The organism is Paenibacillus sp. JT31N17 (genome assembly GCF_056269255.1).
The window spans coordinates 173015-403700 of sequence record NZ_JBWDNP010000005.1 but is presented as its reverse complement, the minus strand read 5'-3'; the positions used below and the strand labels follow the sequence as shown (position 1 = coordinate 403700).

The following is a 230686-nucleotide window of genomic DNA, read 5'->3' as shown; positions in this document are numbered from 1 at the left end:
GATAAGGGCAGCTGATTGACCTCTTGCTGCAGCTGGTGAAGAGGCAGAATTCCTGAGCAAAGATTCTTCTCAAATGAAAGAGGATTTCCCGTCCAGGCGCCCGCACCGCGCGCAGCTCCCGGCGCGCGGTGCGGCGCTGCATGACGGTTGTCCGACCACATACAGACGGACATCTAGATGTAATCCCCATTGCTGCAGGCCAGGTGATCTTTGGGAGCGCTATGCTATACTTCTCATATAAAAGGGGGAGATCCTTTATGGCGAGAAGACGAATTTATCCTCAGAATTTAGCCTCCGGCTCAGAGGGGCAGGAGATAACCCATATCCCGCTGGACCAGGCCCGGATTACGCAGACGGCTCTGCTTTTATTGAATGAGATCGGCCTGAAGGAATTAAGCATGCGCAAAATAGCGGATAAATTGCAGGTCAAAACCGCCTCCCTGTATTACCATGTCAAAGATAAAGACCAGCTGCTTCAGCTGCTGGCTGACAAAATAAGCGAACAAATGGCATGGCCGGATGCCTCCCTGCCCTGGACCGACCAGCTTCTGCAGTGGGGGGAGCAGTTCAGGCGGGCGCTCCATGCCTACCGGGACGCGGTCGATATTTTCAATACCACGATTGCTATGGGGTATCACCGTTTGCTGCAAATCGAGAAGCTGTATAAGCTCCTTGCCACGGCGGGGTTCCCAGATCATCAAATTCCCTGGGCGGCTTCCATGCTGAAAAACCATGTACTTGGGTTTGTCGCGGAAGAGGCCCGCTTGAGGGGATTTGCCGGAGAAGAGGGGGATACGCAGGAGAAGATGAGCGGGAAGTACAATCAATTTTATTCGCAATTACCGGAGGATCAGTTCCCCTATATGATCCGTCTGGCCTCCTATACGACAAATTCCAACTGGGACGAGGAGTTTCAATTCGGTTTGGGTGTTTTCATCGCCGGATTTTCCCTGAAGCTTCCCTCTGCTGAGTCGTAAACCGCTTCCCCCCGGAAACGAAGCCGATGGGCGCTGCCGAAGTACGGCAATGGTTGGCTGGGAGCGGGCGGGATCGGCAGCGGTCCAGGCATTTTCATTGGACAAGCTGCAGCGAATTTTGCCCAAGCCTTCTTGGATGCGATAGCGGCTCGCCGCCACTGGGACAGGCAGCCCGTATAAGGGATAGATCCGGATCAAGGAAACGAAGCCGGGACCGGGCTAGCAAAGAGCCGTGCATCATGTACGGCTCTTTGCTCTCCTACTGCCGAAGCGCCGCTGGCAGCACAAATAGCAATTGTGATTCTTTCGCATGAGGGAAAAAGAGGGCATCCTTTATAACCATCGCTATATTCCTGCATATCGGTTAGAATTAAGCAGAGTATAACAAATAGAGCTTTTAATCGATTGGGAGCTGTGGGAATGTCGAAGGAAGAAGAAATTATATTAACCAAAGAAGGTCTGGCCAAGCTGGAGTTCGAGCTGGATGATCTCAAGACGGTCAAACGCAAGGAGCTTGCCAGCCGTATTAAACTCGCGATCAGCTACGGCGATTTGAAGGAGAACAGTGAGTATCATTCCGCCAAAAACGACCAATCCTTCATGGAAACGAGAATCATGATTCTGGAAAAAATGCTGAATAAAGCCCGTGTCGCGGATGACAGCATGGATATCTCCACTGTTCAGATCGGCCTTATTGCGGTCCTAAATGATGTTGAATTTTCCGAAAAATTAGAATACATGCTTGTCGGCTCCAGCGAGGCCGATGCTTCCGATAATAAAATCTCCTACGAGAGCCCGCTCGGCAAAGCGCTGATGGGAAAATCCGTGGGCAGCATTATCAGCGTGAATGCCCCGATGGGCGTTATCCAATACGAACTGCTTGAAATCAAAGCCATGTAAGAAGAGATACCCGGCGTCAACATTCTTATATTCAATCTGTGCGGCGTTGTGGACTTCTCTCTAATATTCGAACCTGGCGCCGCTTCTTTCATGACGAGAGAGGCGGCGCCGTTTTATATGAACGACCGGCAGTGAAACTATAACGGAAGAGGCAGGCCTATGAGTAAGCAGTCATTCAAAGACTATGCGATAAGTGAAGAGATCATCAGAGCATTGGACAGCCTCGGGTACGAAACGCCGACCAGCGTGCAGCAGGAAGTCCTGCCCGCGGCGCTTGCAAGGCAGGATCTGGTGGTGAAATCGCAAACCGGAAGCGGAAAAACCGCGGCGTTCGGGATTCCGGTCTGTGAGCTGGCGGACTGGAATGAGAACAAGCCGCAGGCGCTGGTTCTGACTCCCACACGGGAGCTTGCGGTCCAGGTGAAAGAGGATTTGACCCATATCGGGCGGTTCAAACGAATTAAGGTCGCGGCTCTTTACGGCAAGCAGCCCTTTGCCATTCAAACCGCTGAATTAAAGCAGAAAACCCATGTGATCGTCGGGACTCCCGGGCGTGTACTGGACCATATTCAGCGAGGCACGCTTGTGCTGGACCGTCTGGCCTGCCTGGTGATTGATGAAGCCGACGAGATGCTGAATATGGGCTTTATCGAGCAGGTCGAGGCGATCATTCAGGAGCTGCCGGGAAGCAGGTTGACGATGCTGTTCTCGGCGACCCTGCCGCAGGATGTGGAGAGCCTGTGCTTGAAATATATGAACAATCCCGTTCATATCGAGATTCAGGCAGCCGGGATCACGACGGACCAGATTCAGCATTCTCTGATCGAGGTGAAGGATGCCGACAAATGGCCCTTGCTTCGGGCGGTCACCATCGTCGAGAATCCGGACAGCTGCATGATTTTCTGCCGGACGAAGGAACAGGTGGACCAGCTGTTCATACGAATGGCCGCGCTGGATTATTCATGCGACAAGATCCATGGAGGTCTGGAGCAGGAGGTCCGGTTCGAGGTCATGAATGCGTTCAGGCGCGGACAGTTCCGCTATCTGATCGCCACCGATGTCGCCGCCAGAGGCATTGATATCGATAATATTTCGCTGGTCATTAATTACGATCTCCCCATGGAGAAGGAAAGCTATGTCCATCGTACGGGAAGAACCGGCCGCGCGGGCAAGCAGGGGAAGGCCATAACGTTCGCAACCCCTCACGAGGGCAAGTTTCTGGCGGACATCGAACGGTATATCGGGTTTGCCCTTCCGGTTATGAAGGCTCCTTCAAGAGAGCAGGTTGCCTTGAGAGAACCCGCCTTCGAAGCGAAGTCGCATGCCCGGACCACGCTCAAGAAAGACAAGAATGAGCAGATTAATGCGGGAATTATGAAGCTGAATTTCAACGGCGGCAAGAAAAAGAAGCTCAGAGCCGTTGATTTTGTCGGCACGATTGCCAGAATTGAAGGGGTAACCGCAGAGGATATCGGTATTATTACGATCCAGGATAATGTGTCCTATGTGGATATTTTGAATGGCAAAGGGCCGCTGGTGCTTGAAGTCATGCAGACGACGAACATCAAGGGCAAGCTGCTGAAGGTCCGCAAGGCTTTGAAATAAAACGGGTCCATGGCGGGGATTCGTCTTATCTTTCATGGATCTCCCCTTGTGTTAGCAAAAAAAATTTGGGACAATAATAAATAGATGGGCGAACTTGTCGCTTCTCTGTCCTAAGAAAAGGCCTACATTTCGAAGTTTTTGAAAAGAGGATATCCAATGAATAAAGCATCTATATATGGAATGACCCTGGATCAGCTGACGGCCTGGCTGTCCGAGCGTGGACATCGGAAGTTCCGCGCCGCGCAGGTATGGGATTGGCTGTACAGGAAGCGGGTAACGGCTTTCACGGACATGACCGACGTCCATCCGGAATGCATCGCCGTACTGGAGGAGCATTTTGTCATCCAGACTCTGACCGAGCATGTGAAGCAGGAATCCGCTGACGGCACGATCAAGTTTCTGTTCAAGCTGGTGGACGGCAATCTGATCGAAACGGTGCTCATGAAGCATAAATTCGGATTGTCGGTGTGCGTGACTACCCAGGTGGGCTGCAACATCGGCTGCAGCTTCTGCGCAAGCGGACTGCTGCCCAAGAGCCGGGATCTGACAAGCGGCGAAATCGTGGAACAGATCATGAACGTTCAGCTTCATCTTGATCATGCCGGCCATGAGGGCAAAGTCAGCCATGTAGTCGTGATGGGTATCGGCGAGCCATTCGATAATTTTGCGAATCTGTCCGATTTCCTGCGGGTGATCAAGGATCACAAGGGGCTTGCTATCGGAGCAAGGCATATTACGGTTTCGACCAGCGGCCTCGCGGAAAAAATCATCGAATTCACCGATTCCGATATGCAGGTGAATCTGGCGGTGTCCCTGCATGCGCCCAATAATGAGCTTCGCACGCGGATTATGAAAATCAACCGTGCGATTCCCATCGAGAAGCTGATGGAGGCGATCCAATATTACTGGGAGAAAACCAACCGCCGGATCACGCTGGAATACATTTTACTGAAGGATGTCAATGATCACAGGGAGCAGGCTCTTGAGCTGGCTGAGCTGATCGGGGACAACAAGCATCTGGCCAATGTGAATCTCATTCCCTATAATCCCGTGGATGAGCACAGTCAATATCAGAGAAGCGAGCAGGAGTCGATACGGGCTTTCTATGATACGCTCAAGAAGCAGGGCGTCAGCTGCAGCGTCCGCCTGGAGCACGGCACCGATATCGATGCCGCGTGCGGACAGCTTAGAAGCAAGCAAATCAAGGAATCCAAACCAGCCGGCCCGGGCAGGATTGCTGCGGGATAAAGGAAGAAAGGCAAGAGTGGAGCGGCTCCCTGTTCTTGCTCATGATTCACATCAAAAACTTCGTCATGAACCTGTTCCAGCGCTTTTTTGGGGCAGGTTTTTTAAGTATGGTTTCAGCTTATTATGTTATATATGTCTGAAGCAGCGCCCAACAGGGGAGGCGAGAGGAAGATGATGAGGGAAAAAGCCATCAATTGGCTGATTGGCATTTCGGCATTATCCTGTCTGATATGGGCGGGGGGCCTAGCCTGGACACTGCAGGATACCTTCAGCGGAGCGCCGGCAGCGGCTCCGCCTATAGAAGGGACCGCTCCCGGCACAGAGGAAGAAGCGCCTGAGCCTGTTGCGGACGACGGTTCGTTCCGGCTGCTGGCGCTTGGGGATTCGTTAACGAAGGGAACCGGCGATACCGAGGGCAAGGGGTATGTCGGTTATTTGCTGGAGGATCTGAAGGAGAAGTCCGGCCAGGATATCGTGCTGGGCAATTATGGCGTAAACGGACAAGTATCCAGCCAGCTGGCCGAGCAGCTTGGGCAGAGCAGGATTAAGGACGAAGTGGTGGCCGCTGATGTCATTGTGGTCAGTACAGGCGGGAACGATTTGTTCCAGGGGGGACAGACTCTGGGCAATCTGGAGCCTGCCCACATACAGAAGATTGAGGATGCTTATCTGCTTCAATTGAAATCCATTCTGAAGCAGCTTCGGGAGAATAACGCCGATGCCCGTATTTTTCTCATTGGCCTCTACAATCCGTTTGGCGCCCTGGAGAATGCGGAAGCGACGACAAAGATTGTCCGGGACTGGAACTACAAAGCTGCCGAGGTTGCGGCAGACTATCCGCAGACTGTGCTTGTTCCAACCTTTGATCTGTTTCAATTGAAGGTTCAGGATTATTTGGCCCGTGACTTATTCCATCCCAACGCAGCCGGATACCGTCTGATCGGGGACCGGGTAGCGTCGCTGATTACATGGCAGGGGGTGAAGGGTTGAGCGAGATCACATTGGCTGTCCAGGGTCTCAGGAAGATTATCGGGAAGCGGGAAATTATCCATAATCTCGATTTTGAGCTGCGGCGAGGAGAGGTATTCGGTTTCCTTGGACCCAACGGAGCGGGAAAAACGACAACGATCCGCATGCTGGTCGGACTGATCAAGCCGACATCAGGCTCTATTCACATCTGCGGCTACGATCTTCATAAGCAGTATTCCGAAGCGATGAGCAATATGGGCTGCATTGTCGAGAATCCGGAGCTGTATACGTATTTGAGCGGCTGGCGGAACCTGGAGTATTTTGCCCGGATGATGGACGGGATCGATGAGGCGAGGATGAATGAAGTCATCCGGCTGGTCGGGCTGGACGCGAGAATTCACGACAAGGTGAAAACCTATTCGCTGGGCATGCGCCAGCGGCTGGGCATCGCCCAGGCGCTGCTGGGAAGGCCGAAGGTGCTCATTCTGGATGAGCCGACCAATGGCCTCGATCCCTCCGGCATTCGGGAGATGCGGGAATTCATCCGCTATCTGGCGGAGGAGGAAGGTCTGAGCGTGCTGGTCTCCAGCCACCTGCTGAGCGAAATTCAGCTGATGTGTGACCGGGTTGCCATTATATCCAAGGGCCGGGTCGTCCGCGTGGATACCGTCCATAACCTGCTGGCCCATCAGGAGCGGGTGCATTGGAAGCTTTCCCCCATGCCGCAGGGCATTCAGGTGCTGCAGCGTCTCACGGATCCGGTGGAGACGGAAGGGGATACCGTGAAGACATCCTATCCGGGGCTGGAGATCGGGCGATGGAATCAGGCACTGGTGGAGGCGGGCGTAACGGTAACGGAGATGAGCCGCAGGCTTCCCTCGCTGGAGGATTTGTTCCTCGAATTGACGGGCGGTGAAGGCATTGAATAATCTGGTCTACAATGAGATGGTGAAGCTGACGGGAAAAAGGAGATTGCTGGTTGTCGCCTTCATTATCGCCATCCTGATTTCCCTGTTCACCTACGCTCAGCTTCGCCAGGCCGAGGAGAACCGCAAGCGGTTCGGAGATGTGGATTGGCGCCTCGCCCTGGAGCAGCAGCTTGCAGGCTGGGAGAACCGGCTGTCCAGCGGGCGGGCGTCCGAGGATGACGGAGAGAATCTGAAGGTACGGATTGAGCAGCAGCGGTACTACCTCGACCATAATATTAACCCCTCGGAGCCGGGCGCGCCGACCTTTGTGCGGGGCTTCGTGGAGAACGGGATCAATTTGCTGCTGCCGCTCATGATGATGATCGTTGCTGCTGATATTGTGTCCTCGGAGTACAGTGCCGGAACGATCAAGGTTCTGCTGACGCGCAAAGTGAAGCGATGGCGGATTTTGCTGAGCAAATATTTGGCGCTTACCCTCTCGGTGTCGCTGATTATCACCCTGTTCGGTTTGCTGTCCACGCTTATATCCGGGGTGGTGTTCGGCTTTCAGGGCTGGACGGCGCCGGTTCTGACCGGCTTCTCCGTGAGCAATGGGCTGCTTGACGCCTCGGGTGTCCATACACTGCCGCAGTGGCAGTTTATTATTATGGAGCTGGGACTGGCCTGGTTCGTATCCCTCATCGTGGCAACCATTACGTTCATGCTCTCGGTTCTGTTCCGCAGCACAGCGGCGGTTATGGGAGTTATGCTCGCCTGCCTCATAGCCGGGACGATCCTGAGCGCGATGGTGGAATCATGGGAATCGGCCAAATATCTGTTCATGGTCAATCTTCAGCTCATTGGATATCTGGAGGAGGCGGCCCCGCCGGTCGAAGGCATGTCCCTGGGCTTCTCGCTGCTCGTGCTGCTCGTCTGGGGCGCTTCGGCGCTGGCGGTAGCTTTTATTACATTTACAAAACGGGATGTTTATTAAAATCGCGATAGAAACAAGCAGCCGCAGGCTTTACCTGCGGCTGTTTGTTTCGTTCCAATATAGTATAAAAATTTCATGATAAGAGTCCGGCAATTAACTAAAGTAAATTATATCGGGCGCAAGTCCCGTGCTATTCTTCCTCTGAGACAGCTACTTCAGGGAAAAGGATGATGGATGTGAGGAAGAAGAATAGAGGCTGGAGAGCGGCTGCAGCCGCGCTGATCTTCTCATTGTTATGGTCGGGGGCCGCTTGGACTGCTGCAGCCGAATCTGGCGATATTCAGAGTCATTGGGCTGCACAAACGCTGCAGAGGTGGGCTGGGAACGGGCTGCTGTCCGGTTATGCCGACGGGTCGTATCATCCTGATCAGCCTGTTACGAGGGCGGAGTTTCTTACGCTTGCGAATCGTGCCTACAAGCTGACCGGAACGTCGGGGAATGCCTATTCCGATGTCGAGGCTGGCAAATGGTATGCTCCGGAAATCGGCAAAGCCGTGGCAGCGGCATATATTTCCGGTTATGAGGACGGGACGATGCGGCCGATGAAGAACGTCACCCGCCAGGAAGCGGCGCTTATGCTCTCCAGGCTGGCGAAGCTGGACGATGCTCAGGCAGACACCGCGGCACTCAGCTTCACGGATGTCTCCCGGATCGGGAGCTGGAGCCGGAATGCGGTGGCTGCGGTGTCAGAGAGGAACTGGCTGTCCGGTTATCCGGACGGCAGCTTCCGGCCTGAACGGGATCTGACCCGTGCAGAAGCCGTTGTTGCGCTGGACCGGTCCAGCGAAGCGCCGGCTCCCGCAGAGCCTGTGGCGGATACGGTGTACAAGGAAGCCGGAACTTATGGCCCTTCCAGCGGAACAGAGGAAGTGACGGGCGATGTCGTCATCGCGGCAGCGGGCGTCACGCTGCAGAATGCGGTAATCCATGGTGATCTGACGCTGGAAAAAGGAATTGGAGAAGGCGATGTGCATCTTAATAAGGTTACCGTGCTGGGAACGACAACCGTACACGGCGGCGGCGCCAACAGCGTTCATCTCGTCGATTCGGTGTTCCATCTGATAATTGTGGACAAGCCGGAGGGTAAGGTGCGCCTGGTTCTGGAGGGAGCAACCACCGTGGAGGCCATGCAGGCTCTGACTCAAATGATCCTTTTTATTGCCGAAACGGGCTCAATTGAGAAGCTGGAGGCGCATGCTTTCCTTACGATGACCGGCCAAGGCGCTATAGTTGAGGCTGTGCTGTTTGTAACAGGTTCCACCTTTGAGCGCGCTCCGCAAAAGGTTGATGGCCGGTACAAGCCAGAGCCCAATCCTGGCTCGGGTTCAAACATTCCCTTCCCGGGAGGAGGAGCCGGCGATCCGGCTCCGGTCATTACCGGGGTGCAGGACGGGCAGACGTATCTTGCCTACGTGACTCCGGCAAGTACCAGTTCCATATCCTCTGCCGTTTTGGAGAAGAATGGCGCAGCAGATGCCTCTTATAAACTTGGAGACATGATCAGGGAAAGCGGCGATTATGTCCTGACTCTAACCGGTGCAGGCGGCAAGAGCGCGGTGAGCTTCAGTCTCCGGGCCGATGCCAGTCTGACAGCGCGGGAGGAGGGAGTCAGCTATAAGGATCACCTGCTGACCATCCCGCTGCAGCTTCGCAACTCGGGAGCGGACCTTGCCAATGTTGTAAACACCCTGAAGCTGAGCGTGAGTGGACTGGCAGATGATGTGCAGTCGCTGCCTGCGTCGGCCAGCTCCCCGGATCATGAAATGGACTTTGAATTGAAGCGCGATGGGGACAGCGATGATTTCATTGCCATGCTTCCACCCTCCCCATATACGCTGACGCAAGGCTGGGATCAGGCTGTAACATACACGGTGGATCTGGGGCTTTCGCTGCACGACCGGCCATTAAGCATCGATGCCTGGGTTGGTAGGGCGGCAGAATCCTCACAGCAGGCTGTTGCCCGGCTGCAGACGATCAACATCACGGCCGAAGCCGATCCTGCCGCTCCTATTGCCGATTTGGCGGTCACTGCCAAGGCGGAGACAACCGTGGATGTAAGCTTTACGCAGCCGTTATGGGCTGAGAATGTATCCCTCGAGCAATCCGGGGATGATGGAGAAAGCTGGACAACCGCTGCGACGAGCGAGGGCTTGGGCGCTCAATCGGCTGCGGCTCAGGTCATTGATCTGAGTCCGGGCACCGATTATCTCCTGCGCCTGATCGTTACGGGCGGACTGCATGCTGGCGAATCGAATACAGTCGCCGTCACGACGAATTCGGCGGAGCAGCCGGGCGGAGGCGGGGATGAGCCGGACCCGGACCCTGTGATCGTCGGTGTTCTCGATGGGCAGACCTATGCCTCCTATGTGACGCCTGAACGTGCGGAAGGCAGGACGATCGTCTCCGCGGCTCTGGTGAAGGATGGCGAAGAGGATGGGTTTTACGAGCTGGGTGATGAAATCCGGGAGAGCGGTTCCTACGAGCTGACCATAACAGACGACAGCCAGAGCCGTACAACGATCCAGTTTACGCTTGTGCCGGATGCGCAGTTGACCGTGATCAACGATGAACAGTATCAGGTTGCTTATAATACCAGGGATCATATGCTGTCCATTCCCGTACATGTTGTCAATGCTGGAGCTGACTATGCAGGCGCGGTGAACGGCGTGAAGCTGAACGCCCCGGGCTTGGCCGGGGATGTGGATATGCTGACGGTAGAATACGGGAATTCAGGCTCTGAGCCTTATGCCTATTTCTATCTTTACCGGGAGCCGGGCACCGATCATTTCTCAGGCACGTTCCCTCCTTATCCCTACACGCTGACAGGCGGCTGGGACGAGAACGTGACGTATTCGGTGCAGCTGCTGCCTTCACTGACGGACCGGACGATTCGTGTCGACGCATGGGTGGCTTCCGAGCAGGATTCATCGCAGGAGCATGCCATTGCGAGCATCCAGACCGTTAACCTCATAGCGGAAGCGGATCCGCTGGCGCCGATTAGTGATCTGGAAGTGCTGTATACAACCGATACGACAACCTACGCCAGTTACACGATGCCATTGCTGGCAACCGAAGTGAACCTGGAGATATCGGAGAACGACGGGGAAACCTGGCAGAACGCCCAGACGGATTCGCCTGTAACGCCTGATGCAAGTTTTGTGCAGGTGCTCGGATTGAATCCCGGCACTGCGTACCGCTTGCGGCTGTCTGTAGCGGACGGGGTGAATGCCGGACAATCCAATGAGGTGATTTTTACAACAGAGCCGGAAGATCACACCTAATGAATATCAAAGTTAAACAAGGATATATCCGCCAGCCAATGCCTTTTTAACGGCTGCAGATCCACAGGATCCGGATAATCCACATTCCGTTGAGCTGGAGACGCTCTGTGCAATTCGGCTGCCAGCCTTGCTGTAGGCATGCGCGAGTGCAATCACGAAGATGGAAGCAAGAAGAGCCCCCATGGGAAAAGAACTTTTCCCCGGGGGCTCTTCTTGGTTGGATAAAGGCAGTCTGCTGGCTAGGCGTCTCTCGCACAGCGGAACCCCATATTGCCGGCGGAGCTATCCGGCGTGTTGGAGCTTCGGGCGGCGACCCTGTATCGGTTGCAGTATGAGCGGTGGCACAGATAGGAGCCGCCTCTCATTACTTTGCTTTGGCCTTTGGACGGACCCTTGGGGTTCACACGGCCGGCCTTCAGATGATGATCGGGGCTGAACCAGTCCGAGCAGAATTCCCAGACGTTCCCCGACACATTGTAGAGGCCGTACGCATTGGGCTGATAGGCATTCACGGGAGCCGTCCCGACATATCCGTCGCTTGCATGGTTGACCAGCGGGAATTTGCCCTGCCATATATTGCAGCGGTGCTCCCCGCCGGGCTTCAGCTCGTCCCCCCAGGGATAGCGCTTCTGCTTGAGCCCGCCGCGGGCGGCGTACTCCCATTCCGCTTCCGTAGGAAGCCGCTTGCCTGCCCATTTGCTGTACGCCAGGGCATCATTGTAGGTGACTTGGACGACAGGATGATCCATCCGGTCCACCACGCTTGAATCCGGCCCTTCCGGATGGGCCCAATCCGCGCCGCCCACCACCCACCACCAGGGCGAGCGTTCGACCGAGCGGGTCACGGTGCGGGCGGTGGCTTCGGACACGAGCAGATGGAACACATAGGACCAGCCGAATTTCTCGGATTCGGTGATGTAGCCGGTGGCTTCCACGAATCGGGCGAACTCGGCATTGCTGACGGTGCAGGGATCGATATAGAAGGGGGCAAGCGTAATTTCGCGAACCGGTCCCTCCCCGTCGGCGGGAAATCCTTCATTATCGTTGGTGCCCATCAGGAATGAACCGCCGGGCAAATGAATCATCTCCTGCTCCTTCCAGGAGGTTGGGGCTTTGGGCTTCTGGCTGTCCTTGCCGGAGATATCCGGCTTCAATGATGCAGGCCCTTCACTTCTCCCTGCGGCACAGCAGGAGCTGGCTGGTTGATTTTCCGTAAGATCACTCATTCATATCACGCTTACCCTTCCGTTCCATTTAGTTATGCTGAGGTGAAATATCCGGTTTGTCTGGAGCTGCTTCCCTTCTGTCTGCGGCGGTATTCCATCGGCGACATGCCTTCAATCTGATGAAATGCCCGGGAAAAATGATGCTGGTTCTCAAAACCGACCATCCCGGCGATCTCTTTCATCGGATAGTTGGACAGCAGCAGCAAATCCCGGGCCCGCTGCAGGCGGATTTGCCGGACATATTTCATAGGCGATATCCCCAGTGTCGATTGAAACAATGTGCGGAGCTGCTCCTTGCTGAGGGAGACATACTGCGCCAGTTCATCCAGAGTCGGCGGCTCCTTCAGATGCTTCTCGACATAAGTGCAAACCTCGAATACGCGGTTATCATAAGCGATGGGCCGATCAGGCAGATGCTCCTGCAGAGCCTCGAACAGCTTGAGCGTCCATAGCGTACCGCCGGCCCGAATCCTCAGATGCTGGATGGTCTGGCTGGTATCCAGCATGAAGACGGGATAATCCCCGTCGCCGCCTCTTCCATCCTCATACCTGCGTTCCGTAGCTTTCAAGTCCTTTTTGTCGAATGGTTTCAAAAATTCTGCGTAATCCGCGGCGAGCTCCCGCCAAAGAGTGACCAAGCGGTCAAAATCCTCCTGGCGGATATCCGAGACCACACGGGGAAAGCGGTACAGCCTGATAAAATCAAAATAACCCACTTTGCCCTCGCAGGCAAGCGATAGATAATGGAACGGCTCCTCACCCTCAAGAGATATCCACGATTGATAGGTCTGTGGCGGAATGCTGACGATATCCCCTTGCCTGAGCGTATAACGGACCTGATCCAGCTCGATGACCGCAGCTCCGGAGAGGACGATCCATATCGCGGTATAAGGGAAAATAAACAAGTAAGTATGAGGCGTGGTTACGGTCCATTCCTTCATCCACCTCACATTGATGTTCAACTGATCCAATGAGCTCTGATTGCTGAATTCCATCAAATTGGTCATGTATACCACCCTTGTCTATACAGAAATCTGCATTTTTGAAACATTATTGACCATTTAGGATAAATACGGCGGAGAGGCTCCGTGCTATAATCTTAAACATTGGCAGGCGCAAATACAAGTAATTTAATAGGAATAGTAGACCTGTATTTCAGACCGGATAACCGAATGATGTGCTGCATAACATGAGACCAATAGAATCAGGGGGAAACCGAAGATGAAAAAAGCTTCACTGTTATCGCTCGCTCTACTGCTTATGCTCACCATGCTCGCGACGGCGTGCTCGAGCGGCTCCTCTAATGAACCCAATAATCAGGCAGACGCCGGTTCGGCCAATGAGCCACAAGAGGAGAAGGTTACGCTGAAATTCTGGTATCCGGGGACAGAGGATATCCTTACGACAGCTGTTAAGGACATTATTCAGAAGTTTGAAGACCAGAATCCCAATATTACGGTCGAGCTTACGTCCATTCCATGGGCCGATTATTTCCAGAAGCTGACCGTCTCCTATGCAGGCGGCCTGCAGCCGGATGTGCAGGGACTGGGCTTCGGTCAATTGATCTCTACCGTGAATCAAGGCAAATATCTGGATTTGAGCCCCTATATAGAAGCGGATAACTGGGAGGGAAAGGCGGACTTCTTCCCGGATATTCTGAAGGCGGGCCAATATGAGAACGGACAATACGGGCTGCTGATGCCGGAGATCCGTCCGCTGGCATACCGCAAGGACTTCTTCACCGAGGCGGGGCTTGATCCGAACAATCCGCCCAAGACCTTGGATGAAATCTTCGGGTATGCCGAAAAGCTGAAAAAGGTGGAGAACGGCAAAACGGTGCGCGGCGGAATTGATATCCAGACCAGCAACGGGGAGCAATCGTATCTCTCGCTGCTGCTGCTGCTGGGCGAGGACTTCTATGACGAGAAGGGCAATCCGACCTTCGACTCGCAGACTTCCATCGATCTGGTGCAGAGAATGGTCGATCTGTATAAGTCGGGCGCCATTATCCAGGCAAATCAGCAGCAGGTAACCGGAACGCCCTTCCAGAACAGCCAGGCAGCGCTTGCATTCATCTCCACTTCCGGTGCGGCAGCGCTCAAGCAATCGGTCGGCGCTGACAAAATCGGTTGGGTGCTCCCTCCGGCAGGCAAAGACGGCAAACAGACCGCTCTGATGCTGGGGACCTTTCTGACCGCTTCCCAGAAGTCCAAGCATCCCGAAGAAGCCTGGAAATTCATTAAATTCTGGTTCGACAAGTCGAATATCCTTGATTTCACCACCAAGACAGGTTATATTCCTCCGCTGCAGTCGGTTAAGGAGGATTTTGTGAAGCTGGCTCCAGAGAATGAAATCTCCTTCGAAGCGCTTAATGATGCGCGTGGTTACGGAGCATCCGGCAGCTGGGCCATCAATGTGAAATATTTGCGGCTTGCGCTTGAGGAGTCCTACGCAGGAGTCAGACCGGTGGCGGAAGCATTGAAGGACAATGCGGCCAAGGCCAGAGAAGAGCTTGCAAGCGCCCAGTAGAGTGCAGCTCAAGCAAAATGGGGCTTCTCCCGCGGATCGCTCTTGCGGGAGAAGCCTTGATGTTCAAGGAGGAACCAAGGATGCAAAAGGGCTGGAACCGGATCGTTCCTTATTTTCTGATTTTGCCGAATGTGCTCATCTTTACTGTTTTCATCCTGGTGCCGGTCATCTGGGTATTGTACTTGAGCCTGACCGACTATACGATGCTGCAGGCTCCTGATTGGGTCGGGCTGAAGAATTACAGCCGTCTTCTGCATGACTCGATTTTTCACCGTGCGCTGATCAATACGGCCTGGTACTGGGTGGGCACAGTCGTTCCGGGTATGGCGATCGGTATGGTGCTGGCCAGTCTCCTGACGATGAAGCTCCGGGGACTTGCCGTGTTCCGGGCGCTTATTTATCTGCCTGGCGTCATATCTTCCGTCGCTGTCGCCATGACCTGGCTGTGGCTGCTGGATCCCCTTCAGGGACCGGTGAACCGGCTGCTGGATGTTGTCGGTATCGGCGGCCAGAATTGGCTGCAGGACCCGCATACATCACTCGGGTCTGTTATCGTGATCGGCATATGGACAGGGATGGGTTATGCGATGATCGTTTTTCTGGCCGGCATTCAAGGCATTCCCGAGACGCTGTATGAGGCGGCGGGTCTGGACGGCGCTTCCGGAATCAAGAAATTCTGGTTCATCACGCTGCCCTTATTGAAGCCGATGACGCTGTTTCTGTTCATTACGGCTACGATTCGTTCCTTCCAGGTGTTCGATCTCGTTTACATTTTGACCGGCGGGGGTCCGGCCAATTCGAGCACTACCATCGTGACCCAAATCGTCGGAGCCAGCTTCCAGGAATACCGTATGGGATACGCATCGGCCATGGCCGTTTTCCTGCTGGCGGCGACGCTTGCGATCACATTGATTCAATATGGGATCGGCAGCCGGAATCAGGCGGCGGAATAGGAGCGGATCATGAAACATACACGAATCGAACAAAGTCTGGCCTATCTGGTGCTTGTGATCTTCTGCGCCATGACCGTACTGCCGCTGCTGATTACATTCTTCACCTCCATGAAGGGAGATGAGGAGTTCTCGCTTGGGGCCATGAAGCTGCTGCCTGCGGCCTGGCATCCGGGCAACTATATCCGCGCCATGCATATGGGAGACTGGATGACCTATTTCAAGAATACGGCGATTGTGACGGCCGTCACCGTAATCGGCAGTCTGATCTTCAATCTGCTGGCGGGCTTCACTTTTGCGCGGATAACATTCAAAGGAAACCAGCCGATCTTCCTGACGCTGCTGGTCGGAATGATGGTGCCAGCACAGGTGACGGTCATCCCCCAGTTCCTGATTATGAAATCGATCCCGTTCTTCGGCGGGAACGATTGGCTCGGCAGCGGCGGCAACGGCTGGCTGGACAGCTACTATGCGCTGATAGTGCCCGAGCTTGCCGGTGCCTTCGGTATTTTCATGGCCCGTCAATATTATCTGCAATTCCCAAGAGCGCTGGACGACGCGGCTTATATGGACGGATCCGGTTATCTGCGGCTGTTCCTCTCCATCTATCTGCCGCAGAGCGGGCCGCTGCTGGCATCGCTGGGGATTTTCAAGTTTGTGGCGGTGTGGAATGATTTCTTCCATCCGCTTATCTATACCAACAGCGAGTCCATGCGGACGATTCAGCTGGGATTGCAGGTGTTCCGCGGTGAGCATCAGGTGCATTATAATTTGCTGATGGCCGCATCACTGCTCGTTTCGCTGCCGATTATCGTCATGTTTTTCATCTTTCAGAAGCAATTTATCCGCAGTATGGTGGCATCAAGCGTGAAAGGATGATAATGAAATGAAAGCCATTATGGTCATGTTCGATACATTGAACCGGCATATGCTCTCTCCATACGGGGGCCCGGAATGGATTCAAACGCCGAATTTCAAGCGGCTGGCCGGGCGCACGGCCGTGTTCGACAACAGCTACGTCGGGAGCATGCCCTGCATGCCTGCGAGAAGGGAGCTGCACACCGGGCGGTATAATTTCCTGCACCGCAGCTGGGGGCCGCTGGAGCCATTCGACGACTCTGCTATTGAGAGGCTTGGGGAGGCGGGCGTGTATACGCATTTGGTTACCGACCACCAGCATTATTGGGAGGACGGAGGCGGAACGTACCATACAAGGTATGAATCCTTCGAGCTGATCCGCGGGCAGGAGGGCGACCCCTGGAAAGGCGAAGTGAAAGCTCCGGAAGGGCTGAACCTGGACAAGCTCCCTCCGCATGCCCGCAAAATGGTCCGGCATGACCGGATCAACCGCACATATATCCAGGAGCCGGAGGAGTTTCCACAAGCCCGGACGTTCGAGAAGGGACTTGCATTCATCCAGCGGAACCATCAGGAAGACCAGTGGTTCCTGCAGCTGGAGACCTTCGACCCGCATGAACCCTTTTACAGCCCGGAAGCGTTCAAAAAGCTCTATCCGCACGAGTATGCGGGCCGTCCCTTCGATTGGCCGCCGTACGGTCCTGTAACCGAATCGCCGGAGGAGGTCCGGCATATGCGTTATGAATACGCCTCGCTGCTGAGCATGTGCGATCATTATTTGGGCAAGGTGCTGGACTTGATGGATCAGCTGGACTTGTGGAAGGATACGCTGCTGATTGTCAATACCGACCATGGCTTCCTGCTCGGGGAGCATGATCAGTGGGCGAAGTGCGTGCAGCCCTTCTACAATGAGGTGGCCCACACTCCGCTGTTCATCTGGGACCCGCACAGCGGGGTGCAGGGCGAGCGGAGGCAGAGTCTGGTACAGACGATTGATCTGCCCGCAACGCTGCTGGATTTCTTCGGCGCAGGGCTTCCTCCCGACATGCAGGGCAAGCCCCTGCGGCAGGCCATTGCTTCGGACGAGCCGGTCCGCGAAGCGGCATTGTTCGGGATTCACGGGGGGCATGTCAATGTGACAGATGGCCGTTATGTCTATATGCGTGCCGCGGATTCCGTGGAGAACGGGCTGCTCTACGACTATACGCTGATGCCGACCCATATGCGCAGCCGCTTCCATCCGGCAGAGCTGCAGAATCTGGAGCTCGCCGAGCCGTTCTCCTTCACCAAGGGCGTGAAGACCTTGCGCATTCCTGCACGGACCTATGGCAATCTCCATGCCTACGGGACGCTGCTTTATGATGTGCAGGCGGACCCGCAGCAGCGGGAACCGCTGGCGGATGCCGCCGTTGAGGCCAGAATGGTCGGCCTCCTGACGGAGTTGATGCGGGAGAATGAAGCACCTGCAGAGCAGTATGCGCGCCTGGGACTCCTGCCCGAGGGTAGAGAATAGAGCTGGGATATTCGCATCGTCAACCTATGATTTGGAATAAATGTAGAGGAAGCCATTTTGAGAAGGCCGTCTATTCAGGCCAGTTTCAAAATGGCTTTTTCTGAATAATGGAACGACGAAGCCTGATAATTCTGTTCTGCTAATTCCGTTTGGCAGAAAGCCTGCCTCGTTATGTATAAAGGTCCAGCCGGTCCTTTCTTTTTGGAACAGGGAAGAATATAGAAGGGAACTCTCCAACAGGTTGACAAAAGGGGCAGGGAGAGGTATATTATACGCAATTAAATTGTGAACAATTTAAAATAAGCTTTGTGGAGGGAACCATCATGTCCGTTTATGACTATACCGTTAAAACCGCAGCATCAGGAGAGAAAGCGCTATCGGATTATAAGGGAAAGGTTCTGCTCATTGTGAATACGGCAAGCGCTTGCGGACTTACACCGCAGTATAAAGGCCTTCAGCATATTTATGATACCTTCAAGGATGACGGCGTCGTCGTATTGGGCTTCCCGAGCAACCAGTTCAATGGCCAGGAGCCGGGCACGGACGAGGAAATTCAAAGCTTCTGCGAATTGAATTATCAAGTAACATTCCCTGTTTTCTCCAAGGTTGACGTGAAGGGCGAGAATGCGATTCCGCTGTACAAATATTTGGTGGATAACGCTCCGGCTCCTTATCACACAGGGGATATCGAATGGAACTTTGTGAAGTTTCTGGTGGACGCCGAGGGCAATGTGATCCGGCAGTACTCAGCGCGTACGGAGCCTGAAGCAATTGAAGGCGACATTAAAGAGCTGCTGGAAGCAAAATAATGCGATGAATGCCCAATAACCGTCCCGGCTTGGACAAGCCTGGATTCAGGAAGAACCCTTATATGAAAAGGGTTCTTTTTTGCCTTATAGAATGTATAAGTTTCACGCCCTATTTTTGTCAGACCTAGGGGAAGAAACGGGCTGCGCCGCTAAAGGACGGCGCAGCCGGTTTTTCTTGGTGCCCGTTTTCTGCGAATAGCAGCGGCACTTAATACAGGTCATCGCTCGACCATTCCCCCGGCAGCGGAGAGTCCGGAAGAATGGGCAGCTTCAATGCCTGCACAGCCTCCTGCAAATACTGCTTGGGGAACTCGAAAATGCCGGCATTACTGGCAGGAAGAGACAACGAATCGGGCTGCCCTTCGTCCAGACGCCCCAGTGTCTGCAGATCCCGGCTGTAGAAGGAAGCATCCCAGCGGATTTGCGACAGTACGCCAGCGACGACGGCCAGCGGAAAGCCGCTCGCTTCATGGACGAGCTGAGCGGCGCGCACCGGTTCGCGCCGGATGAACGTATGCGCTCTTAGATGAGCCTTGAGATAAGCGATCACGATATCCTCATTGCCGGCGACCCAGCCCCCATCCGCCATGAGCCCGGTCAAATAATCGCCGCCTATGCCCTCGGAGACGAGGGGAGTACCTGCTCCGATCGACTTGACCCAGCTCAGATAAGGCTCCCACAGCACGCTGGCTCCCACTTTGCCCCCAAGAAAGCCGCTTACGCATTCCTCCATCCCGCGGTGAATCACAGGCTCAGCCTGCAGTCCGAACGTATTCATCCACTCCTTCAGCCGATAGGAGGCGCTGGAGCTGCCAACCGTAGCGATGGGCAGTGATGACAGGTCATCCGGATGATGGATATTGCTTCCTGTCGGAACGACCAGGGAAATTCCGCCTCCGCTTCTGGTTTTGCCGTCAAAGGCCAGCACCTGGGGCTTGAAGCGGGGCAGGATTTGGCTGAGTGTACGGCTGGCAATAATCGGATAGTCGCCTACCGAAGCTATATTGACCCGGCCTGCGATGAGCTCTTCCACAAGCTCCATCCCGTTTGGTGCGTTGATCCAGCTAACCTGGTACGCCATCGACGGGCGGATCCGGCGGAGCTCCTCTTCGAAGAGGCCCAGCTGCTTCATAACCAAAGGGCTCCACAGCAGCGCCGCGCCGCTTTGGTAACCGATTGTAATGACTTGAGGCGAAGATACGCTCTCTGGAACATGCTGCTTCCCGGCAATGGCATGAAGCTTGACCCAGGCTTGCAATTTATCGGGATCGATCCATATTTCTTTGCCGATCTTAATATGAGGCAGCTGTTTGTCTTTACGCCAGCGGTCGATTGTCGCGCGGCTGACGCCCAGGATATCCATGGCTTCCCGGAGGCTCAACAGATTAAAGCGTTCACTTTGCATGCCGGACCGCCCTTTCCCATTCGCAACCCGATAAAACCGACTTTATTTATAGGAATTATAAGTTATATATAATAATAATCGATAAGAGCTTAAACTTCAATTGATAAATGGCTCCCGAGGGGGTCATTTTCCTCATTGCTCCTCATTGTTCATCATGTATCCTCAAGCTATTGACAGTCCGGCGCACAAGGTGATAACTTCGATGTTAATAAAGCTCAGTAATTAACTAGGAATTATGAGTTTTAAATTATCCGGAATCATAAAGGGGCATGAGACAAATGAACAAGAAGAACAGCCGTACAAGGCAAGGTGTGAAATGGATAGGCGCACTCGTCTTATCTTTATTCCTGTTGGCCCTGACCGCTTGCGGCTCCAACAATAACGCAGGCAGCAGCGAAGCCTCCGAGGGCGGGAAGGCGGGGGCCGACAAGGTCGTCCGCATCGGCTATCAGAAATATGCATCGGTCAATATCATGAAGGAGCGGGGCACTCTGGATGAGAAGCTGGGAGCGGTCGGCTACAAAGTCGAATGGACGGAATTCCCCGGCGGACCCCAGCTGCTGGAAGCGATTAATACCGGCAATATCGATGTGGGCCATACCGGGGAAGCGCCTCCTGTGTTTGCCCAGGCTGCGGGCACGCCTCTCGTCTATCTGGCTCATTCGCCGGCAAGTCCGAAAGCGGAGAGCATACTGGTGCCGGAGAATTCCCCCATCAAGACGGGCGCTGATCTGAAAGGCAAGAAAATAGCGCTCAACAAAGGCTCGAATGTGCATTACCTGCTCGTCAAATATCTGGAGAAGGAAGGCCTCTCCTACGATGATGTTGAAGTGGTATTCCTGCCTCCCGCCGATGCGAGGGCGGCATTCGAAAGCGGCAATGTAGACGCCTGGGTGATCTGGGAGCCTTTCTACTCAGCGGCGCAGCTTGCGACCAAAGCGCGTGTGCTCGCAGATGGCGAAGGCCTGGTCAAAAATTACGAGTTCTATCTGGCATCCCGCACCTTCGCGGAATCCAATAAAGAAGCCATCGATACGATACTTGATCAAATAACGGAGACGGACAAATGGGCTGTCGACAATCTCCCTGAGGTTGCGAAGCTGTTATCCCCGGCGCTGGGCGTGGATGTGCCTTCCCTGGAGCAGGCCTTATCGCACCGTACCTTCGGGGTGGAGCTGATGACGGATGAGAACATTGCGGAACAGCAGGCTATCGCGGATGCTTTCCTCAAGCTGGAATTGATCCCGAGCGCCATTGATGTAAGTGAAGCGGTAATCAAGTAAGACGCTACTTCACATACCCTGCAAAGCGGATAGAGGAGAAAGATATGGAAGTATTCTGGTTTATCCCCCTTCACGGGGACGGCCGTTACCTGGGAACCTCGGAGGGTGCGCGTTCGGTTGATTACGATTATATCCGGCAAATCGCGCAGGCTGTGGACCGCCTTGGCTACCATGGCGTTCTGCTGCCTACCGGCAAAGCCTGCGAGGATTCCTGGATCGCCGCATCGTCGCTGTTCCCGGTGACCCGCAGATTGAAATTTCTGGTCGCGATCCGTCCGGGCCTGATGCAGCCGTCGGCCGCGGCAAGAATGGCCTCAACCTTTGACCGGCTGTCGGGCGGCCGGCTGCTGGTCAACGTGGTCACCGGAGGCGATCCCGTTGAATTGGCCGGGGACGGCATTTTCCTTTCCCATGATGAACGTTACGGTCTAACGGATGAATTTATGACAATCTGGCGGGGTTTGATGCAGGGGGATAAGGTAACCTATCAAGGCAAACATTTGCGCGCGGAGACGGGGGAAGTGTTATTCCCGGCGCTTCAGAAGCCGTATCCTCCCGTATATTTCGGGGGCTCCTCGCCTGCCGCGCAGCAAATCGCCACCGATCATGTCGATTGCTATTTGACCTGGGGCGAGCCGCCTTCCGAAGTAGCCGACAAGATTGCTCAGGTCCGCAAGCTTGCGGAAGCCAAGGGCAGAAAGATCAAATTCGGCATCAGGCTTCACGTCATTGTGCGGGAGACCGAGGAGGAAGCATGGGCTGCGGCCGATCAGCTGATTCGCCATGTGGATGATGCAACCATAGCCGAGGCGCAGAAGGTGCTGGCGCGTTATGATTCGGTCGGGCAGCAAAGAATGGCCCAGCTGCATAAGGGAGACCGATCTTCCCTGGTGATTTCGCCGAATCTATGGGCAGGCATCGGACTCGTACGGGGAGGAGCGGGGACCGCGCTGGTCGGCGATCCGGCCACTGTTGCCGAGCGGATGAAGGAATACGCAGAGCTCGGCATTGAAACCTTCATTATGTCCGGTTATCCGCATCTGGAGGAGGCTTACCGGACGGCAGAGCTGCTGTTTCCGCTGCTGCCGCTCAGCGGGCACGCCGAAGACAACCAGACAGCGATTCCGGCCCAGGGCGAGCTTGTGGCGTATAACGTTCGCCCTGCCAAATCCGGCAACGGGTCGTAACCTGGAGGGAGGAGCATCAGGATCATGTTGAATAAATTACTCCGCAGCCGCGTTACACCTGCTATTGTTCCTGTATTGATTGTTATCGTTTGGCAGCTTCTTGGCGAATTCGGGCTGATCTCCGTCCGGACGCTGCCGACTCCGCTGAAGGTGGCGGAGGCAGGCTGGACGCTCGCGAAGTCCGGCGATCTGCTGCAGTATATCGGCAGCAGCACCCGGCGGGCTTTTATCGGATTTATTATCGGGGGCGGAATCGGTTTCGTGCTGGGCATGCTCAACGGGCTGTCCTGGGTTGCGAACCGGCTGCTGGACAGCAGTATGCAGATGATCCGCAACGTGCCTCATCTGGCGCTCATTCCCCTTGTTATCCTGTGGTTCGGCATTGGCGAGACGGCCAAGATCTTCCTGGTCGTGCTGGGCGTATTCTTCCCGATCTATATGAATACCCTGCATGGCATCCGCTCGGTGGACCCCGGGCTGATTGAGATGGCCAAGGTCTACGGGCTGCGGGGCTTCGCGCTGTACCGGCATGTGATTCTGCCCGGCGCCATTTCCTCCATTCTGGTGGGAGTCCGTTATGCGCTGGGCTTCATGTGGCTTACGCTCATTGTTGCGGAGACGATTTCCGCCAACTCCGGGATCGGTTATATGGCGATGAACGCAAGAGAATTCATGCGGCTTGATATTGTCGTATTGGCGATTATTATCTATGCCCTGCTGGGGAAATTATCCGACACGGCGGCAAGGCTGCTGGAGCAGCAATTATTGAAGTGGCATCCGAACTATGCCAAGCGCTGAGGAAAGGAGTGGAGCTTGTGACGAACGGTAAAGAAACAGAATCCCGGATCCTCGTGGTCGGCGCCTCCAAGACATTCGGCGAGAAGGAAGTGCTGCGGGGAGTCGATCTGGACATCCCGGCCGGGCAGTTCATCGCGATAGTCGGACGCAGCGGCTGCGGGAAGAGCACGCTGCTGCGGCTGATCGCGGGTCTGGAGCAGGCGACGCAAGGCGAGCTTTCCTTCGACGGAACGGAGATCGCGGGAATCCGCGAAGATACAAGGATGCTTTTCCAGGATGCCCGCCTGCTGCCGTGGAAGCGTGCCGTTGACAACGTCCGGGTTGGCGTCAAGTCGGGCGACAAGGAGAAGGCGCTGGAAGCGCTGGAGCAGGTGGGGCTGAAGGACCGCGCCAATGAGTGGCCCGGCGTGCTGTCGGGCGGCCAGCGCCAGCGTGTGGCGTTAGCCAGAGCCCTGGTGGGGTCGCCCCGGCTGCTGCTTCTGGATGAGCCATTGGGAGCGCTTGATGCTCTTACGCGGATTGATATGCAGCAATTAATCGAGGAGCTGTGGGTGGTTCAGCGGTTTACAGCCGTTCTCGTCACCCATGATGTCAGCGAAGCCGTTGCGATGGCGGACCGCGTCATTCTGATTGAGAATGGACGCATTGCGCTGGATGTTCTTATCACGCTTGACCGGCCGAGGGAGCGGGACAGCGGCTTCGCCCATTTTGAGAAGCTGATCCTGGACCGGATCCTGGAGCGCAGCGAGCTGGAGCTCAGGAAGAAGGAATCCTACTCCATCTGACCCTATATAAAACTCCTGCCGAAGGCGCACATCGGCAGGAGTCCGGTTACCCGATCCATTAGCGAAAACAGGGGATGGCATCGAAAGAGACGGATTGTTTGTTCGTCCTCGGAAAGATTGGTCCTCTAAAACCGGCTGCAGCCTCACAAAAAACCTGCTTACAGCATCCAATCCGGGATTGGATGCTGCAGGCAGGTTTTTTTGTGGAGACATCCGACTGGATGCCCGAACGCACAGGCAGCAGCGCCGCGCTGTTATTTGAGATTAACGGCTCCGGCCAGCAGCTGATAGGATTTCAACCTTGCTTCATGATCATAAATTTGGGAGGCTACGATGCACTCATCAGCGCCGGTTTCCTCCAGATAGGCGGGAAGCCGTTTCCGTATCGTGTCCTGGTCCCCGACAATGGCGTAGCTCAGCTGCTTCTGCACGAGTGCCCGCTCATGCTCATGCCAGAGATCCTCCATGCTGTCCACAGGGGGGCTTAAACGGGCCGTGCGCCCGCGGATGAGGTTAAGAAACTGCTGCTGCTGCGAGGTCGCAAGCCTGTCGGCTTCCTTGACCGTATCCGCGGCAACGACATTCAGGCCGATCATGACGTATGGCTTGTCCAGCGCTTCCGATGGCTGGAAGTTGCTGCGGTACAGCTCAATGGCCGGAAGCAGATATTCCGGCGCAAAATGGCTGGCAAACGCAAATGGCAGACCAAGCTGGCCGGCCAGCTGCGCGCTGAAGCCGCTGGAGCCCAGAAGCCAGATCGGAATATCCAAACCTTCACCGGGAACGGCCCGTACAGACATATTGGCCCCGGCTGGGGGCTTCAGATAAGCCTGCAGCTCACTTAACAGCTCAGGGAAATCCTGTCCGCCGCTGCCCAGACCACGCCGCAGAGCGCGGGCTGCCGCCTGGTCGGAACCCGGCGCTCTGCCAAGACCCAGATCAATACGGCCCGGATACAGGGATTCCAGCGTCCCGAACTGCTCGGCAATGACCAGAGGGGCATGGTTGGGCAGCATGATGCCGCCGGAGCCCACGCGGATGGTCCTTGTTCCGCCGGCAACATGACCAATAATGACAGAGGTAGCGGAGCTTGCAATGCCCGGCATGTTGTGATGCTCGGCAAGCCAGTAGCGGTGGTATCCCCATTCCTCGGCATGGCGGGCCAGATCAAGGGTATTGCGGAAGGAATCTGCCGGTGTGTTGCCTGCGATGACCGGGGCCAGATCCAGTACGGATAGCCGGATATTTATCTTTTGTTCACTCATTTGTTCATATCCTCCTCTAACGGTTTACTTTGGATTCGTCGAGACGTTTCTTCCTGGACATAAGGACATATGGATCAGCTTGCCCATTGAAACAGTCAGTATGTGCATTTCATGGAAAAAGCCGTATCTATAATTATGAAACAATGCTTCCCTATTAACAAGTAGATCCCTTTTTGTGTTCTACTAACCTTTTGTATACTTATGAATGCCCAGCAAATCCCTGTATATTTTCGGGCAATCTACAAATCAACTTCAGATTGGAGGCGTATAATGGAGGCGGGGTGATCATTGGTGAGTGAACGCATATTGGTAATGGAAGACGACGAGGCGATCCGGCAGCTGCTTGAGCAGTTTCTGTCCTCGCAAGGATATAGCGTGACGTCAGCAGCCGATGGAATCGAAGGGCTGCAGCTGTGGAACAAAGACTCTTATGATCTGATTATAACGGATGTCATGATGCCAAGCCTCTCCGGTTATGATGTTGTCCGGATCCTTCGCCAGCAGTCCAACGTGCCGGTTATTTTGCTGACGGCGCTGAGCGAGGAGGAGCAGCAAATCGAAGGCTTCGACAGCGGAACCGACGATTATATGACGAAGCCGTTCTCCTATAAGCTGTTGATCAAAAGAGTCCAAGCCGTCCTGCGGCGGTCGAAGCCCGCCCAAACGGGCAGCTGGCTGGAATTTGAAGAGCTTAGGCTTGATACCGACTCGTACAACGCTTATGTCGACGGCGTCTCCGTGGGACTGACGACGAAGGAGTTTGAGATTTTACAAGCGCTTGTCGAGCAGGCCGGCAAGATCGTAACCCGCGAGCAGCTTTTGGACAAGCTATGGGGCTATGACTATTACGGGGATACCCGGATTATCGATACCCATTTGAAAAATATACGCAAAAAAACGAATATGCCCTATATCAAAACGGTGAAGGGAGTGGGATATAAAATTGAGCGCTAAATGGCTGAAGCATCGTTTATGGAATACGATCATGTTCAAAGTATTCGGCTTGACCGTGGCCGTTCTCCTCCTTTTCTCCGTCTGCACCTACCTGGTTATTTACACCCTGCTGCCCCATACGTACACCACTTACAAGCAGAATCAAATCGACAACGGCATCGACAGCTTCATCGACAAGAGCGCCACGCTCTCGAACGATGAGGCTGTTAAAGCGCTGACGAAACTGCAGGAGCAGACAAACGCCTTTATCATGATTAAGGGCGAATCCCAGCAGATGCTCTACCCCTACATCCAGACTGCTGTAGCCCAAATAACCAAACCGTCAACCTTAACGCCTGTCACATCCCAGTTTCTGAATTCGCAGACGCTTTCGAATGGAGCGATCCCGATCAAGACGCTTTCGGCCAAGGCGCCTCAAACGGCCAGGACCTTGACGTATAATGGTGAAAAAGCGTATTTGACTGCCTATTTCACGCCGCAGCCGATCGATGAGGCATCCAAAGTGCTGGTGCTGCTGTCCCCTTACGTTGCGCTGTTCATCCTCATCGCCGCTGTCGGGGCCTCCTATTTTTATTCGGTTATCATCACAAGGCCCATCCGCAAAATTACGGTTTCCGCCAGCCGGATGGCCCAATTGCAGCTGGATACGCGGATTCCCGTTAATTCTTCCGATGAAATCGGGGGGCTTGCCGCCAGCCTGAACTCCATGGCCGCCAATTTGCAGGAATCGATCAGCGAGCTGAAGACGAGCAACGAACAGCTTCAACAGGACATGATACGCGAGCGGGAGGTGGAGGCGCGCAGAAGGGAATTGTTCTCCGCCGTTTCCCATGAATTGAAATCGCCGCTTACGATCATGAAGGGACAGCTGGAGGGCATGCTTTACAAAATCGGCATATATGCGGATCGGGATGCCTATCTCGATAAAACGCTGCAGGTGGCGGAGGAAATGGAGACGCTGATCGCCGATATTTTGCGCGTTGCGAGATCGGATGACTGGGCGCTTTCAAAAAGCGACGAGAATGTATCCCTGCGCGGGATGGTTGACGGCCTGATGGCCAAATATAAGGAGCTGGGGCTGCAGCGCGGCGTTGCACTGCATTCGTCGGTACATGAAGACAGCCGGATACGTACCGACGGGGGAATGCTGGAAAAAGCAATGAGCAATATTGTGCATAACGCCATCATCTATACGAATCCCGGAAACAAGGTCGTAGTAAGCGAGGCGGATAAAACCGGCTGCCGCATGATCGAGATTGTCAATACGGGAGCGCATATCGATGAAATGCAGATTGGCCGCATATTCGAGCCCTTCTACAGGCTTGAGCAGTCCCGGAGCCGGAATACGGGCGGCAGCGGATTGGGCCTCTATATTACCAAACGGATCTTACAGCAGTTAGCGATCGATATTCAGGTCAGAAACACGGAAGAAGGCGTCGTTTTCTCCCTTATTTTCCTGCAAAACGCATCCAAAGCACATCCGGACTCCATCCAGACTCCAGATAAGCGGGCTAAACTGATAGATGTAAGACACATTCTATCTTAAAGGAGTTTGGTTCAAATGAAAAAGAAACTTGCTGTACTGGGAGTCGGATTGGCTCTCTCCGTCGTCACGGCTCAGGCCGCATTCGCATCTCCGTCCACCGGGAAGGAAATCCCTGCAAGCACAAGTACGGTCACAGCGGCAGCAACCCGTTTCGATCCGGAGGCTTTCAAGGAACTGCTGAAATCGGCAGAGAAGGGAACGTTCACCGTCGTTGACGGAAAAACGATCATCCCCGCAAGCTCCGGCGAAGCGACCTTAACAGCGGTTCCGCTCGACCCCGAAGCCGTTCAGAAATTGCTGGCATCGGCCAAGAAGGGTAAATTGACAGTCGTTAAAGGCGTTGACGTCAAGAATCTTGTAGCTGCAAAAGGGACAACCAATGGGACGCTGTCCTTCCCCGAGGGAGCAGTCAAGATGACGGGCACCCCTATCGATCCGGCGACTGTCAAGAAGCTGCTGCAAGCGAATGGAAAAGCGGTGGGAACGTTGACTGCAGGAGCAGCTCAAGGAACGCTGACGATCTCTTCAAAACAACTATCGCCGGAATTGATCGCGCAGTTGAAAGCACTGCAGCTCAAAACCTCGAAGGCTGAGAGTACACAATCAACTCCTGCTGAAACCGAATAACGAAAGAACAGTTCCAAGTAAAGCAACCGGGCAGTTACCGCCGGTTGCTTTTTTTTGCATAATAAGAACGTCTGTCTTTCCCCATATTTTTCATACATTTCCGGGGGGAGAAACAGAAACTAACTGCGCCGCCGAAGGACGGCGAAAGCCATTCTTCTTGTATAGGGACGGATGGCCATAGACAGGCTGCATGCCAGAAACGGCCTTCATTATCCAGCATTTGCGCTGTTCATACAAGATTCGACCCCATCGTGAGAGAATTTTAACTTGGCGATTAGGACCATAGCGGGTTGTGCGAACATCACCTTGTATGGCAAAGTAATACTATCAGTATTTTTTACCATTGTTCTATAAATAGGAGGTAGTTTCTTATGAAATTCCATTTCTTTGTGGGTAACGATAACGGGAACAGCGAGCATGATCTGATCATTGACGGTAAACTGATTCAGCAGCCGAATGTGAATTGTACGGTGGACGAGCTTCCATGGAGCGAGGAGCAAGCGCCGGAGAGTTTCATCAAGAATCTGCAGGAGCAGCTGGTTGTCACCATTGATTCCCCGGCTGCGCGCCCCGGCATGTACTATGTCGGCAAATTCGCACTGGAGAGCGGGGAGATTCTGGATAATCTGCAGATCGGGATCGACCTCAAAAGCGACATGGATCTGCCGATCATTAACACGCTCGCGCAAATTGCGGCTCTGGCGGTGCAGAAGGCGTATGAGGACGAGAAGAAGATACCTGCGAATATTGAGGTAGAGGCGGATATGGCTACCGCGCTTCCGGTCACGCAGCATACGGACGAGACTTCGTTGAAATTCGAGAAGCGCTTCACGACCGGCTCCCACAATGTCACGGTGCATCTGGGGATGCAGCGGATCGGCGTGAAAATCGTATTCCCTTTCACCAAGGTCGTTCCGGAGGCGACGCCTGTCATCTTCGCCCTGCAGAAGGATGCCGAGGGCAACTGGCGGGAAGGCGAAATCTTCCAATCGTTCATCGAAACCTACGATATCGAGAAGAAGTTTAACGGCAGTTATTTCAAAGACAAGCGGATCCTCCATGTCGATATCGGCGACGGCTCGACGGAATATCCCATCACCGAAGGCAATAAATTTCTCCGCCAATTTGTTTACGGCAGCCATCACGGAGCGGGTTATGCGATTGAAGAGGCGCTTGACGAGTTCAACCGGCTGATCCATCTGACCGACAGCCCCCGGCAGTTTTTCAGCGACGTGCTGAAGAATCCGAAGCATAAATTCCATGCGCGCGCCATCAAGACGCTCAAGAGGCCGCTGGAGAGCCAGGTCAAGCAGATTGTTCAGAATGTCAAACGGCAGCTGACCAAGACGCGGAATGAGATCGATCTGATCTGCGTGTATGGAGGCGGCAGTATTCTGATGCGCTCGATGCTCCACCCTCTGCTTGAGGAGCTGTGCATGGAGCGGGAAATGAAGCTGCTGTATATTCCTGCCGACTATGCGGTCCAGATGAACGCGCTGGGACTGGACGCATTTGTACGCGGGAAAATTTACGAAGCGCTCAAGAACAAAGCGGTGCAGCCGGTTTAAGAGGGGCACCCCGCTTAAAGAATAATCCAAGGACACGAAGAAGGTGGATCATCCCGTGAAAAAAACGAAACTGCCCGGCGACAATATCAGCTTAAAAACAAAAAAATCGGAGGATCCTGCGGTCATGCAGTGGATTAACGCACAGACCAATTTGATGGACTCTCTCCGTTATTTAATCGAGAACGAGATAAACCAGAGCGGTGTCCGTAATCTTCAAGCCTATATTCCAACCGAACGCAGCACCTTGAATTCCTCCGGATCAGCGCAGCTGCAGAATCTGAACAGTGGCGCATTGAGTGCCAACCGCGAATTGGCGGCAGGCTCTGTGAGTCCGGATGACAGTGCAGCGGCCGCAGCGTCGGAGGAGCCGGATTCCTCGAATACTGTCGAAGATGAATTCGACGATGAGGATATAGAGGCGTGGACGTAGGAGAGCAATTGTTGCGGAAAAGAATTTCTTGGAAACATTAAGCAGTATAAAGTATTATTAAGAAATACCTGGTAATACCTAAAAATGCCTGTCTGTCAATGCGAAATCCCATAATTCGGCAGATACAAGCAGGAAATTTCAAATTTCCATAGGGCAGTTTACTGAGCATTCTTTAAATGGTCATAGATTTTATGCCACTTTATAATATTTAGTATTACCAAGTGATGCTGAGTGATTCTAAGAATCACCTGACACCACTTTTCGTTGCTTGAATTTCATCATTCAGGCTGATCATTTAAAAGCATAATTTGACGCAGGGTCCGGACGGTTGTCCGGACTTTTTTTGACATGATTTTATAATTTTTCATGGCATCAGAAGACGTCGGAAATTAAGATTTCCCCTGCCTGTGGATAAGATGTGCATAAGATTGGGGGTAAGTGTTTTGTGAATATTTGCGTCGGATTGCATAGGTTTGCGTAGGTTGGGGTTCAAAATGAACTATACGTCATATTCCCTCACACATAACTAACGGTTTAGGGATAGGGAAAAGGTTTGGCCGCTCTTCAGGCAAGCATCCAGGTTGGAAAGGAGAGGGTCCGGTGATTTCATTTCGCGAGGTTGAAAAGTACTACGGCGATTTCCATGTGCTGAATGACATTAATCTTCAGATTGAACAAGGTGAGGTAGTGGTCGTGGTTGGACCGTCCGGTTCAGGCAAAAGCACGCTGCTTCGATGCATCAATCGTCTGGAAACGCTTAAAAGCGGGGAGTTGACCGTGAATGATTTCCCCGTACATGACAAGAAAACGGACATCAACAAGCTGCGGCGCAATATCGGCATGGTTTTTCAGCATTTCAATTTATATCCCCATAAGAAAGTGATCGACAATATTACATTGGCTCCGATGAAGGTGCTGGGACTCTCCAGACAGGAGGCCGAGAAAACCGCCATGTATTACCTGGAGAAAGTAGGCATCCAGGAAAAGGCGCAGCAGTATCCCTCCCAGCTGTCGGGCGGACAGCAGCAGCGCGTGGCGATTGCCCGGGGGCTTGCGATGAAGCCCGGCATAATGCTGTTCGATGAGCCGACATCGGCGCTCGATCCCGAGATGGTCGGCGAGGTGCTGGATGTCATGAAGGCATTGGCGGACGAGGGGATGACCATGGTGATCGTCACCCATGAGATGGGCTTTGCCCGGGAGGTGGCGGACCGGATCGTATTTATGGATAAGGGTCAGATCATTGAAGTGGCGGAGCCCGAGGAATTCTTCACCCAGCCTCGCGAGGAGAGAGCTCGCTTGTTTCTCAACAGGGTGCTGCGCCACTAGAACAACAACAAGTAAAGGAGAGGGTATAAATGAAAGCAAAACAATGGATGATGGCTGGCCTGATGCTGATGCTGGTTTCCGTATTGGTTCTGTCGGGCTGCGGCAATGACAAAGGAAGCAATAATGGCGGCAATGCGGCGAGTGGCGAAAATGCGGCCGCCGGCGGTGATAATGCGAATACGAGCGGTGCCGGCAGCGAGGCTCCGGCAGCAGGCTCCGCCATGCTGGATGAAATCAAGAGCAGGGGCAAGCTGGTGGTGGGCGTTAAATTTGATACGAAGCTGTTCGGCCTGAAGAATCCGATGAACGACGAGGTGGAAGGCTTTGACGTGGATATCGCCAAAGCGCTGGCCAAAATCATTCTCGGGGACGAAACCAAGATTGAGCTCAAGGAAGTAACCTCCAAAACCCGCATGCCGATGCTCAACAACGGCGAAATCGATATGATCATCGCGACGATGACCATTACGGAGGAACGGAAGAAGGAAGTCGACTTTTCGGACATCTATTTTAAAGCGGGACAGTCGCTTCTGGTGAAGAAGGGAAGTCCGATCAAGAGCCTGGATGATGTGACCAAGGATACGAAGGTGCTGGCGGTGAAGGGTTCGACTTCCGTCGATAACATTAAGGAAAAGGCGCCTGACGCTACCGTGCTGGAGTTTGAAAACTATCAGGATGCCTTCAGCGCGCTCAAGGCGGGACAAGGCGATACGCTGACGACCGATAACGCGATCCTGTACGGCATGGTTGCCCAGGACGGCAATTATGAGGTGGTAGGGGAGCCCTTTACGGATGAGCCCTATGGCATCGCGATCAAGAAGGGTGAAACGGCCCTTGTGGATGCGGTCAACGAAGGGCTGAAAACCTTGAAGTCAAATGGCGAATATGACAAAATCTACGAACAATGGATCGGGGAAGCACCCGCGGCGGAATAAAGCAAACGAAACGATTGGGAAAGGGTGGCTTTAATGCCGCCCTTCTTCTCATTCAGATCATCATGGCAAGGAGGATGCATATGCCGGACTTCTCAATCCTTACCGATAATTTCGATATCTATCTGGAAGGCTTCCTCAATACGATCTATTCCAGCGTTATTGCCCTGATCGGAAGCTTTGTACTGGGAACGGTGATCGCGATCTTCCGGATTTCCTCTGTTAAGCCGCTGCGATGGCTGGGATCGATTTATGTGGAATTTATCCGCAACATACCGCTGCTGCTGGTTGTTTTTGTTTTTTTCTATGGACTGCCATCACTCGGCGTTACGCTGAACGGGTTTGTCTGCGGAACGGTCGGACTCACCGTGTACACGGCTTCCTTCATCGCCGAGGTAATCCGGGCAGGCATCCGCTCTGTCCCCAGAGGCCAGACGGAAGCGGCGCAGGCTACTGGGCTTACCTATGTGCAGGCGATGAGGTATATCGTGCTGCCGCAGGCCGTGAAGATCGTTATTCCCCCGCTGAGCAACCAGTTCATCAATCTGGTGAAAAATTCATCGGTGCTTAGTGTTTTTGCGGGACTTGATCTGATGTATTTTGCAGATTCGGTGGCGAGCAGCACGCTGGCTACCTTCGATACCTATATATTTGTCGCGCTCTTCTACCTGGCGCTGACGCTTCCTCTGAGCTATATGGCACTTCATTTCGAACGCAAATGGGCCCGCAGCGGCTAGAAGGAGGGGGAACAGATGGATTTTGCCAATGCTTTCTCCACAGAGAACCTTATGTTCATCCTGGAAGGCTTCTATGTGACGCTGAAGGTCGCTTTTATCTCTATTGTATTAAGCTTTGTGCTGGGTTGTATTGTCGGCACGATTCGCTATACCAAAATGCCGGTTGTTTCGCCCATTCTCGGCATCATCGTCGAAATTCTCCGCAATCTGCCGCTCCTGCTCATTATTTTCTTCACACGCTTTGCCCTGCCGGATGTCGGCATCAAGCTGGGGGTTGTGAATGCGGCCATCGTGGCGCTGACCTTGTTCGAAGGGGCGATGATTTCGGAGATTGTCCGAAGCGGCCTCAGTTCCATCGATAAAGGACAGATCGAAGCGGCCCGTTCTTCGGGGCTCAGCTATGTTCGCACCCTGTGGCATATTATTCTGCCGCAAGGTCTGCGGCGCATGGTCCCGCCGCTTGTCAGCCAGTTTATTTCCCTGCTGAAGGATACGTCCCTGGCCGTCATTATTTCACTGCCGGAGCTGATGAACCATTCCAAGATCGTCATCGGCCAAAGCTATGATTATGTCTTTCCGGTGCTGCTGGTTGCCGCAATCCTGTATTTTACGGTAAACTATGCCCTATCACTGCTATCGAGAAGATTCGAGTCCAGATTGTTATAGCCTTGTGATAGGGGGAAACGGTTTGCCGGAACGAAAACGCCACTACGCCGAATGGGCGCAGATGCTTCTGGTTGCCATTGTGACCGCGGTTGCCGGAGAGTTCAAAATAACGCCTTTCAGCGGAGAGGTATTCCGGATTGGCCTTGGAAGCAGCGCCTTTCTGCTGTGCCTGCTGTTGATGAGGCAGCTGCCTTATGTGTACACAGGGATTGCAACCGGTATTATGGTGCTTCTCTTCCGTACTCTGAAGGACGCGGTGAACCTCTTAGATTTGTTTTCATTTGAAGCAAGCCTGCATACCCACTTCTCCGCGGCGATCTATTATATGATATTTGCAGTGGGGATGAGCCGGATCAAGCCCAAATTATCCGAGTTTCATCCGCTGCTGCTCGGCGGCTTTATTACCTTGATTGAATTTACGTCGAATGAGCTGGAGCTTCTAATCCGGAGCATCATGTTCGGTTATCGGTACCTGTATTCCTCGCAGTGGCTGCTGCTTGGAGCCACCGCCGTGCTGCGCAGCTACTTTATCGTAGGGCTGTACAGCAGCATTACGATCAGCCAGATGAGAGTGGTCCATAACGAGCAGCAAAAAAGAATGGAGCAGATGCTTAATATCGGCTCCGGCCTGTACGGCGAAGTCTTTTATTTGCGGAAATCAATGGACACGCTTGAGCAGATTACGGCCAAAAGCCACAATTTATACGGCAAGCTGAGCGAATCCGGAGAAAAAGCGAACAGCCGCTCGATGCTGGAAATTACGCAGCAGATCCATGAGGTGAAGAAGGATTCCCAGCGCATACTGGCCGGTCTGCTGAAGCTGTTTGACCGGAAGACGACGACAGAGATGTCCCTCTCGGAAATCGTTGATTTTGTGTTCCGCTCGAATCACGGCTACGGCCAGATGCTCCGGAAGGAAATCCGGATGGAGCGTGAGATCAGAGCCGACTACGTCACCGATCATTATATTCTGCTGCTGACGGTGCTGAATAATCTCGTATCCAATTCGGTAGAGGCGATTGATAAGGACGGCCGGATTCGCATACGAATAGATGAGCGGGGAGCGGAGACGGTGATTGCGGTCTCGGATACGGGGACGGGCATTGCCGAGCAGAACAGGGAAATTATTTTCGAACCGGGTTTCACGACAAAATTCAATCAGGCGGGTTATGCGGCGACAGGCATCGGCCTGTCCCATGTCCGGGATATCGTGCATGCATTTGGCGGGAAGCTGCATCTGCAGCCATCGGAGCAGGCAGATGACACCACTTTTGTTTTGGTCTTTTCGACTGATTCATTGAAAAAAGGAGTGTGAGGAACCAGGATGCTCTCATTTGGCATTGTCGATGATGATTCCGCGAGCCGGTTAATGCTGCAGTTCATTATTGAAAAAAGCGGACTGGGTGAGGTGGTGATATCGGCCGGGAATGGGACCACTGGCGAGAAAGGCATCCTGATCGCAAAGCCGGATGTTGTGCTGATCGATCTATTGATGCCGGATCAGGACGGTATTGAAACCATTTACCACTTGAAGCAGCATGGCTTCGGAGGCAAATACGTGATGATTTCGCAGATCGAAAATAAAGAAATGATCGGCAAGGCCTATCAGGCGGGCATTGAATTTTACATTCAGAAGCCCATTAACCGGGTGGAAGTGGAGGCCGTGCTGTCCCGGGTCCATGAGCAGTGGAAGATCGGCTGTTATCTGGGCGAAATCAAGGCGTCCCTGTCGAAATTGAACAGCCTGAGCCCAGAGCTGGGCAGCAGCCCGAAGAAACGGACGGCCCGTGAAATTATCCAATCGATCCTGATGGACCTGGGTATTATCGGCGAGGGCGGCAGCCGGGATATCGTTGAAATTATGGAGCATCTGGTCCATCGCCAGCACCCGGAGACGCTCCCCCCTTTGAAGGAGCTGTACGAGGTCGCAGCCCAGGCGAATAAAGGCTTTGACAGCGATACGGAGAAAGAAGGCAAAGCCGTGGAGCAGCGGATCCGGCGTACGGTCATGGGGGCTTTGACCAATCTTGCCAGCATCGGACTGACCGACTACAGCAATCCCAAATTCGAGCATTACGCGCCGCTGTATTTTGACTTTCAGGACGTGCGCCTGAAGATGAAGGAAATGGATGAGAATCTAAAAACCGATAAAGGAAAGGTGAACATCAAAAAGTTTATGCAAGTCCTGTATATGGAGGTGCTGGATCGTGTAAGGGATGAGCAGCAGCAAATGTAATAATACGATGAAAAATTTGGCTGAGCCTGCTTCGTCTGCGTCTTAAAGCAAAACCAGGCTGCAACATCCGGTTGGTTGTGTACGTTATAAGGATAACAAATACAACAAGCTGCCGGATGAGGAGAATGAATATGAAGAAGATAGTATTAACTTCAGCGCTCTCAGTCGCCCTGATTATGCCTGTGGCTGGTCAGGCCTTTGCTGCAAGCACTTTCACGGATATCGACAACAGCACGGCCAAGACTCAAATTGAAGCCCTGCAGGATAAAGGGATGGTCAATGGTATAACGGCGACCGAATTCCGCCCAGCCGCCGAGCTGACTGCGGCACAAGGAATCGCCATGGTTGTCAAAGGCATGCAGCTGAGCCTGGCGGCAATCGACTTCAATAAGGCGCCTACAGCAGAAGGCTACTACACTACGGTAACCAGCGACGCCTGGTATGCGGACAACTTCGTAGTCGCACGGGCCAACCAGCTCGATATTCCCGGGGATATCGATCCCAGGGCCCCGATGACCAAGGAAGCCTTCGTTCATTATCTCGTGCAGGGTCTGGAGAAAACCGGGCAGTATCCAACGGTCAAAATGTTTATCCCGATCGAAGATGAGAAGGATATTACGGTTGACTTCCAGGGCACAATTCAGCGCGCATTGCTCTACAAGCTGACAGCGCTGGATGATAAAGGCGAGTTTCATCCGCAGGCATTAATCACACGCGAGGAAGCGGCGGTTATGCTGTTCAATGCCGCTGAATTTGTGGAGAGCCACAAGGACATGGATAACGGAGCAGGCGCCGGCAGTGTTGAAGGCACGGATGACGTTGACGGAGCCGGCCTGACAGACGGTTCCCGACCAGCGGACGGCTCCGATGCGGCGGGTGGAACGGACGGAGCCGCCGGGACGGATGCGGCGAACGGCACCGATGCGGGCGTAGGCGGAACGGAGGGTTAAGCCAAACAGCTGCAAATAGCTGGCGGAGTTAGAAGCAGCTGCTTCCATATGCGCGATCATTATTTACCGGCTTTCTTACAAAAAAGGATAGAGCGATCAGATTAACATCTGATTCTCTATCCTTTTTGTTTTAGTCGCCCATTTGGAATCTTCCCGCAAGCTCCCTCTTATCTGAAGCGGCGGAAGAAGGCCTGAATGTCGGGAGCCAGAAGATCCGGCGCATCCATGGCGGCAAAGTGGGTGCCGCGGTCGAATTCCGACCAGTGCGCAATGTTGGTATTGTCGCGCTCCGCGAAGCGCCGGATGGATTTGAAGTCATGGCCGCAGACAGCCAAGCCGGTCACAGCCGTATTCGGCCCTTCCCCGCCCTGCTGATTATGCGCATTCTCGTAATACAGGCGGGCGGAGGATTCGGCTGTATTGGTCAGCCAATAGATCATAACATTCGTCAACAAAGCGTCGCGGTCAATGAAATCGATGTGGTCGCCGAAGCCATTGAACAGCTCGGCAATCCAGGCGAGCTGACCGGCTGGTGAATCCGCTTGCCCATAGGCAAGCGTCTGCGGGCGGGTCGACTGAATGGCGTTGAAGCCTGCCCGCTCATGGAAATTGGCCAGAAATTGCAGGCGCTTCTGATCGTCTTCGGTCAGTCCGGCCATCTCTGCCGGATCGCCGGAAGGGAAGGAGAACAGCTGCAGCACATGAATGCCGAGAAGACCATCCGGCTTCCGGATACCCAGCTCGCGGGATACAAGCGAGCCCAGGTCGCTGCCATGAGAACCGTATCGCTCATAGCCCAGACGGTTCATGAGTTCTGCCCAGGCTCTGGCGATGCGGGAGATGTCCCAGCCCGGTTCAAGGTCAGACCCGGAGAAGCCGAAGCCCGGCACGGAGGGAATCACGAGATGGAAGGCATCCGCCGGATTGCCGCCGTGGGCCCGGGGATTGGCAAGCGGTCCGATCAGGTCGAGGAACTCGGCAATAGAGCTCGGCCAGCCATGCGTGAGCAAGAGCGGAATCGCGTCAGGCTCAGGCGAACGGACATGCATGAAATGGATACGGGCACCGTCGATTGTCGTCGTGAATTGGGGGAATTCATTCAGTCGCGCTTCGTGCTTGCGCCAGTCGTATTTATTCTGCCAGTACTCTGCCAATTCTTTCACATACGCCAGCGACACGCCGTATTTCCAGCCTGCTCCGGGCAGCGCATCAGGCCAGCGGGTATGGGACAAGCGGTACTGCAGGTCATCAAGGTCAGCCTGCGGAATATCGATCTGGAAAGGACGGATTTCAGTGTCTGCGGCTTGTGGTGTTGGTTGAATCATTGTCATTGGTGGTGCCTCCTCGGGTTTGGTTTAACTTGTTCTTCGCTATATTTCTATCTTAAGCCATGCACCCTGACAGCTGTATGTCAGGGTGCAGAGGGGCTGAAAAACAGCCCGACGCCTTTATTAGTTGAACATTTGATGAACATTCCCAAAATAGCGGGCTTGTCAGAGGGAAGAAGGCTTGCGCCCGGACTTGGCAGCCCTATATAATTATCATAAATTCAAAAGTAAACGGGTGTTTATTTATGCAGGTCCTCAAGGATGAAATGAAAAAGAATATTCTGCGCTCTGCCCTGCTGGAATTCAAGCAGCATGGCTACAGGGACGCTTCCATGCGTCAAATCGCGCATACAGCAGGCATCACGCCAGGGAATATTTATCGGTATTTTGCCAGCAAGGAAACGATTCTCCATGAGCTCATCCAGCCCACCTACGAGAGATTCGTCGGATATGTGCTGGAGATCAGGCAGGATATGGACAATACCCACACCAAGGAAGCGGACAGCTCGCTGATTTATCTCCACAAGATACAGGGCACAATCGTGAAGCTGTTCAACCAGTCGAGTCCCGAGCTGTCCATTCTGCTGAACAGGAGCGAAGGCTCCAAGTATGAGAATGTGAAGCAGGAGCTGACGACGGTCATTTTCTCGATTCTGGAAAAGGCCTTTCACACGTTCCAGAACAGCGGAATCGCACGGCGCCAGGAGGAAGAGAATCAGGCAGCGCGGATGATAGCGGCGACCATTGTGGAGGGCATGTGCATTATTTTGCGGGATTATGAGGATGGGGATACGATTGAACGGCTGGTGGATGAGCTGATCCGCATCTACTTCGCGGGTATCGGCGACAAAATAAACAGAAGCTAGGATCTAATTTTTTTTGCTTCAATAATGAACGGCTGTTTACTATGGGTATTCGGGAGGAATTGCTGCTTATGCAAAAAATCATCAAATGGCGCTGGATTCTATTAATAGTCTGGCTCGCGGCCACTGTGCTGCTGACGGTATTTCAACCGGATGTAAATGCGATTTTGCAGGAAAGAGGGCAGGATCCGCTTGCCGACAACAGTCCCTCCAAGATGGCGGCTTCGATTCTGAAGGATATGACGGGTGCGACGGGCACGAGCAATATTGTCGTTTTTCATAACGAGAATAAACTTTCCGACGAGGATATGAAGGGCATTGAAGCGGGCATTGCCAACCTGAAGGCCCACCAGAAGGAGCTTGGATTCGATGAGCTGGTGGACCCCTTTTCGCTCCCTGAGGCGAAGTCATCGCTGATCTCCGGGGACGGGACGACGCTGATGGCCAGCTTCAGCCTGAACAAGGATGGCCGCGGGGTGGATTTGATCCAGGAGCAGTTCGATGCGGTGCTGAAGGACGTGAAGGTCCCGTATTATTTGAGCGGGGAGGACTTTATCCAGAACGATTATATTAAAGCCTCAACATCCGGAGTGGAGAAAAGCGCCATTCTGACGGTTATTTTCATTCTGGCCGTTCTCATTATTATGTTTCGCTCCATTATTATTCCGTTTGTATCGCTGGCGGCGGTCGGCTTCTCCTATTTGTGCTCCATGGGGATCGCCGCACAGGTCATTGATAAGCTGAATTTCCCCGTGACGAGCGTCACGCAGATGCTGCTTGTGCTCATTCTGTTCGGTATCGGAACGGATTACAATATTCTGCTGTTCAACCGGTTCAAGGAAGAGTTATCGCATGGCCGGACCATTGACGATGCCATTATCCACACGTACCGGACAGCAGGCAAAACGATTTTGTACAGCATTCTGACGGTGTTCATCGCTTTCGCGGCGCTGAGCTTCTCGAATTTTGGCATATACAAGTCTGCGAATGTGGTCGCCATCGGCACGGTCATCCTGCTGCTGGAAATTGTCACGCTGACTCCATTCCTGATGAAGACGCTGGGCACCAAATTGTTCTGGCCGTCGAAGAACGTGGCCGCAGGCCACAAGGAAAGCAAGTTCTGGGCGGGCCTTACGGCTATCTCCGTCAAGCATCCCATTGTCGTCACGGCTGTTATTCTCATCGCGATGATCCCGGCGGTGATGTTCAGCTCGCAGAAGCTGTCCTTTGACCAGCTGGGGGAGCTTGGAGACGGTTATCCGTCGACCAAGGGCTTCAGCATTGTAGCCGAGCATTTCAGCAGGGGGCAGGCGCTGCCGACAACGGTCGTGATCAAGGACGACAATGTGCTGAATACGAATGAATCGCTTGGCGTCATTGACAAGCTGACCGACAGGCTCAAGGGCATCGAGGGGATCAAGCAGGTGTCCAGCATCACGCAGCCGCAGGGCGAGGCGGTCGATGACTTCTATATCAGCACCCAGACGGAAAGCGTCACAGAGGGTATTGCGGCGTCCAGGGATGGTGTCGATCAGATCCAGGGCGGCCTGCAGCAAATGAACGACAGGCTGCAGAGTCCCGATTTTGCCAACGTCCAGCAGCTGGTATCGGGTACGGGGGAAGTGCAGCAGGGTTACACACAAATTACCGATGCGCTGAGCCAGGTATCCTCCGGCATCAGCCAGGGCGCGGATGGGGCAGTGGATCTCAAGGACGGGATTACCTCTTTGAAGGCCGGGCTGAAGACCGTCGCAGCGAACACCTCCAAGCTGTCCGGTGGGATGTCCGCGCTGCAAACCGGTTATACTTCTCTGGCAGACGGATACAAGAAGCTGGAAGGCCAGCTTCCCGGCATCCAGCAGGGGCTTGGCGGAATGAACGGGCTGATCGGCAGCCTTGGAACCAAATACAGCGAGCTGAGCGGAGATCAGGAATATATTACGCTGAAGAAGACGGGAACCGATCTGGAGACAGGCATCGCCCAGCTTAGCGGCGGTCTTCAGGAGCTGAACAGGAATGTTGTGAAATTGAACACCTCATTTGCCCAATCGGCGGGCGGGCTGAAGCAGATTGCTTCTGCGCAGTCGCAGATGGTGACGGGGCTGTCGGCTCTGGAGAGCGGCGCGGGCAAGCTGGCAACGGGTCTACAGGCAGGCAGCTCGGGAAGCAAGGAAATCGCCGTTAATATGAAGAAGCTGAACGCGGCTCTCGCAAGCATCAAGGACGGTCAGCAGCAGCTCAATACGGGACTGTCCCAGCTCTCGGGCGGCATGGCGCAGCTGAAGGACGGTCTCGGCCAAAGCGGCAGCGGCCTTGGTGATATCTCGGACGGCCTCGGCAAGACGGGCGAATTCCTGACGCAGCTGAAGTCGTCCAGGACATTCTTCATTCCGCGCGAGGCGCTGGAGAGCGCGGATTTCAATAAAGCGGTGGACAGCTTTATGTCCAAGGACCGTAAAACAACCAAGCTCATTGTCGTGCTGGACAATGATCCTTATTCTCCGGCAGCCATGGACACCATCGAGAAGATCAACAAGGAGTTGGTCGGGAGCCTGAGCGGAACGGCGCTTGCCGATGCCGAGTACGGGGCTGCCGGACCGAGCTCGACCACTTATGATACGAATAAGGTGCAGATCGAGAGCTTTAACGGCACAGCCATCATCGTCATTATCGGGGTGTTCCTCGTGCTGCTGCTGGTCATTCGCGCGATTCTGCCAACCATTTATATCATTTTGTCTCTGGTCGCTTCCTATTATGTTGCGATGACGGCCACCAATATTGTGACGCATTATATCATCGGCGCCGATGGCGTATCGTCCTTTGTTCCTTTCTTCTCCTTCATCATCATTATTGCGGTAGGTGTGGATTATAGTATCTTCCTGATGATGCGCTACAAGGAGGAGGGCGTGATGGAGCCAAGAGCGGCTATCGTGCAGGCAGCCAAGCATATTGGCGGAGTTATCATCTCGGCTATGATAATTCTTGGCGGAACCTTCGCGACGCTCATTCCATCGGGTCTTGTCCTGCTGGTGGAGCTGGCCAGTGCCGTCATTGTCGGTCTGATCGTGCTCTGTTATGTTTTTCTCCCTATGCTTCTGCCCGCGCTGCTTGTCCTTCCGGATGCCAAAAGCAGGAAAAAGGCCGCAAGCGAAGCCAGTCCACTTCATGCTGTAAGAGCGAAAACTGGAAATGGGTAGTATTGTCCCCTGCCCCCTGTTAGTGCTACAATAAGCAGCAACAGCATAAAAATCCACAGCATGCGTCGAGGCAGCTGTGGGAGAGGTTCTAGCAACACCCTCTATAAAAAACTAAGGGAACGGTACCTCCTTAGGTGCCGTTTTTTTATGCCGAAAATATTGATTCCCATTATATGCGATTCGAAGGAAGAAGCTGTATCGATGGAAAAGACCGGCCGGGAAAGGAGTAGATGCGGTACATGCGTCTCTATAAGCTTTTGCCCGGTAATGGCAGAATAGGAGAGGAAGATGATAATGAATGAGCAGAAAGCAGTTGTTGTTTTCAGCGGCGGGCAGGACAGCACGACCTGTCTGTATGATGCCATGAGGCGTTTCCGCGAGGTGGAGGTCGTGACCTTCAACTATGGGCAGCGCCATAAGCTTGAACTGGAAAGCGCAGCGCGTATTGCGTCTGATCTGGGCATCCGCCAGCATGTGCTGGACATGTCCTTGATCAATCAGCTGGCGCCGAATGCGCTGACAAGAGATGATATTGCCATTGACCAGAAGGAAGGAGAGCTTCCTTCGACCTTTGTGGACGGGCGGAATTTGCTGTTCCTGTCCTTCGCCGCAGTACTGGCCAAGCAGCAGGGTGCGCGCCATATTATAACCGGCGTCAGCCAGTCCGATTTCAGCGGTTATCCGGATTGCAGGGATGTGTTCATCAAATCGCTGAATGTGACCTTGAATCTCTCCATGAATTACGAATTCGTCATTGAAACGCCGCTCATGTGGCTGACAAAAGCGCAGACATGGCAGCTCGCGGATGACCTGGGCGTATTCGAGCAGGTGCGGAATAATACGTTAACCTGCTATAACGGCATTATCGCGGATGGCTGCGGAGAATGTCCGGCGTGCCTGCTGCGCGCCAATGGACTGCGGGAATATGAAGCGGCCAAAAGCGGGGGACGGCGCTTATGATTCAACAAATCTACCCGTCCACCCAGCATCCCTATCAGTACGAGCTTAACAAGGATATGCAGTTCGCCGCCGCCCATTATGTTCCGGGTCCGGGCGCGGGGCACTGCGGCAATATGCATGGCCATACGTATTTCGCCAATGTAACGATTGCCGGGAACGAGCTGGACGAGAACGGGTTTCTCGTCAACTTCTCGGATATCAAGAAGCTGATCCATGACCGTTTCGATCATTCTCTGCTCAATGAGCACACTGCATTATTCAGCGATCAGGACCCAGACCGGTATCCGACTACGGAAATCGTCGCCCGTACGATGTTTGAGCTTATTCAGGAATTTCTGGACCGTATGCCGTCGAAGCCGCGCTGCGTGCAGATTTTTTTGCGGGAGACGCCGACCAGCTACGTGGTGTTCCGTCCTGCAGCGGGAGGTTCCTATGGCTCCTAGCAAATTTCCCGTCATTGAAATATTCGGTCCGACCGTACAGGGAGAGGGAATGGTCATCGGCCAGAAAACGATGTTCGTGCGCATGGCCGGCTGCGACTACCGGTGCTCGTGGTGCGATTCCGCCTTTACCTGGGATGGCTCGGGCAAGGCGGAGATCCGCATGCTGAGCGCAGCGGAAATCGCCGCCGAGCTCGACAGCATTGCGGGCGACACCTACTCGCATGTAACGGTATCCGGAGGCAATCCGGCGCTGCTGCCTCATCTGAATGAGCTGATCGAGCTTCTGCACGGCAGCGGAATCGGAGTGGCGCTGGAGACTCAGGGAAGCATCTGGCAGGACTGGTTTCTGGACATTGACGAGCTGACGCTGTCGCCCAAACCGCCAAGCTCCGGCATGAAGACGGACTGGGATGTGCTGGATACGACTGTCGGCAAGCTCAGTGCTCAAGAGCGGAATTTCAGCTTGAAGGTCGTGGTGTTTGATGAAACGGATCTGCAGTATGCGATTTCCGCCCATCAGCGTTACAACGGGGTGCCTTTCTATGTGCAGGCGGGCAACGAGGATTTGAAGGAGCAGGATACATCACTCCTGCTGCAGGCGCTCCTGTCCAAGTATATGTGGCTGGTGGAGCAGGTTATGGCATCGGCGGAATTGACCAGGATTCGGGTGCTGCCGCAGCTGCATGCCTGGCTTTGGGGCAACAAGCGGGGATTTTAACCAAGAGGGGGAGAAATGAACGGATGACAAGAAGCAGCGAGGAATTGAAACGTGAGGGGATCAGCCTTCTTGGCAACCAGGGGACGCAGTATCCGTCCACCTATACGCCATCGATATTGGAGACCTTCGAGAACAAGCATCCCTACCGGGATTACAGGGTGAAATTCAACTGTCCGGAGTTCACGAGCCTGTGCCCGATAACGGGACAGCCTGACTTTGCAACCATCTATATCGCCTACATCCCCGATTTGAAAATGGTAGAGAGCAAGTCGCTCAAGCTGTACCTGTTCAGCTTCCGCAACCATGGCGATTTCCATGAAGACTGCATCAATATTATTATGAATGATCTTATCGAGCTGATGCAGCCGCGCTATATCGAGGTGTGGGGCAAATTCACGCCGCGGGGCGGAATTTCAATCGACCCTTACTGCAACTATGGCCGCCCGGGTACAAAATATGAAGGGATGGCGGAGCACCGCCTGCTCCAGCATGATCTGTATCCCGAGAAGGTGGACAACCGCTAGAAGCGGCATTCCGGCAGTCTGGGTATGCTCTGACTTCTGATGCAGCAGCGCTTCGGCAGCAGGTGCGCGTGCTGTGAATCTTTCTTGTCCGCAAACGTCAAACAGCCCGCATCCTTGCTATCAGGATGCGGGCTGTTTGTGATGCGCTTGTTCAGCTGACAAATGATCTATGAAGCGAAATATAGCCGGTCAGCCAACCTGTACGGGGAGCGATGAACCGGCATGATTCATGAATGACCCCCGCAAGATGCGGTTGCCAGCCGCATGGATGCCCGTGCAGACCAAAACCCCCGAAAGCAGCCGCTTAGGGAGTTTTGGTCTGCAACATTCAGCAGCGGGAAGGTTACATATACTCCGTCATGCCTTTTTCCCTCAGCATATCGACAATCTCTTTGACGGACTGGGCTCTATCCTTGGGGCAGATCAGCAGGGCGTCGCCCGTGTCGGCTATGATCAGTCCGTCGATCCCGATCGTTGTTATCAGCCGGCCATTGCCGTAAATAATGGAGTTGCGGGTATCGATGCCCAGGTAATTTGCCTTGACAATATTGCCATCGTCATCGGGAGGGAAGATGGCGCCCAGCGTATCCCAGCTGCCGATGTCATTCCAGCCGAAATTGCCTGATATCACAACCACGTCAGCGCTGCGCTCGAGGATGCCGTAATCGATTGAAATATTTTGCAGCGTCGGATAAATTTCATTGAGCAATGCCGTCAACTCTTCGCCGCCCGGATGATTGCGGAGCGGGAGCATGGAATTGAACAGACGGGGCAGAAACCGCTGAAAATGATCGATGATAACCGATGTTTTCCAGATGAACATGCCGCTGTTCCACAAATAATTGCCGGAAGAGAGATACGTCTGCGCTTTTTTGAAATTGGGCTTCTCCACAAATTCGCTGACCTCATGCACGGCGGCGGGAACGGTCATAAAAGGCTTGCTCTCGTAGCAGATATATCCGTATCCGGTGGAGGGAAAGGAAGGCTTGATGCCGATCGTAACAATCTTGTCTGTCTCCATGGCGACCGTGCAGGCTTCGTCCAGCGTCTGTCTGAACTGTGGATCATTGGTGATGTGATGGTCGGACGGCAGGACAACCATTAAGGAATCGCCATGCTGCTTCTCCAGGAAAAGAGCGGCATAGAGTATGCTCGCGGAGGTATTTCGGGCAACGGGCTCAATGAGAATATTGCTCTTCAGCACGCTGCTGTGCATAATGCTCTCCAATAATACCGACTGGGAGCGGTTCGTGACGATGACCGTATTTTCCTGAGGAATAATGCCCTTGAAGCGTTCAATTGTCTCATTGAGCATAATATCGTTGCCACTGATGTTCAGAAATTGCTTCGGTGTCTCCTGTCTGGACAGCGGCCAGAATCTCGTGCCGCCTCCGCCTGCCAGTATCGTGACGAACTTATCCATAATGAGTCACCAGATGGGCGATCGAGTAGGAGATAATACTTTCTGAGCCCTGGTTAAGATTCAGGCCGCTCTCGTGAATGCCGTCATAGCAGCCTCCTGTTTGCGGGTCGATCAGGGAGACATTGAGAGAATTGTGACCGAGATACCATTCATAGCACAAGGCCGCTTTTTTCGAATAGGAGGAATCCTCCAGGACGCCAGCCGCCTCCTTGCAGGCGAGCAGCATCTCGCAGGCTTCAATGGGCTGTTCGTCATAGGGAGCGGCTACTCCCTCGCGGAGCTGCCAGCCGTGACTGCCGATTGGTTTAAAATAGCCTTCCGGCGAGAAGGTGCGGGAGGACAGGAAGTCCAGGCTCTCCTTGGCCGTCTGCTTGAAATCGGCTCTGCCGCTGATACGGGCGGCTTTGAGCAGAGCCCAGGGCAGCATGGCATTGCCATAAGTCAGGCTGTCCTCGAACCAGTTCCAGCCGCCGCCTTTATTTTGCCGGAATTGGTCCTGCAGCCGCTCCGCCATTTCCTCAATAAGCTGGGCGATATCCGAGCTTGGCAGGAACGCCTTGGCTTCGCTGCTGTTCTCCGCATAAGGATATGGAAAGGAATAGGCACAGGCGCGCGGGGTCTCCAGCAGGAAGCTGAGTCCCACCATGGCATAGGCGCCGGCGCGGGGCGATCCGAGGGTGTGCACATGCGGCAGCGCCTGGTTGATCATGTAGCGGCAGGTGTTCTGCAGATTATCCGGTACGCAGGAATGCGATAGCGTGAAGCCAAGCGCCCACAAGGTTCTTCCCTGACAGTCCTCCGATCCCCTGTCCTCCGTGAAGGAGCGGTTATAATCCATGAAGTTGCGGAAGTTGCCGTCGGGGTTCTGGGCGTGGTGGATGAAGGAAATGTAGGTCTGGATCAAAGCCAGAGTCTGCGGATCCTTGTGTATGCTGTACATGAGAACAGCAGCAATCAGAGCTCTGGCATTGTCGTCCGTGGTGTAGCCTTTGGAACGGTCAGGGACGCCGAATTTGGTATGCTGGAAGATGCCCGTATCGTCGGTCAATCTGTTCATATACTGGGATTGCACTTGCGGTACGGTCTGTATATTCATCAAATCACACTCCTGTTGGATAGGGTTGCGGCGCTGGAAATGCTTTCCTCGAACAGCGCGGCATAACGTTTGGCGATTTCGCTCCACATCATCGTTGTCCCCAATTCAAGGGTGCGGGCTTCCATTTCGGTAATCAGGTCGGGATTTCCCAACAGCTGAAGGATGCAATCCTCCAGGGAGGCGGAGTCGTGGAAGCCGGCCAGGAGCCCTCTTCCGCCTGCAAGCATCTCCATGGCGTAGCGGTAAGGCGTGGAGACAATAACTCGTCCGTAACCGACTCCGTATGCCAATGTGCCGCTGACAGCCTGATCCTTCCCCAAATACGGCGTCATATAGATATCCGACATGACCAGGGACTGAATCACTTCCTCCTGTGTCAGCAATCTGTCGACGAACAGCACATTATTATTCAGCCCCAGCAATTCAACCAGTGCTGTCAGCTTCTGCCGGTATACTTCCCCGACTTCACGTTTCACCACGGGATGCGTCTTGCCCCAGATGATGTACAGGGATTCGGGATGCTTGGCGATTACACCCTGCATCGCTTCAATTCCATATTCAATCCCTTTCCCCGGACTGAGGAACCCGAAGGTAGAGAGAATTTTCCGGTCTGTGAATCCATACTGCGCTTTAAGCTCCAGTCTGGATTTTGTCTCGACATAAGGGACGCCATGATGAACAAATGCGATCTTATCCTTATCGATGCCATAAATCGTATGCAAATCATGTACGGTGGATTGGGCCATCGTGACGACCTTTACACTGGTTTCCGCAAGCTTTCTCATGATGAGGCGCTGTTTGCGGCTGGGCTCGGTGAGCACGGTATGAAAAACAACCAAATAGGGAATATTTAATCTCTCAACGAATGGGAGGAGGTATTCGCCGCTTTCCCCTCCGTATATGCCGAATTCATGCTGGATGACAAGCAGATTGGTATCGGAAAGGTTGAGGAGGTCGGCAGCCTCCAGATAATCCGGCAGGCAGTGCTGATCGATTTGATGAATGACTTGTTCGCCGTATAAATAAGACTCATTGTCGTTGACCGCAATGATGCGCGGACGGTTAAAGCCCTGGATTGCTGCGAATTGGTCCAGTAAGTCCTGTGTAAATGTGGCGATGCCGCATTCTCGCGGCAGGCTTGTGCCCAGAAATACCACATTTTTACTGTTGTTTTTGTTCATACAAGAGCCTCCCCTATTTTGTGATGCATTGAAATTGGAATAAAAAAAGAAAATAAAAAGGTTCTTTATTTTCTGAAAATGGCAGAGGTTATTTTGTTTAAATATTCGGAAAATTAAAGTGCCCATAGCTTTGGCCTATATTCAGAAGGGAAGAAAATCTTTTGCACCGAACCCGGTGATAGCCGTTTCTTCTTGAATAATTCTGAATATAAGGAAGTATAGGTTCCTTCATTATTTGCGCGAATATTTATTTAGCAAAGGGAGCAGGTGCTTTAATCGCTTCAACAAGCTGTAAAGCCGTCAAAGCAAGCCGCTTATTGCAAAATGAGCGCCGTAGAGTCAGTTTCCCTTCCTATAGCCTAACATGACCATTTTTTCTTGTCAAATTATTGACGGGCCTGTGCATTCCATATATATTGTTGTAGGAGGTGCTGGAATGCCAGCCATACGCAGCAATTTGAAGAGCGTCATGGAGAAACATGACCCTGATTTATCGATTCGCAAGCTTGCCAAGGATGTTAATTATCACTTTGATTCCATTCGCCGGATGTACAAGGATGAAATGGTTCAGTATCCCCGTGATCTGCTGCTGAGGCTATGTACGTACTTCAATGTCCCGCCAGGGCAGCTTATCGTCATCGAGGATTATGATCAAGGTAATGATCTTAGATATGACGGCGCTTCACATCAGGAGAAATTGAATGATCATTAACAAGATATGAATGATCACCGGGAGAATATGAATGATTATTAAAAAAACCAAGCCGGAAACCGCCAATCAGCTGTTAAAACAATTCTATGCCGCCCCGCGCGCCACAAAGGTCGAGAAGCTTATATTCTCGGGAGTCGGCGGGCGCGACGTGTATAATATTACAGCCCCGTTCCATTATGACGGGGAAGAAGTCATCATGGGCCGGGTCGAGGAGCGGGACAGCGAGTTCTCACAGGTTTTTTTCTTCACGCAGAGCGCGGATCATGTATGGAGTCCGAGGGCTCATACCCACACGTACAATTTGCAGGACCCCTGTGTGGCTCTCATCAAGGGTGAGCTGGTTTTCGGCGGCGTTGAATTGGTGACCGCCGCAGACAATCCGCGCCGGATTATCTCCTGGTGCACGCAATTTTACCGGGGCACCCATATCGATTCCCTCTGCCACTTCTCGTCCGGTCCAGCCAATATGAAGGATATCCGGCTGATTGAGCTGCTCGATGGACGTGTCGGCGTATTCACCAGACCTCAGGGAGCCAGAGGCGGAAGAGGGCAGATCGGCTTTACCATTATCAATTCTCTGGATGAGCTCAATGAGCAAACCTTCCACAATGCGGAGATTCTCCAGGATCAATTTGTCCCTGAGGAATGGGGAGGGGCGAATGAGGCTCATTTGCTCAAGAATGGGCTGGTAGGGGTGCTGGGGCATATTGCCTGTTTCGACGAGCAAAGCCATAAGCATTATTATTCCTGTGTGTTTGCCATGAATCCCCTCACCCTGGAGAAAACGCCTTTGAAAATTATTGCTGTAAGAGGCGATTTCCCCACCGGTCCTGGAAAACGTCCGGACCTGGAGGATGTAATCTTCAGCGGAGGGCTTGTAAGGCTGGGCAATGGCCGTGCCATGCTGTCCGTAGGCGTCAGCGATGCCGAAGCCTACCGGATCGAGATACCGGATCCCTTTGCCGAATACGAATAAGAGACCGGATGTCGACCGGTCTTGGATACATAAACCAGCAAAGAAGCGAGCCGCAAACCGGGAGCCCTGGGCGGCTCTTTTTGTGCGGGGTGACATAATTTGGACAAGTAAACGCATATTTTTCTCCATAAGCAGGACGTTTGCCGAGGACCAGGTGGTATGATGTAGATAAAGGCAATTTGTTAGTGGAATCATACATACTTTGAGGAGGATGTTTATTATGAGCGAACAGAACAAAGGGAAGTCGCTGCGCTTTGACTGGGCTTATCATTATGTCACGGTACCGCTCGCCTTGATTGTATTCGTCTGGTCCATCGTTTATCTGGTGCAGGCTTTTGTTCAGGAGGATGGGCAAATCCCGCTCGCTCTATTGCTGTTCCTGTTCGCTCTCTGTCTGCTGTTTGTGGTCTCGCGGATCCGACCGTATGCGACCAGGACGCAGGACCGGATCGTGCGCATGGAGGAGCAGTTCCGTCATTACCGTCTGACCGGACGGACGCTGGATGCCAGAATTAAGCTCGCCCAGATTATCGCGCTGCGCAATGCGGGCGATGATGAATTTCCAGCGCTGTGCGAACGGGCGGCAGCCGAGGGTCTGAAGCCGGCCGATATACACGCGGCGATCAAGAATTGGCGCGCGGATACGATGAGAATATAAAACAGGCAAAGCCATAACAATGTCCGCATCGCTTATAAATGGCGTATTTCAGGCCTCCCTTTTCAGGAAGGCCTTTTTAGATTATTTTCTGAAAATCTGTTAACAGAGTCCTCTTGCTTTTTTATCAATTGAGTAGTAAAGTGATGATAACATTACGGATGGGGGGAATGCGAAATACGTAATCATACTTTAGGGTCTTTAATCTGGGGACGTCTAACGCGTTTTACGAACCAAAGCAATCAGATGTCGAATGAATTTTTGAAACGTTTTGATTTAACGACCGCCCAGTTTGATGTGCTTATGCAAATTCGCATTTTTCAGCCGCTTAGTCAGATGGAATTAGCAGAGAAAGTGACGGTTACGCAGGGCGGCATTTCGCGTATGCTTGTACGTCTTGAGAAAGAAGGCTACATTGTACGCAAGCATGACTGGAAAACGAAGACAATCAGCCTTACTATGAAAGCCGAGTCTATCCTTGAACAAGCTTTTCCCGAGCAATCTGCCTTCCAGTCGTCTTTTTTTGACGATGTGCTGACCGAAGAAGAACAACAAACCCTGTATTCATTGATGACACGCGTCCATAAGCACAGCCAAAAGAAAGAAATACCGCCAGAGTAATTTTTTTTACCTTATCAGTTGACTAGTCAAGTTATAATTATTACCTTAAATGGAGAGGGAGAGAGCAGCATGGAAAAATTTCGTATTAATCCGGATAAAGGAATTGAATTCGGCTTATATTCGATTGGGGATCACCTGCCGAACCCGCATGCAGGCTTTATGATCAGCGCAGAACAGCGCATTCAGGAATTTATCGAGGCCAGCAAGCTGGCTGATGAGGCCGGGCTTGATGTATTTTCTGTCGGCGAAAGTCACCAGACGCATTTTACGACACAGGCGCACACGGTGCTTCTGGCAGCTATTGCCCAAGCAACAAAAAGAATCAAAATTGCCAGCTCGGCAACGGTCTTGAGTACGTCCGATCCCGTCCGTGTTTATGAAGATTTCGCTACGCTTGATCTAATTTCAAAGGGCCGTGCTGAAATTGTTGCCGGACGGGGTTCAAGGGTAGGGGTATACAGCCTGCTTGGTTACGATGTGAAGGATTACGAAGAATTATTTGAAGAAAAAATGGAGCTTCTGTTGAAGTTGAATAACGAAGAAACCATAACATGGGAAGGCCAATTCCGTGCTCCTCTAGCAAATGCGCCTATTTTTCCGCAGCCTCAAAATGGCCATATTCCCATTTGGCGTGCGGTAGGCGGTACGACAGCCAGTGCGATCAAAGCGGGATACACAGGAGTGCCCATTATGCTGGCGCAGCTTGGCGGTCCTGCATCCCATTCGAAAACCATTATTGATGCTTATCGTGAGACAGCTGCGAAGAGCGGCTTTGATCCGGCAGCCTTGCCTGTCGCAACCACGACTTTATTCTATACTGCGGAAAATTCACAGGATGCGGTTCGTGAGTACTATCCGCATTTGAATTCCGGTATGGAAGCCCTGCGCGGGGTCGGCTATCCCAAACAGCAATTCGCGCGGTCTACGGATTACCGCGATGTATTACTGCTTGGCAGCCCGCAGCAAATTATCGAGAAGCTGCTCTTTCAATATGAATTATTTGGCCACCAGCGTATTATGGCGCAAATCGATTTTGGCGGCGTGCCTTTCAATAAAATCGCTAAAAATATTGAGCTTATCGCTGCAGAAATCATGCCTGCCATCAAGAAGCATACAGCCAAAAAATAAGGGGTGTCCGAGATGAAGATAGTGGGAATTTCAGGCTCTATCGTAGGCTCTAAAACAAGAACGGCCATGGATTATGCGCTCCGTACAGCACGGGAAAAGCATGAGGATGCGGATATTACGCTGCTTGACCTTGCAGAGTACGATATCGTGTTCAGCGACGGACGCGATTACCGGGAATATGAAGGCGACACGAAGCTTGTAACGGAAACCATCATGGCTGCGGATGCCATTATTATTGGGACACCCACGTTCCAAGCATCCATTCCGGCAACGCTAAAAAATATTTTTGATCTATTGCCGGTCAGCGCTTTTCGGGATAAAGTGGTAAGCATGCTTGTTACAGCCGGAACGGCGAAGCATTATTTGATGGCTGAACAACAGTTAAAGCCCATCCTGGCGTATATGAAGGCGCATATTGTGCCCGCTTATGTTTTTATCGAGGAGAAGGATTTCAACCGGAAGGAAATTGTAAATGATGATGTTCTCTTTCGATTGGAGCGTTTAGCGGAAGATACCGTATTGTATACCGATGCATTTGCAAAGGTCCGGGAAGCGAAAGATGCGGAATATGATTTTTAAGCACCTGAATATTAAACACGCTTAATATTAAACACACAAAAACGCCAGAGGCAGCGGTTATGCACCGTCTGCTCCGGCGTTTTGTTTGCGTGCATTTCAAGCCCCGGGAATCAGCCCTTGACGGCTCCGGCTACGACGCCTTTGACAATATATTTCTGCAGGAAAATAAAGACGATGATGGACGGCAGCACGGCCATTACCATGGCGGTCATGGCATACTGCCAGTCGGACGTATACTGGCCGACGAAGGTATAGGCGGCAAGTGTCAGCGTCTTGGTGGACGGCGAGCCGTTAACCATGAGCAGCGGCAGCAGGAAATCGTTCCAGATCCACATTACGTCAATAATGATGATCGTCGTCGTCACCGATTTCAGCAGCGGGAAGATCACAAGAAAGAATAATCGCAAGCCCGATGCTCCGTCAATCGTGGCGCTCTCGTCGATTTCCTTGGGAATTCCTTTGACGAAGCCATGATAGATGAACAGCGCAAGCGGAGCTCCGAAGCCCCAGTACAGGATGCCGAGTCCCCATGTGCTGTCGGAAAGCTGAATCTTCCGGGCAAGCTGCAGGACGGTCAGCATAATGGACTGAAACGGAATGAGCATCGGCATAATACAGAGAAAATACACAATGCCGCTTAATCTTGATTTTGTCCGGGCCAGCTTGTAGGAGGCGACGGAAGCAAACAGAATAATTCCGGCCAGTCCAATCACGGTAATGACCAAATTGTTAAGAAATAACCGCGGGTAATTGATGAACTGCCACACGTAAGAGTAATTGTCGAACGCCAGATGCTTCGGCAGGGCAATGACATCGGTCATGACCTCGGAGAAGCTCTTCAGGGAGTTATTGATGGCCAGGAACAAGGGATAAAGGAACAAGAGGGACAGGATGATCATTCCGATCTCCAGCGTCCAGCGGCCGGCTTTGTTGGTTTTCATTTATGCCTCAACCTCCCTGCGTTTGAAAATAGCCAATTGGATAATCGTTACAATCAGGACCGCTACGAACAGGATCAGCGCTTTGGCCGTTCCATAGCCGTACAGATTGTTCTGGAAGGTATCCCGGTAAATATCGTATGCGATACTGTAGGTCGTGCCGCCCGGTCCTCCTCCGGTCAAGGAGAGAATGACGTCGAATACCTTGATGGAGTTGGTCAACGCCATGAACACGGAAATGGTAATGGATGGCGCGAGCAGGGGCAGCGTAATGCTGAAGAACCTTCGTACGGGACCCGCACCGTCGACGGTCGCGGCCTCCTTGAGATCGTCCGGTACGGACTGCAGCCCGGCAATATAGATAACCAGGTAGAAGCCGATGGACTGCCAGATGGACACGAACAGGACGGAGATGAAGGCAAGCCCGGGCTCCCCGAGCCAGCTGAGATTGAAGATGCCCCAGCCTGTGCTTGCGCCCAGCGATTCAAAGCCCTGCATGAAAATAAATTTCCATATGAAGCCGACAATAACCAGACTCAGGATATAGGGTACGAAGAAAGCGGCTCTGAGCCAGGATGTGCTTCTCAGCTTCATGTCCAGCAGAACGGCGAGCAGTATCGCCAGCACATTCACCAGAATAATGTACAGGACCGCATATTTTACTGTGAACCAGGCGGCGCTGGTAAAATTGGAATCCCCCATGAAGATTTGTTTGAAGTTGTCCAAGCCGATAAACGTCGGATGCTTGGAAATTCCGTTCCATTTGGTCAGGGAATAACGGATCGTCATGGCAAACGGAATATAGAATGCAACTGCGATGCATATAAGCACCGGAACTGTGAATATCCCGAATTCCAGCCTCTGGGACCACTTTTTCCCTAATCTCATTTTTTCTGATTTCATCCTTGTGCACCTCTTTTTTATGCTGCTGTCCTATTTGGAAGGGGCGCTTGCCCTTGGCCTACCCGGGAACTGCGAATGAGCTATAATAATTATAAACAGCTGGTCTTGGGCAAAAGAATGGATTTAAGAAAACAGTTAGGGGTAAAAAGGTGAACTGTACTCCGCCAAAGGGGATTGCTATATGGGTAGTATTGCAAGAAAAATGGCTTATTCCATAAGCATGCTGTTCGACAAGATTTCGCGAAGGCTGGTGAATAAGCTGATCCTGCTGTTTACCTCCATCATTATCCTTGTCGTGGCGTCGCTTACGGTCATTTCGTATCAGATGCTCCAGCGGGAATCCATTAAGAGCAGCATCGAGAGCACCTCCAACAACCTGATGCTCGTCAATCAGAATCTGGAGGATTACCTGGCCGGGATCGAGCAGCTGTCCCTGCCCCAAATCCGCTATGATGAAATAAACGGAGCGATTGTAAACGAAGCCCATGACTATGCCTCCAAGATGTATTTGGAGGATTATTTGAGAAGCTTGTATTATTCCCGCAATGACCTGGAAGCGATCTACCTGTATTTGATCGACCAGCATAAGTATTATTCCATCTCGCGGGAAAACTATAACATTATGGTCCGTGTGGGCGAGGATGCCGCGATTCCCGAACAGTCATGGTACAAGCAGGCTGTGGCAAGCCCGAAGAATGAGGCTTTTCAATCGCTTGCCCTGCCTGAAACCCAAACAGGCTATGCCGTAAATCGGGAAACCAGCTTCATGGCGTATCACCGGGTGCTGCGGTCGATTGCCACGCGGCAGCCCCAGGCGGTGCTTTCCTTTTATTTTAAATCCACCGGGATGGATGAGATTATGAAGGATATTCCGTTTAATGAGGGCGAGCATCTGATGTTTCTGGACCCGGATAACCATGCCTTCCATGTGGATAATCCCGCCTTTTATCAAGAGGTTCAGCGCTCCAGCTGGCTTGGCCGGGTCGGGGAGAGCAGGGCGGGCCAGCTGACATGGTCGGACGGAGACAGACGTTATCTGGTTGTTTATAATGTGGGCGAGCAGCAAAATTGGAAGCTTATAAAACCGATACCCTATGAGGAGATCTATGCCGCTGCGACAACCACGCGTAATCTGGGTTACGGGATCGGTCTGCTATTTCTGCTGGTATCGATCATTCTGGTCACGTTTCTCTCCAATGCCATCACCAAGCCGCTCAAGAAGCTGTCCCGCCAGATGAGCCTGTTCAGCAGCGGCAGCTTCGATGTGGAGGCCCAGGTGAAGGGGAGGGACGAAATTGCTTTCCTCACCCGGCATTTCAACGAAATGGTGAAGAATACCAACGATCTGATCAATGAACGGTACAAAATGAAGCTGGTGGAGAAGAACGCCATACTCAAGGCGCTGGAAGCGGAGATCAACCCGCATTTTCTCTATAATGCGCTGCAGGCGATCTCAACCAGAGCGCTGAAAAGCAGCGAATTCGAGATTGCCGATATGGTGGATGCGCTCGCTTTGACCCTGCGGTACTGCATCAGCGGCAAGGATATCGTCTATGCGAGGGAAGAGCTGAAGCATATCGAACGTTATCTGGTTCTGCAGAAAGCGAGATTCGGCAGCAGACTTCATGTCGAGATCCGGTGGGATCAATCCCTGATGGAGCTGCAAATTCCGAAGCTCTCCATCCAGACGCTGGTGGAGAACTCGATCAAGCATGCGGTTGAGCGGGTTTCGGGGACCGTGACCATCATCATCCAGGCGGAGGTGACACCGACCCATACCATTATTTCCGTGACGGATAATGGTCCGGGTATTCCGCCCGGGCGGCTGAAGCAGGTGCTGGGGTCATTCCAGAGCAGCTGGGAGGAGAGGGAGAACGACAATATCGGCCTTACGAATTTGAATACCCGCCTGAAGCTGCTTTATGGGGAAACGGCAGGTCTGGAGATCAGGACGAATAAAACCGGAACGGAAATGAGAATGGTAATAGAGGGAGGTGGCGGCAGCCGTGTACAGGGTGTTGATTATTGACGATGAGGAGCCGCTGCGCGAGGCTATCCGCATTTTGGGGGACTGGAAGAATCTTGGGGTCGAAGAAATACTGGAGGCCACGAATGGGAAGGACGGGCTTGCTCTCCTGGAGCAGCACCGGATTGACCTGGTTATGGTGGATATGAAAATGCCGGAAATGGACGGAGTCCGCTTTCTGCAAATTATTGAACGGGATTACCCGGATTTATTCGCCATTGTCATCAGCGGCTATAATGATTTTGAATATACGAGGCAGGCGATCCACGCCAAGGTCGTCGATTATTTGCTGAAGCCGGTTAACCGGGCGGATTTGAATGAGGCGCTTGGCAAGGCGATCGGCGTGCTTGCGGCCAAGCGGAAAACGCAGAGCGAATTTATTACGAAGAACATTACACTCAACATGTCGCTGCCCAAGCTGAAGGAGAAGATCTATCTCTCGATCATTGAGCGCAGCTTCAAGAAGCATACGAACGAAGCCTTCCTGCCTCTGATCGGAGCGGATGATGCCGGCGGCCGGTTCGGAGCGGTTGTGCTGCGGATTCTGAATCTGGAGCAAATTCTGGCAGGCAGGTTCAACGGCGATATCGGGCTGCTTCATTTTGCCGTGGCCAATGTCGTCGGCGATGTGGCGGGCGATTCCTTGCAGTGCTTCAGCTTCGCGAGCCCCAAGCAGGAGCGGGAAATGATCGCCGTCTATACGATGAAGGGCGGGTATCCGGAGGATGCCAGCTTCCGCAGCGCCCATCTGGCGAAGAAAACGGCAGCGGCGCTGCAGCAGCTGTTCGGCATGAGCGTGGCTGCAGCCATCGGCCCGGATGGCAGCGATGTGATGCATATCGCAGATTCATACGAATCCGCCAAGGCATCCATCAACGGAATTGATCTTCTAAAGCTGAATGGGACCGTTGTAGCGGGGGCGGCAGGCAAAATGGGGGGCGGCGAGAGCCATTCCATCATGAGCCGCATGCCTCTTATCCGGGGTGCGCTGGATGCGGGGAATTTCAATCATGCCCGCAATATGCTGAGCGACTTTACGAAGCAGATGCAGGCTTCCGGCGGGTTCACCTTAGGCGAGGCGGATCGCATCCTGCATGAATTCGTGCTGCTGCTGAGCGATCTGGCGCTGGAACGGGGAGCTGCTGCCAAACGCCGTCAGCCCGAAGGAGAGAATCCGCTCAGAAGCGCCGGAATCGGGACGGATTTCGTTAACTTCAGCGAATATGAAGCGGTGCTGAACCGGATTTTGTCCTATTACAGCGACGACATCCGCCATTCCATGGCCGCCGACCGGCCATTCGATATTGCCGAGATCAAGGCGTACATCGACCGTTTTTATTTTGAGGATATCAAGATCTCGATGTTTACGGAGAAATATTTCTTAAGCCGGGAGTATCTGATGAAGCTGTTCAAGCAGCAGTTCGGATTCGGCATTCATGAATATGTGCAGAAGATCAGAATGGATAAAGCCAAGGAGCTGCTGAGTGATCCTGGCCTGAAAATCCAGGAGATTTCCGAGATGCTGGGCTATAAGGACAAAAATTATTTCAGCAAGGCCTTCCGGAATTATTATCAATTTTCCCCGTCGGAATATCGTTCGAACGAAGAAGCGGATAAAAAGTAAACAGCGGCAGGACTCCACTTTTTTACCCTCAATTCATCACTTATCTGCATTCTTATCTCATTTTGATTTCTTTAGAATAAGCGGTGAAAGACGATAACACATCGAAAACGGGGGCTAAACCATGTCTAAGAAATTACTAGCGCTGTCCATCAGTATGGTGCTGCTGATCAGCGTGCTGGCGGCTTGCGGCAGCAATAATACGGCCAACAATGGCGGAGCGGCCAATAACGGCACGGAAGCCGGAGGCGGCAACGCTGCAGACGATTCCAAGCCGGTGACGATCAATATGTTCACGGCATCGCCGGAATATACCGATGCTTTTAACGCCTATATTGCGGAGTACAAGAAGGTCAAACCGAACGTCAAAATCAATCTGGAAATTATGCAGGCGGATTACAACACGGTTCTGAAATCCAAAATCGCCTCAGGCAGCACGCCGGATGTATTCCAGACGACGGCTGGCGGCGATATCGATACCTATGCGGAATACAGCGCCGATCTGACCAATGAGCCATTGGCTGCTGCGATGACCGATGCGGTGCGTGCAAACATGTCATCCACGGACGGCAAAGTGCTGGGGCTGCCGGTGAAGGGCAATTTGTTCACCTTGGTTTACAACAAGAAGCTTCTGGCTGATGCCGGTATTACAGAAGTGCCAAAAACAACTGCCGAAATGCAGGATGCGATCACCAAGCTGGAAGCAAAAGGCATTACGCCATTCGCTAACGCTTATAAAGAGTGGTGGGTCTGGAAGCATATTTTCCAGCACTATGTGGATGCTGCGGCAATGGATGCAGGCATGGATGCCAAGCAGCTTGTAGCTGATTTTATCGCGGGCAAAACAACGTTCAAAGACCATCCGGTGCTATACAGCAACTTCTTCGATTTCATCGATCTGACGGTCAAGCATGGCACCAACAAGCCGCTTGAGCGCGACAGCAATGCCGAAGTCAGCGACTTCGCTGCAGGCAAAGCCGCATTCATGACCGGCAAAGGCGCATGGGATGAGGAAGCGATCAAGAAAATCACCCCGGATATTCAAATCGGGATCATGGGTTACCCGGTCAGCGACAAGCCCGAACAATCGTTCATCATTACCGGTGCCGACCAGGCTCTGCGGATCAATAAAGATTCGCCTGTCGCAAAAGAAACAGTGGAATTCTTCAACTGGCTTTACACATCGGATTACGGGAAAAAATGGTTCTCCGACGTAGCGAAGGTGATACCTCCGATCAAGGATGCTCCAATACCGGATCTGGATATGCCGAAGCAAATGAATGAAATCTTGAAAACCGAAAAATCCGGCGATCTGTCGATCAACTACTCCCTGGATACCTTCCATCAGAAATTCGGGGAAATCATGCAAGCCTACATCGGCGGCAGCAAAACCAAGGATCAAGCCGTTGATGAGATCCAAAAAGCATGGATTCAATTGGGCTCAGCCCAGTAAACGTCTTCCTGGCCGGGCACGAATGCCGGCCGGGTAAGCGTATAACGATTCTACACTTCGTAGCTCAGCGCCTTTTATCAGGTGCTGGGCTACGTTTGATAAACGGCAGATTTACATGGGGAGGCCATGCTTGATGAATACCAATATTGAAGTGACGGAAAATGGACTATACCTGGTGCTTGAGGTGACGGAGCAGCTGGACGTGCGTCTGCTGCATTTTGGCAGCAGCCCTTATGATGCGTCCTCCATTGATGAATCGCAAAAGCCGGGTTTCCGGCTGATGGAGCTGCAGCTGACCGGCGAGGACCGGGCTGAATATCACGGCCGGACCCATCGTGCCTCTTATCCCGGGCTTCGCATGCAGTATGAGACACACCGCGATTACATCGGCGGACCGGGGCGGAAGCTGGAGATTGTGCTGAGAGACCCTGTAACTGCGTTGAAGGCTGAAGCGCATTTCCAGTTCTATAACGGCGTCTCCACTGTCCGGACATGGACGGTCCTGGTCAACGAGGGCGGCGGGCCTGCTGCTGTGGAGTATGTTTCATCCTTTGCACTGACTGGTCTTGATAAGGAGGGCACTCAGGACCGGGATGAGAAAATGCGGCTTACTGTGGCCCACAACGGCTGGCAGAGCGAGCTGCAGTGGCGCACTTACACGCTTCCGGAGCTTGGGATGTCGCATCTGATCGACCGCGGCACGAAGCGGCTGGCTTACAGCAATACCGGTTCATGGTCGGCGGCTGAGCATATCCCGATGGCTGTGCTGGAGAACAGGGAAGCGGGGAGGAGCCTGTTCTGGCAGATTGAGCACAACGGCTCCTGGCACTGGGAAATCGTGGACCAGTTCGACAGACTGACGGTTCTGGTCAGCGGTCCGACGGAGCATGACAACCATTGGTGGATCAAGCTTCAGCCAGGGCAGGAGTTTGTCTCGGTTCCGGTTGCGGTCGGCTCCGTACAGGGCGGATTTGAACAGGCGATCGGACAGCTGACTGCCTACAGGCGGAGAATACGCCGTCCCAATGACGATAACCGGCAGCTGCAGGTGATTTTCAATGACTATATGAACTGCTTATGGGGAGATCCGACGACTGCGAAGCTGCTTCCGCTCATTGACTCTGCCGCCGAAGTCGGCTGCGAATATTTCTGTATCGACGCGGGCTGGTATGCGGCGGGCGAGTGGTGGGACGGCGTCGGGGAATGGATGCCCTCGCCGGAACGGTTCCCCGAAGGCATCAAATATGTGCTTGATTATATCCGCGGCAAGGGCATGATTCCCGGCTTGTGGCTGGAGCTGGAGGTTATGGGCATCAACAGTCCGAAGCTGGCCGACGCCAATGACGGCTGGTTCTTCATGCGTCATGGTAAGCGGGTCAAGGACCGCAGCAGGTATCAGCTGGATTACCGGAATCCGGAGGTGATCGCGCATGCCAATGAAGTGGTCCGGCGGCTTGTCGAGGATTACGGGGTCGGCTACATCAAGATGGACTACAATATCAATGCCGGAATCGGAACGGAGACCGGAGCGGACAGCTTCGGCGATGGTCTGCTGCAGCATAACCGGGCTTATCTTGCCTGGCTGGACAGCATATTCGCCCGTTATCCCGAGCTCGTGATCGAGAACTGCTCCAGCGGCGGCATGCGGATGGATTATGCGATGCTCAGCCGGTACAGCATTCAATCCACCAGCGATCAGGAGGACTTCAGGAAATATGCGGCCATCGCAGCAGGGTCGCCGGCGGCGCTGACGCCCGAGCAATCCGCCATCTGGTCCTATCCGCTGCGGGAAGGCGATGATGAAGAGGTTATTTTCAACATGGTCAATGCGCTGCTGCTCCGCATCCATCAAAGCGGTCATCTGGCCGAATTAAGCCCAAGGCGGAGGGAACTGGTCAAGGAGGCGCTTGATTACTACAAGACGATCCGTCAGGATATTCCGGAAGCCTTGCCATTCTGGCCTCTGGGACTACCCGGGCACAAGGACGATTGGGTCAGCCTCGGACTCAAGGCGGATAGCCGGATTTATCTGGCAGTCTGGCGTCTTGGCGGCGATTCGACGCAGGTGCTGCTCCCCCTTCCCGGACTTCAGGGCCAAGAGCTTGAGGTGCGCTGCGCGTACCCGGCTGAGCATGATTGCAGCTGGAAATGGAGCGCCCGTGAAGCCCTGCTTAATATCCGGATGCCGGGTGCGGATACGGCGAGGCTGTTTGAAATTCATATCAAGACCCCGTAATGGGCGGCAAGGGAATTGCTGACTTACGTGGTGGCTGAGAGCCGAAATTTTTAATTGCATGCCGAAGGGCGTCTCCAGTAAGGAAATTCCTTCCTCCAGTTATTCCAACCGTAGGAGTTGACTCTGCAAGCAGGAAAAACCTTGCTGCATTACTGATTTGACTCCTGCCAGGCCCAAGCAGAGCCTCTAATAAGGAAATTCCTTTTTACAGCCATTCCGGCATGGCGAGCAGGTCTGCAGGCAGGAAAAACCTTGCTGGAGAGTTGGGCTTGATCGTCAGGTTCAAACAGAACCTCCAGCCTTGAACGCAAGGGCAGCTTAACGGCTGTCCTTTTTGCTGTTTAAAAAAAGATTTGTAATGGGAACATGTGTTTGCTATTATGGTATAGGGTGCTTGAGGGGAAAGTCTGTATCGGAGCTGCGCTATGGCTTTCTTTTTCCAATACATAGACTTGTATGAAACTAACCTGTAAACTTACTGTGTATGTCTATTGTTATTTCCGAAAAGGGGTGAACGCCTTGTCTTTTGTGACACGGCTGCAGTGGTTTTTTAAAACAAGATGGACCAGCTATGCGATTGCCATCGGCCTGATGACAGCTGTCAGCCTGCTGACAACCATACCGCCCAAGATGATTGGGAATACCATCGATCATATCCGTCAGGAGAATCTGACCTCGGCAGGCCTTAACCAGACGGTTTTGCTGCTTGTCGGACTCGCCTTGCTCTTATACGGCATGGTATACATATGGATTACTACCTTGTTCGGCAATTCGGCGCTCATCGAGAAGCTGCTGCGCGGGCGGCTTCTGGCCCATTTGACGAAAATGACGCCGGCCTTCTTCCAGCGCAACAGCACCGGACAGCTGATGGCGCTTGCGACCAACGACATTCTCGCGATCGGCCAAACATCGGGTTACGGTGTCATGACGCTTGTGAACACCTTGGTAGGCGCTTCTGTCGTTATCGTGACCATGATCTCCTTTATCAGCTTCAAATTAATGCTTGCGGCGCTCATTCCGCTGCCTTTTCTTGTGGTCGTGATCAGCTCGCTCGGGAAGAAGGTAAGAACCCGGTTTCTTGAGGCGCAGGCCTCCTTCGGCAAAATGAACGAGCATGCGCTGGAGTCCATCTCCGGCATTCGCGTCATCCGCTCCTATGTGCAGGAAGACCACGATCTGAATGCCTTCGATACGATGACCTCCGAGGTCAGGGACAAGAACAAGCGGGTATCCATCCTTAATGCGCTCTTTCAGCCGCTGATTTCGCTGATTGTCGGCGTCAGCTATTCCATTGGCATCGGTTACGGCTCCTATCTTGTTTTTGAAGGCGAAATTTCATTGGGCCAATTGATTTCATTCAATATTTATCTGGGCATGCTCATCTGGCCGATGATCTCATTCGGAGAATTTATTAACGTCCTGCAGCGCGGCAGCGCTTCGGCGGACCGCGTGGAAACCGCGCTGGCGCAGAAAGCGGATTTGCAGGATCCGGAAGCTCCGGTGGCTCTGGCTATCCCGTCCCGGATCGAAATGAGAGGTCTCAGCTTCACCTATCCAACAGCCAACCATGCAAGTCTCAGCAATATTTCCTTCCGGCTGGAACGGGGGGAGACGCTGGGGATTGTAGGGAAGACCGGCAGCGGGAAAAGTACGCTGCTCAAGCAGCTGCTCCGTCAATATCCCGTGGATGACGCCCGGCTGTTCATCTCGGATATTCCCGTCGAACAGATCGCCCTGGAACAAATGAAGTCCTGGGTTGCCTACGTACCGCAGGAGCATCTGCTGCTGTCCAAGTCCATCCAGGAGAACATCGCCCTGGGCAAACCGGATGCGGCGCTTGCAGAAGTGGAGAGAGCGGTTGAAATGGCCTCCTTCACTTCCGATATCGCCCAGATGCCGGAGGGTCTCGGCACCATAGTTGGGGAGAATGGCGTGATGCTTTCCGGCGGCCAGAAGCAGCGGCTTGCAATTGCCCGGGCGCTGCTCGTCGATTCGGAGATTCTGCTGCTTGATGATTCATTATCGGCGGTGGATGCCCGGACGGAGAACCGCATTCTTCATCATATCCGCAAGGCGCGCGCAGGCCGGACCACGATCATTACGACTCACCGGCTGTCTGCCGTCAGTCATGCCAACTGGATTCTGGTACTGGAGGACGGAAGGATACTGGAGGAAGGCACGCATCAGGAATTGATGCTGCTTGGCGGCTGGTACAAAGAGCAGTGGGAGCGTCAGCAGATGGAAGCCAGCCTGGAAGAGTAAGATAAACGATAAGCAGCGTATCAGGCTGAGATTGGAGATATGCTTCACGGCTGGACGGTTTATAACCTTGCGGTCAGGCGTCCAGGGAAGCTTGCACAAAAAAGCTCAGGAGGGCTATTTGAATGTCCAAACCATCTACAACGAGACGACTATTCGCGTATGCGCTCGTTTATAAATTCAGAATTATCGGCGCTTTGCTCATTTTATGCTGTTCCGTAGGCGCTGAGCTCGGCGGACCTTTCATTACGAAGACTATTATTGATAAATATCTCACCCCCGGCACAGAAGATCTGAGATCCGTACTTCTGCTCCTTGGGGGTTATATGGGACTGCTGCTCATCGCCAGCGTCGGCAATTTCTCGCAGGCTTATATCCTGCAGGCGACGGCGCTGCAAATTATCAAAAATATGCGCATGGATCTGATGCGGCATATCCAGCGGATTCCCTTGCGCTTTTACGATAATACGCCAATCGGGCAGGTTGTATCGAGAATAGCCAATGACACGGAGGCTATCCGCGATTTGTTCATGAGCTTCATGGCCACCTTTGTCGTAAGCATGGTGCAGCTGACAGGGATTTTCGTAGCCTTGTTCATATTGGATGCGCGCCTGGCGCTGTACTGCCTGCTCCTGCCGCCGATCTTTGTGGTCATCATGATTGTTCATTTGAAATATTCCAAAATTTTTATCACGATTATGCGGGCCCGTCTCAGCGATATGAATGCCATGATTAACGAATCCATCGTCGTTATGCCGATTATCCAGGCTTTTCGCCGCGAGAAAGTGACCCTTGAGGAATTCGAGGAGCTTAATGAAGACCGCTATGTGAACCAGATCAAGCAGTTCCGGATTTTTTCCCTGTCTTCACGGAATATCGTGGGTACGATCGGCAGTCTGGTAACCGCGCTGGTGATTTATTACTTTGGCCGCGATGCCCTGCAGGCTACAATTGCCTTTGGTGTGTTCTATGCATTTATCGATTATTTGGGACGGATTTTTCAGCCGATCATCGGGATTTTCGATCAGTTGACGAATGCGCAGCGGGCCTTTGTTTCCGCCGATAAAGTATTTGCGATTATGGATCTGGAGGGCATGGAGGTAGAGAAGACCGCTGACGTAAGCCGTCCGGAGGGCGTGGTGAAGTTCGATAACGTGACCTTTGCCTACAAAGAAGGGGAAGATGTGCTGAAGCAAATTTCCTTCGAGGCCCGAAAAGGAGAGACGGTGGCGCTTGTCGGCCATACCGGCTCAGGCAAGAGCTCCATTATCAACCTGCTTCTGGGCTTCTATGAACCCGGACATGGTCTTATTACCGTCGATGGACGCGATATCACGACGTTCTCCAAGCAGGCGCTGCGCAAGCATATGGGGATTGTTCTGCAGGATCCGTACTTGTTCGCAGGGGATATCAAATTCAATGTCAGTCTCTATAATGAGGAAATTTCACTTGACCAGGTGAAGAGCGCGCTGCGAGATGTGGGGGCGGCGCCTTTTATCGAGCAGCTGCCTCACGGTTATGACGAGCAGGTGGTAGAGCGGGGAAGCACGCTGTCCTCCGGACAGCGTCAGCTGATCTCTTTTGCCAGGGCGCTCGCATTCGATCCTGCCATTCTGATTCTGGATGAAGCGACAGCCAGTATCGACAGCGAGACCGAGGGTCTTATCCAGCGGGCGTTGAAGGTGGTCAGTGAAGGGCGGACAACCTTGATCATTGCCCACAGGCTGTCAACGATTCGCGAGGCCGATCAAATTCTGGTGCTGCACCGCGGCGAAATTGTCGAGAGGGGCAACCACGATGAGCTGATGGCGCTCGGAGGCCGCTATTTCAAAATGTATCAGCTGCAAAAAGGGGAGAAGGCCTCTTAGCCCGGTCAGGATGGCAGAGTCTTACGGCGGGTATCCGCTTGTCCCCTTTAGCTATTTGACTTGATCGGAGTAAGAATGTATAAGGTCTCCGGGCTATTATCAGGCTGAATGATTATAGGGTTCCACCTCCCGGAGAACTTTACCATTACCTGGCGGCTGCCCATCGACCGCAGGATATCCATCATATACTTGCCATTAAAAAATATGGTGATCTCGTCGCCATTCAGCGCATTCACAATAAGCTCTTCACTGACATCGCCGATTTCCGTCGTTTTGGAGAAGAGCAGTATTGTGTTTTGTCTTATAGTGGACAATCTGACGACATGGCTCTTATCTGCGAGCAGACAAACACGCTCCAGGGCCTGCAGAAACAAGGCGGAATTCACCATCATAACCGTGGTGACTACCTTGCTGACCAGATTAGCCGGTATGGGATATTTCCCGTCTAGGAGAGAAGACTTCATTTGCAGGTTATGGGTTCTGAAGAGAATGCTTCGATCTCCAACGCTGATATCTGTCCTTGACTGCTCATCCTGCAGCAATTTCGAATAATCCAGCAAATGTTTCCCGGGGATTACGATGGATACAGAATCCTTGATCAGGGATGCTGAAGCCGCATTCGTCACCTGCGAAGCAAGCCGTACGCCATCAGTAGCCAACAGCCGCAGCTGCTCCCCTTCGACTGTAAAAGACACGCCTGTCAGGATAGGCCTGAATTCCGAAGCGGAGACAGCGAAGGCAACCTGCTTAATAAGCCTCGTCAGAACAGAACTTTGCAAACTGATATTATTGGACCGGCTGTCACCTGCCATACGCGGATATTCCTCGGCGTTCATGCCGGACAAATGATAGACCGAAGTATCCGAGCGGATACTGACGATCAGGCTGTCATCGCACTCCATTGTGACCATGGAAGATGGGCAATGCCGGATAATATCTATAAAATAAAGTGCGGGGATGACGACGCTTCCGCCCAACTCAACGATAATCCGATTGTCATCCGCTGGCAGCTCATACTGCAGCATCATACTGGTATTGCTGGCACTGAGCCGTAATCTCTGTGAATCGGCTTGCAGCAGTATTCCGGACAGCAAGGGGATTATGCTCCTGGACGATACTGCAGGAGCAACATGATGTAATGCATGAAGTAATAACTTCTGACTCACCTTAACCAGCAAGCGGAATCACTCCTCCCTCACTTCTTTCTCATGAAAATGAGCTTCCAGAATTTCACGAAGCAGTTCGGATCTCGACTTATCCAGCTCGCTGCATTGGTTTTCAATCTCCTGCCATGCTTCTTTAGACAGGGTTAGGGAGATTTTTTTGGTTTCGCCGATTGCCTTTCTTCCGGCACCTTCCCGGGGACCTCCTCTGGGAAACATCATGGATAACTGGCCTTCTTGACGGGGAACGCCCAGCTTCACTTTCTTTGTTGTCATCAGCAATACATCCTCTTATTGAAATAGGTAACCTTAATCAATGTTAGTATAAATTAACCTTACCATATATTCTCTTCCATTGACAATAGGGCAGCCTCCTTCTGTAATATAAGGACAGATATCCTTTCTAGGGAGGTACAGACTTGGAGCTATTCACGCAGCGCGTCATTGAGATAATTAAAAGCATCCCGGCAGGATACGTCATGAGCTATGGGCAAATCGCGGAAGCAGCCGGAAGCCCGAGAGGAGCGAGGCAGGTCGTGCGAATTCTGCATTCTATGAGCAAAGCACATGAGCTGCCATGGCACAGAGTTGTCAACAGACTGGGGGAAATTGCTGTACAGCAGGATGAATCCCGTTTTCTGCAAAAGCTGTATTTGCAGGAAGAAGGCGTTCCCTTCGATGGCGAGGGACGGGTTCGACTGGAGATCTGCCGGCATTACCCCGTTGAGGGTCACGAAGAACCGGAGTTGCCACCAGATTAACAATCGAAGAATCAGCGTCTGTTCAGCATTTGAGAAATTCATGGTACACTAATCATACCAAGTATGGAAATCAGTAGTACTATATAAAATAGGCTCATTTTGATAACATGGCTGATAGTGGTGGAACAAGCGGTTCGATTGAAGGGAGTGGACAAGATGCGCATGAAGGAAGACAGTAGGGGGGCGACGGATGGAATTGCGGCAACCCTGCATGCGATCGGCGGCAAGTGGAAGCCGCTGATTTTATTTATTTTGCTGAATCAGGGGACCAAGCGGTTTGGAGAGCTGAGACGCCTGCTTCCTAAGGTTACACAGGGGATGCTGACCAGCCAGCTGCGGGAATTGGAGGCGGATGGGCTTGTCGAACGGCAGATTTATCCGGAAATTCCGCCAAAGGTCGAATACTCCCTCTCTGCGCATGGACGAACCCTTGGCTCAGTTCTGACGGATATGTGCGGTTGGGGTTATGATCATCTGGATTTCATACAATCCAATCCGGTAGCGAAAGACAATAAATCGTAATTATTTAATAAGCACCTTTCGTCTGTTTTGCTTTAATCGGGAACGAATCCCAATAAGAACCTTTTGTCCCCTCATCTGGAGAGCGGAACAAGAGGTTATTTGTTTTTTCATCCGTATCAGCGGGAAGTACGGCGCACGAAAGGACAATCTTGAACGCTGGCAGGGCTTGCGAAAGGAATTCGTTCAGCATGCCTAATGACTTAAGTATTCCTGGCATATAATAACGGTAGAACCATTCGCGATGATTACAAATCCCTGAAAAAGTTTACAAAGCAATGATAGTGCATTAATACGGCTATGAATATGGCGGTGTATCATTAATGATTAATGACTTGGATGAGGGGTTTATATATGACAGGTGACCAAATTTCACAATTCGAGAAGAAAATTATTATTCGGACGATTGAGCGCGAGGATTTTGGAAAAATCATTGAGCTGCAAAATATTTGTTTTCCAGGTATGTCTCCATGGAAGCTTGACCAGTTGGAAAGCCACAAGAAGATATTCCCTGAGGGGCAGCTGTGCGTGGAACTGGATGGCGAAATTATCGGATCCTGCTCGAGCCTGATCGTCAATTTCGATGACTATCTGGAACAGCACACCTACTCGGAAATTACCGATAACGGCTATATTCGCAACCATAATCCGCGCGGCGAAAGCTTGTACGGGATGGAGGTTATGGTCCATCCGAGCTTCCGCCGCATGAAGATTGGCCGCCGTCTCTACGAAGCCCGAAAGCAGCTTGCTGAGCAGCTGAATCTGAAAAGTATTATTGTCGGCGGACGCATTCCCGGTTATCATAAATATAGTGATCAAATGTCGCCAAGAGCCTATGCGGAAGAGGTGCTGCAGCAAAATATTTATGATCCGGTGCTGACCTTCCAAATGATGAACGGCTTTACGCTGAAGCGGATTATTACGAATTATCTATCGGATGATGAGGATTCGATGAATTACGCCGCTTTGCTGGAATGGAACAATATTGATTACAAACCGAGCGCCAACAAAATCCACTACAAGCTGTCGTTTCCCGTCCGTATCTGCGTCGTTCAATATATGATGAAGAAGATCGACTCTTTCGACGAGTTCGCTACACAGTGTGAGCATTATGTGGATGTCGCTTCCGACTATAAGTCGGATTTTGCCGTATTTCCGGAAAATTTCACCATGCAGCTGCTATCCTTTCTTGAAGAGCGGTCCCCGAGCCTTGCCATCCGCAAGCTCAGCACCTACACGGAGCAGTATGTGGAGCTGTTCTCGGAGCTTGCCGTGAAATATAATGTGAATATTATTGGCGGCTCGCACTTCATCGAACAGAATAACCGGATTTATACGGTTGCCCATTTGTTCCGCCGGGATGGAACGATCGCCCAGCAGTATAAGCTTCATATATCGCCCAATGAGCGCAGATGGTGGGGCATCAACGGCGGTTCCGTTCTGGAAGTGTTCGATACGGACTGCGGGAAAATATCGATCCAGCTGAGCAGCGATATTGAGTACCCGGAAATATCGCGCATCGTCGCTGAAGAAGGGGCGCAGATTATTTTTGTTCCCTTCTGCGCGGAAGACCGGCAAACCTTTCTGCGGGTCAAATACTGCGCCCAGGCGCGCGCGATTGAGAATCAGGTCTTCACCGTCACCTCAGGCACGGTGGGCAACCTGACCCATGTCGATAATGTCGATATTCAGTATGCACAGTCCGGTGTATATACGCCGGCAGACTTCTCGTTCCCGCCGGATGGCATTGCGGGTGAATGCAGCGAAAACACGGAAACGGTCATTATGGCCGAGGTAGATATGGAAACTTTGCAGCGTTTTCGCAAATCCAAGGATGTACTGACGTTCAGGGACCGCCGTACAGATATTTATTCCTTGCAGATTCGTTCCTGAAGCTACGGAGGTGGACATGGAGAACCTGACAATCGCAGCCGTTCAGTATGATCTGACAGATATCCAATCTGAGGAACAATTCTGGACGGGACTGCAGGCAAAAATTACACATGCCGCCCTGCAAGGCGCCGACATGATAATTTTTCCCGAGTATGTAACCGCCCATCTGCTGGGCATTGTACCGGAACTTACGCATCTGGAAGCATGCGAATATCTGGACTCCTTCACCGAGAAATATGTGGAGTTTTTTCAAGGTTTAAGCCGGGAGCAGCAAATCGTCATTCTCGGAGGCACGCATATATGCCGGGAGGAGGAAGGGTTCGTCAATAAGGCGTTCATCTTCTTCCCGGACGGACGGATTGAAATGCAGGATAAGCTGCATCTGACCCCGGAGGAGCAGAACCGCTGGCCGCTGCTCAAAGGCGAGGACCTGGTAGTGTTCGAGACCGATTGGGGCAAGGCGGCTATTCTGATTTGCTACGATATTGAATTTCCCGAGCTGTCCCGGATTGCAGCCGAAAGAGGCGCGGATTTGATCCTTTGCCCATCCTACACGGACAATGCCTTCGGCTACTACCGCGTCCGTCACTGCTGCCAGGCACGGGCCGTTGAGAATCAGCTCTTCGTTGTGTTAAGCGGCATCGTGGGTGTGCTCACGGAGGGACGCCCCCAGATTGATACGGGATTTTCCCAGGCGGGTTTGTTCACGCCCTGTGATTTTCCCTTCACGGAAGAAGGCGTTGCTGCGGTCGGGGAAATGAATCAGGATTCCGTCGTGCTGGCCAATGCCGATTTTGCCAAGCTGCGCGATAATCGGATTCGCGGTGCGGTCGCTCCTTATCAGGACCGCAGGCCGGAGCTTTATGCGGAGCTCAGAAAGGGACATTCGGTAAGCACGATACCTTTGACCTCAGGCTGAAAATAGAACCTCTATATCAAAAAGAAACGGCCTCCCGACCGTTTCTTTTTGTTTCCTTACAGGGCAACCGGGATGTGCAAATCGCCAAGTGTGAGAAATATCGATCGTTTTGTTGAAGCCAAATCGGATATACAGGTTTATAATAGGAATAGATAGGCGATTGATCCAAAGTACGATTCTAATTCTGGGAGGCGTTCACGCATGTTGAAGCGAAGGATAGGCCGTTTGGGTTATGAAGGATCTGTGGTCATGTTTGGTGCCGCGAGCTTGGGGAATGTCACACAGGAAGAGGCGGATGAGTCGATTTCGTTTGCACGGGCGCATGGCGTCAATCATTTTGACACGGCGGCAAGCTATGGCGATGCGGAGCTAAGAATGGGACCGATCATCAGCGGCATCCGCAGCGATATTTTCCTTGCCACGAAAACCGGCGAGCGCACGAAGGCCAAAGCGAAGGAAGAGATCTACCGTTCCCTGGAGCGTATGAAGGTGGATTCCGTCGATCTGCTTCAGCTGCATGCTGTAGGCACGATTGAGGAGCTGGACCGCTGCACGGAAAAGGGAGGCGCGCTTGAAGCCGCTCTGGAAGCCAAGGATGAAGGCATTGTAAAAAATATCGGAATTACAGGTCACGGACATCAGGCGCCTGCTACTCATTTGGAAGCGCTTAGAAGGTTCCCGTTCGCAACGGTTCTGCTTCCGCTTAATTATTATATGTATTCTTTGCCGGAGTACCGCGCAGATTTTGACGCTCTGATGGAAGAGGCGGGCAAACAGGATGCAGCCGTCCGTGTGATCAAAGCTGTTGCGAAGGCTCCTTGGGGCGAAAATCAGAAGCGCAATTATGCGACCTGGTATGAGCCTTTCGACCAGCAGGAGGTTATCGATGCCTGCGTGCACTTTGTGCTCTCTTTTCCCGGTATCGCGGGATTTGCCAGTGCAGGTGACATTCACCTGTTCCCCAAAATCGTTGATGCCGTAGAGCGCTTCGGCTCCATGAACGATGAAGAGGCAGCGCGGATTCTTAGTGCCATCAGCGGTTATACCTCTGTGTTCGAGTCGCCGACATCAATTGCTTAAAGCGTAGAACATGGGGATGACAATGGAAGACGAGAGGAGAAAGAGCATGCCGCAGCAGAAATTGGAGGCCTTGCAGGCCAAGCTTCGCGAGATGGAGAGTGTCGTGGTCGCTTTCTCCGGCGGAGTGGACAGTACGTTCCTGCTCAAGGTAGCACTGGATGAGCTGGGTGCGGACAACGTTCTGGCGGTTACGGCCGATTCGGAGACATACCCTTCATCGGAGCTGCTTGAAGCGAAGAAGCTCGCCGAGCAGATGGGCGCTCCGCATCAGGTGATCGAGACCTCGGAGCTTGAAATACCCGGCTACAGCGAGAATACGGCGAACCGCTGTTATTTTTGCAAGAAGAGTTTATTTGAGCACTTAATGCCGATTCTGGCTGAGAAGGGTTACAAAAATATGGTGTTCGGCCTGATTGCGGATGATATGAGCGAACACCGGCCCGGCGTCAAAGCAGCACAAGAGCATGGGGTCAGAGGACCGCTTGCCGAAGTGAACCTGTATAAAGAAGAGATCAGAGCCCTGTCCAAGGATCTTGGCCTGGATACCTGGGATAAGCCTTCCTTTGCCTGCCTGTCCTCCCGGATTGCTTACGGGGAAATGATTACGCAGGCGAAGCTGACGAAGATCGACAAAGCGGAGGCTTTTATCAAATCGCTGGGCATTCGTCAGGTCCGGGTGCGGACGCATGGGGAAATCGCCAGAATTGAAGTGGAGACGGCGCAAATGCCGATTGTGGTCAGCCACTTCGAGCAGATCGCAACAACGCTGAAATCGTATGGTTACGGCTATGTCACGCTGGATCTGGTCGGCTACCGCAGCGGAAGTATGAATCAGGCGCTGAAGGTAGGAGCGGGAGCAGAGTAACTGCACGGGTAACTGGTATTGGATCAAATTGGGGCCGGGATCATCCTGGCAGGAGGATAAAATGGACAGCAAGAATCAATTCGAAGACCTTGGTTTCAGCAAGGTGGATTACGCCAGAGAAGAAAGAACGGGCTTTCCGGAGGTGATATTCGGCAAAGGCAAAACCGTTGACCAGGTACGCCAAATCGTGGAGCGTTTGATGAATGCCCACGGCAAGGCGCTGGTAACGCTGGCTACGGAAGAAATGGCGCTTGCCGTGCAGGAGGATTTTCCGGAGGCCGTATATAATCCGACATCCCGCCTGATTACATTGGGGGAGCCTTCTGTGCGTTTTGCAGGGAAGGTTCTTGTTCTCTGTGCAGGCACGTCCGATCTGCCTGTGGCCGAGGAGGCGGCAGGCACAGCCCGGTGGATGGGCTGCGAGGTGGAGAAAATTTATGACGTCGGCGTTGCCGGCATTGACCGTCTGCTTGCCTATCGCGACAAGCTTCAGGAAGCCAATGTGCTGATTGTGGTGGCAGGCATGGAGGGCGCCCTTGCAAGTGTCGTTGGCGGTATGGTCCGTCGACCGGTCGTTGCCGTTCCAACCTCCGTGGGGTACGGGGCTCATTTTCAGGGGCTAACCCCGCTGTTGTCGATGCTGACCTCCTGCGCGGCGGGAGTCACCGTGGTCAATATTGATAACGGCTTCGGAGCAGGCTATCAGGCTGCTATTATTCAGCAATTGGTGACGGAGGCGGGAGCACGGTGAAGGTACTTTACTTGGATTGCATCTCCGGTATTGCCGGAGATATGGCGTTGGCGGCATTAATTGACCTTGGTGCGGATCTTTCCTATATTGAAAGCCATCTAAAAGCGCTTCCGATTGATCCGTTCAGCATTGCCGTCGATCCCGTTATCAAAAAGGGGATTTCGGCGAAAAAGCTGCGTCTGCATATTGGCGGCGGGCACAGCCATGACGAGGGCCACAGTCACATACATACGCACGATGGCGGGCACAGCCATGATGATGGCCACACTCATAGTCACGCGCTTACTCATGATGACGGCCATAGCCATAGTCACGCGCATACTCATGATGACGGCCATAGCCATAGTCACGCGCATACTCATGATGACGGCCATAGCCATAGTCACGCGCATACGCACGATGACGGCCACAGCCATAGTCACGCGCATACCCACGATGACGGCCACAGCCATAGTCACGCGCATACACATGATGACGGCCACAGCCATAGTCACGCGCATACACATGATGACGGCCATAACCATAGTCACGCGCATACACATGATGACGGCCATAGCCATAGTCACGCGCACACACATGATGATGGCCACAGTCATACACATAGCCATGACCATGACCATGAGCATACTCATGGCGGGGACCATGAACACCATCACCGCAAAGCCTCCGATATTCTGCGGATGATCGCGGAGAGCGGACTGCCCGGTCGGGTGAAGCAGCGCAGTACGGCCATTTTTCAAACCATAGCAAAAGCAGAAGGAAAGATCCATGGGATGAGCCCGGAAGAGGTGCATTTTCATGAGGTGGGGGCCATGGACTCCATTATTGATACGATCGGCGTATGTCTGGCGATGGAGAATCTGGGAATCGAGGAAATCTATGCTTCCCCTGTTCCAACAGGTCATGGAAAACTAAAAATGGCGCATGGGTTGTATCCGATTCCAGCCCCGGCCACAGCAGAAATCCTGATCGGGATTCCGATTGCCAAGCTGGATGCTGCCGGCGAACTGACAACGCCAACCGGCGCAGGAATTCTGAAGGCGCTTGCCAAGGGCTTTGGCGATATCCCCGCCTTGACCATCGAGAGGATCGGCTACGGCGCGGGCACCAAAGAATTTGCCCATCCCAATGTGATCCGGGCGCTGCTGATGGAGCAGGCAGGCATAGATGAAGAAGATTCGGTCATCGTGATGGAAGCCCAATTGGATGATATGACCGGCGAAGCGCTTGGTTACACGATGGAGAGGCTGTTCGAGGCCGGGGCGGTTGACGTATTTTTTACCCCGGTATATATGAAGAAGAACCGTCCGGCAACTTTGGTCACTGTACTGGCACCGGATGCCGCTGTGCCGCGCTGTGAGGATGTGCTGCTGCTCGAGACCACTACGCTTGGCGTACGGAGAACGAAGTGGACGAGACGGATTCTGAAGCGGGAGATGGCTCTGGTCGCCACCGCCTATGGTCCTGTAAGGATCAAGTTGGCTATCCGGGAGGGCCGCGTGTTCCGCTTTTCTCCCGAGTATGAGGATGTTGCAAAAGCGGCACGCGAGCATGGGCTGCCTTTTCAGGACATGTATAAGCTGGCCGTATCGGCAGGAGAGGAATATGTCTCCAACCATTCGGCCTGACAGATAGAAAAACATCGCAGCCGTCCGGAAACGGCTGCGATGTTTTTTGAATGTATAGCTTTATTATAAACCCGCGGCTGTCATTTTCCAGAGGCACTCAGAGTGGAACCGGCTTGCTGCCAGAGGATGAAAAAGAGGAGTTGAAGCAGTGAAGGAACAGATTCAGGAATATCCCGGGCGCGTCTCGTTTGGAACCCGCATCATTGCATTTTTATGGGATTATGTCCTCATTCTGGGATATATCGTCCTGCTTGTCGGGTTATCTTTTCCTGCAAAACCGCTGCTGGTTCCGCTTTTTCAGACCAGCGCTGCGACGGCGGAGCTCACCGGATTTCTTTTGATTACACTGCCTGTCTATCTGTATTTTGCCCTATGCGAAGGCTCCAAATCGCATGCGACATGGGGAAAACGCAAAATGGGGATCGTGGTGGCAGGCATGCGCGGTCAACCCGTCGGCTACGGGCACTCGTTCCGCCGTTCCGCCATTAAATTCATCCCGTGGGAGCTGGCCCACTTTACGATTTGGCATATGATTATACCTTCGGGGTATCCCGATATCTTAATTTATTGCTTATTGGCAGTGGTCTACGGATTGGTGTTCCTTTACCTGCTAAGCCCCTTATGGAGCAAACAAAATCAAACGCTGTATGACGCCATCTCCGGAACCGTAATCAGGTACAAGGGATAGGATTTCATCGGATTTGCCCCAGCCGGCCTTCTTGGAATGTCAAAGACTGCTTACTCGCAAACAAGCAGATGCCTGGAAAATAAACCCTTTTTCGCGATACAGCGGTCTGTAATGGTAAAGCCGGCGTTCCCGATCATCTCGTCGATGGCCTCGATGGAGACGACGACGACTCTTTTTGCAATGCGCCTGGCTTGCAGGAGAAGCGAGAACTGCTCCTCCGGCGTTATTTTCGAGTAAAGATTATAGGGCATATCCACAATGGCGGCATCGTAGGTTTCGGCAATATCGGCAATATCCCCTCGTGTAACCACGCCCTCCAGTCCAAAAAAAGCGAGATTCTCCCGTGCTCCGCGGGCGATAAAATGATTGATATCCCTGCCAACCATGTCGATTCCCATGGACAGAGCCTCGACAAGAACCGTTCCGATCCCGCAGCAGGGGTCGATGGCCCTGATTCCTTCAGGGCGGGGAACGGCAATATTAACAGCCGCCCGCGCCACCCGGGTGCTCAGTGCAATGGAATAGCTGCGCGGCTTCTTCATATGATGCAGCCAGAGAGCCGTATTCTTGTGATAGCTGCCAAAATACCACCGCCCGCCGAAGGCAACAATGCCGTATAGAAGATCTGGCCTGTTTATATCCGCTTCCCCTTCGATATGCATGCCGATCTCCCGCTCAATGATGCGCCGCTCGGCATACTCCACCTTATCCCCGGGAGCCAGATCATTGGTTTTGACGAATATCGCCTTGAAGGTTGCGCTCCCCAGATCGAGTTGCTCGACCTGCTCATAAATATCGGCAAGCTTGTCCCCTTCATACATGACATCGATGCGTTCTTTAATAAAAGGGCTGCGGCTGACGTCGACAAGAATATCTGTTTTGAAAAGATTCGCCTGCGTCCCCTTACCAAACAAGGAGCGCAGTTCCAATTGACATAAAGAAATTTCATCCTCGCGGCAGGCATACGTATAGATATACGCAGGCATCCGGTTCGTGTTATCCAATCTGTTCCCATCCTCTGTCGCATGAATATCCGGTTGTACGGTTCATCGATTATTGTTTTTCGGCCCTCTCGCGATAGCGCGTATAAATCTCTTTAATATTTTTGCCGGTAATTTCGATATTGTGCTCATAGGCATATTTCATGGCATAACCAAGCGCGAGCGTCATCGCTCCCGCAACACTTGCACCAGCGATGGAGCCGGCGCCGGGAAACAGCTTTAGCACCTGACGGAAAATACTTTTGCCGATATTGCCGACAATGGTCGTCAGCACGATTTCCTTGGCGGTTTCCTTGGATAGAGGTTTGTTATAAAGGGCGGCAAGCTTGGTCAACAGGCCAATCTGGATAGCGGTAATCGGGATGATATCCGAGCCGGGAACCGGCAGCGCGCCTGCGGCGCCGGCTGATGTAGCCGCACCGATAATCCAGGTATGGGCGGTTGCAGCCTTTTCTTTAATGCTTTTGGCGAACAGAATATCCTTGCTCTTTTTTTTTAGAATCTCCAGAATCTTGTTCCGCAGGAGATCGATATTTTCACCCGTACGGGATGAGATCGGCACGACCTCGTATTTCTCGCCGGTTTCCTTGCGCACCCGCTTGACAAGCCGGTCGATTTCGTCGGCGGCATCAATTTTATTGAGGACCACCAGTATATTTTTGTTGATTTTCTCTATCTGGAGGAAGGACTCCTTCTCCGACTCGGAGAAGACGGTGCCGGCGGCATTCAGGAAGAATAACACGACATCGGCGTTTTTGAAATATTTCAGCGTTTCCTCGGAATTTTTGTGATTGATATCGTTCAAGCCGGGCGTGTCGACAAAATAAATCTTGTCCGTGTATGCGTGAGGCTTGATTTCCGTGGTTTCGCCAGGCTCTGCGCCGACTCCCGCCACTTCCTCGCCGATCAGCTTGTTGATCGTGGAAGACTTGCCCGCATTGACATCGCCAATCAAGGCAAAAAGAATCTCCTGCTCCAGCTGCTTGTTAATCGCTGCGATTTCCTTATCGTAGGCCTCTGCTGCCGCCTTTTTGATTTCATCTTCCCACTGTTTGCTGGTGATATCCATTAGGGGCTGCCCCTTTCGTCTAATCGTATGTAGTAAGTATAACCTATTTACACGTCGAGCGGGCTATGCCAAACAGGGCGATAAGTCGCTGCTCCCACGGATTATCCGCATCTCATGGAACTTCATTCCTCCATGCGCTCTGTCGTCAGCTCTGTCAGGTCCGGCTTTCTCTGCCGCTGCAGCTTGTATATAATGGAAGTATATCTTTCAAACGGCTGGTAAAGGAGAATGAGCATGCAAAGAGCAGTTATTATTCTCAACCCCGCTGCAGGTAAATCCACGATGGTGAATCAAATCGGCATTATTTCAGATAAGCTTAAGCAGCGCTATGAAGAAGTTGTCGTTTATACAACGGAGGCTGCGGGTGACGGCGCTGCATATATCGGGAAGCATGCCAGCGAATTTGATCTGATAATTGGCGCGGGGGGAGACGGGACGGTCCATGAGCTCATCAATGCGCTGTGTATCCTGGAGCGGCGGCCATTGTTTGCTATTTTGCCCGGGGGCACATGCAATGATTTCTCAAGGGCGATTGGAATGAATCAGGACCCTCTGCTCGCGGTGGAGCAGATTCTGGCCAATCAGGTGAAGCAGGTGGATGTGGGCAAATCCGGCAGCCGCTATTTCCTTAACTTTTGGGGGATCGGACTGATTACGCTGGTATCGAACAATGTGGACTCGGACAAGAAGGAACGGTTCGGCAAGCTTTCCTATTATATTTCCGCCGCGCAGTCGATCACGGGATTCGAGCCCTTCTCCCTGAAAATCAAAAGTGCGGATTTCGATTATGACGATACGGCCTGCTTGCTCGTCATCGGCAACGGCGCTTTCACCGGAGGAATGCGGACCTTCTTTCCGGAAACTGATCTGGAGGATGGAAAGTTCGATGTTCTGATCATCAAGGAAACCTCTATGGAGCTGGCCTGGAAGGCCATTGCGCTGAAGCTGACCAATGAAATGCCCGATGGCGGCGCCATCCGTTATTTCAAGACCGGCAAGCTTTCCATTGCGGCTTCCCCCGGACAGGAAATCGATTGCGACGGCGAGATTGGCGATCGGACGCCGGACGAGCTGGAGAATTTGAAGCAGTATTTGTCCGTGCTGGTGGGGGACTTCCCGGGGCTTAGAAATTAAGCCTGCACTGTGTTACAATGACAGCATTCCAAGACAACCAGGGAGATGACAATGCCATGAGCGAAGAAGTCAATGAGCAGGAGCTTGTACAGTACATAGCCGATCAGGTTAAAGTCAATGCAGCCAGCATTAAGCTGGTATTGAAGCATGAACAGACCTTCATCAACAGCGCCAAGGAAAATGCCAAAGGCGAAGTCGAGGTCGACAGCGACGAGCTTGTGGATTATGTGCTCAGCCGTCCTGATATCAAGCTGGACGAGCCGACCGTGGAATCCATTCTGGAGGCCGAAATGGATTTTCTCATGGAGAAGGGGATCGCGGGCTACGAGGACTAGAGGAGAATGATGATCATCCTGACTGTACTTATTATCATTATCGGACTGATTCTGCTGGGTTATCTGTTCCTGAAGCTTAATCCGGCCTTTGGCGGACGGGCGTCGGGTGAAACCCTGGAGATGTACAAGCAATCGGGCAATTACGCCAAAGGCAGGTTCATGAATGCCACGCCGACCTCAATGGCGATGGATCCCAAGACTTTAACCAGTATATTGAGAGATTATATGCGGACCAATACGAACCGGAAGCCCGCCAGACCGATTGGGACCGTGACGTCGGCTGTGCCGTACGCCGCGCTCCCTGATCAGACCGTTGTCAGATGGTTCGGCCATTCCGCGCTCATGCTGGAGCTGGAAGGGAAGACGCTGCTGATCGACCCCATGTTCGGCAAAGCACCTATGCCAGTGCAGATATTCGGAAACAGACGCTTCAGCAGGAGTGTTCCGCTTGAGCTTGCGCAGCTGCCCCTCATCGACGCGGTGCTGATTTCCCACGATCATTACGATCACCTGGATTACGGCTCGATCAAGAGAATCAAGGACCGCGTGAAGCAGTTCATTGTTCCCTTGGGCGTGGGCCTGCATCTGGAGAGGTGGGGCGTGGACAAAGCGAAGATCCAGGAGCATGACTGGTGGAGCGAATTTCAATATGAAGGGCTTCAGCTGGCATGCACGCCGGCCAGGCATTTCTCCGGCAGGGGGCTTGGCGACCGTGAGGCCACATTATGGTGCTCCTGGGTCATTAAAGGCCGGAATGTCAGCGTCTTTTTTAGCGGAGACAGCGGGTATGGGGATCATTTTCAAGCGATTGGACAGAAATACGGCCCCTTCGACTTAACCTTCATGGAGTGCGGACAATACGATCGGCGATGGGCAGGCATCCATATGCTGCCTGAGGAGTCCGTGCAAGCCCATCTGGATGTAAGGGGCAAGCTGATGATCCCGATCCATTGGGGGGCATTCACCTTGGCCATGCATGAATGGACCGATCCCATCGAGAGGGTGTCCAAAGCCGCTTTAGAAAACAAAGTAGCGCTGGCTGCCCCTCAGATCGGAGAGACGCTGGTTCTCGGAGCACCCGACTATCCGACTTCTCCCTGGTGGAGGTCGGTATAAAGCATGCACTGGTGAAAGCTTGCTGCATCCGTCCGAGCGTATCAAGGAAGGGCCGTACGGAGACATCAAAATCCCTATCCGGCGATATAAGCCGGATAGGGGTTTTTGTATTACATTACCTAAACTGCTTAAGAAAATGAACCGCCTTCGCGATATCCGCTTCGGGATTATTCCCGACTTCGCGCTCTATAGTGAGATAGCCCGTGTAGCCGATATCCTGGAGGGCTTGAATATAGGCCGGCCAGTCGATCTGGCCTTCCCCAAGCGGCACTTCACGGAAGAATCTGCCCCCCTCTGCCAATTGGGCCAGCTTCTCATGGCTGAGCGGTTCGAACCCCAACGAGCCATAGATGATGCGCGGGTCGACCTGATGCAGACGAATGCCGTCCTTCGCATGTGTATGAACGATATACTCCTTCAAATTATGAACGCCCTGTACGGGGTCGTCTCCGGTCACCATGACCATATTGGCCGGATCGAAATTGACTGACAAGCCGTTCGTGCCAAGCGTATCCAGGAAGCTTTTCAGATGAAGAGATGTTTCCGGTCCGCTTTCGATGGCAAAATAGGCATTCACGCCCGTCGCGTAGCTGCTGAGTTCATCACAGGCTTGCTGCATCGAATCATAAACTTCGCTGTTCGGATCATCCGGCACGATTCCGATATGGGTAGTGACGATGTTCGTGCCCAGCTCTACGGCCAGATCGAGAATCCGTTTGGACTTCTCAATTTTCCAGGCGTTCTCGTTCCTGTCCTGGAAGCCGTGTCCGGCAAGATCGCCCACCAGTGCCGAAATTTCCAATCCAAGCGAGTCGATATAATCCTTTAATTCTTTCCGCTGCGCGGCGGAAAGGTTGTCCGGGTCCATCTCTCCGCTAACGGCATAGATCTGGACGCCGTCCGCACCAACCTTTTTTGCTTTGACCAAGCCTTCGAGCAATCCTGTCTGGAAGCCGTCGACGATAACGCCAATTTTATTCGGAATTCCCAAATTCGTCACCCTTTTCTATTGAGGCTGGAAATGAACTTCTTCTCCTTTGGCTGCAGACTCGTAGATGCCGCACAATATTTTCATGATCTCTACGCCGTCCTCCACCGGACTGATAGGCTTGCGGCCCGTTTTGACATTCTCGATGAAATGATCAACCTCCGCCTGAAAGGCGCGGGTGAAATTGAGTCCCAATGAATCGACCTGCGGCGTAATGTTGACAATCGTATCGTATTTCTCCGTCACAATGCTGATTTCCGGATCGATCTCAAGCCCGCCCTTCGTTCCGTACAGCTTGACTGAGCTTTCGTCCTGCTTGGCGTGCAGAGTGAAGCTGACGTCGACAAGAAGCGACGCGCCGTTCTCGAAACGGATGAGGGCGTTCGTCATATCTTCGACTGTATTAAGATCCGCATTGTAGTCCGCAGCTTTATAGAACGACAGGTTCCGGATGTTGGAACGGTTGCCCAGCTTGCGGTAGGAATTGCCGCTGACCGATTTTACTTTCGGCCGGCCCATCATATACCAGCACAGATCGATGATATGGACACCGATGTCGATCAGTGGGCCGCCGCCGGAACGCTCAATGTCGGAGAACCAGCCGCCAGGATTGCCAAAACGGCGGATAATGGACGCTTTGGCGTAATAGATTTCGCCGACATCGCCGTTAATGACAAACTCGCGCAGCATCTGCGCATTGGGGTCATAGCGGCGGACGAAGCCGACCTGAAGGACTTTGCCGGAGGCGAATACGGCCTCCTGGAGGTCCAAAGCTTCTTCAACCGTGCGGCACAAGGGCTTCTCAACCAGTACATGCTTGCCCGCGTGAACAGCCGCCTTGCTGATTGGCGCATGTGTGTTGTTCCAGGTGCAGACGCTTACCGCATCGATATCGGGATTGGCCAGCAGCTCGTTGTAATCTGTATAGACATGGGTAGCGCCGTATTTCTTCGCCGCTTTCGCCGCTCTTTCCTCATTCAAATCACAAATGGCAAATATTTCGACCTCCGGATTGGCTTTGTAGCCGTTAAGATGAGCTTCGGATATGGATCCCGCGCCGATAACGCCGATTTTTATCATAGTCATTTCTGTTTCAATCTCCTTCCAAATCCCGGATCGTCTCTATTATTATTTCCCGACATTATAGGCTTTCTGATAAATTTCCAAATAACGATCTACCTGCAGAGAGTTGAAACCATCCAGATAGCTGTCCCATTCCTTGTTGATATCCTTTGAGCCTGTAGCGAACTGTACCATATTTTCTTCAATATATTTATTTATATTGATTTTCAGCAGGGACACTTCTTCGGCCTCCGCAGGATCGACCCAGGCTGCTTCCGAAATAAATTGCTCTTTCGGTTCGAAGCCATCGTATTTCTTGGTCGCATTGTACAATCTGCGTTCATAGCCTTCAGGCGTATTCTCATCAATAGCTGTTCCGAAGGAATCTCTGAACGTTCTTGTCATTAGCAGCGGCCCTCTCTCACCCCAGCCGTAATGGATCTTGTCTTCCGGTTTAACATCAGGGTCGTCGGGAATCATCGCATATTTTGCCGGTTGGCCGTTCAAATCGATATCCTCCGGTCCGCCTTTTTTCCATTGGACGCCTTCCTTTCCTTTGGAAGAGAACAAGGTTCCTTCCTCCGAATAGAGATAATCGGCCAGTTTGATCAAGGCTGCGGCTTTCTCCCCTTTTGCTTTGTCCGTGATCGCAAAAGCGAAATTATTGGCATTGCCGTAGTCGGTCGAGGTAAATTGTGCACCCTGTGGTCCTTTGAGTGGCGGAACCACGCTGTAATCTTTGGATTTGTCCGAAGCCAAATCAACGAAGATGGCGGAGTGGCTTGCTGCGGCTCCTCCAAGAACGGCTTCGCCTTCCGGCGTGCCCAGCTGCTTCAAAGCATCGGCATTCTGAGTAAAGGTTCCCGGATCGATTAATCCTTCTTTATAGAGGGAAGCCACATAGGCAAGGCCCGCTTTCCATTCCGGCTGCATCGGGCCAAGCGAAAGCTTGCCATCGTTGACGTTGATATAATCTTTGCCGTTATCAGGGAGGAAGGAGCTCATCAAAAACTGAATCGGGTTGTCTCCCGCCTGTTTGCTTTCCCCGCTTAATGGAATTTCATCCTGCTTGCCGTTTCCATTAGGATCGTTATTTTTGAACGCTTCCAATACCTTCTTGTATTCGTCTGTCGTGGTTGGCATGTCCAGGTTCAGTTTCTTCAACCACTGCGTGTTGATCCACATTTTCCCGTAAACCGAGCAATGGTAGCATTCGCTTACCAGTGGAAGGCCGTAAATGTCCCCATTTGGCGCGGTAACATTATTTTTCAGATAAGGAATTTCATCAATGGCTTTTTGAATATGGGGCGCATTTTCTTTGATCAGATCGTTGAGGGGGAGGAACACGCCTTCCTTGCCGTATCGCTGTGCCTCAACCTTGGAGATATTGTCCAGCCATGTAACCAGAAAATATGCATCCGGATAATCGCCGCTCGCCAGTGAAAGCTGGCGTTTTTCTTTTGCGGCATCCTGGTTGGCAAATTCCCAGTTGATTATAATATTGAATTTCTGTTCAACAAGTTTCGTAAATTCATTCTCGCTGAAATCCCCGTCACCAGGGAACTTGGGGGTGAAAATCGTTACCTGAACGGGACCCTCCGAGCCGGCGTTATTACTTGCTGCAGGGTCTGGCTTGTCCTTGGTTGGAACACATCCGGCTACGAGCAGGAGTACAGCCAGTAGAACCGGCAAGCTAATGAATGAGACCTTTTTCATGCCAACAACTCCTTTTTTTTAGAGATCTATATAAATCACAACGTTACACAGTGTAAACCATCCAAGTGGTCCTTATCCTTTTATGGAGCCAATCAGCATCCCTTTGACGAAATGCTTTTGCACAAAAGGGTATAAGATCAGGACCGGCAGGCTCGAAACGACAATCAGCGAATATTTCATTAACTCTTTGAGACCCTGCAGCCGTAATACCTCTTGAATATTGGTTGAGATATCGGTGTTTAATATCAGGATGCTTCTTAAAATGATTTGCAGCGGAAACAGCTCTTCCGATTTCAAATAAATCAAGGCATCAAAATACATATTCCATTTCATGACCGCGTACATCAGTACAAGCACGGCAATAATCGGCCTGGCCAAGGGCAAAACGACTTTATAAATAAATGTAATGTCGCTGCAGCCATCCATCTCGCTTGCTTCCACTAATTCATCAGGAATAGAGGATTGGAAGAACGTCCGGGTGATAATGACCTGGAAAACCGTCAATGCCTGAGGCAGCAGGAGCGCCCAGATGGTGTCGATAATATTCAAGCTTTTGACGACGAGATACAGCGGAATTAATCCGCCGTCGAAGATCATCGTAAAAACAAGCAGTATCATAATAAAACGACGTCCATAGAAGGTTTTTCTCGAAAGCGGATAAGCCAGCATGATGGTGATGCTGACACTGATGAGAGTACCGACGGCTGTATAGAACAACGAATTCGTGAACCCTCGCAGGATCTGGGGATTCTGAAGCACCGTCGAGTACCCAAGCAGGGTCGGATCTACCGGAAACAGCCATACGCGTCCTGATGTGACGGCTGCCGGACTGCTGAATGAAGCGCTAACAATATAGATAAGCGGATACAGCACGACTAACAGAACGAGAATCAGGAAGACGTAAATAGCTCCGATAAAAATCCGGTCAGTTATGGATTCCTTTATTCTTCCGGCTGTCTTTGACTTCATAGCTGTTCACCTACCATAAGCTTGATGACGAGAATCTTCTTGAAATGGCGTTAGCCGAAATAATGATGACGAAGTTGACAATGGAGTTGAATAATCCGACAGCTGCCGCAAAACTGAAGTTCGCCCCAAGCAGGCCGACCTTATAGACATAAGTCGCTATAATTTCGGATGAATTAATGTTCAACTGGTTCTGCAAAAGATAAACCTTCTCAAATCCAATTGACATAATATTACCAATATTCAAAATTAACAAGACAATAATGACGGGTAAAATACCGGGAATATCGACATTCATGATTTTCTGAAAACGATTGGCTCCGTCTACTTTAGCGGCTTCATACAGCTGGGGATCTACACCGGCGAGAGCAGCCAAATAAATAATCGTCGAATATCCCGTATTCTGCCACACATCAGACCAGACATATAAGGATTTGAAATAAGCGGGTTCCCCAAGGAAGTTAACCCGGTCAACACCAAACAAACCGAGAATATTATTGACAAGCCCTGCGGAAGGCGATAAAAACAGGATAATGATGGAGACCATTATGACAGTGGAAATGAAGTAAGGCGCATACGTAACGGTTTGAACCCATTTCTTGAAACGGGCATGTTGAATTTCATTCAGGGCCAATGCGAGAATAATGGGGCAAATAAAACCGGTAATCAAGCCGTAAATACTAAGACCTAATGTGTTCTTCAATAACAAAATAAAGTTGGGGCCATCGAAGAAGTAATTGAAATACTTCATGCCTGCCCAATCGCTGCCGGCGATGCCCTTCACTACGCTATAATCCTTGAACGCAATGATAATCCCGGCCATGGGAATATACTTGAATGTGATCAGGAAGGCTAGCGGAATCAGAGCGATGAGATACAGCTGCCAGTGCTTCTTTACTTTCTTCCATACAATCGGATGATGTTGTGCTTTTGCTTCCATATTACCCCCCATTTGTTATGCGTTTTCATATTGCTTGCTTCAGCAGCGAACACTCTGCCCCCTGTGATAACGCTATCGTAATGGATGGCGGAAATCTTGAAAAGATACGCTTTTTTACAGACGTACACGCAAAAAAGCCCTTGATACCAAGGGCTTGAGGGTAGGAAGCCGGGTTTACCGTACACTAAATATGCAGGGTACAATTTATTGAAAGCGATGAATCCGCTACAAATTTTTCATCATTTTCTGGAATTCCGACGGTGAAGCGCCTGTATTTCGTTTGAAGGCCCGCCGGAAGGAGTGAGCGCTGTTGTACCCGGATTGCAGCGCGATCTCCTCGATGGAATCTCCGGTTTGAGTCAATTTGGCTTTGGCAAAGTTGATTCTCATATCCTCAATATAATCGGAAATATTGACTCCCACATGCTCTTTGAAAATCAGGGGCACCATCTTTTCAGGAAAGCCAATCGCTTCGGCTATTTGATGCAGGGTCAGATCCGGGACATGGAAATTTTGTTTAATCCATTCCTTCATTTCCTGAATCACTTGTTTGCCGGCTACGAACTTTCGTTCATGGATATGCAGCGTAATTTTTGTGAAGCTTTCTCTAATTTGTCCCAGTCCATTTATAAAATCATTTTTCCTGGACATCATTTCTTCAATGCCGGCTGAGATATCATCAATGACCACCTGATTAAGCTGTGTTGTTTTCGCAAGGATTCGCAAAAGCGTGCCGTTCAGGGACGCCAGCAGCTGATTGCCGATTTGAGGAGTCAATACCCGATACTCGACATTCTCGATGTATACTTTATCAAGCATCTCATGAACGTCACGGGCATCTCCATTAGCTGCGGCGTTAATGAGACGAAGCTCCAGCTCGATGGGGTAGTAATAATCAATATTTCTCTCCTTGAAATGATCCACATATTTATACAAGGAAGGCTGCTGATTCATCGATTGAATAAAAGGCAGGCTCATAGTGGCCTGGTCATAGGATTTGTGAATATCGGTAATCTGCCTGAACCCTTGTCCCAGCCCGATATTCACTTTTAAGCTATAGTTCTCCTCCATCCGTTTGACTAATAAGGCCAGTGTCTCACGGAGGGCTTCCTCCTCTTGAAGCGAAGGCTGTTTAGGATAAGAGAGCAGGAAGACAACCTGATCGACATCCACATTGGAATAGAGAACCTCTCCATGGAAAGCATCCGTCAATTCATTATGAATAAACAGCTGCGCCACATTCATCTCATCCATCATTTCCTTATCCATGGCATTCAGCAGATGAATGATCTGGACAATTCCCACATAACCGAAAGCACCTCTTATCGGTATATTGGCTTGTTCGATTAATTTTAGCGCCTCTTTGGAAGAGGTTAGTTCTTCAAAAACCAGTTTGCGTATGACGGTATCCTGAAGAATGGGCAGCTGGCTCTGAATTTGGTTCTTGAGACTGTCATTATTGGCGATGATGTCTTCCACATTGCTATTCAGGAATTCATAGGGATCGATTGACCTTGTCTCGGAGAATCTCATGATGCCCAGCAGCCGGTTCAGAGGAATGCTGTGTCTGTAAGAAAAGAGCAAGGCGATTGCAAGTCCCACTATAATCGTGACGATTGAAGCAAGGATGTTGAAAGTCTGAATATAACTGACATCCTCCGATAAATTCTGTTTGGATAAGGCGGCCACGTAGGTCCATTGGTTTCGGCTTGACTTGGCATCTATATAAATAAATTTTTTGTCATTGTTATTGATCGAGAATGTATTGGAGCTCCCATCATAGCTCAACATATTCTCGTCCACGTTATTGGTAAGAATGATGTTTTTCTGATCATCGTATACAAACACGGAGCCGCCGTATTGGGAAGAAATCCGGTCCAACAAGGAAGTGATTTCTTTCTCGTCAATCATAACGACAACATTTGCTTTTGGATTCGCGGTGCTGTTGAATGGAATGGATTGTACATAGGTGATGACCGACTCTGTGTTTTTCCCTGTATTCGCTATCGCGGAGGAAAAATAATGATGGGAGAGATAGGCTTGATTGATTTTGTTATTCCATTCATCATAACCCATTCCTTCGTAGGAATGGCCCAGATAATAATCCTTTGGCCGAACATAGGAGGATTCAGGAGTTACGATCGTATCGATTTGATTAAAGTACAGATAGAAATTTCGAAAAAAGGTGTTTGTCGACCAGTAGGGATAAATGCTGTTTCGAACTTTATAAATATTGTAAGCATAATTCTTGTCGGTCGTGGACTCCTGGTACATCAGCTGATTCACTTCAGGGTTTAAAGACATCTGATAGACAAAGTTCTCGGTGTCATCGATTTTCTTGTCAATGATGCTGATGGTCTGGTTCAGCAGGTCTTTGCTGTTCTCGGCCGCATTGTCTTTTATCCGGTTGATGCTGACCTGATACACGATAAAGCTGGCAGCCAGCGGCATAATCAGAATCAATATATAGGATAATAAAAACTTCCTGAAAATTTGTATATTTGTAAAGTAGCCAAACACGCACATACCTCCTTTCAGCCAGTCTTACACAGCCTTAATCATATATGATATAGTAGAAGGCATCGTTTGATCAACTCTCAAAAATGACAAACCATATACCACAGATGGAAGAAAAAGTAGGGGATTTATTATGTACAGCAGATGGCTGAAATGGGGTATATGCGCGCTCGTGATCGCGCTGCTTGCGGGATGTGCGAATGGTTCGGCCCATGTCTCGCTCCACAAGGACGGCAGTGCGGATCTGGACATGAAGGTCACCTTGAAGGAGAGCACGCAGAAGCTCGTAGGCGGCAAGCTGGGGGAGATGCTGCAGGCCAAGGCTGAGGAGCTGGGCATTGACTATGAGACCCGGGAACAGGGCACCGGGACTGATTATTTGCTCCACAAAAGCTTCGGTTCCCTGCAGGAGGGCATCAAGCAGTGGAACTTCGCGGATCAACAAAATATCGTCAAAACGACGAAGCACTTCTTTTACACCCGGGTTGAAATCCGCCTGACGGTCGATATCGGAAAATATCTTGATCCGCTGATCCGGAATCAGGACTGGCTGAAGGTGCCGGATACCCTTATCAAGCTTGCACTTTCGCAGCTCAATCTTGATTTTCTGCTCACGCTGCCGATCTCCACCTTCGGAAATAATAACGCTGATCATGTTGATGGCCATACAATGAAATGGGACCTATCGATGACAAAGCCGACAGAGATCCAGTTCGCGTTCCTGATCCCCAATATCAAGCATATCCTGATTGGTGCAGGGATTCTGCTGGTGGTGGCCGTGCTGCTGGTTATTCTGCTCATAAGAAGAGTCACAAGCAGAAACCGCCGGAAAAAAGAGATGATTGCTCCTGCTCCCGAAGAGAAGCGCGACGGGGATGAAGAATGATCAGAATTTCAACCTCAACGGAAGAGAGAACCGCACGATCACTCCATGTGATTGATGCGGTTTTTTTCTTGAAAAGAGAAAATATAAATAATCACCATATTATCCTTATATTATATTGTGAACAAGCATAGCTTAGCCCGTCAGTGGACGAAAGACCGCCGTTTCTTCCCGTTTTTCGGGTATGACGGGTCGCTTGGATGGATTCATACCTTGTCGTCGTTCCCGCGCATCTTTACAAACTGTTATTGTCCAGAAGACATTGCTCTAATAAATGAGGGTTAAATTATAGCCATGGGACCGTTCCCACAATAATGACATCAGGGGGGATACTCTCATGCTGATTGATATACAAACGACTGTTAAACCGGGAGACTCCCGGACGCATATCCGATACCCGTTTACACTGGACGAGCCTGCTCATGCTCTGCGGATCCGTTTTGAATATTCGCCCAAGCTGCTGGAGGACGATAGCAAGGCGCGCAGATTACTGGAACAAAGCATGGAGCTGTATGTCCTGCCGGAGCAAAGAGAACTGGCTATAGCCGGGATCGACCGCTACTTGCCGCTGAGCAATCTCATCACCTTATCGGTGGACGATCCGGACGGCTATCGTGGAGCTTGCCACCGGCACGATCCGAAGCAGCAATTCCTGCTTTCGCATAGCGAGGCTTCCCCGGGACTTGCGAAGGGAAGAATTGGAGCGGGGGAATGGACAATAACGCTTAGCTTCCATTCCATCGTTACGGAGGAATGTACCTATCATTTGGAAGCATGGATTCCGGAGGAGGAAGAGAAGCCATGAAATGGTTAGCCTGCGAGCTTCATACCCACACGCTTCACAGCGACGGAAAGCAGACGCTGCATGAACTGGCGGCCGGAGCGGCCAAGCTCGGCTTCGACGCCCTTGCGCTCACCGATCATAACACGATGTCCGGTCTGGCGGACAAGGAAGCGGTGGAGCAGGCCACGGGACTGGTCATTCTTCCGGGCATGGAATGGACAACGTTCTATGGCCATATGGTCACCGTCGGGCTGTCGGCATTCGCGGACTGGCGCGAGGCGAACCGGGGCAATATCCACAGCGGCGTATCCTCCGTTCAGCACCACGGGGGAGCTGCGGGGCTTGCCCATCCGTTCCGGATAGGAAGTCCGGCTTGTACAGGCTGCTACTGGGAATACGAGGTGGATGACTGGAATAGCTTCGATTATATCGAGGTGTGGTCGGGAACCTTCGCTCCGATCAAGACGGATAATTCACGCGCATTCTCGCTGTGGACGGATAAGCTGAACGAGGGCTATCGTCTGGCGGCAACCTCGGGACGTGATTGGCACGAACAATCAGAGACGGATGAGCCGGTCTCTGTCACGTATTTGGGACTGGAAGACGAAGCGGGTCAGGTAAGCGAAGAAGCGGTGAAGGCGCTTCGTCAGGGGCGGGTATCGGTCACGATCGGCCCTCTCGTTACATTGGAGCTGGAGGCGACCGAGGGCGGACCGGCTTACGGGCTTGGGAGCATCGTACCGGCCGGTGAGGCCAGTACTTCCGCCCGCATCACGATAGATTTCGCTGTCCGCAGCGGATTGTGGGACCTGCCAAATCCGGATTACCGCATCCTCCTGACGAGCAATAACGGAGTCTTGGAGGAGCGTCCGCTTGAAGCATCCGGTGGAATGCAGGATCTGCATTTCTCCGTGCACCGGGAAGGGCTGCTGTGGATCCGGGCCGAATTGCGGGGAATCGTCCGGGGCGTCAGGACGATGGTCGCTTTTACGAACGCTATTTACTTTGAACAGGAGCTGGTGACATGATCGAATTTCCGCTTGTGACGGCCCATACCGGATGTATGGGCATGCCGGACAACTCTGCTGCTTCCGCCCGTGAAGGGCTTTCGCTGGGGGCCGATGTTATCGAGGATGACATCCGGGTCACCCGCGACGGAATTCCCGTACTGAGCCACGATGACCGGGTAGGGTTGGCCGATGGGCGGGAGGGAAGCCTGTCGGGTCTGACGCTTCAGGAACTGAACGAAGGATTGGCGGCGCCGATTGTCCTTCTGGAGACGGTGCTCAAGCTGCTGGATAGCTATCCGGGCGCGCGAATGAATCTCGACCTCAAGACGGATGACAGCATCGGGCCGGCTGCCGCTCTGGTCCGGAAGCTCGGTATCGTCGACCGGGTGTTTCTGACCGGCTGCGAATATGACAGAGCCCTGCAGGCGAACAGCCATGATCATGGAATCGCGAAGCTGTTGAACGCAGATATCAACAGCTTCAGGAACAACGAATATATGGACGCGGTCAGTCAGGCTTGCCGGGAAGCGGCAGACTCCGGCTGCTTCGGCCTCAATGTACCCTATCAGATAGTTCGGCCCGAACTCATGGACTTTGCTGCCGATAAAGGGCTGTCCGTCTTTATCTGGACGGTCAACGAGGCGCAGGAAATGAAAAAGTACGCCGCGATGGGCGTAGATTCCATAACAACCAGAGACGTTGCGGCATTGCTGCTTGTCAAACAACAATGGCGAAAAGAGAGTGCGGCGGATGAGCTATAACATCAAAGAAATCGCTTCGATGGCCGGGGTGTCCAAATCGACCGCATCAAGAGTCATCTCAGGCAAAGGCTATGCCAGTCAGGAAGTGCGGGACCGCGTCCTCGGAGTTGTGGAGCAGCTGCAATACAAGCCGAACGCGGTGGCAAGAGCGATGGTCGCCAAACGGACGAACAACATCGGAGTGATCGTCTTCCGCGAGAAACAGCCGATCGTCTCCCATCCGCTGTATGGCAAGCTGATCGATTCCATCCTGATGGCTGCCGAACGGCGGGGCTACTCGGTATTTCTCAAGACCGATCAGGAGATGTCGGTGCGTTCAACCGATTACATGCTGGAGCAGCGCGTCGACGGTCTCATTCTGATCAGCAGGCTGCAGAAGAACGTCATCGACCACGTCAAAAAATTCAATGTGCCCTATCTGATGGTGAACGGCTCGACCGACGATCCGGACGTAATTCATCTCGTCAGCAATGACGAGGTGGGCGGAGGACGGGCGGCAGCCTACCTGCATGGGCTCGGACACCGGAAGTTTTTCGTCATCGCCGGTCCGCAGGAGCATCGAAGCCATAATTTGCGGCTGAAGGGCTTTCGGCTGGGTCTGCAGCAGCTGGGCGTCGACGAATCGGATGTGTCCGTCATTCCTTCTATGGAATCGGACTTTGCGCATGGCTGCCGTCTCATGGACGAGCATTGGGAGACATTCAATTGCGGCGGATATACCGTCCTCTTCACCACGAACGATATGCTGGCGCTTGGCGCCATGAAGGTTCTGCTGGAAAAATCCGTCCAGATCCCCGGGCAGGTGGCGGTTATGGGCTTTGACGATATTGATTTTGCAGCCGCATATACGCCATCGCTCACAACGGTAAAGGTGGATACGGACCGGATGGGTCATGACGCCGTCGATCTGCTTGATCGTCTGATTCACCAGGATCAGGACCTGTCCAAGCTGTACGAATACGCAAGCGAAATCATGCTTCGCCAATCGACTTAGGAAGGAGGGAATTTCTTGGGATGGTATTTTAAAGCCGTCGGCAAACGAAGGATCATTGAATTTCTTCTCCTGACGGTGTTCGCCGTGTTTTTCGCCGGTCCGCTGCTGAATCTGGTCGTACTGGCTTTCAGCGATCAGTGGAACTACCCCAATATGCTGCCGCAGCAGTGGTCTTTCCGATGGTGGGACTTCGTACTGAAGCAGGATGATATTGCCCAATCGATCGGGCTGTCTTTTATGATCGCGGCAATAGTGACGGCGCTGTCCATCGTTCTGTGCGTTCCCGCAGCTTATGCGTTCGCCCGCATCCGCTTTCCGTTTAAAAGAGTGTTTCTATTCTCGTTCCTGCTGACGCACGCGTTTCCGAAGATGGGACTTTATGTGTCGATAGCAGTGCTCTTCTATAAGGTGGGGCTGATGAACACGCTGCTGGGAGTCGTACTCATTCATATGATCAATGTGCTGATGTTCATGACCTGGATCCCGACGGCCGCCTTCCGCAATGTGCAGGCTCCGCAGGAGGAATCCGCCCGGGATGTCGGAGCAAATCCCTTCCGGGTATTCCGGAGTATTACGCTGCCGATGGCCATGCCCGGCATTATCGTGGCGTCGGTGTTTACCTTCTTGAATTCGCTTGATGAAGCACAGGGCACGTTCCTCGTCGGGATTCCCGATTACAAGACGATGCCGGTTATCATGTATTCGATTATTTCGGACTTTCCGAGCAGCGCCGGCGCAGTATTCTCGATAATTTTGACGGCGCCGACCATCATTCTGCTGCTGGCTGCACAGCGTCTTGTGAGCGCGGACGTGCTCGCCAGCGGATTTCAAGTGAAGTAACGGTTTTGGGCACATCGTGTTTCGTTAGGAGGAGGATTGGAATAGATGAGCATTCAATTAGCCGTCCGCGGCATGACCAAACGGTACAAAACGGGCGAGGGCGTCTCCGGCATCAACCTTGAGGTGAATAAAGGCGAGCTGGTGACGCTGCTCGGACCATCCGGCTGCGGAAAAACAACCGTGCTTCGCAGTATCGGAGGCTTTCTCGAGCCCGATTCGGGAGATATCCTGATCGAAGGCCAAAGCGTGATCAAGCTGCCGCCAGAGAAACGCCCGACTTCGATGGTGTTCCAAAGCTACAATCTATGGCCGCATATGTCCGTATTCGACAATCTGGCCTTCGGCCTGAAGATTCGCCGTATGCCAAAAGCGGATATCAAGAGCGCGGTCGCGGATGCGCTTCGGCTTGTGCGTCTGCCCGGGGCGGAGAAGAAGTTTCCGGGTCAGCTGTCGGGAGGCCAGCAGCAGCGGGTAGCTTTGGCTCGGTCGCTGCTGCTCAAGCCGGCTGTGCTGCTGCTGGACGAGCCCTTCTCCGCACTCGATGCGAAGCTGAGGCATGAGATGCGGGAAGAGCTGAGGGAGATTCAGACGCAGACCGGCCTTACGATGGTGTTCGTCACCCATGATCAGGAAGAGGCGCTGTCCTTGTCGGACCGGATCGTTGTCATGAATCATGGCCATATTGAACAAATTGCGCAGCCGCAGCACATTTACAACGAGCCGGAGACGCTATACGTCGCCGAGTTTATTGGCAAAATGAATTTCCTGGAGGGGGTGGTGGACGAAGAACGGATTCGGGTAGGGCCGCTTGCATGGCCGAACACGAAACGTCTTTCGGGACAAGTCAAGGTGGCCGTGAGGCCGGAGGACGTCAGTCTGGGCAAGGAACCTTTTCAAGGGCAGGGTCTGACCGGGACAATAAAGCAAATTATGATTCTCGGGCATTATGCCGAAGTATCGGTCGAATTGGACAAGCACGGAGTAATTCGGAGTTTTCAATCCAAGGAAGCTGTCCAGCTGCTTAAGGCGGGACAGAAGGTTCATGTTGGCTTTGCTGCTATGATCGCTTATCCAAATAAACGATGAGTAAACTTTAGGAGGATGATTGGGATGATACGCTTGAAAAAGACATTGACGACGTTGTGCGCACTGACGTTGACCGTAATGGTCATGGCCGGCTGCGGCAGCAAGGATAACTCAAATACAGAGGGGACTCCGGCTGCGGCCAACAACACAACTTCCAACGCCGCTTCGCCTGCTGGGAACGCAGAACCGGTAGAATTCCAGTTTTATTTTACGGGCTCCCAGAACGTGAAGGATCTGTGGGATACGCTGATCCCGATGTTCGAGAAGCAGAACGATAAAGTCAAAGTAAAAGAGGTCTATATTCCTTCCGGAACGGGCTCCGAATCGACCTATGACCGGATTTTGGCTGCCAAGCAGGCAGGCAAGGGCTCCGGCGATATCGATCTCTACGAGGACGGCATCAACGTAGTTACCCAGGGCGGCAAAGACGATGTCTGGTCCGCGCTTGACACTGCCGGCATTCCTAACCTCGCCAATATCGATGAAGAGACGATGAGCGATGTTTCCAATCTGGCTGTTCCGTACCGTTCTTCCGCTGTCCTGCTTGCCTATGACAGCTCGAAGGTAACCAACCCCCCAACCACCCTGGATGAATTGCTGGAGTGGATCAAACAAAATCCGGAGAAATTCGCCTATAACGATCCGTCCACCGGCGGTGCCGGAAGCTCTTTTGTCACCACTGTGCTTTACAAGGATTTGCCAGAGGAAGATATTCATAACAGCGATCCTGCCATTATGGCAAAGTGGGACAGCGGCTTCAATACGTTGAAGGAGCTTGGCAAATATGTGTACGGCAAAGGGATTTATCCGAAGAAGAATCAGGGTACGCTTGATCTGCTGACCAGCGGAGAAGTGGAAATGATTCCGGCCTGGTCGGATATGGTGCTCCAGCAGCTGAATGAGAAGCTGCTTCCGGACACGGTGAAAATGCAGCAAATTACGCCGGGCTTCAACGGCGGACCGACTTATCTGATGGTGAACAAGCTTTCCGAGAAGAAAGACGCCGTCAACCAGTTTCTGAATTTCGTTCTGTCTCCGGAAGCGCAAGCGGTTATCGTGGACAAAATGAACGGTTTCCCGGGCATTCAGCTCACGCAAATGTCGCAGGAGATGCAGGATAAATTCAAAGGCGTTTCCGAAGGATTCCGCACATTCAATATCGGGGATCTCGGCACCGAAATCAACAAACGCTGGCAGAGCGACGTAGCTGCGCAATGAGGAAGGAAGTCAAGCAAGCGATAGCGGGGCTGATTATGGTCAGCCCTTCTTTTCTTCTTCTGCTGATCATTGTCGTCATTCCGATCGTACAGTCTCTCATCTCCAGTCTCGGCAACGACTCGGGCGGTTACGATCTGAGCCGCTACCAGTTCCTGTTCACGGATAAAGGGATGCGCTCGAACATCATTTTCACGATTAAGGTTACTCTCCTGTCCTGTGCATTGGTGCTGCTGGTCAGCTACTCGATGGCGCTTTATATGCGGTTCAGCTCGGGAAAGCTGGTCGATTGGATCCGCAAAACGTATATGATACCCTTGTTCATTCCGGGTGTAATCGCCACATACGGGCTGATGAATCTTCTGGGCAATCACGGCTGGCTGGCCCGGCTGCTGATGCCGCTCGGGATCGTCCTGCCGCGAATTATTTTCGATGAGAAGGGCATCATTATAGCGAACTTATGGTTTAATATTCCGTTCGCAACGATGCTGCTGAGCTCTGCGTTGGCAGGTATTCCGGCTTCGATCATCGAGAGCGCGCGCGACATGGGCGCAGGCAAGCTGCGGATTTTTCTGCGCTTCATCTTTCCCTTGTCCTACAAGACCTTTCTTGTTGCGATGACTTTTGTGTTCATGGGCGTTATCGGTTCCTTTACCGCGCCGTTTCTATTGGGCGCCAACTCGCCTCAAATGCTCGGCGTGTCCATGCAGCAGGTATTCGGCGTGTTCCAGGAACGCGAGCAGGCCGCTGCGATGGCATTCTTCACCTTCCTGCTGTGCTCGGTGCTGGGATTCTTCTACATTCGTTCGATGGCAAAAGAAGAGGCAGCCAATGGTTGACGGCTGACAAACAAGAAGAAACGGCTGCCGCCGTCCTGTTGCGGCGCCGTTAGATTCTTCCCTTCGACCTTATAGAAAGGTGCAGGCGTAAAACTTATACATTTTATAAGGTCGATAAAGGACGGTCTCCAGGCTCGATTTGATCCTGAAGACCGTCCTTTTGCTGCTCGGGTATGGCGCTGAACAGGCTAAGCCCCTCCAAGCGTGTAGGTATACTCCGGCTTGGAAGGGTCATCGGCATTATTCACGAAATATAGCGTGCTGCCTTCGCGCTACATGTACTTCAACTGATCGCCGGAATAAGAAATATCTTTTTTCTCCGCAAAATCCTGCTCCTCAGCCGTCAGCAGCTTCTTGTAGAGGAGAGTGCCGGTTCCTGTCGCACGGTCAATGAGCGTGAGCAGCCCTTTCCGGTTGGGCATGAGCAGCCGCAGGTAAAAGCAGCACGGACGATAAGGCAAGCGCAAGCCATCTCTTTTTTTTCATGAGGCTCTCCCTCCTGGAATGAGTTTGTCAGTATTACCCACTCCTAAGACGGGAAGGCCGGATCAAATGTTGACAATGCCTATATGATCCATCCGGTCACTGAATCAGGGCGATTCCCTGTAATTCTCCATCAAGAGCTCCAGCGCGCCTGTCTCGGGATGGATCAGAAGACCATGAACAAGTACGGACTGGGGCACCAGCGGATGATTGCGGATGAGCGAAACACTGTGCTTCACACCCTCCTCAGGGCTTGAGAAGCCCTTCAGGGACCGGTCCATCCTGATCCCTGCGTTCTCCAGGGTCGAGATAGCCAGGTCAGGAATCCCATGCTGCCGGAATTTCTCGACCATTGCAGCGGAATCCAGATTGGTCATCCCGCAGCCATGATGGCCGATGACGAGCACCTCGCGCGCATCCATCTCATAGATCGCGACCAGAATACTGCGCATGGCGCTGCCGAAAGGCTGCGTGAGGATAGCGCCGGCATTTTTAATGATTTTGGCGTCGCCGTTCCGCAGGTTGAGCGCCCTTGGCAGCAGCTCGCTCAAGCGGGTATCCATGCAGGAGAGGATAGCTATTTTTTTCTCGGGGAACCTGTCGGTCAAATAGGCTTCATACTGCTTCTGTTCCACGAATTGTTTGTTGAATTCCATAAGTGTGGGTAACAATGACATCGAGATTCCTCCCCCTTCCTTTTATTAATTATTCTCCCAAAAAGCAGCCGAGTCAAACATGAAGAATTCGTTAATAATGGAGAAATGCGAGCATCAATCTCCACAAAAAAAGGCGGCAGGGCTCAAACTTATCAAAATGGCGCAGGGCAGCACAAGAAGAACCGGCTGTCGCCGTCCGCGGGCTGCTTAGCCCAGTTTCTTCCCTCAGAAATAGAAGCAGCATATAGCCATTTTTTAATCCTGCTTATCGTGTAAATAAAAAAGCAAACTCACCGCTTACATAAGTTTGCTTAGCCTGGCATATATCCGATTGTGGTAACCGGCACACTGTAAGCCACCCGCTTGAATTCCGCTTAATGAGTACGCTCCTGAAACGTGTGGCAGCAGGTATCGGTTACGCCACCAGCAGAATCCTGATGCTTTGTGTCGTATTTCCCGCTTCCTGAGCCTTGCGGAAGCGGGCTGTTTGCATGCGTATTGATCTCGATCATAATCGTCTCCGCCACGCAGTTGTTGCCGGATTCCCAATGCTGACAATTTGCAACACTGCATTTCACCATAGGATGTTCCATTGCAGGTTCACCTCTCCTTAAGTGTCGTGTATGTGTACATACCACGGATATGGACAGATTAAACACGGAGCGTATATGATTCATTATATTAGCACTCGCAGAAATACAAATAAACGAAGGGAGCAAACATCATGTCCGATTCGTATAAACCGCGTAATTACAGCACCGTAACGTCTTATTTCATTGCAAAGGATGCCGCAGGCCTGATGGACTTTCTTAAGCAGGTTTTTTATGCGGAGGAGCTCAGCCGCAATTCGGATATCGAAGGTAGAATTACACATGCCGAGGTTCGCATTGGCGATTCAATTATTGAGCTGTCGGAGGCCAATGATCAATTTCCGGCAAGAACCAATACGCTTCATCTTTTTGTCGCTGATACAGATGAATGCTACACACGCGCTCTGGCAGCGGGTGCAGCCTCACTCTATGCGCCGGCAAACATGCCGTACGGAGAACGAAGCGGAGGAATCGAGGACCCCTTCGGCAACCACTGGTACCTCGCTACGTTCACGGGCGGAGAAGGAAATGGTTACGATTGATCGTTTAAACATAGAGTTGTTCTTCACCATGATTGAACCAGATCTGCAGAATTAGCAAGAAAAGTGGCTGTCCATCAGTGCAGCCTCTTTTCTTGCTTCTTTTTTGTGTATAGATTTCAATGTGCGGACGCATGCCCTTCAACAGCTTATTTGGCTTTTTCGCAGCTCTTTCCTCTTTTTTTTCACAGATCTACTCGCTTCATCAGCTGCATTCATAGTCGGCAATAACGGTCCTGTCAAGCATAATTGTAACTCTTACATTCAGTATTTCATCAATAATTCTTCTCTTCCTCATTTACTGGATGGATGGATTGCATAAGTTGTAAGTCTTACATATAAAGTGTTATAATGAAAGAAAAATGATCAGGGAGAATGAAATGAACATCTACGATATCGCCAAACAAGCAGGGGTTTCCATTGCAACCGTCTCCAGAGTCATGAATAATCCGGCAGCGGTGAGCGTCAAAACGCGCGAGAAGGTGCTGGAGATCATACACAGCGCGAATTTCATGCCCAAACTGGGCGCGAATTTGAATAAATCCAAAGATCTGGCCTTCTTCACGACGGCGCAATCCCTGCAGCTGGAGAACAGCATTTTGGCCGGGATCAGCGAGGCGGCTTTTGCCGAGAAGCTGAGCATCAAGCTGTGCCCGTTGGACGAGCTGCCCAAGAAGCGCAATGAATTGGCCGGCTACTTTGCCGAGAAAGGAATTGGCGGGGCAATCTTTACGTCGATTCCGTATAACGAGGAACATTACAACGATATTGCCAGAGCGATCCCGAGTGTTCTGCTGTTCAACCAGCTCAAGGATTACAAGGTCCACTATATCCGTGCCGACCATCGAAAAGGCGGATTTATTGCGGTGCAGCATCTCGCCCATATGAATCATAAGCATATTGCCGTTGTGGACGAAATCCATTCGGCGGATCATCACGAGAGGCTGGCCGGAGTCAGAGAAGCCATGGAGACTTTTGGTCTTCAGGACTTTACGGAAAACCATTTGATCAATGTGTCCAACCTCGACGAGATAGACATATGCGCCCAAATCGACCATTATCTGCTGCGGTATCCCCAAACGACGGCTCTTTATGTGGCCAACGATCAGTTCATTCCGGCTTTATACCGCCATTTCCGTTCGAAGGGCATCCGTATTCCGGAGGATATTTCCGTCGTAGGGGCGAATGACGTCCCGGGAAGTTCTGATCTGTATCCGCCACTGACGACTGTGAGGCAGCCGGTCAAGCAGATGGGCATGAAGGCTGCCCAGACGCTGATAGATATCATCCACGGCCTTAATGCCCCGGAGGAAGCGCTGCAGGAGGTTTTTGATGTCCAATTGGTAGTCAGAGCTTCCACGAGCAGAGTTTCAGAATAATAATGCAGCATTAGAGTCAGTGACGCACTGAGCCGGCCCTGGAATCAAGAATCTTATTTTAAGTGCCTGAAAACACTTACCGTAAGGTTTTTTTCATTTTCTGTTTTTGTTACAATATAAGAGCATTTTCGTCATGAAATGCGCTTATTCGTGAAAGAAATTATTGATTCATTCTTTTTCGCAATGTAAGCCATATTATGTATGGCATTTCATGTCGGGACTTTTTGTGCAACGGAAGGACAATAGGCATGTTTCATACTTTAAGCTTATAGAATAGGGGAAGGCTCGGTTGAACAGCATGGTTGATCCATTGTCTTACAGGGTATTAACCTTATACTCAGTTGTGAATACTGACAATTGATGAACAAAAAGGGGGATATGCACATGCATTTGTTATGGACATTGATTATTGGCGGCATTATCGGTTGGCTAGGGGGATTGATTGCAGGCAGGGACGTACCGGGCGGCATTATCGGGAATATAGTAGCCGGCTTCGTCGGCGCTTGGCTGGGTACGCTTATATTGGGTGACTGGGGTCCGAATATAGCGGATTTCGCTCTTATTCCTGCCATTATCGGCGCCATCATCGTCGTTCTGATTCTGAGCGCCATCATGCGCGGCGGCAGCAGAAGAACATAGTACGGGAAGCGCGGAATACAACAGTTTTCTTGGAATCGTGAACAGTAATAAAGCCGCCGGCAGGGCCGTTGGAATTTCCAACTCCCGCTGACGGCTTTTATTGAGTTAAGAAGGGAAAGGAGCTTCTGGAGGAGACGGAGAAGTGGTTGTATTAAATTGGGCAAATATCTATACTTTAGTAAGATTCTATTAAAAATTATAGATAGGAGGAGACCGATATGATCCAGGTGTTTCCCGCAGACGAAAGATACTCGGTCGATAATGGATGGCTGCGCGGACGTCCCAGCTTTTCCTTCGGTGAATATGCTGATCCGGCCAATACGGGCTTTGGTGTGATGCGCGTATGCAATGACGATTTTCTCGATCCGGGGAAGGGCTTTGGCGCTCATCCGCACAGCGATATGGAAATTGTCAGTATTGTGCTGAAGGGCCAAATACGTCATGAAGACAGCTTGGGCAACGTGGAGACGGCATCGGCCGGCGAGCTCCAGCGCATGTCCGCTGGCACCGGGATTGTGCATGCCGAATATAATCCCTCGGAGACGGAAGAGCTGAACCTGCTGCAGCTGTGGTTCATGCCCAGAGAGCGGGGGCTCACTCCCTCATACGAAACAGGCCAATACGATGCGGAGCAGCTGATCAATACGCTGGTTCCGGTCGTGACGCCGGATGGGGCAGGACAGACTGCGAGCATTCAGCAGGATATGACGATTTATCTGGGCAGGCCGGAGGCCGGCAGGGAGCTGATCTTCAAGCAGGAAGAGGGCAGGCGGATTTTCCTTTTTAACATCGAAGGCTCTTTGTCTGTGAATGGAACGCCAATGGCTGCAAGAGATACAGCGCGGATTGAATCCGTATCCCGGTTGACATTATCGGCTGATGAGGCTTCATTCGTCATGCTGATCGATCTGCCATAAGGAGGGCATTAGTCCATGAAGGAAACCTTTATCGTCAAGCATGCTGTCGGAGGACCGATCTTTATTGACACGAAGAAAGAAGCTGTTCCTTATACGGTGGAGCCCTTTGGCGAGGGATGGAAATTCACGGTATCGGTGCCTTTGAACGAGAAAATCCGTGAGCTGCTGCAGTTCAGCCATGAGCTTAACATGTTTCTCTTTCATGAATTCGAGGATGCGCCAACAGTCAAGACCTGGTACTACATCAAGGAGGGCCCGGTCGAATACGACGCGGCTGCGGAGCAGCTGACTATCGTGGCGGATTCGCGAATCGAATATGTGCCGGATACCTTCATGAAGCAATAGAGTCGTTGCGGAAGTTTAATGACAAAGCAGACCCTATCTCCGAACCGGAAAGACAGATTGTTATCCTGATGTGTCAAATTAATCCCAAGGCGCATGATGTGGTGAGCTTCATACATACGCAGCGGCTCACGCCATTAACAGCACTGCAAAACAACCCCCCAATACCACTGCTTGCAGCGGAACCGGAGGGTTGTTCTTAGTTACGGAAGAAAGCAGTCGCCGATTTCGGTTAGAACGGAAATATAGTCCGGGCAGTTACGAGATTATTCGCCCGCATAGGTCAGGTTCCACTGGGCTCTGACAGCATCCATTGTTTCCATCAGCTGAACCGTCTCGGACACCGGCATGATGGAGCTTTCCGTGCGTCCTTCACGCACGCATTCCATGGCTTCCAGCGCCTGGAACATATGCCCGGTAATTGTGCGGTCGTCGGTTACGGTTTCTTCTTCTTGGCCATTTACATATAATGCAGCCTTTCGGGCAGACAGAAACTCGGGAATATGGATTTTTCCTTTCGTCCCGTAGATCCATGCATCGTTATTCATCCATAAGCGGATCGCTCCATGCAGTGAAGCCGTAGCGGCGCCATTGTAATCGAAAATCAATGAATACTGCTCGTCCACGCCGGTTTCTCCGATGAAGGCGGAGCTCAGAATTTTCGAAGGCTGCGAGCCGAACACCATCGAAGCAAAGGAAATCGGATAAATACCGGCATCCAGCAGGGTGCCGCCGCCTTTATTCTTATCCAGCAGCCGGCCTTCGGGATTCCAGCCGGCGTCAAAGCCGAATTCAGCCTTGAGCAGCTTGACCTCGCCGATTGCGCCGCTCGCCAGCCATTCTCTGACTTTCTTGATGACTGGAAGATAACGTGTCCACATTGCCTCCATGACGAATACGCCCTGTTCCTTGGCATAGTCGGCGATTTCCCTGGCCTCGGCTGCGTTCATCGTGAAAGGCTTCTCACAGAGAACAGGTTTGCCCGCCCTCAGGCAGGTCATCACATTCTCCTTATGAACCGTATGGAGCGTACCGACGTAGATGATATCCACTGCGGGATCGTTTGCCAGCTCCTCAAAGCTTGAATAAACCTGCGGGATGCCGAATTTAGCTGCAAAAGCTTCCGTTTTCTCGAGGCTGCGGCCGGCTACGGCTGCGATCTTGGCATCCGGGGCATGGGCAACCTCGGAAGCGAAAGTGCCTGAGATACCGCCCGGGCCCATAATGCCCCATTGAATGACTCGTTTGTCAGTCATATACAGTCTCCTTTAGTTGGTTGATTGAATAAACAAACTTATAACCCTTATGTTATCACTTCAGCGGACACGATTAAACTTTTTTTGAAATATAGGAAAAGCATGAAATTCCATTATACTTTGCTTAAATTTCTGAGGGAAAAACGTGGCTTATCCGCAGAGGACGGCGTTAGCCTTTTTCTCCTAGAACAAACCCTTCCAAAGTCTGAGCAGCGGCCCCGACTCGCCGAATACAGGATCGCAATCCGGCAGGGGAACCCGCTCAATTTCCTGCAGAACCTGCGGCCGTTCCCCTTCTTTTCCTGTACGAAGATTATAGTCCATCCCGTCCGGGTAAGCGCCTACGACCTGAAAGTCAGCGGATGCCGACAGCCGCTTATGCCCGGTTCCCGCCGGCAGCACGACAACATCGCCGGCGCTCAGCTCCACATGTTCCCCCTGCTCGCCGCCAAGCTGCAGCGCTATCGATCCGCGAATGACGCCAAGCACTTCATGGGCGTTGCTGTGGTAATGGTGGTAAGGAAAAACGCCATTGGTCCAGCTGTTCAGCCAATGATGGCGGTTGAACAGGTTCTCCGTTTGCGCCGCTTGATCCTTCAGAGCGCCAGGATAGAGAACAACAGGCAGAACCCGGTTGTTCGGTATCGTCCCGTCGTCTTGAAACAGATAAGTCCTGATCTCAGGCAGTTTCATCTTCCAACCTTCTTTCCTCTTTGATCCGGCAGCTATCGTCCTGCTGCTTAAGCCGGTATTATTCCCAAGGAAATCTCATTTGCAGGAAGTCGGCGAATTTCCTGCTCTCTTCTCTGCGGTAACGCCGCATTTCGGCGCGCTGCGTGGCCGTTTCGTGCAGCCGCTTCTCCTCCGCCGTCTCCGGTACGATATCCGGAACCATCACCGGTTTGCGGTTCTCGTCCAGGGCCACGAAGGTAAGGAACGCAGTTGCCGCAATCGCCCGGATCCCCGTCCGCAAATCCTCCGTGATCACCTTGACGAACACTTCCATCGAGCTTCTGCCCGTCCATGTCACGATCGACTCCAGGCAGACGGAATCCGTCGGACGGATGGGCAGCAGGAAATCCACGGAATCCGTGGAGGCCGTGACGACGGATTTGCGGCAGTGCTTCGATGCCGTGATGGAAGCAATATCATCGATATAGGCCATCAGCTTGCCCCCGAACAGCGTATTGTGGTTGTTCACATCGGTCGGGAAAATTCTGGCGGTTTTGTAGCAGCGGGATTCCTTGACGAAGCGTTGTTCCATAAGCTTGGATGCCCTCCATCGTTTTTCTTCCAAGTTTACCTTATTTGCCGCAGGCTGCAAACTTGGAATTGCCCGTACACCCGAATGGTACAGATTGCGCAATCAACTGGGATCAGTAAACGCAGAGCGCAGCAGAACCGGGTCATATGGCTCGTACTCGTACTGCATGCTGTCGAATGCCTATTCCGACGGTCAACCGTCTTTTCATCCTGCAGCATGCGCGGGAGCAGGAGGACAGCCTCAGCCGCCCAGTAATCCCTGGAACCCGCTGGCAGACTATCCCGAGTTCTCTTCCTGCCGGTGTGGTGAAATGAGAGGCAATATGGTATACTTTTACACAGATTGCTAGTGATCACGCTTACAATAATAAGGCCATTTTTATTCGAATGAACCTGTTAATTCAAACCTATCATCACAAAGGGAGTGACGTGAATGGCTGGAAATCGTGCGGTGGCTTATGTGAAACCTATGGAAGTTGAGGTGCAGGACATTTCCTTTCCGGATTTGATTCTTCGCGACGGACCGGGAGTGAACCCGCTTAATGTGGGACGCAAATGTGAGCATGGCGTTATTTTGAAGGTCGTGACCACCAACATTTGCGGCAGCGACCAGCATATGGTCAGAGGACGCACAACGGCTCCCAGCGGTTTGGTGCTGGGCCATGAAATAACGGGAGAGGTCATCGAAGTCGGCCGGGATGTGGAATTTATCCGGAAAGGGGACCTGGTCTCCGTTCCATTTAATATCGCTTGCGGAAGATGCCGCAGCTGCAAGGAGCGCAACACGCATGTATGTCTCAACGTGAATCCGGATCGTCCCGGCTCAGCCTATGGTTATGTCGATATGGGCGGCTGGGTAGGCGGACAATCGGAATACGTCATGGTCCCTTACGCCGATTTTCAGCTTCTGAAATTCCCGGACAAGGACCAGGCCATGGAGAAAATTATGGATCTGACGATGCTCTCGGATATTTTTCCGACGGGTTACCATGGGGCGGTCAGCGCAGGCGTCAAGCCTGGCTCGACGGTTTATGTGGCCGGAGCGGGTCCGGTTGGTCTGGCAGCGGCGCATTCGGCCCAGCTGCTGGGAGCGGCGGTTGTTATCGTGGGCGACCTGAACAGCGAGCGGCTGGCGCAGGCCAGAAGCTTCGGCTGCGAGACCGTCAATCTGCGGGAGCATGCGAATTTGTCCGAGCAAATCGAGCAGATTCTGGGCGTGCCCGAAGTGGACTGCGCGGTTGACTGCGTAGGCTTCGAAGCGCACGGTCATGGCCATTCCCACGGCGAAGCGCCGGCGACGGTGCTCAACTCTATTATGGAAGTAACGAGAGCCGGCGGACGCCTCGGTATTCCAGGCTTGTATGTAACGGGTGATCCGGGCGCGATTGATGCGGATGCCAAGCATGGCACGCTCAAAATCCGCTTCGGCCTGGGCTGGGCGAAATCCCATACCTTCGTAACCGGGCAAACTCCGGTTATGCAGTACCATCGGGATCTGATGATGTCTATCCTAAGCGGCAGAGCCCAAATCGCCAAAGCGGTCAACGCAACGAAAATTTCGCTGGATCAGGCTCCTGCGGCTTACGCCGAGTTTGACAAAGGCGCTTCCAAAAAATTTGTTATCGATCCGCATGGACTGGTTAAAGCCTGAACGTTTGGGCAGGAGCTTGCAGCACGGCTGTAAATTCTTATAGCCGGATATGGGTTGCGGCTTTGTCATAAATGCGATAAGTTGGTCATATAATGAGAAATTAAGGCCGTTCGATAAGGAGCAGCGAACCTGCCGCCTGTCCACCGGCATGCGAGGATCAACCATGAATCGTTATGAAGCGGAGTTCAGCAATTTGGTCAAGGCTTACCGGAAACGGCATATGGGCAAAGGGCCAAGCCGGATCACAACGACCTTCTGCAAGCAGTGGGCGATTTGCGAGATGGAAGGCAATCTTTCGCCGGTGGAGAAGTTTATGGCCGCAGCAGAGGAAGGAAAGCATATTCTGCGCGAAGCCCGCACGCAGTGGGTTAAGGATATGTACCGCAAGGAGCCTCCCGTCGAGATGGAAGAGCTGCTCGGGGCGAAGCTGATGGATTTATTCGTTGATATTGATATTGATAAGGATTTCGGGATGTCCATCTTCGTATTCGATCAGGACATTCAGCAGAAGTTCGGTTCCCTATAGTGGAGAGGATTGGCGCTTGGCAGCGTTCCTGCCCAAGACCAGCCGCATGATGATGATTTCGTGATGAAATCATTTTCCTGCGGCTTTTTATTTTTAAACGATAGAAAGTTGCATGTTTCTTCGAGGTATGACTCGTGTTCAGAAGGAAGAAAATCTCGGCCGGCTTTGACGGTGTTTCGGGCTTCGCGAGGAGCTGCGGCGCAGCTGCAGTGAGGTTTCCCGTGCTGGAACGTCCAAACAGAGGTGGGGGCATGCTCTACGCGGGATAAACCTGCTTAGAAGGTGTTTCTGGCATTCGCGAGGAATCGCGGCGCAGCTGCAGTAAGGTTTTCCCGTGCTGGAACGTCCGAACAGAGGTGGGGGCATGCTCTATGCGGGATAATCCTGCTTAGAGGGTGTTTCTGGCAGCCGGGTTTCGTGGATCCAATTATCTGAGGGGGGCCAACTTCGCCACCGAGGATGGCGGATGCTGTTTTTATATTATTTCATGAAGCAAGAGGAGATGAATCATATGGGAAAGACGCTGCATTCGGGCCGCATCAAGCTGCCAAGCAAGCCGGACCCGAAGCTGTGGGTGGGCAAGGCGCCGTTTGGCCTGGGCAAATTGAAGCCGCATCACATTCGGGATACGGTGAAGGTGGTATGGGACAATCGGGATAATCTTCCGTATGCCTACCGCATCTTGACGCAGGGTGTGTGCGACGGCTGCGCGCTTGGTGTATCCGGTCTTTACGACCAGACGCTGACCGGCCCGCATCTGTGTACGACGCGGCTGAATGTGCTGCGCCTGAACACAATGCCGGCGATCAGGCCGGAGCTGCTTCATGCGGACATCGATGAGCTGCGGAAGCTGGACAGCACCGCGCTGCGCAAGCTGGGAAGGCTGCCGTATCCGCTTCTAAGGCGCAAAGGGGAGCGCTCGTTCCGCCGCATCTCCTGGGATGAAGCGCTGGAGCGGATCGCCGCCAAAATCCGCAGCATAGATCCCAAGCAGCTCGCTTTCTATCTGACTGCGCGTGGCATTACGAATGAAGTGTATTATGCCGCTGCCAAGGCGGCGCGTTTCATCGGCACGAATAATATCGACAACGCTTCGCGCATCTGCCATTCGCCATCCAAGACGGCACTGAAACGCTCCGTGGGCATCGGAGCATCCAGCTGCAATTACAAGGATTGGATCGGGACGGATGTGCTGGTCTTCTGGGGCAGCGTGGCGGCGAATAACCAGCCGGTCTCGACCAAATATATGTATGCGGCCAAACGGCGCGGGACCAAAATCATCGTGATCAACCCTTACCGGGAGCCAGCGATGGAGGGCTATTGGATTCCCTCAATTGCCGAATCGGCGCTGTTTGGAACGAAGCTCGCGGATGATTTTTATCAGGTCAATATCGGCGGAGACATTGCGTTCATGCACGGCGTGATGAAGCATTGGTTTGAAATGGAGGAAGAGCAGCCGGGCTCGGCAATCGACCATGATTTTGTGCGTGAGCATGCGAACGGATTTCAGGAGCTGCGGACCCATGTGATGGGCCAGCAATGGGGGCTGCTGGAGAAATCGTCGGGACTGACCAAGGAACGGATGCGCGAATTTGCGCAGCTGCTGGCAGGGGCGAAGTCCGGGGTATTCGTATGGAGCATGGGGCTGACCCAGCACCGTTTTGGCACGGACAACATCTCGCAGGTAGCCAATCTGGCTCTTCTGCGCGGTTTTCTTGGGCGTGAGCATTGCGGTCTGATGCCCATCCGCGGACACAGCGGCGTGCAGGGCTCCGGCGAGATGGGAGCCGATCCCTTCAGTCTGCCGGGCGGTGAATTCAAGGGGGACGATATCGGGCGGATCGAGCAGGTGTGGGGCTTCGAGCTCCCCCGCTGGCAGGGGGATATCGTGGGGGTATCGCTGGAGAATACGCAGCTTCCTGACGATCATGAACGCAGGCTGAAGGTATTCTATACGTCCGGCGGCAATTTTCTCGAGACCATGCCCGACCCGGAGTTTGTGCGGGAATGTCTGGAGGCTGTGGACCTTCGCGTCCATCAGGACATCGTCCTGAACACATCGACGCTTGCGGACGCGCAGGAGGAAGTGATTGTGCTGCCGGCGATGACCCGGTACGAGCAGCCGGGGGGAGGGACCTCCACATCGACGGAGCGGATGGTTTATTTCTCGCCGGAAATTGCCGGCCCAAGGGTGGAGGAGGCGCGCGCGGAGTGGCAGATCTATGCGGAGCTTGCGGCCAAAGTGAAGCCCGGACAGCATAATCGGGCGGCATTTGCGAGCGCGGCTGCCATTCGCGAGGAGATTGCCAAGGCGGCTCCCGCGTATAACGGTATCCAGAAGCTGCAGGAGAAGGGCGATGTTTTTCAATACGGGGGAGCATGGCTGTGTGAGGATGGCCTCTGTCCAACGCCAGACGGCAAGGGCAATCTCATTGCGATCGAGCTGCCGGAGCTGCGTAAGCCCGAGGGGAATTTCTATGCGACCACACGCCGCGGCAAGCAGTTCAATTCCATGGTGTACAGCGATACCGATGCCTTCAACGGGGCGGACCGGTATGATGTCCTGATGAATGCCGGCGACTTTGCGGCGCTTGGGATCGTCGAAGGCAGCGCAGTCGTGATCTATAACCGCAGCGGATTGATGCATGCCCGGGCGAAGAAAGCAGACATCGCCCCGGGCAATATTGAACTGTTCTGGCCGGAGGGAAATGTGCTGTTCCACAAGGGCGTCTATGAGCCGAAAGCGGGTATTCCCGAATATAATACCTCGGTTGTCATCGAGAAGGCCGAGACCTTCCATGCGCTGAAGGATACCAAATATGTCGAGAAGCGGATTGATGAGCTGGAGATGGATATACCGTCTTGATCGTACAGCTGGCATTTTGCCAGGAAACCGGCAGGTACACAAGGCTTCATATGAGCTGTTCCCAAACGTCGGGCCGGCCCAATAGACTGGCTGTGCATGTGAATACATCCTCCACTTGTTCCGGAAGTGAATCATCGGCCTTATAAGGGCGTTGGCAGAAAGGAGGTGCAGCGCGTGGATAACAAGGTAACTACCGGATGGCGCGTCATCCGGTTCAACGGCAATCAGCATGAGGAGCAGGATGACGAAATCGCGACGGAGATGCCGCTGACTGTCCGTCTGGACGGCGAGGAATTTGCCACAATCGTGTGTACGCCAAGCGATTTGCAGGATATGATTGTCGGGTTTCTCGCCTCCGAAGGCGTAATCCGGACATTCGATGAATTGAAATGCTTAACGCTGGATGAGGATCGGGGTTATGCTTATGCCGAGCTTCATATCAAGCAATCGACGGGCAAGGAATTCCATTCCAAACGGTTTATCGGGTCCTGCTGCGGCAAGAGCAGGCAGTTTTATTTTCACAATGACGCAAGGACGGCGAAAACGATTATGAGCCGTCATCCAATTGCGGCGGAGCAGTGTCTGGAGCTGATGCGGCTGCTGCAGGAGAGCTCGACGGATTTTCATCAGACCGGGGGCGTCCATAATGCGGCGCTCTGCACGCCGGATGGGATTATCGCGGTACGAACCGATATCGGACGTCATAATGCACTGGACAAAATATATGGCCACTGCCTGCAGAACCGTATCCCGGCAGGGGATAAAATCATTGCTTTCAGCGGGCGCCTCTCCTCCGAGGTCGTGCTGAAGGTGGCGAAAATCGGCTGCGGCATTCTTTTGTCCAAGTCTGCTCCCACCGATCTGGCCCTGAAGCTTGCCGAGGATCTCGGCATCACCTGTGCGGGGTTCATACGCCGCGGCAGCATGAATGTGTATACGCATCCTGAGCGGATACGCACTTAACGGACCCGGCGGTCGGGTTGTTTAAAGCAACCCCTGCCCTCGAATATTCAGCGCTGCTGAAGCGTGGCTTCATGCTCCCCGTTATCCCGGATTAAGGATTGGCAAATTCAAATTTGGCCGTCCGCGTGGTAGACTAAGAAAATAGAGTTTAACCATGAGAAACGAAAGGTGTCATGACATGGAAGCAGAACCCAAACTGCCTGAGGGTGTGATGCTGCCGGACGGAACGCTGAACAGCGAGCTGATCAGCAGGCGGGAAATCATATACCGGGGAATGAACGGGCAGGCGGTTGAACGGATCTACATCTTGCCCGGGCAGAGCTATATCTATAAGCCGTTAACGAATGATGACCAGTGGGGAAAAGAAAAGTGGGTCTACGATCACATCCTGCCGTCGCTTCCTCCCATTTACCCCAGAATGCTGCTCAGCTCCTTCAACCTTCAAACCGGAAGGCACACCATCATTTTCGAAGACCTCGGCCATCTGGAGCACGGATTTCGGGAGCCGGTGGCCGTGGAATTGGCCCGCCAGGTTGCAGGCTTGCATTCGCTTAGTACGGACCATCTGTTCCATGCGCCGCTTAGAGGGCCCAAGCCCCCCATTGAAGCCATCGTCAGCGAGCTTCTTCGTGACAAAGCCGAGACGATTGAAGCCTTGTCGGATATAACCATTCCGCGATTGCGGCTGGAGAGCCTGTACGAGGCTATGGCGCAGACGGTGTTCCCGGATCTTCGGGTTGTTTCCCATGGCGATTTGCATTCAGGCAACTATGCCCTTGCAGCGGGCCGGCTGGTCGTGCTGGACTGGGAGCACACCCACCTCAACTCCCCGTTATGGGATCTGTATCATATGATCGATATGTCTCATCCCTTGTTTCCAAAGAGAATGACAGCGGACAGCCGCAATGCAATTCTGCAAGCGTATCTGGAGGTGGCTGAAAGCAGGGGTTATTTATCCGGAATAAATGCGGCTGCTTTTATTAGGGAGTACAAGCTGTTTGCCTCCATCTTCTCCATCTGGATGCTCCGCCTAATCCAGGGCGACCTTGCACGGAATGACGACAGATGGCCGCGCGCTCAGCTTGAGCAGCAGCTGGAGGAGACTACCGCAAGTCTGGAGCAATGCGCGGACTGGTTATAGCCAGTCCAAACCATACAAAGAAGCTGTAATGGATTGGACGCCATTACAGCTTCTTTGTGCTGTTCCGAAGGATAATGAACATGAGCAGGAATAATTTGTATGGATCCAGCAGCGTTGGCAGCTGCCGCAATGAACGGTCTGCGGGCGGAACGCTAGGTCTGCAGCGCCGGCAGCGGGAATGGAATGACGGCAAATCCGCTGACGGCGCCTTCGCCCACCTGCTGGACGCCAATTGTGATGAGACGGTCCATATGCTGCGGAATAGGCAGGGCCAGCGTTTCGTACAGATGAAGGCCGTTCTGCGCTTCCTGCGCCTGATGGGTGCCTGGCGAGCCGCGGCGCACCAGCTCTTCGGGTGACGCAGCGCCGTCGCACCACCAAACGGTATAGCGGCCGGAAGCAGCCGGCGTGGTGAAGTGGATTTTCAGCAGCGTTCGGTGAAAGAAATCGATGCCAAGCAGCTCTGCTGTGAATGGCGGCGGAACGTCGGGAATTGCCGGCAGCCTCACCGCTCTGACGACTCCGCCTGGCGGCCCGGTGCGGCCATAGTAGGCCAGCCTGGCCATATAGGTAACGACAGCAGTTGCTGCTGGCGGAGGAAGCGGGTCGCTGAAGACCAGCTCCTTCGGCAGATTGTCGGCCGGGAAATCTGCCGCCTGCACCCATAGGGAAGGATGCTTGAGGTCCTGCACCAATCTGCCGGACCCGGAGCCGAAGGCCATGCTGCCCGAGCCGGCATTCCCGGAAACACGGAAGACAATGTCGGTTCCGTTAACGGCAATAATGTTCTCGGTCACACCGCCGGTAGAGAATATGCCTCCGATAAAATCATTGAGCGCATTCACGCCCGTTACGGCTGCGCGGTATAGGCCGTCGCCGGCTGGAACAGCGCTGCCAAACCCGGCGTCCGCCGTCCGCGGAGCGGCGGTCTGCCTGTAAATAACCAGCCTTCCTCCCGTGCGCCGGACGAGTGAATCCGGCTTCCAGTCCGCTTCGCCGGGGATGTCGGTCCGCCGGATAATGCGGGCTATCCCCGATTCATAAGCGGCCGATTCCAGAGGCGGCGGAGGCGGATCATGACGCAGCGTCAGCGGGGTTGGCGGCGTCCAGGCGGAATACCCACTGACGCGGTCCCAGCCGTCAATGGCCCGTGCTCTGGATTGCAGCAGCACGTCGGGGAAGCTGACGTCGAAGGAGCGGGCGGATGAGTAGACAAGCGGCGGGTCCTCCGGCAGCCGGGAGCGGTTGAAGAAGGTCCGGTTAAGCTCATGCTCCCCTGTCACGGGGCTGGCAGTGACGATCTCCTCCAGCTCCACGCCATGAGCCCTAATGTCGGACTGCCTGGTCAGATGGGTCAACCGCACTTCGAAGCGGTCCGCCAGAAAAGGCAGAGGCTTGAAGGCTGCCAGAGTCCGGCTGATCGAAACAGGGTCGGCCGGCTGCGAAGATACGGCTTCCGGAAGATGCACTTCCGCAGAGATATACTGGGGCGTATCCGGAATTCCCAGTTCTGCGGCTATTGTCGGCATCACAACCGTCACATTGCTGGTTTCCCCGCTGTCCGCATCGCGAATCCGGTAGGCAAACCCAAAGTGATCCGGAGATTCCAGTGGCGCTGCGGGCTGATTGTCCAGATCGCTGCCGGCTGTGTCCGGTCCATCATGGTAAGCAAAGCCGCAGAGCAGCGCAATCTCCCAGCGCAGTCCGAGCAGCAGCTCGAACAATTCCCAATCCGTGGGCTCCCCGGCGATGGCATCCGCGGGAACGGAGGCGCGCGCCTTTTGCCCGGTGCGGACGATATCGGCCCATTGCTCCTCCGTCAGCGTGACGGGCTGGCCATAACGTTTGCCTACTGTGTTCAAGTCGGCATCAAGACTTTTCTCCACGGCAATTTCAGCGATGCGTTCCCAGTTCAGCCGGCGGTCGCGGAATAAATCAAGCATGCGCAAATCCTCAAGCGTCCCTCCCGTGCCGAGCATCGCAACCGTATCCATGGCTTGTCCTTCGACGTAGACAATTGTGCCGTCCGACACCGAACGCACAGCCTCGAGCTCACCGGTCTGCGAATTTTTAAACTCGATCCGGGCAGGCGCCCCTCTCCAAACGAAGGTGACTGCCTGCGCCGGCCCGGGGAGCTTAAACTCATCTGCCAGCAGCAGTCCGCCCACCGACTGGCTTCCCAGCAAGTCCCACCAGCCCGGCGGATAAATCGACAGGGATACCCGTGACGGCACCATCCTCAGGTTCAGGGGGGCCCTTTCAATAATGACCGACTGCGGCAAACCGCGGTATCCGCCCCCGTCCGTAAGCTCCCGAAGCGGAAAATGCCAGCGCAGCCGGTTGCCTGCCGGTGTTTCGCTCAACCAGCCTGTCGATGACAAATAAATCGTCATGGCTTATCGCCTCCTGATTCGATTACGGATGTCAGATCAACCCTTGGAAACTCCCCGGGCAGCGGGAAATGAATAAAAGCTTTCCTGTCGGCATCAACCGGCGGAGGTGCTCCATCAGAACCGGAATCCTCCGTATCCCCTGTATTTCCTCCGCTGCTCCCCGCTTCGATATTCCCGATTGCATGTACTGTCAGGTTCTGCAGGGTATGAACATTGTGCACCAGGTCATCTGCCTGCCGGAGGCTGGCATCGTTTAACGGTTCGGCCATCCGGCCCGGATTGACCACTGGAAACGGAACAGGTCCAGGTATCGGAAATGGACCGGGTTCCGGAAAAGGAATCGGGCCGGGGATTGGACCAGGGACCGGTATCGGGATATCCGGCAGATCCCATGGGAAAGGGGGCCGGCCGGAAGGCAGCGGCCAGGTGAGACCAAGCGGCTGCACGAACCGTGAAACAGCCGTTTCCGGCAGCGGTCCGGCGGGCTCCCCGGGGTAAAGCCGGGGCAGTCCGGCTTTGAAAGGATCAAAGGACAGCCTAAGCGTATAATCGCCACGCGGCAGCCGTGTTGGAATGCCGCCTAATGAGCCGGTAAGCAAAGCGGAGCTTCCGTCGAATCCGGGCAGAACGGCAACCTCCAGCTCCAAAGCGCGCCGGTGCGTATAGCCGGTCGGGCAGCCGGCAGCTGGCTCGACATGCCGGATAGCGAGGGTGACCGTCACCCGCCGCCAATCGACAGGTTCAGGCGTGCGCAGCCATATGGCGTACGGTCTCCCCTGGGCATCGCAGACCGCTTCGACCGTGGTCGCCGGGACCGTATCGTTAATATCGGCCAGCGCGGCGCCGCCGAGGCCGAACAGTGCTCCGCTCTCTGCTGCGAACCTCGTGAAGCGCAGGGCGGAGGTTTCGTTCAGCGGACCGATCTGGGAAGCAAGCGGGGCTGGCAGTCTCCACTGGCTTGGCGGCGCCTCCAGTTCATCGGGGAAGGGAGTGAGCGGAGTGGTGACGATTGGAAAGTCCGCAATCGGCGTGAGCTCATTGACAGAAAGCAGCGGGTTCGCGGGCAGGTGCTTGTTCAGCACAATATTGCCGATGCCGCTGGCTCCGCGGTAATGACGGACAGGGTCGATTTTACCGTATTTGATAGGCCTGCCTGATTGGGGCAGAGGACACTCGGCCACGCTGTGCCTGCCGGAGCTGTCATAATAGGTGGACAAGCCCGTATGCGGCCAGGCCAGATGGGCCTTGAAGCTTGTGAAGGCAGACATGCAGCCGGACCATTCATCGATGCGGACCTCTCCGTTTTGAGGATGCTCGAACAGAATGGTCAGCTTGGCCGGTCCGGATTCTCCAGGCAGTGAATTCATCACGATTTCCTGATCGGGGGCAGCGGTTCCTCCGTGAGCGGCAAGCCAGCTGCGGCTCTCCGGCGGAAGCGAGCTGGCGCCGTCGGAGGCGGGCAGGGGCGTGAGGGTTTCTGTTATCTCGCCTCCGCCCTCATAGGTGATGCGAAGTTTAAGCGGCGTCTCCGCAAAGATGCCGCTGACATACGGCACTATGAAACGGACGGCAGTCTTATAGCCTCTGTACAGCGGAAATCCGAAGCCGAATTGGGTCGGATCCCACGTATTCAGCGTCCATTGCGTCCAGGGATGCTGAGCCTTGGCGAAGATTTTCATATCGCCGAAGGTGGAATAATAAATATAAGGACGCAGTGTTTCCGGATACGCAACCTCGAACTCTTTGTCATAGAACCATTCCACGGGGCTCGAAGGCGGGAATGGCGAGGAAGCGCCGCCGCCGGACGGATGGACCGCATTTGACGCGCCCTTGATATGAAGGCGGTACCGGCCGGGCATGAGCAGCTTCTTGCTTAAGATGCCTGTCGAGGATTTGGCGGCCTCCTGATAACGGATCGCATAAATGTAAAGGGGCTGACGCCCGGATTCCGCCCGCAGGCGGAATTGATCGACAGGAGCCGGAAAATCGAACCGGGCTGAGACAAGCCGCAGGTTTTGGAAGACAGCGCCGTGGTCCTGGAAGACCGCCGCTGCCCCGTCTTCAGACACAAGCTGAGGATAAGTCACGAAGCGTGTGGACCGGGCGAGAATAAGGAACAGCACGACCTTCGAGGCCTGAAGGGATCCGCCGCCATTTGCCGCAAATTGGAGGGTAAAGCCGCCTGTTTGCAGTATCCGCGTCGGAATGTCCGGTTTGAACGCCGTCAGCAGACGGTCCCCCTCGGCCGCAGGCGTCAGCTCAAGCGACGCGAAGCGCCGCGGCTGCGCAGGCAGGAGCTGGGGCGGCCCGTATCCGAAGAAGGTATCGACAGTCCTTGCGGGAGAATCAAGCGGGAAGGTTGAGCTGTCAAGCTTCGAGGTCATCCACGCATAGGGGTCGCAGCCAAGCACATGAAGCTGCGCCATGCCTCCGCCCGGCCCATCCGCCCATACCGCCCGCACATCGGGTACCGGAATGGCGTGGACCAGGTCGATCAGCTCGAGCTCCAGCAGCTCGTCCGTCACCGTATAGCCGCCTTGAACAGACGGGCTGACCGCCTGGCTGGCTTCCACTTTGCCCGTCCGGTCGGTTACCCGCCTGCTGAAGGGCACGACCAGTTCCAAATCCGGCCAAGGCTTGTCCGTGTCCAGATTCCACTGCAGGTCGCTGATGACGTGAATGGCATCAACCGGCTGCTTCTGAACCGTCGGAGTTCCGCCAATGATATAGGTTCCGGCGGCAAGCGGCGAGGATATGGAGGGGGGGTTCACGATATCGTCCCCGAAGGACTTGCTGAAGGGAACATCGGGAATCGGCCATGGGAGGTTCAGCTTGCCTGCGATCTCAAACCGGAACAGGGTCGGACTTGGAAAATATACCTCCGCTTCCGCATCTCCGCTAAGAATAAATTCGAACTTCCACACTTTTATGCCGATTTCGCCATGTACCTTGATGCGGGCGTTCACCAGCAGCGGGTCCCAGCCCATATAGGCATGCAGCGAGACGGCAAGCTTGGAGATGAGCTTCAGAATATCCCCGATTTCAAACGTTCCGCCGATAGCAAGCGTCGCGCCGAAGGCAATGCGATGATGATTGATGCGAAGATACGCTTCCGCCTTCTGCGAGAAAAGCAGGCTGATCACAGGAATCTTCTGCAGCACCTCCAGCTTGGCCGGCTTGCTCTCCGTACCCAGATCCAGATACCAGGCAGTGGGGTCGGAGAACGAGAAGAAGATATCCAGCTGGCCGCTGCCTTTCAGCAGCTCCAGATCGATATTGACGCCTACTCCAAGGGCGAGCGAGGCGCTCTCTGCGTCAAACACAAAGTATCCCTCGGCGCCAAAACCCTTCTGCTTCAGCAGGACGCCCTTACCTCCGAAAATAAACGTGCCGCCGGGGAGCAGGAAGGCGAAGCCGACAGGATTCAGCTCAATGGCGTAGCCTTCGTCGGCCTTGGTGCATATCACCGTTCGGATTCCCACACCTACCGAGGTTTGATCAATCGGGCCGGCCATCCAGCGGTCGATGCTGCTGGTTTCCCGCGCCCATTTGACATAATCGGCCGCTGTCGGCTCTGCGATCGGCAGTCCTTCCTTCTCCAGGCGGGCCACAAAATTGTATGCAAAATCGCCGCCGATTCCCCGCAGCCCAAGCCCGGTCGGCCCAAGCGGAATCGAAGCGCCCTTGGGCAGCTCCCCGTCCAGTCCCAGCACCAGCCCGCGATCACTGAATCCGCCATAGATGGCCGCGCCAATGCTGAGCGGAATCAGCTTTAGCGAGCCTTGGCCCAGCCAACTGTTTTGCTGTGCGTCAAAGCCGAAGCCGAGGCTTCCCTTGTATTTGTCTTTCGATCCGATGGTCAGATCCCCAAGTGCCGTCTGCCAATGCGTGATCCGGATTGGCGGATCCTCGCCTGTTATGCGGATGTCCTCGCGTGCCCGCGAGACAATCACTTCCACCCGCATGAACGCCGTTAAGCCGGAGAACGTGAAAGGCCCCCGCAGAAGCAGGGTGATCGTCTCTTCCACATCGTTGACGGCAATGATTTTGATCAGCGGCGAAGGAGAGATGATTTCCCCTGCCTTAAGACCTCTCAGAAACTCATACAGCTTGTCCTCCGCCATTCCTGGAAGAGCTTCCACAAAATCGGCGATCGCTTTCCAGATCATATCCCGGATCAGCTTCTCGAACCATTCGAACATAATAGGTCTCCTCTCGCGCTTGCGCCTTATATTGGACGAAGGGGGGTCATCGGGCAGCTGCATGATGAGCGAAGCCGTCGGGTATGAACAAGGGAGGGGGAGACAGAAGGGAAGCGGGAGATAGAAATCAAGGGAATTTAACATTTTCCAGTTCAATATAACATATTGCCCGGAAGGAGAAATATAGTCGCCCGGACTCGTAGTGAGTCCAACTTTCAGCCTATTTCTTAGGTGCATTCCGCCCCCTTTTTCGCCTGCTTGTCGAATGAAGCTGGATTATACAACCGGCAGCCTCGGGGGATTCGCCCTGTCCCTGCAGGTGATGACCGGATCAGATATCCGCGCCGGATCTGTACGATTGCACAATTGCCCCTGATATGAGCGGCATATAGTATCAGGAGGTGAGACCATTGAAGCGAAAGAATTATAAAAGCAATACGATCTGGGGGAAGCTGCGCGTTTGCAAATACCTGTCGGCAAGCGGGTCGCTCAGGGAAAATGTTCCGGACACTGTCCGCCTGACCTTGCCCCGATTAATAACCATGTCCTCCCGTTATTCATCACTGTATATCAAGCCGGATATCGGTTCGCTTGGCATTGGCGTCTATAAATTGAATCGGATGTCCAAAGGCTATGAGCTGCTATCCTCCCACAATAAAAGGCAGACCAGAAAAATTTTCCGGAATCTCTCTTCTGTCTTCCGTCATATTCAAGTCGGGCAGAGAGGCCAGAAAATGATCATTCAACAGGCTGTAAAACTGGGCCAGCTTGCCGCACGGCCGTATGATATCCGCAGCATGGTCCAGCGCAAGCCGGGAGGCACCTGGGTATGCACGGGAATAGTGGCCAGGGTCGGAGCGCCCAAGCGGATTGTTACCAATCTCTATCAAGGCGCCAGCATGCAGTCCCTCCATTCACTGCTGCGGAAAAAGGGTATGTCATCCATGGAGCGGAGCGCTTGCCTGAAGCGGATAACGGCCAAATCCCTGAATATCGCAAAGGTATTGAACACCAGACGCTCAGGCATGCATGAGCTGGGTATTGATTTGGCCCTCGACTCCAGTCGCCGGCTGCGGATTCTTGAGGTCAATTCCCATCGTCCGCAGTTCCATGCGCTGAAGGCTGTCTACCCGTCCGCTTATCGTCGCATGATGTCGTTTGCCAGAAGCTATGGCAGGCGCAGCGCACATTGAAACAGCATCATGCAAAGAGTGGTCGTTCGGAACGCCAGCAGCAGCTGCAGTACGCGGCGGGATATCCGGATTAAGCAGAATGGCTCTGTCATGGGCAAGCAGGCATGAGCCATTTTTGTTGTTCGGGTAATTCAACAGGAAACGGAAAGCTCCTCAGGCAAAGCTGTCGGTTGGCTCCTGCAGCTCTGTCTTGAGAAAATGGAAGACTCTCGCCCCAGCCTGCTTCAGCGGGTAATCCGGGGCTCTGCAGACGATGCCGCAGGTCATGTCTGTAATAGGGCCGTCCAGCGAACGTATAGTGGTTCCGGCCGGGGCGGGATTCAAGGCAATCCGGGGGACAAGGGCGATTCCGAGCCCCTGTTCGACATAATATTTCAGAGCGGCCATGCTCCCGATCTCCATCGTGTCGATAGCGGTCGTGCCTGATTCCTGGAGCGCGATCTCGAGTTTCCGGCGGTAAGGGCAGCCTGTGGAAGTAATGAGCAGGCGATGCCCGCGGATATCCTCCGGTCTGATGACGGCTTGCCTGGCAAGCGGGTGTCCCCCGGGCATCAATACGACGAACGACTCCGTATATAAAGGTTCGAAATACAGCCCGGAAGCAAGCTCGGGAGCCGAGCAGAGCGCAAGGTCGAGAGTACCGTGGAGAAGCTGCTCGCATAAAGCCGGTGTGCTGGCGATATCAACGGAGATACGGATATTGGGAAACCGGTTCATGAATTTCCCGAGCAGGACGGGCAGCCGGTAGCTGGCACCAGGCTCAGTTGCTCCAAGGCGGATCATTCCGGCATCCCCAAGCCGCAAATCGGCCAGACGATTCTGCAGCTGCTGCAGATCCTTGACGATGGGCAGGCTTTGTTCGTACAGCAGTCTTCCTGCCTCCGTCAGCCGGATTTTTTTCCCTCGTTCAATTAATTGTACGGCCAGATCGGCTTCCAGCTTCTGAATTTGCATCGTTACGGTGGATTGGGCATAATTCATTTCTTCGGCGGCGCTCTGGAAGCTTCCGCAGGCCACGATCCTGTGAAAGGTATTTAAAGCTTTCATATCCATCCCTGTAACCTCCGTTAAGAGTTCAAGTATTTTGAACAAAGTCTTCAATTTATTCAATTATACAAAATCGGGATAACCCTTTAAAATAAAGCCAAGATTTGATAGTGACCAAGCCTACACACAGACAAGGAGTGAATGCAGTGGATTTGAACAGCAAAGTGGCTCTCGTTACAGGCGGAGGCACCGGAATCGGCCGGGCGGTAAGCCTGCTGCTGGCTGCGAAGGGAGCGGCAGTAGCCGTCAACTATTCCCGCTCGAAGGCCGAGGCGGATGAGACGGTACAGCTGATTGCCGAAGGCGGCGGGCGCGCAATTGCGATTCAGGCGGATGTTTCCAGGGACGGAGAAGTGCGGGAGATGGTGGACGTCATTATCCGGCATTTTGGTTCTGTCGATCTGCTCGTCAACAATGCAAGCATTACCCGGCATATTCCTCTTGATGACCTGGAGGCGGCAGGGGATGATGTTTGGGATGAGCTGTATGATGTCAATGTCAAAGGCATGTTCTACTGTGCCCGCGCCGTCGCCCCCTGGATGAAGAAAAATAAGCAGGGTGCTATTGTGAATCTGGGCAGTATAGCGGGACTAACCGGCTCAGGCTCGTCCCTGCCCTATGCGGTATCCAAAGCGGCGGTGCACGGCCTTACGAAATCATTGGCACGCGCGTTGGCGCCGGAGATCCGGGTCAGCAGCGTAGCTCCGGGAGCCGTCGCGACAAGATGGTGGACAGGCCGGGAGGAACAAATGCATAAACTGGGCGGAAAGCTGCTTCTGCAGCGCATTACGACGCCCGAGGATATCGCCGCCATCATCTGCGCCGCTCTGGAGCAGGAATCGATGACCGGACAAATCATTACGGTGGACGGCGGGCAGACGCTGTAACGGATATTTGAGACAAGCAGGCCATTTACGGCGGAACTCAGCCGTGTGATGGCTTGCTTTTTTTTCTGTGCCCACAGCAGATTAACCGGAAATACCGGATTTCTTAGTGGATTACCCGGACCATATATAACATAACATGATAGGTTTGTAAAAATAATCAAACAAAAAGGTTTTCAAATCCTTGTTTATTATGTTATATTATCTTACATAAAATATGAATGTATGGCGATGCTCCTCCAACTCAGACAAGAATGTATGTTAATCTGCCATCGAATATGAATAATTCACAAGTTTTCTAGGGTTCCGCGGTTGGCATGCCACCGGTCCGGTCCAAGAGAAGACGCACAGCAGGGCCTTTGCTGTGTACACGGAGGGACAAAAGCCCGGGAGGATATCAGATGATGATATCACCCGGGCATTTTTATTTTCGGTGCCTGAAGGGCCTGTCAGTCCTTGACGAAGGGTGAGAGAGATCATGAAAGAAGAAGTAAAGCTTCGCCAGACCTTAACCTTGTTTCAGGTTGTTTTCCTGGGGCTTGCCTGGATGACGCCAATGATTTATTTTACCGTCTACGGCATTGCCTATGATACCTCGCGGGGGATGCTGACGGTGGCGTACCTGATCGCGGTTATCGCCATCTTCTTCACCGCCCGCAGCTACGGCGTTATGGCCAGGACTTATCCTGCATCAGGCTCGGCTTACACCTACGCCGGAAAGTCGCTCCATCCTTATGTCGGCTTCCTCGTCGGCTGGGCGCTCCTGCTGGATTATCTATTCTCGCCCATTATCGCTTGTCTGACCTTCGGCATCTATCTGCACGCGCAATTCCCGTCCATCCCGACCTTTGTCTGGATCGTTCTGCTCAACGCGGCACTTGCTGCCGTCAATATCATCGGCATTAACTTCTCTGCGATTATCAGCAAGCTGTTCGTCCTGCTTCAGCTTACATTCATCGCCGTGTTCTGCTTCTTCCTGATCAAAGGGCTGACCGGGGCGGAAGCCGTTCATCCGCTGCAGCCGTTTGTCCATGCGGGGATCCCGTTCTCCACTATACTGGCTGGCGCTTCTATTATCTGTTTCTCGTTTCTGGGCTTCGACACCATCACCACGATGGCGGAAGAAACCGTCGATGCCAGGAAGACGATTCCAAGGGCCATCCTCATTATCATTATTGCCGCAGGCATCATGTACCTGATTCCTTCTTATTTGACGCAGCTGGCGTATCCGCAGCTTTCCTTTGTCAATTTGGATTCGGCCGGCTTCGAACTGGTGAGAATGGTCGGCGGGGCCGGGCTGAGCGCGTTGTTCATCACGATTCTGATCCTGGCGATCTTCACCCAGGGACTGACGTCGATTACAAGTGTTTCGAGACTGCTTTATGTGATGGGCCGGGATTCGATCCTGCCCAAGCGGATATTCGGATATCTGCACCCGCGCTTCAAAACACCGACACGCAATATTATCATTACAAGCGTCATATCGCTGCTGGCTCTGACGATCAGCCTGGACGCCGCGGTTAAATTCGTCAGCTTCGGCGCGCTGACCGCCTTCGTTTTCGTCAACCTGTCCGTTATCGCAAAACGTTATCTGAAAGACAACCAGCGCTCGTTGAAACAAACGCTGCTTTATCTGGTGTCACCGCTCCTTGGGGCCGGCTTTATCATTTACCTGCTGTTCCAGCTGGACCGGAATGCGCTTCTTGCAGGCTCCTTATGGATGCTGCTTGGCATTGTCTATCATCTATACCGGACAAAAACTTCCCAGGCAGCCGGGGAAAGACTCAAGCCAAGACCCGTGGAGCCTCAAATCTAGATCAACAAACAGCTGTATCAAAGGGTCGGGCAGGCTTCATCTGTTCGACCCTTTCTTCCTCCAGCCGGGCGTTCTCGACAAATTCGTTGAGAAGCAGGTCATTTCATCGGCTTTGTAGAAGAAAATAATTATGATCAGAAAGATAAAATCATAGATAAAGATCCGGTGATTAATTGGCGGAGCAGGCGGAAATAGTCTGGAGAAGCGTAAGCGTTCGCCTTTGTACCCCGAATTTAACAAATGAAGGTGACAAAGCTGTCCACAATCCATACCGTGGATAGCTTTGCACTAAGCCATCCAAAATCAAAAAATTCAGGGGTCCAGCAGCGATCGGAAGACGCTTTCCGCCTGCGGAGCCAGATTTTTTCACCGGACTTTAAAGGTGAGGGAGGTGCTTTGCTTGAAGCTGGATCGACTGCTCGCCATCACCATGACGTTGCTGAATCAGACCCGGGTCAGCGCAACGGAGCTGGCTGCACGGTTCGAGGTCTCTCTGCGGACGATTTACCGGGATATGGATTCGATTAATCTGGCTGGCATTCCGATCGTTTCTTTTCCCGGCTCGGATGGGGGCTATGAGATATTGCCCGGCTACCGCCTGGACAAGCAGATTCTGTCGCTTGAAGACTTTTCATCGATCTGCAGCGCACTGCGCGGAGCCCGCTCCGCAACGGACAACCCGGATATCGACGGACTGCTCACGAGAATAGGTGCCCTGATGCCAGGCAAGGCCAAGTCTGCCGATACCTATAAAGTCGATCTTGATTTTACCCCGACCCCCAACGATAAGGACAAGCTTGCCCCTATCCATCAGGCGATTAAACTGCAGCAGCTGGTCAGGTTCGACTATCTGGATAACCAAGGGACAGAAACGCAGCGAACGATTGAGCCCATGGGCATCTTTCTGAAGGGCTACGTCTGGTATATGTACGGCTATTGCCTCACCCGATCGGACTATCGCGTTTTCCGAATCAGCCGGGTCAACAAGCTTGCCGATTTGCCGGATACGTTCATCCGCCGCAATTACACCCTGCAGGATGTCGAGCGGCGGTTTATGAGTCAGGCCAATTTCGCAAAGGTGAGCGCTGCTTTGCGTTTTGATCCCGCTGTCAAGACCAGGGTGAGAGATGAATTCGGCTTTGATGTCGTTACCGAGAATCCGGATGGCACGCTGTCGGTTAACGCCCATTATTCATCAATGGAACGGGCCATTCAGAATATTCTCAGCTACAGCTCATATGTGACGGTAGCCGATCCGCCCGAATTAATTGCCGAGCTGCGGAAGCAGGTGGAGAATATGATGCTGCATTATCAATCATGATTCCAGACTCTTACAGGAGCTTGACCATATGATCGTAGTCAGCGCCCGCAATATCGATTTGTCCATCCGAAACATAGCCCTGGCTCATATACAGTTTCCTGGCCCGGGGATTGTCTGAGCTGACAATAAGGGCAACCCGGTCATACTGCTGCCGGACGGCCTCGGCTTCGAACGCCTGCATCAGCCGGCTGCCAATTCCTTGTCCCCGGCAAGCGGGATTCACTGCGAGCGAGTCCAGATAAAATTCGTTCTCCCGCGACTCCGCCGGGAAGCTGGCAAGTACAATGCCTTTCCTGGCAGCCAGCCGCTCCAGCAGCGGCTGGTCCAGTTCCGCGATCCGGCTGCCATGATAGAACAAGGCTGCTCCGACCGCTTGACCGTCCTTCTCGGCAACCAACACATTTTCATAGCTCAGCCGATTGTTGCGCTGTTTGTACCATTCGCTCATAGCGTGGATAGCAGATGCAGGATTATCGGTTCCGGTCAGTACATAAGCAATACTGCCGATCGCATCATAAAGCAGCGGAATGACCTGCCCGGCATCTCCCGGTGCAGCTGGACGAATAATCATACGGTAACCTCCCGTTGGTATGCGGCGCCTGCGCTCTGGAAGAGTGCAAGGCAGTGGAATGATTTTATAATATAATAGTTGAAGCTGCGAGATTAGGAACGGGTCATCTGCGGTTATTGTTTATGAATCTGTACTATGAAATGGAGTGAAAGGGATGGCAGATCAGGATAAAACAGCAAACGAAGTCTATTTTTCCCGTTTATCAGAAGAAGGTTACCGATGGCTGAGAGAGGACAAGGCAGGATGGCGGTCAGAGGGAGAAGCGCTGCATATTGCCGCTCTTCCGGGAAGTCTCTGGGAAGACAGCAATAACGCGCGCAACATTCTCATACGCAGCGAGGGCCTTACGGGGGCCGTCCGACTGGAAGTTGAAGTAACGCTGGCGCCGGAGCGGAACTCGGAGCAGGCCGGACTGCTGCTGTATGCGGATGATGATAATTATATCAAGCTGGTCAAGGAGCTTGTAAACGATGAGCATGTGGTTGTGCTTGCCGTTGAGGTTCAAGGGGCAACCCGGGTTCTCAGCCTCGTCAAGATGGCAACGGATGCCGGAACAATCCGGCTCCAGCTGGACTGGAGTGGGAATGAGGCGGCGTCGCGTTTTCTGGAGAGCGAAGACGGCATCTGGACGGAGATGGGGCGGTATGCCGGGCTTGAAGCGGGACCGTTCAAGCCCGGCCTGTGTTCGCATGGCGGCGGGGAGACTCCGGCGCGCTGGGCGGTGTTTACGGGCTTACAGCTAACGGATTTGTAACCAACGCGGCAAGAAAATCCTTGACAGGCGTTCCGGATCCGGACAATCGGGGTAATATATACCCGATAGCCTATAAATCATCAAGGAGGCCGCCCGAATGGATAAGAAACTCAGCGAAGATAAAGATTTGGTCACACAGCGTGATATTGATAAGCATGCCGGCTTGTTTGCCGATGAAATTCCGGAGGATGAGGTTCAGGGCGATGTGGACGAGCTGCTGGAGGTTTATCCCTACGATGCGGTCCTGAAGGCGGATGAAGATAGAGTTGCCGAGGCGGAAGCCGATGTCGACAGCACTCCTGTTGACCCGGCTGCGCCGCAGGAGGAATTCCACGGCACAGACCTGCTCAATGGGGTCGGCAATGAACCGGAGGAAGAAGAGCTGGACGAGCATTAGAACATCTTGTGCATCTTTGTCTTTCTAATATGGAAGAAGCGGTCCTGGCAGGCACAGGACGCTTCTTTTTTTTTGGATAACAAGTCCGTCAGCATATCCCGCCTTGCGTGAACCGCGAGAGCGGGATTTTGGCTGATCCGGAATATTTGCACGGGATGTGGCAAAGATAACCTTATTCCAATACAACCAACAGGAGTCCACCGATCATGCCCTCCAAAAACAATGGCGTCAAGTCGTCCCAACGGTACGTTTCCGCCTATATCAGTTCCTATAATATTAACCTTATGCATGTCCGGAATCCCTGGGTCGTCGCCTGGTGGTCTGCTGCTTATCCCGGACTGGGCCATATGATGCTGAGCAAGAATATCACTGCATTTATTTTGATTCTCTGGGAATCCGTCGTGAATTATGCGTCAGGAATTAATATGGCTATTTTCTACTCCATGACCGGTCAATTTGAGCTGGCTGTCCAGGCATTGGATACGGAGTGGTTTTTGTTTTACATAACGGCGTATCTCTTCTCTATATGGGACGTCTACAAGAAAACGGTCCAGTACAACCATGATTATGTGCTGAGCAGCGCGGAAGGCTTCAACGTCTTATCAGAAAACATATCCTTTCTGGAGAGGAACAATCTGGCAAAGAGAAAGCCATTGATGTCGCTCCTGTGGTCCATCCTGGCTCCCGGTCTCGGGCATATCTATCTCAACTGCCTTCCATCAGCCTGCATCTTCATCGGCTGGTTCATGGGCGTAGTTTATCTCTCCGGCATTCTTCCCGCCATCCATGACAGCATGGAATTTCACTTTGCTGCTGCCAAAGCGGATTTGAACATTCAATGGTTTCTTAATCTTCCTTCCCTTTATACCTTTGTGGCTTACGATGCCTACGTGATTACCGTGGAGTATAACCGGCTGTTCAAGAAAGAGCAGGCCGCCTATTTCAAGCAGGACTATCAGGACCAGCTGTATGACATGCCAATTTGAAGAATGGAGTGAGAGTTCAATCATGTATGTCGTCGCCTCGTTTGAACATTCCGGAAGGCTCGAGCTTGCGATTGCGGAAATCCAGAAAATCGGCGTTTCGAAACAGTCCATCCTGGTTCTGCCTCTTGATAAAAGGACGGAACCCAATCACACCATGGATACCATTCATTATACAGACGGGAAGAGCTTTGTAGACTTATCGGCCATTATCGGAGCGGTCCTGATGCTGCTGGGGGGCATATACGGTTTTTTACTGAAATGGGGACCTGTACTGTGGGCATTAATCGGACTTGTAGCCGGAATTCTCATCGGATTCGTCGTGGATTACTGGCATACCAATAAAGGCAAGAAGAAGACCTTCAAGAGCGATAACCGGATTGATGTTTTCGTCATGGTCAAATGCAAGGAGTATCAGACAGAGAAGGTAAAGGATCTGCTCTGGAACCAATTGGCTCTTGGCATCACTGTCTTCAACAAGGAGGAGCCGACTGCGTGAGGCGGGAAACGGCAGCAAAAGGCACTGAAAGGAATTGGACGCAGTCAGGCATCGTAAAAAGGGTGATTGAAGATGGCGGTTAAGGAAAGTCCTGCCTTTGAGGAAATAAAGCAGAAAAGCGAGGAATGGAAGGAACTCAGGAACGGGTACTGGCTGCATCACGACTTATTTACGCCGCAGTGGTGGTTTTTGCTGGCTGCGCTGATCATACCATGGGTGATCTGGTGGAAGCTGGTCGACCGTTCACGGTTAAAGCAAATTGTTATTCTGGGCTTGATTACGATTATTGTGGTCGATTGTCTGGATGATATCGGCTCGATGAATATGTACTGGTCATACCCCTATCAGCTGCTTCGTATATCTCCACGGCTGATTTCCGTCGATTATAGCATGCTGCCTGTCATTCACATGCTCACCTATCAATATTTCAGAAGCTGGAAGCCGTTCATGATCGTCCACCTGATTCTGTCTGCGGTGTTTGCTTTTGTATTTGAACCGATTATGGAATGGATGGGCATCTATGAACCGCATCATTGGAAGCATATCTATTCGTTTCCTATTTATTTTGCTCTGGCAATAGCGGTCCGCTGGGTGACGGAAAGAGTTATGCACAGTTCCGCCGCCCGACGGCGCCAGCTGCCCTAAGAATGAGGGCGGAGATAAATCCGATTATCATGGTTTTCCACGGCAACGCGATTCTCGAAGAAGGCGCTGAGAATATCAGCATTCATGACCGATTCCCTCTCGCCGGCTTGAACGACCTGCCCGCGCCGCAGCAGCAGTATATGGCTGAAGAGAGGCAGAATTTCCTCGGTATGGTGAGTGACATAGATCAAGGTCGGCGTGTCCGTACGGGACGCCAGGGCTGTAATCGCCGATAGCAGGTTTTCGCGGGAAAATAAGTCCAGACCGTTGCAGGGCTCATCAAGGATAAGCAGCTGCGGATTCGCCATCAAGGCGCGGGCGATAAGCAGCTTCTGCTTCTCTCCCTGCGAGCAGGTGCGGTATTCACGGCTCCACAGCTTCGTGCACTGCAAGGCCTCCATGCAGGCATAGGCGTGGCCTATATCTTCCTCAGAGGGACGGTCATACAGCCCGATCGTGGCGTACTTGCCGCTTAGCACAATACGCTCCCCGGAATCGGTGCCGTACAGCTTATCCTGAAGGGAAGAGCTGACCCAGCCGATCGACTGGCGCAATTGGCGGACATCCGTTTCGCCGAGGGTGCGGTCCAGCACCTTGATGCTGCCTTTTGTCGGCCAGAGATAGCCGTTAATCATGTTCAGCAGCGTCGTCTTGCCTGATCCGTTGAGGCCAAGCAGCGCCCAGTGCTGCCGGGGCAAGACTCTCCAGCTGACCTCATTCAGCAAAAGCCGGTCCTCTCTCTGCCAGCTTACTTCCTGCATATCAATAATCGTTTCCATATGATGAAGGTCCTCATTTCCATTGCAAAGTTTTTAAATCCGCCGGTCCCTGGGCAGAAGGAATGCACATACACCGAGCAGAGGCAGATAAGCGATAGGACAGGCATAGGCTTCTTATCTGTATAATAACCGATCAGAGGCTGCAAAATCGATGCCGTGATGCTTAAGCAGAACGCTAACCCAGCAGATCTGGGCGAAGCTTAGCTGTATGGATTTCTGAAACAGGGGAAATACGGCCGAGACGACAGATTGCATGGCGTCGTTAAGCAGATGGGCAAGGCTGACGCCGAGCAGGATGTAGAAGGCTGTGCGAGTGGGCTTGTTCAGGGAAACGGCTTGCGATACTGTTTGTCCTTTCAATTGCGGCATTGGTTATCATCCCCCTTTTTAATTCCCTTATTTTACAGGAGGGAAGCGGCGGAAGTCGCCGTGAAAAGTGCTATCTGCGGGAGCAATAATTGCTATAATAAGCACAGGTGAAGACAGATGAAAATCATAATTGAAACGCCGCAGCTTGCGCTGTGGCGGATAGAAGAGGCTTTTTCCAATCTGCCGCATGTCCATGAGGACAGGCTCCAGCTGACGATTCCGACCAAGGGCATCTGCTACCTCACACAGGATAACAAGGATTATGGTCTGAGGGACGGCCATGGCCTGCTCCAGTACTCCGCGCAGGAACACAGCTTCCGCATCGGGGAGGATTCCAGCGTGATCGTCATTCAAATACGCAACAACCGGCCAGGTGATTTCTTCCGCGGGCCGGAATTTGATTTTGCCATGCAGCAGACATTCGATCCTTCTCTTATTATGAAGCAGTTCCAGAGCTGGTCATCGGAGCTGTTCAGGGGCGATCCGGCCGATCCGCTCGCTGTGGACGAGACGGAATCGCGGGTGCTCTCCTTCCTGTATTACAGCTTGAAGGGCAGCCATGCCATTAACGGAGGGGACCCGGTACCCTTCAGCGCGCCGGGGGATGGGCAGGCCTCTTCAGACAGGCATATGACAAGAGTGCTGGATTATATACACGCGAGCTATACGGATCGGATCAATATCGGCACATTGGCGGCCATCGCGCTCCAGAGCCGGTTTCATTTTATAAGGACATTCAAGGCCTATACCCATAAAACTCCATACCAGTATGTGCTGGGGCTGAGAATGGAGGAGGCCAAGAAGCAGCTTCGCCAAGGGGGCTGCACCATAACCCAGATGAGCGTAAAACTTGGCTTCTCCAGCACCAGCCAGTTTTACCGGGCTTTCCTGAAGGCGGTTGGCGTTACACCGGAGGAATTCCGGACAAGCAGCAGCCGCTGACAGCGGCCGGACAGCAGTTCAGGATGGGTGCATGCTGCGAAGTTGACATCCCGCTCCGGATTGAGCTATGATTAGTCTATCAAATTTAATTGTGCACAAATGAATTTGACAACAAGAGAGGGCAAAGTAAAATGATGAGCCAAAATGAACATGAATATTTGAAGCTGGATAATCAACTATGCTTCTCCCTATACGCTGCCTCCAGAGCGATTTCCCGGATGTACCGCCCGCTGCTTGACGAGCTTGGACTGACCTATCCGCAGTATCTGGTCCTGCTTGTACTGTGGGAACGCAGCCAAAGCACCGTGAAGGAGCTCAGCGAGACGCTTGATCTTGATTCGGGAACGCTGACGCCGATGCTCAAGCGCATGGAAGCTGCGAATCTGGTGGAGCGAAAACGTTCGACGGAAGATGAACGGATCGTTATTGTGCGGATTACCGGGAGCGGGCTTGCCCTGAAGGAGCGGGCGGTGTGTATACCGCAATCGCTGTTTGCTTCCAGCAACCTGCCCCTGGAGGAATTGACGGCGCTGAATGGCCAGATCAAGAAATTGATGGCGCAGATTAATGCAGCGATACCGCAGTCCGGCACAAGCTGATTGACGGATAGGCGGGAAACATCAAGCCAGGCGGACAAAGGCTATACAATAGGGGGGAATTCACAATGCTGCAAGTTGGAGATCAGGCGCCTGTATTCGAAGCGGAAAGCACGAAAGGAAAGGTAGCTTTGCAAAACCATTTGGGCAAACAGCCGATCGTACTGATTTTTTACCCGCAGGATGAAACCCCGTTATGCACCAAGCAGCTGTGCGCTGTCCGCGATTCCGGCAAACAGTACGAAGCAGCCAATGCGCTCGTTCTGGGGGTTAATCCTGGATCGCTGGAGCATCACAAGCGTTTTGCGATGAAGAACAATTATGATTTTCCGCTGGTTACGGACACGGACAGCCGCATCAAGGACAGCTTCGACGTCAAGAAAGGGATTCTCGGGATTATCGGACAGCCGCAGCAGCGCGTTGTGTATGTGATCGGGAAGTCCGGCAGGATCATTTATGCCAGGAAAGGCAACCGCCCGAAGGAAGAAATTCTGGCAGCCATCGGCTCAGCTGAATGATACGTAATGGAACGGGAGATTGTCATGATGCGCAGCAGGTGACCGTTTCTCCGCCGTGGGGAAGCGGTTTTTTATTTCCGGTCAGGGAGAGAAAATGGCGGCTTTTCCTTGATTCAACATGATTGGAAAAATAAATTGGGCAATAATGTGTCTAAACATTTGCTTTATAGAAATGGCTGTGCTATTATAAGGTTACTCGTAAACAAAGAACCTGCATTCACTCATTGAAAAGGGTTGGCATTTGTGAGAATGATTCCTTTTTCAATGTGTGAATTTTTTATTTGCTTCTCTGAATAAAAAGGTACATGTTAATTTATTTTTGGAGGTTTTACCTATGCAAACAGGAACAGTTAAATGGTTTAACGCAGAAAAAGGCTTTGGTTTCATCGAGGTTGAAGGCGGCAACGACGTATTCGTACACTTTAGTGCAATCGTTGGCGACGGTTTCAAATCCCTTGACGAAGGCCAACGCGTTGAGTTCAACGTTGTTCAAGGCAACCGTGGACCACAAGCCGAAAACGTTGTAAAACTGTAGTCTTAACAAGCTGCAAGGTAAAGACTGCCCTTAACATGAGTTGAGGGCGGTTTTTTTCTATCAAAGGAGGGAATCATCTTGTACAACAGGAAAAAACCGTTAGAGGATATCCCTGAAGAAAATACAGTCATCTGGTCCTGCCCGAAAGACGATTGCAAAAGCTGGATGCGTGATAATTTCGCTTTCGAGTATGTACCGACTTGTCATGTCTGTCATACCCCTATGGTAAAAAGCATGAGAATGCTGCCGGCGCTGAACAATTCGAATGGCGATCTCAAAGCCTTGAAAAAGGGTGTACAAATATAAGAACCGCCCCTAAGCACTGCGGGGCGGTTTTTTTATTGTGCATGTGAAGTATATCGAAGCACCGCAAGTAGCGCGATATCCGTCGTTCATGTTAAGATGAAGGAACAAATGTTCCTATGACGGACAATGAGGAGTCGCTATGACGGACATCGTCCAACTATCGGTCAGATCACTCGTAGAGTATGTATTTCGCAGCGGAAGTATTGAGTCCGGTTTTCGTTCGGTCAGCTCGCTTACGGATGGGACGAAAGCCCATCAGAAAATCCAGAAGCAGTATGGGGAGCTTGACCGGAAGGAAGTCTATCTATCAACGGAGATTGCCTATAGGGATCTCCTGTTTGTCATTGACGGAAGATGCGACGGGCTGCTTGCCGGAACTGCGGATACGGTTGCTGGCAGCCATGGACTTACAATCGACGAGATCAAGTCGACTGCGGGGGAACTGGCCTCTATTGATGAGCAGTCCTATCCCGTCCACTGGGCACAGGCGAAATGCTACGCCTATATGGTTGCCAAGGAGCAGGAGCTGGGCAGCATCGCGGTCCAGCTTACCTATGTACAGATAGCTTCGGAAGAGCAGAAGCGTTTTGCGGCGGAGCTGTCTTTTCAGGAGCTTGAGATGTTCATGCTTGAGCTGGTGCAGGGCTATTATCCCTTTGCGGAGCAGAAGCGGAGGCATAGCGGGCTGCGGGATGCCAGCATTAAAGCGCTGCAATTTCCGTTTCCGGTGTACCGGGCGGGGCAGCGAAAGCTTGCAGGTTCTGTCTATCAGAGCATTGCGGATGGACGGAAGCTGTTTGCCAAAGCGCCAACGGGGATCGGGAAGACAATCTCCACGATATTTCCTGCTGTGAAAGCGGTCGGGGAAGGGCTGCTGCAGCGGATGATGTATCTGACTGCCAAGACGATTACCCGTACCGCGGCGGAAGAGGCTTATGCCATGCTGGAAGCCAGAGGGCTTCATATGCATGTTGTGACGCTTACCGCCAAGGATAAGGTCTGCTTCCAGGAGGAAATGAACTGCACCAGGGAGCATTGTCCGTATGCGGACGGATATTACGACCGGGTGAATGAGGCGATGATCGATATGCTCTCCCATGAGACGCTGCTGACGCGCAGTACGATTGAACAGTACGCCCGCAAGCATACGGTGTGTCCGTTCGAGTTCTCGCTGGATGCGGCTTACGCGGCAGATGCCGTCATCTGCGATTATAATTATGTATTCGATCCGCGCGTTCAGCTGAAGCGTCTGATGGAAGAGCATAAACGTTCGACCGTCCTGCTCATCGACGAAGCGCATAATCTGGTGGATCGGGCCCGCGAGATGTACTCCAGCGAGTTGAGGAAGTCGGACTTTCTGGCGATTCAGCGGGAATATAAAGGCAGTAATGCCGAGCTTCAGCGTGCCGCCAAAGCGGTCAATGATTTTTTTATCGCGCTTCGTAAAGAGGTCGGCGACAGCGGGGTAGAAGTGAATCCGGAGCTGCCGGGACAGCTGCTGGAGCTGCTGGAGATTTTTGTGGAGCATGCGCAGAGGGAGCTGCTTGCAGCCGGCGGCCGCGAAGCGGGGCAGCTGCTGGATCTTTATTATGCGGCACAAGGCTTTATCCGCATTGGCAAGCTGTATGATGAACGATATGTGACTTATGTGGAAAGCGTGCGCAATGATGTGCAAATCAAGCTGTTTTGCCTGGACCCGTCCTATCTGTTGAAACAGAATGGGAAGGGCTTCCGCTCCCATATTCTCTTCTCCGCCACGCTGTCGCCGCTCAGTTATTATATCGACATGCTCGGCGGCGATGCGGAAACGGATTATTCCGTCGTTGTGCCCTCTCCCTTCTCCAGCGAGCAGCTTGAGGTGTATATGGAGCCGCTGTCGACCCGTTACCGGGACCGCGGGCATACGAGGGAATCCATTGCGGTGCTGATTGGTACGCTTACGGCCAAACGGACAGGCAATTATCTCGTTTTCTTCCCGTCTTACGCATACATGAATGATATTTATGAGCTGTTCACGACGCAGTTTACAACGACAACGATGATACAGGGAGCCGGCATGACGGAGAATGAACGGGAAGCCTTTCTTGCGGCCTTCGATGCGGATAACCCGGAATCCCTTATTGCTTTTGCGGTCATGGGCGGTATGTTCTCTGAGGGCATCGATCTGGTAGGCGACCGGCTGACTGGGGTTGTGGTGGTGGGGGTCGGGCTTCCGCAGGTGGGCCTGGAGCGCAATATTATCAAGGATTATTTTGATGGGCAGGGCAAGGACGGCTTCGAGTATGCCTATGTCTTTCCGGGTATGAACAAGGTTCTGCAGGCCGGCGGACGCTTGATCCGGTCGGAGCAGGACAGAGGCACGCTGTTGTTGATTGATGACCGTTATTTTCAACCCCGATACCGGCGTCTGCTGCCCCAGGAATGGAAGACCGCGGATGGCGGCGCTCCAATGATTTCCGAACAATACGGCAATAGAGATGACAGCGGCAGGGAGAGCTTCACGAGGCAAGAATAGAATCAGCCAAGGAGGTTATCCCTTAACCGGATGCCTCCTTGGCTGATTAGAATGGCTGGCGATGAAATTATGCCGAACCGAATATTTTGACGCCGCGCGGCTCGTCGCCGCGGTCATCGGGCTCCAGCGTAATGCCAATCGTATCGAATGCGAGGGTATTGGATGCAATGGGCATGGAGAGTACGCCCATTCCCTGGTCGGCGACCCTGAAAGTTCCTGCGCTGCGGCGCTGCCCGTCCTTAACCAGCCATACCTGGTACGCTTCCTTGCTGTCCGTTTGCGGCGCGCCGAATACATAGACAACAAACTGCCTGGTCTTTCCGTTATCCACGATGCAAGCAACCCCGAACGAATCGGCTGCTTCTGCGGTTGGCTGCAGCGGTATGATCTGCTTGATTTGAGCGGCAGAAACCGACAAGGCTTGTTCGATAGAGGGAATTGCCTCCGCTTTGTCACGATACAGCTGCACATTCCAGATCGTGCCGGTAATGACAAGGGCAGCCAGCGCAGAAGCGGCGATCGCATAGAAAGGCCGTCTGCTTCTTGCCCGTCTTCCGGGAGCGGAACGCTGCGCTTGCATTTCCACCGCCCTTGCGGCATCCATGACCTGCTGCTTTAAATCTTCGGGTGGTTCCATATGCTCCATATCGGCAGGAAGCGCCTCCCATACGAATCGTAGTTCTTCAAGCTCGATCTGACAGGCTTCGCAGTCGGGAAGATGACGCTCGAAGGCTGATTTCTCTTCGCCGGACAGCAGGCCGGAGATATAGTCCAGACATAAATCGCAATGCTGCGGCGGCCGCTCATCCCGCATCATATTCCCTCCCTTCCCGCAAGCAGATGTCTGCGTAATATTTTTAACGTCTGATGAAGCCTGTTTTTGACCGTGCCAAGCGGCTGATTGTAGAGAAGAGCCAGCTCGTTCAGGCTGTAGCCCTGCCAGTAGAAATGCTCCAGCAGCATAATTTGCTGCTTGGACAAGTGGCAGTAGGCATCGCGTATTTCCTCTTTCAACGATTCCCGCTCCACGCGGTCCTCAGGCGAAGCTGTATAGGTATCGGGAATTTGCTCCAGCTCCTCCGGCAGAAAAGAGGCAAGCCCCGCATCCTCCCGGCGCTTCCGGCGCAGCCAATCTGTCGTAATGTTGCGCGTTATGGTGAGCAGCCAGCTGGTAAAGCGGCCTTTGTCCGGATCATATTCCGATTCGGTGGTCCACAGCCGCATAAAGACGGATTGGACAATATCCCTGGCTGCCGGCTCGTCCCGCAGGGCTTTCCAGGCAAAGGAGTAGATCAATGCCGAATAGCGGTCATACAGGACAGAAAGCGCCGAATGCCGTTTGTGCTTGATCAGCAGCATCAGTTCGTAATCGGAAAGATTCTGCATTACGGAAGTCCTCCGGGGCAAGGAATGATGTTGAAGCCGACAAATGTAAGAAGAAACGGCTGCGCCCTTAAGAGCGGCGAGCGCGTTTCTTCTCTTTGGACCTTATCGCTATCAATGCGTTACAGGTTAAAAGCAAGCTGCTACTCCGTTACAACGATTGTACCCTTCATGGCCGGATGTGGCGAGCAGTAATAAGAAAATTCACCTTTCTCGTCGAAAGTAACCTCTTTGCCTTCATCCTGACCCAGCAGATCGGTATCGAAGGAATCGTCATCGGCTACTGCGCTATGCCGGATTTCATCCCTGTTTACGAATTTGACGATGTCTCCGGCTTTGATCTCCAGCTTGCTTGGAGTGAAAGCGAAGTTTACGATTTCCACCACATGAACAGTGCCGGCCTTGTCATCCGCGCTTGCAGGACTGCCGGCGCTTTCCGTATCGGTTTTGGTTGGTGCAGCCGGTTTGTTCTCTTCCGGCTTGGCGGCTTTGTCCCCGGCCGACGCGTCCTCCTGTTTCGGTGACTCCGCTTTGGGCGTCTCCGGTTTGGGGGAATCGGCTTTCGGTGTCTCCGGCTTTACGGTCTCCTGTTTCGGAGATTCCGTTTTGGCCGGATCCGGCTTCGTTGTCTCAGGGCTGCCGGCATCGCTGCCTTTAACCGCCTGCTGCGATTCGGCGTTCCCGCTTGCGGAATCACCCTGAGCCGTATTCTTCGGGCTGTTATCGCCTTCCGCCGGAGCATTGTCGTCGCCTTCAGCAGGCTGACCTTGGACAGCGGAGCCGCTGCTGCCCGGGCTGCCTGCCCCCGCGCCTGCGTCCGCTTGTCCGCCGGAAGCATCGGCAGGCTGCGCATCGTTCTGGTTTTCATCGGCTGGCGGCGCAGATTCGTTCTGATTCGTTGACACTGCCGAATTCCCTGAAGCATTCCCCGTGTCTCCTGCCGTCTCGCCGTTCATTCCGCCTGCCATCTCGTCAGCTGTCATATTGGAATGGTTCTCTGCAGGTTCACCATTTCCGTTTCCGCTGCTGCATGCCGCCAGCAGCAGTATGCACAGCAGCGCGCAGAGGGACAAGGCCGTTCGATAATGAAGAATTCTCATTGGCTGTCCACTCATTTCACGATGATCTGGCCGGTCATGAATGCTTTGTGCGGCTCACAGAAGTAATCATAGGTTCCCGGCTTATCCAGCTTAATCGTGTAGGTATCTCCTTTGGCAAGCAAAGGCGAGGCAAAGCTTCCGTCAACGGCAACCGCGTTATGCTTCATGTCGTCGAAGTTGGTGAAGATGATGGAGGAGCCGGCTTCCACAGTAAGCGGTCCGGTGCCGAATGAATACTCCTTGATATCGACATGATAGGTTTTGGCCTGAGAAGCCGGAGTCGTATCAGGCGTCGTTGTTCCCGCGAATTTGGCCGGGTCAATCACGAACCATACATTGCTGACATTCTGCCCCTTGGTATCGCCATGAGCCTTATCCTGAATGAAATAATAGAGCGGGTAGCCCTTGTAAGTGGACTGCTTGCTGCCGTCCGTACGGGTTATTGTGCCAAGATCGGCACTTGAGACGCCGGTAGGAGCGCTTTTTCCGGAAGCGTTGTAAGCCGGCCAATTGGCCAGGCAGGTTCCTTCGCAGGCGCTTTTTCCCTTCGTATCCTTGTCAAAATAATACAGGGTGCGGCCTTGATCGTCCGTCAGGTAATTACCGAGCGCGGAGGAGGTGCCGAGCATAACCGAATAGTCCGCTTTGGCAGTGAACCATACGCCGCCGACGCCTTCGCCAAGCACATCGCCCGGGGCTGCATCTTTGGCAAAATAATAGAGCGGCCAGCCTTTGTAAGCGGTTTGTTTGGTGCCGTCCTCACGTGTGAGCGTAGTGAAATCAGCTGCCTTCAGCGAAGCGGGAACCTGCAGCTGGTCCGCATAGTAAACGGGCCATGACTTCAGGCAATCGCCCTGGCAGGAGTTGACGTTCTCGGCATCCTTGGTGAAGAAATACAGCGTCATGCCTGCTTTGTCGGTGAGATACGCACCCAGTTTATCATTCTGCCCAAGACCGATTTGCGTGCCCTGCGGAAGCGTCGCGGATGCCGGGAGAACGCCAGCCTCTTTCAGCATATCGAATAAGGAGTGGCCATGTGCGGTAGGCGCACCCAAAACTTCAACGAGCGCTGTTGCGATATGTGCGTTCGTGAGCGAAGCCATGCCGGCAATTTGCTGAAGTCCCTTGGACTTGGCAAATGTTTCGGTTTCGGCATAAGTATAGTCAGTTCCGGATGGATAACCCATCACTTCAAGCAGTACCTTGTACAGCTGCTGGGAGCTGATGATGGCTGAAGGATCAAACAAGCCTCCTCCTGTACCGGACCAGCCCAGCTCGGGATGATTTTTCAGATACGCCAGTACGGGCTTATTGGCTTTGCCCACCAGATTCGCATCGGTAAAGCTGCTCGTGCCGGTGTAGGAAAGGGCTTCTTCCAGCTTTCCTTGCAGACGGAGCGAAATAATTGCGGCTTGCAGGCGTGTCGATGTTTTGCCCAAATAAGCTGCGCTCACGCCATCTCCATCGCCAAGCAGCAGACCCAGCTGTGCGGCTGTGTCCGCATCAGAGGCTGCGCCTCCGGCCGCTTCGGCGGCTGAAGCGCCGAGTGCAGGCAGCAGCAGTGCTGCAAATAATGATAATACAATAAATAACGACCCAAACCTGGCTTTCCCCATTAGAATGCCTCCTCTTATTATCACTTTCATAAGAAGCTAACGAACGGCAGGGACAAACGGTTTGAGTCTTTTTGCGATTCTTGCGAAAAAATATTTCGGGCAATAGCAGAAACGGCGCTGCCGGTCATCGGCAGCGCAGCAAGTTTCTACATATTAGAAATATCGGGGAAGGGTCAGGGCAAATTTTATATTTCTTGAGCGGCGGGAAGGCTGTTGATGAAAGCCTGCAGTGCGCTGCTGATAAAGGAGTCCCTGCGTGTGATGAAGGTTGTTTCGGATTGGCGCAGGGAGGCCGGAAATTCATGTATGCGGACGGTGCCCTCCGCCTCATGCTTCTGAACGACGCTCCGCGGCATCAGGGATATGCCGAGTCCGGCGGAGACGCCGCCAATAATCGCCTCAAGCGTGCCGAACTCCATAATTACGGACCGATGAAGACCGCTTGTCCGCATCCACTGCTCCAACACATCCCTGTAGGAGCAGCCCGTGCTGAATACAAGTATGGGCTTCTTCGCCGCCTCTGACAGGTCGGGTACCGCAGCAGCGGATACGATAACAAGCTCCTCGGTGAAGGCGGGAGCGCCCTGGAGCTCGGGATGATCGCACGGGCAGCCGATGAAGGCTCCGTCCAGCTCGTAATGGAGTACTTTGTCCATCAGAAACTGCGAATTTCCGGTTGTGAGCGACAAGAGGACTTTGGGGTAATGGCTGTAATAAGAAGCAAGCAGCGCGGGCATCCGGACTGCCGCTGCTGTCTGGGTTGATCCGATCATGAGCGGACCGTTCGGCTCATCGGAAGAGGAGAAGACCATGGCGGCCTCGTCCAGGAGGCCGACGACCTTGTCTGCATAGCCAAGCAGCGTTCTGCCGCCGGATGTAAGGCTCATCCCCCGGTTGTGACGGAAGAACAGCACGGTGCCAAGCTCGGATTCCAACTGCTGGACGCGTGCGGTGACATTCGATTGAACATAGCCAAGCCGGGCGGCCGCTTTCGTAATCGACCCTTCCCGGGCAACCATTTGAAATACGCGCAAATCGGAACTCTCCATGAAACCACGCTCCATCTATTTGAAGTATTCCCGCAGGTACATTTCTGGTATCTCTAATAATGATAATTAATATCTTATATAATCATTTTACATGAAACCACGCCTCCCCTACAATATAAACATTCTCATCAAAAGAGCAAAGGGAGAGCTGTCCTGTGAATAAATATCTCTATATTAGCCTGGTGCTGCTGACAACAATATTAATGGGGCTGGCATTTCCAATCAGCAAAATCGGACTTGCTTATGCGCCCCCGTTCTTACTCATGGGGGCCCGCTTCATTATTGCCGGGAGCCTGCTGGCGGTTATCGTTGCCCGAAGGCCCCGCCCCCGGGGCAGTCAATGGTGGAAAGCCGCAGTACTCGGACTTTTTCAATCTACGGGAGTTATGGGCTGCGCATCCTACAGCATGCACTGGATCACATCCGGTGAATCCTCCATCATAACCTGTACCAATCCGCTGCTTGTTATCGTACTCGGCACCCTGTTCACCGGGGCCGTCTACCGCGGCCGCCAATGGCTGGGAGTGGCAGTTGGCTTCGTCGGCGTTGCCTTTACTTTTGGCTTTCACATCGGCTTTGAGCCCGGCACTCTGATCAGCTTTGCAGGAGCGGTCTTTTTTGCCGTATCGACCCTGCTCATCAAACGGTGGGGCCCGGCGTTCGATATGACAGTGCTGGCCGCCTATCAAATGCTTGCCGGCGGAGTCATTCTTCTCCTGCTCAGCGTCGTTACGGGTCATCTTTATTTCATCATTAACAGCACCTCTGTCACCGTACTAATGATGCTTGCGGTCCTGTGCTCGATTATTCAGTTCTCGGTATGGTTCTATCTGCTGCGCAGCGGCGATCCTGCCAAGACGAGCGCCTTTCTTTTTCTTGTGCCGCTCTTCGGTGTAATCTTCAGCTGGCTGATGCTGGACGAAAGGGTGCAGTGGTATGTCGGAGTGGGGGGAGCGTTCATATGCTTAGGAATTTTTCTGGTGAATTGGGACAGCAGGAAACGCACTGAAATCGTTATTCCGAAGGAGATGCCGCAGCAAGGCTGAGGCGCAGAATCCACTGATGTTTTGCCTGGAGAAAGCCTGCTTCAGCCGCCGGAAAGCGGAGCTGCCGGCACTGCTTGCCCGCTGCGCCGCTTCTCGCTTCTTCTTTGCAACTTGCGCTATAATAGGAGCAGCAGTTATAAGGGGATGAGCGAGAAGAATGGGGCACCAGCAGCAAGCCATGCGGAATGTTGGCATATTCGCCCATGTTGATGCGGGGAAAACAACAACAACGGAACAAATGCTGTTTCTGAGCGGACATATACGCTCGCTGGGCAGCGTCGATTCGGGAACCTCCCAGACGGATTGGCTCGACGTTGAGCGGGAGCGGGGCATATCGGTAAGAGCGGCGGTAACCCGCATGATGTGGAATGAGACGCCGGTCAATCTGGTGGATACGCCGGGGCATGTCGATTTTCTCTCCGAGGTGGAGCGCTCCCTGCGCGTCATGGATGGAGCCGTGCTCATTATTTCGGCGGTTGAGGGCGTTCAGGCCCAGACCGAGGTGATCTGGCAGGCACTCCGCGAGCTGTCGATTCCAACTTTGATCTATATAAACAAAATGGACCGTGTCGGGGCTGATGCTCTGGCTGTATTGAAGCAGATCGGCAGATTGCTCTCACATGGCGTTGTTCCCGTTCAGGCGCCGGAGGGTGCGGAAGGGGATTTTGCAGGTTCCCTGGATTTGCTGGCAGAGGACGGAACTGTTCAGGCCGATTGGATATCGCCCTATCGGGATATGATGGTGGAGGCAATTGTGGAACGGAATGAGGCGCTGACCATCTGCTATCTGGAGGACGGCGATCTGCCTGCTGCCAGGCTGCTGCCTGTCCTGGAGGAAGGGATTCGCCGTTCGGAGCTGTTTCCTGTCTTGTTCGGGGCGTCGAACAGGGGAATCGGCGTGAAGGAGCTGATGGATGCGGTGGTTCGTTTTCTGCCGCCCCCGGAAGGTTCCGAGGATGCGCCTGTGTCCGGTGTTGTGTTCAAAATGGAGAAGGACCCGGCGATGGGCAAGATTGCGTATGTAAGGCTGTATGACGGTACCATCCGAAATCGCGACACGCTGTCCAACTTTACCCGCGATGTCCAGGATAAAGTGACACAAATCCGCCGGGTGCATGGACAGAAAACAGAGGATATCGGCCTGTTGAAGGCCGGCGACATTGCGGCGGTGTATGGCCTAAACCGGGCCCGGATCGGAGATATTCTGGGATCGCCGGACCGCGTGCCGGGAGAGAAGCGGCTTGCCGTCCCGCTGCTCACTGTACAGGTGCAGTGGCGCAACGAGGCGGAATATCCCGCTATCGTGGCCGCATTCGGTGAGCTGGCGGATGAGGACCCGCTGCTGGATCTCCAGTGGCTTCAGGATGAGCGGGAGCTGCACCTGAAGGTCATGGGGCCTATTCAGATGGAGGTGCTGTCGCATCTGATGCAAAGCCGCTTCGGGCTCGATGTGACCTTCGGAGCTCCCTCCGTTATCTATAAGGAAACTCCCGCAGCTTCAGGGGAAGGATTCATCGCCTATTTGTCGCCAAAGCCCTGCTGGGCGATTCTGCGGTTTCTTATTGAGCCAGCGGAGCGGGGCAGCGGTCTTGCGTATTCCTCCCTGGTAAGGGGGGAGCAGCTGCTGGACAGCTACCAGAATGAAGTGGCGCGGCGCGTGCCGGAGGCGCTCTCCCAAGGCATGCTCGGCTGGGAAGTAACGGATCTTCGCGTGACTCTGCTGGAAGGGGAGCATCATGTCTGGCATACGCATCCGCTTGATTTTGTCATTGCCACGCCTATGGGAATTATGAATGGATTGGCGAATGTAGGCACGAAGCTGCTGGAGCCGATGCTGAAGTTCCGCTTGTCCATACCGGAGGAATACGGCGGCAAGCTGCTCAGCGAGCTGGTTGTCATGCGGGGCGAATTCGACGCGCCAGTGGTCCGTCAGGAGCGCATGGAGATTGAAGGCCTGCTGCCGGTGGCGACCACGCTGGATTTCCCTGCGAGGCTCGGTTCGCTCACAAGAGGCAGAGGAACGCTGTCAACCTTCTTCCACGGCTATCGGGACTGTCCGCCGGACGTTCATGTGGAGCGGGTGCGCAGAGGAGTCAATCCGCTGGATCAGCCCAAATATATATTGGCGGTACGCAATGCTTTAACGCAAAATTAATTAAAATGATCTCACACAGACGGGCAGGACTCAATATGCAAGAATTAAGCATCATCGACAATAAACAGCGCATGGAAGAGGCTGCTTCCTTTATTCGCACCTGCTACAGCGAGCTTGGCAAATCCGGGCAGCAAGCGGAGGACCGGCTCGCAGAGATCGAGCAATCAATCAAGGACAGCGGAAGCTACGAGCATACGGAGGAAGAACTTTGCCACGGGGCTAAAATGGCCTGGCGCAACAGCAACCGCTGCATCGGCCGGTTCTTCTGGGATTCGCTGGCCATTCAGGACGCCCGCAAAGCGCAGACGGAAGAGGATGCCGCAGCGGCCTTGCTGGATCATATCGAGCATGCCACCAATGGAGGCAAAATACGTCCGGTTATTACAGTATTCGGACCCGAGCCGGCCGAGAACGGCTCGGGAATCCGGATTCACAACCACCAGCTGATCCGCTACGCGGGATATGAAACGAGCACCGGCATTGTTGGCGATCCGGCATCTGTACCCTTCACGTCCATGTGTATGGAGCTGGGCTGGCGGGGGGCGGGCACGCCATTTGACGTGCTGCCGCTTGTCATTCAAATCGGCGGACAGGCTCCCCGATGGTTCGTCATTCCGGAACATCTGGTCATGCAGGTGCCAATCGTGCATCCGGATCTGGAGGCTGTGGCGGAGCTTGGGCTGCAGTGGTATGCGGTGCCGATCGTTTCGGACATGGTGCTGGAAATCGGCGGGATCAGATATATGGCGGCTCCCTTCAATGGCTGGTATATGGGAACGGAGATTGGCGCGCGCAATCTGGCTGATGATTTCCGCTATAACATGCTGCCGAAGGTTGCAGCCAAGATAGGGCTGGACACAAGCAGGGATTCTACGCTGTGGAAGGACCGGGCGCTTGTGGAGCTCAATGTGGCCGTCCTGCATTCGTTCAAGCTCAAAGGGGTAACCATTGTGGACCATCATACAGCGAGCAAGCAGTTCGGGCTCTTCGTCGAGAAGGAGACGCGCAGCGGGCGGGCGGTTACCGGCAGATGGTCCTGGCTCATTCCGCCGCTTTCCCCGGCCACGACTGCCATCTTCCACAACCGTTATGACGATGCGGTAGTAAAGCCGAATTTCTTCTATCGGGAAGACAGGGCAACGTAAGCGGAGCTGTTTGCCAATCTGGACAAATCCTATGAAAAATGCGCCGAAAGGCGCATTTTTTTGCCAATTAAAGCTAATATTCTATATCAATTGTTAAGATATTAAGTATTTTGTCCCATTTTTTATGTTATAATTACTGACATAAAAAATAGATATGCAAAGGGTTGGGGATGCCTATGTTCGACTGGCTTGGATGGCGCAAGGGACTTCCTTTATGGTGGTCTTATCGGTTGAATGCCGATCTGAAAGAGGATGTGGAGGACAGCTTTGAGGGCATTGCGGACACCAGGATGAACCTGCTGCAGGCATGGACGGCAGAGTATTGGGATCATCTGGACCGCTTGTCCGGCCAGCTGTCCGCATTAAGACAGGGAGCTTCCATTCTCAGCGCAGACAATCAGACAATATGGGAGCGTTTATTCACAGGCACTCATACCCGGGCATCGGATTTCTCGGAAATTTATCTATTAAATGCGGCAGGCAAAGTGGTGTTCTCAACCTGCGAGAGTCACATTGGCCAGCAATACGGCAAAGAAGATCCCATCGCGGGCGGAATCAGCTATTCACGGGAAACGAAGGAAGGCCGCAAATGCCTGTTCGGACCTTATGCAGATCCGTGGACGTTGAAAATCGGCCCCAGTTCCTCATCCTTTCACGACAAAATGACGCTGCTCTTCATTACGCCCATTATAGAAGAGGGAGTCTGGTGCGGCGCCGTATGCGGACGTGTCCCCAACGATGTCATCGGCGATCTTATTCAACGGGAATCCGGCCACGTGTATCCGGATTCCGGCGATAATTATATCTTTATGGCGAAGCCCGGGTTAAGCAGCCATATCGCCCCCGGAACGGCGCTCTCCCGCAGCCGGTTCGAAGACCGGACCTTCACGCACGGGGAGAATCTGAAGGACGGGGTGACTACAGACTGGGGAGTCGTATCGGTCAAGGAGCATACGGAGCTGGAGATCATGTTTACCGACCCGGCCACCGGCCAGCTTCATCCGGGTGTAGCGAATACGATCCGCAACGGCAGCAATCTATTCGTTGAGTTTCCCGGATATTCCGATTACCGCCACATTTCCGTTATTGGAAAAGGGGTTACCTTCCAGCTGCCGCATTGTCCCGATCTGTGGGGCATGATGTGCGAGGGCGACCTGGAGGAGGTATACCGCATCCGCAGTATCAAATGGACGCAGTTCAAGCATCTGCTGGGCTGGATGACGCTGATGGGCGTGTTTGGCGCGGTGCTGGCCTATCTGCTGGCCGGTCACGTCGGAAGATTGGCTGAGGCGCTGCTGATCGGGGTCTTCAACCTGCTGCTGGGACTTGTGATGATGGTTTCGCTGAACCGCAAGGTCAGCAACCGGGTTGTCCGCCAGATGCGTAGATTGAACCGCTTTATCCGGGTTAATGCGGAGGGCAAGGGAGATCTTACCCAGAGGCTGGACACCGGCTCATTCGATAATAATGAAATGCGCGAGCTGTCCAAGTGGGTTAATAATATGATCGATTCCCTGGAGGGCATTATGCTGCAGGTGAAGCTGGCTTCAACCGATGTGCTGACAAGCCAGCGGCTGCTGAGTGATTCTACAGTTGTGACGGCGGGAACAACAGAGCGGGTAAGCGGCAAAGTCAGCGACATGATCAAGAGCATCCGCAGCCAGTTGAAGGATATCGATATTGCCAAGAGCGTGGCTGACGAGATGCGTGTAACCTTGCGGATGCTGGAGGACAAAGCCTCCGAGCAGATTGGCGTCGCCCAGGGAGAGCTGGTGCGGATCGGAGACAAGATGGTGCAAATCTCCGATAAGGTAGCGCACACCAATCTTACGATCGAAGCGTTCATGCAGACGACGGATGAAATCCGCAACGTGCTGAATGTCATCGAGGAAATCTCGGCGCAGACGCATCTGCTCGCACTTAACGCCTCGATCGAGGCGGCGCGCGTTGGCGAGCAGGGCCGCGGATTTGCAGTTGTAGCCGCGGAAATCAAGAAGCTGGCCGATCTGACCCGGAAATCCACCGAGGAAGTCCATGAAATCGTGCATAACATCTACCGCAACGCGCAGGAAGCAACGGCAACCATGGCGGAAGGAACGCGGGTGGTCAGTGAAGGCAACGAGCTTGTAGCGGCTGCTTCGGAAATCCTGAGAAACGCGGGCGCGGATGAGTCGTTGAAGACGCAAATTATTGATGAGGTCGTAGTCCTGATGGAGAAAATTGCCACGGTCAGCAAAGATAACCGCCTCATCTCCAAGGAAGTGGAGAGCAATGTCCAGGAGCTTCAAACGGATTTCATGAATGTCCGCCATACTTCCAGTCACGTGGAGGCAATAACCGCCCTTCTGCAGCAGCTGGTCGGGCAGTTCCAGCTAACCGAGAAGCGCAGAAGATAGAGATCTCCCGTCGGGTTGACGGCACTCGCAACACCCTTCAAGAATCGCAAGCGGCATAACCTGTGCAGCCAGTGATCCGGGAGGGTGTTTTTTGCATTCCGGTGAATTTCACCATTAAGGCCGCTTTGCCTCCTGCTTCCAGTATCTGATTATTCGGTCCTGATTATGGCAACTATAAAGGCAGGACAACATGACGACGGATCTGAGGACGGAAGATATGAACAAGGCCTGGAACGAATCCAATGACATATTCTCAGCGAGTCTCGAAGAGAACCGGACCCGACTGGTTCACATGTATCAGGATTGCTGCGATATTATATTTCTGGAGTGTCCGTTTACCCCGGAATACAGGGGATTTTTTATTTATTTTGACGGTCTTGCCAATGAGGAGCGGCTGAATGAAATCCGGGGTACGCTAACCGCATCGAGAATCGGGGAAGCCGGTGCCGCTGAGGTGGAGCTTATGGTCCGGGAAAAGCTGGATTACCTGCCCTGCCACAAGATTCATACGTTCAAACAGCTCGCCGACGAGATCACGATCGGGAATGCCATACTGCTTGTGGATGGATTGGCGCAAGGCCATACATTCATGCTGGGCGATTGGAGAAAAAGAGCGATTGACGAGCCAATTGCCGAATCCGTTGTCAGAGGACCACGGGAAGGCTTTACGGAGACCATTAATGATAATATGGCCATGCTCCGGCGTAAAGTCAGGTCGCCCGAGTTGAAAATGAAGCTTCGTGAGCTCGGGCTTTATACCAAAACGAGGGTGGCCCTGGCCTATGTGGATGGCCTGGTCGAACCCGGATTAATTGAGGAAGTGGAGAAACGCCTTAATCGAATTGAAGTGGACGGCATATTCGAAAGCGGCAATATTGAAGAATATATTGAAGATCAGCCATACTCGCCCTTTCCGCAAATTATCTCGACCGAACGGCCGGACACGGCTGCCGCCGGTTTATTGGAGGGCCGTTTTGTCATTCTGACCGATGGCACACCCTTCGCGCTCATGGCGCCGATTGGCTTAATCTCCATGCTGCAGTCGCCGGAGGACTATTATCAGCGGTATATGATTTCCACGGCGATCCGCTGGCTGCGATATATATTTATGTTCGTGGCGATGCTGGCTCCATCGGTTTATGTGGCTATTCTCACCTATCATCAGGAGATGATTCCAACCTCACTGATGCTGAACGTGGCAGAATCCAGAGAGGAGATTCCTTTTCCGGCGCTTGTTGAAGCCTTTATTATGGAAATTATGTTTGAGGCGCTTCGCGAGGCCGGCGTCCGGCTGCCGAAACAGGTAGGTGCGGCTGTCAGTATCGTCGGCGCGCTCGTCATCGGACAGGCGGCAACCTCAGCGGGACTTGTCTCTTCACCCATGGTCATGGTCGTTGCCATAACCGGCATTGCCTCTTTTATGCTGCCCCAGTACACCTTGGGTATCACCGTACGCATGCTGCGGTTTCCGATTATGCTGTTGGCGGGATTCCTGGGGCTGCTTGGCGTCTTGCTGGGCTTGATCGCAATCGCCATACATTTGTGCTCACTGCGTTCCTTCGGCGTTCCGTATCTCTCTCCGATTGCCCCCCTAATGGAAGGGGAATTGAAAGATATTCTGGCAAGAGCCCCGGCCTGGAGCCCTTCCCGAAGGCCGCGGTTGACCGGATTTGGCGGCGGCATCCGCCGGCCAAGCGGTCTTCGTCCCACTGCTCCCAGGAAAGAGGGGGAGTGAGAGGCTGATGAAGAGAAGAACGATCCGGCAGATTGCACGAATCCTCGTTCTGTCCTGCTTCGTTCCTCTGCTGTCCGGCTGCTGGGACCGAAGGGAAATCAATGATTTGGCAATCGTGCTGGCCGCAGGTGTTGATGAAGGGGAGGAGGGGGAGGTTGAACTTACGGTGCAGATTTATGTTCCTTCAGGCAAGGAAGGCACCAGCTCCTCAGATGGTACAGTAGATGTGAACAGGACGAAGGGGCAAACAACGGTCAGTACGGCCAAAGGCAGTTCGCTTGCCGATGCAATGTCCCATACTCAGGAGCGGCTCTCCCGTAAGCTGTTCTGGGGGCATAGCGATGTGTTTGTTTTCGGGAGAAAACGGGCGCAGACCGGCATTAAGGATGATCTGGATTTCATTCTCCGGTTTGGCCAAATGCGCGAGAGGGCCGACGTTTATGTAACAGGGGGAAAAGCGATCGACATTATGAAGATACTTCCACGGCTTGAGCGAAGCTCCATGGAGGCGCTTCGCGAGCTGTCTAAATTGGAGGTAAGCACGGAGATTGATCTCAAAACCATCGTCCAGAACATGATAGAAAACCCGGAACAAACGTTTTTTCTTCCCTACGTGCAGGCTGGAAGTGAAATATCGGATGAGCATCGTCTGCATAAGACAGACATGTCCTATTTTAATGGCGTTGGTATTTTCAAGCAGGGGGTGATGGTAGGACATGTGGATGATGACCTTACCCGTGGGGTATTCTGGCTGACCGACCGCATTAAATCTTCAGTCCTCACTCTGACTCCGGAGGACTCGGAAGGCACAGTATCAATTAATTTGATAAGCACCTCAACGACCTTCCATCCCCATATTGACCGCAACGGCAAATGGCAGATGGTCGTGTCCATCGTCGGGATGGCGGATGTTATAGAAAATACGACAAAGCTTGATCTGATGAAGCCTGACAACATCAAGCTGATCAATCAGGGCGCCAATGACCTCATCCGCGACAGAATCGAGCGGGCGCTCAAACAGATTCAAATGAACATGAAGGCCGACATATTCGGCATCGGAGAATCCTTCAGGAGGCATTATCCCAAGCAGTGGAAGCAGGCCAAGATGAGGTGGGATGAGCTTTTTCCACAGGTGGATATTGATGCGAATGTAAAGATCCGTATTATTCACATGGGAATTGTGAGTCCGAATATCAGCACGCTTAATCCCGGGAAGGAGAAATGATATGTTTGCCGTCATGGTCTTGATTTATTGGATTATCTGCGGATTCATCTATGGCCTGGACCGAAAATCGCTGCTGGCGGGAAAACGCGAGACCATCGTCTATTGTGTGATTGGCGCACTGGGGGTGCTGCTGTCGATCGGCCTTCTGATTAACAGCCGGCTGCCCGGGCCTACCCAGTGGATTACGGCCATTTACAAGCCGGTCTCCAGGCTGCTGGAGCCCTGATAAATGGAGGCGACATATGGACCGAGGTAAAATATCTGCCCTGCAGGCAGCCATTCTGATGTATCAGGCGGTGGCAGCATCAAGTGTATTGCTGATGCCGGCCATTACAACGAGGCTAACCGGCCGGGATATGTGGATCACTCCGATCATAAGCTCGCTGGTAGGCTATTTAATGATCTGGATCGCGGTTCGCCTTTACCGCCTATCGCCTGACGGCTCCTTCGCCGGCTTGATGGAGTGGGTGCTGGGCAAGACGCTGGGCAAAGTCTGCGGCATTCTGTTTGTTTGTTTTCAGATGCATATCTTGTCCATCGTTATCCGCGATTACGGGGACTTTATTGTCAGTAATTTTTTTGTGAAAACACCGCTGATTGTGGTTAGTGGAAGCATGATCGTCCTTTGCATATGGGTGCTCAAAGCGGGAGTTGAAGTGTTGGCCAGATGCACACAGCTGTTTGCTCCGTTCATCTTATTCTTCCTGCTGCTGGCGCTTCTTCTCTCCATCCCGGGCTTCGAGGCCTACAATATCCTTCCTGTATTTGAGAATGGCCTGACGCCGATTTTGAAAAGTTCTCTTGTGGTGGATGGCTGGTATTGCCAGTTCCTGTTGATTTTATATTTCCTGCCTCAGGTCAAGGATGACAAGAAAATCATGAAATGGGGATTTCTGTCCGTAACGGCAATGGGGTTGACCATGTGCGTCACGAATCTCGCGGTCCTGATGCTCCAGGGAGACTCTACCGCCATCTACAACTATTCTGTTTTTGTAGCGGCTCGTTACATCAGCTTGTCGGATTTTCTGGAGCATGTGGAAGTCATGGTGCTGCTGGTCTGGGTATTCGGAGCCTTTATTAAAATCAGCGTCTTTTTTTATGCCGCCACCCTGAGTACGGCAAAGACGCTTGGGTTGAAAAACCACGGGGTTATTGCGGCTCCTATGGGCCTGCTCGCGCTGATCATGTCTTTCTGGTCCTTGCCGGATTTTCAGACGCTGGCGCGATTCGTTTCTACGGCGGGCACTTTTTATATTTTAACAGGTTTTCTTGTTTTCCCTGTCCTGATCTATTTGGCGGCGCTGATACGGAAACGGATCAATTGAAGAGAGCGGCGGTGCCCGGAGCATCGGGCAAGGAACGGCAAGTTTCGGTACATGCGGGCAGTGGTAATGTGGTACGATAGGGGAAGCCGGTTTCCGAAAGAATCGTAACGGAAGGTTTAATGATAAAATGAGGTGGATGTATTGGCAGGTTTTGAGGAGTTAGGTATTGCGAAGGAGCGGGCTGCCGCTCTGCACATGGGTGGCATTCAGGAAGCAACCCCGATTCAGGAAGGGGCGATTCCCGTTATTTTGAGCGGGAGCGATGTCATTTGCCAGGCGCAGACGGGAACAGGCAAGACGCTTGCTTTTTTGCTGCCTATGCTGGAGAAGATCAAACCGGATAAGGACGAGCTGCAGGGGCTGATTTTGACCCCGACCCGCGAGCTTGCGCTGCAAATTACGAACGAGCTCAAGCGCTGGCTCTCTTCCAAGACGGAGTTCAGCGTACTGGCCGTTTACGGCGGGCAGGATGTGGAAGCGCAGATGCGGAAGCTCAAGCGTGCCGTCCACATGATCGTGGCGACACCGGGCAGACTGCTTGATCATATACGCCGCGGGACGATTTCGCTGTCTTCGGTCAAAATGTTCGTGCTCGATGAAGCGGATCAAATGCTGCATTTGGGTTTTCTGAACGAGGTTGAGGAAATTATGACCAAGCTGCCTTACCGCAAGCAGACGATGCTGTTCTCGGCTACGATGCCGGGCAGTGTGCGGACCTTGGCTGCCCGGATTATGCTGGACCCTAAGGATATTACCGTCAAGGCCCCGAAGGTGACGGTCAAAGGGATTCGCCAGCTGGTGGTTGAGACCTCCGACCGCGGCAAACAGGCGGCGCTGGTCCGTCTGATCGAAGAGCAGCGCCCGTATCTGGGCGTGATTTTCTGCCGGACGAAGCGCCGGGCCAAAGCGCTCAACGAAGCGCTGCAGGAGCTTGGCTATGTCAGCGACGAGCTGCATGGCGACTTGTCGCAGGCCAAGCGCGAGCAGGTCATGAAGCGTTTCCGCGATGCGAAGCTCCAGCTTCTGGTGGCGACGGATGTGGCTGCCCGCGGGCTTGATGTGGAAGGGGTAACGCATGTATTCAATTATGATGTTCCCCAGGATGTAGACAGCTACATTCACCGGATCGGCAGAACGGCGAGGGCGGGCGGCGAAGGTCTGGCCATTACGCTTGTGGTGCCGAGCGAAAGGCCGGAGATGGCTGCGATCGAGCAGGGCATTAATCAAAAGCTGGAACGCGAGCGGGGAAGCGCAAGCGGCGTATCGCTGCATGGGGACTCCGCCGAAGTGCGTCCTGACCGCCAAGGCGGGGGCAGATCCGGCGGGCGCCGCAATGACCGGGATAGCAGAGAGCGCAAGCCGGTCTCAAGAGGCCGTTCCGGCGGCAGGCAGACCGCACCGGTCCGTGCGGATTCACGCGGACGCGGGCGCTCGGGCGGACGCGGCGCGGACTCTGCTGGCGAGACATTCGAGTGGGGCGCAGGACGCGCCGCTGGAGCAGGGCGCAGTGCCGGGAGACCGGCTGCAGCGGGACGCAGCGCAGGCGGCAGCCGGGCGGGCGTGGTACGCGGCGGCGAAGGCCGCGAAGCGTACGGGTCTGGAGCGGCGCGCGGGAGTGAAGCGCGGGCGGCTGGCGGCCGGCGCAGCGGCGAAGGCCGCGAAGCGTACGGGTCTGGCGCAGCGCGCGGGAGCGAAGCGCGGGCGGCTGGCGGGCGGCGCAGCGGCGAAGGCCGCGAAGCGTACGGGTCTGGCGCAGCGCGCGGGAGCGAAGCGCGGGTGGCTGGCGGGCGGCGCAGCGGCGAAGGCCGCGAAGCGGGCGGTGCTGGCGCAGCGCGCGGGAGCGAAGCGCGGGTGGCTGGCGGGCGGCGCAGCGGCGAAGGCCGCGAAGCGGGCGGTGCTGAAGCCGCACGCAGCAGCGGGTTTGCTCCGCGCGCGGGGGCTCCCCAGTTTCCGCGGCTGCGGCAGCAGCCGGAGGCTGCGCAGCGAAGCGATTCAAGGGGCCGCTCCAAAACGGGCGGGCCTTCCGGCCGCGGAGGAAAATCCTCGCCGCCCGGAGGAAATCGCCGAAGCGGCAATGCCAATGCACCTGGCTCAGGAAAGCCGAACCGCAACAAGTCACGATAACGATAAAGGGAAACAAGGCAGCGGATCTTCCGCTGCCTTGTTTCCAATGTAAGCTCTGTATGGAAATTAAACCCTTGACAATAAATGGAATGTAATATATATAGATAAAAGTTGAATATTATATGCAATGAACGCCTGCATCCATTTATTTGAAGCTTATTTTTCGTCCGGGGGTTAAAATCAGCATGCTTTTTAATACCTATTTTTTTATTTATCTGTTTTTGCCGCTAACCCTCCTCGTTTATTTTACGCTGAACCGCTTCCGGATGATTACTTCCGCCAAGCTCTGGCTAACCGCTTCCTCCCTGTTTTTCTATGGCTGGTGGAACATCAAATACATTCCCCTTATTCTCGCTTCGATTGGATTCAACTATGCGATAGGCAGGCTGCTTTCTGAAACCTCCCCCGCCAGACACAAATTACGGCTGTCCCGCCGGAAGGTCCTTATCGGGGGAATAGCCGCTGATTTGCTGCTGCTCGGCTATTACAAATATGCGGATTTCTTCCTTGCCAACTTGAATGCCCTTACAGGACAGGGGATTGCGCCGCTTGCGATTATTTTGCCGTTGGGCATCAGCTTTTTTACCTTTACGCAGATCGCGTATCTTGCCGATGCCTACCGGGGCAAAGCAAAAGAATACAATATCCTCAGCTATATGCTGTTCGTCACCTTTTATCCCCATCTGATTGCCGGTCCCATTCTGCATCACAGCGAGATGATGCCTCAATTTGACCGTCTCCGCAGCAAGCTGTGGAGCTGGCCCAATGCCTCAAGGGGCGTGTACATTTTCTGCATCGGTCTATTCAAGAAAGTGGTCATTGCCGATACGTTTGCCATTTATGCCAACAACGGCTTCGAGCACGCCGATCGTTTTCTCCAATCCTGGGTCGCCGCGCTTTCTTATACGCTCCAGCTGTATTTCGATTTCAGCGGATATACGGATATGGCGATCGGAGCTGCTCTATTATTCAATATCAAGCTTCCGCAAAACTTCAACTCTCCCTACAAGGCGCTCAGCATTCAGGATTTCTGGCGAAGATGGCATATGACGCTGAGCCGTTTCCTGCGTGATTATATCTATATTCCGCTGGGGGGCAGCCGCAGTGGAGAGTACATGACCATCCGCAATGTGATGATCACCTTCCTGCTCGGCGGCTTATGGCATGGTGCGGGATGGACCTTCATCGCCTGGGGGTTTCTCCATGGTGCGGGACAAGCCGTGCATCGCCTCTGGTCGAAATCCGGACGTTCCCTGCCCAAGTGGCTGGCATGGATAGTGACATTTGTCTTTATCACGATAACCTGGGTGTTCTTCCGGGCGGAGAACTGGCAGCAGGCCGTGCGTATTTTGAAAGGCATGACCGGCCTCTACGGGACCGGCATCACCATATGGCATAGCTCGTTTATACCCATTGTGCTCATCCTCATTGCCATGCCGATTGTGCTGTTTGCTCCCAATTCGTCCGAGCGGATGCAGTCTTTTCGCCCCAATTGGAAAACCGCGTTATGGCTGGCAATCGGTTTCATTATTTCTATGGTGTATATGAACCATGTCAGCGAATTCTTATACTTTAACTTTTAAGGACTACCGCGGACATGGGTGTTTGTATTTCTAACGAAAGAAGGATGGCAATGTGGCGGTGAAAACAACGGCAGGCCATGCTCCGGGGCGGTCAGGCGGATATTCAGCCCGTATGAAATCTAAACGGATGCTTGCGGCGTTTGCCGTCTTCGCGGTGCTGGGAGCGGCTTTATTGTCCGCGCTGACTGTCTTGATCGATCCCCTGCAGTTTTATCATCAGGCGATTGGGTACACGCCGGTGCTGTACCATGAGGAGCGTTACCAGAATCCGGGGTTGGCTAAAAATTACACCTACGATACGATTATCATCGGAACCTCGATGACGGAGAACTTCCTGCCCTCCGAAGTGGGCCGGGAGCTCGAGGGCAAGGCGCTCAAGCTCTCGCTTGAAGGCTCAACGGCAGATGAGCATCATAAGATGGCGAGCCTGGCCTTGCAGACCGGCCAGGTCAAAAAAGTGCTCTGGGGACTCGATTATTTCTCGCTCAAGCAGAATACGGAAGAGTCGGCAAGCCTGTTCCCCGGCTATATGTACGATAATCATCTGTGGAATGATTACCCGTACTGGTTCAGCTATTCCGCATACCAGCAGTTTATCACCAGCATGAAGGCGAACTTGAAGGGAACAGCCTCCGATGATTTGGAATATCAGAACAATTGGGGACGTCGGGCGGAGTTCGGCCGGCAGCTGGTTGTCCAGGCCTATAAGGATGCGCAGTCGGAAGAGGTTTATTTTGGTTTGGGCGAGGACAGCGTAGAGGAGATCAAACACAGCTTTAATACTCATGTGCTGTCTCTGGTTGCAGACAATCCGGACGTGGATTTTTATTTCTTCTATCCCCCGTACAGCGTGCTGCGTCAGGTTGCCTGGCTGAACCTGAATCCGGGGCGGTTCCAGAATCAGCTGCTGATGAGAAAATGGATTTTCGAGCAGTTCAGCAAGCTCCCGAACGTGAAGCTGTATGATTTTCAATCAGAAAGGCAGTGGACCTACGATCTGGATCAGTACAAGGATCTCTCGCATCACAGCCCGCAGATTAATTCTCTGATCGCTCAATCGATAGGAAGCAATGACGACCGCTATCTGGTTACAGCGGACAATGTGGAGGAGCTGAACCGTCAGCTTGAAGCGGATAGCAGTGAGGCCATACTGCTAGGCAATGGTCTTGTCCGCAACATCGAGGTGAAGATTGAAGGCAAGCAGGCGGCATTCGGCCAACGGAGCTGGTCCGGTGGTGAAACGGGGGATATGCTCATACCGGCCAAGGAAGCCGCGGCTGCTCTAGGCGCTGCGATAGCCTGGGATCAGACAACGAAGTCGATGGTGCTATCCAGTCAGAAGCACAGGCTGGAGGCAGCGGTCGGATCCGTAAAAGCGACTGCCGATGGAGCGGATGCAACCTTGACAGCCGCGCCGCAAATCATCAACGGCACAGCGATGGTGCCCATCCGCTCCATAGCCCGTCATCTTGGCTGGACGGATCAGACTAATCAGCCGAACAGCTGGACCATCGCCATAGAGCTTGATGAGAAAAAGTGACTCGAATACGCCTGATTGGATAGAGGAGTCTAGCCATCAAGGATGGTTAACCGCTCCCAGTGCTGCTTCCAGTTCTTCTTTATGAGACGGTTTCTGTATATGCGCAGTCTATTCGGATCCTCCCGGAAAAAAGGGGTCGGCCGGATCACACCGTTCACGGCATCTTCAACTCCCCAAGGGGCATAAAGCACAAGCCCGTTCTCATCTGACAGGGTGAGGCCCAGGGCGGTGGCGGTCTCCGGGAATTTGGACATGGCATCCCGAGCCGAAGCATAAGGGGGATTATGGTTGATATGATGCATCCGGACCTGGTTTTTGACGGACCAGGGGACTCCGGAATGGAGTCCTGTTAATAGGTCCTCCAGTTCTTTTTCCCTCCCCTCGCTGTCATCGCCGGGATCAAAATAAATCACATCGATATCCGGCAAAGCCGTTCTCTCCCCGTAGCCATGCCGGGTGTCCCAGATCTTGGCCCGGACAAACCCGGCACATACCCACCAGTCCGGCAGGTTCAGCGTCTGAACCGTTCGCAGAATGCCCGTCATCCAATCATCCTCCCGAACCAGACGAAGGATATCTTCTTCTTTTAAGGTAGAAATAGACGTTCACTCCTTGTTCCAGATCATCCGGACATGGTCAGCTTCTGTCAGGATAGCTGGGATTGATAATAATGGGCGAGCTCGGCAGCGCGGGCGGCAAGCTTCTCCTTCAATGCGGGCGGCTCCAATACTTTGATGGATGTTCCATAGGAGAACAGAATGCCGGGCAAATAAATCAAAGCCGCCTCCAGATCCATTTTAAACATAGCCTGGTCTGGCGTTTGCTCCGCGAGGAAGACCTGCATATTCCCGTTGCCGCATAATTGTCTGATGGCATCGGGCGTTCCTTCCACCCGAACCGGCGTCAGATTGTCCACGGGGACACGGGGCATCAGCTGCCTGGCAAAATAATCGCCCGCCGAGAACGGATGGGGGCGCTTGAAAATCTCCTCCGTGACCTTCATATCGAGAATGCGGTCAACGCGGAAGCTGCGGATATCGCCGCGGAGCCGGCAGTGGGCGACGATATACCATTTGCCGGTCCAGTGGACAAGGCCATAAGGGTCAATCGGGCGACCCGGGGTCGAGCTTCCGTTCTCCTTCCGGTAATCAATCAGGACGGTCGTGCTCTGCGCGACGGCGAGCTCCAGCTCGCGAAGAAGCGGCTCATCTGCGGCGGGTGGGCCGCCAAACGCAGGAAGCACATCAAAGCCCCTTGTATGGCGCTCAAGCGCCTCCAGCTGATCTTTATTGGTGTACAATTTAATCTTCGAAAGCGCGCGCTCAAGCGCCTCCTTATGGGGATACCCCGCGTGCTCGGCGAACAGGGCGGCATGAACCATGGATTTGCGCTCATCCTCATCGAAGAACAGAGGAGCATCCATGAAGGGTTTGAGCAGGCTGTAGCCGCCTTCATGCCCGGGCTCGGCTACAACGGGCACGCCAGTTGCGCATAGGGCGTCTATGTAGCGGTAGACGGTGCGGACGCTGCATTCAAGCTCCTCCGCCAGCTGGGCGGCGGTCATTCTTTTGCGCGAGGTTAATAGCCATAGGACGGCCAGCACATTATCGGATTTGGACATGCGTGTTTGTACTCCTTTATTCATTCTTCCCTGCAATTGTAGCACATGCGGCTTTGCCCGATTAAGGAACAGATTGCAGCCCCCTCTGGAAAATTACAGTGAAACAGGTTAAAATAAACCCGAACGAGCGTTCCTCTCTATCTATATACTACCGCTTTTTTTGTGAGGAGGGTAGGATTGAATTCTTTTAACTTTCAGGCGCATGATTACCCGGAGCGTCCAGGCTGCTATCTGATGAAGGACAGTGATGGGAATATTCTCTATGTCGGCAAATCCAAAAGCCTGCGGAGCCGGCTGCGGTCGTATTTTCAGGGAAAGCCTTCCCATAAACGGCTGGTTCAGCTTGTCGGAAGCATCGCTGCAATCGAGGTCATTCTGGTCAATAATGAATCCGAAAGCCTCATACTCGAGAATAATCTGATCAAAATTCATAAGCCGCCCTATAACCGCGCTTTAAAGAAGGACAACAGCGGATATGCCTATCTGCAGCTGACGGAGGAAAGACTGCCACGGCTGGATGTCTACTACCGCGACAGGCGTCCGAAATCGGTCCGTGCGGCCGCCAATCCGCTGTCTGTACCTGATAAGGAAGCCGGCAGCCGACGGTTCGGCCCTTATTACAGCAGCCGTTTTCGCAATGCGGTGCTTGAATTCGTGACGGATCACTTCAAGCTGCGAACCTGTGATCCAATGCCCAGGCGTGCCTGCCTGCTGTTTCATATTCACAGGTGCAGCGGCGTCTGCGAGGGATTTATCCCGGAAGAGGATTACCGGCAAAGCGCAGATCAGGCGGCAGAGCTGCTGGTAAGCGGAGGCGAGAAGCTGATTGCGGCAATGTACGGGAGAATGGAGCAGTATGCCGAAGCGCTTGCGTTCGAGAAGGCGGATAATATGCTCCGTCATATCCGCATTCTGGAGAAGCTGCCCGAGAAGCAGATTGTCGACAGGGAAGGAGCGGCCGATCAGGATGTCATCTACTTCGGGAGGAGTCGCGTACTGATCGCCAAGGTGCAGGAGGGGATGCTGCGGGATTTCCGCATGCTGGATCTCAAGCAGGGCTTCGGGGATCAGGCTTGCGATTTGTTTCTGCTGCGGCATTACCGGGAGGAGCGCCCGCATGAGCTGATTGTGAACCGGATCAGCGATCTGAAGACGGTTCAGGCCCAGCTGCGGTCAGGGGGAAACAGCCCACTTCGCATTACGCTCCCCAAGCGGGGACTGAAGTACGATTTGCTGAAGCTTTGCGAGCAGAACTATGAATACCGGATAGGGATGGAAGAGGCGGCTGCCGGCAGCGGTCCGATGCAGGAGTGACGGCGCGCAAAGAAGCCGGTCCCTTCAAGGGGCCGACTGTTTGGTTTGCGTGTCAAATCCGTATCTCTTGAGAATTTCCCGGACAGCGCCGGCTTGAATAGGCTTGGTCAGAAAATCAGCCATTCCCGCATTCAGACAGCGTTCCCGGTCGCTGCTTTGGCCATTGGCTGTCATGGCGATGACCACCGGAGAATGATCCCCTCCGGAGTCAGCCAGCAGCAGCTCCGTTGCCTCCAGACCGTCCATGACGGGCATGCGCAGATCCATCAGGATCAGATCGTACCGCTTCTGCGCTGCCCGGCTAACCGCCTCCCGGCCATTGCTGACCACGTCGGCGTCAATTCCCATTTTATCCAGCAGCCTCAACGTCAGCTTCTGATTGATCTCGTTATCATCCGCGACCAATACGCTGGCAGGCTCCGGACTTTCCCGGGCTGCCGCGGTCTCGTTCCCGGAGGAGAAAGGATGCGCAAGCTCCGAGTGCCGGTCGGCCTCGAGCCTCAACGTAACCGTGAAGCGGAAGACAGAACCGACATCCACGACAGACTCCACACGGATCGAGCCGCCCATGAGCTCCACCAGGTTCTTGCATATGGCAAGTCCCAATCCCGTCCCGCTGTACTGCCTGGTCAGCGAGGTATCCACCTGAGAGAAGGGCTGGAACAGCAAGGGCTGTTTATTCTCGGGGATGCCCACGCCGGTGTCTTGAACGGAAAATTCGATATCGATCGAGCGTTCCCGTTCGCGAAGCAGCTTGACCGTGATTTGAATGGAGCCTTTGGGCGTGAACTTGACGGCGTTTCCCACCAGATTAATCAGGATCTGACGCAGTTTGGAGCCGTCGCCGACCACCTGTGAAGGCAGATTGGGATCGATGCTCGCAGTCAGCTCCAGATTGAACTGCTTGGACTTGGCCGTAAACAGCTCGAAGGTTTCGGCAATGATCAGGTCCAGGCGGAAAGGGGCTTCCTCCAGCTCCAGTTTGCCGGATTCAATCTTGGCATAGTCCAGAATATCATTGATAATCAGCAGCAGCGCGTCGCCGCTGCGGTGAATAATTTCGGCGTATTCCCGCTGCTCGGCATCCAGCTCCGTGTCCAGCAGCAGCCCGGTCATGCCAAGCACGCCGTTCATGGGCGTGCGGATCTCATGGCTGACCATGGCCAGAAAATTCGTCTTGGCCTTGGCGGCGATTTCCGCCGTCTCCTTGGCCTCGATGAGCTCCCGGTTCATTTGCTCCAGCTGCCGGGTCTTCTCATGCAAGAGCTCGCTCTGCAGCTGCAGGGTCTTATGATTGAGATACATGCGGACAAAGCCCTCGATCTTCGTCCGCAAAATTTGCGGCACGAACGGCTTCAGCATATAATCGATCGCGCCGGCCTCGTAGCCGCTGAAGAAATGCTCGCTCTCCTTGCTGGTGGCGGAGATGAAGATGATGGGCACCTCTTGCGTTTTTTTACGCGATTTGATCAGCTTGGCGGTTTCAAAGCCGTCCATCTCCGGCATCTGCACATCCAGCAGAATAACGGCAAACTCATCCTTGAGCAGGCAGCGCAGCGCTTCCTCGCCCGACAAGCATTTGACAAGATTATAGCGGTCATTCCCGAGAACGGCCTCAAGCGCCAGCAGATTGTCGGGATGGTCATCCACAAGCAAAATATTAATCGGTCCTTCATAAGCAATCATGCGATAGAGTTCACCTGCCCATACTTTATTTCAAGATCAACATCGGTAGCCGAAGGAGATAGGCGGACGCTTCTTATTTTGTTTTGCGGTACAAACGGGTCTGGGGATCCATCTCCTCATAGGCGTCGGCATGGAGCGTGAAATTAATCGATTCCTTGGTGCCGAGCGCCAATATGCCAAATGTGCTCAAGCTGTCGTACAGCAGGCCGTGCACATGATTTTGCAGCTCTTTGTTAAAATAAATCATCACATTGCGGCAGAATATGACATTGAACTCATTGAAGGACCGATCCGTAACCAGATTATGCTGCGCGAACACAATATTGGACTTCAGCTCGGAATGAAACAGCACGGAATCATATTTGGCCGTGTAATATTTGCTGAAGGCTTCCTTGCCGCCGGCATCCATATAATTGCGGGTAAAGCTCTGCATGCGGTCAATGGAGAAGACGCCCTGTTTGGCCGAGTCGAGCACACGCTCGCTCATATCCGTGGCATAGATTCGCGACTTCTCATACAGCCCTTCCTCTTTCAACAAGATGGCCATGGAATAGACCTCCTCGCCCGTCGAGCAGCCCGCATGCCAGATCCGGATGAACGGATAGGTGCGCAGCATCGGTACGACATACTCGCGGAATGAGCGGAATACGGCAGGGTCGCGGAACATCTCCGTCACATGGATCGTCAGATCGGATAAGAGACGGGTCATGACTTCCCTGTCATGCAGCATCTTGTTCGTGAGCGCGGTTATGGTGGAAAGCCGTTCCGAATTCACCCGATGCCAGATTCTCCGGCGGACGGAGGAGAAGGAATAATTGCGAAAATCATAGCCGTATAATTGATACAGTCCTTCAAGCAGGAGCTCGATTTCGATCCGCTCCCGCTCAGACGCTTCGTTGACAATCTTCTCGTTATTTATACAACCACACCCTCATTAATGACAGCAGCTGATCAATATTTACCGGTTTGGCGATGTAGTCGGAAGCGCCCGCCTCGATGCATTTATCGCGGTCCTCCTTCATCGCTTTGGCCGTAATGGCGATAATGGGCAGCTGCTCGTATTCCGGCATAAGCCGGATATGCCGCATTGTTTCGTAGCCGTCCATCTCCGGCATCATCATATCCATGAGGATCAGCTTGATATCCGGATGCTTATCCAGCATCTCCAGTGCTTCACGGCCATTCTCGGCGAAATGGATATTCATATTATAGCTCTCCAGCGCGCTGGATAAGGCAAACACATTGCGAATATCATCGTCCACAATCAGAATCGGCTTGCCCTCGAAAATTGTCTCCACACTGTGCAGCCTGTGCAGAACGCTGCGCTTCTCCTCCGGCAAATCAGCCACGACCCGATGCAGGAACAACGTCGTTTCGTCAAGCAGCCTCTCTGGCGACTTGACATCCTTGATAATGATGGTCTCCGCATATTTCTTGAGCTGCATTTCTTCCTTCTTGTCCAGCTCGCGGCCCGTGTAAATAATGATCGGCATTTCTCTAAGAATATCATCCTTGCGGATATTATCCAACAAATCGAACCCGTTAATATCAGGCAATCCCAGGTCCAGCACCATGCAGTCGTAATGCTGCGCGGCTAATTCCGCTATCGCTTCCCTGCCTGTGGATACCGCTTTGATAACAACATCATCATGTCCGATCAGCTCCACAATGCTGATGCGCTGCGCTGCATCATCCTCGACAACGAGCAGATGCTTCAGATCCCGCTCGAGGAAGGATTCGATCTGCAGGAACAGAGTCTCCAGCCGCTCCTTGTTCGCCGGCTTGGTCAGATAGGCGATGGCTCCCATCGACAATCCCTGCTGGATATCATCCATAACGGAGATGACGTGAACCGGAATGTGGCGGGTATCGGCGTCATGCTTGAGATGATGCAGCACTGACCAGCCATCCATGACCGGCAGCATGATGTCCAGCAGAATGGCATCCGGGCTATAATTTTTGGCGCATGCGAGGCCGATATCTCCCTGCAGCGCTACGATGCCTTTAAATCCGCGCGACCTTGCGATATCGAGCAGAACCCGGGCAAAGTGAATATCGTCCTCAATGATAAGGACAACCCGGTCTTGGGGCGCGATATCGTCACGGTCGTCCTCCACCGTCAGATTGGCCGGCATAACCTGGGCTGTGGAGGCGGCAAGCGCCGCTTCGCCCGAGGCGAAAGCGAAGGCTGTCTGATCAGCCGACGGAAAAGCCATGCTTTCCTGGTCCAGGCTGTGCTCCGGGTGACCTGCAAGCCAGGAATCCTCTTCCGCTCCGGCCGGACTCTCCACGCTTGCCGCCACATGGAATTCCGGCAGGTATAAGGTGAAGGTGCTGCCTTGGCCTTCTTCGCTGTGCAGCGTGATTTCTCCGCCGAGCAGCTTGGCCAGATCCCGGCTGATGGCAAGGCCGAGGCCGGTCCCGCCATAGGTGCGGCTTGTCGTGCCGTCCGCCTGCTGGAAAGCCTCGAATATCATCTGCTGCTTCTCAAGAGGAATGCCGATACCGGTATCGCGCACCTCGAAGGCCAGGACCGATCCCTTCCCCTCGGCCAAATCAAGATCATCCGGCTGGGAGGAACGGATGCTTAAGCTGACCGAACCCTCCTGCGTAAATTTGAAAGCGTTGGACAAGAGGTTCTTGAGTATTTGCTTGATCCGCTGGCTGTCTGTATACAAGCTGGCGGGGGTTCCGGGCTCGATGTGGATCTGGAGATTAATGTTCTTCTGCTGGCTGACGGGCTTGAAGCTGCTCCGCACCATTTCGGTCAAATCCCGGATCGGCACCTCCTCGGTGACAATATTCATTTTGCCTGCCCCGATTTTGGACAAGTCCAGGATTTCATCAATCAATTTAAGCAAATCTCCGCCTGAGGAATGAATGGTCGTGGCAAAATCAACCTGTTTGGCGGTTAAATTGCCTTCTTTATTATCCTTGAGCATCTGGGACAGGATGAGCAGGCTGTTAAGCGGCGTGCGCAGCTCATGCGACATATTGGCCAAGAATTCGGATTTATATTTGGAAGAAAGCGCAAGCTGCACGGTTTGCTTCTCCAGAGCCGTCTTCGTTTTCTCGATTTGCTCGTTCTTCTGCTCAGTCTGGCGCATCTGCTGCTCCAGCTCATGGGTTTTCTTCACCAGTGCATCATTATTGTGCTCGAGCTGTTCCTGCTGACTCTGCAGCTGTTCCTCCGACCTCTTGAGCGCCTCGGTTTGTTCCTCCAGGTTCTCATTGGACCTGCGGAGCTCTTCCTGCTGCGACATCAGCTCCTCGGATTGGACCTGCAGCTCTTCGGCCATGGTCTGCGACTCATGAAGCAGCTCCTGTACGCGGATGCGTCCGAACAGATTGTTCAGGGCAATGCCGCAGTTCTCTGCCAATTCATGAACCAGCTTGCGCTGCCTTTCATCGAAGGCCTGCAGGCTGGCAAGCTCAATAACGGCAAGCAGCTGCTTCTGATAGGTAACCGGGACAAGCAGCAGCGTACGGGGGACGGTCTCGCCGATCCCGGATTTGAGCTTGATATAGGATTCGGGCAGCTCGCTCAGCTCGAGCTCCTCTTGACTGCGCGCACATTGACCCACAAGCCCCTCGCCGAAGGCAAAGGATTGGCCGAACAGCGCTTCTTCGTGAAGGGCATAGGAGCCTTCAAGCTTCAGCCGGTTCGCAGAGCCCAATTCTTCCCTTACATACATTCCGCCATAAGAAGCCCCGACAAGCGGCACAAGCTGCTCGATGAAGAGCTGGCCGACCATGGCAATTTCCTGCTCGCTTTGCAGCACAACGGCGACGGAGGCCAGATTCGTTTTTACCCAAGTCTCGTCTTCCATCTGCTTGTTGTAGGCCTGCTCTATTGTAGTTTTCCGTTCCAGATCATCCGCCAGGGAGTAGAATGCCTTGGCCACTTCGCCAAACTCATCCTGGGTTTCCGTATATTTTCGGGAGCGGGGATCGAGCATGCCCCGGGCATAAGCGCCGATTAAGGAAGAAAGACTATTCAGACCGCGGTTCATGCTGGTCAGATTCCACAGCATAATGCCAAGACCGAGCAATAAGCCGAGTATGGTAGTCGAGATCATGATGATCTGCGTGGTCTGATTCATGCTCTTGGCTTCGGCTACCGCCTGATCCATAGCCTGGCGGTGAAAGCTGCTTAAATCGTCAATCAGATTAACGGCCGCTTCCTGGTACCCCAGCCCTTCCTTCTGACGAAGCGCAATCGCCTCCGTGCCCTTGCCCTGCTGCACCAGCTGAATAACCTGATTGGTATAGACATTATACTGATCCAGGTTTCGTTCAAGCTCGCGCAGGATGCTGTGCTCCGTGTCCGAGGATGCGATTTTCTTCAGGTTTTCGAGGGCCTGCTCAGCCTGCACCGGCGACTCCTTGAGCAGAGCTTCGTTCTTCTGCAGGGTTTCTTCCGACGGCACCGTCAGGACGTTGACGAGTCCCTTGGCCGTATTATTGACATAGCCGCGCAGATCGTAAGCCACCATGAGCTTCTGATACCGGTTGGAATAAACCTCATCCAGTTTGCCGTTCATCTTGGTGAAATTATTCAGCCCCGCCAGGGATATGATAAGCAATAAACCAATCATGACGAAAAAACTGATCATTAGTTTAGCCTTGATTTTCATGTAAGCTGACTCCCATTTTTGTTTTTTTTCTCTTTCTTCTTGCCAGGCATTCGTATCGTATATTCGTAAATATACGAACGATTAGGCCGCAAGCCTAAACGGCTGCGACCTAATTTATCCAGTAGCTTATGCGATTGTTCAAGCCCTTTAGTGAATGTTGGTGATAACAAGTACACGACCACGGTCGAGCTCCTCTTCATAACGCTCGGATTCACTGTCGGTAAAGCCGATAGACTGCAGCTTCGCACGTATTTCATCACCCCGTGAGCGGAATACATTGGCCATCGTCGTAAAGACGCCTTCTTCTGCCATCCCGATGGAATTCGTGTCCGTAGCGTCAGCCAGCGATTTAGTCTGATCGCTGTCATGGGCAAGTACGAAAATATTGTCCTGTTTATAACCCTGTCGGTTCAGCTCCCGCACGGTGTGCAGAGCATCCATGGCTGTCGTCACAATTTGAACGGTCGGTTTAGTTTCATACATAGAAATCCCTCCATAATTCAATTTGGTCTTGGCCAGGTTAGCCTAAGTCAGACTTACCCCGGTGTATATCCAGTTGAAACAAAACTCCGGATAGGATATGACGGTTCACAACGGAAATTCACCGTTTAAACAAGTAGTAAATACCGCCTGGCAAGCGTGTGACATAAGGGGGAGGGATCAGGATGTTCAGAGAATGCTTTTATCACAAACCTAGAAGCAACTGGGCTTATGCCTATGACAAAGAGACGATTCATCTGCTCGTCCAGACGAAGAAGGACGATGTGGACGAGGTCGCCGCCATGACCGGCGACAAATACGATTGGGAACATTTGCAGGAGGATATCCCGATGGAGAAGGTGGCAGCCGACCGCTTCTTCGATTATTGGATGGCGGCGGTCAAGCCGGCATTCAAACGTTTCTCCTATGGATTTCGCATGCGAAGCGGCGATGAGCTTGCTTATCTGACAGAAGCGGGTGTTTCTTCCGAGATGCCGGCGCCAACACGAGGTTATTACGAATATCCGTACATTCATGAGGTGGATTTATTCTCCGCCCCGCAGTGGGCCAAGGATGCGGTGTTTTATCAAATCATGCCGGACCGGTTTGAGAAAGGCAAAAGCGGAAGCAAGCGGGAGGGACTTGCGGATTGGGGTTCTGAGCCGACCAAAGAAAATTTTTTCGGCGGGGATTTGCAGGGCATTCTCGGCCGTCTTGACCATTTGAGCGAGCTTGGGATTACCGCTGTTTATTTGACGCCGATCTTCGAGTCGCCCTCCAATCATAAGTACGACATCATCGATTATCGCAGGATCGATCCTTATTTTGGAGATATTCGGGATCTGAAGCAGCTGGTGGAGGCTTGTCATGAACGGGGAATCCGTGTTGTGCTGGATGCGGTGTTCAACCATGCGAGCGAGCATTTTCCTCCATTCCGCGACGTGGTGGAGAAGGGGGAACAATCCCGCTACAAGGATTGGTTCCATATCCGGTCTTTTCCGCTGCAGGTGAAGGATGGCAGGGCCGCCTATGAGACATTCGGTTTTTTTGAACATATGCCCAAGCTCAATACCGCGAATAAAGATGTGAAGCGTTATTTGCTGGACGTGGCGGAATATTGGATCAGGGAGGCGGATATTGACGGCTGGCGCCTTGATGTCGCCAATGAGGTGGATCATCATTTTTGGCGCGAATTCAGGCAGCGGGTCAAAGCGGTCAAGCCGGATGCATACCTGATTGGCGAGGTTTGGAGCGATTCCATGATGTGGCTGCTCGGGGATCAATTTGATTCGGTGATGAACTATCCCTTCGCGGATACCGTTATGGACTTCGTTGCGGAGGAAAATGTGGACGGGCTTACGTTCGCGGAGCGTATAAATGCGCTCTTGATCCGCTATCCCCAGCAGACCAGCGAGGTGATTTTCAATCTGCTATCCAGCCATGATACCGCTCGCGTATTGACCCGGGTCGGGGAGAACAAGGAGCGCTTGAAGCTTGCGGTCGTGTTCCTGATGACCTACATTGGAACCCCTTGTATCTTTTATGGCGATGAAATTGGCCTCAAGGGGGGAGATGATCCGGACAACCGCCGCTGCATGATATGGGGCAGGCACGAGCAGGACCGGGAGCTGTTTGACTTTTATAAGCTGCTGATTGACCTTCGCAAAGCCCATACGGCCCTGCGGAGCGGACGCTTTCGCTTCCTGAAAGCGGACTCTGGCGACCAGAGGATCATCTATGAACGAATGGATGCCGGCGAACATTTTACCATCTGGATGAACAACACGGATGAACGTACGGTTCTGGAGCATCACATTCCGGGCGGAGACTGGGTTGATGCGCTGTCCGGTGAGGGGGTCCCCTTGAACGATGGCATGCAGAAGGTGGAACTGGAGCCATTCGGATACCGGATATTGTCCCGCAACCTGCAGGACATACTAGTTAAGAAATAACATAACTGCGACATGCCCCATACCCAAAAATATGATCTTGAAGCTGCTTGCTTGCGTCCAAAGCATGAAATTTTTTGATGCGTTTCATAAACCTGTGCTGCGTGGTATTAAAGAAACACACAGCAAACAAGCCGGTTTTCTTGAACTTATAGAATTTATAACGCTTCACATCGATAAATTTCTATATGTTCTAAAGGAAAGAAACTTACCTTTGCCGCCAATGGACGGCGAAGCCGTTTCTTCTTGCCGGAACTTGTTGCATCACCGGGAGGTAATGAGGAAATGAATGCCAATTCTTGTCTTGCTATGCTGCTTGCCGGAGGTGAGGGCCGCAGATTGGGACCTCTCACAGCGAAGCTCGCCAAACCGGCCGTGCCCTTCGGCGGCCACAGCCGAATTATTGATTTTACGTTAAGCAACTGTGTCCATTCCCACATAGAAACGATCGGCGTACTCACCCAGTATCAGGCCGAATCGCTACATAAACACATTGGCGATGGCAGAGCCTGGCGCAACAGAAAAAGCGGGAGAAGGACAGATATCGCCCTTCTTCCATCCAGCAGAATCGGCGAAAGCGGTTATGCCGGAACCGCGGATGCGATTTATCAGAATATCGATTATGTGGATCAGCAGAATCCCGAGCATGTATTGATTTTATCGGGCGACCATATTTATAAAATGGATTATGGCGCATTGATGGAGAAGCATATCAAAAGCGGCGCTGCTGCGACGATTGCCGTTAAACGCGTTCCGTGGAAGGACGCAAGCCGCTTCGGGATTATGAATACGGATGAATCGGAGCGGATCGTGGAGTTCGCCGAGAAACCGGCCGAGCCTGTCAGCAATCTGGCCTCCATGGGGATCTATATGTTCCGCTGGGCCGATCTGCGCAGCCTGCTGATCGAAGATGCCGAGAGTACCGCTTCCAGCCATGATTTCGGCAAGGATATCATCCCGCAAATGCTGCGCTCCAAGATGCATCTGCAGGCTCATTCATTTGACGGATACTGGCGCGATGTAGGCACAATTGACAGCTTGTGGGAAGCGCATATGGATTTGATTGACGGCCAAATTGCTGCAGGCGCGGCAGCTGCGGGCAAAGCCGATGCCGATGCCTGGCCGATCCTGTCGAAGGAAAAGCTTTATACGCTGTCTTCCTACATGAGTCCGGCTGTCGATGTGCAGAACTCGATTGTACATCCCGGCAGCTCGATCGAAGGGGATGTTGACCGCTCCGTTGTTTTCGGTGATGTCGCCATTGGCGAAGGTTCCGATGTCCGCGAAAGTGTGGTCATGCCCGGGGCCCGCATTGGACGCAATGTATGGCTGTACCGTGCCATCGTAGGCGAAGGGGCTGTCATTGAGGATGGAGCGGTGATCGGGAATATGAATGGGGAAATTACGGTGATCGTCGCTAATGACCGCGTAGCCGTTCATCCGCGTTTCATGGTTACGCCGTCCCGGCTTCCGCATAACTTCTTCGAGGAGCGGGATGTGTATATGCCATTTCTTTCAAGGGAAAGCAAAGTGCTGAGCGACAACGCGTAAGTTTTGTGCGGCCAATAATACAAATCAAGCCCGGAGCCGACCGCTCCGGGCTTGATTCTATATGCGCAGGGATCTATACGGCAGGAGGCGTAAATTTGCGCTGTGCGAATTCATTCTCCAGCATGAAGAAAGCGTTGCTGTCCGTATCGATCCGTTTGAGCTTCTGGATGATGGTATCGAACATCGATTCTTCTTCAACCTGCTCATCAATAAACCATTTCAAAAACTGGATTGTCGCATGCTCGCGGTCATTTAATGCCAGATCGGACAGGTGATAGATCCGTTTGGTTACTTCTTGCTCATGCCGATAAGCCTGCTCGAAGGCATCAAGAATGGAGCTATAGTCATTGTTTGGAGTTTCCATACCGGTCAAAGTGACGCGGCTGCCACGGTCATTCAGGTATTTGTAAATCTTCATCGCGTGGAACCGTTCCTCTTCCGCTTGAACAATAAAGAAATTAGCGAAGCCGTCCAGACTTTCGCCCGAGCAGTATGCGCCAATGGCCAAATAGACATGAGCGGAATACAACTCGAAGTTTAACTGTTCGTTCAAAGCATGACTTAAGGTTTCATTCATCATCGGGCCGCACTCCCTTACTGTAAAATGGTAACTTGCTCTTCGCTATCGTACCATAATCAAGGGTAGTTAGCCTATGCGATCTTTCAGCTTGCGGTACAAAACTTCGGCCGACGGAGCTACGACGATCTCTGACTTGCCGATCATAACCAGACACTGTCTGGAGCACAGCTTGCAGTTGCCGAGACAGTCCTTCTTCTTCTGTTTTAAATCCGGAAACTCATGCTTAAGCGATGTATAAACCGACTTGGAGCCGTTTTTGAAGTTTCTGCAGCAGTATTTGATTTTCTTCATCCGATTATACCGACCTCTTTCGGACTGGATTTAAAATCCATCTGCAGATAATGATAGTAATTCTCATTCTCAATGTCAACACCTGAGAAAAGATAAAATCCCCCGGCTCGCGAAGATTAGCTTGAGCCGGGGGATTCAGGAATTAATTGCCTGCAGGGAGGGAAAACTTTTTCGTCCAGGTCGTGCCGCTGTCCGTGGTTCCATAGATAGCCGAGTACGATAGACTCGTTATCGCGATAAAGCCGTCTTTGGCGGAAGTAAAGGACAATTTGCCCGCATAGCCGGGAATGCCGGTAATGGTCTTGAAGGTTTTGCCGTTATCCAACGATCTGCCGATCGACACTTTCTCGTAAGCGCCGGATGAAGCGGCCAGATAAGCGGCTTCATGACCGATGATTTGCATGTTCTCAGGCGAGCCTGTCGGACCGTTCAGACCGGCAACCTCAGGTCCGGGGGCCGGGCCGCCGCCTGCCGTTGAATTGGAGACAAGCTGCTTCCAATGTGCGCCTGCGTCGCTTGTATGAAAGAGCGAATAGGACGTTTGCGACATGCCCGAATCCCCGTAGAGCACAACCCATACGTTGGATTCCTCGGTGCCGTAGATCTGTCCGCCGACAACGGTGGCCGACTTGACGCTCAGCGTGTTAGCCCAAGTCTTCCCGCCGTTAACGGTGCGTTTGATTTCGTAGCCTGTTCCGGGAACAAGCGTGACCACCCAGCCTTCATTCTGGTTAATGAAGTGGACATAGCGGGTGTTGGGAGGGGTCGTTACTTTCTCCCAGGTTTGCCCCCCGTTGGTGGTCTTGAACGTCAGGGTGCGACTGAAGCCGTAACCGACATCCTCAGAGAGGAACTGAACGCGGTCAAATGCGTAAGCGCCGGTATGAACCTGCGTCAGCGTGGTGCCGCCATCCGTCGTTTTAAAGAGCAGATTCGGCCCGCCGGCTTTGGTCTTGGCCATCACATAACCTGTCGAGTTGGTTTGAAACTGCATATCCTGAATATCGTATTTTCCTTCATTGTTAATGTTCTGCCAGCTGCAGCCGCCATCCGACGTTCCGATCATAAAGCCGTTCCCGGCTGCCCGTCCGATCTTGGGGCTGAGGAACTGGATGGATTCAAAATGAGCCTGATCACCGGTGTCCGGCACCGTCTTGAGCGTCAAGCCGTTATCGTCTGCGCGGCAGCCGCCTGAAGACTGCGCCAGTGCTGCTCCTGCCCCGGAAGCGGGCGGCGGTGCGGCGGCGATTCCTGTGAATAAAGCAGCGGAAAGAGTAAGAATGCCTAATGCTCCAAGTCTGTTTCTTCTCATGTTCGTATCACCTCGTTATTGTATTACCCCAAAAGCTTCTTTTTCTCTCATCTTCCAGACGGTTTATCGGACGGAATAGTTGCAGGAGCCGGAGAGATGGGTTTCTTTACATGAGCAATCGTCTGGATTATGATAAAGGACATGGCTTGGAAAGCATCAATGAAATTGAAGGAGGTAAGCGTGTATGAGCGCAAATGGACAGCAGCGGGCGGCGATTCGTCCGGGCTTGCTTGTGGATATCGTATTGAAGAAGGATCAGGCCTCGGGTCAGACGACGCGCGGGGTCGTGAAAGATATTTTAACCAACTCGGCCAATCATCCGCATGGAATCAAGGTAAGGCTGCAGAGCGGAGATGTCGGGCGGGTCAAGACGATTGTGGACAGCCATTCATAACAAAAAGGCGCTCGGGAGGGTAATCGCCTCTGCAGCGCCTTTTTTTGATCCTATATATAGTTGTTTACACCAGGTCGCAGGCTTCCTCCGGCATCCAGTGGGCATCCTGTCCGTCCCATTTGACATTGCAGCCGATGGGATTGGTCAGGGGCGTTGATACGGGCTTGCCTGCCAGATGCTCCGTGAGGGCCTGGTCCAGATCGTTGACGGTCATTTTGCCGATCTCACGGGGCTGGTCAACGCCGCGTCCCGTGTAAATAAGCTTGCGGTCGGCATCGAATACATAGAAATGCGGAGTGCGAAGGGCGCCATAAGCGCGTGCGATATCCTGGGATTTGTCATGCAGATAGACCCAGGGGAAGCGTTCCTTCTCCATCACCTCCACCATATGCGCGAAGGAATCATCGGGATGCGTCACCTCGCTGTTGGCATTAATGGCGACGAAACGAACGCCATGCTCGGCGAATTTGAGCGCCGTGGCACGGGTTACCCCGTTAGAGCCAAGGACAAAGGGACAATGATTGCAGGTGAAGAACACAACAAGCGCCGGTGCGTCTGAGAAATCATCCAGGGAGTAAGTTTGACCGTTCGTTGCCGGCAGCGAGAAGCTTGGAGCTTCAGCCCCCAATTGCAGTGTGAAAGCCATTACCGTTTCCTCCTCATCTCAAAAAAAATGGTCACTCCCCCTGATTATAGCGGTCATTTCCAGCCGATACAACCAGAGGGATGGAAGCGTCTTCCCTTCCAGGCGATTTTTTGAGAAGATAGGGACAGTTCCCGCGCAGGGTGAACCGTAAAGGATGCACTCCCCGCGGAAAAGAGAGGAGATACAAGGATGATCTATAGTGATTTGACGAACTGGGAGACGGAGAAGCATACGTTCCCGGCCCCGGTAAGAAGGGCGGTTGACCGGCTTCAGCAGATGGATTTGGCAGCGCTTCCTCCAGGAAAGCATGAGCTCGGAGAAACGGGGATGTTTCTGCTGCTGAATGAGTTGACAACGAGGGAGAAGAAGGCGATTAGGCCGGAATCGCACAGGGAGCATATCGATGTGCAGCTGCTGCTCAGCGGCAGGGAGTGCATGGGGGTGGCCAAAGCCTCTCCGGAGCAGATCATTACGGATGAGCGGTATGATAAAGAGGATATCGCTTTTTACGATGAGGTTCAGGGCGAAATAGATGTCCATTTGGCTCCCGGCGGTTTTGTCGTGCTGTTTCCTTCGGATATTCACAGGCCCAACTGCTCGATAGCGGAGGATGTGCCCCTGCGTAAAGTCGTGGTCAAGATTCACCGGGATCTGTTTGATGAGCAATGAATGAGCAGGACTTGCGGGGGGAAATTTGCAACCGGATTTCCAAATAGAGTAGGATAGGGAAGTACACATTCACTTACAAAAAGGGGCTAATGTCCTCGTGGGCTTTCTTCCGGACTCATTTCCTGCACACAGCGCTTCCATCATTCTTACATTAATCTCGGGTATTGCGGTTTTATTCCTGCGCCTCCGGGCATCGAACCGCCCGACAACCATGCGCAAAATCATTATTCCGCCTATCGGCATGTCAACGGGCTTCCTGATGTTCGTCGTTCCCGTTACGCGCATTCCGTGGAGCTGGGCACTGATCGCTTTCGCGGCAGGGGGACTGCTGTTCGCTTATCCGCTTATCCGGACCTCGGCGCTGGAGCGCAGCGGGGAGACCATTGTGCTCAGACGCTCCAAGACCTTTATCTTTATCCTGCTCGGACTGCTCGTCGTAAGGCTGCTGCTGCATGACGTAGTGGAACAGAGCATCACCATTCCCCAGACCGGCGGATTGTTCTTTATTCTCGCTTTCGGGATGATTCTGGTATGGCGCATTGCCATGCTTAGAGCGTATATCAAGCTGAAGAGGGAAATCGATTTGCAGGACACCGGGCTTTCCAACTGATGGATAACAAACCGGGCTTCCATACGCAAACCCAAAAAGCAGGGATTCCTATTCTTAAGGAGTCCCTGCTTTTTTTCGTGCATGCGCTACTTCTCCATCCTGCGTTTCAACGTCTCCAGATCGCGCTGAACCATGCCCGCATCCTCAGCGAATTTCCCGTCGGACATGCCGGAGTGCTGGAACAAGGTGAAGTGAACCTCGCAGCCCTCCCCATTGGGAATGACCCGCATTGGATTATACAGCTCCGGACCGGAGGCGGGACGCACATGGTGATCCAATACGCCCCATTCATTCCTGGCCGCGAAGGTGATGCCCATCGGCCCATCCGGTGTTTCGACGAGCCACTCTTCGCCGGATTGACGGACCGTGAGGCTGAACGAGGTTGTCCATTCGGGGAAATTTTCCGGATTCACGGCGTATTCGTATACGGTTTGCGGCGAGTTTTCAATACGAATCTGCAGCGTTTGGGAATGCATCAATTTGGTCAATTCAAACAGCTCCTTATAAAAGAATTCGGCCTTTGAACGGCACAGCCCGCGAAGGGGCGGTTCATCCATAAAGCATGAGGAAATTAAGATCATGCCCAAGCTGTTTCAAGTAGTTATAGAGCTGCGAGCGGTGGTGAAAGGTATGCGTGACGATTTCAATCAGCCATTTGCTCTGAACCATTCCATGCTCCAGATAGAAAGCTTTGGTGGATTTGTGCAGCAGCTCATCCTCGCTGAGCGAGATCATGCAGGCATGCAGCGTTTCATAATGAAGCCGGAACCGGGCGGCCAATTGCTCAGGATCTGTCAGGCCGCTGACTGCCGTCTCGACCTTTTGGACCTCTTCCTGCGTCTTCTCCTGCATAATCGCCAGATCCGACGCCGGAATTGACACCAGATGGTGAACCAGCTGCAGCAGCGTACGCATATTTTCCGCCGGGCGATAGTCCCACTGGTCAGGCTGGATGCGTGTTATAAGCGCTTCGCTGGTCCGTACCGCAAGCTCCAGCTCGTCCAACAGTTGATCGCGAATAGCGATGGCACCACTCATAAGATCATTCCTTTCGTCATTTATAGGAGAAGTATATCCCTTCAAGTGCGGATCGGATTGTAAAAATCGGACATCTTGCCGTATTCCCTGGCGGCTGTAATGGGCGAATCGCCATAAAACCTCCTGAAATCATGAATCATGTGAGCTTGATCGAAGAATCCGTGATTCAAGGCGAGCATGGACCAGTCCACGGGCTCGCGGCTTAGCTCCAGCTGGCTGATAACGGACTGGAACCGGACTATTTCGGAGAACTTTTTGGGAGTGATGCCGATCCATTTCTCAAACATGCGGTTCATCTGCCGGGCGCTGATAATCTCAGCTTGGGCTAAAGCCTCGATGCCGGTTGTTCCTTTTGTTGCAAAAATCCGTTCAAGCAGGTTCGCCATCCGGCTGTCCTCTACAGCCTTGCTCCGGTGCAGGAGGGTGATCAGATACGATTCAATCACCTGTATTCGCGCATCCAGCGAGGAAGCTTCAAACAGCCGTTCGCTGATTCCTTCAGCAAGCCGCGGCCATAGAGCATCCAAAGAAAGCTGCTGGTTGGCAAATTCGGACAGCGGGGTCCGTATGAAAGGATAAGCCCCGCCGGGGAAGAAGCGCACACCGAATTTGCGGGTCGGGTGCTGTTCATCGTAAGCGATAGCAAAGGGATGATCGAACAGACCGATGTAACGGATTTGGCAGCGGTGATCCTTCAGGTCTTGCTCGAACAAAATATCGGTACACCCGTCCGGTAGAACGCGGTCGACCGCTCCATTGTCCGTACTCATTTCCTGCTCGTGAGCAGACAACGGCTCGGATGCCCAATACGTGGATACGAAGGGGCGGAGCAGCTCTGAAGGCGGAATTTCGATATAGCGATGGGAAGGGACTCTTCCGCTAGCTTGCCGGGGTTGAAACAGCTGGTGCAGCTTCATGGAAACATCTCCTCTGCTTCTGAAGAGCGGGATACTTGTACTTGTATAGTAACAGATTGTACATATGTCATTCATGAAAGGGATGTTTTCATTTGACAAGAGGATGCTTGATTGCTAAACTACGGATATAGATTGTGCACAATTTAATTTTACCAAATATTTTTAATGGAAAGAGGAGGAGTTTGATCATGACAACGCTCTACGATCTGCAAGCAGAAACCATCAGAGGTGAAAACAAGGCATTATCCGATTACAAGGGCAAGGTGCTGATTGTTGTCAATACGGCCAGCAAATGCGGCTTCACACCCCAATACAGCGACCTGCAAAAGCTGTATGATGAATATAAGGACCAAGGGCTTGAAATTCTCGGCTTCCCGTCGAACCAGTTTGGGGAGCAGGAGCCGGGTACCAATTCCGATGTGCAGGAATTTTGCCAAATCAATTATGGCGTTAATTTCCCCTTGTTTGCCAAATCCGATGTCCGGGATGAAACGGCAAATACTGTATTCCGTTATTTGACGGAGGCGGCTCCGTTTGAAGGATTTGACACCACACAGCCCAGCGGCAAAATGTTAAACTCATTCCTGAGCGAGAAAATGCCGCATTGGCTGCAGGATGATTCGATCAAATGGAACTTCACGAAGTTTCTTGTTGATCGTGAAGGCCAGGTCGTCAAGCGTTTTGAATCCACAGTAGAACCGCTGGATATGAAATCGGATATCGAAGCGCTGCTGTAATTGTTCTGAAGTTGCCAGGGAGAAGCTAAAGGAGTTGGAAAGATGTCCGAGGTATCACAGCATGCTCAGCAGGAGAAGCTTCTGGCGGCGCTGCCGAAGGTGGATCTCCATGTTCATCTGGACGGCAGCGTCAGACCGGAGACGATTCTGGAGCTGGCAGAGGCAAGCGGCGTTGCACTGCCTGCCGACCATGCGGAGGGGCTGCTCGCCTATATGCAGGTGGCGGAAGATTGCGATAATCTGCAGGATTATTTGAGCACCTTTTCCTTTGTCCTTGCCTTTCTTCAGGATGGGGCGGCACTGGAGCGGGCCGCTTACGAGCTTGCCGCGCAGGCTGCCGGGGAGAACTGTCTTTATATGGAGGTGAGGTTCGCCCCGCAGCTGCATACGGAGCATGAATTGACTCTCGAGGATATTATCGGGCATGTCGTCCGCGGCTTGAAACGCGGTGAGGATACGTTCGGCATTACAGCAAGGACGATTGTGATCTGCATGAGGCATCATGGTATGGAGATCAACCGCGCCGTTCTGGATGCCGCGGCGCATTGGCATGGCCGCGGTGTGGTCGCCGTTGACCTTGCCGGCGACGAAGCCGGTTATCCGGCTGAGCTGTTTCGGGAGCTGTTCAGGGAGGCCCGCCGGCTCGGGCTGCCGATCACCATTCATGCCGGCGAAGCAGCCGGACCCGCCAATATCCGCGAAGCCATCGTTCACCATGGGGCGAGCCGGATCGGACACGGGGTAAGGCTGGACGAGGACCTTGAAGTATTCGGGCTGGTGAAGGCGAGACAAATTCCCCTTGAAATGTGTCCGGTCAGCAATCTTCAGACAAAAGCGGTAGCGGCTTGGTCTTCGTACCCGCTGCGCAAATATGCGGAAGAAGGGCTGATTGTCACCGTAAATACGGATAACAGAACCGTATCGGGAACGTCGCTTACGATGGAATACCGCAAGCTGATGGAGCATTGCGGCGTGACGGCAGGCGATATTGCCGGGTTTATCCGCAATGGCTTGAACGCGGCCTTCGTGGAGGATGCCGTCAAGCAGCGGCTGCTGCGGCAGTTCGACAATGCCTGCGCAGAGCTGGGGCTTGCGCTAGGCTGAATCTCTGAACAAGGCGTTATAAAATTTTATAGCTTTTGAGAAGGACGGCGAATCCCATTCGCCGTCTTTTTGGCGTTTCAGAGCGATTTTTTCCACGCGTGCAGCTCCCAGCGCGCGATGTGGCGCTGTATGACGGCGGTAGACCGCATCATCCGCCGGCTGCAACGATTGAAAGACGGTTCCCGTTTGCGCAACCAGACCATTTTCACCCGGCAGAATAGACTGTAATAAATTGTTAATTTTATCAGAAACGTTTCATAAGATGTAAACTCGCTTTATTAACCTTATAACATTTATAAGATTTATTCTTATTCAATGAAGTCATGGCGCATATAGGAGGGACAAGCATGACTGCAATAAAGCTAAGCCTCACGGCGATTATTCTTATCCTGATGGGCTGCATTCTGGGAAGCTGCTCCCCGGGCAATTCGGAAGAAGGTGGTACGGTCACCTTGAATATATGGGGGATGGGGGAGGAAGCGAAATCGCTCCCGGAGCTGGCCAAGGTGTTCGAGGCCGAGAACCCCGGCATCCGGATCAAGGTGCAGGCGCTGCCGTGGGATAACGCGCACGACAAGCTGCTGACCGCTGTCGCCTCCCGCCGCGGCCCTGATATTATCCAGATGGGAACCACGTGGATTCCCGAGATCGCATCGGCCAAATCGCTGCTGGATCTGACCCCATACATCAGCCAGTATCCGGAGCTTAATCCGGACAATTTCTATGAAGGCGCGGTCCAGACGACCACGTATGGGGATGCTTTCGTCGGCGTTCCCTGGTATATCGACACCCGGGTGCTGTACTACCGGACGGATCTGCTTAAGCAGGCCGGGTATGACGAGCCCCCCGGGACCTGGGATGAGCTGAAGGATGCAGCGCGGAAGCTGGCCGGCCGCGGCGAGGGCAAATACGGCATCAGTCTGGATACCGCCGAGCAGACACTGGGCTTCATGTTCGCCCGCCAGAACGGCTCCAGGCTTATTGAAGGAAACACAACGCTGTTCAATCAGGCCCCTTATGTGGAGGCGATCGAATATCTCGACAGCTTTTTCAGGGAAGGCCTTGCGCCCAAGGATCTGGGATTGGATGCCATCCAGGCTTTTGCAGGCGATGGAGTGATCCCGATGTTCATCAGCGGCCCCTGGATGATCAAGCTGATCCATGATCAGGCTCCGGATCTGGAGGGCAAGTGGGCGACGGCCGAGCTGCCGAAGAAAGAGAACAATGAGTCGCTGCTTGGCGGCGCGGATCTGTCGATCTTTCAATATTCCAAGCATAAGGAAGAGGCGCTGAGGTTTCTGGCTTTCATGTCCCGCACCGAAACGCAGCTGAAATGGATGGAGCTGACCCAGTCATTCCCTTCGGTCAAGGCGGCATGGGAGGATGATAAGCTGAAGAGCGATCCCAACTTCCAGGTGATCGGCAGACAGGCGGAGAATGCGGCGCCGATGCCGCAGATTACAGCCTGGGAGGAGATTTCGCAAGGCTATTTGAAGGCCTTTGAGAAAATATACCGCAGGGGCGATAATGTCCAGCAGGTGTTCGATGACTACAACGCCAATGCGACGCGCATCTTGAACCGCTAACCGCCGGAGGCCTTGTGCGGGATGGACGTTTACAGAAAGGAAGTGTGCATCATTATGAGAGGCACTCGAAGGGCGCCGTATTTGTTCATTGGCCCGACGCTGATTCTGCTCGCCGTATTTTCGCTGCTGCCTATTCTGGTGGCGCTGGTCATCAGCTTTACCGATATGAATCTGGCGGGTCTCGCGGACTTCTCCACCGTTCGATTCGTCGGCTTCAAAAACTATGTCGATGTTGTCGTGGATCCGATCTTCCTGCAAGCGATCGGCAATACGCTGTTCTATGTGGTCATCGGCGTTCCGCTTGTAATTGCCATCTCCCTGGCGGCTGCGCTGCTGATCAATTACGGCCGGGCGCGTCTGTTCAAGGCATTCCGGGCCGTCTTCTATATGCCCTCGGTGACGAATGTGGTCGCCATTGCCGTTGTCTGGACCTATTTGTACAATCCCAGCCTGGGCTTGTTCAATTACATCCTGAATCAATTGGGCCTGTCCTCTGTTCCCTGGCTCACGGAGCCTGTGACGGCCAAGCTTTCACTGATTCTGCTCGCGCTCTGGCGGGCGATCGGACTGAACATGATTATTTTTATCGCCGCCATCAAGGGGATTCCCAAAACGTACTATGAAGCCGCCCAGTTGGACGGAGCGGGAGCCTGGAGACAGATGTTCTCCATCACGATCCCGCTGCTCAGCTACGCCATCTTCTTCGTGTCGGTTACGACGATGATCGGCTGGCTGCAGTTCTTCGAGGAGCCGTTCATCATGACCAAGGGCGGTCCCCTGGACGGCACAACCTCGGTTGCGCTGTTCATCTACCGCAATGGCTTTCAGCTCAGCCATTTCGGTTACGCGGCTGCAGGCTCGTTCATTCTGTTCTTTGCGATTATCGCCATTACGCTGATCCAGTTCAGGCTGCAAAATAAAAATGACGAAGCGGGAGCCTAAAGGCAGCTTCGGCTGCGCTCCAATGTTTTGGATAAAGGTGAGGTGAATGCTATGAAAACAGCTGCTGCCGCCGATTCTCCAGCCCGGGGCAAAGGAAGCGGCGCCGTCCAGCAATGGATTGCGGGCATTATTCTCGCTGTGCTGGGAGCCGCGATGCTGGTTCCGCTGGTCTGGATGATCTTGTCCGCCTTCAAGCCGGAGAGCGAGGTGACGCAAATTCCGCCAACGCTGCTGCCGCATCAATTTACGCTGGAAAATTTTCAGAATCTGTTTCAAAATATGCGCTTCGGCTATTACCTGCGCAATACGCTGATCATTGTCTTCTTCTCTTTTGTGGGCTTGTTCCTCAACGCCATGGCGGGCTTCGGCTTCGCCAAGTACAAGTTCAAATTGAAGGACAAGCTGTTCTACATCGTCCTTGCGACGATGATGATTCCGGGTCAGGTGACGATGATTCCCATCTACCTGATTCTCAACCAAATGCGTCTGACCAACACGATGCCGGGCGTCGTCCTGCCGGGGCTTGTAGGCGCGTTCGGAATTTTCCTGTTCCGGCAGTTCATGACCGCCATTCCCGATGAGCTGCTGGAGGCGACACGTATGGATGGAGCCGGCGAATTCAAGCTGTTCGTGCGTGTCGTGCTGCCCATGTCGGCCTCGATACTCGCCGTGCAGGCGATTCTGACCTTCATCGCCGGCTGGAACAGCTTTCTGTGGCCGCTTATCATCGCCAATGATGAGAGTCTGTACACCTTGTCGGTAGGACTTGCCCTGCTTAAAGGGCAGTACGGCGGCGATTATGCGCTGCAGATGGCGGGCGCAGCCGTTATGGTTGTGCCGATCATCGCCATCTTCGTCTTCTTCCAGCGGCATATCATCGATAATTATTCCATCTCCGGGATCAAGTAGAACGCCGGTTGGCAGCTTTAAGACTGGCTCATGTGTTTTGCTGTCTCTACAAATTGAAGAGGTCTGCCCGAGGAGTAATCCCGGGGAGGCTTCTTCTTGCATAATGACGAGTTACGGCTTCCCATTGATTATGTGCAAACCCGCGCATGGCTGGAAAATAAGCGGACGCCTTCCCATGAAATGATGGATTCTGTGCAAAGACGGCTGAACTGCATTTCATGTACACTTACAGTAGAGTCATAATCGGCTGCGCCAGGCGCTGCTGCTTGACCTGCTTGTCCGTAAAGGGCTGAACACGGAATGTCTGCAGACTGGACTCGTCATATGCCATAAGAACCGGTATGAAGGGAATGCCAACCAGCCCAGATCGCAGTACGCCGTCAAGATCTATGCCTATCCGGAAACGGATCTGTAATTCAAAACGTAAAAGGGGGGCTTTTCATGAAAGCAAAAGCAGTGGTATTTACCGGGGTTAATGAGGTTGCCTATTTGGATGTGGAAGTGCCGGATCCCGGAACCGATGACGTTGTTGTGGATGTGGAGCATTCCTGGATCAGCGTCGGCACCGAGCAATCCTACCTGCGGGGGGAGCGGATCAGCGGCGAACAGGTGACCAGAGCAGGCGATGTCCTGCCATTCCCGCAGGTAGCAGGGTATCAGAAGGTTGGAACTGTGCGTGAGGCGGGAAGCGGCGTAACCTCTGTGAAACCAGGGGACCGCGTGTTTGCTTCCGTCAGCCGTGTGGAAGGCATGGCTTTTCCGACCGGCGGGCATATCAATCCGGCGGTGACGAATGTCAGCCAGGTATGGAAGCTGCCGGATGCGGCGGACGGGCCGGATGCGCTTGCATATGCGCCGCTTGTGCTGGCGCAGGTCGGGTACAACTGCGGCATGAGGCCGGCCGTCGCCCCGGGCGACAGGGCTGTGGTTATCGGGGACGGTCTCGTGGGCCAGTGGTCGGCACAGACACTGCTCGCAAGAGGGGCGGACGTGACCGTGCTGGGCCGGAATGACGGGCGGCTCGGGCTGCTGCCTGCCGCTGCCGGGCGGGTGAATTTACGAAAGCCGGGCGTTCACGAAGCTGTAGAAGATATCACGGATATCCAGGTGGTAGTCGATACGGTCGGGGCGCTGCCTGTATTTCGTTCCATGCTGCCCGGGATGAAAAGGAACAGTCATCTGGTGTCAGCGGGATTTTATGGTCACGACGGCCAAATCGATATTCAGGAGCTGCGGCCGCGGGAAATTACCCTGCACAGTCCTTCGGGCTGGCAGCCGGACCGCATGGCTGCGACGCTTGCCGCCATCACGGACGGACGGCTGCAGACGGTTCCGCTCATCACCCATATGCTGCCGGCCCATCAGGCGGTGAAAGCATGGCGGATGATTCAGGACAAGCAGGAATTCTTCCTTGGCGTTGTGCTGGATTGGCGGCAGGCAGAAAACGGCTGATACCATCCTTTGGGCGGTGCGGAACATCCTTGTATGAGCCTTATATGAATGGCTTTCCGGCTCTATTGGAAGAATAAATCTATCCATGCATCAAAGAGGAGCCTGGCGCGGTTTGCGGGTTCCTTTTTGCCATTCACCATCCCCTTTTAAAGTTTACGTTGACGTAAACGTTATATTGCAGTATGCTTTTCCATAATCAGTCGGCATAGGGCGGGAGGCTAAATATGAAAACATACAAAATCGAAGATGCAGCGGCAAAGACGGGACTTACGAAGCGGACGATCCGGTACTACGAAGAGCTCGGTCTGATCGAGACGCTGGACCGGACAGAGGGCGGCATGCGCCTGTATTCGGAGGAGGATATTGAAAGACTGAACAAGATCGTGCTTGCCAAGGAAGTGCTGGGCTTCTCGCTGCAGGAGCTGCAGCAGTTCATCAAGATGAATGAAACGATCGATCAGCACCGGCATACGGTCAGGTCATTGGAGGACCGGACTGAGCGCAGGCTCAAGCTTCTGGAAATCTCCGAAGTGCTCCAGAGAGAGATCGAAATGATTGAGATCAAGATGAAGCGGATGGATACGTTCAAGGAAGAGCTTCTTGCCTTGAGCCAGCGTGTACGGGAAGCGATCGGCAAGTATGAAGAGGACTAAAATAACGGATCAAGGCTTATAGCGGAGGCCAAAGCTGGAGGGAACGGAATTCATGACGAACGGGGAAGAAAAATCACCATTCTGGAGTATTATTGCTGCCGTGTTTTTCGGCAATTTCATGGCTGTTCTGAGCACGACCACCATCAATGTGGCCCTGCCCGTGTTTATGACGGATTTTCACGCGGAGCTGACCACGGTGCAGTGGATGATATCGGGATTTATGCTGGCAACCGGCGTCATTGCGCCGATCATCGGATATATGGGCGACAAGCTCAGCTATAAACGGCTGTATGTATTTGCGCTGCTGGGCTTCACGATCACCTCCGGTCTGTGCACGCTTGCCTGGAGCATGCAGTCGCTGATCGTTTTCCGGATTCTGCAGGGTCTGTTCAGCGGTATTATTATGCCAACCACGATGACGATTATTTATCAGGTTATCCGCAAAGAAAAGCAGGCGCTCGCTATTGGACTTTGGAGCGTATCGGCCATGCTGGCACCCGCATTCGGGCCTACCCTTGGCGGGTGGCTGACCGAATATTTCAGCTGGAAATCATTATTCGTGATGAATCTGCCGATTGGCATTCTGGCGATGATCTTCGCTCAGCGCTTCATCCCATATTACCGCTTAAGCCGCGGCATCAAGCTTGATGTTATCGGCTTTATTGCCGTAATCCTGGGCACGAGCTCCCTGCTGCTTACCTTCAGCGAAGGCCACAGCTGGGGATGGACCTCGTGGAAGACGATTGTGCTGTTTATCGCCGGGGCTGCCATCGTGACGTACTTTATTATTCGAACGCTGCACAGCAGAGCTCCGCTGCTGAATCTGCGCGTATTCAAAATCCCGCGCTTCACCTACAGCCTGATCATCAACTGCATCATCACGATTTCGCTGTATGCCGCTACCTTCCTGGTACCAATCTACATGCAGAACATCAAGCATGCTTCGACGCTTCATACGGGACTCGTCATGCTGCCGGGAACGATTGCGATGGCTATGTTCTCTTTGCTGGTCGGCAGAATTTATGACAAAGTAGGACCGTTCCGTCTGATCATGGCCGGCGTCATCATTATGGCATTGGCGACCTGGGAGCTCAGCCGGCTGGACCTGGCGACAGGGACCTTCTTCATCGCTTCATGGCTGGCAATCCGCTATGTGGGCATTGCGCTGAGCAATATGCCGGTCACCAACTCCGGGATGACGGCCGTGCCCAGCACCTTCAGCGGGCATGCCTCAGCGGTTACCAACTGGATCCGGCAGGGTACTGCGGCGCTTTCCGTCAGTATTTTCAGCAGCATTCTGTCTGCAAGGACTCTTGCCCATCTCAAAGAAATCGGAGCCGACACCCCGAACGGGGCCGATCTGGCTCTGGCCAAATCCGTTCAGGAGGTGTTCATCATCGGAACCGTTCTGGTTGTTCTGGCCGTTCCCTTCACCTTCCTGCTGCGCAGGAAGCATCATGAAGTAAGCGAGGATCTCCTTGCTCCAGGCCGGACTTAAGAACGCAGTGGTTTCTCTTTAGAGGCTGTGCATGAGCATCTTCCTGAATTGACCGGCGATCAGGGGAAGGGAGATGCTCTGCCTGGCGGTGATCGCGATACTGCGGGGAGGAATCGGAACCAGAGTAGGCAGCTCGAACAATCTGCCCTCCTGCAGCTCCCGCTCCACAAAACGCCGTGTTACGAATGCGGCGCCATAACCGCGTTCGCAGCATTCCACCTGCATTTCCAGGCTGCTCAGCTCAAGGCTCGCTTCCGCCTGGACACCCTGATCGCTCAGCCATTGCTTGAAAAATTGCCCGGTGCTGCTCTCTGGAGACAGAAGCAGCAGCGGGATTTTTGCGATTTCCTCCGCCGAAAGGGGCTGCCCGGTCAACTGGCGGTAAGGCTGCCCGACAACCAGGCAGTCCCGTATCGTTGCCAATGGGGATACTTCAAGTTCCATATCATCGTCCAGGGGCAGATGGACCAGACCCAGATCAATCAGACCGTCCTTCAGCCGTTTGGTGATTTCAGCCGATTTGCCTTGAAACAGGTGAATGCGTACAGCGGGATAGCTGGTCCTAAACAGGTCCAGAGCAGGGAGCAGCAGATGCCTGAGCATCGGGCCGCTGGCGCCAATCCGCAGCTCCCCGGCCGCGAAATCCTTCAAGGCCTGCAGCCTTCGCTCAGCCGAATCGATCAAGGCGAAGGAGGGCTCCACATACTCCAGCAGAGCGGCGCCCTCCGCCGTAAGCTTCACCCCTTTGGAAAGACGGTCAAATAATTTGACTTCCAGGCTGTCCTCCAACTGCTTGATGGCATAGCTGACAGAAGGCTGAGTCATATGGAGCTGCTGCGCCGCTTTGGTCAGATTCTCAGCCTTTGCCGTATGAAGGAAAATACGGTACCATTCCATATTCAGCTGCTTATTGATATAGATCACCTCTATGACAGACATTGAGAATAGTGATTTCATTTATCACTCAGTGAAAACTATAATGGAAACAGGCAACAGCAGTCAAAGGAAAGCTTCAAGCAGCGGAAGGGGAGGGACATGACGATGGCGGGAAATTCATTCGGGGAGCAGTTCAGAATTACGACATTCGGGGAGTCGCATGGCGAGGCGGTCGGGGTTATTGTGGATGGCGTTACACCGGGAATCGAGATAGATGAAGCATTCATACAGATTCAAATGGACCGCAGGAAGCCGGGGCAATCCTCTGTAACTACGCCGCGCAAGGAATATGATGCGGTAAGCATCCTCTCCGGTATGTATGAGGGCAGAACAACGGGAACGCCGCTTTTTATTATTTTGTTCAACAAGGATATGAAGCCTGAGGCTTATAACGATATTCAGCATGCTTTTCGTCCGGGCCATGCGGATTTCACGTATTTGCAGAAGTATGGGATAAGGGATCATCGGGGCAGCGGGCGGGCGTCGGGAAGAGAAACGGCGGGCAGAGTGGCGGCAGGAGCGGTAGCCCGCAAGCTGCTGGAGCACCGGGGCGTGAGTGTGATGGCTTATACGACAGATATCGGAGGGATCCGGTGCGAAACATTCGATGAGCATCAAATTGAGCGGAATGCGGTCAGAGCCTGTGATCCGGATGCGGCAGTTCGGATGATTGCGAGGATTGAAGAACTGGCGGCGGCGGGCGACAGCTGCGGGGGAATTGTCGAGTGCCGGATACGCGGCGTTATGCCCGGTATCGGCGAGCCTGTCTTTGATAAATTGGATGCGGATCTGGCCAAAGCGATGTTATCCATCGGGGCTGTCAAAGGGATTGAATTCGGTGAGGGATTCGCGGCATCGGCTATGCGCGGCAGCGAGCATAATGACGGCATGGATGGTTCGGGATTCCTGAGCAATCATGCGGGCGGGATCATCGGCGGGATCAGCACGGGGGAGGAGATCGTATTCCGGGTTGCGGTGAAGCCGACGTCCTCGATCTCGCTTCCGCAGCAAACCGTCAATATCCGCGGGCAGGAGCAGACGATCCGTACCGAAGGCAGACATGATCCATGCATCTGTCCGCGAATCGTTCCTGTAGTCGAGGCTATGGCATGTCTGGTGCTTGAGGATCATTACAAGCGGCAGGCGGCAATGAAAGCCTGATGGAAGCTTGCTCGGCATATTGTTCCCGGCTGGAGCGAAAGCTTCGTGCGGGATAGTCCTGATGTTCTTCCGGCAGAGCTTCAAATGGAGCAGAGCGGCGCGGCAATCACGGGCGGATTGCCGCGGGCTTGTTCAATTATCTAGCGATCAGAATAATAACGGCTGTCCATACCAACATGGAGAACCCGATAGCAGCCAGCATTCCCCAGTTCCATCCTCTTATCATCATCAAGTTCATCCCCTCCTGTTCTCTCTTTAGTATTTTTGCCCTTTTTTCCGAAAATAAGACATAAGGCTTATAGCTATTACGGAGTATGTGCCGGTCTGGAAATGTAATATTAAATCTTTTATCGGCAGGAGAGGAGAAAATGATTACCTTTGGACCAGAAAAAAGTAGGGCTTTATGTGCAGTCGGAGAGAAGTTAGGTCTAATCAAGGTCATATTTTGTCGGAGGAGTTGTTTTTGAAAATGGAGGGGGAGTGCTTGAGGTTGATGCGAAGAACTATAAATTCAAATAAAATCCCGCTCCAAACACCTTTGAGCGGGATTTTCAACATGCGGGAAAGGTCAGCTTTCCGTTGCAGATCGCTGATTTTGCTTATATTCGGGGGGAATGCTGCGCCGTCATAGGACGGCGGGAGCCGTTTCTTTTTATTGATCCATTCATAAGCCGCCGGCATTATGACCCGGAACGGGCAAACAACATTTTGTAGACGAGCCTGAACCGGGCCAAGAGCCACGGGACAAGGATATGTTTATACCGCTTGAGAACCATGATCATGAGCAGGAAAGCGGCAATGACAAATACGGCGCGAATCGAGTAGCGGGTGATCAGATGGAGGATGTGTTCAAGCTCATTGCCGAATATTTTGCCGATCATGACATAGGTTATGACCCATATCAAGGCCCCGAAGTGGTTGAAAAGGAAAAAAGTCCGCAGAGGAATGCGCAGCACACCGGAAACATAACCGGTAAAATGGCGAAGACCGGGAATGAAATAACTGACCAGCAGCAGTTTATTCCCATATTTATCGAACCATATTGTAATTTTGGTTAGTCGCAGCGGGGTGAGGAAAAAATATTTTCCATACTTTTCGAAAAAAGGGATACCGAGCTTCCTGCCGACAAAATACGTGACTGTTGTGCCAATCGTCGCTCCCAGAAAGGCGCAAAGCATAATCCATCCCAAATGAAAATGGCCCGCTACCGAGATATGTCCGGAAATAGCCATGGCCAGCTCCCCGGGAAAAGGCAGGGCGATGGACTCCGTAAACAGTCCGAAAAATAAAACCAGATAACCATATTGTTCAAATAGCTGATTGATCCACTGCATGGCGTTCGTTATCCCCTTAGCTTCACTCCGTGTATTTCTTAAAAGTATATCGGAGTCGGCTTAAACCCGATAAGGGCTGGGGATTGGTTTCTTGCTGGACCTAAGTCGGGTTTAACTTTCTTCTGATCGCATCCATATTGGATAACATTCTTTTGCGCAAAGGCTCGGGACGAACGTCCTCAAGAAGGGTTCCAAATGAAAGCAGGTAACTGTCCAGCCAGCTGCCTTCAGGAAATTCGGCCGTAACGTCGTATGAACCGTCTTCATTGTGTGTAATCATCTTTTCGGCAAATTCATCGTAGACCCGATAAGCGCCTTCTGCAGAAATTTTTAGAGTCACCTCAATTGTGCTGCGCATAATGTTGTCTTCTGCCTCTGTTAACGTTATCGACGGTCTGGGCTCATAGTTGTCATCCATTACAGCGATGTCTTTCATCCGGCTGATCTTGAATATACGGGGACCCTTACTGGTCAGACAATGACCCGTCAGATACCAGGACTTATTTTTAAACAGCAGGCTGGCAGGTTCAACTCTTCGATCGCTCTGTTCACCAGCTGTATTAAAATATCGAAACGTAATAATGCGGTTCGCCGTAATCGCTTTGCGCAAGAGCGGAAAAAGCTCTCTCTGGCTTTCTTCGCTTCCCCACGGGGAGAAATCCACCTCAATCCAGCTGCTCCTGTCCTTCTTGAACAACCTGCTCAGCTTGCCGAGGATGTCCTCGATTTCAGGGAATTTTGCGGCAGTCAGGCTTTGAAGGGCCATTAAAATATCATCCTGTTCCTGCCCGGACAGCAAAGAGGTGTTGAAGACATAGCCGTCCATGAGCGATATTCCGCCGCCTTTTCCCCTGCTGCTGTAAATGGGGATTCCCGCTGCGCTCAAAATATCGATATCTCTATATATGGTTCGTGTGGAAACCTCAAAATGCTCTGCAAGCTCAGCAGCGGTCAAAGTCTTCTCATTCAGAAGCATATAAACCAATTCAAAATGCCGGCTTACCGACATATCGATCACCTCAATAAAAGTATACACCTTAAACATGACATTAAAAAAGTCATATTCAAGTGAAACCGTTACTGTAAACTTCTGCCCTGCAGTAGGTGACGCTATAATCTGCAGCCTGTAACAGAGAGTCGACGGCAACCGGAACAAAACAGCCCGCACGGCTCACCGATCACTCGATGCTGTGCGGGCTGTTTTATTCTTTCTGGCTGAGAAAAATGGTGAAGGCAAACGAAAGGATCATCAATGAGTCGGAAGCTGACCCTGCAAGCTTAAATCACTTCGCGCTGCGGCTTGCGGCCGCTGAACTGGCTTTCATACAGGTCGGCGTAGAAGCCTCCGGCTTCCAGCAGCTCCTCATGCGTACCCTGCTCGATCACAGTGCCGTGATTCATAACGAGAATCAGGTCGGCATCCCGAATGGTCGACAACCGGTGCGCGATGACGAAGCTGGTGCGTCCCTGCATCAGTTCATTCATGGCACGCTGGATCTGAATTTCTGTCCGCGTATCGACGCTGCTTGTCGCCTCGTCGAGAATCAGGATGGCAGGATCGGCAAGAATGGCTCTTGCGATGGTAAGCAGCTGCTTCTGACCCTGCGAGATATTCGAAGCTTCCTCGTTCAGCACGGTTTCGTAACCTTCCGGGAGCGTTCGGATAAAGTGATCCGCATAAGCCGCCCGGGCGGCTTGAACGACATCTTCCTCGCTGGCATCTTCGCGGCCGTAGGCAATATTGTCGCGGATGGTGCCGTTGAACAGCCATGTATCCTGCAGCACCATGCCGAACAGGCTGCGCAGATCCCCCCGTTTGAATCGGGTAATATCCACACCGTCGATGGTGATGCTGCCGCCGCTGAGCTCATAGAAGCGCATCAGCAGGTTGATCAGCGTCGTCTTGCCTGCGCCGGTGGGGCCGACAATCGCGATGGTTTGGCCGGAATGGACATCTATGCTCATATCTTCGATCAGCGGAGTATCCTCTTTGTAGCCGAACTTGACATGATTGAAACGGACATCTCCTTTGGGGAGGGCGACCAGTCTGCCTTGATCAACCGTTCCTTTGTCAAGGCGCATCTTATTCTGCTGCTGTTTGGAGGCGACCATTACGGCATCTTCCGCTTCTGCCACTTCCTCCTGCTCGTCAAGCAGCTCGAACACCCGCTCGGCCGAGGCAATCGTCGATTGAATGATATTGGCGATTTGCGCTGTCTGGGTGATCGGCATTGTGAATTGCCGGGAGTACGAGATAAAAGCCTGGACATCCCCGATTGTAATGGCATTGCGCAGGACGAAGATACCGCCGGCAACGCTGACCAGCACGTACCCGATATTGCCGATGAAGCTCATGATCGGCATGATCATGCCGGAGATGAACTGCGCCCGCCAGCCCGAGGCGTACAGCTCGTTATTCACTTTCGTGAAATGCTGCATCGATTTCTCCTCGTGGCCGAATGCCTTGACAATCGGGTGGCCGGTGTACATTTCCTCAACATGGCCGTTAAGCTCTCCCAGCGATTTCTGCTGGCCTTTGAAATACAGCTGCGAGCGTTTAGCGATCATGCGGATCGCCAGGAAGCTGAGCGGCAGGGTAATGATGGTGATGAGTGTCATAACCGGACTGATGGTCAGCATCATCACGATAACGCCAATCAATGTGACGATGGAGGTGATGAGCTGCGTCAGGCTTTGCTGCAGCGTGCTGCTGATATTATCGACGTCATTGACGGCGCGGCTGAGAATTTCCCCGTGCGTCCGCGAGTCGAAAAACTTGAGCGGCAGTCTGGCCAGCTTCTCATTGACGTCCTTGCGCAGATCATAAACCGTCTTCTGGGCAATGCCTGCCATGACGTACTGCTGGATATAGCTGAACAGCGAGCTGATAACATATAAGCAAATCAGTACAAGCAGGATGTGCCAGATATAGGTGAAATCGATTTTCGCCCCCTCAACGCCCCTCAGCTTGCCGACCATGCCTGTAAAAAGCTCGGTGGTCGCCTTCCCCATAATCTTCGGGCCAAGGATGGAGAAGACCGTGCTGAGTACTGCTGTCAGCAGCACGATCAGCAGCGCGAAGCGGTGGGGCTTCAAATAGCCGGCGAGCCGGCGCAGCGTGCCTTTGAAGTCCTTGGCTTTTTGGACAGGCATGCCCATCGCTCCAGGGCCGCCGCGGCCGGGTCCGAAGCCAAAGCCTGCCCCCTGGCCGCCAGGTCTTTGACCTGCAGCGCCGCCAGCCTGCCCTGAACCTTGCGGTCCTCGTGAGTTACTCATGCAATCTCCTCCTCTGACAGCTGCGACGTGACGATTTCGCGGTAAATCGCATTGCTCTGCAGCAGCTCGCGGTGCGTGCCGATTCCGGCCACTTTGCCGTCCTCCAGCACGATGATGCGGTCCGCATCCATGACCGTACTGACCCGCTGGGCGACAATGATGACCGTCGCCTCCGTCGTAGCCGGGCGCAGCGCCTCGCGCAGCCTGGCATCCGTCTTGAAGTCCAGGGCCGAGAAGCTGTCGTCGAACAGGTAGATCGTCGGCTTGCGGACGAGGGCGCGCGCAATGGACAGCCGCTGCTTCTGCCCGCCCGACACATTGGAGCCGCCCTGGGCTATCCGCGATTCGTAGCCTTCCGGCATCTCCGATACGAAGTCGCTGGCCTGCGCGATTTCGGCCGCGCGGCGGATTTCCTCATCCGTGGCGTCCTCTTTGCCATAACGGATATTTTCCGCAATGGTGCCGGTGAAAAGCACGGACTTCTGCGGGACAAGCCCGATCCGGTTGCGCAGCTGCTCCTGCGAAAGCTCGCGTACATCGACGCCGCCGATGCGGATGCTCCCGTCTGTCAGATCATAAAATCTCGGAATGAGATTGATCAGCGTAGATTTTCCGGAGCCAGTGCCCCCGATAATGGCGGTTATTTCCCCCGGACTTGCGGTGAAGCTGATGTTGGAGACGGCGGGTATTTCCGCTCCCGGGTAATGGAAGGTCACATTGTCGAATTCAACGACGCCCGCGTCTGCCGATTTCTTCGGAGAAGCCGGATCATTAATGTCCGGCAGCATGCCCAGCACTTCATTGATCCGTACAGCAGAAGCGGAGGCGCGGGGAATCATGACAAACATCATGGAAGCGAACATGAGCGCAAACATGATTTGAAAGGCATACTGGATAAAAGCAATCAGGTCGCCTACTTCCATGTGACCGCTGTTGATCCGCAGACCCCCAAACCAAACAAGGGCGACGCTGGCAATGTTCATCATCAGCATCATGATCGGCATGAGGGAGGCCATAATCCGGTTGACCTTCACAGCCGTATCGGTCAGATCGCGGTTGGCTTCATTGAAACGGTCCTGTTCATGGCGGATCCGGTTGAAGGAGCGGATAACGCGGATACCGGTCAGGTTCTCGCGCAGGACAAGATTGAGCTTGTCGAGCTTGGTCTGCATGGCCCGGAACAACGGTATGCCTCTGCCGACGATGGCATAAATCAAGAGGGCCAGGATAGGCACGATGGCTATAATGACAAGCGACAACGTGACATCCTTATACATGGCCATGATGATGCCGCCGAAGCACATCATCGGAGCCATGACCATGACCCGCATCATCATCGTCAGCACCTGCTGCACCTGCGTAATATCATTGGTGGTGCGGGTGATCAGCGAAGCGGTGCCGATCTTGTCGAATTCATTCAGTGAAAATCGCGACACATGAGAGAAGACCCGGCTGCGGAGATCCTTGCCGAAGCCTCCCGCCGCCTTGGCGGAGAGGAAGCTTGCGCCGACCGAGCAGGCCGCGCCGAGCAGGGCCATCAGCATCATGAAGCCGCCAATCTTCCAGATATAGGGCGTATCGCCGGCAACAACGCCTTTATCTACAATATCCGACATCAGAGTCGGCAGATACAGATCCGAGAGCGACTGGAGCAGGACAAGGATCAGCACAAAAGCAACAGGAATGCGGTAGGGCCTCAAAAATCGCAATAGCTTCATCATCGTTTACATTCACCTTCATTCGGTAAATTTAGTTTGCGCTCGGGACACTGGGCCAGGTGAGGGCCGCCATTGTAATAGTCAAATACCTCATCGAGCAGCTCAATAAGCTGATTGCTGCGCTCTTCGCCCATCCGGTCAATCAGTCCCTGGATGCGTTCAAACATGGCTGCCTCTGATAATTGCGTTTGACGCAGGCCTTCCTCGGTCAGCTTGATGCGCACAACACGCCGGTCCTCCGGGTCGGAGCTTCGTTCAAGCAGACCTCTGGCTTCCAGTACATTGACCGACTGGGTCACCGTAGGCGACGTGACGTTGAGCAGCTGGCTGAGCTCTGAGGCCTTCATTCCTGCGGGATGAAGCTTCTCCCGCCTGCGGATAACGAATAACATGACAGCCTCGCTTTGAGTACAGCCCTCAATGGGCCGCTGGCTTCTCCAGCTGATATGCCGCATTTGACGAAAAACACGGAATAACTCGCTGGGAGTGCTGAGTTCATCGGGCATTTGGGTGTATCCTCTCCTTTTTCGCATTTATAGTATGTTCCGGGGCAGCAGCATGAATATAATTTACTTAGCTAAACTAATTGTATTCAGGTAAAGAATCCTTGTCAATTCATTTGAGCAATTTTTGAAGTGAAGGAATGCCAGGCCAAGTGTGACAACAGCCCATGATAGATTCGTGAGCCGGACATTAGCGAGGGGGAAGATTGATGAGGCGTATTGGCAGCAGCCAATACGCCTTTTCGCCTATTGCATGGCAGGAAGTTCTGAGATCATTTCACGATTCCGTTCATAATGAGATCCTCGAGCTGCTTTGTTGTGATGCCCATATCACCAGCCATCCTTCTTGCCCGGCCTAGCGACATCACAATGCCTATCACGATTGTCGCAATATCGGTTACCGGTTGGCGCAAGCGTGCTTCGTCCGGCTCAAGCACGCTGCAAACGGCGGAATGGATTCTTTGATGCGAGGCTGTCCGACTTTCACTCAACCGGCGGATTTCTTCATCAGATAACGAACTGCGTTCTCTACGTTTGGATGGAGCGGTCAATCGTACGGCATTCATGATGGCACCGGTTCTCTCTCCTTGAATCCGAATCACATCGATCAGGTTCGTCAACCGTTCTTCCAAACCGGCTTCTTTGTCGATTGCCTCCAATTCAATCAGGACATTCTCCGGTTTCGTTGCTTCATCCAGGCACGCCAACAGCACTTCATCCTTGTCGGCAAATGCGCGGAATATAGTCGGTTCGCTGATTCCGGCTGCCCGTGCAATTTGCAGCGTCGTGACGCTTGGGCCGATTTCCACCAATAGGGGCAAAGCGGCTCTTACGATCATTGCTCTCCTTTCTTCAATATTCATGCCGGGAGCTCGTTTGGGTGACGTTGAATTATTCTCATTTGTTTTCATGTTGATATTATATGTAGTGAATACTCACTATGTCAACTTATATATTTTTTCTTGGTACCACAGGGGGCAGAATACATAGCGTCTCAGACAAGCTGTGCCTTTGAGAACGGGATAATGGCTGAAGCCGAGATCAAACAGAAAAAGGGGGATGAGTTGATGGTGAATTTTGAATGATTATTCAGGCTCAGCAGGCAGTTATGGAGGCGGGAGAATGGAGCTGCTGCACAGCCTGCAGGCGATCTGGAGAATTGGGCTTGCCTGAACGCAGCAGCGGGAAATGGTTGTGAAACAGTACCGGAAGAAATATGCGGCAGTCTGGAGAAAAGTGTAAGGGCGGCTCATCCTTCGGGTCAGCGCCCTGCAGCAGCCTGCCTTTCACAGGAACTGCCTGCGGAACTGCAGCGGGGGCATCCCGCAGTACTGTTTGAAGCAGCTGGAGAAATAGGGCGTGTGGCGGAAGCCGACCTCTTCGGCAATCTGGGCAATGGACCATTCGGTCTTGATCAGCAGCAGCTTCGCCTGCTCCAGCCGGTATTCCTGCAAATACGCCATCGGCGTGCAGTCATAGATTTCTTTCATGCATCTGACAATATAATTGGGATGAAAATGCAGCACTTCTGCCAGCGTCTCATTCTTCAAATCCGCCTGGTAAAACTGTTTGATATAAGCCTCCGTGCTCTCGGCAAGCTTCATCGCCGGAGAGGCGCTTCTGCTTTCGCCGCCTTCCTCCAAGAGACGCAGCAGCTCTAGGAACGACTGCTGCTCCTTCAAGAAGGCGCTGGAGCGGTTCTCTGTGGAGAGCTCCATCAGCTTCGCCAGCTGCCGCAGGGCCAAGGCGAAATTCGGCAGCGCCTGAGACTGCGGAAACTGCATCGTATACGCGCTCATCCAAGGCTGCCTCGGGGGATGAACCGGCGCCGCGGCTTCTTCCCCGTACGCCCATTCACCGGCAAAGTTGAAATGAATCCAGTAGAAGACCGTTTCCTCCTCGCAGGGCTTGACCGCATAATGATACCGGTCCGGCAGCAGCAGCAGCGTCTGTCCCTCGGCCAGCTCCCACTGTCGGTCCTCCTCCCCGATATGCAGCACGCCCTTTACCACCCATAACAGGTCAAAAACCCCCAGGTTCCGGCGGCTTGGATGCTGTTCGCCCGGCGCAAAACGGCTCAAGCCGATCGTGATAAAATAAGGCATCGGCGGTGTTTCCATTCGAATCAGGCTGCTGTGTCCATTCATGCTCTCACCCCTTCATCAGTGTGATATTTTATAAAAACTGGTTCAGTTTATTTATAGTTGATTTCTAGTTTAAAGAATAAACTGAACTTGCAGGAGAATCAAATATTGATGTTTCTTGACCGATCACACTGAAGGAGGATAATCATGAATCTTTCAACTCAACGGGATAATGAGAAGCCCAAAGTACGCATAAGGGATGATTTTTGGGACGGCTATATGGAGCTGGTGCGGAATACGGTCATTCCGTATCAGTGGGATGCGCTGAATGACCGGATTGCAGATGCCGCTCCCAGCTATGCGATTCAGAATTTCCGGATTGCGGCAGGGCTTGCGGAGGGCGAATTCGGAGGGATGGTCTTTCAGGACAGCGATGTCGCCAAATGGCTGGAGGCCGTTGGTTTTTCCCTGGCCGGGCATCCCGATCCCGAGCTTGAGAAGACAGCCGATGGCGTAATTGAGCTCATTGCAGCGGCGCAGCGCGGTGACGGTTATCTGAACACCTACTTTACGCTCAAGGAGCCGGGCAAGGAGTGGACGAACCTGCAGGAGGCGCATGAGCTGTACTGCGCCGGGCATATGATGGAAGCGGCGGTCGCCTATTATGAAGGGACAGGCAAGCGCAAGCTGCTGGAGGTCATGTGCAAATTTGCCGACTATATCGATTCCGTGTTTGGACCGGAGCCGGGCAAGCTCCACGGTTACGACGGGCATCAGGAAATCGAGCTGGCGCTGGTAAAGCTGTATCGCGTCACGGGTGAGGAGCGGTATCTCCGCTTGAGCCGTTTTTTTATCGATGCAAGGGGAGAGCAGCCCAGCTTCTTCGTGGATGAATGGGAAAGACGGGGAAGATTCAGCCACTGGACGCAAAAGGAGTCCGCATCGCCGGATCTGGCTTACTTCCAGGCGCATGAGCCGGTGCGGGAGCAGTCAGTGGCGGTGGGCCACGCGGTCCGGGCGGTTTATATGTATGCTGCGATGGCGGACCTGGCCAGACTGACCGGCGACGAGTCCCTGCTGGAAGCATGCCGGAGACTGTGGCGCAATACCACCGCCAGACAAATGTACATTACAGGCGGAATCGGCTCCACACATCACGGGGAAGCTTTCTCCTTCGATTACGATTTGCCCAACGACACCGTATATGCCGAGACATGCGCTTCAATCGGGCTTATGTTCTTCGCCAGCCGGATGCTGCAGCTGGAGCCTAAGAGCGAATACGCCGACGTACTGGAGCGGGCGCTCTATAATAATGTAATTGGAAGCATGTCGCTGGACGGCAAGCATTACTTCTATGTCAATCCGCTGGAAGTATGGCCGGAGGCCTCGGAGAAGAACCCGGGAAGACGTCATGTGAAGGCGGTCCGCCAGAAATGGTTCGGCTGCTCCTGCTGCCCGCCGAATGTGGCGCGGCTCTTATGCTCCTTGAACGATTATATTTATACGGCATCACCTGAAACCAATACTGTATATGCGCATTTGTTCATCGGCAGCGAATCGAGTTTCGAGCTTGCGGCCGGCAGTGTGAAGATGAAGCAGGTATCTGGACTACCTTGGGAAGGCAAGGTCCGGTTCGAGGTGACTCCTGCGGCTTCAGGCAGCGAGTTCACGCTTGCTCTGCGAATTCCGGATTGGTGCGCCGGGAAGGCCAGGCTGAGCGTCAATGGTTCGTCTGCGCCCTACGATATTGAGCAGGGGTATGCGCTGATCAAGCGGCAGTGGTCGGAAGGCGACGTGGTGGAATGGGAGCTTGAACTTCGGGCGCAGCTGATTGCGGCAAGACCGGAGATCCGGGCGAATGCGGGCAAAGCCGCCATCCAGCGGGGTCCACTTGTGTACTGTATGGAACAGACGGACAATGGCAGTCCCCTTGCGGCTGTTTCCATTGTCCGCGAAGCCGGGCTGGGCGCGCGTTATGAGGCCGGGCTGCTGGGCGGAGCGGTCATCGTGGAAGGGGAAGGGCAGATCGAAGATGAAGCGGTCTGGGAGGCTGATGATGCTCCTTATCTGCCGCTCTCATCAACACGGCAGACGAGGAGCGTCCATTTAACGGCCGTGCCTTACTACCTGTGGGGCAACCGCGGCCAGGGCGAGATGACGGTGTGGATTCGAACGGCGGCAGGGAAGAAAGAATAATGAATAATGGTATTTTTACGGTCCTGATTTAAAATAGAACAGGCTGCCGCGAGTGGATTATTTCTCCGTCATCCCAAGAAATCCCCTGACAATAGGCTGTCAGGGGATTTGCTTTATTATTGAAAGAGAAGAGGGCCCTTATCCAACTTTACTGCGGGAGGAAGATATTTGACATGGCAAATGTGTTATTCGTAAAAGCAAATGACCGCCCGGCGGATCAATCCGTCAGTGTGCGAATGTATGAGAGCTTCCTGAACACTTACCGGGAAACCCACCTCCTGGATCACATCACCGAGCTGGATCTGTATCAAGCGGAGCTTCCCTATTACGGGAACAAAATGATTACGGGTCTTAATAAAATAGATCAGGGCATGGAAGCATCCCCGGAAGAAGCAGCAGCAGCGGCTGTGGCCAACCGTTATCTGGATCAATTTCTTGCTGCGGATAAAATAATTTTTGCTTTTCCGCTGTGGAACCTGACGGTACCGGCTCCGCTGATTACGTACATCGCCTATTTGACACAGCCCGGAAAAACCTTCCGGTTCACTTCGGAGGGCGCGGTTGGTTTGGCGGGTGACAAGAAGGTCGTGCTGCTTAGTGCCCGGGGAGGGGATTATTCAGTGGCGCATATGCAATCGCTGGAAATGGCTCTAAACTACGTGAAGTGCGCAATAGGCCTGTGGGGCATCCAAAGCCCGGAATCCATTGTCATCGAAGGCCATAATCAGTATCAGGACCGCGCGCAGGCTATCATTGAATCCGGTCTGGCAAGAACGATCGAGCTGGCTTCCGGATTCTAGCTTGCGATCTGAAGCCATTTTGCGGGGAGCAGACTTGTTCTTGTCCGGTAATGCGGGTACAATCTTGGCATAATAAAGCTTATGAAGGTTGTGAAAAGCATGGAGGACAGGAATGAACAGAAAGCCGGGATCCGGCAGGGCATTATTCTGGCCGGAGGGCGAAGCCTGCGGATGGGGACGGACAAGGCCATGCTTGACATCGGCGGCAAGCCGCTGCTTCAGCGGATTATCGGGCAGATGCTGGATGCCGGCATCTGGAGCATTACCCTTGCGGTTCGCGACAGCGGGCAGGAGGAGCGTTACCTTGCTGCTCTCCGGGAGTCGGGCGAAGAATGGCGGGCCCGGATCATACCAAAGGGCGGCGGCGGGCCCGGATTTCAGACATCCGGCGGCGTATTGCAAAATAGCAGCGGCCAGCTTCCTTCCAGCTCCGGAACAGGTAGTCCGGAAGCTTGCATTTCCTTCGCGCAGGACAGCTATCCAGACTGCGGACCGCTTGCAGGGCTGCATGCGTCATTATCCGGTGTGCCGGAGGAAGGCTACGTCTTTGTTATGGCCTGCGACATGCCTGTCCTGTCTGTCCCGCTGTTCAGGCGCCTGGCGGAATTGGCGCTCCATACAGGAGAACCGGGACCGGATATCATCCGTACTTCCGGGCAGCCTTTTCATGCGCTGTACCACACGCGCACGGCATCCGTCATCCAGCAGCAGCTTGAGCGGGGAGACCTCCGTGTCATGCATTTGCTGGAGCGGCTCCAGTCTGTCCGGATCGGAACTACGGAGGAAGAAGAAGAGGCTTTTGTCAATTTGAATACGCCGGCATCCTATGAACATTACATAATGGGTCAAAGGAATCCTTCTTCAGATAGTTCGGAGTAAGCTGCTGAAGATAGGGACTGCGGTTACGCCGGCGACATGCTCTCTGCCTCTGTTGTTTATCATTCTATAGGAAGAAACTATTAGAACAATAGTAATTATATATTTGTGGAATAACAGGTACATCCTATACAGTGGGATCAGAAGATAACTTCATTCGGATCCATGCATAGGAGGGATTGACCGTGAGTATGAACAAGGACAGCCATCAGGTAAAAGTGAAATTCGATGAAATTGCAGACAAGTACGACCAGCAAAGAAGGATGCTTATCCCAAGCTTCGATGATTTCTATGGTATCCCGGTTGCATTTTCCCGGCAGAGCCGGAAAGCCCCCCGGATCCTGGATCTGGGGGCGGGAACCGGATTATTTTCTTCCTTTTTTGTGGAGAAATATCCCGATGCCGAACTGACCCTTATCGATCTCTCCTCCAATATGATGGATATCGCCAAGGTCAGATTCAGCCATCTGTCCCGGGTTGAATATATCGTCGCCGATTATTCAGCCTACGAATACAGCGGGAAATTCGATATTATCATTTCTTCGCTCTCCATTCATCATCTGGAGGATGCGGCCAAGCAGGCCATTTATGCCAAAGCTTATTCACTGCTTGAGGAAGACGGGTTGTTCATTAATGCCGATCAGGTGCTGGGAAGCACGCCGGCCATTCACCGGTATTACGAAGAGACATGGCGTGCGGCGGTGCTCGGCAGCGGTCTCTCCCGGGACAATCTTGATCTGGCGCTGGAGCGGATGAAGCTCGATAAATATGCAACGGTGGAATCGCAGCTGGGCTGGCTCGCCCAAGCTGGCTTCACAGATGTGGATTGCTTGTTCAAGCATTATAATTTTGCTGTGCTGACCGGGCGAAAGGCATAAAAGCTCAAATTATGTGCGAATATGCCTGTGCGGATTGTTGTCCGTGAACCCCCGCTTACGACGCGATCGTATTCTGCATTGCGTTTTGGCTCTCGCGGGCTTTGCCGCCGCTGCCAATCCAGGTTTTCTTCCAGGAGCCCTGAATGATGAAGATGAGCACGACGCAGGCGAGCGCAACCCCGCTCAGAATAAGAAAGCCCGGTGTATAGGAGCCGGTGGACTGCTTCAGGTTGCCGAGAATTTTGGGCAGAAAATAACCGCCAAGTCCTCCTGCTGCGCCAACAATGCCTGTTATAATGCCGAGCTCCTTCTGAAACCGCTGCGGTACCAGCTGGAAAACAGAGCCGTTGCCCATCCCGAGGCTCATCATGCCGATGAACAGAAGTACGGTAATGAGCGAGAGCGGAGGGAGCGAGGATATACTCGCCATCATGATGGCCACAATGCCGTACAATACCATCAGCATGCGGATGCCGCCAATCCGGTCGGCCAGCCATCCTCCGATCGGACGGAAGAAGCTGCCGGCAATGACGCAGACTGTGGTAAAGTCCGCCGCACGGACGGGACTAAGCCCGTATTGGGTGTTGAAGAAGATGGTCAGGTAATTGGACATGCCGACGAATCCGCCGAACGTGACGCTGTACAGGATGCAGAACATCCAGGTATCGCGCTGCTTGAGAACGGAGCCGTACTCGGCTAATGTTCGCGGCGCCGGCTGCGAGGGGCTGTCTTTGGCAAATACACTGAAGATAATGAAGACGATGGAGACAGGTATGATGGCCAGTCCGAATACCACATGCCAGTCTCCAAAATAGTTGGCGATCCGGTTGGCAAACAGCGTCGCAAACACAGTGCCGCTGTTGCCGGCCCCGGCAATTCCCATCGCTAATCCCTGATACTGCGGCGGATACCAGCGGCTGGCAAGCGGCAGCGCAGCGGCGAACGAAGCCCCGGCAATTCCCAGAAGGATAGCGACCATATAGAGCTCGTTCAGGGAATCTACGAACTTCCAGCCCCATACGAGCGGAACCATAGTCAGCAGCATGCCGATTTGTCCGGTGCGTTTGGGACCGATAACATCGGTTAAATATCCGAGCACGAGACGCAGAACAGAGCCGCCCAGTACCGGGAGCGCCACCAGATTGGCTTTTTGCGAGGCGTCCATGGGATAGTCGCTCATAATGACAACAACGAGCGGACCAAGCAGAACCCATACCATAAAGCTGACATCAAAGTACAAAAATGAACTCAACAGCGTAGGGCTATGACCGCTTTTCAAAAAGCTTTTCCGATCCATCATGGTAAAAACCCCTTCCAATTCTCATCGTTTCGTTAGTGGGCCGGCTTGTTGAACAGGCTCCAAAACACAATAAAAGGCCGCAGCACAGTTGTAATCAACTGTACCTGCGGCCTCTTTGCCAAATTGAGCTGCACGTCAGTGTGCAGACCAGTTACATTTTTCGATTCACGTCATTGTGATCTTATTTGCATTATATTCTTTGCGTCAATTACATGTCAATATATCTTACACAAAAAAATAGCGATATAAATTCCGAGGCTGCAGCCGGGTAAATTTCCAGATGCCGGGGAAATACTAAATGACCAGAGGCATGCAAGGAAACTGACGTAAAGCGGATATCAAACAAATCAGGAATTCACATATTGACGGGATCGAATTATCATGTTAATCTTAATTCATAGTATATAGGTAGGAATTATAGGGTTAGGCGGTGCTATTCATGAATCATCCCATAACGATTAAAAGCGGCGATCTTCTCTTATCCGGAGTGCTTCAGTATCCGGTGCTGGATCGGGAAGGCAGCAGAGCGGCGGATAAATTTCCGCTTATTATTATATGTCATGGCTTTATCGGCAACCGGATGGGAACCGACAGGCTTTTTGTCGAGGCGGCTGAACGATTGACGAATAACGGCTATTTGGTGCTGCGCTTCGACTATGGAGGATGCGGCGAGAGCACTGGAGATTACGGCAGCGGCGGACTTGAGGATATGATTGAGCAGACCCGGACGGTGATTGATTATGGCTACTGCCTGGATCTGGTCGATCCGGACCGGATTATTCTGCTCGGCCACAGTCTGGGAGGCGCGGTTGCCGTGCTGACGGCAGCCCGCGACCCGCGGGTGAAGTCACTGGTTTTATGGGCAGCTGTGGCACATCCCTTCATGGATATCCGCAACATCGTCGGCACCCGCACCATCGAAGAGATTGAACTTTCGGGAACAAGCGACTATATGCATTACGAGCTGACCAAGCACTTCACCGATTCCCTGGCGCAGTTCCAGCCGCTTACCGAGCTTCGGAGCTTCAACGGAGATGTGCTCGTCGTCCACGGCACAGCCGATGAAGTAGTGCCCGTCGATTACTGCTTCCTGTACCAGAAGATGTTCTGGCTGCGCAAGGAAGGCAGCTGCGACAAGGAGGTCATTCTGCAGGCGGACCATACCTTCTCCTCGAAGGCTTCCCGGGAGCAGCTGTTTGATATAACCTTCCGCTGGATCGATGTCCTGGGCAAGCGCCGCAATGATTGGAGCTTATGGACCATCTAGCAGAATGAGCCGCAAATAATGGCGGTCATAGCAGCAGACGCAAATAAACAAGAGGCCCTTCAATTCCGGTTGAAGGGCTTTTTGTTGTTTTTTTCAATCTATATAAATCCAGAACATAATCGATGCTGCGCACGTCTATAGCATGTGGGCCGATTATAAGCAGCCGGGATTAAGTGTAAACTAACATGGATTGACATGCAGTGAAGGACGATATAGCGGAGGTAGGACAGTTTATGAGATTAAAAGCGGGATGGCTAGCCATTATCATATGCATCTGCTGCTTCACGGCAGGATGCGGCAATAAACAGGCAGGGCAATCGGATCAAACGGGCGGGTCCGCCGGATCAGTGGATCAGCAGCCGGCTCAGGAGCATGGGAATGCCGGTGGCCAGCCTGAGCCGGATGAGGGCTCCGCTCTCCCGGATACCGGCAGCAGCAGCGGTTCCGGCAATGATCCGGGCAATTCATCATCTTCCGATGAAATCGGGCTTCAGGTGAAGGCGATGACGTTGGAGGAAAAGCTTGGACAGATGGTTATTGCCGGCGTAGAGGGAAGCAGCGCCACGGAGCAGACGCGGAAAATGATTGCGGAAGAGCATGTAGGGGGCATTATTTTCTACAAAAACAATCTGACGAGCCCGGAAGGAGTCGCAGCTTATGTGAACCGGATCAAGGAATGGAACCGCGGCAGCAATTCGGCGCCCTTGTTCATCTCTGTCGATGAGGAGGGCGGCAGGGTCAGCCGTCTGCCCGGGGTCAGCGATCTGCCGACCGGCAGAGCCGTGGGCAAAGTGAACCAGCCGGACTATGCTGCCAAGATCGGCTCTTTTCTAGGCGAGGCCTGCAGCGCAATGGGGATTAACGTCGATTTTGCACCCGTTCTGGATATTAACAGCAATTCCGATAACCCCGTTATCGGGGACCGTTCTTATGGGGCGACGGCAAAGCTGGTGACGGACACAGGGATGGAAGTGATGAAGGGGATTCAATCGACCGGGGTCATTCCGGTGGTGAAGCATTTTCCCGGTCACGGCGATACTTCCGTGGATTCCCATCTGGAGCTGCCGGTGGTGAACAAAAGTCTGACACAGCTGCAGTCCTTTGAATGGCTCCCTTTTAAAGAAGCGGTCGATGAGGGTGTGGATGCCGTGATGATCGCCCATATTTTATTTCCCAAGCTGGATTCCAAGTATCCGGCCTCTCTATCCAAAACCGTCATTACCGACGAGCTGCGGGGCACGCTTGGCTTCAAAGGAGTGGTGATCACGGATGATCTGACCATGGGAGCGATCGCCGAGCATTTCGGGATGGGAGAAGCAGCCGTAAGGACCGTTATGGCGGGCAGCGATATTCTGCTGGTGGCCCATGAATATGACAATGTGGCGAGTGTGATCCAGGCATTGAAGAAGAGCGTGGGCAAGGGAGACATTACCGAGGAACGGATCAACGAAAGTGTGACGCGGATTCTTGCCCTGAAGAACAAATATGCCGTAACCGACGATGTGAAAATTCAGACGCCAAAGCTTACGCAGCTTAACGCCGCGATTAAGCAAACTCTGGCTTCGCATTAATCTTGTCCGGTTTTAGCTTCACGGTTTCTTTGCAATTGTAGCCTCCCCCAGCCTTACGGCGGGAGGTTTTTTGCTGTTTTACGCTAGCCGTTCATTTATAAAAAATCCTATAAAAGTAATTATATACCTGTTTACATTCAAAAAAACTATGACTTCAGTATGATGAGAGCCTTCACATTTTTTTAATGAAAGCAGTTTCAGTCTCTAATCCGCGGTGTAAGTCATAAGTGTTAAGACGGCAATCATCCTACATATCGAGGAGAGATGAACAGTGAAGGGTTTGAAAGAGAAGGTCGGGGTTTTATTAGCTTGTTTGTTGCTCGTCGTTCCTGCATTGGCTGGAGCGCAAGCCCAGAATGCCAAAGGGGCCACGCAGGATTTGCGGGCAGGTCTTGGACAATTGCTTGGCGAGCATGCCGTACTTGCTGTTATCGCAATGCAGAAGGGCTATGATGCTTCAGCGGATTTCAACGATGCCGCGAATGCGCTCAGCGCCAATACGGATGATCTGACAGCGGCCGTTGCTTCCGTCTATGGAGCAAGCGCAGGCGCAGAGTTCAAGACCATTTGGGCCACACATATCGGCTACTTTGCCGACTATGTCAAGGCGACAGCGGCCAATGATCCGGCAGGGCGCCAGAAGGCGGTTGCCGATCTGGAGGATTACCGTACGAAGCAGGCTGCGTTTTTTGCAAACGCCAACCCCGACAACTTCAAGCAGGAGGTCATTGCCGAGGGCTTGAAAATGCATATTCATCATCTGCTGGATGCTTTTGATGCCTATGTGAACAAGGACTACTCCGCGGTTTATGCGGATACCCGCGCAGCTTATGCGCATATGTTCGAAACCGGCGATGCTCTTGCGGCAGGAATCTCTGCTCAATACCCGGCCAAATTCCCTTCACTCAGCAGCAATCAGGAGGCTTCCGATCTGCGTTCCACACTTGGCCGTCTGCTCGGCGAGCATGCCCTGCTTGCAGCTTTGACCATGCAGAAGGGCAATGATGCCAAACCGGATTTTGAAGCGGCATCCTTATCGCTCGGCGATAACACCGCTGATCTGACGGCGGCGATCACCAGCGTTTATGGCAATGCGGCAGGCGAGGCTTTCCGGCCTCTCTGGTCATCGCATATCGGTTACTTCTCCGATTATGTGAAAGCGACGGCTGCAAACAGTGAAACAGACCGTGCGGCGGCTGCGGCTGAGCTGGAGAAATACCGCATGGATCAGGCGCGCTTCTTCGCTGCCGCCAATCCTTCCTATTTCAATGAGAATGAAATTGCCGATGGACTGAAGATGCATCTCAATCAGCTGCTGGATTCATTCAATCATTATGATCAGGCAAGCTATGCGGCTGCCTACAACGACTTGCGCACAGCCTACGACCATATGTTCATGACAGCTGATTCGCTGACTGGCGGTATCATTGCCCAGAACAGCGATAAATTCCAAGTGCCCGGTACGCTTCCCGGAACAGGGACAGGCGGCGGTTCAACCGGAAGCGTTGGCGGTTTGGGAACGATATTCGAAACCTCCAGCGTTTCGATGAAGGTCAACAGCAAGAATCTCACGGTGAACGGTACAGTCACCGCGATGGATTCCACGCCTATTCTTCAAAACGGAACGGCCTATATTCCGGTCCGTTACTGGGCGGAAGCTACGGGCGGAACGATTACATTCGATAAGGCGGCCGGAACGACAACCGTGACCAATGGTTACAATGTGTCGGTATACAGCACAGTCAATCCCAAGCAGATCACGCTGAACGGTTCGGCTGTGACAGGAACCTCCATTGTTGTCGTAGACGGCCGCGTGTACATCCCGGTCCGCTCGATTTCCGAATTCTATGGCTGGACGGTTCAATTCAACAGTATGGACCAATCCATCATGATGTCGAAGCAGTATGAAGCGAATATGTAAGTCAGCTTGAATGAAAAAGAAACTTGCAGCGCGCGCCAGCCTTTGGCGGCACTTGCAAGCCAAGCTTCTTGCTCTCCGAGCTGTCAGCAGGTGACGGAACTTTTAACGTCACCTGCTTTATTTTGTTCAAACATAAGAAAGTATAAATTTCCTCCATACTTTGCTTATATTTTCTGAGGGAAGAAACTTGGCTTAGCTGCAAGAAGGAAGGCGACAGCCGTTTCATCCTGCCCTGTAACAGCTGATTATTCCCCTTTGCTGACCCGTTCCAGCAGCTGAACAATCTTATCTGCGGGATAGGCGCCGGACAGGGCGTAACGGTTGTTGAATACGAAGAAAGGAACGCCTGTGATGCCAAGACTGCGGGCCTGCGCCAGATCGGCATCCAGCACATCTGCGCCTTCGCCGTTTTGCAATCGGGTGATGACGGACTCCTCCGCACCGATGGCCGCACGGACTGCACGGATCTCGTCGAGCTGGGCGACATCCCGGCCTTCCTCGAAATATGCGCGGAACAGCTCATCTATCGCCGCTGCCTGAAGCTCTGCGGGCAGCAAAGCTACGAAGCGGTGGGCCAGCCGGGTGCTGGGCATCCGTTTCACGAGGTCAAAGCGGAATGTGACGCCTACTGCAGCGCCGGCCTGTGTCACATGCTCGGTCATCTGCTTCAATTGGGCTTCTGTTCCTATTTTCGATCTCATCACATCATTGAAGGGAAGTCCATCCTCGGGGAGTGTCGGGTCAAGCAGATATCCATGGTAGGATACCGTAACCGGTTCCCCGCCCTTCTCTGCCCACAGCTCAAGCGCCTGGAACAAATTATGCTTGCCTATGCGGCACCAGGGACAAACGACATCGGAATATAAGTCAATATGCATCATCTATGATCCTCTCGCAATCGTAATTTTTCTACTATTGTACCATTTCGCGCACAGCTTCGCTTCCGCTGTTATTTGACGCTTTCCCTGACGATCAGCTTTGGATCCACTTTCACAGGCTGGATGTCCTGCTCCTGTCCGATCAGCTTTTCAATGACAATGAACATCTCGCTTGCAAGTCTCTCGAAATCCTGTCCCATAGTGGTGAGCGGAGGATAAAAATACTTTGAGATCGGAATATTATCGAAGCCCATGACGGACACATCCTGCGGAATGGACAGTCCGTGTGCGTATACCGAGTTGTATACCGCAATCGCTTTTTCATCTCCCGATACAAAATAAACATCAGGCAGCCTGTTGTCTTCAATCCGCCTGTCGACAAACCGCTTGATATTCTCCAGATTATTCATGTTGTAGATGACCTCCAGACGATCCAGAGGAATGTTGTGCTGCTTATATATTTCCTTAATAGCCTCGCCCCGGTCGAGGTTGACATTGATTGCCGCACCGAGCAGCAGGCATATGGTCGTTAAACCTCTTGCAAACAGAAACTCCGCTGCCTGGGTCATCCCCAGTCTGTTATTGTTGGCGATTGAGATTGGAGCAAGCGGGTTATTCTCGAAGGAGATATAGGGGATATGGTTTCTTTGCGCCATTTCGATTCGCTTGTCATGATCATCCACGTAAAACAGCACAAGAACATCGATATAGCCGCCGGATTTTTCCAGCATCGAATTTTGCAGGTCTGCATCGTCGCAGATTATTTCCTGAATAAGCATGTACTGTTTATCGCGGGCTTCCTTGATCATGAAGGACATCAGGTAATCGAACCATTGCGTCGTGTTCTGCCCCTGCGTCTTGCGGATGGAGACGAGGATATTTTTATTGATTTTGGTATTCAAGTTTTTGGCGTACATATTCGGCTTAAAGTTCGTCTCGGCAATGACCTGCAATATCTTCTCCCGCGTGCTTGGTTTCACACTGGGCTCGTCGTTGATCACCCGTGACACGGTCTTGAATGAAAAACCAGATATCCGGGCGATATCCCTAATCGTATATCGATGATTCATTTTATTCTCCTTATATTGCAAAACTTGATCCGACACTGTTGTCCAATCTTGATAAAATTACCATTTTATATGACTGTTTTCTAATCAATTCAGTATATTTTAACGTTTGATTGTTAAGCTTGTATCAACATGCTGTAATTATATTCAGGGCTATATTACAATACTCCCATGTGTTCACCAGGCATCGGGGTATTATAAAATAATTTCAATCTCATTTTTGTGTGAAGGCGGTGGCATAACCGTGATTTCAATTGGACTGGCAGGATGGGGAGACCATGCCAAGCTTTATAAGGCTGGCATCAAGCCGCAGGAAAGACTGAAGGAATACAGCAAATTCTTTTCATTGGTAGAGGTGGACAGCTCCTATTACGCGATTCACAAAGACAGCCTGTACAGAAAGTGGGCCGGAGACACTTCCGGGCATTTCTCATTCGTCGTTAAAGCCTATCAAGGCATGACAGGGCATACGCGCCAGGCGTATTCTGAAGACGATCTGGAGGTTATGTTTCGGGATTTCCGTGAGTCGGTCGCTCCTGTTATTGAGGCAGGCAAACTGAAAGCTGTCCTTTTTCAATATCCCCCATGGTTTGATTGCAATCGTCACAACATCGCCGTACTGCGGTCAGCCAGGAAAAGGATGGAGGATATTCCCGTAGCTCTTGAATTTCGCCATCAAAGCTGGTTCAAGCCCGATATGATGCAGAAGACGTTGACCTTCATGCGCGAGGAAGGGTGGATTCATACGGTATGCGATGAACCCCAGGTCGGCGACGGCTCCGTGCCGATTGTGGAAGCGGCGGTGGATCCGCAGCTTACGCTTGTGCGGCTGCATGGACGCAGCAATGACGGCTGGTTGTCGAGCGGCCAGCCGAACTGGCGGGAGGTGCGGTACCTGTATCGCTATAACGAGCAGGAGCTTGAGGAATGGGCTCAGCGGCTGATCAGGCTGGAGCAGCTGTCAGAGACGGTATGTATTCTGTTCAATAACAATTCCGGCGGGGATGCGGCGGATAATGCGCTGCAGCTGATGGCCATGCTGGGCCAGACGCCGCCGCGCGGATTCTTCGGCGACGATCCGCAGGCGGATCCGGTGGAGCAGCTTGATTTGTTCGATCTGCCCGGGGAGGAATGAATGCCTTTCCCCGGCCTCCGCTGAAAAAAAGTTTGAGTAGGTTCCATCTGAACAGGGTATTTTAAACTATAGAGAAGGTATGAATGTCATGCGAGGTATAAGTTTCATCCGAAATAATCAATGCCTGCCCTGTTGACATTTTCAACTGTAACTGATATTATTACAGTACAAAGCGGGGTGGCCGTAACGCATGAACAGCGAATTTACGATAGCCGTACACAGTTTGGTATACTTGGCATATCGTCCGGACCGAATGGCTTCGAGCGAAGCAATCGCCGACAATGTCGCCACGAATCCAGCCAGAATACGTAAAGTAATGAGCTATCTGCGGCGCGGCGGCTATGTCGATACGCGGGAAGGCGCAGGCGGTGGTTATCGGCTGACGCTCGATCCTTCGGTCGTTACCTTGGCCGATGTGTACCGCTTATTGGCTCAAGGATCCGTCATCCCTAATTGGTGTTCCGGCAATCCTGATATGGATTGTGTAGTCGGCTCCAATATGCGGGAGGTTATGGATGGTATCTTCTGCAAGGCGGAGAAGCAGCTGGAGGAGTACTTCGGCGGCATTACGATTACGGATGTACTCGGTCAAATTCACGAGTGCGAGGATTGTTGATTTTTTTAAGGAACAAGGTATAACGGGCAGCTCCCTCCAAGCAGCCGGAGCACCCGGAACTTATAATTGAGAGGATGATTATCATGGCAGTAGCATTGACAAAAGATAATTTCACGAAAAGCATCGAAAGCGGCGTAACCCTTGTAGATTTCTGGGCTCCATGGTGCGGACCTTGCAAAATGCAGCTTCCGATCGTTGAAGAGCTTTCCACGGAATTGAGCGGCCAAGCCACCATCGGTAAAATCAATGTGGACGAAGAGCCTGAACTGGCTTCCCAATTCGGAGTCATGAGCATCCCGACATTGATCCTTTTCAAAGACGGACAACCGGTTGACAAAATGGTCGGTCTGCAATCCAAAGATTCCTTGAAAAATAAAATTCAAGGCCAAATCTAATCGCTCTGCCTTTCTTTTCTTTCGAAAAGCCTTCATACCCCGCGGGGTATGGGGCTTTTTTTGCTTTATTTGCTCTTCGGCTCAACATCATCCGGCCTTTCGTTCATACTTTCGTAATGCATTCGTTAGAACTCTATAATCTTTTCGTTCTTCTTCGTTTACGGTTATCCGTTATGCTTGTAATAAAATACCGTTCCCGCGTTATGATATAGAAGAAATATTCGTTATAACTGTAAGCAGGGTATAATAGAAGCATCAAAAATGGGGCACGGAGGGGGCGCGCATATGGCAGGCAGCATCATTATTGCCGATGACGAAAGCAACATAACCGATGTGTGCCGCCGTTATCTGGAACGGGAGGGCTACGAGGTCCGCATTGCCCATAACGGAGCAGCTGCGCTGGAGCTATGGGAGGAACGCAGGGCGGATTTGCTTGTGCTCGATTTGATGATGCCGCGCATGGACGGCTGGCAGGTATGCGAAGCGGTCAGGCAGACAAGCGATGTGCCGGTTATTATGCTGACGGCCCGGGGCGAGGAGCCTGACCGTTTGCTTGGGCTGACGATGGGCGCGGATGATTATATGACGAAGCCCTTCAGTCCAAGGGAGCTTGTCCTGCGGGTGAAAAATATACTGCGCCGTGTCGGCGCAAGCGCGGCAGCTTCAAACGCTTCCCTGCCGGGAGCAGGCGGAGCACAAGGGGCAATTGCGCAGTCTGTTCGGGAGGAGATTCATTTTGAGGGCTTATCCGTCTACCCGGATGAACGGCGAGTCGTCGTGGGCGGTACGGAAGCGGATCTCACCGTAAAGGAGTTTGACCTGCTTCTCACGCTCTCGGAGTACCCGGGGCGGGTGTACTCGCGCAGCCAGCTGCTCAGTCTCATCTGGGATACCGGATTCGATGGCGATACGACCACGGTGACTGTACATATCCGCAGACTGAGGGAAAAGCTGGAGCCAACGCCTTCCGAGCCGCGCTGGATCAAGACGGTTTGGGGCATCGGCTACAAATTTGAAGGCAAGAGGCAGCTATGAAGCTGCGTATTTATTTGCTGCTGACCAATGCCATAAGTATTCTCGTCATCATTGTGCTGCTCATTCTGTTCTACAGATTCATGCTGCTGTCAGAGAAGCAGTTCATTTGGCTGACAATCGTTTCGCTGGGTGCGGGACTGCTGTCCGGCATGCTGCATTATCTTCTTATTCGTCCCATTGAAGCGGCTGTGAAGCGGATCGGCGAAGGATCGGCGAGTATTGCGGACGGGGACTTTCAGGCCCGCGTCCCGCTCGTCGGACCTGTGGAGATGAAGCTGCTGGCCGGCCAGTTCAACGAGATGGGCGACAAGCTGCAAGCAAGCTTCCACCAGCTGCAGGCGGCTGAAGTCGCCAGACGCGAGCTCGTAGCCAATATGGCGCATGACCTCAGAACGCCGCTGGCTTCCCTGCAGGCATATGCCGAAGCGTTGGAGGACGGTGTGGTGAACGATGAAGCTGCGGTCCGCCGCTATATGGGAACCATCCGGACGGAGACGATTCGTCTTGGATATCTGATGCAGCAGTTATTCGAGCTGTCCATGCTGGACAGAGGCGATTCTCCACGCGAGGATGGATATGAGCAGCGGCCGCAGAGCCTGCTTGAAGACAGCCTGCTTGAGATGCTGCCCCGGTTCGCTCCTCAATTGGAAGCGGCTTCTATCACCCTTGAGGTCAAGCTTCCGGACCAGCCTCTTTATTGCAGGCTGCCCTCGCAGTCGCTTCAACGGATTATGCAGAATCTGCTCGAGAACGCGATCCGTTATTCCCCGCAGGGTGGTGCTATAGCCGTGGAAGGGCTGGCGGAGCAGGGACATCGCATTCGCATCCGGATATCGGATCAGGGAGCGGGTGTGCCGGAACCGGACCGGGAGCGGGTATTCGAGCGCTTCTACCGGGTGGACCGCTCCCGGGGGCGCGAGAGCGGAGGGGCGGGATTGGGGCTTTCCATTGCAAAATCTCTGGTCGAGCAGGCAGGCGGAGAGATCGGTCTTGATTGTCCCCCGGCAGGCGGGAGCATATTCTGGTTTACCGTACCTGAAGCCGTTTAGAATCCGCGAGGATTCATGACATGCTTGTATAAGAATGCAGGATCAACAGCGGTTGGAATCACGATCGGGAGGCGAGGAACGCATGAGCAATTGGTTGGCGTCACTGCGTAAGGGCTACGGGAAGAAGCTTCACGCGCTGCATGCATGGAACGGTTGGATTGTTGTCATTCTGACGATCTCCGGACTTCTGCTGTTTGGCGGTTTTTGGCGCGGCATATTGGGTGAAGGAAGGGTGTGGATCCGCTGGATTCATATCGTCGTAGGGATTGCTTCGCTGCTTCCGGTTGTCTATTATCTGCTGCTGGCCGGCAAGCATTGGAAGCAGCTGAGGGGCAAGTCGTCGCAGCGGGCCAACGTCATTGTGGTGCTGGCGCTGCTCGTTGGCTGGCTGCTGTCGGGCCTGCTGCTCTGGCAGTTCAGGCTGGTCGGTCCCGGATGGTCCAACGGAGCTCTGCTGGTGCATGATTTGCTCACATGGATCGGCCTTCCCTATATTATCTATCATTCCATCACGCGTGCGAAATGGCTCAAGGAGGAGCCGCACCGCCGTACGGTGAAGAGCGGCAAGCCGGATAAAGAGAAGGAAATCCACCCGGCTGCTTCCCCTGGAGCGCTTTATTCCCGGCGTGCATTCATTAAGACCGCGATTGGAGCAGGTCTTGCCATCACGCTGGGTCCTTCGTTCCTGCGTTGGGTCGGCAATTCCATCGGAACGGGAGCCGACATAGAGAAGCTGGTGGAATCCGATGCCAACAATCTGATTCCCGCACCCCAGCCGCTTCCCGCATCGCTTCCGCCCACGGGCGGGGGAGGCCGAGGTTCGTTCCGCGTGTACACGGTGACGCAGATTCCCTCCTTCAATAACAGCAATTGGTCATTTGCCGTGGACGGACTGGTTGACAAGAAGATGAATTACAATTGGGAGCAGTTTGTGAAGCTGGCGCGCAAAGTGCAGGTGAGCGATTTTCACTGTGTAACCGGCTGGTCCGTCTACTCCAATACCTGGGAAGGGATACCGCTCAAGCAGTTTCTCAAGGAAGCGGGTGTGCAGCAGCAGGCGAAGAACGTCAAGTTTTATTCCGGAGATGGAGTATATACGGATTCGCTGACGCTGGAGCAGGCGGATATGGACGATGTGATGGTTGCCGTGCTTCACGACGGCAAGCCGATCCCAAGCGATCTGGGCGGGCCTGTCCGTCTGATTGTGCCGAAAATGTATGCCTACAAATCAGTCAAGTGGCTCAACCGGATTGAACTCATCCCCGATGAACATATCGGGTATTGGGAGCAGCGGGGCTACTCCAATGACGCCTGGGTCTGATCAGACAACCTGTTCCTGTTCGTGAAAGAGGCCGCAGACAACGAATGGAAAAGCTTCAACCCGGGAGGGAGGAAAGCCGCTTATGCGCGGCGGGCCTCCTCCCTTTTTTCTTTTCTTCCCCTGCCGCATCGGGTATAATGACCTGAGAAATGTTTATTTCGAAAGCAGGGGTGTACAGCAATGGCTTTGAATGCAGGTATTGTTGGTCTTCCGAATGTCGGGAAATCAACGTTGTTTAATGCGATAACGCAAGCTGGCGCCGAGTCCGCCAATTATCCGTTCTGTACGATCGATCCCAATGTGGGCGTCGTGGAAGTGCCGGATGTGCGTCTTGACAAGCTGACAGAGCTGGTGGTGCCGAACAGAACGGTGCCGACAGCATTCGAATTTATCGATATCGCAGGCATCGTGAAGGGAGCGAGCAAAGGGGAAGGGCTTGGCAACAAGTTTCTGGCCCATATTCGCGAAGTGGACGCGATTGTTCACGTCGTGCGCTGCTTTCAGGATGATAATATTACCCATGTTTCCGGCAAGGTGGATCCGATCGGCGATATTCAGACGATTAACCTGGAGCTGATTCTGGCGGATATCGACTCCGTCGACCGGCGGATCGACCGCAGCCGCAAGAACATGAAGGGCGGCGACAAGAAGGTTGCCCAGGAGGTTGAGGTGCTCGAACGGGTCAAGGAGGCTCTCTATAACGATCAGCCTGCGCGCAGCATCGAGCTGAACGAAGAAGAGCTGTATCTGATCCGTGAGCTTCATTTGCTGACGCTTAAGCCGGTTCTGTACGCGGCCAATGTAAGCGAAGGCGAAGCGGCCAATTCGGATGAGAATCCTTATGTGAAGCTCGTCCGCGAATTTGCGTCAGCCGAAGGCGCCGAGGTGGTGCCGATCAGCGCCAAGGTGGAAGCGGAAATCGCCGAGCTTGAGGGCGAGGATAAAGCGATGTTCCTCGACGAGCTGGGCCTGCAGGAATCCGGGCTCAACCGGTTGATCGCCGCAGCTTACAAGCTGCTGGGGCTCTACACGTATTTTACAGCGGGGGTTCAGGAGGTTCGTGCCTGGACGATTCGCAAAGGGACGAAGGCGCCGCAGGCAGCGGGCGTCATTCATACCGATTTTGAGCGGGGCTTTATCCGGGCCGAGGTCGTATCCTATGAGGATTTGACGAATGCCGGCTCCATGAATGCGGCGAAGGAGAAAGGCCAGCTTCGCCTGGAGGGCAAGGACTATACGGTGAAAGACGGAGATGTTATGCATTTCCGTTTCAATGTGTAGGACCTGAGGACTCCGACATTATCTTCGAATGAAGGAAGGGCCTGAAGTCTAAAAGGGTCCTTCCTTCGTATCGTTTGAAGGGGAGAAAACAGTTAAACCATGGCAACCTCTACAGCTCCACTTACCAAGCCCGCGGCTGCAACGGTATTTCCAATTTTATTTGCGATCAGCATTGTCCATCTGCTGAATGATTCGATGCAGTCGACCGTATCCGCACTGTTCCCGATTCTCCGGGATTCTCTCGATTTGAGCTACAAGCAGATCGGTCTGATCGCATTCGCGATGAATATGACGGCTTCGCTTCTGCAGCCAGCGGTCGGCTATGCCGCTGATCTCAAGCCCCGGCCCTATATCCTTCCCATCGGCGTCTGCTTCACGCTGGTGGGGATCGTTTCTTTAGCGCTGGCTCCGCATTATTCCGTTATTCTGCTAGCCGTTATTGCAATCGGCGTGGGCTCGGCTGTCTTTCATCCGGAGTCGTCCCGAGTGGCTTATCTGGCCGCTGGAGGCAAGCGCGGTCTGGCGCAGTCGATCTTCCAGGTGGGAGGCAATATCGGCAGCGCCCTAGGTCCCATTATGACAGCGGTGATATTTGTCAGAGTGGGTCAGCATGGCGTCATCTGGTTTGCTTTTGTTGCCGCCGCCGCAATCATCATCCAGACCTATGTGGCCCGCTGGTATCGCGATCAGAACGTTCCCGGACGCAAGAAAGCCAGGAGCGGCGTCCAGCCGCTGCGTCCGACAGGCCTATCCTCCCGGCAGGTGATGTGGGCAGTTATTGTTCTGGTCTTCCTTGTCATTTCGAAGCATGTGTACATGTCGAGCATTTCCAGCTATTATTCCTTTTATTTGATTGATTATTACGGCGTGTCAGTGAAGCATGCGCAGTGGTTCCTGTTTGCCTTTCTGGCTGCATCAGCGGCGGGAACATTCCTTGGAGGCCCTCTGGCGGACCGTTTCGGCCGCAGAAATATTATCTGGTTCTCGATCCTTGGGACGGCGCCCTTCTCGATTTTACTGCCTTACGCCAATTTGACCTGGACCGGTGTGTTATGCGTGCTTGCCGGATTTATTCTCTCCTCCGCCTTCTCCATTATTGTGGTGTATGCGCAGGAGCTGATGCCCGGGAAGGTGGGTCTGATCTCCGGTCTGTTCTTTGGCCTGGCCTTCGGCATAGGAGGTCTGGGCTCGGCTGTGCTGGGCTGGATCGCCGACGCGACGACGATTGCATTCATTATGAAGCTGTGCGCATACCTGCCGCTGCTCGGGATATTGGCGATTCTGCTGCCCAAGGATAAACAGTTGTATGCTTAAGCTCCTTATTCCTCCAATAGAAGGTGCTGCTCAATGAAAAATCGGATACCGGTGCTGGCCAGCATTGTTATGGCGATGCTTGTCGCCTCGATGGATTCCACCATTGCCAATACGACGATGCCCATTATTGCCCAGGAGCTGGGCGGTATTGAATTGTATGCCTGGGTTTTTGCAAGCTATATGATTTTCTCGACCGTCATGGCCCCGATTGCGGGCCGGATTTCCGATATCTTCGGACGCAAGAAAGTGTTTGCCGTCGGTATTATTTTATTTATGCTGGGCTCCATCCTGTGCGGGAGTGCGCATACGATGGTGCAGCTCGTCATTTTCCGGGCTGTCCAGGGAATCGGCGCGGGGGTGATGAACCCTTTTCCGATGATTATCGCAGGGGACCTGTTCACGGTGGAGAAGCGGGGGCGCATCCAGGCTTTATTTACCGCGATGTGGGGAATATCGGCTGTACTCGCCCCGTTGCTCGGCTCCATGTTTGTGGAATACGCCACCTGGCGCTGGATTTTTTACATCAATATCCCGATCTGCCTGCTTTCGGTTCTGCTGCTGCTGCCGTATCGCGAAGTGTATGAACCCAAGCGTTCCAAAGTGGACTATACGGGAGCGCTGGTTTTTACCGCCGGAATCAGTCTGCTGCTTCTTATGACCGTGGTCGACATCGGCACCTTCTTCTATTTATCCGGAGCGGCGGGCGTGCTGCTGCTTATTGTGTTTTACAAGTATGAGAAAAAGCTGGCTTCGCCCATTGTTCCCCTCAACCTGTTCCGCAATAAGCCGGTTGCCTGGATGAACCTGAATTCTTTCCTGGCTTATGCGTCGATATTCGGGGGCGCCAGCTATCTGCCGATGTTTCTCCAGAAGCATGGCTATTCGCTGTTTATGAGCGGTGTGGCGATGCTGGGCATGTCAGTGGGCTGGATGGCCATGTCCGTGCCTGCGGGCAAGTGGATCGGGCGCTTCGGCTACCGCTGGCTGATGATCGCCGGCAATGCCATTCTCGTGGCTTCGGGCATCTGGTTTCTGCAGCTCTCCCCGGCCTCGGGATTCTGGTTCACCTTTGCCGGCTCGGTGCTGATGGGCCTTTCCTTCGGCCTGCTGTCCGCCGTTTCCATGATCGGTTCGCAGCAGCTGGTGGATGGCAAGCAAAAAGGCGTCTCCACCTCTCTGCAAATATTTTCACGCAATATCGGGACGGCTGTCGGGGTGACGATAATGGGTGCCTTCCTGGCGAAGAATGCCGATCTGATGACAGGCTTCTCCCACATGTTCGCCTACGGCTTTATCGTCAGCCTGATCGCCTTGGCTAGCTCATTGATGATCCGGGTGCAGGGGCAGGCCGTGGAGGCCAAAGCAAAACCGGCGGGGCAAGGATCCATTTCTCCTTGAAATTGGACACTGAAAATATTTAGTTAAAGTCACATTTATGGAAAGCCCCGCGTTATGATATAATAATAAGACAACAATCAGCGAAATCTTATTACATGTAGAGGTGAATGAATGTGTTAGACCGTTTACAGGCACTCGCAGACCGGTATGATAAATTAAGCGAGCTGTTGTGCGATCCGGATGTGGCAAGCGACCCCAAGCGGCTGCGCGACTTATCCAAGGAGCAGTCGGATCTGCAGGACGCTTACACAGCATATACGGAATACAAGGAAGTATCGGCGCAGCTCGACGATGCGAAGGCCATGCAGGCCGAGAAGCTCGACGATGAAATGCGCGAAATGGTGAAGATGGAGATCGAAGAGTTGTCCGAGCGCCAGACAGCGCTTGAGGATCACATTCATATTCTGCTTATGCCGAAGGATCCCAATGACGACAAGAACGTGATTGTGGAGATCCGCGGCGCGGCAGGCGGCGATGAGGCGGCATTGTTCGCATCCGATCTGTACCGGATGTATATGAAATTTGCCGATTCCCAAGGCTGGCGCGTGGAGCTGATGGAAGCCAATGAAAGCGATCTGGGCGGCTACAAAGAGGTTATTTTCCTGATCAACGGCAAGGGCGCATACAGCAAAATGAAATTCGAAAGCGGCGCGCACCGGGTTCAGCGTATTCCCGTAACAGAGTCGGGCGGACGGATTCATACGTCCACGTCAACCGTTGCGGTTATGCCTGAGGTGGAAGAGCTGGAGATTGAAATTCTCGACAAGGATATCCGGGTGGATACGTTCTGCTCCAGCGGCGCCGGCGGGCAGTCCGTTAATACGACCAAGTCGGCTGTCCGCGTGCTTCATGTGCCGACAGGCATTATGGCGCAGTGTCAGGACGGCAAGTCGCAGAATGAGAATAAAGCCAAGGCGCTGCAGGTTCTCCGGGCGCGCATTTCCGACATCCGCCGCCAGGAGGAAGAAGCGAAATACGCCGGCGAGCGCAAAAGCAAAGTGGGTACCGGCGACCGCAGCGAGCGGATCCGTACTTACAACTATCCGCAGAGCCGGGTAACCGACCACCGGATTGGCCTGACGCTGCACAAGCTGGATTCGGTTATGAACGGCGATATGGGTGAAATCATCAATGCCCTCACGGTAACGGCTCAAGCAGAGCTGATCGAGCAAATCAGCTGATTCATCGTGAAACCGGCTTGACCGCCGCATCAAGGCGTGAGGCTGACGGCATATAGAGAGGGGCGCTAATGGATTATGGAGCGCAGCATGAATGGCCCCGTAGACTTCCGGATGGGAGAAGCGGACCGGCTGTTTACCATTGGAGAAGCCTGCTTGCAGGCTTCTTTGTTTTTGGAGAGGCATGAGATTATGGAGCCAAGGTCCAACAGCGAGCTGCTGTTGATGCACCTGCTCGGCCTGGAGAAGGCGGGACTGCTGCGGGATTGGCGGGATCCGTTTCCGGTGGAGCGTTCGGCGGAGTGGGAATCGCTGATCTCGCGCAAGGCAGCCGGCGAGCCGGCGCAGTATTTGATCGGCGAGCAGTGGTTCTATGGCCTGCCGTTCGCTGTGACGCCGGCCGTGCTGATCCCGCGGCCGGAGACGGAGCTGCTCGTCGAGGCGGTGCTTGCCGAGGCCGACAGGCTGTGGCCGGAGGCGAGCGGAGCTGGCAGCCGTGGAGCGGGGCAGGGTGGCGAAGCTGCAGTGAAGGCTGGAGCCAGCCGCACAACCGGTGCGGGGCCGTCAGAAATCGGTGCTGTGGCCGGAGATGAATCACGGCAGGTTGGTGAAGCGGTGTCTGAGGCGAACAGCGGGATCAGGGCTGGTGAAGCGGCGCTGGCAGCCAGCCGCACAGCCGGCGCAGGTGTGCCGACGGTCCTTGACGTCGGCACAGGGAGCGGCGCCATAGGCGTGACGCTTGCGGTGCAGCGTCCGCTCTGGCGCGTCAGCGCGTCCGATCTGTCGCCGGACGCGCTGGAGGTCGCCCGCACGAACGCGGCGCGCCATGGCGCAGCGGCGAGCATGGCGTTCGTGCAGGGCGACCTGCTCGCGCCGTTCCGGCTGCGGCGCGAGGGCGAGCCTGGCGCTCCCGGCGGGGAGAATGACCCCGCCGGGCTGCGGATCGATGTGCTTGTCTCCAACCCGCCGTATATCCCGGCCGGAGACATCGCGGGCTTGCAGCCGGAGGTTCGGGACCATGAACCCCGGCTTGCGCTGGACGGCGGCGGTGACGGGCTTGACCCTTACCGCCGTATGCTGGAGCAGCTTCCGCGGCTGGCACAGATGCCGCGGATTATTGCCTTCGAGCTTGGCATGGGCCAAGCCCGTGAGGTTGCAAGACTGCTGGAACAGCTCGGCGAATGGGACGAGGTTCGGATCATTGACGATTATGCCGGCATTGAACGGCATGTGATTGCCGTGAACAACAGAGTATGAGGTATGAAAAGCTGTTATAACAGGCAGACTCTAGTAACGTAAAGAGATATTTCTCTTTCGTTACTAGAGTCTTTTTTTTATTTATGGAGTGTGTATCGAAGGGAAGAGCAAGATCTTATACTTCTTAGGCATACCGAAATATATAGGTTTCATGCATAGCCGGCTCCGAATGATCCCTGAATCCAACGCTGCGCTTCCATCCTCGAAGAGGGCTCCATGCGTTTTATATTTGTGCTCGAATTCTAGTTTTTCTATTCTCCGGCTGCTAGGTTTAAAGATTGCCAGAGTGGACATACTTAGGGATATGATCGTTCCGGAACGTAAAGCCGAGCGCACCGACGGGTGACGAAAAGGAGCTTAACGTTATGATCCGTCCTTATTCCCGTTTTCCTTACCGCCCTTCTTATGGTTACTTGTTTCTTGCCATTATCATTCTTATTATGAGCTGGGAAAGCCAGCGTGCAGATGCAGCCATTGCAGGCGGTGAGATTCCCAAGGAATCCATTCGTCTTCGTATTCTGGCCAATTCCGACAGCGCGGCAGATCAGGCGGTTAAGCGGTATGTCCGCGACGCCGTTGTCGCCGAAATCGATCAATGGGTAACCAGCCCGCAAACGATTGAAGAAGCCCGGGGCACGATCCTCTCGCATATGGGCGACATCGAACGGGTCATAGCTAATGAATTGCATAAACGCGGATTCACTTACGACTATAAAGCGGAGCTTGGCAGTGTGCCATTTCCAACCAAAATATACGGCAGTGATGTTTACCCTGCGGGCAATTACGAAGCGCTCCGGATTTCACTGGGCAAGGCTGAAGGTCAAAACTGGTGGTGCGTCTTATTCCCGCCGCTCTGCTTCGTGGATGCGGTCAGTGGAGAAGCGTCGGCACCAGCGGCATCGGCCGTCACCGCCGCTGTCGACAAAGATGCCCCGAAGGGCGGCAATGTGCAGACGACAGGCACTGCAGGCGGTACCGATCAGTCGAACGGCACCGAAGCGAAAGAAACGGGTGCCGATACCCCCGAGGTAAAGTTCTTCATATGGGAGCTGATTCAGTCCATTGTTCACTTCTTCAAAAACCTGTTCAGCTAAGGCTGACTTTCTTAGAGGCTAGTCCCGGTCCGGAACATCCGCAAACAAACAACAACCCCCTTCTGCCGAAGGAGGTTGTTGTTTGTTTTGCACTATAAGACCCGCCTACAGCAAGAGTTAAGCCGCCTGTTTGCGGGCGAGCTTATCCGGGCGCAGCTTGGGAATGAACAGGCAAATCGGCAGTGCGACCAATACGATAATGGTGGCGATGAGATACACATCGTTTACGCTCATTGTAAAGGACATCATCTGTATGCCGACTTGATCGGTCGAACCGGCATTGACCATATCTGTTGCATGCGAGGCCGAATGCGACGCCAGCAAGGTCGTGAAAATCGCAATAGCGAAGGAGCCGAATACATTGCGCAGCCAGTTGCTGATCGACGAGGCGTGTCCGCTCAGCTGCGGCGATATTTGCTCCATGCCGGAGTTGCTGGCCGGCATCATGGCGAAGGCAATCCCCAAATTTCGCACGATCATCCAGAAGACGATATAGCCGTGGGGGATGTCAACGCTGAGCCAGCTGAGCGGCAGCGTTCCCGCACCCATCAGCACGACCCCGATAATAAGCAGAACGCGGGGACCGAACTTGCTGTAAAACTTGCCCACAAAAGGGGTCAGTATGGCCATGGCCAACGAAGCCGGAAGCAGAATCAGCCCCGTATCAAGCGGCGTGACATGCTGGATGTTTTGCAGGAAGATTGGAGTCAGGAATGTTCCTGAATAAAGGCTGATTGTGATGATGCAAATGGTAATCAATGAAATCGTATAACGGGCATTGCCGAATACCCTCAGATTCAAGAGCGGTGTCTGTGCAGTGAGCTCGCGCCAGATGAACAGGGCCAGAAACACGAAACCGGCTGCGATCAAGCTGATCACCTTTGTCGATGACCACCCCCAGGCATGGCCTTGCGATAAGGCTACCAGAAGCGAGGAGCTGCTGACGATAACAGTGACAAAACCGATCAGATCAAAGGACTTGGGCACATTCAGCCTGTAGTAGGGGATGAATGGAAGGATGAGCAGAACACCGATAATGCCGATCGGCACATTCATCCAGAACAGCCACTGCCAGGTGAGATTGTCAAGCAGCCAGCCGCTGAGCGTTGGTCCGATTGCAGGAGCCAGCATGGCCGACATGGCCCAGAAGCTGACTGCGATCGGCTGCTTCTCGCGGGGGATGACCTGATAAATAATCGACATGGTAGCTGGAATGATGAGACCGCTGAAGGCCCCTTGCAAAATACGGAATGCGATGAGCGACGGGGCGCTCCATGCCAGCGCGCATAAGGCGGAGGCAATGGTGAAGCCCAGCAGGGAGACGAGATAAAGCCATTTATAGCTGAACCGTTCGCCGAAATAACCGCTGATCGGGGCAAATGTGCCCATGGCAAGCATAAAACCTGTCAGTGTCCATTGAATGGTGTTCAGGTCGGAAGCAAAATCAACCTGCAGAACAGGAATGGCGATGTTAATCGTACTGACACTGAGCGTAGAAATAAAACTGCCGAAGAAAATGGCAATCATAATGGGCAGGAAACGGACCTGCTTGGCTTCTTCTGTCTGCATCTGTAATCCTCCATTGCGCATGTAAAAATGCGAAGCTGATATATCTGAATTTATATATAAATAATCGTAGTAATCATACATCCGCAAAAGGTTAAAGTCAAAGGAAATTACATGATTTTCCGCATAGCTTCCTAATAGATGTCAGAAAAGATTCCATAGTACGCCGGATATCGGAGAGGATGTGAAACTTGCCATGTATGATATAATGGAAGAAATAAAAATGATTAATTGACGTCTAAGGATTGGTTGCATAATGACGAGCAAAACCAAGGTGTATCATGTCGATCCCGCAAGCCCCGACGATAAGATCATCAGAGAAGCCGCACGTACTCTCCGTCAGGGAGGAACGGTGGCATTTCCCACTGAGACGGTGTACGGGCTCGGAGCCAACGCATTGGATCACGATGCAGTAAGCAGAATTTTTGAAGCCAAAGGAAGACCTTCGGACAATCCGCTCATTGTGCATATTTCGGACTCTGCGCAGCTTGATTCGTTTACCGCTCCCTGCGGGGAGATGGTCCAGCTTCTGATGGACCGCTTCTGGCCGGGGCCGCTTACGATTGTTCTGCCCCTGAAGAGGGCCTCGATATCGGAGCATGTCACGGCAGGGCTGGACACCGTTGCCGTCAGGATGCCTGCGCATCCCGTGGCACTGGCGTTGATCACGGCTGCCGGGTGTCCGGTTGCGGCGCCCAGCGCCAACAGCTCGGGCCGCCCCAGTCCGACAGAAGCGACGCATGTTTTGGATGATCTGAACGGACGGATTGATGCCGTTATTGACGGAGGTTCGGCCGGCGTGGGACTGGAGTCGACGGTTGTTCAGGTTGAACCAGGCGGTATTGTACGGATTCTGCGACCAGGCGGGATAACAGCTGAATCGCTGCGCGCAGCGGGGGCGCAGGTCGAATATGATATAGCTGCCGCCCCTCATGATAATGGACAGGAACGCTGCCCAGGTTTCATTGCATCAGGAGCGCATGAATACCCGGCAGCCGGCATCGCTCCGAGATCCCCAGGAATGAAGTATGCCCATTATGCGCCCAGGGGAGTCATGCAGCTGGTTCAGGGCGGCATTGACGAAGTTGCCGCTTATATCGGCAAGCAGAGCCGGAATGCCCGGGCGGAAGGTGAACGTACGGGAGTGCTCGCGTTCCGTGAGCATGCCGACCGCTTCGATGCCGATCATGTTTTGGTCATCGGCAGCCTCGGCGATCTGGAGCAGGCGGCTCAGGGCTTATATGCAGCCCTGCGTTCATTTGATGATCTCGGCGTGAGCCGAATTTGGGCGGAGACCTGTCCGGAGGCCGGCATCGGGCATGCCTTGATGAACCGGCTTGCCAAAGCGGCTGCCCAGCAGATCATCCGCGTATAACGCCCTTCCCGGGCTGCCGCTTTTACAGGTCATGTTTAACCCCTTGTCCGCATATGCTGGAAAAGAATGCGGACAAGGGGGAAAAAGAATGGTCGAAGCGGGTATGCATGCCGGACAACTGCTGACGCTGTTACTTATGGCGATAGCTCTTGGGATGGACGCTTTTTCACTCGGGGTCGGTATAGGAATGAAGGGTATTCGGCTTGTTGATATTCTTAAATTAAGTGCGGTTATCGCGCTGTTTCATATAATAATGCCTCTTATGGGCATGCTTACCGGTAAATACGTCAGTTCCCTGCTCGGAGATGTGGCTTCATCCGCCGCCGGTGTGCTGCTGCTGCTCTTGGGCGGCCACATGATTTACAGCTCCCTGCGTGGCGAATCCGTGGAATCCCTTGATCACAGCACGGTTTGGGGGATGCTGCTGTTTGCGCTCAGCGTGAGCATTGATTCATTTTCCGTAGGCATTTCACTGGGCATGTTTGCGGCGGATGTGCTGGTCACGGTGCTTCTGTTCGGCTTCTTCGGCGGAATCATGTCCACGGTTGGACTGCTCATCGGACGGCGGGTCAGTTCAAGCATGGGCGAGTACGGGGAAGCGCTGGGCGGTGTTATTTTGTTCACGTTCGGGCTGCTTGTTTTATTTTGAATAATTTGAGGAAAAGGAGTGCGAGTGCTATGAAACGGATTTTGTTCGTCTGCACCGGCAATACATGCCGTTCCCCGATGGCGGAGGCCATTCTTAAGGAGCTTGCGAGAAAGCAGGGCAGGCAGCTGGAGGTACGCTCGGCAGGTGTGTCCACGGTGGATGGACTTCCTGTTTCTTCGAATGCTGTGGGCGTGCTGCGTCAAAGGGAGGTTTCATGTACTGGCGGCTCCAAAGCGCTTGATGGCGGTTCAGTCGTTTGGGCGGATCTGATTTTGACCATGACGACAAGCCATAAACGCAATTTGCTGCAGCGCTTCCCACAAGCGGTGGATAAAACTTATACACTCAAGGAATTCGTCGGCTGCGACGAGAAGGTCTTGGCCGATATTTCGGAGCTGGAGGGCCTTTACACGGAATGGCAGATGAAGCAGGCGCTTGGCCAACAGATGACCAGTGCCGAGCGCGACCGCCTGCTTGAGCTTGAGAAGCGGATTCCCGATTTTGACATAGCCGACCCCTTTGGCGGGTCGATGGAGATGTATAAGCGCAGCGCCGACGAGATCGAGGATGCATTGAGGAAGCTGCTGGATAAGCTTGGCCCTTCCCGATAAGGTCGTTTACAAAATATCCGCATCAGCCCCTGACGTTCGATGATTGATTTTCAACAGGCAATACGTTATGATAAAAACAACTAAGACGGTTTCTGATGTAACTGGCGACTAAAGTGGATCAAACCACGGTGGAGCATCAGATCATACGGCCGGTCGCCTGGGCAAAGAGCAGCGTGCGAAAGCATGTCATGCTCTTTTTTCGTCTTCCAGGCGATTTCAGCATGATTTCAGGTATACTAGTAACATGATTCATCGACATTTTTCGCCATCCAAGGCGGTCAAACCGGGAGGATTATATGTTATGAAAATCGCCATCGGCGCCGATCACGGCGGTTACCGCCTCAAGGAGGAGCTCGCTTCCTTCATCCGGTCGCTCGGTCATGTAATCGAAGATGTCGGCTGCAATTGCGAGCAATCCGTGGACTATCCTGATTATGCGCTTCCTGTCTGCGAAAGAGTAACAAGCGGGAAGGCGGAACGCGGAATTCTGGTCTGCGGCACCGGAATCGGCATGTCAATAGCGGCCAACAAAACGGCCGGCATCCGGTGCGCACTTGTGCACGATACCTTCTCGGCCAAGGCAACCCGTGAGCATAATGATACGAATGTGCTGGCGATGGGAGAACGCGTTATCGGACCCGGGCTTGCCCAGGAGATCGTCCGAATCTGGCTGGAAACCCCGTTCTCGGAGGAGCAGCGTCATGTTGGCAGGATCGGCAAGGTCATGAAGCTTGAAGAAAATGCGTCTTCTCCCTCAACTGTAATTTGAATCTGTTTTTGCCATCCGGCGCAAGCTGCCGTTCCGGCGATTGTTATTTCAGAGGGTAGCACCATGCTTCGCAGCAAGCGGAAGATGCGAATTGAAGGAGTGTCAGGTGATGAACCGGGAACTGAAGCTGGATACGATTGCAGGTGATGTTGAAGCTGTTGTCCGTGAGCTGGCGCATGCCGCTCAGCTTCGCAGCGGACAGCTTCTGGTAATTGGCGCAAGCACGAGCGAGGTCATCGGTCAGCGGATTGGCACATCAGGCACGCTGGAAACAGCCAAAGCGGTTTATGAAGGCGTCGAGGCGGCACGCCGTGACATTGGCTTTCACCCCGTTTATCAGTGCTGCGAACATTTGAACCGGGCGCTTGTGATGGAGAGGGATATCGCAGAGCGGTATGGACTGGAGATTGTAGGAGCCATCCCTGTGCCGAAAGCCGGCGGTTCAATGGCTTCCTACGCCTACCGGCAGTTGTCCGATCCCTGTCTGACGGAGACGGTGCAGGCGCATGCCGGACTGGATATTGGCGATACGTTCATAGGCATGCATCTGCGGCGTGTTGCTGTTCCGGTCAGGCCGACAATCCGTTTCATTGGAGAAGCGCATCTGACAATGGCTTATACGCGTCCAAAGCTGATCGGCGGCATCCGCGCCGTATATACGGAGGAAGAGGCCGGCATTCCGGGCAGTTCAGTTGCTGAAGCCTTTACGGATACATCCCCAGGGGGCCCGGAGTCTCCGGGCGGCACATGCGACTAGAGGAAGTTGATTCGGAGATTTTGACCACATACCGCGTTACTTAACAACCGCCAATAAACATGTTTTGTGAATTGTTTCTGACCAATGGCTTCTTAACAAGCTTCAAAGGCCTGTCAGCGCAATGCAAGGGACTGTTATAGAAGGCGTTACATTTAAGGAGGATAAACAAAACAATGGAACATTTACGCAAACAAGACCCTGAATTGGTAAAAGCGCTCGGACTTGAGCTGCAGCGTCAGCGCGACAACATTGAGCTTATCGCGTCCGAGAACATTGTCTCCGAAGCTGTGCTGGAAGCAATGGGAACCGTATTGACGAACAAATACGCCGAAGGCTACCCGGGCAAACGCTACTACGGCGGCTGCGAGCATGTGGATATAGCCGAGAACATTGCCCGCGACCGTGCCAAAGAGCTTTTCGGCGCAGAGCATGTCAACGTACAGCCTCATTCCGGCGCTCAGGCGAATATGGCGGTTTATCTTGCAGCGCTGAATGCGGGCGATACCGTGCTTGGCATGAATCTGGCGCATGGCGGGCATTTGACGCACGGCAGCCCGGTTAACGCATCCGGTATTTTGTATAATTTCGTCTCTTACGGCGTCAATGAGAATACATTCACGATCGATTATGAAGAAGTCCGGAAGCTTGCATTCAAGCACCGTCCGAAGATGATCGTAGCAGGCGCCTCGGCTTACCCGCGTATCATTGACTTTGAAGCACTGGGCAAAATCGCAAATGATGTCGGCGCACTGCTGTTCGTCGATATGGCGCATATTGCCGGTCTGGTTGCGGCCGGTCTGCATCCAAGCCCGGTGCCGCACGCCCATTTCGTTACCACCACGACGCATAAAACGCTTCGCGGACCCCGCGGCGGCTTGATTCTGTGCCGTCAGCCATGGGCGCAAGCGATCGATAAAGCCGTATTCCCTGGTTCCCAGGGAGGACCTTTG

Annotated in this window: 207 protein-coding genes and 3 riboswitches (2 of these 210 cut by a window edge); of the genes, 145 read left to right on the top strand and 62 right to left on the bottom strand. The window is 53.2% G+C overall.

The annotated features are described in order from the left end of the window. The 9 genes from AC0YOB_RS19610 to AC0YOB_RS19570 form a co-directional block, all read left to right on the top strand. Positions 1-15, top strand: partial view of a MarR family winged helix-turn-helix transcriptional regulator gene (locus AC0YOB_RS19610; protein ID WP_475788961.1) — the 3' end only. The gene continues 177 nt to the left of window position 1, outside the view; only the last 15 of its 192 coding nucleotides appear in the window; its start codon lies off the left edge, out of view; it ends in the stop codon at positions 13-15. 242 nt (positions 16-257) lie between these two features. Continuing rightward, positions 258-977 carry a TetR/AcrR family transcriptional regulator C-terminal domain-containing protein gene (locus AC0YOB_RS19605; RefSeq protein WP_475788960.1) on the top strand — a complete coding sequence of 240 codons (720 nt, stop codon included), beginning with the start codon at positions 258-260 and terminating at the stop codon, positions 975-977. A gap of 420 nt (positions 978-1397) precedes the next feature. Then, complete coding sequence (greA, locus tag AC0YOB_RS19600) at positions 1398-1877, top strand: transcription elongation factor GreA (RefSeq protein WP_475788959.1); 480 nt, start codon at positions 1398-1400, stop codon at positions 1875-1877. Positions 1878-2036: 159 nt separating this feature from the next. Next, the gene (locus tag AC0YOB_RS19595) at positions 2037-3482 is read left to right on the top strand and encodes a DEAD/DEAH box helicase (RefSeq protein ID WP_475788958.1); all 1446 of its coding nucleotides are present in this window, start codon (positions 2037-2039) and stop codon (positions 3480-3482) included. Between the two features lie 156 nt (positions 3483-3638). Continuing rightward, on the top strand, positions 3639-4730 hold the full coding sequence (gene rlmN, locus AC0YOB_RS19590) for a dual-specificity RNA methyltransferase RlmN (RefSeq protein WP_475788957.1): 1092 nt from the start codon (positions 3639-3641) through the stop codon (positions 4728-4730). A 171-nt stretch (positions 4731-4901) separates the two neighbouring features. Further along, positions 4902-5720: a GDSL-type esterase/lipase family protein gene (locus AC0YOB_RS19585; protein ID WP_475788956.1), complete on the top strand. Its 819-nt coding sequence runs from the start codon at positions 4902-4904 to the stop codon at positions 5718-5720. After that, positions 5717-6628 carry an ABC transporter ATP-binding protein gene (locus AC0YOB_RS19580; RefSeq protein ID WP_475788955.1) on the top strand — a complete coding sequence of 304 codons (912 nt, stop codon included), beginning with the start codon at positions 5717-5719 and terminating at the stop codon, positions 6626-6628. Before AC0YOB_RS19585 ends, AC0YOB_RS19580 begins: the two co-directional genes overlap by 4 nt. Then, a complete protein-coding gene (locus tag AC0YOB_RS19575; RefSeq protein ID WP_475769432.1) occupies positions 6621-7601 on the top strand; it encodes an ABC transporter permease in 981 nt (326 codons plus the stop codon). Before AC0YOB_RS19580 ends, AC0YOB_RS19575 begins: the two co-directional genes overlap by 8 nt. Positions 7602-7777: 176 nt before the next feature. After that, on the top strand, positions 7778-10882 hold the full coding sequence (locus tag AC0YOB_RS19570) for an S-layer homology domain-containing protein (protein ID WP_475788954.1): 3105 nt from the start codon (positions 7778-7780) through the stop codon (positions 10880-10882). A 239-nt stretch (positions 10883-11121) separates the two neighbouring features. On the opposite strand, the gene AC0YOB_RS19565 is transcribed toward AC0YOB_RS19570, so the two are convergent. Next, the gene (locus AC0YOB_RS19565; protein ID WP_475794187.1) at positions 11122-12108 is read right to left on the bottom strand and encodes a formylglycine-generating enzyme family protein; all 987 of its coding nucleotides are present in this window, start codon (positions 12106-12108) and stop codon (positions 11122-11124) included. 32 nt (positions 12109-12140) lie between these two features. Then, positions 12141-13115, bottom strand: a complete 975-nt coding sequence (locus AC0YOB_RS19560) for a helix-turn-helix domain-containing protein (RefSeq protein WP_475788952.1) — start codon at positions 13113-13115, stop codon at positions 12141-12143. Positions 13116-13329: 214 nt separating this feature from the next. Between AC0YOB_RS19560 and AC0YOB_RS19555 the strand changes: the two genes are divergently transcribed. The 5 genes from AC0YOB_RS19555 (at position 13330) to AC0YOB_RS19535 (ending at position 18767) form a co-directional block, all read left to right on the top strand. Then, a complete protein-coding gene (locus AC0YOB_RS19555; protein WP_475794186.1) occupies positions 13330-14637 on the top strand; it encodes an ABC transporter substrate-binding protein in 1308 nt (435 codons plus the stop codon). Positions 14638-14717: 80 nt separating this feature from the next. Continuing rightward, entirely contained in the window at positions 14718-15590 is an 873-nt protein-coding gene (locus tag AC0YOB_RS19550) for a carbohydrate ABC transporter permease (RefSeq protein WP_475788950.1), read from the top strand. A 9-nt stretch (positions 15591-15599) separates the two neighbouring features. Further along, positions 15600-16466, top strand: coding sequence for a carbohydrate ABC transporter permease (locus tag AC0YOB_RS19545; protein ID WP_475794185.1), 867 nt, complete (start codon positions 15600-15602; stop codon positions 16464-16466). A gap of 7 nt (positions 16467-16473) precedes the next feature. After that, a complete protein-coding gene (locus tag AC0YOB_RS19540) occupies positions 16474-17958 on the top strand; it encodes a sulfatase (protein ID WP_475794184.1) in 1485 nt (494 codons plus the stop codon). 323 nt (positions 17959-18281) lie between these two features. Further along, entirely contained in the window at positions 18282-18767 is a 486-nt protein-coding gene (locus AC0YOB_RS19535; RefSeq protein ID WP_210039230.1) for a glutathione peroxidase, read from the top strand. A 208-nt stretch (positions 18768-18975) separates the two neighbouring features. Here the strand turns inward: AC0YOB_RS19535 and AC0YOB_RS19530 are convergent, their stop codons facing one another. Continuing rightward, entirely contained in the window at positions 18976-20172 is a 1197-nt protein-coding gene (locus AC0YOB_RS19530) for a helix-turn-helix domain-containing protein (protein WP_475794183.1), read from the bottom strand. Positions 20173-20450: 278 nt separating this feature from the next. On the opposite strand from AC0YOB_RS19530, the gene AC0YOB_RS19525 reads away from it, so the two are divergent. The 4 genes from AC0YOB_RS19525 to AC0YOB_RS19510 are packed head-to-tail and all read left to right on the top strand — an operon-like array spanning position 20451 to position 24225. Further along, the gene (locus AC0YOB_RS19525; RefSeq protein ID WP_475788946.1) at positions 20451-21455 is read left to right on the top strand and encodes a sulfonate ABC transporter substrate-binding protein; all 1005 of its coding nucleotides are present in this window, start codon (positions 20451-20453) and stop codon (positions 21453-21455) included. A gap of 44 nt (positions 21456-21499) precedes the next feature. After that, positions 21500-22642, top strand: a complete 1143-nt coding sequence (ssuD, locus tag AC0YOB_RS19520) for an FMNH2-dependent alkanesulfonate monooxygenase (protein WP_475794182.1) — start codon at positions 21500-21502, stop codon at positions 22640-22642. Positions 22643-22666: 24 nt separating this feature from the next. Then, complete coding sequence (ssuC, locus tag AC0YOB_RS19515) at positions 22667-23440, top strand: aliphatic sulfonate ABC transporter permease SsuC (RefSeq protein ID WP_475788944.1); 774 nt, start codon at positions 22667-22669, stop codon at positions 23438-23440. A 17-nt stretch (positions 23441-23457) separates the two neighbouring features. Further along, positions 23458-24225, top strand: a complete 768-nt coding sequence (locus tag AC0YOB_RS19510) for an ATP-binding cassette domain-containing protein (protein ID WP_475794181.1) — start codon at positions 23458-23460, stop codon at positions 24223-24225. 254 nt (positions 24226-24479) lie between these two features. Here AC0YOB_RS19510 and AC0YOB_RS19505 read toward each other — a convergent pair whose 3' ends face one another. Further along, a complete protein-coding gene (locus tag AC0YOB_RS19505; protein WP_475788942.1) occupies positions 24480-25490 on the bottom strand; it encodes an LLM class flavin-dependent oxidoreductase in 1011 nt (336 codons plus the stop codon). A gap of 288 nt (positions 25491-25778) precedes the next feature. On the opposite strand from AC0YOB_RS19505, the gene AC0YOB_RS19500 reads away from it, so the two are divergent. The 12 genes from AC0YOB_RS19500 to AC0YOB_RS19445 all read left to right on the top strand — a co-directional run bounded on the left by AC0YOB_RS19500 (position 25779) and on the right by AC0YOB_RS19445 (position 37465). Then, positions 25779-26444 (top strand): response regulator transcription factor, encoded by a 666-nt coding sequence (locus AC0YOB_RS19500; protein ID WP_475788941.1) that lies wholly within the window; start codon positions 25779-25781, stop codon positions 26442-26444. Further along, a complete protein-coding gene (locus tag AC0YOB_RS19495) occupies positions 26434-27990 on the top strand; it encodes a sensor histidine kinase (RefSeq protein WP_475794180.1) in 1557 nt (518 codons plus the stop codon). Before AC0YOB_RS19500 ends, AC0YOB_RS19495 begins: the two co-directional genes overlap by 11 nt. Positions 27991-28005: 15 nt before the next feature. After that, entirely contained in the window at positions 28006-28617 is a 612-nt protein-coding gene (locus tag AC0YOB_RS19490) for a hypothetical protein (protein ID WP_475788939.1), read from the top strand. 371 nt (positions 28618-28988) lie between these two features. Beyond that, a complete protein-coding gene (locus AC0YOB_RS19485; RefSeq protein WP_475794179.1) occupies positions 28989-30185 on the top strand; it encodes a ParM/StbA family protein in 1197 nt (398 codons plus the stop codon). A 55-nt stretch (positions 30186-30240) separates the two neighbouring features. After that, a complete protein-coding gene (locus tag AC0YOB_RS19480; protein ID WP_475794178.1) occupies positions 30241-30615 on the top strand; it encodes a hypothetical protein in 375 nt (124 codons plus the stop codon). Positions 30616-31215: 600 nt separating this feature from the next. Beyond that, on the top strand, positions 31216-31944 hold the full coding sequence (locus AC0YOB_RS19475) for an amino acid ABC transporter ATP-binding protein (protein ID WP_475788936.1): 729 nt from the start codon (positions 31216-31218) through the stop codon (positions 31942-31944). Between the two features lie 29 nt (positions 31945-31973). Continuing rightward, positions 31974-32879 (top strand): transporter substrate-binding domain-containing protein, encoded by a 906-nt coding sequence (locus AC0YOB_RS19470; RefSeq protein ID WP_475794177.1) that lies wholly within the window; start codon positions 31974-31976, stop codon positions 32877-32879. A gap of 80 nt (positions 32880-32959) precedes the next feature. Further along, a complete protein-coding gene (locus AC0YOB_RS19465; RefSeq protein WP_475769451.1) occupies positions 32960-33613 on the top strand; it encodes an amino acid ABC transporter permease in 654 nt (217 codons plus the stop codon). Between the two features lie 15 nt (positions 33614-33628). Beyond that, positions 33629-34279, top strand: a complete 651-nt coding sequence (locus AC0YOB_RS19460) for an amino acid ABC transporter permease (protein WP_210039215.1) — start codon at positions 33629-33631, stop codon at positions 34277-34279. Between the two features lie 22 nt (positions 34280-34301). After that, positions 34302-35594, top strand: coding sequence for an ATP-binding protein (locus AC0YOB_RS19455; RefSeq protein WP_475788934.1), 1293 nt, complete (start codon positions 34302-34304; stop codon positions 35592-35594). 9 nt (positions 35595-35603) lie between these two features. Beyond that, positions 35604-36515 (top strand): response regulator, encoded by a 912-nt coding sequence (locus AC0YOB_RS19450; protein ID WP_210039214.1) that lies wholly within the window; start codon positions 35604-35606, stop codon positions 36513-36515. A gap of 131 nt (positions 36516-36646) precedes the next feature. Beyond that, a complete protein-coding gene (locus tag AC0YOB_RS19445) occupies positions 36647-37465 on the top strand; it encodes an S-layer homology domain-containing protein (RefSeq protein ID WP_475794176.1) in 819 nt (272 codons plus the stop codon). A gap of 167 nt (positions 37466-37632) precedes the next feature. On the opposite strand, the gene AC0YOB_RS19440 is transcribed toward AC0YOB_RS19445, so the two are convergent. Next, a complete protein-coding gene (locus AC0YOB_RS19440; RefSeq protein WP_475794175.1) occupies positions 37633-38796 on the bottom strand; it encodes an epoxide hydrolase family protein in 1164 nt (387 codons plus the stop codon). A gap of 263 nt (positions 38797-39059) precedes the next feature. Between AC0YOB_RS19440 and AC0YOB_RS19435 the strand changes: the two genes are divergently transcribed. From AC0YOB_RS19435 to queF, 6 genes are all read left to right on the top strand, one after another. Continuing rightward, positions 39060-39659, top strand: coding sequence for a TetR/AcrR family transcriptional regulator (locus tag AC0YOB_RS19435; protein ID WP_475794174.1), 600 nt, complete (start codon positions 39060-39062; stop codon positions 39657-39659). 68 nt (positions 39660-39727) lie between these two features. Beyond that, positions 39728-42853 (top strand): MMPL family transporter, encoded by a 3126-nt coding sequence (locus tag AC0YOB_RS19430; RefSeq protein ID WP_475794173.1) that lies wholly within the window; start codon positions 39728-39730, stop codon positions 42851-42853. 76 nt (positions 42854-42929) lie between these two features. Next, a riboswitch (PreQ1 riboswitch) is annotated at positions 42930-42974 on the top strand. 167 nt (positions 42975-43141) lie between these two features. After that, positions 43142-43813: a 7-cyano-7-deazaguanine synthase QueC gene (gene queC, locus AC0YOB_RS19425; protein WP_475794172.1), complete on the top strand. Its 672-nt coding sequence runs from the start codon at positions 43142-43144 to the stop codon at positions 43811-43813. After that, on the top strand, positions 43810-44256 hold the full coding sequence (locus AC0YOB_RS19420; RefSeq protein WP_475794171.1) for a 6-pyruvoyl trahydropterin synthase family protein: 447 nt from the start codon (positions 43810-43812) through the stop codon (positions 44254-44256). Before queC ends, AC0YOB_RS19420 begins: the two co-directional genes overlap by 4 nt. After that, positions 44246-44974, top strand: a complete 729-nt coding sequence (queE, locus tag AC0YOB_RS19415) for a 7-carboxy-7-deazaguanine synthase QueE (RefSeq protein WP_475794170.1) — start codon at positions 44246-44248, stop codon at positions 44972-44974. The genes AC0YOB_RS19420 and queE overlap by 11 nt, the downstream gene beginning before the upstream one ends. A 23-nt stretch (positions 44975-44997) precedes the next feature. Then, entirely contained in the window at positions 44998-45498 is a 501-nt protein-coding gene (gene queF, locus AC0YOB_RS19410) for a preQ(1) synthase (RefSeq protein WP_210039206.1), read from the top strand. A 343-nt stretch (positions 45499-45841) separates the two neighbouring features. Here the strand turns inward: queF and AC0YOB_RS19405 are convergent, their stop codons facing one another. The 3 genes from AC0YOB_RS19405 to AC0YOB_RS19395 are packed head-to-tail and all read right to left on the bottom strand — an operon-like array spanning position 45842 to position 49198. Further along, complete coding sequence (locus tag AC0YOB_RS19405; protein WP_475794169.1) at positions 45842-46921, bottom strand: mannose-1-phosphate guanylyltransferase; 1080 nt, start codon at positions 46919-46921, stop codon at positions 45842-45844. Further along, positions 46914-48017, bottom strand: a complete 1104-nt coding sequence (locus AC0YOB_RS19400) for a glycosyltransferase (protein ID WP_475794168.1) — start codon at positions 48015-48017, stop codon at positions 46914-46916. The genes AC0YOB_RS19405 and AC0YOB_RS19400 overlap by 8 nt, the downstream gene beginning before the upstream one ends. After that, positions 48017-49198, bottom strand: coding sequence for a glycosyltransferase family 4 protein (locus AC0YOB_RS19395; RefSeq protein WP_475794167.1), 1182 nt, complete (start codon positions 49196-49198; stop codon positions 48017-48019). The genes AC0YOB_RS19400 and AC0YOB_RS19395 overlap by 1 nt, the downstream gene beginning before the upstream one ends. A gap of 436 nt (positions 49199-49634) precedes the next feature. On the opposite strand from AC0YOB_RS19395, the gene AC0YOB_RS19390 reads away from it, so the two are divergent. The 6 genes from AC0YOB_RS19390 (at position 49635) to AC0YOB_RS19365 (ending at position 53869) form a co-directional block, all read left to right on the top strand. Further along, complete coding sequence (locus AC0YOB_RS19390; RefSeq protein ID WP_475769463.1) at positions 49635-49910, top strand: helix-turn-helix domain-containing protein; 276 nt, start codon at positions 49635-49637, stop codon at positions 49908-49910. 31 nt (positions 49911-49941) lie between these two features. Further along, positions 49942-50886, top strand: coding sequence for a DUF1861 family protein (locus tag AC0YOB_RS19385; RefSeq protein ID WP_475794166.1), 945 nt, complete (start codon positions 49942-49944; stop codon positions 50884-50886). Between the two features lie 220 nt (positions 50887-51106). Further along, entirely contained in the window at positions 51107-51544 is a 438-nt protein-coding gene (locus AC0YOB_RS19380) for a DUF6526 family protein (RefSeq protein WP_475794165.1), read from the top strand. A 174-nt stretch (positions 51545-51718) separates the two neighbouring features. After that, positions 51719-52162: a MarR family winged helix-turn-helix transcriptional regulator gene (locus AC0YOB_RS19375; RefSeq protein WP_475794234.1), complete on the top strand. Its 444-nt coding sequence runs from the start codon at positions 51719-51721 to the stop codon at positions 52160-52162. A 69-nt stretch (positions 52163-52231) separates the two neighbouring features. Then, positions 52232-53290, top strand: a complete 1059-nt coding sequence (locus tag AC0YOB_RS19370) for an LLM class flavin-dependent oxidoreductase (RefSeq protein ID WP_475794164.1) — start codon at positions 52232-52234, stop codon at positions 53288-53290. A gap of 12 nt (positions 53291-53302) precedes the next feature. Next, entirely contained in the window at positions 53303-53869 is a 567-nt protein-coding gene (locus tag AC0YOB_RS19365) for an NADPH-dependent FMN reductase (protein ID WP_475794163.1), read from the top strand. A gap of 110 nt (positions 53870-53979) precedes the next feature. Here AC0YOB_RS19365 and AC0YOB_RS19360 read toward each other — a convergent pair whose 3' ends face one another. Both AC0YOB_RS19360 and AC0YOB_RS19355 read right to left on the bottom strand, forming a co-directional pair. After that, the gene (locus AC0YOB_RS19360) at positions 53980-54810 is read right to left on the bottom strand and encodes a carbohydrate ABC transporter permease (protein ID WP_475794162.1); all 831 of its coding nucleotides are present in this window, start codon (positions 54808-54810) and stop codon (positions 53980-53982) included. Then, complete coding sequence (locus tag AC0YOB_RS19355) at positions 54811-55710, bottom strand: carbohydrate ABC transporter permease (protein ID WP_379114410.1); 900 nt, start codon at positions 55708-55710, stop codon at positions 54811-54813. Between the two features lie 181 nt (positions 55711-55891). Between AC0YOB_RS19355 and AC0YOB_RS19350 the strand changes: the two genes are divergently transcribed. The 6 genes from AC0YOB_RS19350 to AC0YOB_RS19325 all read left to right on the top strand — a co-directional run bounded on the left by AC0YOB_RS19350 (position 55892) and on the right by AC0YOB_RS19325 (position 67173). Next, a complete protein-coding gene (locus AC0YOB_RS19350; protein ID WP_475794161.1) occupies positions 55892-57739 on the top strand; it encodes a sensor histidine kinase in 1848 nt (615 codons plus the stop codon). Further along, positions 57717-59360: a response regulator transcription factor gene (locus AC0YOB_RS19345; RefSeq protein ID WP_475794160.1), complete on the top strand. Its 1644-nt coding sequence runs from the start codon at positions 57717-57719 to the stop codon at positions 59358-59360. Before AC0YOB_RS19350 ends, AC0YOB_RS19345 begins: the two co-directional genes overlap by 23 nt. 121 nt (positions 59361-59481) lie before the next feature. Beyond that, positions 59482-60810: an ABC transporter substrate-binding protein gene (locus AC0YOB_RS19340; protein ID WP_475794159.1), complete on the top strand. Its 1329-nt coding sequence runs from the start codon at positions 59482-59484 to the stop codon at positions 60808-60810. 133 nt (positions 60811-60943) lie between these two features. Beyond that, positions 60944-63046 (top strand): glycoside hydrolase family 36 protein, encoded by a 2103-nt coding sequence (locus AC0YOB_RS19335; protein WP_475794158.1) that lies wholly within the window; start codon positions 60944-60946, stop codon positions 63044-63046. 519 nt (positions 63047-63565) lie between these two features. Continuing rightward, entirely contained in the window at positions 63566-65308 is a 1743-nt protein-coding gene (locus tag AC0YOB_RS19330; RefSeq protein WP_475794157.1) for an ABC transporter ATP-binding protein, read from the top strand. A gap of 122 nt (positions 65309-65430) precedes the next feature. After that, positions 65431-67173: an ABC transporter ATP-binding protein gene (locus tag AC0YOB_RS19325; protein ID WP_475794156.1), complete on the top strand. Its 1743-nt coding sequence runs from the start codon at positions 65431-65433 to the stop codon at positions 67171-67173. A gap of 47 nt (positions 67174-67220) precedes the next feature. Here AC0YOB_RS19325 and dnaN read toward each other — a convergent pair whose 3' ends face one another. Together dnaN and AC0YOB_RS19315 are read right to left on the bottom strand one after the other, a co-directional pair. Next, positions 67221-68339 (bottom strand): DNA polymerase III subunit beta, encoded by a 1119-nt coding sequence (gene dnaN / locus AC0YOB_RS19320; protein ID WP_475794233.1) that lies wholly within the window; start codon positions 68337-68339, stop codon positions 67221-67223. Between the two features lie 18 nt (positions 68340-68357). Then, positions 68358-68612 (bottom strand): hypothetical protein, encoded by a 255-nt coding sequence (locus tag AC0YOB_RS19315; RefSeq protein ID WP_475794155.1) that lies wholly within the window; start codon positions 68610-68612, stop codon positions 68358-68360. 143 nt (positions 68613-68755) lie between these two features. Between AC0YOB_RS19315 and AC0YOB_RS19310 the strand changes: the two genes are divergently transcribed. The 9 genes from AC0YOB_RS19310 (at position 68756) to AC0YOB_RS19270 (ending at position 77440) form a co-directional block, all read left to right on the top strand. Further along, positions 68756-69097, top strand: a complete 342-nt coding sequence (locus tag AC0YOB_RS19310) for an MGMT family protein (protein WP_210039187.1) — start codon at positions 68756-68758, stop codon at positions 69095-69097. Between the two features lie 156 nt (positions 69098-69253). Beyond that, entirely contained in the window at positions 69254-69619 is a 366-nt protein-coding gene (locus AC0YOB_RS19305; protein ID WP_475794154.1) for a winged helix-turn-helix transcriptional regulator, read from the top strand. A gap of 351 nt (positions 69620-69970) precedes the next feature. Then, on the top strand, positions 69971-71509 hold the full coding sequence (locus AC0YOB_RS19300; RefSeq protein ID WP_475794153.1) for a GNAT family N-acetyltransferase: 1539 nt from the start codon (positions 69971-69973) through the stop codon (positions 71507-71509). Between the two features lie 16 nt (positions 71510-71525). Beyond that, positions 71526-72428: a carbon-nitrogen hydrolase family protein gene (locus tag AC0YOB_RS19295; protein WP_475794152.1), complete on the top strand. Its 903-nt coding sequence runs from the start codon at positions 71526-71528 to the stop codon at positions 72426-72428. 201 nt (positions 72429-72629) lie between these two features. Then, a complete protein-coding gene (locus AC0YOB_RS19290; RefSeq protein ID WP_475794151.1) occupies positions 72630-73508 on the top strand; it encodes an aldo/keto reductase in 879 nt (292 codons plus the stop codon). Positions 73509-73554: 46 nt separating this feature from the next. After that, complete coding sequence (gene larE, locus AC0YOB_RS19285; RefSeq protein WP_475769481.1) at positions 73555-74373, top strand: ATP-dependent sacrificial sulfur transferase LarE; 819 nt, start codon at positions 73555-73557, stop codon at positions 74371-74373. 61 nt (positions 74374-74434) lie between these two features. Then, a complete protein-coding gene (larB, locus tag AC0YOB_RS19280; RefSeq protein ID WP_210039182.1) occupies positions 74435-75124 on the top strand; it encodes a nickel pincer cofactor biosynthesis protein LarB in 690 nt (229 codons plus the stop codon). A gap of 41 nt (positions 75125-75165) precedes the next feature. Further along, positions 75166-76752, top strand: coding sequence for a nickel pincer cofactor biosynthesis protein LarC (gene larC / locus AC0YOB_RS19275; protein WP_475794232.1), 1587 nt, complete (start codon positions 75166-75168; stop codon positions 76750-76752). 148 nt (positions 76753-76900) lie between these two features. Further along, a complete protein-coding gene (locus AC0YOB_RS19270; RefSeq protein ID WP_475794150.1) occupies positions 76901-77440 on the top strand; it encodes an RDD family protein in 540 nt (179 codons plus the stop codon). A gap of 50 nt (positions 77441-77490) precedes the next feature. Here the strand turns inward: AC0YOB_RS19270 and AC0YOB_RS19265 are convergent, their stop codons facing one another. After that, the gene (locus tag AC0YOB_RS19265; RefSeq protein ID WP_475794149.1) at positions 77491-78444 is read right to left on the bottom strand and encodes a TRM11 family SAM-dependent methyltransferase; all 954 of its coding nucleotides are present in this window, start codon (positions 78442-78444) and stop codon (positions 77491-77493) included. 49 nt (positions 78445-78493) lie between these two features. Further along, positions 78494-79510, bottom strand: coding sequence for a GTPase (locus AC0YOB_RS19260; protein WP_210039179.1), 1017 nt, complete (start codon positions 79508-79510; stop codon positions 78494-78496). A gap of 234 nt (positions 79511-79744) precedes the next feature. Here AC0YOB_RS19260 and AC0YOB_RS19255 point away from each other — a divergent pair, with 234 nt between their 5' ends. From AC0YOB_RS19255 to AC0YOB_RS19245, 3 genes are all read left to right on the top strand, one after another. After that, positions 79745-80644: a diacylglycerol/lipid kinase family protein gene (locus tag AC0YOB_RS19255; RefSeq protein ID WP_475794148.1), complete on the top strand. Its 900-nt coding sequence runs from the start codon at positions 79745-79747 to the stop codon at positions 80642-80644. Positions 80645-80700: 56 nt separating this feature from the next. Then, the gene (locus AC0YOB_RS19250) at positions 80701-80979 is read left to right on the top strand and encodes a hypothetical protein (RefSeq protein ID WP_475769486.1); all 279 of its coding nucleotides are present in this window, start codon (positions 80701-80703) and stop codon (positions 80977-80979) included. A gap of 120 nt (positions 80980-81099) precedes the next feature. Continuing rightward, the gene (locus AC0YOB_RS19245) at positions 81100-82095 is read left to right on the top strand and encodes an MBL fold metallo-hydrolase (RefSeq protein WP_475794231.1); all 996 of its coding nucleotides are present in this window, start codon (positions 81100-81102) and stop codon (positions 82093-82095) included. Positions 82096-82210: 115 nt separating this feature from the next. Here AC0YOB_RS19245 and AC0YOB_RS19240 read toward each other — a convergent pair whose 3' ends face one another. From AC0YOB_RS19240 to AC0YOB_RS19215, 6 genes are all read right to left on the bottom strand, one after another. Beyond that, positions 82211-83086, bottom strand: coding sequence for a sugar phosphate isomerase/epimerase family protein (locus AC0YOB_RS19240; protein ID WP_475794147.1), 876 nt, complete (start codon positions 83084-83086; stop codon positions 82211-82213). 15 nt (positions 83087-83101) lie between these two features. Next, on the bottom strand, positions 83102-84169 hold the full coding sequence (locus AC0YOB_RS19235; protein WP_475794146.1) for a Gfo/Idh/MocA family protein: 1068 nt from the start codon (positions 84167-84169) through the stop codon (positions 83102-83104). A 42-nt stretch (positions 84170-84211) separates the two neighbouring features. Then, a complete protein-coding gene (locus AC0YOB_RS19230; RefSeq protein ID WP_475794145.1) occupies positions 84212-85861 on the bottom strand; it encodes a type 2 periplasmic-binding domain-containing protein in 1650 nt (549 codons plus the stop codon). Positions 85862-85933: 72 nt separating this feature from the next. Then, a complete protein-coding gene (locus AC0YOB_RS19225; RefSeq protein ID WP_475794144.1) occupies positions 85934-86830 on the bottom strand; it encodes a carbohydrate ABC transporter permease in 897 nt (298 codons plus the stop codon). A gap of 10 nt (positions 86831-86840) precedes the next feature. After that, complete coding sequence (locus AC0YOB_RS19220) at positions 86841-87767, bottom strand: ABC transporter permease (RefSeq protein ID WP_475794143.1); 927 nt, start codon at positions 87765-87767, stop codon at positions 86841-86843. A 225-nt stretch (positions 87768-87992) separates the two neighbouring features. Further along, complete coding sequence (locus AC0YOB_RS19215; RefSeq protein ID WP_475794142.1) at positions 87993-90287, bottom strand: helix-turn-helix domain-containing protein; 2295 nt, start codon at positions 90285-90287, stop codon at positions 87993-87995. 130 nt (positions 90288-90417) lie between these two features. On the opposite strand from AC0YOB_RS19215, the gene AC0YOB_RS19210 reads away from it, so the two are divergent. From AC0YOB_RS19210 to AC0YOB_RS19170, 9 genes are all read left to right on the top strand, one after another. After that, positions 90418-91170 (top strand): hypothetical protein, encoded by a 753-nt coding sequence (locus AC0YOB_RS19210; RefSeq protein ID WP_475794141.1) that lies wholly within the window; start codon positions 90418-90420, stop codon positions 91168-91170. A 334-nt stretch (positions 91171-91504) separates the two neighbouring features. Further along, a complete protein-coding gene (locus AC0YOB_RS19205; protein WP_475794140.1) occupies positions 91505-91972 on the top strand; it encodes a hypothetical protein in 468 nt (155 codons plus the stop codon). Then, positions 91969-92979, top strand: coding sequence for a CehA/McbA family metallohydrolase (locus AC0YOB_RS19200; RefSeq protein ID WP_475794139.1), 1011 nt, complete (start codon positions 91969-91971; stop codon positions 92977-92979). Before AC0YOB_RS19205 ends, AC0YOB_RS19200 begins: the two co-directional genes overlap by 4 nt. Beyond that, complete coding sequence (locus AC0YOB_RS19195; protein WP_475794138.1) at positions 92976-93722, top strand: glycerophosphodiester phosphodiesterase; 747 nt, start codon at positions 92976-92978, stop codon at positions 93720-93722. Before AC0YOB_RS19200 ends, AC0YOB_RS19195 begins: the two co-directional genes overlap by 4 nt. Beyond that, the gene (locus AC0YOB_RS19190) at positions 93712-94716 is read left to right on the top strand and encodes a LacI family DNA-binding transcriptional regulator (RefSeq protein ID WP_475794137.1); all 1005 of its coding nucleotides are present in this window, start codon (positions 93712-93714) and stop codon (positions 94714-94716) included. Before AC0YOB_RS19195 ends, AC0YOB_RS19190 begins: the two co-directional genes overlap by 11 nt. A 15-nt stretch (positions 94717-94731) precedes the next feature. Beyond that, positions 94732-95556 (top strand): ABC transporter permease, encoded by an 825-nt coding sequence (locus AC0YOB_RS19185; RefSeq protein WP_475794136.1) that lies wholly within the window; start codon positions 94732-94734, stop codon positions 95554-95556. A 45-nt stretch (positions 95557-95601) separates the two neighbouring features. Then, positions 95602-96642 carry an ABC transporter ATP-binding protein gene (locus tag AC0YOB_RS19180; protein WP_475794135.1) on the top strand — a complete coding sequence of 347 codons (1041 nt, stop codon included), beginning with the start codon at positions 95602-95604 and terminating at the stop codon, positions 96640-96642. Positions 96643-96666: 24 nt separating this feature from the next. Then, positions 96667-97860: an extracellular solute-binding protein gene (locus tag AC0YOB_RS19175; protein ID WP_475794134.1), complete on the top strand. Its 1194-nt coding sequence runs from the start codon at positions 96667-96669 to the stop codon at positions 97858-97860. Beyond that, positions 97857-98696, top strand: a complete 840-nt coding sequence (locus AC0YOB_RS19170) for an ABC transporter permease (RefSeq protein ID WP_475794133.1) — start codon at positions 97857-97859, stop codon at positions 98694-98696. The genes AC0YOB_RS19175 and AC0YOB_RS19170 overlap by 4 nt, the downstream gene beginning before the upstream one ends. Positions 98697-98968: 272 nt before the next feature. Here AC0YOB_RS19170 and AC0YOB_RS19165 read toward each other — a convergent pair whose 3' ends face one another. The 3 genes from AC0YOB_RS19165 to AC0YOB_RS19155 form a co-directional block, all read right to left on the bottom strand. Next, positions 98969-99157, bottom strand: coding sequence for a hypothetical protein (locus AC0YOB_RS19165; RefSeq protein WP_475794132.1), 189 nt, complete (start codon positions 99155-99157; stop codon positions 98969-98971). A 129-nt stretch (positions 99158-99286) separates the two neighbouring features. After that, the gene (locus AC0YOB_RS19160) at positions 99287-99856 is read right to left on the bottom strand and encodes a beta-class carbonic anhydrase (protein WP_475794131.1); all 570 of its coding nucleotides are present in this window, start codon (positions 99854-99856) and stop codon (positions 99287-99289) included. Positions 99857-100209: 353 nt separating this feature from the next. Beyond that, positions 100210-100428, bottom strand: a complete 219-nt coding sequence (locus AC0YOB_RS19155; protein ID WP_210039164.1) for a DUF1540 domain-containing protein — start codon at positions 100426-100428, stop codon at positions 100210-100212. A 131-nt stretch (positions 100429-100559) separates the two neighbouring features. On the opposite strand from AC0YOB_RS19155, the gene AC0YOB_RS19150 reads away from it, so the two are divergent. The 5 genes from AC0YOB_RS19150 (at position 100560) to AC0YOB_RS19130 (ending at position 104244) form a co-directional block, all read left to right on the top strand. Next, complete coding sequence (locus tag AC0YOB_RS19150) at positions 100560-100967, top strand: VOC family protein (RefSeq protein ID WP_475794130.1); 408 nt, start codon at positions 100560-100562, stop codon at positions 100965-100967. A 377-nt stretch (positions 100968-101344) separates the two neighbouring features. Then, positions 101345-102343: a LacI family DNA-binding transcriptional regulator gene (locus AC0YOB_RS19145; protein ID WP_475794129.1), complete on the top strand. Its 999-nt coding sequence runs from the start codon at positions 101345-101347 to the stop codon at positions 102341-102343. A 384-nt stretch (positions 102344-102727) separates the two neighbouring features. Beyond that, the gene (locus tag AC0YOB_RS19140) at positions 102728-102982 is read left to right on the top strand and encodes a GlsB/YeaQ/YmgE family stress response membrane protein (protein ID WP_210039161.1); all 255 of its coding nucleotides are present in this window, start codon (positions 102728-102730) and stop codon (positions 102980-102982) included. A 218-nt stretch (positions 102983-103200) separates the two neighbouring features. Then, complete coding sequence (locus tag AC0YOB_RS19135; protein ID WP_475794128.1) at positions 103201-103899, top strand: pirin family protein; 699 nt, start codon at positions 103201-103203, stop codon at positions 103897-103899. Positions 103900-103914: 15 nt separating this feature from the next. Continuing rightward, positions 103915-104244, top strand: coding sequence for a hypothetical protein (locus AC0YOB_RS19130; RefSeq protein ID WP_475794127.1), 330 nt, complete (start codon positions 103915-103917; stop codon positions 104242-104244). Positions 104245-104507: 263 nt separating this feature from the next. Here the strand turns inward: AC0YOB_RS19130 and AC0YOB_RS19125 are convergent, their stop codons facing one another. From AC0YOB_RS19125 to AC0YOB_RS19115, 3 genes are all read right to left on the bottom strand, one after another. Then, complete coding sequence (locus tag AC0YOB_RS19125) at positions 104508-105497, bottom strand: Gfo/Idh/MocA family protein (protein WP_475794126.1); 990 nt, start codon at positions 105495-105497, stop codon at positions 104508-104510. A 183-nt stretch (positions 105498-105680) separates the two neighbouring features. Beyond that, on the bottom strand, positions 105681-106190 hold the full coding sequence (locus AC0YOB_RS19120; protein WP_475794125.1) for a cupin domain-containing protein: 510 nt from the start codon (positions 106188-106190) through the stop codon (positions 105681-105683). Positions 106191-106248: 58 nt separating this feature from the next. Then, on the bottom strand, positions 106249-106761 hold the full coding sequence (locus tag AC0YOB_RS19115; RefSeq protein ID WP_210039156.1) for an acyl-CoA thioesterase: 513 nt from the start codon (positions 106759-106761) through the stop codon (positions 106249-106251). 432 nt (positions 106762-107193) lie between these two features. Between AC0YOB_RS19115 and fdhA the strand changes: the two genes are divergently transcribed. The 5 genes from fdhA to AC0YOB_RS19090 all read left to right on the top strand — a co-directional run bounded on the left by fdhA (position 107194) and on the right by AC0YOB_RS19090 (position 113907). After that, positions 107194-108411, top strand: coding sequence for a formaldehyde dehydrogenase, glutathione-independent (gene fdhA / locus AC0YOB_RS19110; protein ID WP_475769505.1), 1218 nt, complete (start codon positions 107194-107196; stop codon positions 108409-108411). Positions 108412-108574: 163 nt separating this feature from the next. Then, entirely contained in the window at positions 108575-108937 is a 363-nt protein-coding gene (locus AC0YOB_RS19105; RefSeq protein WP_210039154.1) for a Na-translocating system protein MpsC family protein, read from the top strand. A 511-nt stretch (positions 108938-109448) separates the two neighbouring features. After that, positions 109449-111803, top strand: coding sequence for an FdhF/YdeP family oxidoreductase (locus tag AC0YOB_RS19100; RefSeq protein WP_475794124.1), 2355 nt, complete (start codon positions 109449-109451; stop codon positions 111801-111803). 174 nt (positions 111804-111977) lie between these two features. Further along, a complete protein-coding gene (gene fdhD, locus AC0YOB_RS19095; RefSeq protein ID WP_475794123.1) occupies positions 111978-112766 on the top strand; it encodes a formate dehydrogenase accessory sulfurtransferase FdhD in 789 nt (262 codons plus the stop codon). 178 nt (positions 112767-112944) lie between these two features. Further along, complete coding sequence (locus tag AC0YOB_RS19090; RefSeq protein ID WP_475794122.1) at positions 112945-113907, top strand: phosphotransferase family protein; 963 nt, start codon at positions 112945-112947, stop codon at positions 113905-113907. Between the two features lie 152 nt (positions 113908-114059). Here AC0YOB_RS19090 and AC0YOB_RS19085 read toward each other — a convergent pair whose 3' ends face one another. Together AC0YOB_RS19085 and AC0YOB_RS19080 are read right to left on the bottom strand one after the other, a co-directional pair. Beyond that, positions 114060-116300 carry a hypothetical protein gene (locus AC0YOB_RS19085; RefSeq protein ID WP_475794121.1) on the bottom strand — a complete coding sequence of 747 codons (2241 nt, stop codon included), beginning with the start codon at positions 116298-116300 and terminating at the stop codon, positions 114060-114062. After that, entirely contained in the window at positions 116297-120502 is a 4206-nt protein-coding gene (locus AC0YOB_RS19080; RefSeq protein WP_475794120.1) for a hypothetical protein, read from the bottom strand. Before AC0YOB_RS19080 ends, AC0YOB_RS19085 begins: the two co-directional genes overlap by 4 nt. Positions 120503-120912: 410 nt before the next feature. Between AC0YOB_RS19080 and AC0YOB_RS19075 the strand changes: the two genes are divergently transcribed. Next, positions 120913-121695, top strand: coding sequence for a YheC/YheD family protein (locus tag AC0YOB_RS19075; RefSeq protein ID WP_475794119.1), 783 nt, complete (start codon positions 120913-120915; stop codon positions 121693-121695). A gap of 153 nt (positions 121696-121848) precedes the next feature. Here the strand turns inward: AC0YOB_RS19075 and AC0YOB_RS19070 are convergent, their stop codons facing one another. Next, positions 121849-122748, bottom strand: a complete 900-nt coding sequence (locus AC0YOB_RS19070; protein WP_475794118.1) for a LysR family transcriptional regulator — start codon at positions 122746-122748, stop codon at positions 121849-121851. A gap of 140 nt (positions 122749-122888) precedes the next feature. On the opposite strand from AC0YOB_RS19070, the gene AC0YOB_RS19065 reads away from it, so the two are divergent. The 3 genes from AC0YOB_RS19065 (at position 122889) to AC0YOB_RS19055 (ending at position 126763) form a co-directional block, all read left to right on the top strand. Continuing rightward, entirely contained in the window at positions 122889-123629 is a 741-nt protein-coding gene (locus AC0YOB_RS19065) for an SDR family NAD(P)-dependent oxidoreductase (protein ID WP_475794117.1), read from the top strand. 284 nt (positions 123630-123913) lie between these two features. Continuing rightward, positions 123914-124021, top strand: a riboswitch (guanidine-I (ykkC/yxkD leader). An 83-nt stretch (positions 124022-124104) separates the two neighbouring features. Continuing rightward, complete coding sequence (locus tag AC0YOB_RS19060) at positions 124105-125442, top strand: APC family permease (protein ID WP_475794116.1); 1338 nt, start codon at positions 124105-124107, stop codon at positions 125440-125442. A gap of 400 nt (positions 125443-125842) precedes the next feature. Continuing rightward, positions 125843-126763: a helix-turn-helix transcriptional regulator gene (locus AC0YOB_RS19055; protein WP_475794115.1), complete on the top strand. Its 921-nt coding sequence runs from the start codon at positions 125843-125845 to the stop codon at positions 126761-126763. 10 nt (positions 126764-126773) lie between these two features. Here AC0YOB_RS19055 and AC0YOB_RS19050 read toward each other — a convergent pair whose 3' ends face one another. After that, positions 126774-127334 carry an N-acetyltransferase family protein gene (locus AC0YOB_RS19050; protein WP_475794114.1) on the bottom strand — a complete coding sequence of 187 codons (561 nt, stop codon included), beginning with the start codon at positions 127332-127334 and terminating at the stop codon, positions 126774-126776. A 154-nt stretch (positions 127335-127488) separates the two neighbouring features. Here AC0YOB_RS19050 and AC0YOB_RS19045 point away from each other — a divergent pair, with 154 nt between their 5' ends. The 5 genes from AC0YOB_RS19045 (at position 127489) to AC0YOB_RS19025 (ending at position 130612) form a co-directional block, all read left to right on the top strand. Next, on the top strand, positions 127489-128088 hold the full coding sequence (locus tag AC0YOB_RS19045) for a beta-xylosidase family glycoside hydrolase (RefSeq protein WP_475794113.1): 600 nt from the start codon (positions 127489-127491) through the stop codon (positions 128086-128088). Between the two features lie 97 nt (positions 128089-128185). Continuing rightward, entirely contained in the window at positions 128186-128485 is a 300-nt protein-coding gene (locus AC0YOB_RS19040; RefSeq protein ID WP_475769518.1) for a hypothetical protein, read from the top strand. Between the two features lie 206 nt (positions 128486-128691). Continuing rightward, entirely contained in the window at positions 128692-129471 is a 780-nt protein-coding gene (locus AC0YOB_RS19035) for a hypothetical protein (protein ID WP_475794112.1), read from the top strand. 22 nt (positions 129472-129493) lie between these two features. Continuing rightward, positions 129494-129967 (top strand): hypothetical protein, encoded by a 474-nt coding sequence (locus AC0YOB_RS19030; protein WP_475794111.1) that lies wholly within the window; start codon positions 129494-129496, stop codon positions 129965-129967. Between the two features lie 72 nt (positions 129968-130039). Then, positions 130040-130612, top strand: a complete 573-nt coding sequence (locus AC0YOB_RS19025) for a CBO0543 family protein (RefSeq protein WP_475794110.1) — start codon at positions 130040-130042, stop codon at positions 130610-130612. On the opposite strand, the gene AC0YOB_RS19020 is transcribed toward AC0YOB_RS19025, so the two are convergent. Both AC0YOB_RS19020 and AC0YOB_RS19015 read right to left on the bottom strand, forming a co-directional pair. Next, positions 130609-131391: an ABC transporter ATP-binding protein gene (locus AC0YOB_RS19020; RefSeq protein WP_475794109.1), complete on the bottom strand. Its 783-nt coding sequence runs from the start codon at positions 131389-131391 to the stop codon at positions 130609-130611. The genes AC0YOB_RS19025 and AC0YOB_RS19020 overlap by 4 nt on opposite strands. Before the next feature lie 114 nt (positions 131392-131505). Then, positions 131506-131760 (bottom strand): hypothetical protein, encoded by a 255-nt coding sequence (locus AC0YOB_RS19015; RefSeq protein WP_475794108.1) that lies wholly within the window; start codon positions 131758-131760, stop codon positions 131506-131508. Between the two features lie 117 nt (positions 131761-131877). Here AC0YOB_RS19015 and AC0YOB_RS19010 point away from each other — a divergent pair, with 117 nt between their 5' ends. The 6 genes from AC0YOB_RS19010 to AC0YOB_RS18985 all read left to right on the top strand — a co-directional run bounded on the left by AC0YOB_RS19010 (position 131878) and on the right by AC0YOB_RS18985 (position 137172). Next, positions 131878-132702, top strand: a complete 825-nt coding sequence (locus AC0YOB_RS19010; RefSeq protein WP_475794107.1) for a helix-turn-helix domain-containing protein — start codon at positions 131878-131880, stop codon at positions 132700-132702. A 131-nt stretch (positions 132703-132833) separates the two neighbouring features. Further along, complete coding sequence (locus AC0YOB_RS19005) at positions 132834-133301, top strand: MarR family winged helix-turn-helix transcriptional regulator (protein ID WP_475794106.1); 468 nt, start codon at positions 132834-132836, stop codon at positions 133299-133301. Between the two features lie 65 nt (positions 133302-133366). After that, positions 133367-133816: a peroxiredoxin gene (locus tag AC0YOB_RS19000; RefSeq protein WP_475794105.1), complete on the top strand. Its 450-nt coding sequence runs from the start codon at positions 133367-133369 to the stop codon at positions 133814-133816. A gap of 334 nt (positions 133817-134150) precedes the next feature. After that, complete coding sequence (locus AC0YOB_RS18995) at positions 134151-134351, top strand: cold-shock protein (RefSeq protein ID WP_040951936.1); 201 nt, start codon at positions 134151-134153, stop codon at positions 134349-134351. Between the two features lie 78 nt (positions 134352-134429). Further along, entirely contained in the window at positions 134430-134657 is a 228-nt protein-coding gene (locus AC0YOB_RS18990; RefSeq protein ID WP_210039135.1) for a cold-shock protein, read from the top strand. Between the two features lie 139 nt (positions 134658-134796). Next, the gene (locus AC0YOB_RS18985) at positions 134797-137172 is read left to right on the top strand and encodes an ATP-dependent DNA helicase (protein WP_475794104.1); all 2376 of its coding nucleotides are present in this window, start codon (positions 134797-134799) and stop codon (positions 137170-137172) included. Between the two features lie 67 nt (positions 137173-137239). Here the strand turns inward: AC0YOB_RS18985 and AC0YOB_RS18980 are convergent, their stop codons facing one another. From AC0YOB_RS18980 to AC0YOB_RS18960, 5 genes are all read right to left on the bottom strand, one after another. Continuing rightward, complete coding sequence (locus AC0YOB_RS18980; protein WP_475794103.1) at positions 137240-137989, bottom strand: anti-sigma factor; 750 nt, start codon at positions 137987-137989, stop codon at positions 137240-137242. Then, complete coding sequence (locus tag AC0YOB_RS18975) at positions 137986-138558, bottom strand: RNA polymerase sigma factor (protein WP_210039132.1); 573 nt, start codon at positions 138556-138558, stop codon at positions 137986-137988. The genes AC0YOB_RS18980 and AC0YOB_RS18975 overlap by 4 nt, the downstream gene beginning before the upstream one ends. Positions 138559-138698: 140 nt before the next feature. Further along, entirely contained in the window at positions 138699-139655 is a 957-nt protein-coding gene (locus tag AC0YOB_RS18970; RefSeq protein WP_475794102.1) for a cupredoxin domain-containing protein, read from the bottom strand. 11 nt (positions 139656-139666) lie between these two features. Further along, positions 139667-141271: a plastocyanin/azurin family copper-binding protein gene (locus AC0YOB_RS18965; RefSeq protein WP_475794101.1), complete on the bottom strand. Its 1605-nt coding sequence runs from the start codon at positions 141269-141271 to the stop codon at positions 139667-139669. 185 nt (positions 141272-141456) lie between these two features. Continuing rightward, positions 141457-142320, bottom strand: a complete 864-nt coding sequence (locus AC0YOB_RS18960) for a LysR family transcriptional regulator (protein WP_475794100.1) — start codon at positions 142318-142320, stop codon at positions 141457-141459. Positions 142321-142475: 155 nt separating this feature from the next. Between AC0YOB_RS18960 and AC0YOB_RS18955 the strand changes: the two genes are divergently transcribed. The 11 genes from AC0YOB_RS18955 to AC0YOB_RS18905 all read left to right on the top strand — a co-directional run bounded on the left by AC0YOB_RS18955 (position 142476) and on the right by AC0YOB_RS18905 (position 158594). Then, complete coding sequence (locus AC0YOB_RS18955) at positions 142476-143366, top strand: DMT family transporter (protein ID WP_475794099.1); 891 nt, start codon at positions 142476-142478, stop codon at positions 143364-143366. Positions 143367-143523: 157 nt separating this feature from the next. Next, positions 143524-145521 carry a GTP-binding protein gene (locus AC0YOB_RS18950; RefSeq protein WP_475794098.1) on the top strand — a complete coding sequence of 666 codons (1998 nt, stop codon included), beginning with the start codon at positions 143524-143526 and terminating at the stop codon, positions 145519-145521. A gap of 35 nt (positions 145522-145556) precedes the next feature. Next, positions 145557-146666 carry a nitric oxide synthase oxygenase gene (locus tag AC0YOB_RS18945; RefSeq protein WP_475794097.1) on the top strand — a complete coding sequence of 370 codons (1110 nt, stop codon included), beginning with the start codon at positions 145557-145559 and terminating at the stop codon, positions 146664-146666. Between the two features lie 176 nt (positions 146667-146842). Continuing rightward, positions 146843-149062 (top strand): methyl-accepting chemotaxis protein, encoded by a 2220-nt coding sequence (locus AC0YOB_RS18940; RefSeq protein WP_475794096.1) that lies wholly within the window; start codon positions 146843-146845, stop codon positions 149060-149062. Between the two features lie 190 nt (positions 149063-149252). After that, positions 149253-150797, top strand: a complete 1545-nt coding sequence (locus AC0YOB_RS18935; protein WP_475794095.1) for a spore germination protein — start codon at positions 149253-149255, stop codon at positions 150795-150797. A gap of 7 nt (positions 150798-150804) precedes the next feature. Beyond that, positions 150805-152022, top strand: a complete 1218-nt coding sequence (locus tag AC0YOB_RS18930) for a Ger(x)C family spore germination protein (RefSeq protein WP_475794094.1) — start codon at positions 150805-150807, stop codon at positions 152020-152022. 1 nt (position 152023) lies between these two features. Continuing rightward, entirely contained in the window at positions 152024-152248 is a 225-nt protein-coding gene (locus AC0YOB_RS18925) for a hypothetical protein (RefSeq protein ID WP_475794093.1), read from the top strand. A 16-nt stretch (positions 152249-152264) separates the two neighbouring features. Continuing rightward, positions 152265-153347, top strand: coding sequence for a GerAB/ArcD/ProY family transporter (locus AC0YOB_RS18920; RefSeq protein ID WP_475794092.1), 1083 nt, complete (start codon positions 152265-152267; stop codon positions 153345-153347). A 132-nt stretch (positions 153348-153479) separates the two neighbouring features. Beyond that, complete coding sequence (locus tag AC0YOB_RS18915; protein WP_475794091.1) at positions 153480-155471, top strand: DEAD/DEAH box helicase; 1992 nt, start codon at positions 153480-153482, stop codon at positions 155469-155471. A gap of 185 nt (positions 155472-155656) precedes the next feature. Next, positions 155657-157054 (top strand): MBOAT family O-acyltransferase, encoded by a 1398-nt coding sequence (locus tag AC0YOB_RS18910; protein WP_475794090.1) that lies wholly within the window; start codon positions 155657-155659, stop codon positions 157052-157054. Positions 157055-157166: 112 nt separating this feature from the next. Further along, positions 157167-158594, top strand: a complete 1428-nt coding sequence (locus tag AC0YOB_RS18905) for a copper amine oxidase N-terminal domain-containing protein (protein ID WP_475794089.1) — start codon at positions 157167-157169, stop codon at positions 158592-158594. Positions 158595-158623: 29 nt separating this feature from the next. On the opposite strand, the gene AC0YOB_RS18900 is transcribed toward AC0YOB_RS18905, so the two are convergent. Then, positions 158624-159193, bottom strand: coding sequence for a nucleotidyltransferase family protein (locus AC0YOB_RS18900; RefSeq protein WP_475794230.1), 570 nt, complete (start codon positions 159191-159193; stop codon positions 158624-158626). Positions 159194-159240: 47 nt separating this feature from the next. Further along, entirely contained in the window at positions 159241-160215 is a 975-nt protein-coding gene (locus tag AC0YOB_RS18895; RefSeq protein ID WP_475794088.1) for a helix-turn-helix transcriptional regulator, read from the bottom strand. Between the two features lie 177 nt (positions 160216-160392). On the opposite strand from AC0YOB_RS18895, the gene AC0YOB_RS18890 reads away from it, so the two are divergent. Next, on the top strand, positions 160393-161529 hold the full coding sequence (locus tag AC0YOB_RS18890; RefSeq protein WP_475794087.1) for a GIY-YIG nuclease family protein: 1137 nt from the start codon (positions 160393-160395) through the stop codon (positions 161527-161529). A gap of 24 nt (positions 161530-161553) precedes the next feature. On the opposite strand, the gene AC0YOB_RS18885 is transcribed toward AC0YOB_RS18890, so the two are convergent. The 4 genes from AC0YOB_RS18885 to AC0YOB_RS18870 form a co-directional block, all read right to left on the bottom strand. After that, positions 161554-163215, bottom strand: coding sequence for a response regulator (locus tag AC0YOB_RS18885; RefSeq protein ID WP_475794086.1), 1662 nt, complete (start codon positions 163213-163215; stop codon positions 161554-161556). Between the two features lie 73 nt (positions 163216-163288). Further along, positions 163289-164134, bottom strand: coding sequence for a CheR family methyltransferase (locus tag AC0YOB_RS18880; RefSeq protein WP_475794229.1), 846 nt, complete (start codon positions 164132-164134; stop codon positions 163289-163291). Further along, positions 164127-167852: a response regulator gene (locus tag AC0YOB_RS18875; protein ID WP_475794085.1), complete on the bottom strand. Its 3726-nt coding sequence runs from the start codon at positions 167850-167852 to the stop codon at positions 164127-164129. The genes AC0YOB_RS18880 and AC0YOB_RS18875 overlap by 8 nt, the downstream gene beginning before the upstream one ends. A 147-nt stretch (positions 167853-167999) precedes the next feature. Next, positions 168000-168335, bottom strand: a complete 336-nt coding sequence (locus AC0YOB_RS18870; RefSeq protein ID WP_210039117.1) for a YflT domain-containing protein — start codon at positions 168333-168335, stop codon at positions 168000-168002. 182 nt (positions 168336-168517) lie between these two features. On the opposite strand from AC0YOB_RS18870, the gene AC0YOB_RS18865 reads away from it, so the two are divergent. Beyond that, on the top strand, positions 168518-170284 hold the full coding sequence (locus AC0YOB_RS18865) for an alpha-glycosidase (protein ID WP_475794084.1): 1767 nt from the start codon (positions 168518-168520) through the stop codon (positions 170282-170284). 282 nt (positions 170285-170566) lie between these two features. Continuing rightward, entirely contained in the window at positions 170567-171832 is a 1266-nt protein-coding gene (locus AC0YOB_RS18860) for a glucose-1-phosphate adenylyltransferase (protein ID WP_475794083.1), read from the top strand. 73 nt (positions 171833-171905) lie between these two features. Here the strand turns inward: AC0YOB_RS18860 and AC0YOB_RS18855 are convergent, their stop codons facing one another. The 3 genes from AC0YOB_RS18855 to AC0YOB_RS18845 all read right to left on the bottom strand — a co-directional run bounded on the left by AC0YOB_RS18855 (position 171906) and on the right by AC0YOB_RS18845 (position 174015). Further along, on the bottom strand, positions 171906-172409 hold the full coding sequence (locus AC0YOB_RS18855) for a ferritin (RefSeq protein WP_475794228.1): 504 nt from the start codon (positions 172407-172409) through the stop codon (positions 171906-171908). A gap of 69 nt (positions 172410-172478) precedes the next feature. After that, positions 172479-172703 carry a DUF1450 domain-containing protein gene (locus AC0YOB_RS18850; RefSeq protein ID WP_475794082.1) on the bottom strand — a complete coding sequence of 75 codons (225 nt, stop codon included), beginning with the start codon at positions 172701-172703 and terminating at the stop codon, positions 172479-172481. Between the two features lie 142 nt (positions 172704-172845). After that, positions 172846-174015, bottom strand: coding sequence for a WD40/YVTN/BNR-like repeat-containing protein (locus AC0YOB_RS18845; RefSeq protein ID WP_475794081.1), 1170 nt, complete (start codon positions 174013-174015; stop codon positions 172846-172848). Positions 174016-174199: 184 nt separating this feature from the next. Between AC0YOB_RS18845 and AC0YOB_RS18840 the strand changes: the two genes are divergently transcribed. Further along, the gene (locus AC0YOB_RS18840) at positions 174200-174409 is read left to right on the top strand and encodes a YwbE family protein (protein ID WP_475794080.1); all 210 of its coding nucleotides are present in this window, start codon (positions 174200-174202) and stop codon (positions 174407-174409) included. 64 nt (positions 174410-174473) lie between these two features. Here AC0YOB_RS18840 and AC0YOB_RS18835 read toward each other — a convergent pair whose 3' ends face one another. Then, positions 174474-175055 (bottom strand): thioredoxin family protein, encoded by a 582-nt coding sequence (locus tag AC0YOB_RS18835; protein ID WP_475794079.1) that lies wholly within the window; start codon positions 175053-175055, stop codon positions 174474-174476. Between the two features lie 189 nt (positions 175056-175244). Between AC0YOB_RS18835 and AC0YOB_RS18830 the strand changes: the two genes are divergently transcribed. Further along, complete coding sequence (locus tag AC0YOB_RS18830; protein WP_475794078.1) at positions 175245-175724, top strand: NanQ anomerase/TabA/YiaL family protein; 480 nt, start codon at positions 175245-175247, stop codon at positions 175722-175724. 97 nt (positions 175725-175821) lie between these two features. Next, positions 175822-176334 carry a CcdC family protein gene (locus AC0YOB_RS18825; RefSeq protein ID WP_210039108.1) on the top strand — a complete coding sequence of 171 codons (513 nt, stop codon included), beginning with the start codon at positions 175822-175824 and terminating at the stop codon, positions 176332-176334. A gap of 86 nt (positions 176335-176420) precedes the next feature. Here AC0YOB_RS18825 and AC0YOB_RS18820 read toward each other — a convergent pair whose 3' ends face one another. From AC0YOB_RS18820 to AC0YOB_RS18810, 3 genes are all read right to left on the bottom strand, one after another. Continuing rightward, positions 176421-176822, bottom strand: coding sequence for an SRPBCC family protein (locus AC0YOB_RS18820; RefSeq protein ID WP_475794077.1), 402 nt, complete (start codon positions 176820-176822; stop codon positions 176421-176423). A gap of 61 nt (positions 176823-176883) precedes the next feature. Beyond that, positions 176884-177372 (bottom strand): DinB family protein, encoded by a 489-nt coding sequence (locus AC0YOB_RS18815; protein WP_475794076.1) that lies wholly within the window; start codon positions 177370-177372, stop codon positions 176884-176886. A 41-nt stretch (positions 177373-177413) separates the two neighbouring features. Further along, positions 177414-178289, bottom strand: a complete 876-nt coding sequence (locus tag AC0YOB_RS18810; protein ID WP_475794075.1) for a DUF6597 domain-containing transcriptional factor — start codon at positions 178287-178289, stop codon at positions 177414-177416. A gap of 188 nt (positions 178290-178477) precedes the next feature. Between AC0YOB_RS18810 and AC0YOB_RS18805 the strand changes: the two genes are divergently transcribed. The 8 genes from AC0YOB_RS18805 (at position 178478) to AC0YOB_RS18770 (ending at position 187170) form a co-directional block, all read left to right on the top strand. Further along, complete coding sequence (locus AC0YOB_RS18805) at positions 178478-179026, top strand: glutathione peroxidase (protein WP_475794074.1); 549 nt, start codon at positions 178478-178480, stop codon at positions 179024-179026. Between the two features lie 42 nt (positions 179027-179068). Continuing rightward, a complete protein-coding gene (add, locus tag AC0YOB_RS18800; protein ID WP_475794073.1) occupies positions 179069-180130 on the top strand; it encodes an adenosine deaminase in 1062 nt (353 codons plus the stop codon). A gap of 347 nt (positions 180131-180477) precedes the next feature. Then, positions 180478-181716 (top strand): sugar ABC transporter substrate-binding protein, encoded by a 1239-nt coding sequence (locus AC0YOB_RS18795; protein WP_475794072.1) that lies wholly within the window; start codon positions 180478-180480, stop codon positions 181714-181716. A gap of 21 nt (positions 181717-181737) precedes the next feature. Continuing rightward, entirely contained in the window at positions 181738-182658 is a 921-nt protein-coding gene (locus AC0YOB_RS18790; protein ID WP_475794071.1) for a carbohydrate ABC transporter permease, read from the top strand. A 51-nt stretch (positions 182659-182709) separates the two neighbouring features. Next, a complete protein-coding gene (locus AC0YOB_RS18785) occupies positions 182710-183567 on the top strand; it encodes a carbohydrate ABC transporter permease (RefSeq protein WP_475769568.1) in 858 nt (285 codons plus the stop codon). A 441-nt stretch (positions 183568-184008) separates the two neighbouring features. Then, positions 184009-185019, top strand: a complete 1011-nt coding sequence (locus tag AC0YOB_RS18780; RefSeq protein WP_475794070.1) for an alcohol dehydrogenase catalytic domain-containing protein — start codon at positions 184009-184011, stop codon at positions 185017-185019. A 224-nt stretch (positions 185020-185243) separates the two neighbouring features. Continuing rightward, positions 185244-185672, top strand: a complete 429-nt coding sequence (locus tag AC0YOB_RS18775; RefSeq protein ID WP_475769570.1) for a MerR family transcriptional regulator — start codon at positions 185244-185246, stop codon at positions 185670-185672. Between the two features lie 52 nt (positions 185673-185724). Beyond that, on the top strand, positions 185725-187170 hold the full coding sequence (locus tag AC0YOB_RS18770; protein ID WP_475794069.1) for an MDR family MFS transporter: 1446 nt from the start codon (positions 185725-185727) through the stop codon (positions 187168-187170). Between the two features lie 18 nt (positions 187171-187188). Here AC0YOB_RS18770 and AC0YOB_RS18765 read toward each other — a convergent pair whose 3' ends face one another. After that, positions 187189-188109 (bottom strand): LysR family transcriptional regulator, encoded by a 921-nt coding sequence (locus AC0YOB_RS18765; protein WP_475794068.1) that lies wholly within the window; start codon positions 188107-188109, stop codon positions 187189-187191. Between the two features lie 102 nt (positions 188110-188211). On the opposite strand from AC0YOB_RS18765, the gene aroC reads away from it, so the two are divergent. After that, positions 188212-189267 carry a chorismate synthase gene (aroC, locus tag AC0YOB_RS18760; protein WP_475794067.1) on the top strand — a complete coding sequence of 352 codons (1056 nt, stop codon included), beginning with the start codon at positions 188212-188214 and terminating at the stop codon, positions 189265-189267. Positions 189268-189947: 680 nt separating this feature from the next. On the opposite strand, the gene AC0YOB_RS18755 is transcribed toward aroC, so the two are convergent. From AC0YOB_RS18755 to AC0YOB_RS18725, 7 genes are all read right to left on the bottom strand, one after another. Then, on the bottom strand, positions 189948-190601 hold the full coding sequence (locus AC0YOB_RS18755; RefSeq protein WP_475794066.1) for a DedA family protein: 654 nt from the start codon (positions 190599-190601) through the stop codon (positions 189948-189950). Between the two features lie 100 nt (positions 190602-190701). After that, complete coding sequence (locus AC0YOB_RS18750; RefSeq protein WP_475794065.1) at positions 190702-191610, bottom strand: helix-turn-helix transcriptional regulator; 909 nt, start codon at positions 191608-191610, stop codon at positions 190702-190704. Positions 191611-191879: 269 nt separating this feature from the next. Further along, positions 191880-193877, bottom strand: coding sequence for an ABC transporter ATP-binding protein (locus tag AC0YOB_RS18745; protein ID WP_475794064.1), 1998 nt, complete (start codon positions 193875-193877; stop codon positions 191880-191882). After that, positions 193874-195598 carry an ABC transporter ATP-binding protein gene (locus AC0YOB_RS18740; protein WP_475794063.1) on the bottom strand — a complete coding sequence of 575 codons (1725 nt, stop codon included), beginning with the start codon at positions 195596-195598 and terminating at the stop codon, positions 193874-193876. Before AC0YOB_RS18740 ends, AC0YOB_RS18745 begins: the two co-directional genes overlap by 4 nt. Continuing rightward, a complete protein-coding gene (locus AC0YOB_RS18735; protein ID WP_475794062.1) occupies positions 195595-196101 on the bottom strand; it encodes a MarR family winged helix-turn-helix transcriptional regulator in 507 nt (168 codons plus the stop codon). Before AC0YOB_RS18735 ends, AC0YOB_RS18740 begins: the two co-directional genes overlap by 4 nt. A gap of 269 nt (positions 196102-196370) precedes the next feature. Then, positions 196371-196961, bottom strand: a complete 591-nt coding sequence (locus tag AC0YOB_RS18730) for a TetR/AcrR family transcriptional regulator (protein WP_475794061.1) — start codon at positions 196959-196961, stop codon at positions 196371-196373. 423 nt (positions 196962-197384) lie between these two features. Beyond that, entirely contained in the window at positions 197385-198245 is an 861-nt protein-coding gene (locus tag AC0YOB_RS18725) for a helix-turn-helix domain-containing protein (RefSeq protein ID WP_475794060.1), read from the bottom strand. Positions 198246-198389: 144 nt separating this feature from the next. Here AC0YOB_RS18725 and AC0YOB_RS18720 point away from each other — a divergent pair, with 144 nt between their 5' ends. From AC0YOB_RS18720 to AC0YOB_RS18705, 4 genes are all read left to right on the top strand, one after another. Further along, positions 198390-200378 carry a glycoside hydrolase family 127 protein gene (locus AC0YOB_RS18720; protein ID WP_475794059.1) on the top strand — a complete coding sequence of 663 codons (1989 nt, stop codon included), beginning with the start codon at positions 198390-198392 and terminating at the stop codon, positions 200376-200378. 173 nt (positions 200379-200551) lie between these two features. Then, complete coding sequence (locus AC0YOB_RS18715; protein WP_475794058.1) at positions 200552-201178, top strand: FMN-dependent NADH-azoreductase; 627 nt, start codon at positions 200552-200554, stop codon at positions 201176-201178. 99 nt (positions 201179-201277) lie between these two features. Continuing rightward, the gene (mobA, locus tag AC0YOB_RS18710) at positions 201278-202057 is read left to right on the top strand and encodes a molybdenum cofactor guanylyltransferase (RefSeq protein WP_475794057.1); all 780 of its coding nucleotides are present in this window, start codon (positions 201278-201280) and stop codon (positions 202055-202057) included. Between the two features lie 188 nt (positions 202058-202245). Then, entirely contained in the window at positions 202246-202932 is a 687-nt protein-coding gene (locus tag AC0YOB_RS18705) for a class I SAM-dependent methyltransferase (protein ID WP_475794227.1), read from the top strand. A gap of 55 nt (positions 202933-202987) precedes the next feature. Here AC0YOB_RS18705 and AC0YOB_RS18700 read toward each other — a convergent pair whose 3' ends face one another. Beyond that, positions 202988-204229 carry a nitrate/nitrite transporter gene (locus AC0YOB_RS18700; RefSeq protein ID WP_475794226.1) on the bottom strand — a complete coding sequence of 414 codons (1242 nt, stop codon included), beginning with the start codon at positions 204227-204229 and terminating at the stop codon, positions 202988-202990. 442 nt (positions 204230-204671) lie between these two features. Here AC0YOB_RS18700 and AC0YOB_RS18695 point away from each other — a divergent pair, with 442 nt between their 5' ends. From AC0YOB_RS18695 to AC0YOB_RS18685, 3 genes are all read left to right on the top strand, one after another. Continuing rightward, on the top strand, positions 204672-205499 hold the full coding sequence (locus AC0YOB_RS18695) for an alpha/beta hydrolase family protein (RefSeq protein ID WP_475794056.1): 828 nt from the start codon (positions 204672-204674) through the stop codon (positions 205497-205499). A gap of 233 nt (positions 205500-205732) precedes the next feature. Continuing rightward, entirely contained in the window at positions 205733-207070 is a 1338-nt protein-coding gene (gene nagZ / locus AC0YOB_RS18690; protein WP_475794055.1) for a beta-N-acetylhexosaminidase, read from the top strand. Between the two features lie 271 nt (positions 207071-207341). Further along, on the top strand, positions 207342-208991 hold the full coding sequence (locus AC0YOB_RS18685) for a copper amine oxidase N-terminal domain-containing protein (RefSeq protein ID WP_475794054.1): 1650 nt from the start codon (positions 207342-207344) through the stop codon (positions 208989-208991). Positions 208992-209236: 245 nt separating this feature from the next. On the opposite strand, the gene AC0YOB_RS18680 is transcribed toward AC0YOB_RS18685, so the two are convergent. Both AC0YOB_RS18680 and AC0YOB_RS18675 read right to left on the bottom strand, forming a co-directional pair. Continuing rightward, on the bottom strand, positions 209237-209872 hold the full coding sequence (locus AC0YOB_RS18680; RefSeq protein WP_475794053.1) for a DsbA family oxidoreductase: 636 nt from the start codon (positions 209870-209872) through the stop codon (positions 209237-209239). A 68-nt stretch (positions 209873-209940) separates the two neighbouring features. Beyond that, a complete protein-coding gene (locus tag AC0YOB_RS18675; RefSeq protein ID WP_475794052.1) occupies positions 209941-210939 on the bottom strand; it encodes a LacI family DNA-binding transcriptional regulator in 999 nt (332 codons plus the stop codon). Between the two features lie 241 nt (positions 210940-211180). On the opposite strand from AC0YOB_RS18675, the gene AC0YOB_RS18670 reads away from it, so the two are divergent. The 12 genes from AC0YOB_RS18670 (at position 211181) to spoIIR (ending at position 224009) form a co-directional block, all read left to right on the top strand. Next, the gene (locus tag AC0YOB_RS18670) at positions 211181-212071 is read left to right on the top strand and encodes a DUF72 domain-containing protein (RefSeq protein WP_475794051.1); all 891 of its coding nucleotides are present in this window, start codon (positions 211181-211183) and stop codon (positions 212069-212071) included. 190 nt (positions 212072-212261) lie between these two features. Next, the gene (locus AC0YOB_RS18665; protein WP_210039081.1) at positions 212262-212687 is read left to right on the top strand and encodes an RrF2 family transcriptional regulator; all 426 of its coding nucleotides are present in this window, start codon (positions 212262-212264) and stop codon (positions 212685-212687) included. Positions 212688-212770: 83 nt separating this feature from the next. Then, a complete protein-coding gene (gene trxA / locus AC0YOB_RS18660; protein WP_475794050.1) occupies positions 212771-213082 on the top strand; it encodes a thioredoxin in 312 nt (103 codons plus the stop codon). Between the two features lie 285 nt (positions 213083-213367). Next, the gene (locus AC0YOB_RS18655; protein ID WP_475794049.1) at positions 213368-214117 is read left to right on the top strand and encodes a response regulator transcription factor; all 750 of its coding nucleotides are present in this window, start codon (positions 213368-213370) and stop codon (positions 214115-214117) included. After that, the gene (locus AC0YOB_RS18650; protein ID WP_475794048.1) at positions 214114-215166 is read left to right on the top strand and encodes a sensor histidine kinase; all 1053 of its coding nucleotides are present in this window, start codon (positions 214114-214116) and stop codon (positions 215164-215166) included. The genes AC0YOB_RS18655 and AC0YOB_RS18650 overlap by 4 nt, the downstream gene beginning before the upstream one ends. Before the next feature lie 82 nt (positions 215167-215248). Then, positions 215249-216487: a molybdopterin-dependent oxidoreductase gene (locus tag AC0YOB_RS18645; protein ID WP_475788816.1), complete on the top strand. Its 1239-nt coding sequence runs from the start codon at positions 215249-215251 to the stop codon at positions 216485-216487. Positions 216488-216667: 180 nt separating this feature from the next. Continuing rightward, positions 216668-217768 carry a redox-regulated ATPase YchF gene (ychF, locus tag AC0YOB_RS18640; RefSeq protein WP_475794047.1) on the top strand — a complete coding sequence of 367 codons (1101 nt, stop codon included), beginning with the start codon at positions 216668-216670 and terminating at the stop codon, positions 217766-217768. A gap of 99 nt (positions 217769-217867) precedes the next feature. After that, on the top strand, positions 217868-219082 hold the full coding sequence (locus AC0YOB_RS18635; protein WP_475794046.1) for an MFS transporter: 1215 nt from the start codon (positions 217868-217870) through the stop codon (positions 219080-219082). A gap of 33 nt (positions 219083-219115) precedes the next feature. Then, positions 219116-220480, top strand: a complete 1365-nt coding sequence (locus tag AC0YOB_RS18630) for an MFS transporter (protein ID WP_210039075.1) — start codon at positions 219116-219118, stop codon at positions 220478-220480. Positions 220481-220593: 113 nt separating this feature from the next. Next, positions 220594-221661: a peptide chain release factor 1 gene (prfA, locus tag AC0YOB_RS18625; protein ID WP_210039074.1), complete on the top strand. Its 1068-nt coding sequence runs from the start codon at positions 220594-220596 to the stop codon at positions 221659-221661. 75 nt (positions 221662-221736) lie between these two features. After that, a complete protein-coding gene (locus tag AC0YOB_RS18620) occupies positions 221737-222915 on the top strand; it encodes a N5-glutamine methyltransferase family protein (RefSeq protein ID WP_475794045.1) in 1179 nt (392 codons plus the stop codon). A gap of 365 nt (positions 222916-223280) precedes the next feature. Beyond that, positions 223281-224009, top strand: coding sequence for a stage II sporulation protein R (gene spoIIR, locus AC0YOB_RS18615; protein WP_475794044.1), 729 nt, complete (start codon positions 223281-223283; stop codon positions 224007-224009). A 117-nt stretch (positions 224010-224126) separates the two neighbouring features. On the opposite strand, the gene AC0YOB_RS18610 is transcribed toward spoIIR, so the two are convergent. After that, positions 224127-225578: an MDR family MFS transporter gene (locus AC0YOB_RS18610; RefSeq protein ID WP_475794043.1), complete on the bottom strand. Its 1452-nt coding sequence runs from the start codon at positions 225576-225578 to the stop codon at positions 224127-224129. 253 nt (positions 225579-225831) lie between these two features. Here AC0YOB_RS18610 and AC0YOB_RS18605 point away from each other — a divergent pair, with 253 nt between their 5' ends. The 6 genes from AC0YOB_RS18605 to AC0YOB_RS18580 all read left to right on the top strand — a co-directional run. Continuing rightward, positions 225832-226950 carry an L-threonylcarbamoyladenylate synthase gene (locus AC0YOB_RS18605; RefSeq protein ID WP_475794042.1) on the top strand — a complete coding sequence of 373 codons (1119 nt, stop codon included), beginning with the start codon at positions 225832-225834 and terminating at the stop codon, positions 226948-226950. A gap of 88 nt (positions 226951-227038) precedes the next feature. Next, the gene (locus AC0YOB_RS18600; protein ID WP_210039070.1) at positions 227039-227599 is read left to right on the top strand and encodes a manganese efflux pump MntP; all 561 of its coding nucleotides are present in this window, start codon (positions 227039-227041) and stop codon (positions 227597-227599) included. Positions 227600-227628: 29 nt separating this feature from the next. Continuing rightward, entirely contained in the window at positions 227629-228210 is a 582-nt protein-coding gene (locus tag AC0YOB_RS18595) for a low molecular weight protein arginine phosphatase (RefSeq protein WP_475769598.1), read from the top strand. Positions 228211-228297: 87 nt separating this feature from the next. Continuing rightward, positions 228298-228380, top strand: a riboswitch (ZMP/ZTP riboswitch). 131 nt (positions 228381-228511) lie between these two features. Beyond that, the gene (gene rpiB, locus AC0YOB_RS18590; protein ID WP_475794041.1) at positions 228512-228979 is read left to right on the top strand and encodes a ribose 5-phosphate isomerase B; all 468 of its coding nucleotides are present in this window, start codon (positions 228512-228514) and stop codon (positions 228977-228979) included. A 109-nt stretch (positions 228980-229088) separates the two neighbouring features. Beyond that, on the top strand, positions 229089-229736 hold the full coding sequence (locus tag AC0YOB_RS18585; protein ID WP_475794040.1) for a TIGR01440 family protein: 648 nt from the start codon (positions 229089-229091) through the stop codon (positions 229734-229736). A 173-nt stretch (positions 229737-229909) separates the two neighbouring features. Then, positions 229910-230686, top strand: partial view of a serine hydroxymethyltransferase gene (locus AC0YOB_RS18580; RefSeq protein ID WP_475769601.1) — the 5' portion only. 471 nt of this gene lie beyond the right edge of the window; 777 of the gene's 1248 nt are visible here — the first part of the coding sequence; its start codon is at positions 229910-229912; the stop codon falls past the right edge of the window.

Bases quoted from the DNA above. Each gene is read 5' to 3' on its own strand.
- AC0YOB_RS18655 (WP_475794049.1), top strand. From the start codon at position 213,368: ATGGCAGGCAGCATCATTATTGCCGATGACGAAAGCAACATAACCGAT.
- AC0YOB_RS19445 (WP_475794176.1), top strand. From the start codon at position 36,647: ATGAAGAAGATAGTATTAACTTCAGCGCTCTCAGTCGCCCTGATTATG.
- AC0YOB_RS18795 (WP_475794072.1), top strand. From the start codon at position 180,478: ATGACTGCAATAAAGCTAAGCCTCACGGCGATTATTCTTATCCTGATG.
- AC0YOB_RS19335 (WP_475794158.1), top strand. From the start codon at position 60,944: ATGAATACCAATATTGAAGTGACGGAAAATGGACTATACCTGGTGCTT.
- AC0YOB_RS18870 (WP_210039117.1), bottom strand. From the start codon at position 168,335: ATGTATGAAACTAAACCGACCGTTCAAATTGTGACGACAGCCATGGAT.
- AC0YOB_RS18775 (WP_475769570.1), top strand. From the start codon at position 185,244: ATGAAAACATACAAAATCGAAGATGCAGCGGCAAAGACGGGACTTACG.
- AC0YOB_RS19370 (WP_475794164.1), top strand. From the start codon at position 52,232: ATGGAAAAATTTCGTATTAATCCGGATAAAGGAATTGAATTCGGCTTA.
- fdhA (WP_475769505.1), top strand. From the start codon at position 107,194: ATGGCTGGAAATCGTGCGGTGGCTTATGTGAAACCTATGGAAGTTGAG.
- AC0YOB_RS19010 (WP_475794107.1), top strand. From the start codon at position 131,878: ATGAAAATCATAATTGAAACGCCGCAGCTTGCGCTGTGGCGGATAGAA.
- AC0YOB_RS19030 (WP_475794111.1), top strand. From the start codon at position 129,494: ATGTATGTCGTCGCCTCGTTTGAACATTCCGGAAGGCTCGAGCTTGCG.
- AC0YOB_RS19300 (WP_475794153.1), top strand. From the start codon at position 69,971: ATGACAGGTGACCAAATTTCACAATTCGAGAAGAAAATTATTATTCGG.
- AC0YOB_RS19460 (WP_210039215.1), top strand. From the start codon at position 33,629: ATGGATTTTGCCAATGCTTTCTCCACAGAGAACCTTATGTTCATCCTG.
- AC0YOB_RS18910 (WP_475794090.1), top strand. From the start codon at position 155,657: ATGCTTTTTAATACCTATTTTTTTATTTATCTGTTTTTGCCGCTAACC.
- rpiB (WP_475794041.1), top strand. From the start codon at position 228,512: ATGAAAATCGCCATCGGCGCCGATCACGGCGGTTACCGCCTCAAGGAG.
- AC0YOB_RS19210 (WP_475794141.1), top strand. From the start codon at position 90,418: ATGTACAGCAGATGGCTGAAATGGGGTATATGCGCGCTCGTGATCGCG.
- AC0YOB_RS18735 (WP_475794062.1), bottom strand. From the start codon at position 196,101: ATGCCCGATGAACTCAGCACTCCCAGCGAGTTATTCCGTGTTTTTCGT.
- AC0YOB_RS18635 (WP_475794046.1), top strand. From the start codon at position 217,868: ATGGCAACCTCTACAGCTCCACTTACCAAGCCCGCGGCTGCAACGGTA.
- AC0YOB_RS18595 (WP_475769598.1), top strand. From the start codon at position 227,629: ATGAAACGGATTTTGTTCGTCTGCACCGGCAATACATGCCGTTCCCCG.
- AC0YOB_RS18840 (WP_475794080.1), top strand. From the start codon at position 174,200: ATGAGCGCAAATGGACAGCAGCGGGCGGCGATTCGTCCGGGCTTGCTT.
- AC0YOB_RS19560 (WP_475788952.1), bottom strand. From the start codon at position 13,115: ATGACCAATTTGATGGAATTCAGCAATCAGAGCTCATTGGATCAGTTG.
- AC0YOB_RS19400 (WP_475794168.1), bottom strand. From the start codon at position 48,017: ATGAATATACAGACCGTACCGCAAGTGCAATCCCAGTATATGAACAGA.
- AC0YOB_RS18860 (WP_475794083.1), top strand. From the start codon at position 170,567: ATGAATGCCAATTCTTGTCTTGCTATGCTGCTTGCCGGAGGTGAGGGC.
- AC0YOB_RS18750 (WP_475794065.1), bottom strand. From the start codon at position 191,610: ATGTCGGTAAGCCGGCATTTTGAATTGGTTTATATGCTTCTGAATGAG.
- AC0YOB_RS18925 (WP_475794093.1), top strand. From the start codon at position 152,024: ATGTTTGCCGTCATGGTCTTGATTTATTGGATTATCTGCGGATTCATC.
- AC0YOB_RS18645 (WP_475788816.1), top strand. From the start codon at position 215,249: ATGAGCAATTGGTTGGCGTCACTGCGTAAGGGCTACGGGAAGAAGCTT.
- AC0YOB_RS18895 (WP_475794088.1), bottom strand. From the start codon at position 160,215: ATGTCCAAATCCGATAATGTGCTGGCCGTCCTATGGCTATTAACCTCG.
- AC0YOB_RS18875 (WP_475794085.1), bottom strand. From the start codon at position 167,852: ATGAAAATCAAGGCTAAACTAATGATCAGTTTTTTCGTCATGATTGGT.
- AC0YOB_RS19180 (WP_475794135.1), top strand. From the start codon at position 95,602: ATGAGCATTCAATTAGCCGTCCGCGGCATGACCAAACGGTACAAAACG.
- AC0YOB_RS19140 (WP_210039161.1), top strand. From the start codon at position 102,728: ATGCATTTGTTATGGACATTGATTATTGGCGGCATTATCGGTTGGCTA.
- queE (WP_475794170.1), top strand. From the start codon at position 44,246: ATGGCTCCTAGCAAATTTCCCGTCATTGAAATATTCGGTCCGACCGTA.
- AC0YOB_RS19155 (WP_210039164.1), bottom strand. From the start codon at position 100,428: ATGGAACATCCTATGGTGAAATGCAGTGTTGCAAATTGTCAGCATTGG.
- AC0YOB_RS19105 (WP_210039154.1), top strand. From the start codon at position 108,575: ATGAATCGTTATGAAGCGGAGTTCAGCAATTTGGTCAAGGCTTACCGG.
- trxA (WP_475794050.1), top strand. From the start codon at position 212,771: ATGGCAGTAGCATTGACAAAAGATAATTTCACGAAAAGCATCGAAAGC.
- AC0YOB_RS19540 (WP_475794184.1), top strand. From the start codon at position 16,474: ATGAAAGCCATTATGGTCATGTTCGATACATTGAACCGGCATATGCTC.
- AC0YOB_RS19245 (WP_475794231.1), top strand. From the start codon at position 81,100: ATGTACAAGCAATCGGGCAATTACGCCAAAGGCAGGTTCATGAATGCC.
- AC0YOB_RS18885 (WP_475794086.1), bottom strand. From the start codon at position 163,215: ATGATTGCTTATGAAGGACCGATTAATATTTTGCTTGTGGATGACCAT.
- AC0YOB_RS19525 (WP_475788946.1), top strand. From the start codon at position 20,451: ATGAACAAGAAGAACAGCCGTACAAGGCAAGGTGTGAAATGGATAGGC.
- AC0YOB_RS19545 (WP_475794185.1), top strand. From the start codon at position 15,600: ATGAAACATACACGAATCGAACAAAGTCTGGCCTATCTGGTGCTTGTG.
- AC0YOB_RS18715 (WP_475794058.1), top strand. From the start codon at position 200,552: ATGGCAAATGTGTTATTCGTAAAAGCAAATGACCGCCCGGCGGATCAA.
- AC0YOB_RS18950 (WP_475794098.1), top strand. From the start codon at position 143,524: ATGGGGCACCAGCAGCAAGCCATGCGGAATGTTGGCATATTCGCCCAT.
- AC0YOB_RS19230 (WP_475794145.1), bottom strand. From the start codon at position 85,861: ATGAAAAAGGTCTCATTCATTAGCTTGCCGGTTCTACTGGCTGTACTC.
- AC0YOB_RS18630 (WP_210039075.1), top strand. From the start codon at position 219,116: ATGAAAAATCGGATACCGGTGCTGGCCAGCATTGTTATGGCGATGCTT.
- AC0YOB_RS18810 (WP_475794075.1), bottom strand. From the start codon at position 178,289: ATGAAGCTGCACCAGCTGTTTCAACCCCGGCAAGCTAGCGGAAGAGTC.
- AC0YOB_RS19145 (WP_475794129.1), top strand. From the start codon at position 101,345: ATGAACATCTACGATATCGCCAAACAAGCAGGGGTTTCCATTGCAACC.
- AC0YOB_RS18940 (WP_475794096.1), top strand. From the start codon at position 146,843: ATGTTCGACTGGCTTGGATGGCGCAAGGGACTTCCTTTATGGTGGTCT.
- AC0YOB_RS18815 (WP_475794076.1), bottom strand. From the start codon at position 177,372: ATGAGTGGTGCCATCGCTATTCGCGATCAACTGTTGGACGAGCTGGAG.
- larC (WP_475794232.1), top strand. From the start codon at position 75,166: ATGGCGTTGGCGGCATTAATTGACCTTGGTGCGGATCTTTCCTATATT.
- AC0YOB_RS19130 (WP_475794127.1), top strand. From the start codon at position 103,915: ATGAAGGAAACCTTTATCGTCAAGCATGCTGTCGGAGGACCGATCTTT.
- AC0YOB_RS18985 (WP_475794104.1), top strand. From the start codon at position 134,797: ATGACGGACATCGTCCAACTATCGGTCAGATCACTCGTAGAGTATGTA.
- AC0YOB_RS18680 (WP_475794053.1), bottom strand. From the start codon at position 209,872: ATGATGCATATTGACTTATATTCCGATGTCGTTTGTCCCTGGTGCCGC.
- AC0YOB_RS18835 (WP_475794079.1), bottom strand. From the start codon at position 175,055: ATGGCTTTCACACTGCAATTGGGGGCTGAAGCTCCAAGCTTCTCGCTG.
- AC0YOB_RS19125 (WP_475794126.1), bottom strand. From the start codon at position 105,497: ATGACTGACAAACGAGTCATTCAATGGGGCATTATGGGCCCGGGCGGT.
- AC0YOB_RS18770 (WP_475794069.1), top strand. From the start codon at position 185,725: ATGACGAACGGGGAAGAAAAATCACCATTCTGGAGTATTATTGCTGCC.
- AC0YOB_RS18845 (WP_475794081.1), bottom strand. From the start codon at position 174,015: ATGAGAAGAAACAGACTTGGAGCATTAGGCATTCTTACTCTTTCCGCT.
- AC0YOB_RS18975 (WP_210039132.1), bottom strand. From the start codon at position 138,558: ATGCAGAATCTTTCCGATTACGAACTGATGCTGCTGATCAAGCACAAA.
- AC0YOB_RS19200 (WP_475794139.1), top strand. From the start codon at position 91,969: ATGAAATGGTTAGCCTGCGAGCTTCATACCCACACGCTTCACAGCGAC.
- AC0YOB_RS19465 (WP_475769451.1), top strand. From the start codon at position 32,960: ATGCCGGACTTCTCAATCCTTACCGATAATTTCGATATCTATCTGGAA.
- AC0YOB_RS19005 (WP_475794106.1), top strand. From the start codon at position 132,834: ATGATGAGCCAAAATGAACATGAATATTTGAAGCTGGATAATCAACTA.
- AC0YOB_RS18610 (WP_475794043.1), bottom strand. From the start codon at position 225,578: ATGCAGACAGAAGAAGCCAAGCAGGTCCGTTTCCTGCCCATTATGATT.
- greA (WP_475788959.1), top strand. From the start codon at position 1,398: ATGTCGAAGGAAGAAGAAATTATATTAACCAAAGAAGGTCTGGCCAAG.
- AC0YOB_RS18695 (WP_475794056.1), top strand. From the start codon at position 204,672: ATGAATCATCCCATAACGATTAAAAGCGGCGATCTTCTCTTATCCGGA.
- AC0YOB_RS19115 (WP_210039156.1), bottom strand. From the start codon at position 106,761: ATGGAACAACGCTTCGTCAAGGAATCCCGCTGCTACAAAACCGCCAGA.
- AC0YOB_RS19430 (WP_475794173.1), top strand. From the start codon at position 39,728: ATGCAAAAAATCATCAAATGGCGCTGGATTCTATTAATAGTCTGGCTC.
- AC0YOB_RS18665 (WP_210039081.1), top strand. From the start codon at position 212,262: ATGAACAGCGAATTTACGATAGCCGTACACAGTTTGGTATACTTGGCA.
- AC0YOB_RS18805 (WP_475794074.1), top strand. From the start codon at position 178,478: ATGACAACGCTCTACGATCTGCAAGCAGAAACCATCAGAGGTGAAAAC.
- AC0YOB_RS19290 (WP_475794151.1), top strand. From the start codon at position 72,630: ATGTTGAAGCGAAGGATAGGCCGTTTGGGTTATGAAGGATCTGTGGTC.
- AC0YOB_RS19015 (WP_475794108.1), bottom strand. From the start codon at position 131,760: ATGCCGCAATTGAAAGGACAAACAGTATCGCAAGCCGTTTCCCTGAAC.
- aroC (WP_475794067.1), top strand. From the start codon at position 188,212: ATGGCGGGAAATTCATTCGGGGAGCAGTTCAGAATTACGACATTCGGG.
- AC0YOB_RS19595 (WP_475788958.1), top strand. From the start codon at position 2,037: ATGAGTAAGCAGTCATTCAAAGACTATGCGATAAGTGAAGAGATCATC.
- AC0YOB_RS19045 (WP_475794113.1), top strand. From the start codon at position 127,489: ATGGCAGATCAGGATAAAACAGCAAACGAAGTCTATTTTTCCCGTTTA.
- AC0YOB_RS18790 (WP_475794071.1), top strand. From the start codon at position 181,738: ATGGACGTTTACAGAAAGGAAGTGTGCATCATTATGAGAGGCACTCGA.
- AC0YOB_RS19120 (WP_475794125.1), bottom strand. From the start codon at position 106,190: ATGAAACTGCCTGAGATCAGGACTTATCTGTTTCAAGACGACGGGACG.
- AC0YOB_RS19435 (WP_475794174.1), top strand. From the start codon at position 39,060: ATGAAAAAGAATATTCTGCGCTCTGCCCTGCTGGAATTCAAGCAGCAT.
- AC0YOB_RS19585 (WP_475788956.1), top strand. From the start codon at position 4,902: ATGATGAGGGAAAAAGCCATCAATTGGCTGATTGGCATTTCGGCATTA.
- AC0YOB_RS19360 (WP_475794162.1), bottom strand. From the start codon at position 54,810: ATGAAAACCAACAAAGCCGGCCGCTGGACGCTGGAGATCGGAATGATC.
- AC0YOB_RS19315 (WP_475794155.1), bottom strand. From the start codon at position 68,612: ATGACAACAAAGAAAGTGAAGCTGGGCGTTCCCCGTCAAGAAGGCCAG.
- AC0YOB_RS18720 (WP_475794059.1), top strand. From the start codon at position 198,390: ATGAATCTTTCAACTCAACGGGATAATGAGAAGCCCAAAGTACGCATA.
- AC0YOB_RS19535 (WP_210039230.1), top strand. From the start codon at position 18,282: ATGTCCGTTTATGACTATACCGTTAAAACCGCAGCATCAGGAGAGAAA.
- ssuC (WP_475788944.1), top strand. From the start codon at position 22,667: ATGTTGAATAAATTACTCCGCAGCCGCGTTACACCTGCTATTGTTCCT.
- AC0YOB_RS18725 (WP_475794060.1), bottom strand. From the start codon at position 198,245: ATGAATGGACACAGCAGCCTGATTCGAATGGAAACACCGCCGATGCCT.
- AC0YOB_RS19235 (WP_475794146.1), bottom strand. From the start codon at position 84,169: ATGACTATGATAAAAATCGGCGTTATCGGCGCGGGATCCATATCCGAA.
- AC0YOB_RS19420 (WP_475794171.1), top strand. From the start codon at position 43,810: ATGATTCAACAAATCTACCCGTCCACCCAGCATCCCTATCAGTACGAG.
- AC0YOB_RS19255 (WP_475794148.1), top strand. From the start codon at position 79,745: ATGCAAAGAGCAGTTATTATTCTCAACCCCGCTGCAGGTAAATCCACG.
- AC0YOB_RS19020 (WP_475794109.1), bottom strand. From the start codon at position 131,391: ATGGAAACGATTATTGATATGCAGGAAGTAAGCTGGCAGAGAGAGGAC.
- AC0YOB_RS18935 (WP_475794095.1), top strand. From the start codon at position 149,253: ATGACGACGGATCTGAGGACGGAAGATATGAACAAGGCCTGGAACGAA.
- queC (WP_475794172.1), top strand. From the start codon at position 43,142: ATGATAATGAATGAGCAGAAAGCAGTTGTTGTTTTCAGCGGCGGGCAG.
- AC0YOB_RS18675 (WP_475794052.1), bottom strand. From the start codon at position 210,939: ATGAATCATCGATATACGATTAGGGATATCGCCCGGATATCTGGTTTT.
- AC0YOB_RS19295 (WP_475794152.1), top strand. From the start codon at position 71,526: ATGGAGAACCTGACAATCGCAGCCGTTCAGTATGATCTGACAGATATC.
- AC0YOB_RS18600 (WP_210039070.1), top strand. From the start codon at position 227,039: ATGGTCGAAGCGGGTATGCATGCCGGACAACTGCTGACGCTGTTACTT.
- AC0YOB_RS18960 (WP_475794100.1), bottom strand. From the start codon at position 142,320: ATGGAGAGTTCCGATTTGCGCGTATTTCAAATGGTTGCCCGGGAAGGG.
- AC0YOB_RS19090 (WP_475794122.1), top strand. From the start codon at position 112,945: ATGGAAGCAGAACCCAAACTGCCTGAGGGTGTGATGCTGCCGGACGGA.
- AC0YOB_RS19355 (WP_379114410.1), bottom strand. From the start codon at position 55,710: ATGAAATCAGAAAAAATGAGATTAGGGAAAAAGTGGTCCCAGAGGCTG.
- AC0YOB_RS18620 (WP_475794045.1), top strand. From the start codon at position 221,737: ATGGAGCGCAGCATGAATGGCCCCGTAGACTTCCGGATGGGAGAAGCG.
- AC0YOB_RS19150 (WP_475794130.1), top strand. From the start codon at position 100,560: ATGTCCGATTCGTATAAACCGCGTAATTACAGCACCGTAACGTCTTAT.
- mobA (WP_475794057.1), top strand. From the start codon at position 201,278: ATGGAGGACAGGAATGAACAGAAAGCCGGGATCCGGCAGGGCATTATT.
- AC0YOB_RS19325 (WP_475794156.1), top strand. From the start codon at position 65,431: ATGTCCAAACCATCTACAACGAGACGACTATTCGCGTATGCGCTCGTT.
- AC0YOB_RS19605 (WP_475788960.1), top strand. From the start codon at position 258: ATGGCGAGAAGACGAATTTATCCTCAGAATTTAGCCTCCGGCTCAGAG.
- AC0YOB_RS19405 (WP_475794169.1), bottom strand. From the start codon at position 46,921: ATGGATAAGTTCGTCACGATACTGGCAGGCGGAGGCGGCACGAGATTC.
- AC0YOB_RS18830 (WP_475794078.1), top strand. From the start codon at position 175,245: ATGATCTATAGTGATTTGACGAACTGGGAGACGGAGAAGCATACGTTC.
- AC0YOB_RS19205 (WP_475794140.1), top strand. From the start codon at position 91,505: ATGCTGATTGATATACAAACGACTGTTAAACCGGGAGACTCCCGGACG.
- AC0YOB_RS19490 (WP_475788939.1), top strand. From the start codon at position 28,006: ATGAAAAAGAAACTTGCTGTACTGGGAGTCGGATTGGCTCTCTCCGTC.
- AC0YOB_RS19505 (WP_475788942.1), bottom strand. From the start codon at position 25,490: ATGAGTGAACAAAAGATAAATATCCGGCTATCCGTACTGGATCTGGCC.
- AC0YOB_RS18995 (WP_040951936.1), top strand. From the start codon at position 134,151: ATGCAAACAGGAACAGTTAAATGGTTTAACGCAGAAAAAGGCTTTGGT.
- ssuD (WP_475794182.1), top strand. From the start codon at position 21,500: ATGGAAGTATTCTGGTTTATCCCCCTTCACGGGGACGGCCGTTACCTG.
- AC0YOB_RS19305 (WP_475794154.1), top strand. From the start codon at position 69,254: ATGCGCATGAAGGAAGACAGTAGGGGGGCGACGGATGGAATTGCGGCA.
- AC0YOB_RS19350 (WP_475794161.1), top strand. From the start codon at position 55,892: ATGGGTAGTATTGCAAGAAAAATGGCTTATTCCATAAGCATGCTGTTC.
- AC0YOB_RS18945 (WP_475794097.1), top strand. From the start codon at position 145,557: ATGCAAGAATTAAGCATCATCGACAATAAACAGCGCATGGAAGAGGCT.
- AC0YOB_RS19195 (WP_475794138.1), top strand. From the start codon at position 92,976: ATGATCGAATTTCCGCTTGTGACGGCCCATACCGGATGTATGGGCATG.
- AC0YOB_RS18740 (WP_475794063.1), bottom strand. From the start codon at position 195,598: ATGATGAAGCTATTGCGATTTTTGAGGCCCTACCGCATTCCTGTTGCT.
- AC0YOB_RS19060 (WP_475794116.1), top strand. From the start codon at position 124,105: ATGAAAGAAGAAGTAAAGCTTCGCCAGACCTTAACCTTGTTTCAGGTT.
- AC0YOB_RS18605 (WP_475794042.1), top strand. From the start codon at position 225,832: ATGACGAGCAAAACCAAGGTGTATCATGTCGATCCCGCAAGCCCCGAC.
- AC0YOB_RS19340 (WP_475794159.1), top strand. From the start codon at position 59,482: ATGTCTAAGAAATTACTAGCGCTGTCCATCAGTATGGTGCTGCTGATC.
- AC0YOB_RS19260 (WP_210039179.1), bottom strand. From the start codon at position 79,510: ATGGATATCACCAGCAAACAGTGGGAAGATGAAATCAAAAAGGCGGCA.
- AC0YOB_RS19025 (WP_475794110.1), top strand. From the start codon at position 130,040: ATGGCGGTTAAGGAAAGTCCTGCCTTTGAGGAAATAAAGCAGAAAAGC.
- AC0YOB_RS19190 (WP_475794137.1), top strand. From the start codon at position 93,712: ATGAGCTATAACATCAAAGAAATCGCTTCGATGGCCGGGGTGTCCAAA.
- AC0YOB_RS19035 (WP_475794112.1), top strand. From the start codon at position 128,692: ATGCCCTCCAAAAACAATGGCGTCAAGTCGTCCCAACGGTACGTTTCC.
- AC0YOB_RS19225 (WP_475794144.1), bottom strand. From the start codon at position 86,830: ATGAAGTCAAAGACAGCCGGAAGAATAAAGGAATCCATAACTGACCGG.
- AC0YOB_RS19080 (WP_475794120.1), bottom strand. From the start codon at position 120,502: ATGTTCGAATGGTTCGAGAAGCTGATCCGGGATATGATCTGGAAAGCG.
- AC0YOB_RS18920 (WP_475794092.1), top strand. From the start codon at position 152,265: ATGGACCGAGGTAAAATATCTGCCCTGCAGGCAGCCATTCTGATGTAT.
- AC0YOB_RS19450 (WP_210039214.1), top strand. From the start codon at position 35,604: ATGCTCTCATTTGGCATTGTCGATGATGATTCCGCGAGCCGGTTAATG.
- AC0YOB_RS19440 (WP_475794175.1), bottom strand. From the start codon at position 38,796: ATGACAATGATTCAACCAACACCACAAGCCGCAGACACTGAAATCCGT.
- ychF (WP_475794047.1), top strand. From the start codon at position 216,668: ATGGCTTTGAATGCAGGTATTGTTGGTCTTCCGAATGTCGGGAAATCA.
- AC0YOB_RS18850 (WP_475794082.1), bottom strand. From the start codon at position 172,703: ATGAAGAAAATCAAATACTGCTGCAGAAACTTCAAAAACGGCTCCAAG.
- AC0YOB_RS18745 (WP_475794064.1), bottom strand. From the start codon at position 193,877: ATGAGTAACTCACGAGGACCGCAAGGTTCAGGGCAGGCTGGCGGCGCT.
- AC0YOB_RS18785 (WP_475769568.1), top strand. From the start codon at position 182,710: ATGAAAACAGCTGCTGCCGCCGATTCTCCAGCCCGGGGCAAAGGAAGC.
- add (WP_475794073.1), top strand. From the start codon at position 179,069: ATGTCCGAGGTATCACAGCATGCTCAGCAGGAGAAGCTTCTGGCGGCG.
- AC0YOB_RS18965 (WP_475794101.1), bottom strand. From the start codon at position 141,271: ATGGGGAAAGCCAGGTTTGGGTCGTTATTTATTGTATTATCATTATTT.
- AC0YOB_RS19395 (WP_475794167.1), bottom strand. From the start codon at position 49,198: ATGAACAAAAACAACAGTAAAAATGTGGTATTTCTGGGCACAAGCCTG.
- AC0YOB_RS19100 (WP_475794124.1), top strand. From the start codon at position 109,449: ATGGGAAAGACGCTGCATTCGGGCCGCATCAAGCTGCCAAGCAAGCCG.
- AC0YOB_RS19555 (WP_475794186.1), top strand. From the start codon at position 13,330: ATGAAAAAAGCTTCACTGTTATCGCTCGCTCTACTGCTTATGCTCACC.
- AC0YOB_RS19565 (WP_475794187.1), bottom strand. From the start codon at position 12,108: ATGAGTGATCTTACGGAAAATCAACCAGCCAGCTCCTGCTGTGCCGCA.
- AC0YOB_RS18930 (WP_475794094.1), top strand. From the start codon at position 150,805: ATGAAGAGAAGAACGATCCGGCAGATTGCACGAATCCTCGTTCTGTCC.
- AC0YOB_RS19250 (WP_475769486.1), top strand. From the start codon at position 80,701: ATGAGCGAAGAAGTCAATGAGCAGGAGCTTGTACAGTACATAGCCGAT.
- AC0YOB_RS18585 (WP_475794040.1), top strand. From the start codon at position 229,089: ATGAACCGGGAACTGAAGCTGGATACGATTGCAGGTGATGTTGAAGCT.
- AC0YOB_RS19135 (WP_475794128.1), top strand. From the start codon at position 103,201: ATGATCCAGGTGTTTCCCGCAGACGAAAGATACTCGGTCGATAATGGA.
- AC0YOB_RS19550 (WP_475788950.1), top strand. From the start codon at position 14,718: ATGCAAAAGGGCTGGAACCGGATCGTTCCTTATTTTCTGATTTTGCCG.
- AC0YOB_RS19000 (WP_475794105.1), top strand. From the start codon at position 133,367: ATGCTGCAAGTTGGAGATCAGGCGCCTGTATTCGAAGCGGAAAGCACG.
- AC0YOB_RS19220 (WP_475794143.1), bottom strand. From the start codon at position 87,767: ATGGAAGCAAAAGCACAACATCATCCGATTGTATGGAAGAAAGTAAAG.
- AC0YOB_RS19390 (WP_475769463.1), top strand. From the start codon at position 49,635: ATGCCAGCCATACGCAGCAATTTGAAGAGCGTCATGGAGAAACATGAC.
- AC0YOB_RS19175 (WP_475794134.1), top strand. From the start codon at position 96,667: ATGATACGCTTGAAAAAGACATTGACGACGTTGTGCGCACTGACGTTG.
- queF (WP_210039206.1), top strand. From the start codon at position 44,998: ATGACAAGAAGCAGCGAGGAATTGAAACGTGAGGGGATCAGCCTTCTT.
- AC0YOB_RS19085 (WP_475794121.1), bottom strand. From the start codon at position 116,300: ATGACGATTTATTTGTCATCGACAGGCTGGTTGAGCGAAACACCGGCA.
- AC0YOB_RS18905 (WP_475794089.1), top strand. From the start codon at position 157,167: ATGAAATCTAAACGGATGCTTGCGGCGTTTGCCGTCTTCGCGGTGCTG.
- AC0YOB_RS18705 (WP_475794227.1), top strand. From the start codon at position 202,246: ATGAACAAGGACAGCCATCAGGTAAAAGTGAAATTCGATGAAATTGCA.
- AC0YOB_RS19385 (WP_475794166.1), top strand. From the start codon at position 49,942: ATGATTATTAAAAAAACCAAGCCGGAAACCGCCAATCAGCTGTTAAAA.
- AC0YOB_RS18865 (WP_475794084.1), top strand. From the start codon at position 168,518: ATGTTCAGAGAATGCTTTTATCACAAACCTAGAAGCAACTGGGCTTAT.
- AC0YOB_RS18980 (WP_475794103.1), bottom strand. From the start codon at position 137,989: ATGATGCGGGATGAGCGGCCGCCGCAGCATTGCGATTTATGTCTGGAC.
- AC0YOB_RS19380 (WP_475794165.1), top strand. From the start codon at position 51,107: ATGAGCGAACAGAACAAAGGGAAGTCGCTGCGCTTTGACTGGGCTTAT.
- AC0YOB_RS18855 (WP_475794228.1), bottom strand. From the start codon at position 172,409: ATGAATGAAACCTTAAGTCATGCTTTGAACGAACAGTTAAACTTCGAG.
- AC0YOB_RS19365 (WP_475794163.1), top strand. From the start codon at position 53,303: ATGAAGATAGTGGGAATTTCAGGCTCTATCGTAGGCTCTAAAACAAGA.
- AC0YOB_RS19050 (WP_475794114.1), bottom strand. From the start codon at position 127,334: ATGATTATTCGTCCAGCTGCACCGGGAGATGCCGGGCAGGTCATTCCG.
- larB (WP_210039182.1), top strand. From the start codon at position 74,435: ATGGACAGCAAGAATCAATTCGAAGACCTTGGTTTCAGCAAGGTGGAT.
- AC0YOB_RS18650 (WP_475794048.1), top strand. From the start codon at position 214,114: ATGAAGCTGCGTATTTATTTGCTGCTGACCAATGCCATAAGTATTCTC.
- spoIIR (WP_475794044.1), top strand. From the start codon at position 223,281: ATGATCCGTCCTTATTCCCGTTTTCCTTACCGCCCTTCTTATGGTTAC.
- AC0YOB_RS19040 (WP_475769518.1), top strand. From the start codon at position 128,186: ATGGATAAGAAACTCAGCGAAGATAAAGATTTGGTCACACAGCGTGAT.
- AC0YOB_RS19170 (WP_475794133.1), top strand. From the start codon at position 97,857: ATGAGGAAGGAAGTCAAGCAAGCGATAGCGGGGCTGATTATGGTCAGC.
- AC0YOB_RS18730 (WP_475794061.1), bottom strand. From the start codon at position 196,961: ATGAATATTGAAGAAAGGAGAGCAATGATCGTAAGAGCCGCTTTGCCC.
- AC0YOB_RS19530 (WP_475794183.1), bottom strand. From the start codon at position 20,172: ATGCAAAGTGAACGCTTTAATCTGTTGAGCCTCCGGGAAGCCATGGAT.
- AC0YOB_RS19160 (WP_475794131.1), bottom strand. From the start codon at position 99,856: ATGTCATTGTTACCCACACTTATGGAATTCAACAAACAATTCGTGGAA.
- AC0YOB_RS18700 (WP_475794226.1), bottom strand. From the start codon at position 204,229: ATGGATCGGAAAAGCTTTTTGAAAAGCGGTCATAGCCCTACGCTGTTG.
- AC0YOB_RS19485 (WP_475794179.1), top strand. From the start codon at position 28,989: ATGAAATTCCATTTCTTTGTGGGTAACGATAACGGGAACAGCGAGCAT.
- AC0YOB_RS18765 (WP_475794068.1), bottom strand. From the start codon at position 188,109: ATGTCTGTCATAGAGGTGATCTATATCAATAAGCAGCTGAATATGGAA.
- AC0YOB_RS18970 (WP_475794102.1), bottom strand. From the start codon at position 139,655: ATGAGAATTCTTCATTATCGAACGGCCTTGTCCCTCTGCGCGCTGCTG.
- nagZ (WP_475794055.1), top strand. From the start codon at position 205,733: ATGAGATTAAAAGCGGGATGGCTAGCCATTATCATATGCATCTGCTGC.
- AC0YOB_RS18780 (WP_475794070.1), top strand. From the start codon at position 184,009: ATGAAAGCAAAAGCAGTGGTATTTACCGGGGTTAATGAGGTTGCCTAT.
- rlmN (WP_475788957.1), top strand. From the start codon at position 3,639: ATGAATAAAGCATCTATATATGGAATGACCCTGGATCAGCTGACGGCC.
- AC0YOB_RS18755 (WP_475794066.1), bottom strand. From the start codon at position 190,601: ATGCAGTGGATCAATCAGCTATTTGAACAATATGGTTATCTGGTTTTA.
- larE (WP_475769481.1), top strand. From the start codon at position 73,555: ATGCCGCAGCAGAAATTGGAGGCCTTGCAGGCCAAGCTTCGCGAGATG.
- AC0YOB_RS19070 (WP_475794118.1), bottom strand. From the start codon at position 122,748: ATGGATATGAAAGCTTTAAATACCTTTCACAGGATCGTGGCCTGCGGA.
- AC0YOB_RS19470 (WP_475794177.1), top strand. From the start codon at position 31,974: ATGAAAGCAAAACAATGGATGATGGCTGGCCTGATGCTGATGCTGGTT.